Annotated in this window: 180 protein-coding genes, 2 tRNA genes, 2 rRNA genes, 5 pseudogenes and 1 riboswitch (2 of these 190 cut by a window edge); of the genes and pseudogenes, 83 read left to right on the top strand and 106 right to left on the bottom strand. The window is 63.9% G+C overall.

The window, feature by feature from the left end:
- Nucleotides 1-555 carry the 3' end of an acetate--CoA ligase gene (acs, locus tag IWY39_RS08400; protein ID WP_107124364.1) on the top strand. 1,389 nt of this gene lie to the left of the window's left edge, so only the last 555 of its 1,944 coding nucleotides appear in the window; its start codon lies off the left edge, out of view; its stop codon occupies nucleotides 553-555.
- A 22-nt stretch (nucleotides 556-577) separates the two neighbouring features.
- Nucleotides 578-1,090 carry a cytochrome b gene (locus IWY39_RS08405; RefSeq protein ID WP_107124363.1) on the top strand — a complete coding sequence of 171 codons (513 nt, stop codon included), beginning with the start codon at nucleotides 578-580 and terminating at the stop codon, nucleotides 1,088-1,090.
- A gap of 72 nt (nucleotides 1,091-1,162) precedes the next feature.
- Here the strand turns inward: IWY39_RS08405 and IWY39_RS08410 are convergent, their stop codons facing one another.
- Nucleotides 1,163-2,371, bottom strand: coding sequence for an FAD-dependent monooxygenase (locus tag IWY39_RS08410; RefSeq protein WP_107124362.1), 1,209 nt, complete (start codon nucleotides 2,369-2,371; stop codon nucleotides 1,163-1,165).
- Between the two features lie 96 nt (nucleotides 2,372-2,467).
- The gene (locus IWY39_RS08415; protein WP_107124361.1) at nucleotides 2,468-3,559 is read right to left on the bottom strand and encodes a branched-chain amino acid aminotransferase; all 1,092 of its coding nucleotides are present in this window, start codon (nucleotides 3,557-3,559) and stop codon (nucleotides 2,468-2,470) included.
- Between the two features lie 138 nt (nucleotides 3,560-3,697).
- On the opposite strand from IWY39_RS08415, the gene IWY39_RS08420 reads away from it, so the two are divergent.
- Both IWY39_RS08420 and IWY39_RS08425 read left to right on the top strand, forming a co-directional pair.
- Nucleotides 3,698-4,717: a threonine aldolase family protein gene (locus IWY39_RS08420; protein WP_107124360.1), complete on the top strand. Its 1,020-nt coding sequence runs from the start codon at nucleotides 3,698-3,700 to the stop codon at nucleotides 4,715-4,717.
- A complete protein-coding gene (locus IWY39_RS08425; protein ID WP_107124359.1) occupies nucleotides 4,710-5,609 on the top strand; it encodes a DMT family transporter in 900 nt (299 codons plus the stop codon). Before IWY39_RS08420 ends, IWY39_RS08425 begins: the two co-directional genes overlap by 8 nt.
- Nucleotides 5,610-5,627: 18 nt before the next feature.
- On the opposite strand, the gene pheT is transcribed toward IWY39_RS08425, so the two are convergent.
- From pheT to IWY39_RS08460, 7 genes are all read right to left on the bottom strand, one after another.
- Nucleotides 5,628-8,045, bottom strand: a complete 2,418-nt coding sequence (gene pheT, locus IWY39_RS08430; protein ID WP_107124358.1) for a phenylalanine--tRNA ligase subunit beta — start codon at nucleotides 8,043-8,045, stop codon at nucleotides 5,628-5,630.
- On the bottom strand, nucleotides 8,042-9,133 hold the full coding sequence (pheS, locus tag IWY39_RS08435) for a phenylalanine--tRNA ligase subunit alpha (protein WP_019052279.1): 1,092 nt from the start codon (nucleotides 9,131-9,133) through the stop codon (nucleotides 8,042-8,044). The genes pheT and pheS overlap by 4 nt, the downstream gene beginning before the upstream one ends.
- Nucleotides 9,134-9,197: 64 nt before the next feature.
- Nucleotides 9,198-9,524, bottom strand: a complete 327-nt coding sequence (locus IWY39_RS08440) for a GIY-YIG nuclease family protein (RefSeq protein ID WP_019052278.1) — start codon at nucleotides 9,522-9,524, stop codon at nucleotides 9,198-9,200.
- A gap of 58 nt (nucleotides 9,525-9,582) precedes the next feature.
- The gene (locus tag IWY39_RS08445) at nucleotides 9,583-10,197 is read right to left on the bottom strand and encodes a LysE family translocator (RefSeq protein WP_107124357.1); all 615 of its coding nucleotides are present in this window, start codon (nucleotides 10,195-10,197) and stop codon (nucleotides 9,583-9,585) included.
- A 215-nt stretch (nucleotides 10,198-10,412) separates the two neighbouring features.
- Nucleotides 10,413-10,775: a 50S ribosomal protein L20 gene (gene rplT / locus IWY39_RS08450; protein ID WP_017184255.1), complete on the bottom strand. Its 363-nt coding sequence runs from the start codon at nucleotides 10,773-10,775 to the stop codon at nucleotides 10,413-10,415.
- Nucleotides 10,776-10,788: 13 nt separating this feature from the next.
- On the bottom strand, nucleotides 10,789-10,992 hold the full coding sequence (gene rpmI / locus IWY39_RS08455; RefSeq protein WP_004208916.1) for a 50S ribosomal protein L35: 204 nt from the start codon (nucleotides 10,990-10,992) through the stop codon (nucleotides 10,789-10,791).
- Between the two features lie 130 nt (nucleotides 10,993-11,122).
- A complete protein-coding gene (locus tag IWY39_RS08460; RefSeq protein ID WP_107124355.1) occupies nucleotides 11,123-11,932 on the bottom strand; it encodes an inositol monophosphatase family protein in 810 nt (269 codons plus the stop codon).
- Nucleotides 11,933-11,997: 65 nt separating this feature from the next.
- Here IWY39_RS08460 and IWY39_RS08465 point away from each other — a divergent pair, with 65 nt between their 5' ends.
- Complete coding sequence (locus IWY39_RS08465; RefSeq protein WP_107124354.1) at nucleotides 11,998-12,420, top strand: VOC family protein; 423 nt, start codon at nucleotides 11,998-12,000, stop codon at nucleotides 12,418-12,420.
- 55 nt (nucleotides 12,421-12,475) lie between these two features.
- Nucleotides 12,476-12,712 (top strand): hypothetical protein, encoded by a 237-nt coding sequence (locus IWY39_RS08470; RefSeq protein WP_017184252.1) that lies wholly within the window; start codon nucleotides 12,476-12,478, stop codon nucleotides 12,710-12,712.
- Nucleotides 12,713-12,717: 5 nt separating this feature from the next.
- On the opposite strand, the gene IWY39_RS08475 is transcribed toward IWY39_RS08470, so the two are convergent.
- Nucleotides 12,718-13,653, bottom strand: a complete 936-nt coding sequence (locus IWY39_RS08475) for a ribose-phosphate pyrophosphokinase (RefSeq protein WP_006952279.1) — start codon at nucleotides 13,651-13,653, stop codon at nucleotides 12,718-12,720.
- Nucleotides 13,654-13,787: 134 nt separating this feature from the next.
- On the opposite strand from IWY39_RS08475, the gene IWY39_RS08480 reads away from it, so the two are divergent.
- Both IWY39_RS08480 and gltX read left to right on the top strand, forming a co-directional pair.
- Complete coding sequence (locus IWY39_RS08480; RefSeq protein WP_107124353.1) at nucleotides 13,788-15,449, top strand: NAD+ synthase; 1,662 nt, start codon at nucleotides 13,788-13,790, stop codon at nucleotides 15,447-15,449.
- Between the two features lie 39 nt (nucleotides 15,450-15,488).
- Nucleotides 15,489-16,817: a glutamate--tRNA ligase gene (gltX, locus tag IWY39_RS08485; RefSeq protein ID WP_107124352.1), complete on the top strand. Its 1,329-nt coding sequence runs from the start codon at nucleotides 15,489-15,491 to the stop codon at nucleotides 16,815-16,817.
- Between the two features lie 37 nt (nucleotides 16,818-16,854).
- Here the strand turns inward: gltX and IWY39_RS08490 are convergent, their stop codons facing one another.
- From IWY39_RS08490 to hemC, 4 genes are all read right to left on the bottom strand, one after another.
- Nucleotides 16,855-17,598 carry an esterase/lipase family protein gene (locus tag IWY39_RS08490; RefSeq protein WP_107124351.1) on the bottom strand — a complete coding sequence of 248 codons (744 nt, stop codon included), beginning with the start codon at nucleotides 17,596-17,598 and terminating at the stop codon, nucleotides 16,855-16,857.
- 109 nt (nucleotides 17,599-17,707) lie between these two features.
- Complete coding sequence (locus IWY39_RS08495; RefSeq protein WP_107124350.1) at nucleotides 17,708-18,616, bottom strand: hypothetical protein; 909 nt, start codon at nucleotides 18,614-18,616, stop codon at nucleotides 17,708-17,710.
- A complete protein-coding gene (locus tag IWY39_RS08500) occupies nucleotides 18,613-19,284 on the bottom strand; it encodes a uroporphyrinogen-III synthase (protein WP_107124349.1) in 672 nt (223 codons plus the stop codon). The genes IWY39_RS08495 and IWY39_RS08500 overlap by 4 nt, the downstream gene beginning before the upstream one ends.
- Nucleotides 19,281-20,207 (bottom strand): hydroxymethylbilane synthase, encoded by a 927-nt coding sequence (hemC, locus tag IWY39_RS08505; protein WP_107124348.1) that lies wholly within the window; start codon nucleotides 20,205-20,207, stop codon nucleotides 19,281-19,283. The genes IWY39_RS08500 and hemC overlap by 4 nt, the downstream gene beginning before the upstream one ends.
- A 44-nt stretch (nucleotides 20,208-20,251) precedes the next feature.
- On the opposite strand from hemC, the gene tsaD reads away from it, so the two are divergent.
- The 3 genes from tsaD to IWY39_RS08520 all read left to right on the top strand — a co-directional run bounded on the left by tsaD (nucleotide 20,252) and on the right by IWY39_RS08520 (nucleotide 23,833).
- A complete protein-coding gene (gene tsaD / locus IWY39_RS08510) occupies nucleotides 20,252-21,286 on the top strand; it encodes a tRNA (adenosine(37)-N6)-threonylcarbamoyltransferase complex transferase subunit TsaD (RefSeq protein WP_107124466.1) in 1,035 nt (344 codons plus the stop codon).
- A gap of 11 nt (nucleotides 21,287-21,297) precedes the next feature.
- Complete coding sequence (locus IWY39_RS08515) at nucleotides 21,298-22,269, top strand: NAD(P)H-dependent glycerol-3-phosphate dehydrogenase (protein WP_107124347.1); 972 nt, start codon at nucleotides 21,298-21,300, stop codon at nucleotides 22,267-22,269.
- Nucleotides 22,270-22,336: 67 nt separating this feature from the next.
- On the top strand, nucleotides 22,337-23,833 hold the full coding sequence (locus tag IWY39_RS08520) for a lipopolysaccharide biosynthesis protein (RefSeq protein ID WP_017184289.1): 1,497 nt from the start codon (nucleotides 22,337-22,339) through the stop codon (nucleotides 23,831-23,833).
- Here the strand turns inward: IWY39_RS08520 and IWY39_RS08525 are convergent, their stop codons facing one another.
- Nucleotides 23,834-24,847 (bottom strand): adenosine kinase, encoded by a 1,014-nt coding sequence (locus tag IWY39_RS08525; RefSeq protein ID WP_107124346.1) that lies wholly within the window; start codon nucleotides 24,845-24,847, stop codon nucleotides 23,834-23,836. It abuts the gene before it with no gap.
- Between the two features lie 111 nt (nucleotides 24,848-24,958).
- Here IWY39_RS08525 and IWY39_RS08530 point away from each other — a divergent pair, with 111 nt between their 5' ends.
- A complete protein-coding gene (locus IWY39_RS08530) occupies nucleotides 24,959-25,627 on the top strand; it encodes an EI24 domain-containing protein (protein ID WP_196871419.1) in 669 nt (222 codons plus the stop codon).
- Nucleotides 25,624-25,998 (top strand): hypothetical protein, encoded by a 375-nt coding sequence (locus IWY39_RS08535; protein ID WP_107124345.1) that lies wholly within the window; start codon nucleotides 25,624-25,626, stop codon nucleotides 25,996-25,998. Before IWY39_RS08530 ends, IWY39_RS08535 begins: the two co-directional genes overlap by 4 nt.
- On the opposite strand, the gene queG is transcribed toward IWY39_RS08535, so the two are convergent.
- Nucleotides 25,995-27,029, bottom strand: a complete 1,035-nt coding sequence (queG, locus tag IWY39_RS08540; protein ID WP_107124344.1) for a tRNA epoxyqueuosine(34) reductase QueG — start codon at nucleotides 27,027-27,029, stop codon at nucleotides 25,995-25,997. The two genes, IWY39_RS08535 and queG, sit on opposite strands and share 4 nt — an antisense overlap.
- A 34-nt stretch (nucleotides 27,030-27,063) precedes the next feature.
- On the opposite strand from queG, the gene IWY39_RS08545 reads away from it, so the two are divergent.
- Genes IWY39_RS08545 through msrB form a run of 3 tightly spaced genes read left to right on the top strand, consistent with a single transcriptional unit; the run spans nucleotide 27,064 to nucleotide 29,711 of the window.
- Nucleotides 27,064-28,029 carry an ABC transporter ATP-binding protein gene (locus tag IWY39_RS08545; protein ID WP_107124343.1) on the top strand — a complete coding sequence of 322 codons (966 nt, stop codon included), beginning with the start codon at nucleotides 27,064-27,066 and terminating at the stop codon, nucleotides 28,027-28,029.
- Nucleotides 28,026-29,216: an ABC transporter permease gene (locus IWY39_RS08550; RefSeq protein ID WP_181316693.1), complete on the top strand. Its 1,191-nt coding sequence runs from the start codon at nucleotides 28,026-28,028 to the stop codon at nucleotides 29,214-29,216. The genes IWY39_RS08545 and IWY39_RS08550 overlap by 4 nt, the downstream gene beginning before the upstream one ends.
- An 18-nt stretch (nucleotides 29,217-29,234) precedes the next feature.
- Nucleotides 29,235-29,711, top strand: coding sequence for a peptide-methionine (R)-S-oxide reductase MsrB (gene msrB / locus IWY39_RS08555; RefSeq protein WP_107124464.1), 477 nt, complete (start codon nucleotides 29,235-29,237; stop codon nucleotides 29,709-29,711).
- Here msrB and IWY39_RS08560 read toward each other — a convergent pair.
- The 10 genes from IWY39_RS08560 to IWY39_RS08605 form a co-directional block, all read right to left on the bottom strand.
- Entirely contained in the window at nucleotides 29,692-31,455 is a 1,764-nt protein-coding gene (locus IWY39_RS08560) for a hypothetical protein (protein ID WP_107124341.1), read from the bottom strand. The two genes, msrB and IWY39_RS08560, sit on opposite strands and share 20 nt — an antisense overlap.
- Nucleotides 31,433-31,822 carry a GtrA family protein gene (locus IWY39_RS08565; protein WP_107124340.1) on the bottom strand — a complete coding sequence of 130 codons (390 nt, stop codon included), beginning with the start codon at nucleotides 31,820-31,822 and terminating at the stop codon, nucleotides 31,433-31,435. The genes IWY39_RS08560 and IWY39_RS08565 overlap by 23 nt, the downstream gene beginning before the upstream one ends.
- Nucleotides 31,823-31,832: 10 nt before the next feature.
- Entirely contained in the window at nucleotides 31,833-33,356 is a 1,524-nt protein-coding gene (locus IWY39_RS08570) for an NAD(P)/FAD-dependent oxidoreductase (RefSeq protein WP_107124463.1), read from the bottom strand.
- A gap of 183 nt (nucleotides 33,357-33,539) precedes the next feature.
- The gene (locus tag IWY39_RS08575; RefSeq protein WP_017184300.1) at nucleotides 33,540-33,872 is read right to left on the bottom strand and encodes a UrcA family protein; all 333 of its coding nucleotides are present in this window, start codon (nucleotides 33,870-33,872) and stop codon (nucleotides 33,540-33,542) included.
- A gap of 210 nt (nucleotides 33,873-34,082) precedes the next feature.
- The gene (gene purH, locus IWY39_RS08580; RefSeq protein WP_107124339.1) at nucleotides 34,083-35,672 is read right to left on the bottom strand and encodes a bifunctional phosphoribosylaminoimidazolecarboxamide formyltransferase/IMP cyclohydrolase; all 1,590 of its coding nucleotides are present in this window, start codon (nucleotides 35,670-35,672) and stop codon (nucleotides 34,083-34,085) included.
- 84 nt (nucleotides 35,673-35,756) lie between these two features.
- Nucleotides 35,757-36,782: a hypothetical protein gene (locus IWY39_RS08585; protein WP_107124338.1), complete on the bottom strand. Its 1,026-nt coding sequence runs from the start codon at nucleotides 36,780-36,782 to the stop codon at nucleotides 35,757-35,759.
- Between the two features lie 2 nt (nucleotides 36,783-36,784).
- The gene (locus IWY39_RS08590) at nucleotides 36,785-38,536 is read right to left on the bottom strand and encodes a heparinase II/III family protein (protein ID WP_107124462.1); all 1,752 of its coding nucleotides are present in this window, start codon (nucleotides 38,534-38,536) and stop codon (nucleotides 36,785-36,787) included.
- Nucleotides 38,537-38,550: 14 nt separating this feature from the next.
- Nucleotides 38,551-39,213: a ribulose-phosphate 3-epimerase gene (gene rpe, locus IWY39_RS08595; protein WP_107124337.1), complete on the bottom strand. Its 663-nt coding sequence runs from the start codon at nucleotides 39,211-39,213 to the stop codon at nucleotides 38,551-38,553.
- Nucleotides 39,214-39,291: 78 nt separating this feature from the next.
- Nucleotides 39,292-39,783, bottom strand: coding sequence for a diguanylate cyclase (locus IWY39_RS08600; protein WP_107124336.1), 492 nt, complete (start codon nucleotides 39,781-39,783; stop codon nucleotides 39,292-39,294).
- A 52-nt stretch (nucleotides 39,784-39,835) separates the two neighbouring features.
- A complete protein-coding gene (locus IWY39_RS08605; RefSeq protein WP_107124335.1) occupies nucleotides 39,836-41,125 on the bottom strand; it encodes an RsmB/NOP family class I SAM-dependent RNA methyltransferase in 1,290 nt (429 codons plus the stop codon).
- A gap of 140 nt (nucleotides 41,126-41,265) precedes the next feature.
- Between IWY39_RS08605 and IWY39_RS08610 the strand changes: the two genes are divergently transcribed.
- The 3 genes from IWY39_RS08610 (at nucleotide 41,266) to IWY39_RS08620 (ending at nucleotide 43,026) form a co-directional block, all read left to right on the top strand.
- On the top strand, nucleotides 41,266-41,439 hold the full coding sequence (locus IWY39_RS08610; RefSeq protein ID WP_017184307.1) for a DUF1674 domain-containing protein: 174 nt from the start codon (nucleotides 41,266-41,268) through the stop codon (nucleotides 41,437-41,439).
- Nucleotides 41,440-41,615: 176 nt separating this feature from the next.
- The gene (locus IWY39_RS08615) at nucleotides 41,616-42,044 is read left to right on the top strand and encodes a hypothetical protein (RefSeq protein WP_017184308.1); all 429 of its coding nucleotides are present in this window, start codon (nucleotides 41,616-41,618) and stop codon (nucleotides 42,042-42,044) included.
- Nucleotides 42,045-42,147: 103 nt separating this feature from the next.
- The gene (locus IWY39_RS08620) at nucleotides 42,148-43,026 is read left to right on the top strand and encodes a UTP--glucose-1-phosphate uridylyltransferase (RefSeq protein WP_107124334.1); all 879 of its coding nucleotides are present in this window, start codon (nucleotides 42,148-42,150) and stop codon (nucleotides 43,024-43,026) included.
- A gap of 53 nt (nucleotides 43,027-43,079) precedes the next feature.
- Here the strand turns inward: IWY39_RS08620 and ssb are convergent, their stop codons facing one another.
- From ssb to IWY39_RS08645, 5 genes are all read right to left on the bottom strand, one after another.
- Nucleotides 43,080-43,628, bottom strand: a complete 549-nt coding sequence (ssb, locus tag IWY39_RS08625; RefSeq protein ID WP_107124333.1) for a single-stranded DNA-binding protein — start codon at nucleotides 43,626-43,628, stop codon at nucleotides 43,080-43,082.
- 28 nt (nucleotides 43,629-43,656) lie between these two features.
- Nucleotides 43,657-45,516 carry a ferrous iron transporter B gene (gene feoB, locus IWY39_RS08630; protein WP_107124332.1) on the bottom strand — a complete coding sequence of 620 codons (1,860 nt, stop codon included), beginning with the start codon at nucleotides 45,514-45,516 and terminating at the stop codon, nucleotides 43,657-43,659.
- Nucleotides 45,513-45,767 carry a FeoA family protein gene (locus tag IWY39_RS08635; protein ID WP_017184313.1) on the bottom strand — a complete coding sequence of 85 codons (255 nt, stop codon included), beginning with the start codon at nucleotides 45,765-45,767 and terminating at the stop codon, nucleotides 45,513-45,515. The genes feoB and IWY39_RS08635 overlap by 4 nt, the downstream gene beginning before the upstream one ends.
- 88 nt (nucleotides 45,768-45,855) lie before the next feature.
- On the bottom strand, nucleotides 45,856-46,521 hold the full coding sequence (locus IWY39_RS08640) for a COQ9 family protein (protein WP_107124331.1): 666 nt from the start codon (nucleotides 46,519-46,521) through the stop codon (nucleotides 45,856-45,858).
- 9 nt (nucleotides 46,522-46,530) lie between these two features.
- Complete coding sequence (locus IWY39_RS08645) at nucleotides 46,531-47,412, bottom strand: DMT family transporter (RefSeq protein WP_107124330.1); 882 nt, start codon at nucleotides 47,410-47,412, stop codon at nucleotides 46,531-46,533.
- Nucleotides 47,413-47,481: 69 nt separating this feature from the next.
- Between IWY39_RS08645 and IWY39_RS08650 the strand changes: the two genes are divergently transcribed.
- Nucleotides 47,482-48,576, top strand: coding sequence for an alkene reductase (locus IWY39_RS08650; RefSeq protein ID WP_107124329.1), 1,095 nt, complete (start codon nucleotides 47,482-47,484; stop codon nucleotides 48,574-48,576).
- Between the two features lie 110 nt (nucleotides 48,577-48,686).
- Here the strand turns inward: IWY39_RS08650 and ribH are convergent, their stop codons facing one another.
- From ribH to IWY39_RS08695, 9 genes are all read right to left on the bottom strand, one after another.
- Entirely contained in the window at nucleotides 48,687-49,109 is a 423-nt protein-coding gene (gene ribH / locus IWY39_RS08655; RefSeq protein ID WP_017184317.1) for a 6,7-dimethyl-8-ribityllumazine synthase, read from the bottom strand.
- Nucleotides 49,110-49,119: 10 nt separating this feature from the next.
- Nucleotides 49,120-50,400 carry a 3,4-dihydroxy-2-butanone-4-phosphate synthase gene (gene ribB / locus IWY39_RS08660; protein WP_107124461.1) on the bottom strand — a complete coding sequence of 427 codons (1,281 nt, stop codon included), beginning with the start codon at nucleotides 50,398-50,400 and terminating at the stop codon, nucleotides 49,120-49,122.
- Between the two features lie 72 nt (nucleotides 50,401-50,472).
- A complete protein-coding gene (locus IWY39_RS08665; protein ID WP_107124328.1) occupies nucleotides 50,473-51,087 on the bottom strand; it encodes a riboflavin synthase in 615 nt (204 codons plus the stop codon).
- An 81-nt stretch (nucleotides 51,088-51,168) separates the two neighbouring features.
- Nucleotides 51,169-52,122, bottom strand: a complete 954-nt coding sequence (ribD, locus tag IWY39_RS08670) for a bifunctional diaminohydroxyphosphoribosylaminopyrimidine deaminase/5-amino-6-(5-phosphoribosylamino)uracil reductase RibD (RefSeq protein WP_107124327.1) — start codon at nucleotides 52,120-52,122, stop codon at nucleotides 51,169-51,171.
- Nucleotides 52,123-52,157: 35 nt separating this feature from the next.
- Entirely contained in the window at nucleotides 52,158-52,634 is a 477-nt protein-coding gene (locus tag IWY39_RS08675; RefSeq protein ID WP_017184321.1) for a hypothetical protein, read from the bottom strand.
- Between the two features lie 99 nt (nucleotides 52,635-52,733).
- Nucleotides 52,734-53,453: an energy transducer TonB gene (locus IWY39_RS08680; RefSeq protein WP_107124326.1), complete on the bottom strand. Its 720-nt coding sequence runs from the start codon at nucleotides 53,451-53,453 to the stop codon at nucleotides 52,734-52,736.
- Between the two features lie 116 nt (nucleotides 53,454-53,569).
- Nucleotides 53,570-54,835: a DUF445 domain-containing protein gene (locus IWY39_RS08685; protein ID WP_107124325.1), complete on the bottom strand. Its 1,266-nt coding sequence runs from the start codon at nucleotides 54,833-54,835 to the stop codon at nucleotides 53,570-53,572.
- A gap of 68 nt (nucleotides 54,836-54,903) precedes the next feature.
- Complete coding sequence (locus tag IWY39_RS08690) at nucleotides 54,904-58,068, bottom strand: efflux RND transporter permease subunit (protein ID WP_107124324.1); 3,165 nt, start codon at nucleotides 58,066-58,068, stop codon at nucleotides 54,904-54,906.
- 81 nt (nucleotides 58,069-58,149) lie between these two features.
- Nucleotides 58,150-59,319, bottom strand: coding sequence for an efflux RND transporter periplasmic adaptor subunit (locus tag IWY39_RS08695; RefSeq protein ID WP_107124460.1), 1,170 nt, complete (start codon nucleotides 59,317-59,319; stop codon nucleotides 58,150-58,152).
- 262 nt (nucleotides 59,320-59,581) lie between these two features.
- Here IWY39_RS08695 and IWY39_RS08700 point away from each other — a divergent pair, with 262 nt between their 5' ends.
- Entirely contained in the window at nucleotides 59,582-59,830 is a 249-nt protein-coding gene (locus IWY39_RS08700) for a GlsB/YeaQ/YmgE family stress response membrane protein (protein ID WP_026002607.1), read from the top strand.
- A 73-nt stretch (nucleotides 59,831-59,903) separates the two neighbouring features.
- Here IWY39_RS08700 and IWY39_RS08705 read toward each other — a convergent pair whose 3' ends face one another.
- From IWY39_RS08705 to IWY39_RS08715, 3 genes are all read right to left on the bottom strand, one after another.
- Entirely contained in the window at nucleotides 59,904-60,161 is a 258-nt protein-coding gene (locus tag IWY39_RS08705; RefSeq protein ID WP_017184327.1) for a GlsB/YeaQ/YmgE family stress response membrane protein, read from the bottom strand.
- Between the two features lie 283 nt (nucleotides 60,162-60,444).
- Complete coding sequence (gene sciP / locus IWY39_RS08710; protein ID WP_006952381.1) at nucleotides 60,445-60,744, bottom strand: CtrA inhibitor SciP; 300 nt, start codon at nucleotides 60,742-60,744, stop codon at nucleotides 60,445-60,447.
- 106 nt (nucleotides 60,745-60,850) lie between these two features.
- Nucleotides 60,851-61,147 carry a hypothetical protein gene (locus tag IWY39_RS08715; protein WP_181316691.1) on the bottom strand — a complete coding sequence of 99 codons (297 nt, stop codon included), beginning with the start codon at nucleotides 61,145-61,147 and terminating at the stop codon, nucleotides 60,851-60,853.
- A 107-nt stretch (nucleotides 61,148-61,254) separates the two neighbouring features.
- Here IWY39_RS08715 and mnmA point away from each other — a divergent pair, with 107 nt between their 5' ends.
- From mnmA to IWY39_RS08810, 19 genes and pseudogenes are all read left to right on the top strand, one after another.
- Nucleotides 61,255-62,376 carry a tRNA 2-thiouridine(34) synthase MnmA gene (gene mnmA / locus IWY39_RS08720; RefSeq protein WP_107124321.1) on the top strand — a complete coding sequence of 374 codons (1,122 nt, stop codon included), beginning with the start codon at nucleotides 61,255-61,257 and terminating at the stop codon, nucleotides 62,374-62,376.
- 394 nt (nucleotides 62,377-62,770) lie between these two features.
- Nucleotides 62,771-63,433 (top strand): ATP phosphoribosyltransferase, encoded by a 663-nt coding sequence (gene hisG / locus IWY39_RS08725; RefSeq protein WP_017184332.1) that lies wholly within the window; start codon nucleotides 62,771-62,773, stop codon nucleotides 63,431-63,433.
- A 105-nt stretch (nucleotides 63,434-63,538) separates the two neighbouring features.
- Nucleotides 63,539-64,828 carry a histidinol dehydrogenase gene (gene hisD, locus IWY39_RS08730; RefSeq protein ID WP_107124320.1) on the top strand — a complete coding sequence of 430 codons (1,290 nt, stop codon included), beginning with the start codon at nucleotides 63,539-63,541 and terminating at the stop codon, nucleotides 64,826-64,828.
- A gap of 93 nt (nucleotides 64,829-64,921) precedes the next feature.
- Nucleotides 64,922-65,368: a transcription antitermination factor NusB gene (gene nusB, locus IWY39_RS08735; RefSeq protein WP_107124319.1), complete on the top strand. Its 447-nt coding sequence runs from the start codon at nucleotides 64,922-64,924 to the stop codon at nucleotides 65,366-65,368.
- Between the two features lie 251 nt (nucleotides 65,369-65,619).
- Complete coding sequence (gene thiL, locus IWY39_RS08740) at nucleotides 65,620-66,534, top strand: thiamine-phosphate kinase (RefSeq protein ID WP_107124317.1); 915 nt, start codon at nucleotides 65,620-65,622, stop codon at nucleotides 66,532-66,534.
- A gap of 218 nt (nucleotides 66,535-66,752) precedes the next feature.
- Entirely contained in the window at nucleotides 66,753-68,879 is a 2,127-nt protein-coding gene (locus IWY39_RS08745) for a sodium-translocating pyrophosphatase (protein ID WP_017181113.1), read from the top strand.
- 98 nt (nucleotides 68,880-68,977) lie between these two features.
- Entirely contained in the window at nucleotides 68,978-70,936 is a 1,959-nt protein-coding gene (locus IWY39_RS08750; RefSeq protein WP_107124316.1) for an alpha/beta hydrolase family protein, read from the top strand.
- A 114-nt stretch (nucleotides 70,937-71,050) separates the two neighbouring features.
- Nucleotides 71,051-71,731: a DUF2490 domain-containing protein gene (locus tag IWY39_RS08755; protein WP_107124315.1), complete on the top strand. Its 681-nt coding sequence runs from the start codon at nucleotides 71,051-71,053 to the stop codon at nucleotides 71,729-71,731.
- Nucleotides 71,732-71,982: 251 nt separating this feature from the next.
- Nucleotides 71,983-73,107: an 8-amino-7-oxononanoate synthase gene (locus IWY39_RS08760; protein WP_107124314.1), complete on the top strand. Its 1,125-nt coding sequence runs from the start codon at nucleotides 71,983-71,985 to the stop codon at nucleotides 73,105-73,107.
- Nucleotides 73,104-73,736 (top strand): dethiobiotin synthase, encoded by a 633-nt coding sequence (bioD, locus tag IWY39_RS08765; RefSeq protein WP_107124313.1) that lies wholly within the window; start codon nucleotides 73,104-73,106, stop codon nucleotides 73,734-73,736. The genes IWY39_RS08760 and bioD overlap by 4 nt, the downstream gene beginning before the upstream one ends.
- Nucleotides 73,737-73,837: 101 nt before the next feature.
- Complete coding sequence (locus tag IWY39_RS08770; RefSeq protein WP_196871420.1) at nucleotides 73,838-75,892, top strand: M13 family metallopeptidase; 2,055 nt, start codon at nucleotides 73,838-73,840, stop codon at nucleotides 75,890-75,892.
- 52 nt (nucleotides 75,893-75,944) lie between these two features.
- Complete coding sequence (locus IWY39_RS08775) at nucleotides 75,945-77,228, top strand: adenosylmethionine--8-amino-7-oxononanoate transaminase (protein WP_107124311.1); 1,284 nt, start codon at nucleotides 75,945-75,947, stop codon at nucleotides 77,226-77,228.
- 63 nt (nucleotides 77,229-77,291) lie between these two features.
- Nucleotides 77,292-77,510, top strand: a complete 219-nt coding sequence (gene infA, locus IWY39_RS08780) for a translation initiation factor IF-1 (protein WP_003049127.1) — start codon at nucleotides 77,292-77,294, stop codon at nucleotides 77,508-77,510.
- A gap of 20 nt (nucleotides 77,511-77,530) precedes the next feature.
- The gene (locus tag IWY39_RS08785; protein WP_107124310.1) at nucleotides 77,531-78,103 is read left to right on the top strand and encodes a Maf family protein; all 573 of its coding nucleotides are present in this window, start codon (nucleotides 77,531-77,533) and stop codon (nucleotides 78,101-78,103) included.
- Nucleotides 78,104-78,111: 8 nt separating this feature from the next.
- Complete coding sequence (locus tag IWY39_RS08790) at nucleotides 78,112-79,101, top strand: ribonuclease (RefSeq protein ID WP_107124309.1); 990 nt, start codon at nucleotides 78,112-78,114, stop codon at nucleotides 79,099-79,101.
- Complete coding sequence (locus IWY39_RS08795; protein WP_017181122.1) at nucleotides 79,091-79,285, top strand: DNA gyrase inhibitor YacG; 195 nt, start codon at nucleotides 79,091-79,093, stop codon at nucleotides 79,283-79,285. The genes IWY39_RS08790 and IWY39_RS08795 overlap by 11 nt, the downstream gene beginning before the upstream one ends.
- 48 nt (nucleotides 79,286-79,333) lie before the next feature.
- Nucleotides 79,334-79,409: transfer RNA gene (locus IWY39_RS08800), tRNA-Phe, on the top strand.
- A 118-nt stretch (nucleotides 79,410-79,527) separates the two neighbouring features.
- A pseudogene (locus tag IWY39_RS08805) lies at nucleotides 79,528-80,198 on the top strand (peptidylprolyl isomerase).
- Nucleotides 80,199-80,232: 34 nt separating this feature from the next.
- Complete coding sequence (locus tag IWY39_RS08810; protein ID WP_107124308.1) at nucleotides 80,233-80,970, top strand: DUF72 domain-containing protein; 738 nt, start codon at nucleotides 80,233-80,235, stop codon at nucleotides 80,968-80,970.
- 324 nt (nucleotides 80,971-81,294) lie between these two features.
- On the opposite strand, the gene IWY39_RS08815 is transcribed toward IWY39_RS08810, so the two are convergent.
- Nucleotides 81,295-81,480: a PspC domain-containing protein gene (locus tag IWY39_RS08815; protein ID WP_017181125.1), complete on the bottom strand. Its 186-nt coding sequence runs from the start codon at nucleotides 81,478-81,480 to the stop codon at nucleotides 81,295-81,297.
- 342 nt (nucleotides 81,481-81,822) lie between these two features.
- Between IWY39_RS08815 and IWY39_RS08820 the strand changes: the two genes are divergently transcribed.
- Nucleotides 81,823-82,212, top strand: a complete 390-nt coding sequence (locus IWY39_RS08820; protein ID WP_107124307.1) for a gamma-glutamylcyclotransferase family protein — start codon at nucleotides 81,823-81,825, stop codon at nucleotides 82,210-82,212.
- A gap of 100 nt (nucleotides 82,213-82,312) precedes the next feature.
- Here IWY39_RS08820 and IWY39_RS08825 read toward each other — a convergent pair whose 3' ends face one another.
- Together IWY39_RS08825 and IWY39_RS08830 are read right to left on the bottom strand one after the other, a co-directional pair.
- Nucleotides 82,313-82,846 carry a peroxiredoxin gene (locus IWY39_RS08825; protein WP_017181128.1) on the bottom strand — a complete coding sequence of 178 codons (534 nt, stop codon included), beginning with the start codon at nucleotides 82,844-82,846 and terminating at the stop codon, nucleotides 82,313-82,315.
- 23 nt (nucleotides 82,847-82,869) lie between these two features.
- Complete coding sequence (locus IWY39_RS08830; RefSeq protein ID WP_026002055.1) at nucleotides 82,870-83,259, bottom strand: VOC family protein; 390 nt, start codon at nucleotides 83,257-83,259, stop codon at nucleotides 82,870-82,872.
- A 102-nt stretch (nucleotides 83,260-83,361) separates the two neighbouring features.
- Here IWY39_RS08830 and IWY39_RS08835 point away from each other — a divergent pair, with 102 nt between their 5' ends.
- The 4 genes from IWY39_RS08835 (at nucleotide 83,362) to IWY39_RS08850 (ending at nucleotide 86,432) form a co-directional block, all read left to right on the top strand.
- Nucleotides 83,362-83,838, top strand: coding sequence for a hypothetical protein (locus IWY39_RS08835; RefSeq protein WP_107124306.1), 477 nt, complete (start codon nucleotides 83,362-83,364; stop codon nucleotides 83,836-83,838).
- Nucleotides 83,839-83,877: 39 nt separating this feature from the next.
- A complete protein-coding gene (gene recF / locus IWY39_RS08840) occupies nucleotides 83,878-84,951 on the top strand; it encodes a DNA replication/repair protein RecF (RefSeq protein WP_107124305.1) in 1,074 nt (357 codons plus the stop codon).
- 108 nt (nucleotides 84,952-85,059) lie between these two features.
- Entirely contained in the window at nucleotides 85,060-85,602 is a 543-nt protein-coding gene (locus tag IWY39_RS08845; RefSeq protein WP_181316690.1) for a CHAP domain-containing protein, read from the top strand.
- Between the two features lie 77 nt (nucleotides 85,603-85,679).
- Nucleotides 85,680-86,432, top strand: coding sequence for a CHAP domain-containing protein (locus IWY39_RS08850; protein WP_181316688.1), 753 nt, complete (start codon nucleotides 85,680-85,682; stop codon nucleotides 86,430-86,432).
- A gap of 24 nt (nucleotides 86,433-86,456) precedes the next feature.
- Here the strand turns inward: IWY39_RS08850 and IWY39_RS08855 are convergent, their stop codons facing one another.
- The 5 genes from IWY39_RS08855 to IWY39_RS08875 form a co-directional block, all read right to left on the bottom strand.
- On the bottom strand, nucleotides 86,457-86,732 hold the full coding sequence (locus tag IWY39_RS08855; protein WP_017181134.1) for a DUF3297 family protein: 276 nt from the start codon (nucleotides 86,730-86,732) through the stop codon (nucleotides 86,457-86,459).
- Between the two features lie 100 nt (nucleotides 86,733-86,832).
- Nucleotides 86,833-87,123 (bottom strand): hypothetical protein, encoded by a 291-nt coding sequence (locus tag IWY39_RS08860; protein ID WP_107124303.1) that lies wholly within the window; start codon nucleotides 87,121-87,123, stop codon nucleotides 86,833-86,835.
- Nucleotides 87,124-87,233: 110 nt separating this feature from the next.
- Entirely contained in the window at nucleotides 87,234-88,475 is a 1,242-nt protein-coding gene (locus tag IWY39_RS08865) for an SAM-dependent methyltransferase (RefSeq protein ID WP_107124302.1), read from the bottom strand.
- A 31-nt stretch (nucleotides 88,476-88,506) separates the two neighbouring features.
- The gene (locus tag IWY39_RS08870; protein ID WP_107124301.1) at nucleotides 88,507-89,253 is read right to left on the bottom strand and encodes a molybdopterin-binding protein; all 747 of its coding nucleotides are present in this window, start codon (nucleotides 89,251-89,253) and stop codon (nucleotides 88,507-88,509) included.
- Nucleotides 89,250-89,972 carry a cytochrome b/b6 domain-containing protein gene (locus tag IWY39_RS08875; RefSeq protein ID WP_107124300.1) on the bottom strand — a complete coding sequence of 241 codons (723 nt, stop codon included), beginning with the start codon at nucleotides 89,970-89,972 and terminating at the stop codon, nucleotides 89,250-89,252. Before IWY39_RS08875 ends, IWY39_RS08870 begins: the two co-directional genes overlap by 4 nt.
- A gap of 319 nt (nucleotides 89,973-90,291) precedes the next feature.
- Here IWY39_RS08875 and IWY39_RS08880 point away from each other — a divergent pair, with 319 nt between their 5' ends.
- The gene (locus tag IWY39_RS08880; RefSeq protein WP_019052209.1) at nucleotides 90,292-90,798 is read left to right on the top strand and encodes a porin family protein; all 507 of its coding nucleotides are present in this window, start codon (nucleotides 90,292-90,294) and stop codon (nucleotides 90,796-90,798) included.
- Between the two features lie 56 nt (nucleotides 90,799-90,854).
- Here the strand turns inward: IWY39_RS08880 and IWY39_RS08885 are convergent.
- From IWY39_RS08885 to IWY39_RS08895, 3 genes and pseudogenes are all read right to left on the bottom strand, one after another.
- Nucleotides 90,855-91,276: pseudogene (locus IWY39_RS08885) on the bottom strand (hypothetical protein).
- Between the two features lie 74 nt (nucleotides 91,277-91,350).
- On the bottom strand, nucleotides 91,351-92,631 hold the full coding sequence (gene rlmN, locus IWY39_RS08890; RefSeq protein WP_231377497.1) for a 23S rRNA (adenine(2503)-C(2))-methyltransferase RlmN: 1,281 nt from the start codon (nucleotides 92,629-92,631) through the stop codon (nucleotides 91,351-91,353).
- 35 nt (nucleotides 92,632-92,666) lie between these two features.
- Nucleotides 92,667-93,155: a hypothetical protein gene (locus IWY39_RS08895; RefSeq protein ID WP_107124299.1), complete on the bottom strand. Its 489-nt coding sequence runs from the start codon at nucleotides 93,153-93,155 to the stop codon at nucleotides 92,667-92,669.
- Nucleotides 93,156-93,326: 171 nt separating this feature from the next.
- On the opposite strand from IWY39_RS08895, the gene dnaN reads away from it, so the two are divergent.
- The 3 genes from dnaN to IWY39_RS08910 all read left to right on the top strand — a co-directional run bounded on the left by dnaN (nucleotide 93,327) and on the right by IWY39_RS08910 (nucleotide 97,473).
- A complete protein-coding gene (dnaN, locus tag IWY39_RS08900) occupies nucleotides 93,327-94,439 on the top strand; it encodes a DNA polymerase III subunit beta (RefSeq protein ID WP_017181143.1) in 1,113 nt (370 codons plus the stop codon).
- Between the two features lie 101 nt (nucleotides 94,440-94,540).
- On the top strand, nucleotides 94,541-97,156 hold the full coding sequence (locus IWY39_RS08905; protein WP_181316686.1) for an EAL domain-containing protein: 2,616 nt from the start codon (nucleotides 94,541-94,543) through the stop codon (nucleotides 97,154-97,156).
- Nucleotides 97,157-97,263: 107 nt separating this feature from the next.
- Nucleotides 97,264-97,473: a hypothetical protein gene (locus tag IWY39_RS08910; protein WP_107124297.1), complete on the top strand. Its 210-nt coding sequence runs from the start codon at nucleotides 97,264-97,266 to the stop codon at nucleotides 97,471-97,473.
- A 65-nt stretch (nucleotides 97,474-97,538) separates the two neighbouring features.
- On the opposite strand, the gene IWY39_RS08915 is transcribed toward IWY39_RS08910, so the two are convergent.
- Nucleotides 97,539-97,961: a response regulator gene (locus IWY39_RS08915; protein WP_026002061.1), complete on the bottom strand. Its 423-nt coding sequence runs from the start codon at nucleotides 97,959-97,961 to the stop codon at nucleotides 97,539-97,541.
- A gap of 76 nt (nucleotides 97,962-98,037) precedes the next feature.
- Nucleotides 98,038-99,669: pseudogene (locus IWY39_RS08920) on the bottom strand (TonB-dependent receptor); the annotation flags it as partial.
- A 105-nt stretch (nucleotides 99,670-99,774) separates the two neighbouring features.
- Between IWY39_RS08920 and IWY39_RS24575 the strand changes: the two are divergent.
- Nucleotides 99,775-99,930: an IS4/Tn5 family transposase DNA-binding protein gene (locus IWY39_RS24575; protein ID WP_196871421.1), complete on the top strand. Its 156-nt coding sequence runs from the start codon at nucleotides 99,775-99,777 to the stop codon at nucleotides 99,928-99,930.
- An 18-nt stretch (nucleotides 99,931-99,948) separates the two neighbouring features.
- On the opposite strand, the gene IWY39_RS08930 is transcribed toward IWY39_RS24575, so the two are convergent.
- Entirely contained in the window at nucleotides 99,949-100,146 is a 198-nt protein-coding gene (locus tag IWY39_RS08930) for a hypothetical protein (RefSeq protein ID WP_107124774.1), read from the bottom strand.
- Nucleotides 100,147-100,224: 78 nt separating this feature from the next.
- On the opposite strand from IWY39_RS08930, the gene IWY39_RS08935 reads away from it, so the two are divergent.
- Together IWY39_RS08935 and IWY39_RS08940 are read left to right on the top strand one after the other, a co-directional pair.
- Nucleotides 100,225-100,991 (top strand): IS5 family transposase gene (locus IWY39_RS08935; protein WP_107124775.1). Its coding sequence is split into 2 segments (ribosomal slippage): nucleotides 100,225-100,549 and nucleotides 100,549-100,991, totalling 768 coding nucleotides; the frame shifts between segments, so codons are not numbered across the junction.
- Nucleotides 100,975-102,255: an IS4 family transposase gene (locus IWY39_RS08940; RefSeq protein WP_231377629.1), complete on the top strand. Its 1,281-nt coding sequence runs from the start codon at nucleotides 100,975-100,977 to the stop codon at nucleotides 102,253-102,255. The genes IWY39_RS08935 and IWY39_RS08940 overlap by 17 nt, the downstream gene beginning before the upstream one ends.
- Nucleotides 102,256-102,262: 7 nt before the next feature.
- Here the strand turns inward: IWY39_RS08940 and IWY39_RS08945 are convergent.
- From IWY39_RS08945 to thiC, 5 genes and pseudogenes are all read right to left on the bottom strand, one after another.
- A pseudogene (locus tag IWY39_RS08945) lies at nucleotides 102,263-103,387 on the bottom strand (TonB-dependent receptor); the annotation flags it as partial.
- 261 nt (nucleotides 103,388-103,648) lie between these two features.
- Entirely contained in the window at nucleotides 103,649-104,044 is a 396-nt protein-coding gene (locus IWY39_RS08950) for a type II toxin-antitoxin system death-on-curing family toxin (protein WP_107125747.1), read from the bottom strand.
- Nucleotides 104,044-104,271: an AbrB/MazE/SpoVT family DNA-binding domain-containing protein gene (locus IWY39_RS08955; RefSeq protein ID WP_107125748.1), complete on the bottom strand. Its 228-nt coding sequence runs from the start codon at nucleotides 104,269-104,271 to the stop codon at nucleotides 104,044-104,046. Before IWY39_RS08955 ends, IWY39_RS08950 begins: the two co-directional genes overlap by 1 nt.
- 36 nt (nucleotides 104,272-104,307) lie before the next feature.
- Nucleotides 104,308-104,673, bottom strand: a complete 366-nt coding sequence (locus IWY39_RS08960; RefSeq protein ID WP_196871423.1) for a ferredoxin — start codon at nucleotides 104,671-104,673, stop codon at nucleotides 104,308-104,310.
- Between the two features lie 8 nt (nucleotides 104,674-104,681).
- Complete coding sequence (gene thiC, locus IWY39_RS08965) at nucleotides 104,682-106,652, bottom strand: phosphomethylpyrimidine synthase ThiC (protein ID WP_409994379.1); 1,971 nt, start codon at nucleotides 106,650-106,652, stop codon at nucleotides 104,682-104,684.
- A gap of 44 nt (nucleotides 106,653-106,696) precedes the next feature.
- A riboswitch (TPP riboswitch) is annotated at nucleotides 106,697-106,806 on the bottom strand.
- Between the two features lie 137 nt (nucleotides 106,807-106,943).
- Between thiC and IWY39_RS08970 the strand changes: the two genes are divergently transcribed.
- Genes IWY39_RS08970 through IWY39_RS08980 form a run of 3 tightly spaced genes read left to right on the top strand, consistent with a single transcriptional unit; the run spans nucleotide 106,944 to nucleotide 113,666 of the window.
- Nucleotides 106,944-110,303: a transglutaminase family protein gene (locus IWY39_RS08970; RefSeq protein ID WP_107125749.1), complete on the top strand. Its 3,360-nt coding sequence runs from the start codon at nucleotides 106,944-106,946 to the stop codon at nucleotides 110,301-110,303.
- A 10-nt stretch (nucleotides 110,304-110,313) separates the two neighbouring features.
- The gene (locus IWY39_RS08975; RefSeq protein ID WP_107125750.1) at nucleotides 110,314-112,779 is read left to right on the top strand and encodes a circularly permuted type 2 ATP-grasp protein; all 2,466 of its coding nucleotides are present in this window, start codon (nucleotides 110,314-110,316) and stop codon (nucleotides 112,777-112,779) included.
- Nucleotides 112,776-113,666: a transglutaminase family protein gene (locus IWY39_RS08980; RefSeq protein WP_107125751.1), complete on the top strand. Its 891-nt coding sequence runs from the start codon at nucleotides 112,776-112,778 to the stop codon at nucleotides 113,664-113,666. Before IWY39_RS08975 ends, IWY39_RS08980 begins: the two co-directional genes overlap by 4 nt.
- Before the next feature lie 18 nt (nucleotides 113,667-113,684).
- On the opposite strand, the gene IWY39_RS08985 is transcribed toward IWY39_RS08980, so the two are convergent.
- Nucleotides 113,685-115,061, bottom strand: coding sequence for a cytochrome P450 (locus IWY39_RS08985; protein ID WP_107125752.1), 1,377 nt, complete (start codon nucleotides 115,059-115,061; stop codon nucleotides 113,685-113,687).
- Nucleotides 115,058-116,191, bottom strand: coding sequence for a hypothetical protein (locus IWY39_RS08990; protein WP_107125753.1), 1,134 nt, complete (start codon nucleotides 116,189-116,191; stop codon nucleotides 115,058-115,060). Before IWY39_RS08990 ends, IWY39_RS08985 begins: the two co-directional genes overlap by 4 nt.
- A 21-nt stretch (nucleotides 116,192-116,212) precedes the next feature.
- On the opposite strand from IWY39_RS08990, the gene IWY39_RS08995 reads away from it, so the two are divergent.
- Both IWY39_RS08995 and kdsA read left to right on the top strand, forming a co-directional pair.
- Complete coding sequence (locus IWY39_RS08995) at nucleotides 116,213-116,506, top strand: hypothetical protein (protein ID WP_017181156.1); 294 nt, start codon at nucleotides 116,213-116,215, stop codon at nucleotides 116,504-116,506.
- A 5-nt stretch (nucleotides 116,507-116,511) separates the two neighbouring features.
- Nucleotides 116,512-117,339, top strand: a complete 828-nt coding sequence (gene kdsA / locus IWY39_RS09000; RefSeq protein ID WP_107125791.1) for a 3-deoxy-8-phosphooctulonate synthase — start codon at nucleotides 116,512-116,514, stop codon at nucleotides 117,337-117,339.
- Nucleotides 117,340-117,512: 173 nt separating this feature from the next.
- Here the strand turns inward: kdsA and IWY39_RS09005 are convergent, their stop codons facing one another.
- From IWY39_RS09005 to IWY39_RS09015, 3 genes are all read right to left on the bottom strand, one after another.
- Nucleotides 117,513-117,995, bottom strand: coding sequence for a hypothetical protein (locus IWY39_RS09005; protein ID WP_145169823.1), 483 nt, complete (start codon nucleotides 117,993-117,995; stop codon nucleotides 117,513-117,515).
- A 117-nt stretch (nucleotides 117,996-118,112) separates the two neighbouring features.
- Nucleotides 118,113-119,378 (bottom strand): glutamate-5-semialdehyde dehydrogenase, encoded by a 1,266-nt coding sequence (locus IWY39_RS09010; RefSeq protein ID WP_026149524.1) that lies wholly within the window; start codon nucleotides 119,376-119,378, stop codon nucleotides 118,113-118,115.
- Nucleotides 119,379-119,646: 268 nt separating this feature from the next.
- Nucleotides 119,647-120,132 carry a hypothetical protein gene (locus IWY39_RS09015; protein ID WP_181316820.1) on the bottom strand — a complete coding sequence of 162 codons (486 nt, stop codon included), beginning with the start codon at nucleotides 120,130-120,132 and terminating at the stop codon, nucleotides 119,647-119,649.
- A 133-nt stretch (nucleotides 120,133-120,265) separates the two neighbouring features.
- Between IWY39_RS09015 and IWY39_RS09020 the strand changes: the two genes are divergently transcribed.
- Nucleotides 120,266-121,150 carry an aldose 1-epimerase family protein gene (locus tag IWY39_RS09020; RefSeq protein ID WP_107125754.1) on the top strand — a complete coding sequence of 295 codons (885 nt, stop codon included), beginning with the start codon at nucleotides 120,266-120,268 and terminating at the stop codon, nucleotides 121,148-121,150.
- Between the two features lie 143 nt (nucleotides 121,151-121,293).
- Entirely contained in the window at nucleotides 121,294-122,871 is a 1,578-nt protein-coding gene (locus IWY39_RS09025) for a peptide chain release factor 3 (protein WP_017181161.1), read from the top strand.
- A 12-nt stretch (nucleotides 122,872-122,883) separates the two neighbouring features.
- Here the strand turns inward: IWY39_RS09025 and IWY39_RS09030 are convergent, their stop codons facing one another.
- On the bottom strand, nucleotides 122,884-124,155 hold the full coding sequence (locus IWY39_RS09030; RefSeq protein ID WP_107125755.1) for a spinster family MFS transporter: 1,272 nt from the start codon (nucleotides 124,153-124,155) through the stop codon (nucleotides 122,884-122,886).
- A 107-nt stretch (nucleotides 124,156-124,262) separates the two neighbouring features.
- Entirely contained in the window at nucleotides 124,263-126,620 is a 2,358-nt protein-coding gene (locus IWY39_RS09035; protein ID WP_107125756.1) for a TonB-dependent receptor, read from the bottom strand.
- Between the two features lie 159 nt (nucleotides 126,621-126,779).
- On the opposite strand from IWY39_RS09035, the gene IWY39_RS09040 reads away from it, so the two are divergent.
- On the top strand, nucleotides 126,780-127,394 hold the full coding sequence (locus IWY39_RS09040) for a TetR/AcrR family transcriptional regulator (protein WP_107125757.1): 615 nt from the start codon (nucleotides 126,780-126,782) through the stop codon (nucleotides 127,392-127,394).
- Between the two features lie 58 nt (nucleotides 127,395-127,452).
- Complete coding sequence (locus IWY39_RS09045; RefSeq protein ID WP_165418783.1) at nucleotides 127,453-127,947, top strand: nucleoside deaminase; 495 nt, start codon at nucleotides 127,453-127,455, stop codon at nucleotides 127,945-127,947.
- Between the two features lie 6 nt (nucleotides 127,948-127,953).
- Here IWY39_RS09045 and metW read toward each other — a convergent pair whose 3' ends face one another.
- On the bottom strand, nucleotides 127,954-128,547 hold the full coding sequence (gene metW, locus IWY39_RS09050) for a methionine biosynthesis protein MetW (protein ID WP_017181166.1): 594 nt from the start codon (nucleotides 128,545-128,547) through the stop codon (nucleotides 127,954-127,956).
- A complete protein-coding gene (gene metX, locus IWY39_RS09055) occupies nucleotides 128,544-129,680 on the bottom strand; it encodes a homoserine O-acetyltransferase MetX (protein WP_026149520.1) in 1,137 nt (378 codons plus the stop codon). Before metX ends, metW begins: the two co-directional genes overlap by 4 nt.
- A gap of 88 nt (nucleotides 129,681-129,768) precedes the next feature.
- Between metX and hisC the strand changes: the two genes are divergently transcribed.
- Together hisC and IWY39_RS09065 are read left to right on the top strand one after the other, a co-directional pair.
- On the top strand, nucleotides 129,769-130,890 hold the full coding sequence (gene hisC, locus IWY39_RS09060) for a histidinol-phosphate transaminase (protein ID WP_107125759.1): 1,122 nt from the start codon (nucleotides 129,769-129,771) through the stop codon (nucleotides 130,888-130,890).
- A 4-nt stretch (nucleotides 130,891-130,894) separates the two neighbouring features.
- Nucleotides 130,895-131,800, top strand: a complete 906-nt coding sequence (locus IWY39_RS09065) for a prephenate/arogenate dehydrogenase family protein (RefSeq protein ID WP_107125760.1) — start codon at nucleotides 130,895-130,897, stop codon at nucleotides 131,798-131,800.
- A 64-nt stretch (nucleotides 131,801-131,864) separates the two neighbouring features.
- On the opposite strand, the gene IWY39_RS09070 is transcribed toward IWY39_RS09065, so the two are convergent.
- Genes IWY39_RS09070 through ftsE form a run of 4 tightly spaced genes read right to left on the bottom strand, consistent with a single transcriptional unit; the run spans nucleotide 131,865 to nucleotide 134,730 of the window.
- Complete coding sequence (locus tag IWY39_RS09070; RefSeq protein WP_107125761.1) at nucleotides 131,865-132,572, bottom strand: lysophospholipid acyltransferase family protein; 708 nt, start codon at nucleotides 132,570-132,572, stop codon at nucleotides 131,865-131,867.
- A gap of 15 nt (nucleotides 132,573-132,587) precedes the next feature.
- Entirely contained in the window at nucleotides 132,588-133,118 is a 531-nt protein-coding gene (locus IWY39_RS09075) for a YdcF family protein (RefSeq protein WP_019052183.1), read from the bottom strand.
- Nucleotides 133,115-134,020, bottom strand: coding sequence for a cell division protein FtsX (locus tag IWY39_RS09080; protein WP_107125762.1), 906 nt, complete (start codon nucleotides 134,018-134,020; stop codon nucleotides 133,115-133,117). Before IWY39_RS09080 ends, IWY39_RS09075 begins: the two co-directional genes overlap by 4 nt.
- Nucleotides 134,020-134,730 carry a cell division ATP-binding protein FtsE gene (gene ftsE, locus IWY39_RS09085; RefSeq protein ID WP_017181173.1) on the bottom strand — a complete coding sequence of 237 codons (711 nt, stop codon included), beginning with the start codon at nucleotides 134,728-134,730 and terminating at the stop codon, nucleotides 134,020-134,022. Before ftsE ends, IWY39_RS09080 begins: the two co-directional genes overlap by 1 nt.
- Before the next feature lie 170 nt (nucleotides 134,731-134,900).
- Here ftsE and IWY39_RS09090 point away from each other — a divergent pair, with 170 nt between their 5' ends.
- Entirely contained in the window at nucleotides 134,901-135,743 is an 843-nt protein-coding gene (locus IWY39_RS09090) for a zinc-ribbon domain-containing protein (RefSeq protein WP_107125763.1), read from the top strand.
- Nucleotides 135,744-135,923: 180 nt separating this feature from the next.
- Here the strand turns inward: IWY39_RS09090 and IWY39_RS09095 are convergent, their stop codons facing one another.
- Both IWY39_RS09095 and IWY39_RS09100 read right to left on the bottom strand, forming a co-directional pair.
- Nucleotides 135,924-136,829 (bottom strand): pirin family protein, encoded by a 906-nt coding sequence (locus IWY39_RS09095; RefSeq protein WP_107125764.1) that lies wholly within the window; start codon nucleotides 136,827-136,829, stop codon nucleotides 135,924-135,926.
- Nucleotides 136,829-137,116, bottom strand: coding sequence for a BolA family protein (locus IWY39_RS09100; protein WP_019052180.1), 288 nt, complete (start codon nucleotides 137,114-137,116; stop codon nucleotides 136,829-136,831). The genes IWY39_RS09095 and IWY39_RS09100 overlap by 1 nt, the downstream gene beginning before the upstream one ends.
- Nucleotides 137,117-137,160: 44 nt before the next feature.
- Between IWY39_RS09100 and IWY39_RS09105 the strand changes: the two genes are divergently transcribed.
- The 7 genes from IWY39_RS09105 to IWY39_RS09135 all read left to right on the top strand — a co-directional run bounded on the left by IWY39_RS09105 (nucleotide 137,161) and on the right by IWY39_RS09135 (nucleotide 143,513).
- The gene (locus tag IWY39_RS09105; protein ID WP_107125765.1) at nucleotides 137,161-137,781 is read left to right on the top strand and encodes a J domain-containing protein; all 621 of its coding nucleotides are present in this window, start codon (nucleotides 137,161-137,163) and stop codon (nucleotides 137,779-137,781) included.
- Nucleotides 137,782-138,069: 288 nt separating this feature from the next.
- The gene (locus IWY39_RS09110; protein ID WP_196871424.1) at nucleotides 138,070-139,374 is read left to right on the top strand and encodes an Hsp70 family protein; all 1,305 of its coding nucleotides are present in this window, start codon (nucleotides 138,070-138,072) and stop codon (nucleotides 139,372-139,374) included.
- Nucleotides 139,375-139,460: 86 nt separating this feature from the next.
- The gene (gene cobS, locus IWY39_RS09115) at nucleotides 139,461-140,468 is read left to right on the top strand and encodes a cobaltochelatase subunit CobS (RefSeq protein WP_107125767.1); all 1,008 of its coding nucleotides are present in this window, start codon (nucleotides 139,461-139,463) and stop codon (nucleotides 140,466-140,468) included.
- 16 nt (nucleotides 140,469-140,484) lie between these two features.
- Nucleotides 140,485-140,781, top strand: a complete 297-nt coding sequence (locus tag IWY39_RS09120) for a nucleotidyltransferase family protein (RefSeq protein WP_017181181.1) — start codon at nucleotides 140,485-140,487, stop codon at nucleotides 140,779-140,781.
- Entirely contained in the window at nucleotides 140,771-141,118 is a 348-nt protein-coding gene (locus IWY39_RS09125; RefSeq protein WP_229380717.1) for a HepT-like ribonuclease domain-containing protein, read from the top strand. Before IWY39_RS09120 ends, IWY39_RS09125 begins: the two co-directional genes overlap by 11 nt.
- The gene (cobT, locus tag IWY39_RS09130; RefSeq protein WP_017181183.1) at nucleotides 141,115-142,941 is read left to right on the top strand and encodes a cobaltochelatase subunit CobT; all 1,827 of its coding nucleotides are present in this window, start codon (nucleotides 141,115-141,117) and stop codon (nucleotides 142,939-142,941) included. The genes IWY39_RS09125 and cobT overlap by 4 nt, the downstream gene beginning before the upstream one ends.
- Before the next feature lie 101 nt (nucleotides 142,942-143,042).
- A complete protein-coding gene (locus IWY39_RS09135) occupies nucleotides 143,043-143,513 on the top strand; it encodes a GreA/GreB family elongation factor (RefSeq protein WP_107125768.1) in 471 nt (156 codons plus the stop codon).
- A gap of 96 nt (nucleotides 143,514-143,609) precedes the next feature.
- On the opposite strand, the gene IWY39_RS09140 is transcribed toward IWY39_RS09135, so the two are convergent.
- The 3 genes from IWY39_RS09140 to IWY39_RS09150 form a co-directional block, all read right to left on the bottom strand.
- The gene (locus IWY39_RS09140) at nucleotides 143,610-144,101 is read right to left on the bottom strand and encodes a Dps family protein (protein WP_017181185.1); all 492 of its coding nucleotides are present in this window, start codon (nucleotides 144,099-144,101) and stop codon (nucleotides 143,610-143,612) included.
- 99 nt (nucleotides 144,102-144,200) lie between these two features.
- Entirely contained in the window at nucleotides 144,201-144,767 is a 567-nt protein-coding gene (locus IWY39_RS09145) for a TMEM165/GDT1 family protein (protein WP_107125769.1), read from the bottom strand.
- Nucleotides 144,768-144,780: 13 nt separating this feature from the next.
- A complete protein-coding gene (locus IWY39_RS09150; RefSeq protein ID WP_017181187.1) occupies nucleotides 144,781-145,107 on the bottom strand; it encodes a hypothetical protein in 327 nt (108 codons plus the stop codon).
- 203 nt (nucleotides 145,108-145,310) lie between these two features.
- Between IWY39_RS09150 and rpmG the strand changes: the two genes are divergently transcribed.
- The gene (rpmG, locus tag IWY39_RS09155; RefSeq protein ID WP_017181188.1) at nucleotides 145,311-145,478 is read left to right on the top strand and encodes a 50S ribosomal protein L33; all 168 of its coding nucleotides are present in this window, start codon (nucleotides 145,311-145,313) and stop codon (nucleotides 145,476-145,478) included.
- A gap of 182 nt (nucleotides 145,479-145,660) precedes the next feature.
- On the opposite strand, the gene IWY39_RS09160 is transcribed toward rpmG, so the two are convergent.
- Together IWY39_RS09160 and IWY39_RS09165 are read right to left on the bottom strand one after the other, a co-directional pair.
- Entirely contained in the window at nucleotides 145,661-147,526 is a 1,866-nt protein-coding gene (locus tag IWY39_RS09160) for a PhoX family protein (protein WP_107125770.1), read from the bottom strand.
- 134 nt (nucleotides 147,527-147,660) lie between these two features.
- On the bottom strand, nucleotides 147,661-148,023 hold the full coding sequence (locus tag IWY39_RS09165; protein ID WP_017181190.1) for a response regulator: 363 nt from the start codon (nucleotides 148,021-148,023) through the stop codon (nucleotides 147,661-147,663).
- 71 nt (nucleotides 148,024-148,094) lie between these two features.
- Between IWY39_RS09165 and IWY39_RS09170 the strand changes: the two genes are divergently transcribed.
- From IWY39_RS09170 to IWY39_RS09185, 4 genes are all read left to right on the top strand, one after another.
- Nucleotides 148,095-148,382 (top strand): DUF3572 domain-containing protein, encoded by a 288-nt coding sequence (locus tag IWY39_RS09170; protein WP_019052169.1) that lies wholly within the window; start codon nucleotides 148,095-148,097, stop codon nucleotides 148,380-148,382.
- Nucleotides 148,379-149,035 carry a hypothetical protein gene (locus IWY39_RS09175; RefSeq protein ID WP_017181192.1) on the top strand — a complete coding sequence of 219 codons (657 nt, stop codon included), beginning with the start codon at nucleotides 148,379-148,381 and terminating at the stop codon, nucleotides 149,033-149,035. Before IWY39_RS09170 ends, IWY39_RS09175 begins: the two co-directional genes overlap by 4 nt.
- The gene (locus tag IWY39_RS09180) at nucleotides 149,032-149,496 is read left to right on the top strand and encodes a RidA family protein (RefSeq protein ID WP_107125771.1); all 465 of its coding nucleotides are present in this window, start codon (nucleotides 149,032-149,034) and stop codon (nucleotides 149,494-149,496) included. The genes IWY39_RS09175 and IWY39_RS09180 overlap by 4 nt, the downstream gene beginning before the upstream one ends.
- A gap of 88 nt (nucleotides 149,497-149,584) precedes the next feature.
- Entirely contained in the window at nucleotides 149,585-150,718 is a 1,134-nt protein-coding gene (locus IWY39_RS09185) for a GNAT family N-acetyltransferase (protein WP_107125772.1), read from the top strand.
- On the opposite strand, the gene IWY39_RS09190 is transcribed toward IWY39_RS09185, so the two are convergent.
- Nucleotides 150,715-151,011, bottom strand: coding sequence for a hypothetical protein (locus tag IWY39_RS09190; protein ID WP_017181195.1), 297 nt, complete (start codon nucleotides 151,009-151,011; stop codon nucleotides 150,715-150,717). The genes IWY39_RS09185 and IWY39_RS09190 overlap by 4 nt on opposite strands.
- A 232-nt stretch (nucleotides 151,012-151,243) precedes the next feature.
- Here IWY39_RS09190 and IWY39_RS09195 point away from each other — a divergent pair, with 232 nt between their 5' ends.
- A complete protein-coding gene (locus IWY39_RS09195) occupies nucleotides 151,244-152,512 on the top strand; it encodes a multidrug effflux MFS transporter (RefSeq protein WP_107125773.1) in 1,269 nt (422 codons plus the stop codon).
- A gap of 42 nt (nucleotides 152,513-152,554) precedes the next feature.
- On the opposite strand, the gene IWY39_RS09200 is transcribed toward IWY39_RS09195, so the two are convergent.
- Entirely contained in the window at nucleotides 152,555-154,135 is a 1,581-nt protein-coding gene (locus IWY39_RS09200; RefSeq protein WP_107125774.1) for an amino acid permease, read from the bottom strand.
- A gap of 156 nt (nucleotides 154,136-154,291) precedes the next feature.
- Here IWY39_RS09200 and pgeF point away from each other — a divergent pair, with 156 nt between their 5' ends.
- Nucleotides 154,292-155,053 carry a peptidoglycan editing factor PgeF gene (gene pgeF, locus IWY39_RS09205; RefSeq protein ID WP_107125794.1) on the top strand — a complete coding sequence of 254 codons (762 nt, stop codon included), beginning with the start codon at nucleotides 154,292-154,294 and terminating at the stop codon, nucleotides 155,051-155,053.
- A 794-nt stretch (nucleotides 155,054-155,847) separates the two neighbouring features.
- Here the strand turns inward: pgeF and IWY39_RS09210 are convergent.
- Entirely contained in the window at nucleotides 155,848-157,083 is a 1,236-nt protein-coding gene (locus IWY39_RS09210) for a right-handed parallel beta-helix repeat-containing protein (protein WP_107125775.1), read from the bottom strand.
- 188 nt (nucleotides 157,084-157,271) lie between these two features.
- Here IWY39_RS09210 and IWY39_RS09215 point away from each other — a divergent pair, with 188 nt between their 5' ends.
- A complete protein-coding gene (locus tag IWY39_RS09215; RefSeq protein ID WP_229380718.1) occupies nucleotides 157,272-158,543 on the top strand; it encodes an outer membrane beta-barrel protein in 1,272 nt (423 codons plus the stop codon).
- 102 nt (nucleotides 158,544-158,645) lie between these two features.
- On the opposite strand, the gene IWY39_RS09220 is transcribed toward IWY39_RS09215, so the two are convergent.
- The 9 genes from IWY39_RS09220 to IWY39_RS09260 form a co-directional block, all read right to left on the bottom strand.
- A complete protein-coding gene (locus IWY39_RS09220) occupies nucleotides 158,646-159,983 on the bottom strand; it encodes an HlyD family type I secretion periplasmic adaptor subunit (RefSeq protein WP_017181202.1) in 1,338 nt (445 codons plus the stop codon).
- A gap of 21 nt (nucleotides 159,984-160,004) precedes the next feature.
- Entirely contained in the window at nucleotides 160,005-161,753 is a 1,749-nt protein-coding gene (locus IWY39_RS09225; RefSeq protein WP_229380719.1) for a type I secretion system permease/ATPase, read from the bottom strand.
- 62 nt (nucleotides 161,754-161,815) lie between these two features.
- Nucleotides 161,816-163,672, bottom strand: a complete 1,857-nt coding sequence (locus IWY39_RS09230) for an acyltransferase family protein (RefSeq protein ID WP_107125777.1) — start codon at nucleotides 163,670-163,672, stop codon at nucleotides 161,816-161,818.
- Nucleotides 163,673-164,128: 456 nt separating this feature from the next.
- Nucleotides 164,129-164,545 (bottom strand): calcium-binding protein, encoded by a 417-nt coding sequence (locus IWY39_RS09235; protein ID WP_107125778.1) that lies wholly within the window; start codon nucleotides 164,543-164,545, stop codon nucleotides 164,129-164,131.
- A gap of 477 nt (nucleotides 164,546-165,022) precedes the next feature.
- Nucleotides 165,023-166,066: an acyltransferase family protein gene (locus tag IWY39_RS09240; RefSeq protein ID WP_107125779.1), complete on the bottom strand. Its 1,044-nt coding sequence runs from the start codon at nucleotides 166,064-166,066 to the stop codon at nucleotides 165,023-165,025.
- Nucleotides 166,063-167,562, bottom strand: coding sequence for a lipopolysaccharide biosynthesis protein (locus IWY39_RS09245; protein ID WP_229380720.1), 1,500 nt, complete (start codon nucleotides 167,560-167,562; stop codon nucleotides 166,063-166,065). Before IWY39_RS09245 ends, IWY39_RS09240 begins: the two co-directional genes overlap by 4 nt.
- 97 nt (nucleotides 167,563-167,659) lie before the next feature.
- Complete coding sequence (locus tag IWY39_RS09250; protein ID WP_017181208.1) at nucleotides 167,660-168,244, bottom strand: sulfotransferase family protein; 585 nt, start codon at nucleotides 168,242-168,244, stop codon at nucleotides 167,660-167,662.
- Between the two features lie 173 nt (nucleotides 168,245-168,417).
- Entirely contained in the window at nucleotides 168,418-169,572 is a 1,155-nt protein-coding gene (locus IWY39_RS09255) for a glycosyltransferase family 4 protein (protein WP_107125780.1), read from the bottom strand.
- Nucleotides 169,569-171,434, bottom strand: a complete 1,866-nt coding sequence (locus tag IWY39_RS09260; protein WP_107125781.1) for an acyltransferase family protein — start codon at nucleotides 171,432-171,434, stop codon at nucleotides 169,569-169,571. The genes IWY39_RS09255 and IWY39_RS09260 overlap by 4 nt, the downstream gene beginning before the upstream one ends.
- Before the next feature lie 453 nt (nucleotides 171,435-171,887).
- Here IWY39_RS09260 and IWY39_RS09265 point away from each other — a divergent pair, with 453 nt between their 5' ends.
- Together IWY39_RS09265 and IWY39_RS09270 are read left to right on the top strand one after the other, a co-directional pair.
- Nucleotides 171,888-175,667: a putative Ig domain-containing protein gene (locus IWY39_RS09265; RefSeq protein ID WP_231377499.1), complete on the top strand. Its 3,780-nt coding sequence runs from the start codon at nucleotides 171,888-171,890 to the stop codon at nucleotides 175,665-175,667.
- Nucleotides 175,668-175,927: 260 nt separating this feature from the next.
- Nucleotides 175,928-178,369: a right-handed parallel beta-helix repeat-containing protein gene (locus tag IWY39_RS09270; protein ID WP_107125782.1), complete on the top strand. Its 2,442-nt coding sequence runs from the start codon at nucleotides 175,928-175,930 to the stop codon at nucleotides 178,367-178,369.
- Between the two features lie 106 nt (nucleotides 178,370-178,475).
- Here the strand turns inward: IWY39_RS09270 and IWY39_RS09275 are convergent, their stop codons facing one another.
- The 7 genes from IWY39_RS09275 to ectA all read right to left on the bottom strand — a co-directional run bounded on the left by IWY39_RS09275 (nucleotide 178,476) and on the right by ectA (nucleotide 185,798).
- Nucleotides 178,476-179,831: an MFS transporter gene (locus IWY39_RS09275; RefSeq protein WP_107125783.1), complete on the bottom strand. Its 1,356-nt coding sequence runs from the start codon at nucleotides 179,829-179,831 to the stop codon at nucleotides 178,476-178,478.
- Nucleotides 179,828-181,063 carry an MFS transporter gene (locus IWY39_RS09280; protein WP_107125784.1) on the bottom strand — a complete coding sequence of 412 codons (1,236 nt, stop codon included), beginning with the start codon at nucleotides 181,061-181,063 and terminating at the stop codon, nucleotides 179,828-179,830. Before IWY39_RS09280 ends, IWY39_RS09275 begins: the two co-directional genes overlap by 4 nt.
- A gap of 20 nt (nucleotides 181,064-181,083) precedes the next feature.
- Complete coding sequence (locus tag IWY39_RS09285; protein ID WP_107125785.1) at nucleotides 181,084-182,526, bottom strand: aspartate kinase; 1,443 nt, start codon at nucleotides 182,524-182,526, stop codon at nucleotides 181,084-181,086.
- On the bottom strand, nucleotides 182,523-183,443 hold the full coding sequence (gene thpD, locus IWY39_RS09290) for an ectoine hydroxylase (RefSeq protein ID WP_107125786.1): 921 nt from the start codon (nucleotides 183,441-183,443) through the stop codon (nucleotides 182,523-182,525). Before thpD ends, IWY39_RS09285 begins: the two co-directional genes overlap by 4 nt.
- Nucleotides 183,444-183,553: 110 nt before the next feature.
- Complete coding sequence (locus tag IWY39_RS09295; RefSeq protein ID WP_107125787.1) at nucleotides 183,554-183,967, bottom strand: ectoine synthase; 414 nt, start codon at nucleotides 183,965-183,967, stop codon at nucleotides 183,554-183,556.
- 15 nt (nucleotides 183,968-183,982) lie between these two features.
- Nucleotides 183,983-185,293: a diaminobutyrate--2-oxoglutarate transaminase gene (ectB, locus tag IWY39_RS09300; RefSeq protein WP_017181218.1), complete on the bottom strand. Its 1,311-nt coding sequence runs from the start codon at nucleotides 185,291-185,293 to the stop codon at nucleotides 183,983-183,985.
- Nucleotides 185,294-185,309: 16 nt separating this feature from the next.
- The gene (gene ectA / locus IWY39_RS09305; RefSeq protein WP_107125788.1) at nucleotides 185,310-185,798 is read right to left on the bottom strand and encodes a diaminobutyrate acetyltransferase; all 489 of its coding nucleotides are present in this window, start codon (nucleotides 185,796-185,798) and stop codon (nucleotides 185,310-185,312) included.
- Between the two features lie 267 nt (nucleotides 185,799-186,065).
- Between ectA and IWY39_RS09310 the strand changes: the two genes are divergently transcribed.
- Complete coding sequence (locus tag IWY39_RS09310; protein ID WP_017181220.1) at nucleotides 186,066-186,554, top strand: MarR family winged helix-turn-helix transcriptional regulator; 489 nt, start codon at nucleotides 186,066-186,068, stop codon at nucleotides 186,552-186,554.
- Nucleotides 186,555-186,635: 81 nt separating this feature from the next.
- Here the strand turns inward: IWY39_RS09310 and IWY39_RS24000 are convergent.
- Nucleotides 186,636-186,809 (bottom strand): annotated as a pseudogene (locus IWY39_RS24000) (helix-turn-helix domain-containing protein); the annotation flags it as partial.
- A gap of 12 nt (nucleotides 186,810-186,821) precedes the next feature.
- Nucleotides 186,822-187,532 (bottom strand): AraC family transcriptional regulator, encoded by a 711-nt coding sequence (locus IWY39_RS09315; protein WP_231377500.1) that lies wholly within the window; start codon nucleotides 187,530-187,532, stop codon nucleotides 186,822-186,824.
- Between the two features lie 145 nt (nucleotides 187,533-187,677).
- Here IWY39_RS09315 and IWY39_RS09320 point away from each other — a divergent pair, with 145 nt between their 5' ends.
- Complete coding sequence (locus IWY39_RS09320; protein ID WP_107125789.1) at nucleotides 187,678-188,712, top strand: aldo/keto reductase; 1,035 nt, start codon at nucleotides 187,678-187,680, stop codon at nucleotides 188,710-188,712.
- A gap of 144 nt (nucleotides 188,713-188,856) precedes the next feature.
- On the opposite strand, the gene IWY39_RS09325 is transcribed toward IWY39_RS09320, so the two are convergent.
- The 3 genes from IWY39_RS09325 to IWY39_RS09335 form a co-directional block, all read right to left on the bottom strand.
- A tRNA-Met gene (locus tag IWY39_RS09325) sits at nucleotides 188,857-188,933 on the bottom strand.
- Nucleotides 188,934-189,022: 89 nt separating this feature from the next.
- Nucleotides 189,023-189,137 (bottom strand): 5S ribosomal RNA (gene rrf / locus IWY39_RS09330).
- Between the two features lie 157 nt (nucleotides 189,138-189,294).
- Nucleotides 189,295-190,387: ribosomal RNA gene (locus tag IWY39_RS09335) — 23S ribosomal RNA — on the bottom strand (it continues 1,705 nt past the right edge of the window).

Here is a 190,387-nt window from a genome sequence, read left to right on the forward strand (position 1 = left end):
ATCGCGCAAAGCTGGCCGGGTCAGATGCGCACCGTGTGGGGCGATCATGATCGCTTTTTCCAGACCTATTTCACCACCTTCCCCGGCAAATATACGACCGGCGATGGCGCGAGGCGGGACGCGGACGGCTATTACTGGATCACTGGCCGGGTGGACGACGTCATCAACGTATCGGGCCACCGCATGGGCACCGCAGAGGTTGAAAGCGCGCTGGTCCTGCATGAAAGCGTTGCCGAAGCCGCCGTCGTCGGCTTCCCCCATGATATCAAGGGCCAGGGCATCTACGCCTATGTGACGCTCAACGCGCATGACGAGCCAAGCGACGATCTGCGCAAGACGCTGATCAAATGGGTCCGCTCCGAAATCGGCCCGATCGCCACGCCGGATGCCATCCAGTTCGCGCCGGGCCTGCCCAAAACCCGGTCGGGCAAGATCATGCGCCGCATCCTGCGCAAGATTGCAGAGGGCGAAGTGTCGGCGCAGGCGCTTGGCGATACCAGCACGTTGGCTGATCCGTCGGTGGTCGACAATCTCGTCGCAAACCGGCAGGGTTGACGCGCCCGCCCAAGGAGCTGCCATGGACCGCTATACATCCGTCGCCCGCGCCCTGCATTGGATCCTGGCGGTCCTGATCATCGTCAATCTGGTCCTTGGCATCGGGCATGACGCCCTGCCCAAGGACTGGGCGGTGATGCCGGTTCACAAGTCGATCGGCCTCACGGTACTGGCACTCACGCTGGTGCGACTGGCCTGGCGCGTCGGCCACCGCCCGCCATCGCTCCCCAGCGCGATGCCGGTCTGGGAAAAGGCGTCGGCGCACGCCACCCATGGCGTCTTTTACGCCTTCATGATCCTGGTTCCGCTGACAGGCTGGATCATGACATCGGCGGGTACGCGGCCGCTCAACTGGTTCTTCCTGTTCGACGTGCCGAAATTGGCGGTGACCAAGGGCGACGCGATCGTCGGTCTGTCCCGTGAGGGGCATGAGGTGATGGGTTTTGCCTGGGCAGCGCTGATCATCGTCCATGTCGCCGCTGCGCTGCGCCATCATGTCGTGCTGAAGGACAATGTGCTGCGGCGGATGATATGACGGTTACGATTACTGGATGAACGGCCTGATCATCCTGCCCTGCCACCAGCGCAGGGCATACAAAGCGAACGACTAGACCATCTCGCCCGTCAGCAACCGTGGCAGCGCGCCTGATTGACCGCGCGCTTCTGCCATGAAGCGCCCCTTGAGCAGCGATGTCCGCTGCACCGCGGCCAGTCCCGCGCGCCGCGCCAAGGCAGGCAAACGCCCCGGCACATCGAACAGCCGCACCAGCCCGTCCATCGCCACGCTGACCGACAGCGAATCCAGGCTCCGCCAGCGCTGGTAGCGCGCCAGCAATTGCGCGTCGCCCGGATCAAGCCCCAGCCTCTTGCCCTCCACCAGCACCTCCACCAGCGCGGCGACATCACGGAAGCCCAGGTTCAGCCCCTGCCCGGCAATCGGGTGAATGGCGTGCGCGCTGTCGCCGACCAGCGCCAACCGCGTATCGGTAATGCGCGCGGCGTGGTGGAAGCCCAAAGGATAGGAGGAACGCGGCCCTGCCAGACGGATTTCGCCCAGAAAGCCGCCGATCCGCTTCTGCGCTTCGGCCAGCCAGGCGCGCTCGGACAGTTTGAGCATGGCGGGCGCCTGCTGCGTGGGCACGGTCCACACGATCGCCGATCGCGTGCCAGGCAGCATCGGCAGCAGTGCGAACGGGCCGCCGACATAGAAAATCTCATAGGCCGTGTTGGCGTGCGGCACTTCATGGTCGATCGCCGTGACCATGGCGGTATGTTTATACTGCCAGCGCGTGGTGCGGATGCCCGCAGCCTCGCGCGTCGGACTGTTGCGCCCCTCCGCCGCCACCAGCAGCGCGCCCCGAATCATGGCCCCGCTCGCCAACGTCAGCGTCACGCCATTGGCGTTGCGGTCGACATGGATGGCGCGGTCGGGCTGGAAGCGGGTGAGATGGACGGCATCGGCCGCTGCCTGCGCCAGCGCAATGCGCAGGTCGCGATTGGGGATCATCGTCCCCATCACGCCATCGTCGGCATCCGGCACGAAATCGAGCGCGCCCGGCTCCAGCCCGTCGCTGACCCAGATCCGGTCGATCGGGCAACCCTTCCCTTCCAGAAACGGCGCGACGCCGATCGCCGACAGCATCGCAAAACTGGTGGAACTGATTGCCGATACGCGGCCGTCAAAGCCGCTGGCGGTCGTGTCCACCGGATCGGCAGGGTCGATCACGGCACAGCGCACGCCATGGCCGGAAAGGGCGATGCCAAGGGTCAGGCCGACAAGGCCCCCTCCCAATATCACGACGTCGAAGCGTTCCATGACCCGCTATCTAGGCGCTTGGGGGACGATTGGGAAGCGACCTGAACCAAATAGCATAGCGCTCCCGCCAGCGCGGGAGCACTATGCGTCCAAATATCAAACCATCCGTACCCAGCCCGCCGGATCGGCGACCGTTCCGCGCTGGATGCCGGTCAGTTCCGCCCGCAGGGTTTCGGTGACGATGCCGCCATCGCCATTGCCGATGGTGAAATCGCCATCCACGCTCTTGACCGTGCCGATCGCCGTGACGACCGCCGCCGTGCCGCAGGCAAAAGCCTCGCGCAGCTTGCCGCTGGCCGCATCGGCGCGCCACTGGGCAAAGCTGTAGGGTTCTTCGCGCACGTCATGCCCCTTGGCGCGGGCCAGGGTGATGATCGAATTGCGGGTGATGCCGGGCAGGATGGTGCCACCGAGCGGGGGCGTGACGATCGATCCGTCATCCATGACGAAAAAGACGTTCATGCCGCCCAGTTCCTCGACCCACTTATGTTCCGCTGCGTCCAGGAACACGACCTGATCGCAGCCATGGCCGATCGCTTCCTTCTGCGCGATCAGCGATGCGGCATAGTTGCCGCCGCATTTGGCAGCGCCTGTGCCGCCCCGCGCAGCGCGGGTGTAATGTTCCGATACCCACAGGGTCACGGCCTTCTTGCCGCCCTTGAAATAGGCACCGGCGGGCGATGCGATGACACAGAAAATATAGTCGTTGGACGGGCGAACGCCCAGGAAATTCTCGCTCGCGAACAGGAAGGGGCGCAGATAGAGGCTGCCTTCGCCGTCCGGAATCCAGTCAGCGTCGATCTTGACCAGCGCCTCGACCGCTTCGAGAAAAACCTCCTGCGGCAACGCAGGCATCGCCATGCGATCGGCCGATTCGGCAAAGCGACGGGCGTTTTCCTCCGGGCGGAACATGGCGATGCTGCCATCCGCCAGCCGATACGCCTTCATCCCTTCAAAGATTTCCTGCGCATAGTGCAGCACGGCACAGGCCGGGTCGATCTGGAACGGCTCACGCGGACCGATGGCATGGCTGTGCCAGCCCTGCCCTTCGGTGTAGCGGATCGTCACCATATGATCGGTAAAAATACGCCCGAAACCGGGGTCCGCCAGCAATTGCTCACGCTCGTCCGCCGACAAAGCCCTGGGGCTTGGCGTGACGGTGAAGCGGGATGTCTGCTCGACGTCCATAGTCTGTCTCCTTGGGTTGGAGGGCGAGCCTATGTCACAAATAGACGCGCGAAACAACGTCAACTATACTGACCCATCAGGCCAGTATTGCCATGCTGGCCTCTTGGCGCTCCCCTGTCCGCCCGCTATCGCTTGGCCATGCACTTTTTTTCCGACAATGCGACCCCGCTATGCCCGCAGGTGATGGCGGCGATAGCCGCTGCCGATCTGGCCGATCATGGCTATGATGGCGACCAGTGGAGCGCCCGGCTGGATGACGCTTTCTCGGCCCTGTTCGACACGCGCGTCCGGGCGCTGTGGATCGCGACCGGCACGGCCGCCAACAGTATCGCGCTGGCGACGCTCTGCCCGCCCTATGGCGGCGTGATCTGCCATGAGGAAGCACATATCGTCGTCGACGAATGCGGCGCGCCCGGATTCTTCACCCATGGCGCGAGCCTCATGACGTTGCCCGGCGAGGGTGCGAAACTTCATCCCGACATGGTCAGCGCGCGGCTGGCGGCGATCCGCCCGGACGTACATCAGGTGCCAGCCCGCGCGATCAGCATCACCAACGCCACTGAATATGGCCGCGCCTACACGCCCGACGAGGTCGCAGCGCTGGGCGACATCGCGCGCACCCACGGCCTGGGCTTCCATATGGATGGCGCGCGTTTTGCCAATGTGGTGGCGCATCTGGGCTGCGCGCCCGCCGATCTGACATGGCGCGCCGGCGTCGACGCGCTCAGCTTTGGCTGCGTCAAGAATGGCGGGATGATCGGCGAGGCATTGCTCTTTTTCGGCCCGCAGGCAGATGCCCGCGCCGCCGAGGCCGCTCGCTGGCGCAAGCGGTCGGGGCATCTATTCTCCAAGGGCCGCTATCTTGCCGCGCAGATTTTGGCGATGGTCGAAGGCGACCTGTGGCTGGCCAACGCCCGTGCCGCCAATGCCGCGGCGCAGGCACTGGCGCAGGCCGTGCCCGCCCGCCTGCTCCACCGCGTCGAAGCGAATGAACTGTTCATCCGCCTCACCGCCGCCGATGCAGCGGCGCTGCGGGCGCAGGGTTTCGACTTTTACGACTGGGGCGAAGGGGCCGCGCGGCTGGTCACCAACTGGTCGCAGGACGCCGCCAGCGTCGCGCCGCTCGCCGCCGCGTTGCGGACACTCGACCATGGCTGAACCGACTGCGAAAGGCGGCATACTCGTCCCCTTCGCGCTCGTCACGCTGATCTGGAGTTCGACCTGGATCGTCATTCGCGACCAGATTGGCAGCGTGCCGCCCAGCTGGTCGGTCTGCTACCGCTTCGCGCTGGCGGGGGTCGCCATGGCCATTTTTTGCCGGATGCGCGGCGTGTCCTTGCGGATTGGCGGCGCGGGGCTGGCCTTTGCCGCTTTGTTGGGCACGGCGCAGTTCGTCCTCAATTTCAACTTCGTCTATCGCGCCGAACTTACCCTGACTTCGGGCGTCGTCGCGGTGATCTACGCCATGCTGCTCATCCCCAACTCCATCCTGGCCTTCCTGATTTTCCGTCAGCCCGTCAGTCGCGCCTTCATTGCCGGGTCGGTGGTGGCGACGACCGGCATCATCCTGATGCTGACCCATGAATATCACGCCGCCGACATAGCGCCGGGCGACGTGCTGGCGGGGGTCGGCTTTGCACTCGCCGGGTTGCTCAGCGCTTCTGCCGCCAATGTCATGCAGGGGATGGATATTGCCCGCCGCCTGCCGATGATCGCGGTGCTGGCCTGGGCAATGCTGATCGGCGCGGCGGTGGACGCCGCCTATGCGCTTGCCACGGTCGGCCCGCCGGTGGCCGAATGGCGTACGGGCTATTGGCTGGGCGTTGCCTGGCTGGGCCTGGTCGGGTCGGTCATTACCTTCCCGCTCTATTTCCGCCTGATCCAGCGCATGGGCGCGGGGCGCGCGGCATATACAAGCGTCCTCATCCCGGTGATCGCGATGCTGATCTCCACCCTGCTGGAGGGCTATCGCTGGACGGGACTGGCTGCTGGCGGCGCCATGCTGGCGGTGGCTGGCATGGCGATCGCGCTGCGGGCGAAGGCGGGCTGAACCCGCCCTCGCTCCATCCTATCCGCGCAGCACTCCGCCCAGCTTCTGCGCCGCCTTGACGATGGCCGCGCTGATCGCGTCCAGCTCCTCCTGGGTAAAGCTCTTCTCGCCCGGCTGGAGCGTGACTTCGATGGCGAGCGACTTGCTGCCTTCGTCGACCCCCGGCCCGGTAAAGACGTCGAACAGGCGCGCGTCGACAATCGCCTTCTTGTCCGCGCCCTTGACGGCGCGAACCAGCGCATCGGCCTCGACCGAGTCAGCCACGACAAAGGCGAAGTCGCGCTTCACCGCCTGCAAGGCGGGTGGCGCATAGGGCGCGCGCATGAAGCCCGACTTGCGCTTGCCCGGTATCGCATCGAGGAAGATTTCACCCGCGACCACCGTGCCGCTCAACCCGAATTGCTTGGCAAGGCCGGGATGCAACACGCCATATTCGGCCAGCACCACCTTGGGCCCAAGCCGCAGCGTGCCTGACTGACCGGGATGATAGGCGGCAGACGCCTCGCCGAAATTCTGGAGGTTGGCGACCGGCGCACCCGCCGCAGCCAGCAGCGCCATGACGTCCGCCTTGGCGTCATAGGCGGTGAAGGGCTGGGCCTTGCCATCCTGCCAGCTGCTCGGTTGCTTCTCGCCCGCCAGCACGAAGCCAACGGTCGCGCGCTCACCCTGTTTGAAATAGCGCCGTCCCAGCTCGAACAACCGCACCGACGTCGCGCCGCGATCCATGTTGCGGCGACTGGCCGACAGCAGGCCCGGCAGCAGCGAAGGGCGCATGACCTTCAAATCTTCCGAGATCGGATTGGCCAGCGTCCACTGCCCCCCGCCCACGGAAGCGGCTTCCTTTTCCGACAGGAAGGACCAGTTGATCGCCTCGGCAAGGCCACGCGCCGCCGCCGTGCGGCGTACGCGGCGCTCGACCAGCTGCTCCGCCGTCGCGGTCGGGCGGGCGACGCCCGGCATGCGCGGCAACGGGGTGGATGGCACATGCTCCAGCCCGACGATCCGCACTACTTCCTCGACAATGTCGGGCCAGCCATCGATGTCGCGGCGCCAGCTCGGCACTGTGATCGACCAGATGCCCGGCACGGTCACCGGCACGCCATCCTCATAATCGGTGCGATTGTCCTGCCCGCTTACGACAAAGCCCAGGCTTTCGAGGATGCGCTTCTGTTCGTCCGCCGCCACATAGACGCCCGCCAGCGTCAGGCACTGGTCGGGCCGGTAATCCACAAGCTTGGGCGTCACGGGCGGCGCGCCCGCATGAGTCGCCTCGCTGGGCGTACCACCGCACAGATGCGTCACAAGGCTGGTCGCGATCGACAGGCCATCGTCCAGAAAGGCCGGATCGACGCCGCGCTCGAACCGCCCGCGCGCGTCCGATGTCAGGCTGAGCTTCTGGCCCGTCATCGCGATCCGTTCGGGCGTGAAATAGGCGCATTCGATCAGCACGTCGGTCGTGCCGTCCTGCGCGCCCGAATGTTCGCCGCCCATGATGCCGCCAATGTCATGGACAGCTTCATCGTCTGCGATGACGGTCATCGTCTCATCGACGGTGTAGGTCTTGCCGTTGAGCGCCAGCACCTGTTCGCCCGCCTTGCCCTTGCGCGCGACCAGGCCGCCTTTCAGGCTTGCCATATCATAGACATGCAGCGGTCGGCCCAGGTCGATCATGATATAGTTGGTGATGTCGACCAGGGTGCTGATCGGCTTCTGCCCGATCGCCTTCAGGCGCTTGGCCATCCATTCGGGCGACTGGCCGTTGGTGACGCCGCGAACGGTGCGCGCGAAAAAGGCCGGACAGCCTTCCATATCCTCGGTCCGCACGTCCGGACCCGGCCCCACGCCCGCAATATCCGGCACGATGATGGCGTTCAGCGTACCCAGCCCAGCCGCCGCCAGATCGCGCGCGATGCCGCGCACGCCCATGCAATCCTGCCGGTTGGGCGTGATCGACACGTCGATGACCGGATCATTGAGGCCCGCCCAGTCGGCATAGAGCTGCCCGACCGGCGCGGCTGCATCCAGTTCGATGATGCCGTCATGATCGTCACCCAGCTCCAGTTCGCGGGTCGAACACATCATGCCGTTGGATTCGACGCCCCGGATCGCGGTCTTTTTCAGCACCATGCCATTGGCGGGAACGACAGCACCCTCGATCCCGAACACGCCGACAAGACCCGCGCGCGCATTGGGCGCGCCGCACACGACCTGAAGGGGTGCGCCATCGCCATGATCGACGGTCAGAACCTGCAATTTATCGGCCTGCGGGTGACGATCGGCAGTCAAGACCTTCGCGATCTTGAAGCCACCCAGCTTTTCTGCCGGATTTTCGACACCGTCGACCTCCAGCCCGATGGCGTTGAGCGTCTTGAGAATGGTGGCCAGGTCGGCATCGGTCTTGAGATGCGTCTTGAGCCAGCTCAGCGTGAACTTCATGCGCCCACTCCTCCGCTCAGCGTGGGTACGTCCAGCGCCGAAAAACCATAATGTTTGAGCCAGCGCAGGTCGCCGTCGAAGAAGGCACGCAAGTCGTTCATCCCATATTTGAGCATGGCGAGGCGATCGACCCCGGTGCCAAAGGCAAAGCCCTGCCACTCGTCAGGGTCCAGTCCGCATGCCTCGATCACGCGACGGTTCACCATGCCGCTGCCCAGCACCTCCAGCCAGCCGCCATCGGCTGCATCGCCGTCGCCGCCAATCACGCGCTGGCCGTTCACCAGCGTATAGCCGACATCGACCTCGACAGAGGGTTCGGTGAAGGGGAAATAGCTGGGGCGCAGCCGCAGCACGATATCCTCGCGCTCGAAAAAGGCCTTCAGGAAGGTCTCCAGCGTCCATTTGAGATGGCCGAGCGTAATCCCCTTGTCGATCACCAGCCCCTCGATCTGGTGGAACATCGGCGTGTGAGTGGCATCGCTGTCGCTGCGATAGACGCGGCCGGGCGCGATGATGCGGATCGGCGGCTCCTGCGTCATCATCGTGCGAATCTGCACCGGCGATGTATGGGTGCGCAGCAGCATCCGCTTCTGGCCTTCCTCGTCGGGGAAGTAGAAAGTGTCGTGCATCGCACGCGCCGGATGCGTCTCAGGAATGTTAAGCGCGGTGAAATTATGCCAGTCGTCCTCGATCTCCGGCCCGGTCGCGACCGAAAAGCCCAGGTCCGCGAAGATTTCCGCCAGTTCGTCCATCACCTGCGAAACCGGATGCACCGACCCTTGCGGCCCCACATCGGCGGGCAGCGTCATGTCGATCTTTTCCGACGCCAGACGCGCATCCAGCGCCGCCTGCTCCAGCGCCGCCTTCTTCGCGACGATCGCGGCGGTCACGGATTCGCGCAGATCCTGGATCGGCGGCCCCTTTTCCAGCCGCTCGTCCGGCGACATGGCCCCCAGCGTCTTGAGCAGCCCAGTAACGACCCCGTTCTTGCCCAGCGCGCCGACGCGGAGCGCTTCCACCGCGTCCAGCGTGTCTGCAGCATCAATGTCGGCGATCAGCCCGGCTTTCAATGCGCTAATGTCTGTCATAAATCTTCGTCACCACCATCTCGTCATTCCCGCGAAAGCGGGAACCCATCTCCCGACCTTTCGGTCAGTCGCTGCGTAGGGAGGGCAATGGCTCAAAGCCAAAGCCCAATGCCAGATCATCCCAATCGGGATTTTCCGCTTCTATCAGCCCGATCTTCCATTGCCTGTTCCATTTCTTGATCCGCTTTTCACGTAGGATGGCACTTTCCAAACGGTCATGCGGCTCGAACCAAACAAGACGTTTCACGCCGTAGTCTTTGGTGAAGCCGTCGATCAAGCCGTTTCGATGCTCATAGAGACGCTTTACAAGGTCGACCGTCACGCCGGTATATAATGTGCCGTTCCTGCGGCTCGCCAGAATATACACCGATGGGCTGATCTCGCGCTTCATTCACACCGCCGGAGATGGGTCCCCGCATTCGCGGGGATGACGCTGGATACAGAAGGGCTTACGCCCGCGCGCCCAGCAATGCGCCGCCAAAGCCAACGAACATCACGCCGCTCGCCCGGTTGAACAGGCGCTGGCGGTTCACCGGCTCCAGCCAGCGGGCCAGCTTGACCCCGCCGAGCGCGTAAATGCTGTACCAGAAGCTTTCGATCACCACGAAACTGACCACCAGGATCGCCAGCTGCACCCCGAACGGACGGTCTGTGTCGATGAACTGCGGAAACAGGGCCGCCGCAAAGATGATCAGCTTGGGATTGGACAATCCGGTCAAAAGCCCGGTCGCATAAAGCGCATGATGGGACCGCGCGGGCGCGGCGGCGGCGGCAAGGCCGACTGGCGCGCGCCATGCCTTGATCCCCAGCCAGACCAGATAGGCGACCCCGGCATAGCGCAGCACGTCGAACAGGCGCGGCGAAGCCTTGAGCAACGCCCCAAGTCCCAGCGCTGACGCGATCAGGCACAGCAGCACCGCACTCATCAGACCCGCCATGGTCGCCAGCGCACGGCGCGGGCCATGGGCGATGCTCTGCGTCATCACATGCAGCATGTTCGGCCCCGGCGTGGCGGAGATCAGGAACACGGCAGTCACATATAGCCACCAGAGATGCAGCGACATCGGTTGGTCCTTTTGATGTCCGGCCAACCCCAAATCCGTTCGGGCTGAGCCTGTCGAAGCCCCCGCCTGAGCGTAGCGAAGGCACCTCACTCCGTTCGGTGGTGCCCTTCGACTTCGCTCAGGGCGAACGGGTAGGTAGTGAGTGGCAACAAACAAAAAGGGCGCCGGAAGCATCTGCCCCGGCGCCCTTTTGACGATCTTGCGACCGACCGGCCTTATGCTGCGGGCAGCGCAGCCTTGGCCTGGGCGATGATGGCGCTAAACGCCTCGCCTTCGTGCATCGCAATGTCGGCCAGAACCTTGCGGTCCAGCTGCACGCCGGCCAGCTTCAGGCCGTGCATGAATTGCGAATAGGTCAGGCCTTCAGCGCGGACACCCGCGTTGATGCGCTGGATCCACAGGCCACGGAAGCTGCGCTTCTTGACCTTGCGATCGCGGTAGGCGTACTGGCCGGCCTTTTCGACCGCCTGACGGGCGACGCGGATGGTATTCTTGCGACGGCCATAATAGCCCTTCGCCTGTTCCAGAATCCGCTTGTGCTTGGCGCGGGTGGTTACACCCCGTTTTACGCGTGCCATTGTCCCTTACTCCTTACTTCAGGCCGTAGGGTGCCCAGAGGCGGACGTGAGCCACGTCGGCATCGGACAGCACGGAAGTACCACGGTTCTGGCGAATATATTTGGCGTTGTGGCTGATCAGGCGGTGACGCTTGCCAGCGACGCCGTGCTTGACCTTGCCGGAAGCGGTGAACTTGAAGCGCTTCTTCACACCGCTCTTGGTCTTGAGCTTGGGCATTTTCGTCTCCTTTGCGTAGCGCGACGATTGCAGACAGCCCCGGCAGCCCTAGTTAGCCGGGCGGTCCCACTGAATCGCGAAGGGCGCGCATAGGCGGGTATGCGCGGAAAGGCAAGCGATTCGCGGAATTTCAATGATGATGGTGGTCTGTCGCCCCAGCCATCGCTTCCAGCACATCTTCCAGCCGGGCCGGATCGCCCAGCGCCAGAACACGCCCATCGCTGTCCGCCGTCAGCGGCTCGCCATTCCAGTCGCACATCAACCCGCCCGCACCCTCGACCACCGGCACCAGCGCGGCAAAATCATAGGATTGCAGACCCGATTCGATCACGATGTCGAGGAAGCCGGACGCGACCAGACCGTAATTATAACAATCGCCGCCATAGACCGGCCCCTGACGCGGCGATCCACCGGAAACCGCCGCGACCAGCGCCATATAATAGGGCACATCGCCATCGTCGAAGAGGTGCGGGCTGGTCGTCGCAATGCCTGCTCCCTCCAGTGCGCGGCAGACGCGGGTGCGAACCGGCTGGCCATTGAAGGTGGTCGGCTGCCCCGCCATCCCGGCCCAGCGTTCCTTGGCGATCGGCTGGTCAATGACGCCGATCGTCGGCCAGCCGCCCTGTGTCAGCGCGATCAGCGTGCCAAAGATCGGCCGCCCGGCGATGAAGCTGCGGGTGCCGTCGATGGGGTCGAGTATCCACACCCGCTCGGCGCCTTCCCGCACCGATCCATATTCCTCGCCAATGATGCCGTCGCCCGGACGCTCCTTCTCCAAAATCGCTCGAATCGCCGCCTCTGCTGCGCGATCGGCCTGCGTCACCGGCGATTTGTCCGCCTTATATTCCATGTCGTAGCGGGCGCGGAAAAAGGGGCGGATCGCCGCGCCGGCGGCGTCGGCAAGGTGGTTGGCCAAGGCCAGATCATCACGGGTGGTCATGCCCTTCGCCTAGCGGCTGCGCGGCCGTTGCGCTAGACTGCGGATCTATGGAGAAGGAGGGAAAAATGCCCGGTTCGCCCGTTATCCCATGCCTGCGCTACGCCGATGCCCCCGCCGCTATCGACTTTCTGTGCGAAGCCTTCGGTTTCGTGCGCCACGCCGTCTATGCCGATGATGCCGACCCCCGCATCATCCACCATGCCCAACTGGTGCTGAATGACGGCATGGTGATGCTGGGCAGTGTGCAGGACATGGCCGCCGAATCGCTCTACACATGGTCCACCGCGCGCGACCTGGGCGGGGTGACGGGGTGCGTCTATGTCGTGGTGCCCGATGTCGATGCCCATTCCCTTCATGCCCGCAACGAAGGCGCCGTGGTGGTCGATGAGCCGCACGATAATGACGGTTATCCGGGGCGCGGATACAGCGCGCTCGACCCGGAAGGCAATGTCTGGAGCTTCGGCAGCTACGATCCCTGGGCCGCTTAAGCCTTCGGCAACCTCGTCGCGCTAGTCTTGGGGACTGGATGACGGGAGCGGGCGCATGGCGCTGATCGGCTGGTTTTTGAGTTTTGTCGGCCTGTTCGCAGGGCTTGCGCTGCGGCAGGACATGCCGGTCGGCGGCGCGGCCACCCTGTCCAACCTGCTGATCGCGCTCGCAGTGCTGGCTTGCCCCATGATCTGGCAGGGCAAGCCGCTCGGCATATCACGCGGCCAGCGCGTCGTGGCCGCGCTGATCATGATCCTGTCCTTGCCGCTGGTGCTGCTGCCAGCGGGTTAGACCGCTCAATCGAACAGGCTGGACACCGAACTTTCATCCGCAATCCGCTTGATCGCCTCGCCCAGCAACGGGGCGATCGGCAGGTGGCGGATATGGGCGGCATTGTTGACCGCGTCCGTCCCCTGGATCGAATCGGTGATCACCAGTTCCAGCAGGTCCGACGCCTCGACCCGCGCGACCGCGCCGCCCGACAGCACGCCATGGCTGACATAGGCAACGACTTCCTCTGCCCCGGCGGCCTTCAATGCGCTCGCAGCGTTGCACAGCGTCCCCGCCGAATCGACGATGTCGTCGATCAGCACGCAGAAACGGCCCGACACATCGCCGATGATGTTCATGACTTCCGATTCGCCCGCGCGCTCGCGGCGCTTGTCGACGATGGCGAGCGGAGCGTTGTCGAGCCGCTTGGCCAGCGCCCGCGCGCGCACCACGCCGCCGACGTCGGGCGACACGACCATGATGTTGCGATCGCCAAAGCGCGCCTGAATGTCCGCCGACATGACCGGCGCGCCGAACAGGTTATCGGTCGGAATATCGAAGAAACCCTGGATCTGTCCCGCGTGCAGATCGACCGACAGGACGCGGTCGGCACCTGCCTTGGTAATGAGGTTGGCAACCAGCTTGGCGCTGATGGGCGTGCGCGGGCCGGGCTTGCGGTCCTGCCGGGCATAGCCGAAATAGGGGACGACCGCGGTGATACGCTTGGCCGATGCGCGCTTGAGCGCATCGATCATGATCAGCAATTCCATCAGATTATCGTTGGTCGGATAGCTGGTGGACTGGATCACGAACACATCCTCACCCCGGACATTTTCGTGGATTTCCACGAACACTTCCTCATCGGCGAAGCGGCGGACGCTGGCGTCGGTCAGGGGAATTTCGATATAATCGGCGATGGCGGCCGCGAGCGGCTTGTTGGAATTGCCGGTCATGAGCTTCATGGCCAAGTTCCCCTGCTATTTGGCGGCGTGACGAATTGATGACGCTGCGTGAAAACGCCGCCCCTTTAGCCGCGTCCGTTCCTGCTGGAAAGGCGCTTTTGCGCGTGGCGGCAAAATGCTCTAACGGCCCGTCCATGACCGACAAACTCGTGATCGCCCTTGCCCAGATGACCCAATCGGTGGGCGACCTTGCCGCCAATGCCGACGCGATGCTGGCGTGGCGGGACAGGGCCGTGGGCGCGGACCTGATCGTCTATCCCGAATTGCAGCTGATCGGCTATCCGCCCGAAGATCTGGTGCTGAAACCCGCTTTGGTCGAGCGCGCGAATCAGGAGCTGGACCGGCTGGCGCAGGCGACGGCGGATGGCGGCCCGGCGATGCTGGTCGGCACTGTGGTTGCCGCCCAGGGCGTCCTGTTCAACGTCGTCGCGTTGCTGGAAGGCGGCGCAGTCACGCAGATCCGGCAGAAGCGCGAACTGCCCAATTATGGCACGTTCGACGAAAAGCGCCTGTTCGCCCCCGGCCCGCTGCCCGCGCCGATCGCCTTTCGCGGAGTGAAGATCGGCGTGCCGATCTGCGAGGATATCTGGTTCCCCTTCGTCACCGCGCATCTGAAAGCGGAAGGGGCGGAGATTTTGATCAGCCCCAATGGCAGCCCCTATGAGGTGGACAAGGATGACCGCCGCCAAACCATGGTGGCGGGCGCGCGGGTGCGCGAAACCGGCCTGCCGCTGGCCTATCTCAACCGCGTCGGCGGGCAGGACGAACTGGTGTTCGACGGCGCGTCCTTCGTGATGAACGCCGATTTCGGCATCGCCCAGCAAATGCCCGACTGGGAAGAGGCGCTGGTGCTGACCCATTGGGAAAAATGGGACGGCCAGTGGGTCTGCCTGCCCGGCGAGGTCCATGTTCTGGATGAGCGTCCCGCCGACATTTATAATGCGATGGTGCTGGGCCTGCGCGACTATGTGAACCGCAATCGCTTTCCCGGCGTGGTGCTGGGCCTGTCGGGCGGGATCGATTCGGCGCTCTCCGCCGCGGTCGCGGTCGATGCGCTGGGGGCCGATCGCGTCTGGTGCGTGATGATGCCGTCGCGCTTCACCAGTCAGGACAGCCTGGACGATGCCGTCGAATGCGCGCGGCTTCTGGGCGTGCGTTACGACACCATTCCCATCGAACCGGCAGTCGGCGCGTTCGACACGATGCTGGGCGAGGTGTTTGCTGGTCGGCAGCGCGACCTGACAGAGGAAAATATCCAGTCGCGTATCCGGGGCGTGACGCTGATGGCGCTGTCCAACAAATTCGGCCACATGCTGCTGACCACCGGCAACAAGAGCGAGATGTCGGTCGGCTACGCCACCATTTATGGCGACATGGCGGGCGGCTATTCGGTGTTGAAGGACGCCTATAAGACCACGGTGTTCGACCTCTGCCGCTGGCGCAACGACAATGTCCCGACGCTGGGCGAAGGCTTTGGCCCCGCCGGCCCGGTCATGCCCGAAAGGGTCATCACCAAGCCGCCAAGCGCCGAACTGCGCCCCGACCAGCGCGACGATGACAGCCTGCCCCCCTATGAGGTGCTGGACCCGATCCTCTATGGCCTGGTGGAGGAAGAATTGTCGGTGGAGCAACTGGTCGCGCGCGGTTTCGATCGCGATACGGTCGCGAGGATCGAACGGTTGCTTTATGTCGCGGAATATAAACGCCGCCAGTCCCCGCCCGGCGTCAAACTGGGCAGCCGCAATTTCGGCCGCGACCGGCGCTATCCGATCACCAACGCATTTCGCACCCTTTAACAACCTCCGTTCGAACCGAACGGGGAATGAGTGATAAACATGACCGTCATCACCCGCTTCGCCCCCTCGCCCACCGGCCACCTTCATGTCGGCAATATCCGCGCCGCGCTGCATAACTGGCTGTGGGCGCAAAAAAGCGGCGGGCAATTTCTCCTGCGGCTCGACGATACCGACCTCGAACGCTCACGCACCGAATATGCCGACGCCATCCGCGCCGACTTGCAATGGCTGGGGCTCCGCTGGGACGCCGAAGCGAAGCAGTCCGACCGTTTCACCCTCTATGAAGCGCGGTTCGAGGCGCTCAGGGCGTCGGGCCATGTCTATCCCGCCTATGAGACGCAACAGGAACTGGAGCTTCGGCGCAAAATCCTGCTGGGGCGCGGCCTGCCGCCGGTCTATGATCGCGCCGCGCTGACGCTGACGCCGGATCAGATCGCCGCCTATGAAGCCGAAGGGCGCGCGCCTCACTGGCGTTTCAAGCTGGACCATGGCCAGCCCATCGTCTGGACCGACCTCATCCGCGGCGAGCAGCGTTTCGACCCCAAAACATTGTCCGATCCGGTCATTCGCCGCGCCGATGGCAGTTGGCTCTATATGCTCCCGTCAGTGATCGACGACATTGACATGGGCGTCACCCACGTCCTGCGCGGGGAGGATCATGTGTCCAACACCGCGACCCAGATCCAGATGTTCACGGCCTTGGGCGCGCCGCTCCCGGCCTTTGCCCATGAAGCGTTGCTGACGGGAAGCGAGGGCAAGCTGTCCAAGCGGCTGGGTTCGCTCGGCGTCGCCCATTTCCGCGAAATCGGGCTGGAGCCTGCCGCCATCGCCTCGCTGCTGGCGCGACTGGGCAGTTCGCAACCCATCGAGCCGTTCGCGGACATGCAGCCGCTGATCGACAGTTTCGACTTTGCCCATTTTGGCCGCGCCCCCGCCCGCTTCGATGAAGGCGAACTCGCCACCCTCAACCAGAAGATCGTTCATCTGTTGCCCTATGACGCGGTTGCCACCCGTCTGCCCGATGGCATGGATGGCCAGGCATGGGACGCCATCCGTCCCAATCTGGAGACGGTTGCGGGTGCCGCCGACTGGTGGCGGATCGTCACCGGCCCCGTGGACGCACCCGCGCCGGATGCGGAGGACCGCGACTTCCTGACCCGCGCCCACGCCATCCTGACGGACGCCCCCTTCGACGCCGACATCTGGCGCACGCTGACCCATGCGCTGAAGGAGGAAAGCGGTCGCAAGGGGAAGGCGCTGTTCCTGCCGCTGCGTCGTGCGCTGACCGGACTGGATCACGGGCCGGACATGGGACAATTGCTGCCGTTGATCGGGCGGGACGAGGCCCTGGCCCGGCTGCGGACCTAAAGGCGATCCGATCCGCTCTACGCGGGCCTGGATCGCGTCAGGCGCGCGTCAAGGCCAGCGCCTTGCCCACGGCGGCGATGCCTTCCGGGGCGGCCGCGAAACCCATATGGGTGCAATCCACCTCGATGGCGCTATCCCGCTCCCCCCGGCGACCCTTCGCGCATTCGGGCAGGACTACCCCGTCGCGCCGCGACCAGAGCGCCACGGTCGGAACGGGCGGCTTGACCTCCCGCATGCAGGGAAAGGGCGGGCGATCGACCGGCGTACCCGACACCAGCTGATAGAGCCGCCAGGCATGATTGGCGCGCGGGTCGCCGGAAAAAGGCGTGCCCAGCGTCACCACGCCGCCGACCTTGGCCGTCGCCAGCTTGGCATATTCTCGCGCATATAGGCCGCCAAGGCTCCAGCCGACCAGCGTCACCCGCCCGCCGGTCGTCCGCCTTATTTCGTCCACCCGCCGGTCGATCGCGTCCAGGCTGTCCGGCTTCGGGCCATAATTGCGCCCCATGCCCCAGTGATGGGCATCAAATCCGGCCTTGTTGAGGATCGCGCGCATCGGCTCCATTCGCGCATCCGATGCCAGCAGGCCAGGGATCAGCAGCAGCGTGCGACCATCGCCCTGGATCGTCCGCGCCAATATATCGGCCTGCGCCCGCGTCCGCGCCAGATCGAAGGGCAGCGCCATATTGCCGACCAGATGCTGAATCGAAGGCCGGGCGGCACGGGGGCCGGACGCCAGGCGATCCTTCCAGAAAGTGGTAACGGCAGCATAAGGAGGCACGACGACAAAATCCCTTTGGCCTGAAGGCAAAGATGACACTGTCGTGACAAACGCCGTCCGCGTCCATCGGTTTCGTCGCAACTGATAAACTGTTTATCGCAATATCGGATCAGGGGGCAAGCGGCGACGTCTGCGCGACCGGCGCGCCCTCCGCACTGCGCAACACGCGCGGTTCCAATATGGCTGCCGTTTCGATCAGGTCAAGAGCGCGACGCGCCTCCAGATAGCGGCGGGCAAGCTGGATCCAGCGATCAGCGGCCGCACGGCCTGGCAGCCGCTCGACCTCTGCCAGCGCGGCATTGACCCGCCCGCCGTCAAGATAGTGGATTGCCCGGTCGAACCCGGCCTGCGGACGGGGCGAAGGAGACGACGCCCGGCGGATCGTGACCAGTTCGCGCGCTTCATGTTCCAGCGCGCTCCACCAGCTTGCATTGGCAGGCGGCGTCGTGGCCCGCTCGCCAATGTCGATCAGCCCGCCGCGCAGGTCGGCCAGTGTCACCGGCTCCCGCGCGGCATTGATGATGGTCGCGACCGCGCGCGGCTGGGCCTGGCCGAAGCGGAGCCGCAACTGCCCTTCGATATAGCCCAATGGCGTCCCGCTATCGAGCGCCCGGCGCGCGGCAAAGGCGACCAGCAGCCCCTCCGCTCGCGCAGCATTGCCCGACGCCGCCTGCGCCTCCACGGTGATGCGTGTCAACCGCTCCTCCAGTTGCACCACGCGCGCGTCGAGCATCTGCGCGGCGTCAATGGACAAGGAGCGCTGCGTCAGGGTCCGTGGGACAGTGCTGGCCTGTGGCGGGGCCATGCTGGCCGCCTGTGGCTGCGGTTCGTCCATGCGGCTCTGGATTTGCGGCCAGGCCCAGATGGTGACGCCGACCCCCACCACAAAGGCCAGAAGGATCAAAACCAGCAGCGGCACCATGCCCCGTCGCCGGGCGGAAGGTGGGGTCGGGGTCATGCTGCCAAGGCCATCCTCGTCGCTCATGCTGCCCCTCTTGCCTGTCATGACATCCGTCATTCGCACAAACCGCGCAAGAGAGCCAGCATGTCGTCATCCCCCGGCTGGTCGGGCGCATGACCGCTGGCCCAGCCGCTTCCGCACGCCGCCAGCGCATTGGGGCTGATGGCCACGATATGCAGCGCAGCACGCGCAGTCGGCGCGACCTGCTCCGCCAGCCGCTCGCCCGCGCGCGGGGAATGGACCAGCAGCACCGATCCCGGCATCGCATCGTCCAACAGCGCAGGATCGGGCGGCAGACTGGTCATGCTATAGACCGCGATCCGCCTGACATGCAGCGATCCTGTCGCCATGGGCGCAACCGTCGCGCCCGCCACATGCAGCACCGTGCGATGGCCCTCGGTTGCGATCCGCGCGGCGATCGTGCTGGCGTCGGCATCGCCTGCGCTCACCCCGTCAAAGCCCTGCGCCCGCATGGCCGCCGCCGTCGCGCTGCCCACCGCATAAGCGGGCAGTCCGCGATAGGCCGCCAGTGCCGGACCCGCCAGCCGCGCCGCATGGGCGCTGGTCATCAAAAGCGCGTCGAAATCCCCGGCAGGCGGCGGCGTCCATTCCAGCGCCTGGGGCGCGAACAACGGATGCACGACCGCCTCCCATCCCAGCCGCGCCACGGCCTGCGCCGTCCTGCCCGCCCCCGGTTCGGGCCGCAGGACAATAACCCGCCTCATCCCTCGAACAGGGACCGCAGCGCCGGGCTGGCCCGGTCCAGCAGCGATCGACCCACCGCCTGCGCGGCATCGCTGTCGTGCCGGTCGATCCGCACTTCATCGCGTACCGTCTCCTGCCCGTTGGGGCTGATGATCTCTGCGCGAAGGTGCAGCCGGTCGCCATCCACCAGCGCCAGCGCGGCGATCGGCGAATGGCAGGTGCCGCCCATACCCATCAGCACGTTCCGTTCGGCCATGACGCAATCGAACGTATCGGCGTCACTGATCGCGGCCAGCGCCGCCAGCACGGCTTCATTGTCGGCCAGCGTCTCTATCCCGACCGCCCCCTGCGACGGGGCGGGCAGCATCGTGTCGACGGGAATCGTGATGCCGACATCCCCCTGCCCCAGCCGGTCCAGCCCCGCCGCCGCCAGCAGCGTCGCATGAACTTCGCCCGCCGCCAGCTTGGCGAGCCGCGTCGCGACATTGCCCCGGAACAGCGTGATGGTGGCGTCCGGTCGCAACCGCGCCACCTGCGCGGCTCGGCGCGGCGAACTGGTGCCGACCACCGGATTGTCGGGCAGCGCGTCGAAACTGTCTGCCCCGACCAGCTTGTCGCGCACATCGGCCCGCGGCAGCATTGCGGCGATACGCATCGCGGCGGGGCGCAGCGTTTCCACATCCTTCATGCTGTGGACGGCGAAATCGATGTCACCCTCCGCCAGCGCACGGTCCAATTCCTTGGTCCATAACGCCTTTCCGCCAATTTCCGCCAGTGCGCGGTCCTGTATCCGGTCGCCACTGGTCTGGACGGTGACGATGGCCACGGCGCTATCGGGCCAGCCATGGGTATCGCACAAAGCGCGGGCGGTCATGCGGGCCTGGGCCAGCGCAAGGGGCGAACCCCTGGTGCCGAGGCGCAACGGTCGGTCGAACAAAATCATATGCGGCTTGCTCTAATGGGCGCGGGCATTAGATGGAAGCGGCAATGACAATCATCCTTGGCCTGGAATCGAGCTGCGATGAAACCGCAGCGGCACTGGTGACGGCCGATGGCAGGATATTGGCGCATCGGCTGGCCACGCAGGAAGAGGCGCACCGCCCCTATGGCGGCGTCGTGCCGGAAATCGCCGCCCGCGCCCATGTGGAGGCCTTGGCGCCCCTGATCGAAGCGGCGCTGACGGACGCGGATATGACGCTCGATCAGGTCGATGTGATCGCCGCGACCGCCGGGCCGGGCCTGATCGGCGGGGTGATGGTGGGGCTGGTGACGGCCAAGGCGCTGGCCCATGCGGCGGGCAAGCCGTTGATCGCGGTCAATCATCTGGAAGGCCACGCCCTTTCGCCCCGTCTGTCCGACCGGACGCTGCAATTCCCCTACCTGCTCTTGCTGGTGTCGGGCGGCCATTGCCAGATTTTGCTGGTGCGCGGCCCTGGCGACTATGCGCGTCTGGCCACCACGATCGACGATGCGGCGGGCGAAGCGTTCGACAAGACCGCCAAGCTGCTGGGGCTTGGCTATCCCGGCGGCCCGCAGGTGGAAATGGCGGCGGCGCAGGGCAATCCCAAAGCCGTTCCCCTGCCCCGCCCGCTGCTCGGCACGGCGGAACCGCATTTCTCCTTCGCGGGCCTGAAAAGCGCGGTCATGCGTGCGGTGCAGTCCGGGCAATATTCGCAACCGGACATTGCGGCGAGTTTCCAGCAGGCGGTGATCGACTGCCTGATCGACCGCACCCGCCGCGCGCTGACGCAGGCAGACGACATGACCGCGCTGGTCGTGGCGGGCGGCGTCGCAGCCAATCAGGCGATCCGCGCGGCGCTCGAACAGCTGGCGGCGGACCATGGCCTGCCCTTCGTCGCGCCGCCCTTATGGCTGTGCACCGACAATGCAGCGATGATCGCCTGGGCCGGGGCGGAGCGCTTCGCCGCAGGACTGATCGACGATCTGACCGTTCCCGCCCGGCCGCGCTGGCCATTGGATCCCGCAGCGGAAAAGGCGCGTGGCGCCGGAGTGAAAGCATGAATGGGCAAGGCATGAAGGCGGGCGTCATCGGAGCCGGCGCATGGGGCACGGCGCTGGCGCAGCTGCTCGCCGCCGACGGGCAGGCCGTGACGCTGTGGGCGCTGGAGACCGATGTGGTCGACGCGATCAATGGCGGGCACGAAAATCCGCTCTATCTGCCCGGTATCAAGCTGGCCCCGTCGATCCGGGCGACCGGCGCGATGACCGACCTTGGCGATTGCGACATGGTGCTGGTGGTCAGCCCGGCGCAACATCTGCGCAATGTCGTCCGTCAGGCTCCAGCCGGTGTGCCGCTGGTCCTGTGTTCCAAGGGGATCGAGGCCGGCTCCGGCCTGCTGATGGGTGAGGTGGCGCGCGCCGTGCAGCCGACATCGCCCATCGCCGTCCTGTCCGGCCCGACCTTCGCCCATGAAGTAGCCAAAGGCTTGCCGACCGCGATCACATTGGCGTGCGACGATGCCGTGCTGGGCGCGCAACTGGCGGCGCGGATCGCCCGCCCGGCGTTCCGGCCCTATCTGTCCGACGACGTGACCGGCGCGGAAATCGGGGGCGCGGTCAAGAATGTGCTGGCGATCGCCTGTGGCGTGGCGGACGGCGCTGGCCTGGGCCTTAATGCCCGCGCGGCGCTGATCAGCCGGGGCTTTGCCGAAATGACGCGCTTTGGCCTGGCGCGCGGGGCGCGGGCGGAGACGCTGGCCGGACTATCGGGGCTGGGCGATCTGGTGCTGACCTGTTCCTCCACCAATTCGCGCAACTTCTCGCTGGGCAAGGGGCTGGGCGAAGGGCGTAGCGCCGCTGAGCTCCTGTCCAACCGCCGTACCGTGGCCGAAGGCGCGTTTACCGCCCCGGTGCTGCGCGATGCCGCGCGCGCGGCGGGGGTCGAAATGCCGGTGGTCGAAGCGGTCTGCGCCCTGCTGGCCGACGCTGCGCCGCTCGGCACCGTGATCGACGCGCTGCTCGCGCGTCCGTTGCGGCCCGAATAAGCCATCGCGCGCCCGCACCATCATGGCTACATTTGGGTCAACAGACGCGACGACAGAGGGGATTCGATTGGCCGGGCAGCATCCTGCGCCTAAGGACGAGGATGACATCGCCGCCCTGGCGAAGGGCGGGCGGACCAATGTGTTCGGCTTCCTTCTTCGCCTGGCCGCGCGGCTGCCCTTCCTGTTCATCGCCGGTCGCGTCTATGGCGCCGAAGCGCTGGGCCGATTTGCCTATGCCGTGCTGGTGGTGGAATTTGTCGCACAACTCGCGACGCTGGGGCTGAAACGCGGGCTGGCGGGGGCGCTCAGCCAGACCGAACGGCCCCACGCCCATGTCGTCACCGACGCAATGCTGGTGACGATGATCGCCGCGCTGGCGGGCGCTGGCCTGCTGGTCGCCTTTCCGCAGGCCATGTTCCCCAATAGCGGCATCAACGGCCTCGACCGGCTGCTGGCGCTGGTCGTCATCGCTGTCGCCGGGTCGGACGTGGCGCTGGCCGCCTGCGCCTATAAATTCGACGTTGGTGCGACAGTGCGGGCGCGCTCTATCATAGAACCCTGGGCCATCAGCATCGGCGCCTTCGCCTTCGCCTTTTATTCGACCCGTGACGGGCTGATCCTGTCCTACGCCGTGTCGATGATCGCCGCCTTCATCGCCTCCATCATTCCGATGGCGCGCCATTATGGCCTGCCTGTGGGCTGGCGGCCTGATTCTGGCCGACTGTGGCGGCTGGCGCGGCGCAACCTGCCGCTAGCGGCCGCCGACGGGGTCGAATGGGGATCGCGGCGGCTCGACATGGCCATATTGGGCCTGTTCGTCAGCCCGGCGGTCATCGGCATCTATTATGTCGCGCAACAGGTCGCATCGCTGCCGCAGAAGCTCAAGACCAGCTTCGACCCGATATTGGGCCCGGTCATCACCCGCAATCTGGCGGAGGGCAATCTGGCCGGGATCGCGCGGCAGGTCAGCCAGGTCGGGTTCTGGATCATCGCCGCGCAGGCCGGAATTGCGCTGGCGCTCGGCATCCCCGGCGAAGCGGTGATGGGGCTGGTTGGCCCGCATTTCGTCAGCGGCACCGGGGCGCTGGCCTTCCTGCTGCTGGCCGAAGTGATCGCCGCCACCGCAGTCGTCAGCGAATCAGCGCTGGTCTATATCGCGCGCCACCGCAATCTGATGATCTCGCTCGGCATGATAGGCTGTCAGGCCGTTTTCAGCTTCGCGCTGATCCTGCTCGCCCGTCGACTTGGCCTCCCGGTCATGGCGGTCGCCGCCGCCCCGGCGCTGGCGCTGTGCCTTGCGCTGGCGGTCGGCGCCTTCGTCAAGGCGCGGTTGCTCGCGCGACTGCTCGATGCGCCGATCAACGCCTGGCGCTGGCCATTGCTCAGCGCAGCAGGCGTTGCCTGCATCGTCGGCGCGGCCTTCGTCGCCCTGCCGCCGCGCCTGGAATGGGTCGAACTGGTCGTCGGCGTCTGGGCGATATTGGGCGCTTATGGCGTGGTCATCTGGCGCTGGGGTTTTGGCCCCGATGACCGCACCCTGTTCCGCAAGCGCAAGGCGGACTGATCAGGCGAACAGCCTGTCGCGCATCACGCCCAGATCATCCTCCGGCCGCGCGCCCCAGTGGGAGATCACCTCGGCCGCCGCCGCTGCACCCAATGCCAGGCAATCAGCCACGCTGCGCCCGTCGATATGGGCGGCAAGGAAACCGGCGGCGAACAGATCGCCAGCGCCCGTCGTGTCGATAATCTGCGCGACCGGCGCAGCGGGTGCCTCGTAACGCATGCCATCGACGATCGCGACCGCGCCCTTTTCGCTGCGGGTCGACACCAGCACTGGCACCTTGGCCGCCATCGTCGCCACGGCCTTGTCGAAATCGTCGATCTGCGCGAGCGACTGGATTTCGCCTTCATTGGAAAAAAGGATGTCGATCTGGCCATGATCGATCAGGTCCAGAAAATCGGCGCGATGCCGGTCGATGACGAAATTGTCGGACAGGGTGAAGGCGACCTTGCGTCCCGCGCCGCGCGCCGCGTCGATCGCCGCCCGCATCGCCGCGCGCGGCTGCTGCGGATCCCACAAATAGCCTTCCAGATAGAGGATGCCCGCCGACCGGATCATGTCGAGGTCAAGCGCGGCTTCGGGCAAAAATTGCGATGCGCCCAGAAAGGTGTTCATCGTACGCTGCGCGTCGGGGGTCACCAGAATCAGGCAGCGGGCGGTAGGCACGTCGCCAGTCATCGCCGGTGTGTCGAACCGGATGCCGAGCGCGCGAACGTCATGGGCGAATACCGTGCCCAGCTGATCGTCATTCACCTGGCCGATAAAGCCGCACGTCTTGCCCAGCGCGGCAAGCCCCGCCAGCGTGTTGGCGGCTGATCCGCCGCTGATTTCCTTGGCCTGGGGCATGTCGGCATAGAGCGCTTCGGCCATATCGGCGTCGATCAGCTGCATCCCGCCCTTGGTCAGCGCATGTTCGGCCAGAAAGGCGTCATCGCTGCGTGCGAGAACATCGACAATGGCGTTGCCGATGGCGACGACGTCAAGCGTCGGGGCCGAAACTGAAGCGGAAGCGGTCACGCAATATCCTTATGGTACGGGGAATGTCCGGGTGCCGTCTCTATCGGCGCGCGTGTCGCCATGCAACAGCGTGCGATTGACGGGCCTCGCGACAGGCAGGATAAGGACGCGATGGTCCTGACCGCCGCGCTGCGCGCCTTCCCGCTGATCTTCCATGCCGCCGCCAGGCGGCTGCTGGTCAAGACATTGTTGCTGACGCTTCTGGTCTTTGCCCTGCTGGCGGTGGGGCTGTGGGCAGGATTCCATGCGCTGCGCCTCCATTATGGCTGGGGCGGCGGCGGCCTGGCGGAGGCGGCGGCGACCGCGCTGATCGTCGTTGCGGCAGGATGGCTGCTGTTCCGCGCGACCGCGATGGCGGTGATGGGCCTGTTCGCCGACGACATTGTCGCCGCCGTCGAGAGCGACAGTTACCCGGACGCTGCGGCCCATGCGCGCCCGGTCGGACCGGCGCGCAGCATCCGCTATGCGCTGGCCTCGGTCGCGCGGACGATCGGCTGGAACCTGCTGGCGCTGCCTGCCTATATCGCATTGCTGGTGACAGGCGTGGGGACGATCGGGCTGTTTCTGGCGCTCAACGCCTATCTGCTGGGCCGCGATCTGGCCGACATGGTGGAACCACGCCATCCCGGCCATCCGCCGATCCCGCGCGGCAGCCGATGGCTTCTGGGGCTCGCTTCGGCGCTTCTGTTCCTTGTCCCGCTGGTCAACCTGCTTGCGCCGATCTGGAGCGCGGCTATGGCGGTCCACATGCTGCACGGCGTCAGAAGGAAGCCTGTATGAACGCCCCCCGCCTTACCCTGATCGCGCTGCTGTCGCTGCCGCTTGCCGCCTGCGGCGCTGGCAGCGTGGTGCCGCAGACCGGAATATCACCCCCGCCCGCCGGTCCCCCGGCCAGCGCCTTTGGCAAGCCCGGTCCCTTGATGGGCGCGGACGCGCGCGCCCTGACCCAGATGTTCGGCACGCCCCGGCTCGACATTCGCGAGGCAACGGTGCGCAAGCTGCAATTTGCCAATGGCCGCTGCGTCCTAGACACCTATCTCTACGCCCCCGCACGCGGCAAGGAGCCGGTGGTCACCCATGTGGACGCGCGCTCGCCTGCTGGCACGGATGTCGATCCGTCTGCCTGCGCAACGGCGTTGCGGGCGCGCTAAACCGACAACCGCCCGATCGCCCAGGCCGCCGCTTCCGCCACCACCGGATCATCATCGCCTAACAGCGCCTGCAACCGGCCCAGCAAGCGCGCGTCGCCGCTATTGCCCGCCGCAATCGCCGCATTACGCACCATGCGATTGCGGCCGATGCGCTTGATGGGGGAGCCGGAGAAGATTTCGCGAAACGCGGCATCGTCCAGCGCGAGCAGGTCGGCAATGGCAGGCGCGGCGAGTTCGGCGCGGCCCACGAACGCCTTGTTGGCCGCCGCCTGATCGGCAAATTTGTTCCAGGGGCAGACCGCCAGGCAATCGTCGCAACCATAGATGCGGTTGCCTATGCCTTCGCGCAGTTCGTGCGGGATCGGCCCCTTATGTTCGATCGTCAGATAGGAAATGCAGCGGCGGGCATCGACGACATAGGGGGATGGGAAGGCATCGGTCGGGCAGGCCGTCTGGCAGGCGGTGCAACTGCCGCAATGGTCGACCTCCGGCGCGTCGGGTTTCAGCGCGATTTCGGTGTAGATCGCCCCCAGAAACAGCCAGCTGCCATGCTGGCGGCTCACCAGATTGCTATGCTTGCCCTGCCAGCCCAGCCCCGCCCCCTGCGCCAGCGGCTTTTCCATGACCGGCGCTGTATCGACGAACACCTTGAGCGCGCCGGGTTGCTGCTCCACCAGCCAGCGGGCCAGGCTTTTCAGACCCTTCTTGACGACATCATGATAGTCCTTGCCCTGCGCATAGACGGATATGCGCGCGCGGTCCGGCACGTCCGCCAGCGCCAGCGGATCGCGCCCCGGCGCATAGCTCATCCCCAGCATGACGACGCTGCGCACGTCCGGCCACAGGCCGCGCGGCGATCCACGTTGTCCCGCGCGCTCCTCCATCCACAGCATGTCGCCATGATGGCCCGCATCCAGCCATTCGCCCAGCCGCTTCCCGGCCTGCGGCGCCACGTCAGCAGGCGCGATGGCACAAGCGGCAAAGCCCAGCGACGCGGCCTGCACCTTCAGACGGGTTTCCAAGCTTTCCATTTGCGTTGGCATGGGGGGACACTATCAGGAGCGGATGAACGGCGACACTCCGGCCCCGCCCCTCCGCTATGCGCTCGAAGGCCATGGCCTTGTCAAGACATTCGGCAGTTTCCGCGCGGTCGACGGCGTCGACATCGCCGTGCCTGCCGGGTCCATCTATGGCGTGCTGGGGCCAAATGGCGCGGGCAAGACGACGCTGCTGCGCACCCTGCTGGGCATCATCGACCCGGACGAAGGCACGCGGTCGCTGCTGGGCGATCCCGCCCCGCTGCGGATGGCGCGGCAGGTCGGCTATCTGCCGGAAGAGCGCGGGCTTTATCCGTCGATGAAGGCGTTTGAGGCGATCGCCTTCATGGGGGCGCTGCGCGGGTTGCCGCTGAAGCAGGGCCGCGAACGGGCGCGGGCGATGCTGGAGGGGCATGGCATGGGCGGCGCGATCGACAAGCCGATCCGCCAACTGTCCAAGGGCATGGCGCAGACGGTGCAATTGTTCGGGACGATCATCCACGAACCCCGGTTGATCCTGCTGGACGAGCCTTTTTCCGGGCTGGATGCGATCAATCAGGAGAAGCTGGAGGCGCTGATCCGTGAGCAGGCGCGTCGGGGCGTCACCATCCTTTTTTCCACCCATGTCATCGCCCATGCCGAACGGCTGTGTGAGCGGATCGCCATCGTTGCGGGCGGACGCATCCGGTTCGAGGGGACGGTGGCCGACGCGCGCGATCGGCTACGCCCGCAGGTGCGGCTGCGTACCAAGGCGAGCGACGGGGCGTGGCGGCGCGCTTTGCCCGCCGATACGGTGGTGGAGGATGGCGCATGGCATTTCGCCCTGCCTGATGACGGGATCGAGCCGCTGTTGCGCGCACTGCTGGATGGGCAGGCGGGGATTGAAAGCCTGTCGATAGAAAGGCCGGGCCTGCACGACGCCTTCGTCGCCATCGCCGGGGCCGCGACCGCGCGCCAGATGGAAGAAACGCAGGCACGGGAACAGGACGCATGAGAGAGATGCTGCGCGCCGCGCTGGTCATCGCCCGGCGGGACTTCACCGCCGTCGTGCTGTCGCGCACCTTCATCCTGTTTCTGCTCGGCCCGTTGCTGCCCATTCTGATCGGCATGGCCCTTGGCGGCCTGGGCGAGAAGATTGCCAGCACAGACCTGCGCCCGCTGGTGGGCATCGCCATGCCAGCGGGGGAAGCCGCGAAGCTGGAGCGCGCCCATGCCCGTCTGACCGAACGGATGGGGGATCAGGCGCTGGTCAGGCTGCGGCGCGTGCCGCTGACCCCGGCACCGCGCGAGCAGCTGGCGCGCCCTGATTCGGCGGTGGTGGCGATCCTTTCCGGATCGGTCGCGCACCCGATCCTGACCGGCAAAGCGGAAGATCTCGACAAGTTGCAGGGCGATATGAGCCTGATCGCCAGCGCGGCGCAAGCGGAACATACGCTGCGGCTCGTGCAGGTGGAGCGGCAGGAGGTCGCCAAGAGCCTTGGCGCGCAGGCGCAGGCGCGGTTGCTGATCGGCCGCATGGCGCAGGTGGTGATGTTTTTCCTGACGATCCTGCTGGCGGGGATGATCCTGTCCAATCTGGTCGAGGAAAAGACGAACAAGATCATAGAGATATTGGCGGCTGCCGTGCCGATAGACGCGATTTTCCTGGGCAAGCTGATGGCGATGCTGGCGATGAGCTTTGTCGGCATCGCCTTTTGGGGCGGCACCGCCTTCGCGATCTTCCTGGCGCTGCATGGGGGCGGGTCCAGCCTGCCAGCCCCCGCGGTGGGCTGGCCGATATTCCTGATCCTTGCCACCCTCTATTTCGCCATGGCCTATACGCTGCTGGGATCGCTGTTCCTGGGGATCGGCGCGCAGGCGGCTACGGTGCGCGAAGTGCAGACACTGAACATGCCGGTGACCATGGGACAGATGCTGATCTTCTTTTTCGCCAGCTACGCCGTCGACCATATGGGATCACCCGCGGAGGTCGCGGCGACGATCTTTCCGTTCAGTTCACCCTTCGCGATGATCGCGCGCGCGGCGCAATCCGATGCGCTGTGGCCGCATCTGCTGGCGCTGCTGTGGCAGGCGGCGTTCGTGGCGTTGATCATCCGCGTGGGTGTGCTGCTGTTCCGCCGCCATGTCATGCAATCGGGCGGCAGCTGGTGGAAACGCCTGTTCAGGAATACGACAGGCTGAACCATGTTTAATGGCGTCATGAACCGGCGATTCTTCCTGGGCGGCATAGCGACCGGCGCGATGGCGCTGGGCTGGTGGCGGCTGGGCCTTGGTACGGCGGAGGCCGCCTATCCCTATGCCCTGAGCGATGCGGAATGGCGCAAGCGGCTGTCGCCGCTCGCCTATAATGTGCTGCGCAAGCAGGCGACGGAGCATCCCTTCACCAGCCCGCTCAACAAGGAACATCGCGTAGGGATTTTCGCCTGCGCTGGATGCGGACAAAAATTGTTCAGCTCCAAGACGAAGTTCGACAGTGGCACTGGCTGGCCCAGCTTCTACGCCCCACTGCCCAAGGCGGTGGGGACAAGCCGCGATTTCGCGCTGGGCTATCCCCGGACCGAGGTTCATTGCGCGCGCTGCGGCGGGCATCTGGGCCATGTGTTCGACGACGGGCCAAAGCCCACGGGTCTGCGCTATTGCATGAACGGCGTCGCGCTCAGCTTCGTGGCGGCCTGATCCGGTAGATTTTCAGCGGACCTTTGGTCGGCAGGGGTTCCAGCCATTGCGGTATCGTACCGCGCGCCAGTTGAGCCGCCAGACCCTTGCCATTGGCTTGGCCATAGAGGCGATATTCGTTGAGCCCGTCACAGGTCACAACATAGCGCGCGCTGGTTGCGCCGATCACTGTTCTTGCCTGGTCCGGTACATCGACAAAGCCTTCGATCACCGCCGTAATCCCCGCTGCATTGCGGTGGTGGGCAGTGCCGATGACGCTATGGCGGGTCTGGACGAGAATGTCGGGGCCAAGGTCGATCGGCGCGAACAGGGTCGTGGGCGCCAGGATGTGCAACGGGGCCAGCACCGTGGCCGCGCGGCAATTGGCGCTGGCATTTCGGGCCGGTTCGGGCGTCGCGGCCAACGCGACCCACAGCGCGCAGAGACCAGCCGGGGTCAGCAGCACGAGTGCGACCGAACCGGCTATCCGCACCATCGCGTTGGCGGACGCCTGCACCCGGCGGAACAGGGCGAACAGCAGCCAAGTGGTGCCGGGCAAGGCGAATAGATGCGCCACGGACACGGCCCGCATGACCATGATCGCCACCAGCATCGCCCCGGCCAGCAGCAGCGCCATTGTCAGCCAGCGCATCCGCACCGGGCCGCTGGCCGCGCGCGCCGCCAATAGCGTGGCGATCAGGCCGAATAGCGAGGGAAGCAGGATGACGCCCACCATCAACCGGCTCTGTTCCCAGATCGGCCGCCCCTCCATGACCTGCAAATACCAGAGTTTATAGGCCAGCGGTCCCAACGCCGCGAAGGGATCACCCGACAGGCACGCCCCGCCGGTCAGCAGGAAGGTCGCCAGCGCCGCGCCGCCCCCGATCGCGCCGATCAGGCAGCGGCGTAGCGCGGTGGACGGGCCGATCAAACTTGCGGCGGCAGGCGTCGCAACCGCCAGCGCGACCAAGGGCCAGACATAGACGAAGGAGAGCGCGTCGCACTGGCGCGCCAGTACGGCAGATGGCCCACGCAATAAGATGAGCGGGATCAGCGCGCCTGCGCCCAGTGCGACAGTGAAGCTGACGAAGCGCGGCGTTTCGGCCCTGTCGATCCAGTGGCGCAGGGCAAACAGCGCAGCGAACAGCGCTGCATAGGGCAGGCCTTCGCTCGAAATCTGAAGCCAGAGCGCCAGTGCCAGCCCCGCAACGACGCCCCCGCGCACCGGGCGCGAGTCCATCGCGCCGCCCAGTGCCAGCGCGGCTGCCATGATCTGCCAGCCATGATGGTCGATCCTGAGCGGCGTGAACTGGACCAGGATCGACGGGGCGGTCAGCAGCAGGATGACGGCCAGCAACGCCACGATCGTCCCGGCAATCCGGCGCGTGGCGACGAACAGCGCTGCGGTCAGCCCGCCCAGCAGCAGCAGCGGCACGACGGCGCAGGCGACCAGTTCCGCCACGGCCATGCCCAGCAACGGGCGCAGCAGCAGGATCAGCGCCGCGATTGGCATATCGACGATCCGCGACCAGTGCATCGGCCCGCCTATGGGCGGGTTCACGCGATGCTGGCTGACATCCCAGAAGGCCTGCCCGCCGATCCAGTCGCGGACCTGCGCCAGACGCATGGCGTCATCGGGATCGCGAAAGCCAAGCGTGGCGAAATCGCCCCGGAACAGCCACAGCATAGCCGCGCTGCACAGCAGCCAGGCAAGCAGCGCCAGCAGCGCCGCCCGCTTTCCGTCAGGCGCGGGCGAAGATGCCATATTTGCGGATCGCATAAACGGTAAGGAAGCTGACCGGCACGGACAGCAATTTAGCGATCGTCGGCGCAACGCCGATCAGGCTCAGCCCGCCGACCATGGAAAGGGTAATGCCCATCCCCAGCAGGGCGCTCGCCACGAACCCGGCGCGCTGCGCGTGGGTCGGGCCGGTGCCGGTGTCGAACACGAAACGGATGCTGATGGTCCAGTGGACGAGCAGACCGACGGCATAACCGCCAAACGCCGCCAGCATGGGGGCAGCGCCGACATGGTCGAGCATCAGGAAAAGGGTCATGTCGCTCGACAGCGCGCAGATGCTGGCCAGCAGATAGCGGGCAAACATCAGACGCGAAACCAGCGCCACCAACATGCGCACCGGATCAGGCAGCCTTCAGGCGCGACGGGACGGCGCGGGTGCTGGCAAGCGCAGCCTGCGCGTAGGCGTCCTGACCTTCTTCGCCAGCCTCATGATATTCGGCATCCTCATTCACCGACCAGACGTCATGGACACGCGCACCCGCAACAATGTTGCGCACGGTCAGCATCGCCGTCATCATCGCATGGTCCTGATTATTATAGCGGTGCATGCCGTTGCGACCGACCATGTGCAACGTGGGGTAGCGCGCTTCCAGTTCGGTGCGCATCGCCTGCACATTGGCGGCATAGGCGTCGTCATAGACCGGATAGGCCTTTTCCTGCCTTACCACCGCGCCGCCCACGACATCGTCGGGGTTGCACAGGCCCAGTTGCGCCATCTCCTTCGTCGCCAGCGCGACCAGATCAGCGTCGGACGAAGCCCACAGGCCGTCCCCTTCAAAACAGAAATATTCCAGGCCCACACAGGCGAGCGTCGGGTCCGGCACCATCTCTGGCGACCAGCTGCGGAAATTCTGGATACGCCCGACCTGCACCTTGCTGTCGTGGATATAGATCCAGTTGTCGGGGAAAATATCTTCCCCCTTGACCATCAGCGCCACGGTCAGGAAATCGCGATATTTAAGGTCCATCGCCTCAGGCAGGGTCGCGGGCAGCGGATGGATGCGCCCGGCCAGTTCGCGCATGGGCGCGGACGAAATGAGATGCGCGGCATTGATGATCACCTCACCCTCCGGCCCCTGCGCCACCAGCCGCCAGCGATCGGTGCCCTGGTCCTGCTCCAGCCTTTTGAAGCTGTGCGCCATCAACACCTGATTGCCGCCATCGACCACATGATCGCGCGCCTTTTCCCACATCATGCCGGGGCCAAGGCGGGGATAGCGGAATGTTTCCAGCAGCGTCTTGGTCGCCATGCCGTCATTGGGCTTCTTGTTGAGGCCGAGCGAGCGTTTCAGCCCGTCGGTGACCGCACCCCAGAGCGACAGGCCCTTGATCCGCTGCGCTGCCCAGTCCGCCGACATTTCATCGCACGGCATCCCCCACACCTTCTCGGTATAGGTCTTGAAGAAGATCGAGAAAAGCTTGTGCCCGAACGCATTGACGGTCCAGTCCTGAAAGGAGCGGACATTGCGGTTGGGCAGCAGCTTCGCCTTGGCAAAGCTCGCCATGCACAGCGTCGAGCGCCAGATGCCCAGATTCCACAGCGCCTCGAACGCGCGCAGCGGGTAACTGTAGAACTTGCCCTCATAATAGATGCGGCTCATCCGCGGGCGCTGGATGAAGTCGTCGGGCAATATCTCGTTCCACAGGTCCACGACCTGCTGCGATTTCGAAAAAAAGCGATGGCCGCCAATATCGAAGCGGAAACCGTCCAGTTCGACTGTCCGGCTGATGCCGCCGACATAGACCGGGTCTTTTTCGATCACCGTGACGCTATAACCCTGCTTGGTCAGCAGATAGGCCGCGGTCAGGCCCGCCGGGCCTGCGCCGATGATGGCGACGTCCACGCTTTGGTCGATACGCGGCATGACAGGCAATTCCCCCCGGATGGTCATTCGTGACGCTGGGAGTGAAGGAAATATTCTAAGGAGTGGTTAATGCGCGGTAAGGATCAGGCAGCAAACGCGCCATCGGGCAACAACAGAAAGGGCCGCCCCGCGATGCGGAACGGCCCCCTGCAGTCCCCTTCGTGAGGGGAACCGGGCAGATGATCAGCCCTGGCGCTGGGCCATGGCGTTAAGATCGCTGCGAGCGCCGGTCAGTGCCTCGCCAAAGCAATTGCGATAATCCTGGGTCACGGGGATGATCGAGCCGTTGACGAAACCGCAAACCTGCTTGGCGGCGCGGGTGACGCGATAGTCGGCGCGGCGCAGACCGGCGGTGCTGGCGAGGTTCAGGTCAGCGACCGAAACGGCAATCGAGCGTGTTTCCGTACCCGCACGGCCATCGACGATCACATCCATATTGTCATTGCCCGCACTCGCCACGCCGGGCAGCGCAAGGGCCATCGTGGCGGCCAGCGCCACCAGCGTCTTTGCAGTCATCCTGTTTCTCCTGTCGAACATTTTTTCTGTTCTTTGCCCAACACCTGACTTGGGCACCGGGTCCACGCCTAAATAGGCCTGCCCGAATAAAATGAAAAGAGGCCAATTGGCAAAAAGTGGCGGAAAACCGTTATTTTGCGCGTGCGAAAGGATTTGTTTCGCACGCGCAGATCAATTTGCGCATTGGCCGCCGGTACGGCTGAACAAGCATCAGTGCCGGAAGTGGCGCATCCCGGTAAAGACCATGGCAAGGCCCGCTTCATCGGCAGCGGCGATGACTTCATCGTCGCGGATCGATCCGCCCGGCTGGATTACCGCAGTGGCCCCCGCTTCGACCGCAGCCAGCAGGCCATCAGCGAAGGGGAAGAAGGCGTCGGACGCGACCGCCGATCCGATGGTGCGCGGTTCGCTCCAGCCTGCCTTTTCAGCCGCATCCTTGGCTTTCCACGCAGCAATGCGCGCGGATTCCAGCCGGTTCATCTGGCCTGCGCCTACGCCCGCGGTGCTGCCGCCCTTGGCATAGACGATGGCGTTGGACTTCACATGCTTGGCGACGGTCCAGGCGAAGAGGCAGTCGGCCAGTTCCTGTTCGGTCGGTTCGCGCTTCGTCACGACTTTCAGCGCGTCGCGGCTGATCCGGCCATTGTCGCGGCTCTGTACCAGCACCCCGCCCGCGATCGTCTTCAGCTGGAGGCCGGGGCGCGCGGGATCGGGCAGGTCGCCGGTCAGCAGCAGGCGCAGATTCTTCTTCTTGGCAAAGATGGCGCGCGCCGCGTCATCGGCGTCGGGCGCGGCGACGACTTCGGTGAAGATGCCGCTGATCGCTTCGGCGGTCGGGCCGTCGAGCGGGCGGTTGACGGCGATGATGCCGCCAAAGGCCGACACGCTGTCGCAGGCGAGCGCAGCCTCATAGGCCTCGATCAGGGTCGCGCCGGTCGCCACGCCGCACGGGTTGGCATGCTTGACGATGACCACGGTCGGCGGGCCGTCGCGAAATTCGCTGACAAGCTCCAGCGCGGCGTCAGCATCGTTGTAATTGTTGTAGGACAGTTCCTTGCCCTGAATCTGCTTCGCCTGGGCAATGCCGTTGGCCGATGGACCAGTGGGCAGATAGAGGGCGGCGGACTGATGCGGATTTTCGCCGTAGCGCAGCGTAGTGCCAAGCGTGCTGGCAACGGCCAGCGTTTCGGGGAAGGTCACGCCCTGATCGGCAAAGGCGAACCAGCTGGCGATCATCGAATCATAGGCGGCGGTCGCCGCATAGGCCTTGGCCGCCAGCATCCGGCGGAAGTCGTAGCTGGTCGCGCCGCCCTTCTCATCCATTTCCGCGATCAGCCGGGCATAGTCGGCCGGGTCGGTGACGATCGCCACGCTCTCATGATTCTTGGCCGCAGAGCGCACCATGGACGGCCCGCCAATATCGATATTCTCGATAATCTCCTCGCGCTCCGCCCCCTTGGCGACGGTCGCGGCGAAGGGATAGAGATTGACCACGACCAGATCGATCGCACCAATCTGATGCTCGTCCATCGACGCAACATGCTCAGGGTTGTTCCGCACGGCCAGCAGCCCGCCATGCACCTTGGGATGCAGCGTCTTGACCCGGCCATCCATCATTTCGGGGAAGCCGGTAAGGTCGGAAATATCCATGACGGTCAGGCCCGCATCGCGCAGCGCCTTGGCCGTGCCGCCGGTCGACACCAGCTCCACCCCATGCTTCCCCAGCGCCTGCCCCAATTCGATAAGGCCAGCCTTGTCCGACACGGACAACAGGGCGCGCTTGATGGGATAGTCGGTCATGAGGAAAGGCTTTCTGGTTGCGGGACGAGTTTGCGCCGGTCCCTTAAGGGCAGATGGCGGAAAAATACAGCCCTGCCGTCAATCCTACTTGCGCCGGACTTGGAGCATCGCGTCGATCTTCTCCAAGGGACAGTCGAGACAGCTTATTAGCTCTCGGGGCATCCAATACCGGCCCCATCCCCAGTCATAATCAAAACCATACCCCATATTGGGCAGAATGGTCAGCACGGGGATAGGCATCTCCACGGCCGTATCTGCGACCCGAAACAGCGGGCGATGCGAACGGTCCCTGATTTCGACATAGGCCAGATGAATGCGATTGCGGGATAGGAGCCAAGGAAGCTTCCCCGCTCCCTCTCCCCGCCCCCATCGGCCCTCCCGCAGAAGCAGATCATAATCAGTCAGCGGCGGTTCCGCGACAAGACACACGTCGTTTGCGAGATGTTCCTCATGCAAGCGACCCAGCTTCCATCTGTCCTGTTCTGTTTCGCCAAATGGCGATCTCAAGTTGCGATCGACGGGTGGGCTTGCCGGGCATTCACTCAATGGTTTGAGCCGATAGGTCTGCGCAAGATGAGACAAGGGGGCGGCGCCACGCTGGATATCTTCGAACGACAGGCCGCTGCTACTGTTGACAGTGACGCTATGTACTGAATCCTCGAACAGGAGGGCGACACAGCGACTGTCGCAACTGAAAGGACCACGACCGAAATCGGGGATGCCGAATTCCATGCGGATATCGCCGAAGGGCTTTATCGGTCCGGCCGGCTTCACATTCGTCAGTTGATGGTCCGCCGCTAGTCGCCTGCCCGCGCTGATGGAGGGCTGCGGGATGGCCCAGACAAGCCCGACCGTGACCACGATCGCCAGCATCGCCGCCCGCAATGGAGACAACAGGAGGCCGCCCGCCCAGTAGAAGGCGGCCAACATCGCGCCCCACAGAAACGCTGTTGGCATGACTACTAGAAAAACACCGGGAAGGACCATCAGCATGAAACCGAAAATCAGAATCCATGGTGCAACCAGTATGATGGCCGAGAGGGTTCCAGTGACGATCAGATACCGCTTGAGAAACAGATCAAATGAGCCGTTTCCGTTACGCACGGCCATCCTCACCCCACCCGCTTGAACAGCCACCCGATGCTCGACCCGCCGGGCAGTGCCTCGCTGGTCACCACCATCTGCTTGGTCGGATGCGGCCTGCCATCGCCATCGACCCACAGGCTGTCCTCGACGGTCAATATGCCGGTGCCGGTGCGGAACTGCCACAACGCGCCCATATCGATGCGCAGCAGCGCGCCCTGATTGTCGGCGGTGAGCGTCGGTTCGACGCCCGGCGCCAGGTGAAACCGCAAAACGGCCGGGAGTTTGGCGGGTTTGCGACGACGCTGCGCCGGGGTCAGCATATCCTCGCCGCGAATTTCCTTGCCATCGCCGCTGACCAGCAGCAGGCGGCGGTGGACATAGCCGATGCGGCGGACATAGCCGTCATGGGACAGGTCGACCCGGCTGCCATTGTCCAGTTCCTGCCGGTTCAGTTCCACTTCGGTAACGCCGCGCCCCAGCGTGCCGTCAGGCATCAGCGCGGTGCTGTTGCAATCGTCCAGCACCAGCGTGCTGTGCGCGGCGGTCGTGCGCAGCCCCTGCGCCAGATCGCGGGGTATCCATGCCCCCTCAAGTCCCGCGCCGCCGCAATTGACGATCAGGCGATGGGGTCCATCGCTGATCTCGATCGCGCCGGTCGAGGCGCAGCCTGCGTCGGCCAGCCGCGCGACCGGCGGCGGCGCGGCGTCGATCTGGACCACGCTCGCGCCCGCCGCGATCCGCTGATAACCCCAGTCTCGCGCCTGTCGCAGCGGCCGGGCGCGCACCCGGCTGGCCGCGATGACAGCATTGACGATCGCAGGATCGATCGCGCCCGCGCCCTGCCAGTTGCCAAGACCGCCATCGCCATGGGTCAGGCCCAGCAAGGCGGGGACGATGCGGTTCAGCCCGTCATTGAGGAAACCGGGAGCCGTTTCGCGCCGTACGTCATAGACCGCACGCAGCATGGACAGCGCCATGACCGCCTCTACCTGCGCCAGCGGTGATCGGGAAACGATGCCGCCATCAGGGTAGAATCCGCTGTCGATCGCGCGTTTCAGGCCCGCTTCGCCGAACAATTTGCGCGCCGCGCCGCCAGGCATCAGCATGGAAGCGGCGACGATCGCGCTCCAGCCGACGATGCGCGGCAGGCCCATGGGCGCCTTGTCGGCGATACGGTCCAGATGCCGCGCGGTGCGGGCGATGCAGTTGAGGACCAGCGAACGATAGACCAGATCGCTAGACGACAGGATCAGCGGCGCATGGGCAGTCCAGAAAAAGAGCCGCCAGCCCGCATTGTCCGCGCGCCAGGCCTGTTCGCTGGGCGTTTCGGCATGCACGGCCAGCCATTTGCGCATGACATTTTCGGCGATCGGCGCGGCCTGTTCGCGACTGGCGACGCTCGCCAGATCGCGCAGCCAGCGGAAACTGTGCAGATAATCGGCAAAGGCGGGATCAAGGTCCAGCCGTGCGAAATCGAGCGTGTCGATAATCTGCTTCTTGCCGCGAAACAGGAAATAGCCCGCGCGGATCGCCTGCCCCGCGCGCGTGTCGCCGGGCAATTCGTCATCGGGAACCGCAAGCAGCTTGAGCGGATATTTGCCGCGCAGCTTGCGGCCGTGGATCGGCGTTTTCCAGCTGAGCAGATAGAAATGATTGGCGATCTTCTGCGCCAGCGACAGCCCCTTGTCATCCGCGACGCGGATGAGACGCTTGCCCTGTTCGATGCCGTCGTCGCTGCTTTCCGGAGCGGCGGGTTCGGGCACCTTGCGGGCGGACATGCGCCGGACCTCGTTCACCCGCCCCGCAGCTTCCGTATATTGTCGGCATAGACCGATGGCCCGCCGCGGAATGTCGCGGTGCCCGCGACCAGCACGTCGGCCCCGGCGGCGATCGCCTTGGGCGCGGTGGTGAAATCAATGCCGCCATCGACCTGCAACCGTATGTCGCGCCCGCTCTTGTCGATCATCTTGCGACAGGCTTCGATCTTGCGCAGCTGGCTTTCGATGAAGCTCTGACCGCCAAAACCGGGATTGACGCTCATGACCAGGATCAGGTCGACATCATCGATCAGATAATCGAGCATCTTGGCGGGCGTACCGGGGTTCAGCACCACGCCAGCCTGAACGCCCAGCGACTTGATATATTGGATCGAGCGGTGGATATGCGGCCCCGCTTCGGGATGGACGGTCAATATGTCCGCGCCCGCCTGCGCAAAAGCGTCGAGATACTGATCGACCGGAGAGATCATCAGATGGACGTCGAACGTCTTTTTCGTGTGCGGTCGCAACGCCTTGACCACTGCCGGGCCGATCGTGATGTTCGGCACGAAATGGCCATCCATCACGTCGATATGGACCCAGTCGCAGCCCGCTTCGTCAATCGCGCGGACTTCCTCGCCCAGACGGGCGAAGTCGGCAGAGAGGATGGAGGGCGAGATCAGGATCGATGGTGTCATTAACCGTTCGCCTTAGCTATGCCTCGGTCCAAGGGCAACGGGTGATTTGGATGGGGCGCAAGGAACGCGCCCAAGCCGCTATAACATAACGAAAATCGTTGGATCTAGCCGGTGCGAAGGGGTGGTCCCGTGCGGCAGCATCTGTTTGACGCCGTGCAGGCCGATCACCTCCTGCGCATCGTCCAGTACCGGCACAGCGATCAACCGCATGGCGCACTCCCCCATCCCGTCGGCCTGATGAATGTCGACATCCAGGGTGAAGCCGCGCTTGTGGCGAATGGCATAGGTGCGCAGCCGCTCCATGGCCTCGCGCGAATCCGGGGCATAGAGCGATACGGACAGGGCGCGTGGCACGGGAATATGCCGCTCCAGCCCGAAAATATCATAGACGCCGGCCGTCCAGGTCAGGCTGTCATCGGTCAGGTCGCAATGCCAAAGGCCCAGCCCCCGTTCCGCCAGCGCCGCATCGTTGCGCGCCAGCGATGGGTCCAGCATCACCGGGGCGAGATGTTCGTGCAGATCGTAGAGCGGCCAGCTATGGTGCAAAGGCAAGGGTTCGATCGGACGCACGGCGCACCTTCCAGACAGGGAATGGTCATCCTAAGCGCTCCATGGTTAAGGCTTAGTTCGTTGCTTTTGCAAGGCGCGCGATAAAAAATCCGTCCGCGCCGCCCTGGGTCGCCAATGTGTCGGGCAGCGTGCGCAGCCAGCCTTGCGACGTGGGGGTCATGCCGTCGGGCAATTCGCCAGCCTGCGCCGGCACAAGCGCAAAGTCCGGGCGGGCGGCCAGCAATCGGGTGATCTGTTCCTCCCCTTCCGCCTGTTCCAGCGAGCAGGTGGCGTAGAGCAGCACGCCGCCAGGCTTCAGCCAGTCGGCGGCGCGGGCGAGCAACGCGCCCTGCAACTCCGCCAGCTCGGCAATCTGGCGCGGGCCGATACGGTGCAGCACGTCAGGATGACGGCGATAGATGCCGGTCGCGGTGCAGGGCGCGTCGAGCAATATGGCGTCGACCGGCTGGTCCGGCTGCCACTGGCGCAGGTCGGCCTGCACGACATCGGCGGACAGGCCGGTGCGGGTCAGGTTTTCGGTCAGCCGCTCCAGCCGCTTTTTCGACTGGTCGATCGCGGTCACGCGCCATCCGGCCGCCGCCAGTTGCATCGTCTTGCCGCCGGGGGCTGCGCACAGGTCCAGCACATGACGCCCTTCCCCGGCACCCAACAGGCGTGCCGGGCAGGATGCGGCAACATCCTGCACCCACCACGCGCCATCGGCAAAGCCAGGCAGATCGGGAATATTGGCCCCGTCGGGCAGGCGGACATGGCCGGGGGCCAGGCTGACGCCGCCCAGTTGCGCGGCCCATTCGGCGGTGGCGGCAGGATCGCGCAGGCTCACGTCCACAGGCGGACGGATGGCATAGGCGCGCGCGGCTGCCTCCACCATCGCGCTGCCCCATTGGGCGGCCCAGCGATCGGCGACGGCGGCGGGCAGGGTCGGCGGATCGGGCAGCACCGGCGCGCTGCGCGTCACCGTGCCGAACACGCCATGGACCAGCTTGCGCGGCCCGCCATCGACCAGCGGCAGCGCCGTGGCGATCGCGGCGTGCGGGGCGGTGCCCAGCACCAGCACCTGCACCAGTGCGATGCGTAGCACCATGCGCGCCTTGGCATCATCGGGCAGCGGCAGGCGTGTCGCGCCGTCGATCAGCGCGTCCAGATCGGGCAGGTGGCGCAGCACTTCCGCAGCAATGGCGTGGACCAGCGCCCGGTCCGCGCGGTCGGCCAGCCCCTGACAGGCGCCATGCAGCGCGATTTCCAGCGGGTCGCCGCGCCGCAACACGGCATCGAGCAGTTTGAGGGCGGAACGACGCGCAGGCAGGCCGGGGACGTCAGCGGGGCGGGAAGATTGAGCCATGGGGCAGCGCCTAGGCGATTTTGCACGGATAAGATAGGTTCGCCATGCCACCCCGCCCTTGCGCTTGGATCGGGGGTCGCCCAAATGAAGGCACTGGCACAGGGCGCTGCCGTAGCGCTCCGCAATCGAAAGGCGGCTTCATGGGACATTATAATGGCAAGCGCCCCGCGCATGTGCAGCCGCCCGCCCACCTGTCCAAAAGCCCGCCCGTGCCGCAGCCGGACCCGATCGACAGCCCGCCTCAGCCTCAGGAAGAGTTGAGCCCGGTTCGCTACGGCGATTGGGAACGCAAGGGCTTAGCGATTGATTTCTAAGCGATAGGCCAATCGGCTCGCCGCCAATATTGCACAATTTCCGATGTTCCGTGCCACCGCCACGAGCGATGGCGCCTGCCGCTCTGGCCTATCCGTCTCCGTCTGCGCAGGACAAAGATGAATAAGGAGAATGGGGCGTGGGCGTACATTTGGTTGCGGACGTGAGTGGAAAAACAGTGTCGGATTATGCGCCGGAGGATGCGGCGCTGCTATGCGCGGTCGGGCGACTGGTATGCGCCTGGACGATGCTGGAACAAAGCCTGGAAACCAAGATCGGTCTGATGCGCGAAAAGATGGGCGACGTTCGCACCGTGGGCGCGCGCACCCGCCCGTCCATGGCCAAGCTGATGACTGAATTGCGCACGATGGTGGCGATGCGCGACCGGCGCAACGCCAGCGCGCTGACCGAAATCGCCGCCATCGAACGCGACATCCAGCGGATCGATCGGTTCCGCGCGCTCATCATCCAGGGCTTTCACCAGCCGGAGCCGGGCGGCTTTATTTGCCGCGACCATCGCAATATCCACCAATTCGTCACATTTGAGCAATTAGATCACGAAATAAGCGATCTGGAAACGATCGCTAACCGGCTGCTGGCAGTATAGGGTGCAGCGCACACGGGAAATTCCGCCCCTGTGCTTGACCTTTTTCGCATGTGCGGCAAATCATGTCGGGCCGTGGGGGCCTTGGGGTTAAGGGGAGTCCAACTTGAACAAGCCGATTCGCAAAGCTGTTTTTCCTGTCGCGGGACTAGGCACGCGCTTTTTGCCCGCGACCAAGGCGGTGCCCAAGGAATTGCTGCCGGTGGTCGACCGACCGCTGCTCCAATATGCCGTGGATGAAGCGCGCGAGGCCGGGATCGAACAGATGATCTTCGTCACCGGGCGCGGCAAGGGCGCGATCGAAGATTATTTCGACATGGCCTTCGAATGCGAAACCTTGCAGCGCGAACGCGGCAAGGATCTGTCCGCGTTGGAAGGAACGCGGCTCGCGCCGGGCAATGCGGTGTTCCTGCGCCAGCAGGAATCGCTGGGCCTTGGCCATGCCATCTGGTGCGCGCGCGACATTATCGGTGACGAACCGTTCGCCATCCTGCTGCCCGACGAATTCATGAAGGGCGCGCCGGGCAATGGTTGCATGAAGCAGATGGTCGACGCCTATGAAAAGGTCGGCGGCAATCTGGTCTGCGCGCTGGAAATCCCGATGGAGCAGACGCCCAGCTATGGTGTGATCGATCCGGGCGCGCGCGATGGCGTGCTGACGGAGGTGAAGGGGCTGGTCGAAAAGCCCGCCGCCGGGACCGCACCGTCCAACCTGATCCTGCCGGGCCGCTATATCCTGCAACCCGATGTCATGAAGATATTGGAAACGCAGGAAAAGGGTGCTGGCGGGGAAATCCAGCTGACCGACGCGATGGCCGCGATGATCGGCAAGCAGCCTTTCCATGGCGTGACATTTGACGGCCGCCGCTTCGATTGCGGGTCAAAGGCCGGCTATGTCGAGGCCAATCTTGCACTGGCGCTGGAGCGCGAAGATCTGCGCGACCATATCCGGGCGTTTGCGACGCAGGAACTGGCGCAGGGCTGACAAAAAAGGGGGCGGTATCAACCGCCCCCTTTTTCGTGAAACACCCGTTCCGATCAGAACGGCACTTCATCGTCCAGATCATTGTCGAAATTGGGGCTGCCTGCGCTGCCGCGACCGCCACTCGACGAGCGACCGCCAAAGCCGCCGCCACTATTGCCGCCGCCAAAATCGTCATAGCCGCCCGACGACGCGCCCCAATCGCTGACCCCCTGCTGCGATCGGCCACCGACGCCCTGACCGCCACCACCGGGCGCGCCATCCAGCATGGTGAGCACGGCCCCTGGCCCCTGCACCATCACTTCGGTCGAATAGCGGTCATTGCCGTTCTGGTCCTGCCATTTGCGGGTGCGCAGCTGGCCTTCGATATAGATTTTGGAGCCTTTGCGCAGGAACCGCTCGGCCACGCCGACCAGCCCTTCGCCGCCGATCACGACGCTGTGCCATTCGGTGCGCTCCTTGCGCTCGCCAGTGTTGCGATCCTTCCAGTTTTCGGACGTAGCGATGCGCAAATTGCATATCTTGCCGCCATTCTGGAAGCTCTTGACCTCCGGGTCGGCGCCCAGATTGCCGACCAGAATGACCTTGTTGACCGAGCCTGCCATGATTCCTCCGAAAGCCTTAAAGCGGCCCTTATAGTCCTGCTGCGGTCGCGGTCCAGTAGGTCAGGCCCGCGGCGACATAAGCCAGCACGAACAGGTATCCGACCATGAACAGCGGCCATTTCCAGCCGTTTGTTTCCCGCCTCGTCACGGCGATGGTCGATATGCATTGCGGCGCGAAGATGAACCAGGCCAGGAAGGCCAGCGCGGTCGGGAGCGGCCACTGGTCCTTCAGCCGATCGCCAAGGCTGCGCTCCAGCAGCGCCTCGTCATCGCCAGCATCGATCGAATAGACGGTGGCCAGCGCCGACACCGCGACTTCGCGCGCGGCCATTGCCGGGATGAGGGCGAGGGAAATGTCGCGGTTGAAGCCGATCGGCTCCAAAATGACATTGAGCCCGCCGGCGATCCGCCCGGCAATCGAATAATCGACCTGGCTGACCGCGCTGCCTTCGGGCGGCTTGGGGTAGGACAGCAGCACCCACAATATCACGGTGGACGTGAAAATGATCGTGCCCGCGCGCTTCAGGAAGATGATCGCGCGCTGCCACAGGCCCAGCACGATGTCCTGCGGCCGGGGCCATTGATATTTGGGCATTTCCATCAGGAAGCCGCCGCTCGCCCCCTTGGTCACGGTCATGCGCAGGATCAGCGCCACCAGCATCGCGCCGATAATGCCTGAGATATAGAGGCAGAAAAGGACGAACCCCTGAAGCCCCACGCCCGGCAGCACGTCGCGCGCCGGGATGAAGGCGCCGATGATGACGGCATAGACCGGCAGCCGTGCCGAACAGGTCATCAGCGGCGCGATCAGGATGGTGGTGAGGCGGTCCTTGGGATCAGCGATCGTCCGCGTCGCCATGATGCCGGGAATGGCGCAGGCGAAGGAGGAGAGCAAAGGAATGAACGCGCGCCCCGACAGGCCGACCCTGGCCATCAGCCCATCCATCAGGAAAGCGGCGCGGACCATATAGCCGGTCGCCTCCAGCATGAGGATGAAGAAGAACAGGATCAGGATCTGCGGCAGGAACACCACCACCGATCCCACGCCGTTGATGACGCCATCGACCAGGAAAGACCGCAGCATTCCGTCAGGCAGCGCATCGCGCACACTGTTGGCGGCGGCCTCCGCCAGCCCCTCGATCATGGCGATCGGCGCTTCGGACCAGGCATAGACCGCCTGGAACATGACGAACAGCAGGCCGAGCAACAGCAACAGCCCGAACACCGGGTGCAGCGCCACCCGATCGACCGCGGCGGTCAGACGGCGCGAGGGGGTTTCGCGCACGATGGCGGCGCGGGCAATCCGCCTTGCCTCATCGCGCACCGCATCGAAATCGCGCTCCGGCAGCGGCGCTTTGGCTTCGGGCGTGACGCCGCCCAGCAAGCCAGCCAGTTCCTCGCGCAGATGATCAAGCCCCCGCTTGCGCACCGCCACGGTGGCGATCACCGGCACGCCCAGTTCGCGCGACAGGACGGCAGCGTCCAGTTCCAGCCCGTCGCGCGTGGCAAGGTCCACCATGTTGAGCGCGACGATGGTCGGCAGGCCAAGGGCGATCAGTTCCAGCGCGAAACGCAGATGATTGTCGAGGTTGGACGCATCGACCACGATCACCAGCGCGTCCGGCTGCCTTTCCCCCGCCTGCCGCCCCATCACGACGTCGCGCGTGACTTGTTCGTCCGGGCTGGCGGCGTTCAGGCTGTATGTACCGGGCAGGTCGACCAGTTCGACCGGGCGACCATCGGCCTGCGCCAGCCGCCCCGCCTTGCGCTCCACCGTGACGCCCGGATAATTGCCCAGCTTCTGCCGCGCGCCGGTAAGGGCGTTGAACAGCGCGCTCTTGCCCGCATTGGGGTTGCCGACCAGCGCGACGAGCGGCAGCACGCTCATGGCGCAGCGTCCGGTCCGGTGCGGACGGTGACGGCGGCGGCGTGATTGCGGCGCATGGCTATGGTCATGCGGCCCACCTTGCAGGCGATCGGCCCCTTGCCCCACAGGCCGCCATGGTGCAGCGCCTCCACGCTCGCGCCTTCGCACAGGCCAAACTCGCGCAGACGCTGGCCTTCCGACGCGGAAAGCGCGGACCAGTCGATCAGGTCAACATAGGCGGGCTGGCGCAGGGGCAGTTCGGTCAGACGCACGGAATGGATACTCACAGGTCAGTTGCTGCGAGTGACTATCAATACCGATTAGGAAAGGCCAGAAGGAAATGTTCGCCAGCGCGACAGATCACACCGCCGGGTAGCGCAGTCGCCCGATGAAGCGCGCCAGGCTGAGCCGCTCGCCGCCGCCCACGCCCTTGACCTGCGCCTTCAGCTTTTCGAACCGCATCACGCCTTCGATCCGCCGGGCCAGGAAAGCGCGGCTGTCGGCATGGGCCTCGCTTTCGTCGTCCACGAACACCAGCAACGTGGCGGCATAGACCCCGGCCAATGTCATCCGCTTGGTATAATGGGCAAGGTCCGTGGCAGTGTCGCCCGCCGCGCGCCACATGACATCGGCCGCGCGCCAGCCCAGCCGGGTCGCGCGCGCCGCATTGGTGGGCAGGGCAAGGATGGCGATGGCGCGGCGCAACGCTTCGCGGTCGGGCGCCAGCAGGTCCAGCCGCGCCTCCACCAGCGCGATGATCCTGTGCCGGATCGACAGCGCGCCAAGCGTGTCGGCTGGCAAGGCGTCCAGCATCCGCGCATCGATGCTGGCGAACCAGGCGTCGATCATGTCGACCGGGCCGTCGGCAAAGGCCAGCGCGGCAATATCCGCGTCCACGCCCTTTTCCGCCGCAGCCATGGCGACCGCTTTTCTGCGCCACCCGTCAAAGGCCGCATGGCGCGCCAGTACGGGCGCCAGCAGGACGCGGATTTCATCGAGGGTCATGTCGGCAATATCGTCGCTCATGCCACCAATCTAGGCGCGCGAGGGCAAGCGCACAAGCACCAGCGCGGCAGCGACCGCCATCGTCCCCACCATATCGGTGATGCTCAGCCATTCGCCAAACAGCACCCAGCCCAGCACCGCCGACACGGCCGGTTGCAAAAGCAGGCTCAGGCCCAGCACCAGCGGCGTGAACCAGCTGATCGCATAGGTCAGCAGCCCCTGCCCGACCAGCTGGCTGCTGAGCGCCAGCACCACCAGCGGGGTCCAGTCGCCCGGCATGATCCGTTCGCCCAGCCACAGCGCGCACAGCAGCAGCGGCGGGATGCTGAACAGGGTCGACATGGCCAGCACCGACCAACTGTCGAGCCGCACCCGCGCCCGCTGCACGATCAGCAGATAGCCGGTATAGGTCGCCCCGGCGAGCAGGCAGAGCAGATCGCCATGGAGGTAGCGCGGCGAAAGTTCATAGCTGCCCCCCATCATCACCGCCGCACCTGCCGTCGCCAAAGTGAGGGCAATCGCCTGCATGGCCCTGGGCCGTTGGCGCAGCACGACCATTCCCCATATCGGCAGCATCAGACCGCTCATATTGCCGAATATGGTGGCGTTGGTGACTTTGGTGTAGAGAATGCCGATATGCCACGCCGCCAGATCCGCTGCGAAGAAAAGCCCCGACCAGATCAGCGCCGACCATTCGCGAATCGTCGGCATCGTGCGGCGCAACCACGGCAGGGCGAGGATCAGGAGAAATGGCAGGGCCAGCGTCAACCGCCAGAATGCCGCCGCTACCGGCCCCACATCGGCCATCCGCACCAGCACCGGGCCGAGTGGCAGGATGAGATTGGCCAGTATCAGTGCTGGAAATGCAAATTTGGGCATGCCTGCACGGGCATTGGGGGTTGAACTGACCATCGCGGCTCCCTAGCTGGCTTTCAGCTTTACGTCCCGTTGCAATTTGCAACTTTTATAAAGGGAGTTTTCATGTCCAAGCTGTTCGAGTCCGTCCAGATCGGCGCCATTGGCGCACCCAACCGCGTCGTCATGGCGCCGCTGACGCGTGGCCGCGCGACTCGCGATCATGTGCCCACCCCTATCATGGTTGACTATTATCGCCAGCGCGCGGGCGCTGGGCTGATCATCAGCGAAGCGACGGGCATTTCCCGCCAGGGTCTGGGCTGGCCCTATGCGCCGGGCATCTGGTCGGACGAACAGGTCGCAGCCTGGCAGCCGGTGACGCAGGCGGTGCATGACGCGGGCGGGCGGATCATCGTCCAGTTGTGGCATATGGGGCGGCAGGTCCATAGCAGCGTCACGGGCGAACAGCCGGTGTCGTCCAGCGCCACCGCTACGGCGGGAGAGGCCCATACCTACGAGGGCAAAGCGCCGTTCGAAACGGCCCGTACATTGACGCTTGAAGAAATTCCCGGCCTGATCGACACCTATGTCAACGCCGCGCGCAACGCGATCCGCGCCGGTTTCGACGGTGTGCAGATCCACGCCGCCAACGGCTATCTGATCGACCAGTTCCTGCGCGACAATGCCAATTTCCGCACCGATCAATATGGCGGCAGCATCGAAAACCGCGTGCGCTTGCTGGCGGAAGTCACACAGGCGGTGGTCGACGCGATCGGCGCGGACAAGGTGTCGGTACGCCTGTCGCCCAATGGCGACAGCCAGGGCGTCAATGACAGCAATCCCGGCCCGCTTTTCGCCCATGCCGCCGAAGTCCTGAACGCGATCGGCATCGCGTCGCTCGAACTGCGCGAACCGGGGGAGAAAGGCACGTTCGGCGCAACCGACGTACCGCGCCAGTCACCGCTGATCCGTCAGCATTTCAAGGGGCCGCTGATCCTGAACAGCGATTATGACAAGACACGGGCGCAAGCGGATCTGGACAGCGGCCTTGCCGACGCGATCAGCTTCGGTCGCCCGTTCATGGCCAACCCCGATTTGGTGGAGCGGCTGGAAAGCGACGCGCCGCTGAACCCGATCAAGGGGATGGAAACCTGGTATGGTCCGGGCGAGGATGGCTATACCAACTATCCCGCGCTGGAGCAGCAACGGGCCACTGCCTGATCGAAACGAACCCGTCGCCCCATGGGGGACGACGGGTATTTCGCGGCCTTCCGGGGCCATGGTCCATCTGCTCTGTCATTGCGCCTCCCGCGTGCGGGGGCGCAAACAGCCTAGGCCCCGAAGCGCTCGCGCAGGGCCAGCATGGCGATGGCCGCCTTGGCCGCCTCGCCGCCCTTGTCCTTTTCGGTCCGCTTGGCGCGGGTCAGCGCCTGCGCTTCATTCTCGACCGTCAATATGCCGTTGCCGATCGCAATCGCATCCATGCTGAGCGCCATCAGGCCGCGCGCACTTTCGTTCGACACGACCTCGAAATGATAGGTTTCGCCGCGGATCACGACGCCGATGGCGATAAAGCCGTCATAGCGGCCGCTTTCCGCCGCCAACGCGATCGCGCCGGGGATTTCCAGCGCGCCCGGCACCGTAACCACCTCATATTTATGCCCTGCATCGTCCAGCGCGGCCTTCGCGCCTTCGATCAGCAGGTCGTTGAGATGGTCGTAGAAGCGGGCTTCGACGATCAGGAACTTGGCCATGATAAATCCTTTACAGCTCGATCGAACGCTGCCCAACCACGGCCAGGTCATAGCCGTCAAGCGCGATCAGGCTGCGATGGCTGTTGGTCAGCAGGACCATGTCATGCACGCCCAGTTCGGCCAATATCTGCGCGCCCGCGCCATAGTTGCGCAGTTCGTCCATATCGCCAACGGCGATGCCGGCATTTTGCTGGAGGATACGCGTCAGTATGTCCGGTTCGTCGCCGCGCAGCAGGACGATGATGCCCGCGCACTCTGCGCTGATAATCTCCATGCACCGTTGCAACAGGCCAGCGCGCGGACCCTGCTTCCCAAACGTATCGGTCAGCGGCGCGAACTGGTGCATCCGCACCAGCGTTGGCGTGTCCGGGTCGACATGGCCCTTCTGCAAAACCAGTTGCTCGGTCCGCGTCGCCTTGTTGTAAAAGCTTATCGCCTTCCAGTCGCCGCCCCACTGGCTCTGGAACGTGGTTTCGGCGCGACGTTCGACGATATGGTCGTGGCGGCGGCGATAGGCGATCAGGTCACGGATCGTGCCGATCTTCATCTTGTGCCTGGCGGCGAAGGGGATCAGGTCGTCCAGACGCGCCATCGTGCCATCGTCCTTCATCACCTCGCAAATGACGCCGGACGGGTTCAGGCCCGCCAGCCGCGCGACATCCACCGCCGCTTCGGTATGGCCCGTACGCACCAGCACGCCGCCATCCTTGGCCACCAGCGGAAAGACATGGCCCGGCGTCACGATGTCGCCCCGACCCTTCGACCCGTCGATCGCGACGGAGATGGTGCGGGCGCGGTCGGCTGCGCTGATCCCGGTCGTCACCCCCTCGCGCGCCTCGATCGACACCGTGAAGGCCGTTTCATGGCGGGTCCCATTGTTGCGGCTCATCAGGCTCAGGCCCAGCTCATCGACCCGCGCCTTGCTCAGCGCCAGGCAGATCAGGCCGCGCCCGTGGGTGGCCATGAAATTGATCGCGTCGGGCGTCGCCATCTGCGCCGGGATCACCAGATCGCCCTCATTTTCGCGATCCTCGTCATCGACCAGGATGAACATGCGGCCATTGCGCGCTTCGTTGATGATTTCTTCCGGCGACGCGAGCGCGGTCCCGCCCTCGCGCTTCAACAGATAGGCTTCCAGCTTGCCCAGCGTATCGGCGGTCGGGTTCCAGTCCCCCTCGCCCAGCTTGCGCAGCGAATTGGCGTGCAGCCCCGCCGCACGGGCCAGGCCGGATCGCGACATGCCACCATCGGTGACGAGGCTGCGGACGGTATCAATCAGGGTAGAGGACATGACAGCGGACTCCTTCCCGAACGCCGGGATGATCCGCATATCACATTACAATGTGATTATTTCAAGAGGCAATCACATTGCGCGCGTGCGAAGGCTCATCATCCGGTCGAGATAACGGGCCAGCACGTCAATCTCCAGATTGAACGCACGCCCCTGCGGCAGCGCGTCCAGCGTCGTTTCAGCGGCGGTGTGCGGAATGATGTTCAGGCCGAAATGCACGCTGCCATCCGCCTGATCCTCGACACTATTCACCGTCAGCGAAATGCCGTCGAGCGTGATCGACCCCTTGGCCGCCAGCGCTGCGGCCAGCGTGGAAGGCGCGGCAATGACCAGCCGGGTCGAATCGCCTTCGGACGTGGCTGACACCAGATGACCCACGTCATCGACATGCCCGGTGACGATATGCCCGCCCAGTTCGTCCCCGACCTTGAGCGCACGTTCCAGGTTCAGCCGACCGCCCTCGACCCACAGGCCCGGCGCGGTGCGCGCGACGGTTTCCGCCGACAGGTCGACCGCGAACCAGTCCGCACCCTTTTCCACCACGGTCAGGCATGCACCCGAACAGGCGATCGACGCGCCGATCGCCACCGACTCCATGTCATAGGCGCTGCCGATCACCAGCCGCAGGTCGCCGCGCTGTTCCGCCTCGCGGATGGTGCCGATGTCGGTGATGATGCCGGTGAACATAGGTAGAAATCCAATTGTCCGTTCGCCCTGAGCGAAGTCGAAGCCTTCGCTCAGGGCGAACGGGATGAGTTGGTCGTTCCTCTAAGCGCTCGCCACCGCCTCGTAAACCTCCAGACGATCAACGCCCAGCCGCCGTTCGTCGGTCAGTCGCCAGCGGCCATGCGCGTGGGCCAGATCCGCAAGGCCGATGTCGCCGATTCCCGCCAGCCCCGCACCGATCAGGATCGGCGCGCGATACAGCAGCAACCGATCGACCAGCCCCGCCCGCAAAAAGGCCGCCGCCGTTTCCGCGCCCCCCTCCACCAGCAGATGATCGACCCGATCGAGCGCCGCTATCTCTTCGGGCGCGCCGATGCGCTCCCAACCGACAGGCGCGTCGCTGCGGCTCAGCAGCACCCGGCGCGGCGAGCGATCCTCCAGCCCCGCCAGCCGCACGTCCAGCCCCGGCGCATCGGCGCGCAACGTGCCGCCGCCGACCACGATCGCATCATGCCGGGCGCGTTCGACATGGGCGTGGGCGCGCGCGTCAGGCCCGGTGATCCAGCGGCTGGACCCATCCGCCAACGCGATCCGTCCATCGAGCGACAGGCCCAGTTTCAGCGTCACATGCGGCCGCCCCCGCGTCTGGCGCAGAACGAAGCCCGCCATCGCGCGCGCCGCTTGCTCCGCCATCAGCCCCATCTCGACCGTCACACCCCGCTCGCGCAGCCAGGCCGCACCCTGCCCATCGGTGCGCGGATCAGGATCGCGCAGCGCGATCACCACCCGCGCGACGCCTGCGCGCGCCAGCAGGTCGGAGCAGCGCGGCCCGCGCGGGGACAGATGAAAACAGGGCTCCAGCGTCACATAGGCGGTCGCGCCATGGGCTTGCTCCATCGCCTGCGCCAGCGCCTGCGCCTCGGCATGGGGTCGCCCACCCTTCTGGGTCCAGCCCCGCCCGACGACCCGATCGTGCCGGACGATCAGGCAACCGACATTGGGATTGGGGGTGGAAAGGCCGCGCCCGCGCCCCGACAAGGCGATGGCGGCGGCCATGTAGCGCCGGTCGGCGGCGGACGTCGACGTCTGACTCAGGGCTTGGCGACTTCCGGTTCGGATGAAGGCTTTGGCTGGACCTCCGCCTCTGCCTTCACCAGCCGCTGGTCGAGCATGGCGTTGATCTGCTTGACCGCTTCCTTGCGCCGCGCAGTGTTGCGGGCCTCGTCAGCGCGCCAGTCGATGCCGAACGCATCGGCAATCTTCTGCATCTCCACCTGCTTTTTCTGCAGGATGGCGTCGCGCCGGGCCAGGTCCATTTTCTGTTGCAGGATGATCGCGGCATCGCTGCGATTCGCGTCCCAGCTCTGAAAATAGATGATCTTGTTGCGCGTCGGCATGGTGTTGGTGTTGGCATCAGTGATGAAAGCCCACACGATGACCCAGGTGAACGCCATGGAAACCCCCAGCAGCGGCCATTTATGCTGGCGCGGCTGCCGGAAATAGCCCCACAGATCGCCTAGCGCGCTCTTGGGGGAAACGGGACGGGGAAAAATCGCCATATCGCCCATATAGTGCAGGCCGCGCCCGGATGCAAAAGGGGGAAGGCACGGCAATTGCCGTCGCGCTTCCCCCACCCCCTCCCGCTGGCGAGCGGGGCGCAAAAAAATCTATCGGTCCGTCAATGTGAACCGCACCGTCATTATCTTCGTCGTCGCCACCGGCACGCCGTCCCGCGTGGCGGGGCGGAAGCGCCATTTGCGCAGCGCATGGCGCTGGGTCGCCAGCCAGAAGCTCTCATCCGTTGCCGAAACCCGCGCAATGTCGGTCACGCGCCCTTCGGCATTGATCGTCACGCGCACCGTCACCGACCCTTCCAGCCCCTGCCGGATCATGGCGCCGGGATAATCGGGCTGGAACTGAGGCAGTGCGCGCGGATCGATACCTGCGTCGACCAGCACCGGCGCGCGGGGCGGATCGGCAGGCGGCAGGATGATGGTGGGACCAGGATCAATCCCCTCCCCTGTCCCGGCGCTGCCGATCACGACCGGATCGCCCTGCGCCCCAGTCACGATCGGGTCGGCAGTTGTCGGCTGCTGCTGGGTCGGGCGAGTCCTGATCGGCCGCTCGATCGTCGCTTCGACCGGCTCTGGCGGCGGCGCTTTCTCCTCCGGCACGGCATAGGTCTCGAACGGGCGCGTGATCACCGTATCGATCACCTCTTTGGGGATCAGCAGCCACGCCCCGATCACCAGCGCGTGAACGGCGATCGCGCCGCCAATGCCAACCGATGATCCGGTGCCGCCGCGATAGCCCGACGGTGCCGGCTTGTCGCCTCCGCCTGCTATATGCCTATGTCCGATAGCTGCCTGCATGATGCTCAAACGCATTGCCCGACTCCTCTCCCGCCCGTCCGCTTTTGAACGGTGCGTGACATGTTACATCATATTTCTATGATATGATGCAACATGATTTTTAGCGATACATAGTCGCCGGATCAGCGCGTTCAGAACAGCGTGTCGACAGTGTGGATCACCAGGCCGACCAGCCCGCCGACCAGCGTGCCGTTGATGCGGATATATTGCAGGTCGCGGCCCACCGCGCCCTCCAGCCGGTTGGTGATGGTGCCCGCGTCCCAGCCACGCACCGTGTCGCTCACCAGCCGGACGATGGCGTCGCCATAGGTCGCGGTCGCCCCCACCGCCGCGCGCCGGACGAAGCGGTTGATGACATGGCGCAGCCGCGCATCCTCCTGCAACGTACCACCCAATTGGCGCAGCGCCTCGCCCAGCCGCCCGGCCATCGCCTTGCCCGGATCGCGCACCGCGCGCAGCAGGCCGCCGCGCGCCTGTTCCCACAATCCGTCGATCCAGCGCTGCATCGCCGGATTGTCGAGAATCTCGTCGCGGATCTGCGCCGCCTTCGCCTGCATCTCGATGTCGAACTGCAAGTCGAAAGCCAGCTTCGCCATCCCCTCCTCGGCCTTCAAGCGCAGGCTGTGCCCCGGATCGGCCGCCATTTCCGCCAGCATCTTGCGCAGCCCGTCGATGATCGCATTGGCCAGATTTTCGTCCAGCCCCGTCCATCGCAACAGCTTGCCCGCCTTGTCATGCACCATCTGGCGGATCAGATGGTCGTTCGCTTCCAGCGTACGATCGGCCCAATGGATGATGCCGTCCATCACCGGCGCATGGCGACCGTCGCGCATCGCCGCCTCGATCGCCTGCCCCACCAGCGGGCCGACATTGATGCCGCGCAGCCGCTGGCCGATCGCGCCCTTGACCATGCCGCCCAGCCGTTCCTGGTCCAGCGCCTCCAGCATGTCGGCGATCAGGCGCGATGCGCCCTCGCGCAGCCGCCCGTCGCCCGCCGACGGGCTGGCCAGGAACCGCCCCGCCGCCGCCGCGACATCCATGCCACGCATCCGCCGCGCGACCACGGCGGGGGTCAGGAAATTGTCGCGCAGGAACAGGGCCAGCGTATCGCCAATCCGGTCCTTGTTGCGCGGAATGATCGCGGTATGCGGAATGGGCAGGCCCAGCGGATGGCGGAACAGGGCCGTGACCGCGAACCAGTCGGCCAGGCCACCGACCATCGCCGCTTCGGCAAAGGCCTGCACGAAGCCGATGGCCGGGTGCAGATGCACGGTGCTGCGCGCGGCGATGAACAACGCCGCCATTGCCAGCAACATGCCCGTCGCCAGCAGCCGCATCCGTCGCGCGGGATTGGGCTGGCTTTCGCCGATGGGCCGGGGGACGCGGAGCAGCTTCATGGCTCCCCAACGGTTACGCCGCCGTTTCGTTCAGGCAAAGCGTTCTTTTGGGAAGGGCACCGCGCGCGTCATTCCGCCGGTTGCACGTGCCCCGGCGTCTCCTTGTCGTCGCCCGGCTTGTAGGTCAGCAGCCCCCGGCCCAGGCGCGGCCCGACCCAGCTTTCGATCGCGATCGCCAGGCTGAAGGTCGCCGGCACGATCACCAGCGTCAGCACGGTGGACAGGATCAGCCCGCCGATCACGGTAATGCCCATCGGCGCGCGCCAGGCGCCATCGCCCGACAGCGACAGAGCCGTGGGCACCATGCCCGCGACCATCGCCACCGTGGTCATGACGATCGGCTGGGCGCGCTTGTGACCTGCATCCATGATCGCCTCGAACTTGGGCACGCCCTTCTCCATCTCCTCCAGCGCGAAGTCGATGACGAGAATGGAGTTTTTGGCCACGATCCCCAGCAGCATCAGCAGGCCGATGAACACCGGCATCGACAGCGGTTGCCCCGCGACATGCAGCGCCAGCGCGCCGCCAAGGGGCGCAAGCAGCAGCGACCCCAGATTGACGAAGGGCGGCATGATCCGCTTGTAGAGCAGCACCAGCACCGCGAGCACCAGCAATATGCCCGACACCACGGCGATGGCGAAATTCTGGAGCATTTCCAGCTGCCACTTGGCATCACCCGCATTGATCTTCTGCACGCCCGGCACGCGGCCTTCGTTGATCGCCTTCATCAGCGGCAAAGCGTTGAGCTTGGCCATGCCTTCGCTGGTCACGATGCCCGGCGCCAGATCGGCGCCCACGACGATGCGCCTGATCTGGTTATAACGACGGATCTGCGTCGGTCCCGCGCCAAAGCTGATGTCGGCGACAACCTTCAACGGCACCGATCCGCCATTGATGGTGGGTACGGGCATATTTTCGATCGTGCTGAAATCCTTGCGGCTATCCTCGGCGATCGACACGCGGATCGGAATCTGGCGGTCCGACAGAGAGAATTTCGCGCTGTTCTGGTCAATCTCACCGATCGTGGCGATACGGATCGTCTGGCTCAGCGCCGCAGTGGTCACCCCCATGCTGGCGGCCAGGTCCAGCCGCGGCTTGATGATGATTTCGGGGCGCTGCATGTCGCCCTGCACGCGCGGCGCGCGCAGTTCGCGGATCTTGGACATTTCCGCGACCAGTTGATTGGCCACCGACTCCAGTTTTACCGGATCGTCAGAGCCGAACATCAGGATGATGTCGCGACCAAAGCCGCCGCCCGACTGCGACTGGAAATTCACCCGCGCGTCCGCAATCGTCTGGAATTTTGGCGCAACCTTGCGTTCCCATTCCACCGAAGAGATGGGGCGATCCTTTTTCAACGTCAGGAATATGTCGGCACTGGTGGTTTCAATATCGGCAAAGGCAGCTTCCACGACATCGCTGTCGGCGGCCAGCATATCGGCCACCTTGCGCGTGATGGCGGTGGTCTGCGCCAATGTGCTGCCCGGCACGGTTTCGATCTTCACCTGGCTGAAATCGGTGTTGATGACCGGCTGGAACGTCATCGGCAGCGTGGCGAAGGCGGCGATCGTGGCGATGAACGCCAGGAAGCCGAAGCCGACCGTCCACATCCGGTGGTCCAGGAAAACACTGGTGAAACGACGCCAGCCGCCGCGCGCGCGATGGGCGATGGCGCGGCGTTCGTCGAGCGACCAGCGCAGCACCGCCATATAGCGATCCATCAACCACCCCTCGCCATGACTTGCCGCGCCATGGGCCTTGAGGAAATAGGCGGCGATCATCGGCGTGATCAGGCGCGCGACCGCCAGGCTCATGAGAACCGATACGACCACGGTCATGCCGAACTGGATGAAGAACTGCCCGGAAATCCCCGGCATCAGCGCGACGGGCAGGAACACCGCGACGATCGCCATCGTCGTCGCCAGCACGGCAAGGCCGATTTCGTCAGCCGCATCGATGGACGCCTGATAGGCGCTTTTGCCCATCCGCATATGCCGCACGATATTCTCGATCTCCACGATCGCATCGTCGACCAGCACGCCGGCCACAAGACTGAGCGCCAGCAAGGAAATGCCGTTCAGCGTAAAGCCCAGCATGTCCATGAACCAGAAGGTCGGGATGGCCGACAACGGGATGGCCAGGGCCGAAATCATCGTTGCGCGCCAATCGCGCAGGAACAGGAACACGACGACCACGGCCAGCACCGCGCCCTCGATCATCGCGGCCATCGCGCTATGATATTGCTCTCTGGTATAATCGACGCTCGTATAAAGCTGCTTGTAGGTAACCTTGGGGTTTTCCTTTTTCAGCTTTTCCAGCTCCTTCATCGCATCGTCATAGACAGTGACGTCGGACGATCCCTTGGCCTTTTCCAGGCTGAAGCTGGTGACCTGGCGCCCGTTCATCAGCGACAGGCTGCGCTGTTCGGCATACATGTCGCGCACATCGGCGATGTCGGCCAGCTTGACCGTGCGTCCGCCGCTGATGGCGATCTGCGTCGCGCCCAGGTCGCGCGCATTGGCGGCGTTGCCCAGCACGCGGATCGACTGTTCGGCGCCTGCGATTTCGGTGCGCCCACCCGCTGCGTTCAGATTGACCTGATTGAGCTGCTGGTTCACCTGCGCCGCGGTGATGCCGAACGCCTGCAATTTGGCCGGGTCCAGAATGACCCGGATTTCGCGGCTCACCCCGCCGCCGCGGTTGACCGCCGCCATGCCGCTGACCGACCGCAACCGTTTTGCGACCGTATTGTCGACATACCAGGACAGTTCCTCCAGCGTCATGTCGGTCGCTTCGGCGCTGAAATAGGCGATCGGCCCGCCGTCGATGTCGACGCGGGTAACCTGCGGTTCCAATATGCCGTCGGGCAAGTCGCTGCGGATCTGATCGACAGCGTTCTTGACGTCGTTGACCGCCCGGTCGACGGGCGTGCCAATCGCGAACTGGATGTTGCTGAGCGATCGGCCTTCGGACACGAAGGACGTGATTTCATCGACCCCGCTGATGCCGCGCACCGCCGCTTCAACCCGCTGGGTCACCTGGGTTTCCAGTTCGGTCGGGGCCGCGCCGGGCTGGCTGACGACCACGCTGACCATCGGGAAGCTGACATCGGGATTATTATTGATGTCCATCCGGCTGAAGCTGACCAGACCAGCCAGCAACAGCGCCGCGAACATGACGAGCGGCGTCACCGGATTGCGAATGGCCCAAGCCGATATATTACGAAAATTCATGGGCTACAGCTTCCTTCGCCGGACGCAATCCGTCCGTTCATTCCGTCGCACAGCCGCCCCGATGCGGGCCGCCGAATATTCTTACGAAGCCTTCAGGCGCTCCGGCTTGACCTTCTGTCCCGGCGTCAGGAAGGCGCCGGCCGACGTCACGATCTTTTCATTGCCCGTGATGCCGCTCGTCACGGCAACGCCAGCCTCCGACACCTGACCCACGGTCACGGTGCGCCGTTCGACTTCATTCTTGGCATTGACGATATAGACATAATTACCCTTGGGATCACTCTGCACCGCCGATTCCGGCAGCAAGGGCGCGTTGCCCGACCCGCTGGTGATCGTTACGGACGCAAAGCCGCCCGGCCGGATCGCGGGCTGATAGGGGAGCGCGATGCGGGCAATGCCCTGCCGCGTCTGCGGATCGACTACAGGCGAAACCTGCCATACCCGTCCGGCAAACTGGTCCTTGCTACCCACGGGGGTCACAATGGCGCTGTTGCCCGCACGCAGCGTCGCCAGGTCGCCCTCGGCCACCTGCGCCAGCAATTCCATCTCGCCATCCTTGGCCATGCGGAACAGCACGCCGCTGCCAGAGCCCACAATCTGCCCCGGCTCGACCGCGCGGGTCAGCACCAGGCCGTTGGCGGGCGCGCGAATATCCAGTCGCCCGGTGCGGGCGCGCTGTTCGGCCAGCTGGGCGACGGCGACATTGACGCGGGCCACGGCCGCGTCGCGCGTCGCGGTGCGCTGGTCGATATCCGCTGCGCTGATGAAACCACGCCCGACCAGCGCCTTGGCGCGATCCAGCTGCGCCTGCGCCAGCTTGGCGTCGGCGCGGGCCACATCGACCTGCGCGGCGAGCGAATTGACCTGCTGCGCCTGCACCGACCGTTCGATCACGGCCAGCACCTGCCCGGCGCGAACCCAGTCGCCCGGCTGCACCAAGACGCGGGTGACCATGCCGCCTTCACCCACGACGCCGACCGGCATGTCGATCCGCGCGGCAAGCGATCCGGTGGCGGTCACCGTGCGCGCGACGGTCGACTGACCGGGGCTGTTGACGGTGACGACGGGCACCTGTGCCGTGACCGCAGGCGCAGCGGCGCCGCCACCCCTGGTCGAAATCCATACCGCACCGCCGACCAGCGCCACGATGACCACTGCCGCGACCAGCAACAGCCGCCGCTTGCGCGCACGCGCATCCTCATCGTCGATGACGACCGCTGAGTCGGCCGTGACCTGGGTTTCGTAATTCATGCGATTCTGTCTCTCCGGCGCTTCGCCATCCAGCAACTGTATTATATCAATATAGCACCGGCCTCAACCCCCAATATCATGGGTCAAAGGGGGAGGGCAAAGCGATATTGCGCGATTGTATAAACCGGAACGGTGGAAAGAGCAGGCGGAATTGTTAGCGCAATCATTTGCAATTTCCGCCCGTCAGCGGATTCATTTGCCAAAAGCGCCCGATTATGGCGCTATGCGCGTGGGCGCGAAGATCAACAGGGAGGAGCGGGCCATGGACTTGCTGGGTTGGATCATCATCGGCCTGCTGGCGGGGGCAATCGCAAAGCTGATCATGCCGGGGCGCGATCCTGGCGGCTGTATCGTCACGATCCTGCTGGGCATCGCCGGTGCCCTGCTGGCGGGCTTCGTCGGCCGACTCGCGGGCTTCTACGCGCCGGGTGAGCGGGCAGGTTTCATCGCCGCCATATTGGGATCGGTCGCCGTGCTGGCGCTCTATCGCTGGTTCGCCGCGCGACGATAGGCGGGACATAATGAAAAGACCGCGCCCGGTTGGGGCGCGGTCTTTTGGGTGGTCAGTCTTTCCAGGGGTGCGGTTAGCGCACCGACCCGCGACGGACCAGATTGACGATCGCCAGCAGGATGACTGCGCCGACCAGCGACACCAGGAAGCTGTACAGCGACAGGCCGGCATTGTTGATCGAACCGCCGCTGAAAATCATGCCGCCGATGAACGCACCGACGACGCCAACGACGATATTGAGCAGGATGCCCTGCTGCGCATCGGTCCGCATGATCATGCTGGCGAGCCAGCCGATAATGCCTCCGACGATAAGCCACATAATGATGCCCATGTTACTCTCCTTGACCACGCCCCCAGCGGGTTGGGTGCTGCGGGATTAACGGTGCACGGGGCGGAGCGTTCCATGAGCCAAAAATGATTCCGGGCGGGAAACCATCCCCGTCCCGCGTCGTTACAGGCGGTTTTGCCGCCGCCGACCATTTCAGCGCCACCCGGCCGCTATCGGTGCGGCTGCGCAAGGGCACGTTTCAGGACCGGCCCTCACGCAAAAGGGGCCGCCGGATACTGTCCGGCGGCCCCTTTTCATGCTGCATCAGCGATGCCTGGGCGACAGATTAATATTTCTGCTGCCGCTCATAGAGGGATTTATAATATTGGATGCGCGTCACGCGCAGGCCATGCATGCCCGACCGGTCGACCGCCCGCTGCCAGCCGGCAAATTCTTCCAGCGTCAGATTATAGCGCGCGCACGCTTCATCCACCGTCAGCAACCCGCCGTTGACGGCCGACACGACTTCCGCCTTGCGCCGCACGACCCATCGGGTCGTGTCCGGTGGCGGCAGGCTGTCCAGCGTCAGCGGTTCTCCGAGCGGCCCGACGACCTGGGCTGGTCGTATTTTCTGGTTTTCAATCATTCCTACCCTCAAAAGCGGCGCTGGCGTTGTCAAATCCAGCAGCGAAACCTTGATATATGTTCAGCCCTGAAGAACGGCTAAAGCGCCAAGGTAAACGCCACCTTCATCATCCTTTCCCCACAGCTAAACGGTTCGCGATCAGCGGATTAAAGCTTCCTGCAAGCCGAACGGCCTCGATCATGCCGCTGGAACGTGGCGCGAAAATTCCCGACAGTTCCTGAATCCAGTCTTCCGTTCCATCCTGCCCCCGCAGGACGCCCGCAACCGCCAGCGCCGTCGGGCTGGCCGCCTGCTGTGCCGCACAGGCGGCGCGCAGGAACGGCCAGACCGGCACGCGTCCGCGGCCAAGGGGTCTGGCATGGGCGGGGGTAAGCCCGCCTGTCCTAAGAAAACTCAAATCCATGACGCTGCTTCTACGCGGCAATGGATAAGGGTCGGTAAATGCGCGCTCGCTTCGTCGCAAAGCTGAAACACTGGCACCCGACGCCCATCATCCCTATAGGCACAGCCATGCAGCCAGAGTTTCAGCTAGCCCAATTCCAGTTGGCAGGTCCGTTTGACGCGCGGCGCATCGTCGTCGCCATGTCCGGCGGGGTCGATTCCTCCGTCGTCGCCGCGCTCGCCGCCAAAACCGGCGCGGAAGTGATCGGCGTCACGCTCCAGCTTTACGATCATGGCGCGGCGGTCGGCCGCACGGGAAGCTGCTGCGCCGGGCAGGACATACGCGACGCGCGCGCCGTGGCGGACCGCATCGGCATCGCCCATTATGTGTTCGATTATGAAAGCCGCTTTCGCGAATCCGTGATTGCCGACTTTGCCGACGAATATATGGCTGGGCGTACCCCCATTCCCTGCGTCAAATGCAATATGGGGGTAAAATTCACCGACCTGTTCCAGATCGCGCGCGACCTTGGGGCCGATTGCCTCGCCACCGGCCATTATGTCCGCCGGGTGGAGGGGCCGCAGGGCGCAGAGTTACACCGCGCCGCCGATCCCGCCCGCGACCAGAGCTATTTCCTCTTCGCCACCACCCAGGCGCAGCTTGATTATCTGCGCTTTCCCTTGGGCGCCCTGCCCAAGCCCCAGGTGCGCGAAATCGCCGCCGAACTGGGGCTGGCCGTAGCCTTGAAGCCCGACAGCCAGGACATCTGCTTCGTCCCCGACGGCGATTATGCCAAGATCGTGCGTAAACTGCGCCCCGACGCGGACGAAGGCGGCGACATCGTCCATGTCGATGGCCGGGTGCTGGGCCGGCACAAGGGGATGATCCATTTCACCGTCGGCCAGCGCAAGGGGCTGGAAATCGGCGGCCAGCCCGATCCGCTCTACGTCATCCGCCTGGATGCAGCGGCCAAGCGCGTGATCGTGGGACCAAAGGCCGCACTGGCGGTATCGGGCGCGACCCTCACCGACATCAACTGGCTGGGCCGCGACTTTGCCGGGCCACTGACGGCCAAGGTGCGGTCTATGGCCAAACCCGTGCCCGCGCGTCTGGTGGACGGACAATTGCTGTTCGACACCCCCGAATATGGCGTCGCGCCGGGGCAGGCGGCGGTGCTCTATGATGGCGACCATGTGCTGGGCGGCGGCTGGATCGCCAGCACGCAGAGCGCGATGGCGGAAGTGGCCTGACCTCCACCACCTCGTCATGCCGGGCTTGACCCGGCATCCCGCTTTTCTTCGCGAGCCACAGAAGAAGCGGGATCCCGGCTTCCGCCGGGATGACGACAGATTGCTATTGAAAGGGCCGTTTGCGTCCCTGCCAGTACCAAGACATCAATGTGACGATAAGCGCCAAGATCGCCATAATCAAAGCGCGTTCAGGCAGATTTGCCCAAGCGTACTTCCAGCCCTTCGATGTTGCGTCAGAGAGAAAGAAACCAAGGAGCATAGGCAGCCAAGGCAATAGCAGACGTCGAGTTGGAAAGCGCATATCCTAAGCATATTCACTTGTGAGGTACCGACAAGAGCTATCCCCCCCCAAATCCTTGCCCTCCCCCCCCGGCCCCGCTAAGGCCCGCGCGTCATGACTCGCACCCTCACCTTCGCCATTCCCAAGGGCCGCATCCTCGATGAAGCGCTGCCCTTGCTCGCCAAAGCCGGTATCGAGCCGGAGGCGGAATTTCATGACAAGAAGAGCCGGGCGCTCCGCTTCGCGACAAATCACGCCAATGTCTCGATCATCCGCGTGCGCGCGTTCGACGTCGCCACCTTCGTCGCCCATGGCGCGGCGCAGATCGGCATTGTCGGATCGGACGTAGTCGAGGAATTCGACTATTCCGAACTCTACGCGCCCGTAGACCTCGACATCGGCCATTGCCGCCTGTCGGTCGCGCAGCCCGCGGACCTTGCCGACGAGGATGAAGCCGCGATCAGCCATGTCCGCGTCGCCACCAAATATCCGCACCTGACGCGCAAATATTATGAAGCGCGCGGGCTTCAGGCGGAATGCGTCAAGCTGAACGGTGCGATGGAACTGGCCCCCTCGCTCGGCCTGTCGCGTCGTATCGTCGATCTTGTCTCGTCGGGCGCGACGCTCAAGGCCAATGGCCTTGTCGAAACCGACATCATCATGCCCATTTCCGCCCGCCTGATCGTCAACCGCGCCGCCTTCAAGATGCGCTCGGCCGAACTCGCGCCAATGGTGGAGGCGTTTCGCAAGGCCGTGGGGGTCAAGGATGCGGCGTGACTGGAACTACCCTGCTCCCGCGCAGGCGGGAGCCCAGCTCCGCCCTGTCGACTGGGCTCCAGCCTGCGCGGGAGCACGCGGTTTTCTGGCGTTAGGATCACGTCCATGACCCAGCGCCTCACCACCACCGCGCCCGATTTCGCCGCCGCCTTCACCGACTTGGTCGACGCGCGCCGCGAAGCCGATGAAGATGTCTCGCGCGATGTCACCGCGATCCTGAAAGCCGTGCGCGCGAACGGGGACGCGGCGCTGGCCGACTATACGCAGCGTTTCGACCATCATGACCTGAACGTCACCGGATGGGCCGTGACGGCGGCGGAAACCCGCGCCGCGCTCGACACGCTTTCGTCCCCGCTGCGCGGCGCGCTCGAACTCGCCGCCGCGCGCATCACCGCCTATCATGAAAAGCAGCGTCCGGTGGACAGCGACGGCGTGGACAGCGCGGGCGTGCGCCTGGGCGCGCGCTGGAGCGCGGTCGACGCAGCGGGCCTCTATGTACCGGGCGGGCGCGCCGCCTATCCCAGTTCGCTGCTGATGAACGTCATCCCGGCCAAGGTCGCGGGCGTGCAGCGCATCGCGATGGTCACGCCCACCCCCAATGGGGAGATCAACCCGCTGGTGCTGGCCGCCGCGCAGATTGCGGGGATAGAGGAAATCTGGCGCGTCGGCGGGGCGCAGGCCATCGCCGCGCTGGCCTATGGCACGGACCGGATCGCGCCGGTGGACGTCATCACCGGCCCCGGCAATGCCTGGGTCGCCGAAGCCAAGCGCCAGCTTTACGGCGTGGTCGGCATCGACATGGTCGCCGGGCCTTCGGAAATCGTCGTCGTCGCGGACGGCAGGAATAATCCCGACTGGATCGCCGCCGACTTGCTCAGCCAGTCCGAACATGACCCGACCAGCCAGTCGATCCTGTTCACCGATGACGCGGCCTTTGCCGATGCAGTCGATCGCGCGGTCGACGCGCAGCTTGGCCAGCTCGCCACGGAAAAGGTCGCCCGCGCCAGCTGGGCCGCCAATGGCGCGATCATCATCGTGCGCGATTTTGAAGAGGCGATGCCGCTGGTCAACCGCCTCGCCGCCGAACATCTCGAACTTGCCGTGGACGATCCCGACGCGCTGTTCGCCAAGGTACGCCATGCCGGGTCGGTTTTCCTGGGTCGCATGACACCCGAAGCGGTCGGCGATTATGTCGCCGGGCCGAACCACGTCCTGCCCACGGGCCGCCGCGCGCGCTTCTCGTCGGGCCTGTCGGTACTGGACTTCATGAAACGCACCAGCTTCCTCAGCCTCGACGATGCCGCGATCCGCGCGATCGGCCCGGCGGCTGTGGCGCTGGCGGAAGCCGAAGGCCTGCCAGCGCACGCGGCGTCAGTATCTCTCCGTTTAACATAAATTCCGTTCGCCCTGAGCGAAGTCGAAGGGCTGGGCAGAGCCGAAGGCGAAGCCGCTTCGACAAGCTCAGCCCGAACGGCTAAGGAAGACATTATGAACGCACGCTCCAAATCCCGCTCCGCCGCGCGCCTTGCCGCGGTCCAGGCGCTGTACCAGCTCGAAATGGAGGGTACGCCCGTCCATGTCCTGCTGCACGAATTCCATGCCCATCGCCTGGGCGCCACGATCGAGGATGTCACCTACGCCCCGGCGGAGGAGCCGTTCTTCGATGATATCGTGTCCGGCGTGGACAAGCGCCGGGACGAGATCGACGCGCTGATCGTCGCCCGCCTGTCGAGCGGCTGGAGCCTAGACCGGCTCGACAAGCCGATGCGCCAGATCCTGCGTGCGGGCACCTATGAACTGCTGGCCCGCGCCGACATCGCGACCGCGACGATCATCAGCGAATATGTCGATGTCGCCCACGCCTTCTACGACAAGCGCGAATCCGGCTTCGTCAACGGCTTGCTGGATGCCGTGGCCAAGGACGCGCGGGGGTAGTTGTGAGGGAAGGCAGGGGCACAACTGAAATAGGTTACGAAAACCGAAATCGGCAAAAGGTTCTCCGAAAAACTGATCTTCCCGGAAATGACCATCTGCAATTCATCTATGTTTTGAAATGCGGCGAGTGCGGGCATGAGTATGGTGCCAATGGGTCCGATATTTTCCAAAGGCGCTGCCCGAATCATGATGGGGGTACCGTCGGGTTGGCAATTGAATAGCGACCGATATCGTTATCAAGGCAAGCATTGATGTCCGCCGAATCCCGCTTCCTCGCCCTGCTGCGCCTGCTGGCCAACCATCCCGCCGCGCAGGGGTTGATGGACGACGTCGCGATCCTGCCGGTCGGCGACACAAACCTCATCCTCACCAGCGACACGATGGTGGAGGGGGTCCATTATCTCCCCACCGATCCGCCCGCCGACATTGGCTGGAAACTCGCCGCCGTGAACCTGTCCGACCTCGCGGCCAAGGGCGCACGGCCGGTCGGCTGCCTGCTCAACTATGCGCTGTCGGGCGACGAAGCGTGGGACGCCGCCTTTCTCGACGGGCTGGGCGAGGCGCTTGACCGCCATGGCCTGCCGCTGCTGGGCGGCGATACGGTCAAGATGCCCGATGGCGCGCCACGCAGCTACACGCTGACCGCGATCGGCGAGGCAGGCGGCCCCATCCCCACCCGCGACGGCGCGCAGCCGGGGGACATGCTCTATGTCACTGGCCCGGTCGGCGACGCAGGCATCGGCCTCACCCTTGCCCGTGCCGATCCCGGCGCGTCCGGCCCGCTGGTCGACGCCTATCGCCGCCCCCGTCCCCGCCTGTCCGAAGGCGCGCTGATCGCCCCGCTCGCTAGCGCGATGATGGACCTGTCGGACGGCCTGCTGATCGACGCGCAGCGGATGGCGCAGGCCAGCGGCGTCGCCATCACCATCGACCATATCCCCTTGTCCCCCGCGCTGGAGAGCGTGCGCGGGGCCAGCACCGCGGTGCAGATCGCCGCGGCCCAGGCCGGGGACGACTATGAACTGCTCTTCACCCTGCCGCGCGGCGAAACGCCCCCCGTCCGCGCCAACCGCATCGGCCATGTCAGCGCCGGGGCGGGCCTGACCCTCATGATCGACGGCGCAACCGTGCCATTACCGGCCACACTTGGCTGGGAACACGGATAGTCCCCCAACCCGCTTGACGCGCGCTGCCGGGTCTGTAGCTTCATCTCACCCTATTCTCAGCCCGGTTGGACCGCTTATGTGCGTGTGCCTGTTGCTGATTGACGCGGTGCCAGATGCCGGACCCCCTCCGTCCGGCCGCCCGCCTATGCGCCCTTCGTTCGCCCGTCATTCCCTGCGGAGCGGACGATGAAAGTCATAAACGGGGGAGAGGAATGTCTATGCCAATCGTCATCATCGCCATAGGGTGCGGCCTGCTGGCCGTGCTCTACGGCCTGTTCACCAGCCGGCAGGTGCTCAATGCGCCTGCGGGCAACGCCACCATGCAATCGATCGCCGCCGCCATTCAGGAAGGGGCGAAAGCCTATCTGGGCCGCCAATATACCACCATCGCCATTGTCGGCGCGGTCGTCGCGCTGCTGGTATTCTATTTTCTGGGGCTGACTTCGGCAGTCGGTTTCCTGATCGGCGCGATCCTGTCGGGTGCGGCGGGTTTTATCGGCATGAATATTTCGGTGCGCGCCAATGTCCGCACCGCTGAAGCCTGTCGCGGCACGCTGCAAAGCGGCCTCACCGTCGCCTTCCGCGCCGGGGCCATCACCGGCATGCTCGTGGCGGGCCTTGCCCTGCTCGCGATCAGCCTGTTCTTCTGGTATCTGACCGGCCCTGCTGGCCATGCGCCCGACGATCGCCTCGTCATCGACAGCCTCGTCGCGCTGGCGTTCGGCGCGTCGCTCATCTCCATCTTCGCGCGCCTTGGCGGCGGCATCTTTACCAAGGCCGCCGATGTCGGCGCGGATCTGGTGGGCAAGGTCGAAGCCGGCATACCGGAAGACGACCCACGCAACCCCGCCGTCATCGCCGACAATGTCGGCGACAATGTCGGCGATTGCGCGGGCATGGCCGCCGACCTGTTCGAAACCTATGTCGTCACCGTCGGCGCAACCATGGTGCTGATCGCGCTGCTGGTCGCGGGCGTCGACAATGCCTTCAAGATGAGCCTGATGTCGCTCCCGCTGATCGTGGGCGGGGTGTGCATCATTACCTCCATCATCGGCACCTATTTCGTGCGGCTGGGGTCCAGCCAGTCGATCATGGGGGCGCTCTACAAGGGCTTCTGGGTCACCGCGATCCTTTCCATCCCGGCCATCTATTATGTCAGCTGGCGCACGCTGGGGGACATGAACGCGGTGTTCGGCGCGGATCTGGACGGGGTCGGCGGCTATACCGGCATGGACCTGTTCTGGTCGATGATGGTCGGGCTGGCCGTCACCGGGCTGCTCGTCGTCATCACCGAATATTATACCGGCACCAATTATCGCCCGGTCCGCTCCATCGCCAAGGCGTCCGAAACCGGCCATGGCACCAACGTCATTCAGGGGCTGGCCGTCAGCCTGGAATCGACCGCCTTGCCCACGCTGGTCATCGTCGCGGGCATCATCGTCGCCCATCAGCTGGCGGGCCTGATCGGCATCGCCTTTGCCGCAACCGCCATGCTGGCGCTTGCCGGGATGGTCGTGGCGCTCGACGCCTATGGCCCTGTCACCGACAATGCCGGCGGCATTGCCGAAATGGCGCATCTCGATGACAGCGTCCGGGTCAAGACCGACGCGCTCGACGCCGTTGGCAACACGACCAAGGCGGTGACGAAGGGCTATGCCATCGGCTCTGCGGGCCTTGCCGCGCTGGTGCTGTTCGGCGCCTATACGGAGGATCTGAAATTCTACAATTCGGCGCTGGGCCTTACCGCCCCGGTCGATTTCAGCCTCTCCAACCCCTATGTCATCGTCGGGCTGCTGCTGGGCGCTTTGCTCCCCTATCTGTTCGGAGCGATGGGCATGACCGCCGTGGGCCGCGCCGCCGGTGACGTGGTAAAAGACGTCCGCGCGCAATTTGCGGAAAACAAGGGCATCATGGACGGCACCAGCAAGCCCGACTATGCCCGCACGGTCGATCTGGTGACGAAGGCGGCGATCAAGGAAATGATCGTCCCCTCGCTCCTGCCCGTCCTTGCGCCGATCATCGTCTATTTCGTCATCGCCGCCGTCGCGGGCGTCTCCAACGGCTTTGCCGCCCTTGGCGCGCTGCTGCTGGGCGTCATCGTGTCGGGCCTGTTCGTCGCCATCTCCATGACCAGTGGCGGCGGCGCATGGGACAATGCGAAGAAATATATCGAGGATGGCCATCATGGCGGCAAGGGCAGCGAAGCCCATAAGGCCGCCGTTACCGGCGACACGGTGGGTGATCCCTACAAGGACACGGCCGGCCCGGCCGTCAACCCGATGATCAAGATCACCAACATCGTCGCGCTGCTGCTGCTGGCCGCGCTGGCGCATGGGGGCATGTAGTCCCCACAACGGACTGAAACGATGACAAAAATATCGTGACGAAGCGCCAACCCCGCCCTATTTCCCAGGGCGGGGTTGATCGTTTCGGGGGCATAGGAATGAAAGCGTTTTTCACATGGCTGGCGAGCAGCGCCCTGCCGTTCGCCGCGCTGGCGCAAACCGACGCCACCGTTGCTCCGGCCCAGCCTGCCGCACCTGCCTACACGCTCAAGGATTTCGCCGCGCTGCCGCTCATGGATGCGCCCGCCCTCTCTCCAAACGGCCTGCATATCGCCAGCCGCGTGGCGGTTAACGGCGAACAGCGACTCGTCATCGCCGACGTTCATGAAGGGGCCGATCGTATCCGCTCGATAGGGTTGAGCGACAACGACCTCAACTGGTGGCAATGGGTCAATGACGACTGGCTGATTGCTGGCGTGGGCGCTGAAAGCAATGTGCAGGGGACGCCCTGGTATATCAGCCGCGTCGTCAGCATAAAACGTGACGGCAGCAAGGTGATCCTGCTGGCGAAAAAGGACGCTGCGCAAAATGCCGACGATGTCATCTGGATGGCGCGCGACGGCACGCCGCGCATCATGCTCTCCTACCAGACATCCATTTTTTACAACGAGCCGGGTTTCTGGCCAAGGGTCGATGAAATTGACGTCAGCACCGGACGGATGCACAGCGTCGTCGCCCCGAAAACGTTCGTGCGCAGCTGGTTTGCCGACGCAGCCGGCACGGTTCGCATGGGCGTGGGCTATAGTGATGCGACGCGAACGGCGAAACTTGTCTACCGACCGGACGGGAAAGCATCGTTCCGAACGATCGATCGCGCCGATCGGCGCCGTGGCGAATCCCTTGTCTCGCCACTGCTTTTTACCGCAGATCCGAACAAGGCGATTGCGCAGGATGATCGCGAGGGCACCGATGCCCTCTACGAACTGGACCTGACCACGCTGGAGTTGGGGAAGAAGATTTTTTCCGCTCCGGGTTTCGACATAGGCAGCATATCGACCGACAGCAGCGGAATGGCGCTGGCCGGTGTGGCCTACACCGCAAACGGGCCGTCGGTCCATTGGTTCGACGCCACTCTGGCCAAGATTCAGGCGGATCTGGACAAGGCGGTTCCCGATCGGCGCGCGCGCATCATATCGCTCAGCCGCGACCGGCAAAGGATGATCGTCCATGTCGGCTCGGCCGATCAGCCGGGCGCCTATTATTATTATGATACCAATGCAGGCGCGATGAGCCTGTTGTCCAAGGTCAGCAGCCGGTTCAGCACGAAAACCCATCTCGGCCCGGTCAAGACTATCCACTACAAGGCGCGTGACGGGCTGGACATCGCCGCCGTCCTGACCCTGCCGGTCGGATCGGCGGCGAAGGATCTGCCGCTCATCCTGATGCCCCATGGCGGCCCGTTCGCCCGTGACAGCGAAGATTGGGACTGGTGGGTGCAGTTCCTCGCCTGGCGCGGCTATGCCGTGCTGCAACCCAATTATCGCGGGTCATCGGGCTATGGCACCGCCTTTGCGGAAAAGGGCGAAGGGCAATGGGGTCTTGCCATGCAGGACGACCTGAACGATGCGGTCGACTGGGCGGTCAAGCAAGGCATTGCCGATCCCAAACGCGTCTGCATGGTGGGCGCTTCCTATGGCGGCTATGCCGCCATGCGCGCGGCCCAGCGCGATCCGGCGAAATATCGCTGCGCCGTCTCTTATGCCGGCGTATCGGACCTGGCGGCGATGATGCGTTATGACCGTCGCTTTCTCAACCATGGCACGCGCCAGGACTGGCTGAAGGAACAGGCTCCCGATTTCGCGTCAGTCTCGCCAGTCCATTTTGCCAGCCAGTTCGGCACGCCCATCCTGCTGATGCACGGCAAGAAGGACCGGCGCGTTCAGGTCAGCCAATCCCGCGAAATGGCCGAAAAGCTCAAGGCCGCAGGCAAGGTCGAGGGACGCGACTATATCTATGTCGAACAACCGCTTGCCGATCATCATTTCTCGCGCGAAGCGGACCGGCTGGAGTTTCTCGAACAGATGGACGCCTTTTTGAAAGCCCATAACCCGGCGTGACAGCCTCGCCTTGGCAACACTGTGTCACAAAACCGCAATTTTTCAGTCTCCACATTGTAACGTAACGGTCATAGAGGCGCCGCACCGCCAGTCGGGCGGTGGAGATGATGACCCATGCGCCTGTCCCTTGTCCTTCTGCCCCTGCTTGCCGCGCTGGCACTGCCCAATGCCGCCCGCGCCAGCGAGGATGAACAATTATGGACCACCGCCAATGCGACGGTGAAACTGGGCGACAAATGGCGGCTGTCGCAGGAAGTCGTCCTGCGCTTCAGTGACGACCGCAAGGGGCTGTACGAGGTCGAATCCAATACGCTGATCGGTTACAGGATCAGCAAGCAGGTCACGCTATGGGCGGGCTATACCCATGATCCGCAATATGCAGGGGGCGACTTCACCGTCATGGAGCATCGCGGCCGCCAGCAGATCACCGCCGACAATATCCTGAAAATCGGTCGCGGCTCGCTCAGCGCACGGATGCGGATGGAGGAGCGCTGGCGCGACGGCGTCGATGGAACGGCCTATCGCCTGCGTCCCTATGTGAAGTTCGTGCTGCCGTTTCAGGACGGCAAAAAGACCGCGCTGGTGCTCAGCCATGAAAGCTTCTTCGATCTCAACAAGACCAATTTCCAGCGGGTCCAGGGCGAAGAACGGATGCGCAACCTGATCGCCATCACCACGCCGCTCGCCAAAAATGTGAATATGGAAATCGGCTATCTCCACCAGCACGGCTTCCGCCCGTCGGCCGACGACAGCAATGACCATGTCGCGTCTGTGTCGCTGGGGTTCAGCTTCTAGGCGATGATCCTGGGCAAGACGCCCAACCTCCGTTTCACGGCGACATCAATCTGCCTTGGCGATCGGCGTTGAAGGGTCGCCCTGTCCTACACCACCCCCTCCTGCTATAGTTCCGCCCGTCCCGCTCTTTCCCATCGTCCGCCCCACCCCCGCTGCCGCGTCGGGGGCCGCGCAAGGTTTCGCCTGAAATTTGCATATATGAATATGGGCGAAGTTTGCGAAGTTCCGCCCCCGCGCCTATAGCCCCGGCCATGACCGCCGAACCCTTTGCCAGACAGCTGGTCGCGCTCGAATCGCGTGGCCGGTTGCGCCGTCTGATCCCCCGGACGGGCCGCGATTTCGCTTCCAACGACTATCTCGGCCTGTCGGGCGATCCGATCATTGCAGGCGCTGTTGCCGACGCGATCGGGCGCGGCGTGCCGGTCGGGTCCGGCGGATCGCGACTGCTGCGCGGCAATGCCCCCGAACATGAAGGGCTGGAGGCGAAGGCCGCCGATTTCTTCCGCACCCAGGCGACCCTGTTCGTCGCCAATGGCTATGTCGCCAATCTGACCCTGTTCGCCACCCTGCCCCAGCGCGGCGACCTGATCGTTGCCGATGAACTGATCCACGCCAGCGCCCATGACGGCATCCGCATGAGCAAGGCGACCGCCGTGTTCGCCCGCCATAATGACGTGCAGAGCTTTGCCGACCTGATCGCCGCCTTCCGCGCAGAAGGGGGCAAGGGGCGCATCTGGATCGCGGTTGAAACGCTCTACTCCATGGATGGCGACATCGCCCCGCTCGCCGATCTCGCCAAATTGGCGGCCAGGCATCACGGCATGCTGATCCTGGACGAAGCCCATGGCACCGGCGTATTCGGTCCGGGCGGGCGCGGCCTGTCTGCCGGGCTAGACGGGCTGCACAACGTCATCACCCTGCACACCTGCGGCAAGGCGATGGGCGTTGAGGGCGCGCTGATCTGCGGCCAGCGCATCCATATCGACTATCTCATCAACCGCGCTCGCGCCTTCATCTTCTCCACCGCGCCATCGCCGCTGATGACGGTCGCCGTGTCCGCGGCATTGGACCGGATCGAGGAAGCGGACGACCTGCGCGACCGGCTGGCGACGTTGCGGCAGGACGCAGCCGAATCGATCTGCGGCCCGCTCGGCCTGCCTACCCCGCGCAGCCAGATCGTGCCGGTCATATTGGGCGACGACGCCCGCACGATGGCCGCCGCCGCCGCCCTTCAGGAAGCCGGCTTCGACGTGCGCGGCATCCGCCCGCCCACCGTCCCGCCCGGCACCAGCCGCCTGCGTATCTCGCTGACGCTCAACGTCAGCCGCGCCGACATCGCCGCGCTGGGCCGCGAATTGCAAAGGATCGTGCGATGAGCATCCATGTCGTCACCGGCACCGACACCGGCATTGGCAAGACCGTGTTCGCCGCTGGCCTGGCGGCGGCGCTGGGCGCACATTACTGGAAACCGATCCAGGCCGGCGTGGAACCCGACGGCGACAAGGAGGAGGTTGCCCGCCTGTCCGGCCTGCCCGCCAGCCATATCCTGCCCGAAGCCTATCGCCTCAACACCCCCGCCTCCCCCCATCTCGCCGCCCGGATCGACGGGGTGGAAATCTCGCTCGACCGACTCGCCCTGCCGCAGGTCGATGGACCGCTGGTCATAGAGGGCGCAGGTGGCCTGCTGGTGCCGGTCAACGAACAACTGCTGATGGCCGATCTGTTCGCCCATTGGGGTCAGCCCGTCATCCTGTGCGCCCGCACCGCGCTCGGCACGATCAACCACAGCCTGCTCAGCATCGAAGCGCTTCGCGCCCGCAACGTGCCCATCGCGGGCATCGCCTTCATCGGCGAACCGCATGAGGAAAATGAACGGATCATCCCGCAACTGGCCAATGTCCGCAGCCTTGGCCGCCTGCCCTTGCTCGATCCGCTCAACCCCGCCACGCTGGCCGCCGCGCTCGCCAGCCACATCCACCTTTCCGATCCTTTCAACGGCCGATAATATTCGACCAACGACATGGACAGGACTGTTGGACAGGCGTTCAACGTCCCGTCATGCCGGGCGCGCTACGTTGCGCCTACTGCCAAGCAAGGGATGCTTTGATGAAACACCTTTTCCTGCGCGCCGCCGCCTCCGCGCTGGCGCTGACCGCCGCTATCGCGCACGCGCAACAGCCTGCCCCCTCGACCGCGACCCCCGCCACCGCCACCGCCACCGCCAAGCCGACTTATGGCAGCTACGGCTTCGACGCCGCAGGCATGGACCCGTCGGTCAAGCCCGGCGATGATTTCTACCTCCACGCCAACGGCACATGGGCGAAGAACACCCCCATTCCCGCCGACAAATCCAACTATGGCGCGTTCAACACGCTGGACGAACTGTCGCGTGCCCGCACCCGCGCGATCCTGGAAACGGCCAAGGACGATCCCGACAGCAAGATCGGCGCGGCCTATGCCAGCTATCTGGACACCGCCGCGGTAGAGGCCAAGGGGCTGGCCCCGATCAAGCCCTGGCTGGGCGAAATCAAGGGCGTGAAGGACAAGGCCGGCTACGCCCTTGTCGCCGCCAAGGCCGCCCGCGCGGGGATCAGCGGCCCGTTCCGCTTCTATGTCGGGCAGGACGATAAAGACCCCGAAACCTATATCCTCTCGATGAGCCAGGGCGGCCTCGGCCTGCCCGATCGCGATTTCTATCTGGATGAAAAGCCGGAAATGGCCAAGATCCGCGCCGCCTATGTCGCGCATCTGGAGAATATGCTGACACTGGCGGGCGAAAGCGACGCCAAGGCGCGCGCAGCCGCGCTGATGGCGTTCGAAACAGAGATCGCCAAGGTTCACTGGACCCAGATCGACAGCCGCGACGCGGACAAGACCTATAACAAGCTGACGCTGGCCGCACTGCAAAAGGCCGCGCCCGGCTTCGACTTTGCCGCCTATTTCAAGGCCAACGGCCTGACCCCGACCGAACTGCTCGTCGCCCAGCCGTCCGCCATTACTGGCGAGGCCGCGCTGATCGCCAAGGCGCCGATCGGCGTTTTGAAGGACGCGCTGCTGCTGCGCAGCCTGCACGCCTATGCCGACAAGCTGCCCGACAGCATCGCCAACGCCGACTTCGCCTTTTACGGCACCACCCTGTCCGGCACGCCGGAACGTGAGGCGCGCTGGAAGCGGGGCGTCGATTTCCTCAAGGATTCGCTCGGCGAAGAAGTCGGCAAAGTCTATGTCGCGCAATATTTCCCGCCGGAAACCAAGGCGGCGATGGACGTCCTGGTCAAAAATGTGCTCGCCGCCATGGGCCGCCGCATCGACGGCCTGCCATGGATGAGCGACACCGCCAAGGCGCGCGCGCACAAGAAGCTGGCCGCCTTCACCCCCAAGATCGGCTATCCCGACAAGTGGCGCGATTATACGAGCCTGACCATCCAGCGTGACGATCTGCTGGGCAATGCGATGCGCGCCAACCAGTTTGATTTCGACTATAATATCGGCAAGCTGGGCAAGCCCATCTATCGCTGGGAATGGGGCATGACCCCGATGGAGATCAACGCCTACGCCAATTTCGGCATGGTCGAGATCGTCTTCCCCGCCGCCATCCTGCAACCGCCCTTCTTTGATCCCCATGCCGACCCGGCAGTCAATTATGGCGGCATCGGCGCGGTGATCGGCCATGAATTGAGCCATCATTTCGACGATCAGGGCGCGAAATATGACGAGACCGGCAAGCTCAACCAGTGGTGGACCGAAGCCGATGTCGCCAAGTTCAAGGGGCTGACCGACAAGCTGGTCAAGCAATATGACGCCTATGAGCCTTTCCCTGGCGTGCATGTGAAGGGCGCGTTCACGCTGGGCGAAAATATCGGCGATCTGGGTGGCCTCGCGGTCGCGCTCGACGCCTATCATGCTTCGCTGGGCGGCAAGCCGGCCCCGGTGATTGACGGCATGACCGGCGACCAGCGCTTCTTTCTGGGCTGGGCGCAGGTATGGCGGCGCAACTATCGGGAGGCGAACCTGCGCCAGCGACTGGTTACCGACCCCCACGCCCCGTCCCAGTATCGCGCCGACATCGTGCGCAATTTCGACGCCTGGTATGACGCCTTCAAGCCGGCACCCGACGGCAAACTGAGCCTGAAGCCGGAAGATCGGGTGAAGATCTGGTAAGGGCCGCACGGGGGATGGTCATGTGCAAGGGCTTGGCCTAAAGCCGCGCCATATGACCTCCCCCGTCTGGCACCCCTTTACCCAGCATGGCCTGAACGAGCCGATCCCCCATGTCGTGCGGGCCGAAGGGGCGTTGCTGCATCTGGCCGATGGCAGCAGTCTGATCGACGCGATTTCGAGCTGGTGGGTAACGACCCATGGCCATTGCCATCCGCGCATCGCCGCCGCCATCGCACAGCAGGCCGGGCAACTCGATCAGCTGATTTTTGCCGGTTACACCCATGAACCGGCCGAAACAGTCGCCCGCGAATTGATAGAGATTGCGCCACGATCGCCCGATAGCGACCCGCTGGCTTACGTCTTTTTTTCCGACAGCGGCTCAACGGCGGTCGAAGTCGCGCTCAAGATGGCGCTGGGCTATTGGCACAATCTGGCGCTCGATGGACAGGCGCAGGCGCGCAGCCGCATCCTGGTGCTGGAACATGGCTATCATGGCGACACGATCGGCACGATGTCGGTGGGCGAACGCGGCGTCTATAATGCCGCCTGGACGCCATTGTTGTTCGATGTCGGCACCATTCCCTTCCCTGCGCCTGGCAAGGAGCAGGCCAGCCTCGACGCGCTCGAAGCGGCCTGCCGCGACAAGCCAGCGGCCTTCATCGTCGAGCCGCTGATCCTGGGTGCGGGCGGAATGCTGCTCTATCCGCCGCATGTGCTGCGCGACATGGCCGCCATCTGTCGTCGCCATGACGTGCTGTTCATCGCTGACGAAGTCATGACCGGCTGGGGCCGCACCGGCACGCTGTTCGCCTGCGAACAGGCGGGAGTAGTGCCGGACATTATGGCGGTGGCGAAGGGCATAACCGGCGGCGCGATCCCGCTCGCCGCGACACTGGCGACAGCCCGCATTTTCGAGGCACACAGATCGACCGACCGCGCCCGGCTCTTCTACCATTCGTCCAGCTACACCGCCAACGCCATCGCCTGCGCCGCTGCCGTGGCGAATCTGGCCATCTGGCGCGAAGAGGATGTGCGTGGGCGACTCGCTGCGCTGGCCGATGGCATCACGACGCGGCTCGCTTCCTTGGCGCAGCATCCCGCCTTCGCCAATCCGCGCCAGCTGGGTACGATCGCGGCGATCGACATCGTCACACCGGATGCTGGCTATCTGTCCGACCTCGCGCCGCGGCTTCGCGCCTTCTTCCTGCAACATGGCCTCTTGCTGCGGCCATTGGGCAACACCATCTATCTGATGCCGCCCTATTGTATCGACGAACAGCAGCTGGAACGCATCTTTGCCGCACTCGTCGCAGCAGGCGATCATTTCAGCGCATGAAGCCGCCTTTCATTTTGCATGAATTGGCGCTATGGCGACGCGATTTTTTGAATTCGGGATATTATGGCCAAAGAAGAACTGCTTGAAATGCGCGGACAGGTTGTGGAGCTTCTCCCCAACGCCATGTTCCGCGTCCGGCTTGAGAATGATCATGAGATCCTCGGCCATACCGCTGGTAAAATGCGCAAGAACCGCATCCGCGTCCTCGTGGGGGACGAGGTGCTGGTCGAACTCACGCCCTACGACCTGACCAAGGGTCGGATCACCTACCGCTTCAAATAAGCCAACGGGTGTCAGGCCCGATGCGGCTCATTCTTGCTTCCGCTTCCCCCCGGCGCCTGGCGCTGCTGGGGCAGATCGGCGTTGCGCCCGATGAGGTAGACCCCGCCGATTGCGACGAAACGCCGCGCAAGGCGGAATTGCCGTCCGTCTATGCCGCGCGGGTTGCCGCGGACAAGGCAGCGATTGTCGCGGCGCGGCATCCGGGCGCGTTGATCCTGTCAGGCGACACGGTCGTTGCCGCCGGTCGGCGCATATTGCCCAAGGCGGAAACGCCAGAGGAGGCGCGCGCCTGCCTCACCTTGCTGTCCGGGCGGCGACATCGCGTGCTGAGCTCGATCACGCTGATCGACACAACGGGGCACGCACGGCATCGCCTGTCGACCAATATCGTTACCTTCAAGTCGCTGGAACGCAGCGAGATCGACCGCTATATTGCCAGCGAAGAATGGCGGGGCAAGGCGGGCGGCTATGCCATACAGGGTCGCGCTGCTGGCCTGATCCGCGCAATTCAGGGCAGCCACAGCGCGATCATGGGCCTGCCGCTTTACGAAACCCGTACGCTGTTGAAGGCGGCGGGCTATGCTCTCGATTAGGAATAGACATGGCCGAATGGCTTTATGAAGAAGGCATTGGCGAATCCCGTGCCGCGCTGGTGGAGAATGGTCGCCTGGCCGAGGCGCTGATCGAGCGGGAAACTGGTGGCGTGCGCGCAGGCGCGGTAGCGCAAGGGCGCCTGACCCAGACGCTCATCCCCAAGAAGCGCGGCATTGTCCGGCTGACAAGCCAGGAAGAGGTGCTGATCGAACCAATGCCGCCGCGCACGTCAGAAGGGTCGACGGTGCTGGTCGAAATATTGCGCGAGGCGATCCCTGAAGAAGGCCGCCCCAAGCGCGCCAAGGGCCGGATCGCCCAACCAGGCAGCAAGCCGCATGCCGGGCCAAGCCTGCTGCAACGGCTGCGCGCCACCGGCGTCCCCGTCGTCCCCTGCCCCGCGCATGAGGAGGACCGGCTGGAAGCGGTCGGCTGGACCGAATTGATGGAAGAGGCGATCAGTGGAGATGTCGGCACGGAAGCCGCCGCGCTGCGCCTCTATGTGACCCCGGCCATGCTGCTGATCGACGTTGACGGGTCGCTGCCACCTGCGCAGCTTGGTCCCAAGGGCGCGAAGATCGCGGCGCAGACGATTCGCCGCATGGGACTTTCCGGGTCGATCGGCATCGACCTGCCGACCATGAACAACAAGGATGAGCGGATGATCGCCGCGGCGCAGATCGACAAATATCTGCCGCTGCCGTTCGAGCGCACGGCGGTTAACGGATTTGGCTTCCTCCAGATCATCCGCAAGCGCGAGCGGGCCAACCTTATCGAACTGCTGCGCGCCGATCCGGTCGAGACGGCGGCACTGGCGCTGCTGCGCCGGGCGGAGCGGCACGGCAATGGCGGCGCGGTGACACTGACCGCGGCGCCGGCGATCATCGACCTGCTCCATCGCAAGAGTGACTGGATCGAGCAATTGGCCAAGCGGCGCGGCGGTGCGATCACCCTGACGGCGGACGCGACGCTGGCGTTGGGAGCGGGCCATGCCGCCTAAAGCCGCCGCCTGCCCGGTCTGCCGCCAGCCCGTAAAGCCCGAAACCCGCCCGTTTTGCAGCCCCGCCTGCCGCGACCGCGACCTGCTGCAATGGCTGGGCGAAGGCTATCGCGTGCCGGGGCCAGCGGCAGACGAAGGGATGCAAAAAAGCAGCGATTATGGGCTAGACAGCGACGCAGATTGACGACTATAGGCACGCTTCCATCGGGCGGAGCCATCCGCAGTTGGCCGTGCCTGGATAGCTCAGTTGGTAGAGCAAGCGATTGAAAATCGCTGTGTCGGCGGTTCGAATCCGTCTCCGGGCACCATTTTTTCCTCATCTTCATCACGCCAACCGCAGCCAATATGGCAGTGGGCGATTGCGCTGACCATGCGGCGGCTTTAGCCTTGGGTTTGCCCCCTCCTGCCGCGAGTGTTTGTCTGTCGATGCGTCTGTTTGCCCGTTGTCTTGCCATTCTGTCGGTCCTGCTTTCGTCCAGCTTTGCTAGTGCGGCGCCTACAAACCGAGCGACACCCGGCTATATCCGGGTGGCGATCGAGACGTCGGTTGGGACGATCACCGTGGCGCTCGATACGAGGCGCGCGCCGCGGACGTCGGCCAACTTCCTGACCTATGTGGATGACGGACGGTTCGATGGCGTGACCTTCTATCGTGCGGCGCGGCGCAAGAGCGATCCGAAACAAGGACTGATCCAGGGCGGGATCGATATGGACGTGCGGCGATCGCTGCCGCCGGTGGTGCATGAGCCGACCAGCCAGACCGGGATTCGCCACCTGGACGCCACCTTGTCCATGGCGCGGCCCAATCGGACCAATTCGGCGATGGGCAATTTCTTCATCACCATCGGCGCGACCCCAACGATGGATGCGCGCGAAGGATCTATCGGCTATGCCGCGTTCGGCCATGTCCTCGGCGGGATGGACGTGGTCAAAAAGATATTGGCGGTGCCGACCTGTTGCGGAACCGGACCGATGCGGGGGCAGATGATCATAAAGCCCGTCAAAATCCTGCGAGCGCGGCGGATCGACGGGAAGCCGAAACCGACGCGCGGGTCAAGCCGTGGCTGATCGGGTTGAAAAGGCCGACAGTGAGATAGACATAGGTAGCGCAATTTTGAGCGGGAGGTCGGGATGGCGGGACGGATCAGGATCGGCATTGGCGGCTGGGTGTTCGAGCCGTGGCGCGGGACTTTCTATCCCGCCGGGCTGCGGCAGAAGGATGAACTGGCCTATGTCGGGCAACATCTGACCGCGACCGAGATTAATGCGACCTATTACAGCACGCAGAAACCGGCGACTTTCGCGGGTTGGGCGAAGGCGGTCCCGGACGCCTTCCAGTTCGCGGTCAAGGCTTCGCGCTATTGCACCAACAGGCGGGTGCTGGCGGAAGCGGGCGAATCGGTCGGGAAGTTTGTCGGGCAAGGCATCGCCGAACTGGGCGACCGGCTGGGTCCGATCTTGTGGCAGTTCATGCCGACCAAGGCGTTCGATCCCGACGATTTCGGCGCGTTCCTGAAGCTGCTGCCCGCCAGCGTCGATGGCGTGCCGCTGCGCCACGCGCTGGAAGTGCGGCACGCCAGTTTCGACGATCCGGCCTTTCTGGCAATGGCGCGGGACGCGGGAGCGGCGATCGTGCTGGCGGATCATGAGACCTATCCGGCGATCCGGGGTGCCGATGTCGGCTTTTCCTACACGCGGCTGATGCAGACATTGGAGGACGAAAGCACGGGCTATAGCGCGGCGGCGCTGACGGACTGGGCGGAACGGTTGCGGACGCAGGCCGCGGCAGGCGATGCCTTTGCCTTCTTCATCAGTGGCGCGAAGGTGCGCAATCCCGCGGCGGCGCTGGCGCTGAGTGCGGCCATATAGTCACAGTCTGTTGCATTTGTTGCAATCGAAATGCCGTGCTTTGCGATTGTTACAAAAGCATGACGGGCGCATAGGCCCGGTCCGCCCATATGGGGCGGCAATGAACGATCATATTGGAGTTAAATATGCGACAGGCTTTTCAGGGCGCTGCGCTGGTGGTTGCGGTTGGCGTGCAGATGCTGACCTTCTATTCGGTGCTTTACGCCTGAGCGCTATCCGCGCTCTTCTATATTCCCAATCATCGGGATGATAAAAAGCCGCCCAGGGCCATTGCCGGGGCGGCTCTTTTATTATGGAACAACTGTGATCCAACTTGGCGTTGGCTCAGCCTTCAGCAAGCCAGCCAGCGAGCAGATAAGCCACAACGCCGACCGGGCCGAGTGCGCAGAGCGTCAGCAACACAGTGGCGACGCGGATCAGCGTGACGTCAATTCCCGTGCGGTTGGACAAGCCCGCGCACACGCCCATGATCTTGCCGTGGCGACGGTCGAGGGTGAAGCTGTTGTTCATGAATCTGGCCTTCTGGTAATGCAGTTGAAAAAATGCGGGTCGATCAGGCGATCGGCAGAACCGGCACGGCCGCGCTGACGAACAGGCTGGCGACGAGGAAAGCGCCGACAAGAGCGACGGCTGCGTTGTGGACCTTGGCGATGGACATGGTAGAAACTCCCTGATTTTTGGCTGGTCGGATGATCCGGCCTTGATGCCAAACAGGATTGCAGGAGCCGTGCCAGTTTCACTTTTCCCCGGAAATTCGCGATTTTCAGGCATTGTATCGGCAAGTTCGCCTGGGTTCATTTCCATCAGTTGGGAAAATTTCCCGTTTATCGGTATAATTTTCACAGGAGCAGCATGAGCAGCCCCTTGCTTTTCGTCTATGGCACGTTGCGCCCCGGCTTCGACGGGCCGATGGCGCGCTGGCTGCGCAGCATGGCCCCCGCCGTCGGTTTGGCCACGGCGCGCGGCTCGCTATATCGGGTCGAAACCTATCCGGGCTTCGTGCCCGATGATGCAGGCGAGGTGATGGGTCATCTGTTCGCCCTGCCCGACACGGCAGCGCTACTCGCCCGACTGGACGAATATGAGCAATGTACCGTGCATTTCCCCGAACCGCATGAATATCGGCGGGAGAAGGTGACGGTGCAGACCCCCGATGGCCTTATCGAGGCCTGGACCTATATTTACACGCGCGACGTGACCGGGCTGGAGCGGATTGCGAGTGGGGATTTTCTGGCCGGATAGTCCGGCACCCGTTCGCCCTGCGCTGGTCGACGCCTTATCCCCTTCGCGAAGGAAAGGACTGTCTTTCGGCAGGCGCGCGAACGGGTGTCAGCAGGTCCGCCTATTTCTGCTTCATCGCCTGCACCGCCGCCAGCGTGGATTTGACATGTTCGGCATAGTTCATTTCCGAATGGACGAAGGCGATGCGGCCAGACGGAGCGATGACATAGGAGGTACGGTCGGTCATGCCCGGCCGCATCTTGAGCGCGACGTCATAGCCCGACACGATCCCCGGCCCGGCCGAAGCAACCGCGAACTTGCCCGCACATTCCTTGGTCGAAAACGCCACCAGATCATCGACTGGGTCTGCCGACATGCCGATGACGGTCGCGCCAGCTGCCTTGAACTTGTCGATATTCTCGGCAAATTCGCGCGCTTCGGCCGAACAGCCCGGCGTGAACGCCTTTGGGAAGAAATAGAGGACGACAGGGCCGCGCTTCAACTGATGCGACAGGGTCAGGGTGAAAGTCTTGCCCGCCTGCGCACCGCGCGTGGTGAAATCGGGTGCCTTGGCCCCGACGGCAAGGGCAGCCATGGCCCCGCTCGATCCCAGCAGGGTCGCGGCGGCGGCAAGCAACAGGGTTAGACGCTTCATCATCAGGCTCCTTAAACGGACGGTCAGGCGGCGGGCGCGGGCGGCTCCCACAATTCGATGGCATTGCCTTCGGGATCATGAATGCGGGCAAAACGCCCGACATCGGGATGATCCCATTCCGCATTGGTGATGACGGCAATACCCGCATCCCGCAAGCCGGTCAGAAGGGAATCGAGATCGGACACGCGCAGATTGATCATGAACGCCTTGTCAGCGGCAAAATAATCGCTGTCGGCCTTGAACGCGGCAAACACCATCGGTCCGCCCAATGTTCGCCAGGTCCATTCGTCAGGCTGGGCGTCGGGATCGGACACGCAGCCCGCACCCACGCCCAGATGCGTGCGATACCAGGCGTTGAGCGCATCCGGATCATGCGCGCGAAAAAATAGTCCGCCCATTCCCAGCACCGGCATGCCATGCTTTCCTTCCTTCATGATCGGGCCGGAGGATAGCATGGCCGCAAAGGTCCGTCACGACAGGAGACAGGAACCGCCGGGCGTTTCGCCGGTTCTTGCATGATGCGCCCTGCCCTTGCCCTGCTGCCGGTGATCGCCCTTGCTGCCTGCGACAAGCCTGCCGACAAGCAGACATCGCAACCCGGCGTCGTCGCCAATATCAATGCTCCGATCGAGCCTGCGCCGGAAGCGCCGCCGCCAGCCAATGTTACGGCGCCAACACCATCGCCCGACCAGGCGACATCGGGGAAGATTCCGATCGATCTACAGGGTCGCTGGACCGGGGTGAGCAATCGGTGCGGGGACAGGGCGGCCGATCTGGAACTGAACATCCTGCCCGACCAGCTGGTTTTTCATGAAAGCGTCGGCACGGTAGAAGCGGTAACGCCCGGCGCGAAAGGCGAAGTCGCGGTCAAGGCGGCATTCACTGGCGAAGGACAAAGCTGGACCCGCACGCTGACGCTGCGACCGGCGGCGGACGGTGCGACGCTGACGATCGTCAATGACGGAGCGGCGGTGACGCGCAAGCGCTGCTAAACGCTTTCCCATGGCGATGGACCGGGCTACAGCCGGACGATGATCGGCCGCCTGACCCTGAGCGATTTCCGCAATCATGCGGACGCGCTGATCGTGCCCGATCATGGCTTCATCCTGCTGACCGGCGACAATGGCGCGGGAAAGACCAATATATTGGAGGCGGTGTCGATGCTGGCGCCCGGACGCGGGCTGCGTGGCGCGGCGTTGCGGGCAATGGCGCGGCAGGACGGGCCGGGCGGATTTGGCATCGCGGCAGAGGTGGATGGGGCCGTGCTCGGCACCGGCGTGGTCGCTGCGACGCCCGACCGGCGGCAGGTGCGGATCGGTGGCGTAGCATCATCGGCCAATGCACTGGCCGACCATCTGTCGATCGTCTGGCTGACCCCGGCGATGGACCGGCTGTTTCTGGACAGCCCCGGCGGGCGGCGGCGTTTTCTGGACCGATTGACGCTGGCGCTGCATCCAGCCCATGCCGCCCACAGCGCGCGTTATGATGCAGCGATGCGGGCGCGCAACCGGCTGCTCGCCGACCAGCGCCGGGCCGATCCAGCCTGGCTCGCCGCGCTAGAAGCGCAAATGGGCGAGCATGGCGCGGCGCTGGCGGCAGCGCGCAGCGATCTGGTCGCGCGGCTGAACCTGGCCCTGGCGGGGCAGCCCGACGCACCCTTTGCCCGTCCGAAGATCGCGATAGAAAGCGAGGAGGATGGCAGCGACCTGCCCCTGGCCGAACGGCTGGCGCGGGAAAGACGGCGCGATGCGGCGGCGGGGCGCACCTTGTCCGGGCCACACCGGCACGACCTGTCGGTGCTCCACATCGCCAAGGGCCAGCCAGCCGCCCTGTGTTCGACCGGTGAGCAAAAGGCTTTGCTGCTGTCGATCCTGCTGGCTCATGCCACGCTGGTCGCCGAACATCGCGGCCAGCCACCCGTGCTGTTGCTCGATGAAGTGGCCGCGCATCTCGACCCGTCGCGACGGGCCGCCTTGTTCGACCGGCTGGAACATACGGGCGGGCAGGTATGGATGACAGGCACGGAATCGAGCCTTTTCAACGAATTATCATCTGCAACCCGGCTGACTGTAACGGCGGGTCATGTTTTTCGTTCCGCGATATAACCCGCCACCGCAACGACTCGTCGCCCGGCACTTTTCAACGCGCCCTGGCTCTGCCCTAAAGCATCTCAACGGGGCAAAAGCCTGAATCAAAGTCGGGGTCGCATTCGCATGATCGTTATTTTTCAACGGCTTATCGCCGCTGCTATGCTTGCGCTCTCTTTCCTGATCGTTACGCCTGCGACCGCTGGTGTTCTGCAATGCGTTCCGTTTGCCCGTCAGGTGTCGGGCATCCAGCTCCACGGCAATGCCAATACCTGGTGGGACCAGGCGGAGGGCCGTTATGATCGCGGCCATGAACCGCGTGTCGGCGCTGTCCTGTCCTTCGCCTCCAGCCGCGCCATGCCGGTCGGTCATGTCGCGATGGTGAGCAAGGTGGTCAGCCCGCGCGAAGTGCTGCTGACCCATGCCAACTGGTCCTATCGCGGCGGTATCGAACGCGATGTCCGCGCCGTGGACGTGTCCGCCAACAATGACTGGTCGGATGTCCGCGTATGGTATGGCCCGATCGGCAATCTGGGGCTGCGCTCCAATCCGGCAAACGGCTTCATCTATGCCGACCAGCCCAAGGACATCGAGCAGCCGGTGCAGGTCGCCATGGCTGACGCCGTCACCGACGCCAGTGTCACCGGCGCTGCCCGTTCGGCTTTCTGAACGGCTTAACCTCTTCATAAAGGGTCCGATCTAGGATCGATCCCGGTGGGGCGATTCTTTAGGTTTCGGAATCGCATATGGTTCGACAGTTACGCTGGGCGGCAATGTGCCTGCTGTCTGGTCTGAGCGCGGCACCCCTGTTGGGTGCGAGCGCACTGCAATGCGTGCCTTACGCGCGCATTGTGTCAGGGGTGGAGATTCGCGGCGACGCGCTGACCTGGTGGGACCAGGCAGCGGCGCAATATCAGCGCGGGCATGAGCCGAAAAAGGGTGCTGTGCTGGCCTTCCGTCCAGTCGGGCCGATGACATTGGGGCATGTCGCCGTGGTCAGCCGCGTGCTGGACGACCGGCGCGTGCTGATCCGCCACGCCAACTGGTCAGCGCCGGGCGCGATCGAGGAGGATGTGCTGGCGATCGACGTATCGGACGCGGGCGACTGGAGCCAGGTGCGGGTGTGGCATAGTCCGACCGCGCAAATGGGTGCGCGCACCAATCCGACATTCGGCTTCATCTACCCGGCCAAGGCGAAGCTGCACGAATTTACGCCCGACCCGGCGCTGGGCAGCAGCGTCCGCTTTGCCCGTGTCGATCGCGATCAGTGGGACGATGTGCGGCTGCCCGCCGGACTAACGCCGTCGCGCAGCACGCCGACTTATACGCGCGGTCAGCCAGCGGCACCGAAAATGGCACAGGCCAAGGCGACGGCGCGCAAGGCCGCGCCGAAATTGGAGACCGACCCCTTCATCGTCGAATATGCCGACAGCACCCCATCGCAACGGACGCTGAGCGCGATCATCGCCGATGTAAAACGGGAAACGAGACTGAACTGACCGACGCCAATGCGCCGATGCCGCTCATTCGGCGTCGGCGGATTTCTCTTCGGACGGTTCCGCTGGGTTCTGGAACCAGGCTTCGACCGGCCCGCTCAGCTTGATCGTGAGCGGATTGCCGTGGCGGTCGCGAGTCTTGCCGGCGGCGACGCGAATCCAGCCTTCGGAAATCGAATATTCCTCGACATCATTGCGTTCGCGTCCCTTGAAGCGAATGCCGATCCCGCGCTGAAGGACGTCCATGTCGAAATGCGGGCTGCGCGGGTTGGTGGAAAGATGATCGGGGGGCGTGTCGCTCATGGTCAGATGCTTCCTGCAATGTTGCGCCCGCGCCTAGCCGTTTGCCCGCGATGCTGCAACCCGCCTCCGGTCGGCGGCGGGTTGCAGGCTGGTCATACCATTAGCGGCAGATGCGCACGCGCACGTCGCGGCGGCGATAATAGTCGTAGCGCCATTCGGTCCAGCAGCGCTGGCGATAGCCACGATAATAGCGGCGATTGTCGCGCCAGTCGCGCCGATGGCCGCGCCAGTGGCGGCGATTGTCCCACCGGCCATTGTTCCAGTGGTGGCCACGGTCGCCGCGCCAGCCATCACGATAGCCGCCATGATATTGTGCCTGCGCCGGGACTGCCATGCTCAGCCCCGCCACAGTCAGGACAAGCGCCGCGGCACCTTTCCAGATGATGTTCATATCCTGCTCTCCTCACTGCCCCGCCGCTCCAGAGGCAGGACCATGAGGGGACAATGGCCCAAGCCGACTGAACCGTCCGCGAACACGCCATTTAGCGGCGGTTCAGCCAGTCAGCGGCCCTGAAGCGCGGCTTCCGTTTCCTGCATATAATCGCGGGTGATCGGCAGGGTGCGCCGGTTACGGGCATATTGAACCTGGTAATTGACCATGCCGCCATGTTCGAACACCGTCGCCGCGCCCGCCAGATAGAAGGTCCAGAGGCGAAAAAATCGTTCGTCGTACAGCGCGATGATATCCGCCCGGTGGGCCATCGCCCGCTTGTACCATTGGCGGATGGTCAGGCCATAATGGATGCGCAGAACCTCCACATCGGTGACCATCAGCCGCGTACCCTCGCTGCCGGCCACCATTTCCGACAGGGCCGGGATGTAGCCGCCGGGGAAGATATATTTCTGGGTGAAGGCGTCGGTGGTGCCCGGCCCGCCCATGCGGCCGATCGTGTGGACCAGCATCACCCCGTCCGGTGTCAGCAGATCATGGCATGTGTTGAAGAAGGTGCGGTAATGGGCCGTGCCGACATGTTCGAACATGCCGACCGACACGATTCGGTCGAACGGGCCGGTCATGTCGCGATAGTCGATCAGTTCGAAGCGGACATGGTCTGAGACCCCCGCGTCGGCCGCCCGCTGCCGCGCGATCTTGAGTTGTTCTTCCGACAGGGTGATGCCCGTCACATCGACGCCGCAGGTGCGGTGCAGGTAGAGCGCCATGCCGCCCCAGCCGCAGCCGATATCCAGCACCCGCATCCCCGGCTTGAGCAGCAGCTTGGCAGCGATATGGGCCTTCTTGTCCTCCTGCGCCTGATCCAGGCTGATGCCCGCTTCATTGTCCGCGTCGGGCCAATAGGCGCAGCTATATTGGCGGTCGCGGTCGAGGAAGAGGGCGTAGAGCGCGGCGGACAGGTCATAATGATGGGCGACATTGGCCTTTGCCCGCGCCTTGTGATTGGCGCGCCACAATTTTTGCCGGACGGTGCCAAGACCGCGCGCCAGCACATTCTTCGCGTCGATGGAACGGCCGCTTTCCCATGGATTATTGGCGCGAATCATGGAGAGGAACTCCATGATGCCGCCACCTTCGATCGTCACCCGCCCGTCGATATAGGCTTCGGCCATGCCCAGTCGCGGATCGCGCACAATGTCGAAGGCGACCCTTTTATCCTGCAACCGCAACGCCAGATCGGGAAAGGCCGGATCGGCTTTTCCGACGGTGAAATGCCCGCCATCTGGGGTAAAAATGGTCAACTGGCCACGGGTGACCAACCGCCGCAATATTCGCTCGAACAGTGTCATGACGATACCTTGTCACTCACAGGAACACAGATCAAATCCCCGCATACCAATCATAACCGGCATAATCCTCCCAAAAGCCGCCCTTGCCCTTGCCGATGCCGTCGAGGGTCGCGACGGCTTCGATCCCCATCAGATATTTGGCCTGCTTATACCCCAATTGCCGTTCGACACGCAGACGGAGCGGGGCGCCGTTGGCGACAGTCAGCGGGCGATCGTTGAGCGCATAGGCAAGGATCGTCTGGGGATGGAAAGCGTCGAACCGGTCGATACTTTCATAATAAGGCCGCCCCCCGCCCATATCGTCGGCACAGCGAAAGACGAGATAACGCGCGCGGTCACTCAGTCCCGCGGCCTCCAATATCGGTTTGAGCGGGACGCCGCGCCATTTGCCGATCGCGCTCCAGCCTTCGACGCAGTCATGGCGGGTGATCTGGGTGCGGTGGGGCATCGCCTGCAACTGGGCCAAAGACAGCGACAGCGGGCGCGCCACCAGTCCGGTCACAGGCAGTCGCCAATCGGCAAAGCCGCTGCGCCACAATGCCTTATAGGCGGGCGTATTGGGATTGGCCGTACCGTTGGCGCGGAAGATAGGCGAGATCTGATCGGGGCGGAATTCCTGCGCCAGCGCGTCGCGCGCCATCAGGCTGCGCTGCGCCCAGCGATGGAAATTTTCGGCCGAGAAGAGGGCTTCCCGCACGGCCTCGTTACGGCCAAGCCGGTCGCATCCCGCCAGCGTCGCTGTGGCGCCCAACAGCAAATGGCGGCGGGTGAGAATCATGGGCGTTCCTCCGGTACGCGATAGCGGCCCGTGATCATCGATCGCACCTCGTTCACCGGCCCGGCAAGAAGCACCATCAGAATATGGACGAGGAAAAAGGCGACCAGCGCGAAGGCGGCGATAAAGTGGAGCGAGCGCGCCGATTGCCGTCCGCCGAACAGATCGACCAGCCATGGCCACGCCGCATTCATGCCAGGCGCCATCGTCAGCCCGGTCAGGATGATCAGCGGCAACAGGATGAAGATGACGCCGATATAGCTGGCTTTTTGCAGCACATTGTAGCGCAACGCCGCGTCGCCGGTGGGAAAGCGCAGCCGCGCGTGGTCCTTGATGTCCTGCCAGATGTGACGCGGGGCGAGATCATCGCGACGGAAGGCGAGATCGCGGGCGATGTGCCGGTTGGCGAGGCTCCAGAGCATGTAGAAGAGCAGCGCAAAGGCAAAGATCGGCGCGGCGGTCAGGTGCCAGTGGCGCGACATGGCCAGATTATAAAGCGCAGGCAGCGTAAGCCATCCGGGGAAGCGATCCAGTTCGAGCCAGGCGGCATCGAAATTCGCACCATACTGCCCCCAATAGAGACGAGGATGGGCGTTGAAGATGCCCAGCCCGCTGGTGAACAGCGTGTAGAGCAGGGCTGCGTTCAGCCAGTGCCACAGCCGCGTCGACAGGCGGTGCCGCTTGACTGTGCCGGTTGCCTTCTTGGGGGTCTGGCTGTCCATGGTCCCTATCCTAACCGATCGCGCGGCCCAGTCCACGGCTGTTCGCAATGGCGCGCCGCCTGCCATTCCATCATGTTGTTACACTTTTGCAACAGACAGTTGAAATCATTTGAAATAAAGACCTTGCCCCTTTGCAAACGAAAAGAGCCAACCTAGATGGCGATTGCGCGACGCCGATGCCGATCGCAACCATATAATCCACAGATAAGGTGGATATATGGGCAAGAGGAACCATGTTATTTTTATCGTTATTTCTTTGCATCGAACCTGAACGCCGGATGAATTAGCCATTCGGCCATGAATATATATTGAGGACTTTATGAAAACTGTGATTTTCGCAGCGATCGCTGCTGCCTGTGTTTCGGCCCCTGCTTTCGCTCAGGATGCTGCGCCCTTCACCGGGCCGCGCGCGGGCGTGACGCTGGGCTATGACAATGCCGGTGACGAGGACGGCTTTGCCTATGGCGTGACCGCCGGCTATGACCTGGCGCTCGCACCGCGCATCACCGGCGGCGTCGAAGTGAGCCTGGGCGACACCACTGTCGGCGATTCCGGCGTGGAGATCAGCCGTGATCTCGCCGCGTCGCTGCGCCTCGGCTTCGCGGCCACCCCGCGCGTCCTAGCGTTCGGCAAGGTCGGCTATGCCACCACCCGCATCGAAACGCTGGGCGTTGGCGCGGCGTTCGAGGGCGTCCGTTTCGGCGGCGGTCTGGAATTTGCCGCGACCCCCAACACTTATATTTCGGCTGAATATCAGCGCACCGAATATGAGCAGAATATCGGCGGTCGTGACGCCGCGATGGTTGGCGTCGGCTTCCGTTTCTGATCCTTGTCGATCAGTTTGGAATAAGGGAAAGGGCGGTCCGTGGGGCCGCCCTTTTTCTATACAGGCAGAGGTTTGAGGTCCGGTGCGACCCAGCCCCTGCGCGCCGCAACCGACATCAGCGTCGCCCGCGACCAGTAAGCGAAAAGCCAGTCCTTGTTCCCCAGCGGCGACGCCATCAGCGCAGCGAAGCGCTGGCGGGCGTTGAGTCCGGCGGCAGGGCGGCGAGCGTCATGCGGGTCATGTGCAACGATGCCTGGGTGATGGTTTCATGATAGCCGCCCATGTCGCTGTTCACCCCGCCCACACTCTCATTATAGCGGTGGATCATGTCGGGCATATCGCGTTCCGGTACGATGTCGGGACGTTGGAGGATCAGCCAAAGGGCGGTCGCAAAATGCGCGCCGTGGGTCCAGGCCGCCTTGGGCAGGGTGCAGGCGCAAAAGCCTGTCGCCAGCCGCTCAATCTCTTCATCGGTCATCGTCAGTCCCCCACAATGAAAAGCCCCGCCGTTGCGGGCGGGGCTTGCTGCATCCTGTCGCCGTGGGGCGACGATCAGCCGAGCGCCGCCTGCTTTTCTTCTGCCAGCCGGTCGAGTTCGGCGCGGCTTTTCTTTTCGCTGGCCGATTTGAGTTGTCCGCAGGCCGCCATGATGTCGCGCCCGCGCGGGGTGCGAACCGGGGCCGAAATGCCGCCTTCGAACACAATGCTGCTGAACGCGCGAATCCGGTCGGGCGTCGAACATTCATAGTCCGTGCCGGGCCAGGGATTGAACGGGATCAGGTTGACCTTGGCCGGCAACTTATACTTACGGATCAGGCGGACCAGTTCCCGCGCATCCTCATCGCTGTCATTCTTGTCCTTGATCATCACATATTCAAAGGTGATGCGGCGCGCATTGCTGGCCTTGGGATAGTCGGCGCAAGCCTGGAGCAGTTCCTCTATCCCATATTTCCTGTTGATCGGGACCAGTTCGTCGCGCACTTCCTTGGTCACGGCATGCAGCGAGACGGCCAGATTGACCCCAATTTCCTCGCTGGCGCGCGCCATCATCGGAATGACGCCGCTGGTCGACAGGGTGATGCGGCGGCGCGAGAGGGCAAGGCCATCGCCGTCCATGACGACTTTCAGCGCATCGCGGACATGCTCGAAATTATAAAGTGGTTCGCCCATGCCCATCATGACGATATTGGTCAGCATCCGCCCGTCGGGCGAATATTGGGGGGCGTCCTCATCCTCATCGTCCGGCACCGCGGCGGCGCTGCCCATATTCCCCTTGGGCCATTCGCCCAGCGCATCGCGCGCCAGCATGACCTGACCCACGATTTCGCCGGGCGTCAGGTTGCGGACCAGTCGCATCGTGCCGGTGTGGCAGAAGCGGCAGTTGAGGGTGCAGCCGACCTGGCTCGACACGCACAGCGTGCCGCGATCGGCATCGGGGATGAACACCATTTCATAATCCTGCCCGTCGTCCGACCGGAGCAGCCATTTGCGCGTGCCATCGTTCGAAACCTGCGCCTCCACCACCTGCGGGCGGCCGACGACAAAGCGCTCCGTCATCCAGCCGCGCATCGGCTTGGCAAGGTCGGTCATCGCTTCAAAGTCCGTCTCGCCGCGATGATAGAGCCAGTGGAACAGCTGTTTGGAGCGCAGCTTGGCGGCTTTTGCGTCCAACCCCGCTTCCTCCAGCACGGACTTGATCTGTGGGCGCGACAGGCCGAGCAGGTCGGTGCGGCCATCGGCGCGCGGCGTCACGGCGCGCGGCACGGGCACAGGGTCGACAAGGCCGGGAATCGGCATGATGGGGTTGGCGGCTGATTGCATGATCGCGCCCATAGTCGATTTTCGCCGACGATTAAAGCGTTGCCGCTTTACCGCAGCCGCGCGCACCCCAGCGCGGCTGCGTCGATCGCGGTCGCCGCGCCGCGCAGGGCGTAAGCATCGGCAAAGGCGCGGCCCTGCGCGTCTCTGGTCTGGATGCTCATGCTGCTGGCGGATCGCATGGCGGCGATGATCGTCGCGTCGCCGCGGGCGTCGGCGGCCCAGGCGTCGCTGCGCCCCGCGACCAGGGTGAAGCGGCGTTCGCCGACGGTGAGCGTCACTGGCGCCTTGTCCGCACGGGTGCGGCTCAGGCGGAAATGGACCTGGCCGCGCACCTTCTGCCGTGGCCAGGTGCCGACCGCCGCGAAGCCCGGACTGACCCGCCCGGCACGCTTGACGGGGCGGGCGATGGCATAGCAGCGCGGCGTGGCGGGATCCCGAAACGCCCCCCAGGTTTCGAACATGCCCAGCGAATCACGCGCGAACGCAGGCGATGCGACCAGCAGCAAGATCATCAGACAGGCGGCGATGCGGCTCATCTGCCAAGGCAGAGCGCATCCTGTCCCGTTTTGCAAGGGTGCTGCTGCGCGAAAGCGCGAGCGAGTGCTTGCCCATGCCGCAACAGCGGTTATGAAGAACCATCCATCATAGTCACCCGGATTCGACTGCATCCGGGCACTTGCAGAAAAAGAAACGGACAGAACAGGGACATGAAGGCCACCATCGAACGCGCGACGCTGTTGAAGAGCCTGAGCCACGTCCAGTCGGTGGTCGAGCGGCGCAACACGATTCCGATCCTGTCCAACGTGCTGATCGAAGCGTCGGCGGACGGCGCTATCAAGCTGATGGCGACCGATCTGGACCTGCAGGTGGTCGAAAGTATTTCGGCGCAGGTGGAGCAGGCTGGCGCGACCACCATATCCGCCCACACTTTGTTCGACATTGCGCGCAAGCTGCCCGAAGGTAGCCAGGTGTCGCTGGCGGCGGCCGATGGCAAGATGCTGATTCAGGCCGGGCGCGCGCGCTTCAACCTGTCCACCCTGCCCCGCGACGATTTCCCGGTGATCGCCGAGGGCGACCTGCCGACCAGCTTCGAACTGCCCGCCGAAACATTGAAGCAGATCATCGACAAGACGCGCTTTGCGATTTCGACCGAAGAAACGCGCTATTATCTGAACGGCATCTATTTCCATGTGTCCGATGATGGCCAGCCAGTGCTGAAAGCGGCGGCGACCGATGGCCATCGCCTGGCGCGCGTCACCGTGCCTCGTCCCGATGGCGCGGACGGGATGCCCGGCATCATCGTCCCTCGCAAATGTATCGGCGAACTGCGCAAATTGCTCGACGAGGTCGAAGGGTCGGTGCAGATTTCGCTATCCGCCAGCAAGATCCGCTTTGGCCTGGGCAGCGCGATCCTGACCAGCAAGCTGATCGACGGCACCTTCCCCGACTATAGCCGCGTCATCCCGACCGCCAACGACAAGCTGCTCAAGATCGACCCGCGCAGCTTCGAGGAAGGGGTTGATCGCGTTGCGACCATCGCGACCGAAAAGACCCGCGCGGTCAAGATGAGCCTGGACCGCGACAAGATCACCCTGTCGGTCACCAGCCCCGAAAATGGCACCGCCGCCGAAGAAGTGTCCGGCGTGTTTCAGGGCGAGGGTTTCGACATCGGCTTCAACGCGCGCTACCTGCTCGACATATTGGGACAGATCGACAGCGAAACAGTGGAACTGCATCTGGCCGATGCCGCCGCGCCTACGCTGATCCGCGAGAATGACCGCAGCCCTGCGCTCTATGTATTGATGCCGATGCGGGTGTGACCAAAGCCATGTCTAAAAAGCGCGTTTAGTGTCGTTAAACATGCAAAAGTCCCCTTATTTGAAGTAATTCTATGTAAAGGAACGGACGTTAAACAACGCGCATGTCTCGATTGCGCGCGTCCCTGTCCGATACTCCCTCCCGCTCCATGTCCCTCATGGTCGCGCTGGGGCTGGCAGAGAGCGGGACGGAAGTTTCCGCATCGTGGATTTCGGGCGCCTTTGTCCAGATTGCCCGACTATGGCCGCTGATCCTGCTGGCCAAGCTGTGCGTGATAAGCCTGCTGGGCATTCCACTCTTCCGTCCCGATGATGCGCAGCAATTCGGCGTCCTGGTCGTGATGCTGCTGGTGGACGGCGCATTGATGCTGGTGCCGCGCTGGCCCGTGTTTCAGGAGCGGATGCCCCACATCCAGAATTGGCTGATGCTGCCAATGCTGTTCCTGTCCGGCCTCAGCTTCAGCCTGTGGTTAAAGCATGATCCGAAAACGGTGTCGGACTCGCTGTTCCTGGCCGCCGTGCCGGAACTGGCAATAGCGCTGCTGGCGGTGTGCATCGTGGGCGACCGCCGTTTGTTGGGGATCAGCTATTTTCTGGGTGCGCTGCTTGTGTCGGTTGCGGCAAAGGCGGGCCCGGCGCAGATCGGCCTGCTGGTCAGTTGCGTTATCATCATGGCAGTCGCCACGCTGCGACAGGCGACGGCGGACCGCGAGCGGGCCATCGAACGCCAGCGGCAGGATTTGCGTGCGCAGCGATCTGACCGGCTTTTGCAGGAGCATGAGCGCACCGGGCGCGGCTGGTTCTGGGAAACCGACCGGCAGGGTTGCCTGACCTATATTTCCGATACGCTCGTTCGCACATTGGACGCGCCCAAGGGGGGGCTGATCGGCCGGCCGATCACTGAAATGATCCGTCCCGGCGACAAGCAGCAGGGCGATGGGGAGCGCACGCTGGGTTTTCACCTGTCGGCACGCACTGGCTTTTCCGACATTTCCGTCCGCGCCGCCATGGCGAAGGAGGAACGCTGGTGGTCGATTTCCGGCCAGCCGGTATTCAATGAATATGGCCAGTTCCACGGTTTTCGCGGATCAGGCACCGACCTGACCGAAATGCGTCGCAGCCAGGCGGAAGTCACGCGGCTGGCCCAGTTCGATTCGCTGACCGGCCTCGCCAACCGCATCCAGATGCTGCGTTCGTTGGAGCAGGCTGTGGCTGACCGGCATGGCAAGGCGGGCGATTGCACGCTGATGATGCTGGACCTGGACCGGTTCAAGAGCGTCAACGATACGCTGGGCCATCCGGCAGGTGACGCGCTGCTGCGGCAGGTGAGCCAGCGATTGCAGCGGGTCGTCGGCGATCGGGGACTGGTCGGGCGGCAGGGCGGTGATGAATTCAAGATATTGCTGCCGGGTCGCCAGGATCAGGCGCAACTGGCGCAACTGGCGCAGAACATCATCGCCACCGTGTCGCAACCCTATTCGATCGAGGGAACGGCGGTCGTCATCGGCGTGTCGATCGGCATTTCATCTTGTCCGCAGGACGGGGTGACAGCCGACGCGCTGATCCGCAACGCCGACCTGGCTCTCTATGCGGCCAAGGGCAATGGCCGCGGCGTCCACCGTTTCTATTCGTCGGACATGCATGCCGATGCCGAAGATCGCCGCCAGCTGGAGGAGGATCTGCGCCACGCGCTGGCCGCCGACGGGCTGCATCTGGTCTACCAGCCGGTGGTGTCGTCCAAGACGGAGCAGATTGCCGGCTATGAAGCGTTGCTGCGCTGGGAACATCCGGTGCGGGGGCCGATTTCCCCCGCCCTGTTCATCCCGATCGCCGAGGATACCGGCCTGATCGCGCAAATCGGCGAATGGGTGCTGCGCACCGCCTGCCGCGACGCCGTCCAGTGGCTCGATGACATCCGCGTTGCGGTGAATGTGTCGCCGACACAATTTGCCAATCCCGGTTTTCCGTCCACCGTCATGAATGCTCTGGCCAGCGCGCAATTGGCGCCGGAACGGCTGGAGCTGGAGATTACCGAAAGCGTATTCCTGAACGACGATGATGGCACTGACGCCATGTTTGCGCGGCTCAAGGCACTGGGCGTGCGGCTGGCGCTCGATGATTTTGGCACCGGCTACTCCTCGCTCGGCTATCTCAAAAAAGCGCCCTTCGACAAGATCAAGATCGACCAGAGCTTCGTGCGCGGAGCTGCGACCAAGGGCAGCCGCAACAGCGCGATCATCAAGGCGATCGTCAGCCTGGCCGAAGCGCTGGGCATGGATACGACGGCCGAAGGCGCGGAGACGCAGGATGAACTGGCGTTGATCCGGCAATTGGGGTGCAGCCATATTCAGGGCTATATCTATGGCCGCCCGATGCCCGCCGCCGACGTTCTGGCAAGTCAGCGCGTCAATGGTTCGGCGGCGGCGGCGGACGGCTTCCAGTCCAGTCGTCCCGCGCGCAAGACCATGTTGCGCACGATAGCCGTGCATCATGACGGCCATGTCTATACCGGACGGGTCCGCAACATATCGTCTACCGGCGCCCTGATCGAAGGGTTGTGGAACGTGCCGCTGGGCACATTGTTCGCGATCGAACTGAGCGAAGGCCAGTTCGTCAACGCCACCGCCCGCTGGTCGAAGGACGACCGCATGGGCGTAGAGTTTGCCGGAGCGGTGGACATTGGAGCGCTGCGCAACGCGCCCAAGGCATTGGCATCCTGACGGCGTCGCAACTGTCGGTCTCAGCAATAAAATATCACGAAATCAGGCTGGAACTGCACATCTGAGCGGAGATTATCATCGGCACACCAACTCAATGGAGACTGCCGATGCGTTATAGGGATGATCGTGATGATGGACAGGAGCGGACCAGCAGCAGCGGGCATAACGGCCTGGCGGTTATTGGCGCGGCGCTGTTTTTGGGCATTGCGACGCTGAGCGCCCATATTCTGTCCAACAATCACACGACCATAAAACCCGCCAGCGGGACGGCGCAGGCAATGGCGTTGGCCAGTTCCAATTCATCCAGCCCAGACTGATGGGCACAGGAAAAGGGGGGCGGAAGCGATATGCTTCTGCCCCCCTTTTCCTTGTCTACATCTGGTCAGGCGGCGATCGCGACCGGTTCCGCTTCCGCCTCGATCAGGCCACGCGCCACGCTCTTGATCAGGGTCACGAAGCGGGTGGCTTCCCGCACGATCATCGCCTTGTTGAAGCAGGCCGCAGCGCCCCGGTCCATCGCTTCGGCGACGATCGGCGCGCCGTCGCGCATCAGGCTGGACAGCATGATCACCGGGCATGGTTCCATGTCCATGATCTCGTCCAATATCGTCATGCCGTCCTTGCCTGGCATGGCGATGTCCAGCGTCACCACATCGGGCTTTTCGGCCCGGATCATCTCTATCGCTTCCACCCCGTCGCGCGCGATGCCGACCACCTCTACCCGGCGGTCGCGTTCGAGCAGCGTTTCGATCATCGCGCGGATGGTGAGCGAATCGTCGACCACCACAATTCTGATAGGCTTCATCTGCCGTCTCCCCGAACCGTTTATGAGCATCATAACGACCGGGGCGGAACATGCTTTAGACGTGGCTAACACCCATTTAACTACGTGGCCCATTATTGGCGGCAAAATTGGGAAAGAAGAGCTTGCGGAAGCTGATCGTAACCGCGCGGCCCAGCGGGTCGAGATAATCCGGCTGGTAGCGCAGCGGCGTCATTCCGCTCGCGTCGGTGACCTCGCGACGCTGGTTGAAGATATTGTCGATACCGATCGACAATCGCGCGCCGCGCAGGAACGGCACGGATTTCACCAGTTGCGGCATCTGGCCCAGATTGGCGAACAGACGCAGATTGACCGTCGCCAGACTGCCGAAATCGAGCCGCGAACTGCCGCCAAGCGCGCCATCGACATGGGTGCCGCTTTCCCAGTCCAGGCCCAGCCGCGCGCCGATGCCGTTATTCATATAGCCGATCCGCCCTTCCAGTTCATGACGTGGCTGGCCGCCTGACGATCCGGTCGCGTCGCCATCCAGCAGGTTGAGTTGCGGCACGCCGGGCGCAATGGTGATGCTCTCGGTCAGATGCCAGGTGTGATAGAGGCTGAAGCTTAGCCGCCCGCTGCCGCCGCCGGGGCCACGCGAACCGCCAAAGCCACCGGAGCCGCGGCCGCCGGAACGTCCACCGCCAGCACCCGTGCCACCCTCGCCGCGCGGACGGTCGCCGCCTTCGGGCCGGGGTTGGCGATTGCCAAACAGGGCCTGCAATTCGGGCGGGCGGTCTTCCGGCTTGGCGCCTGCCGCGCGCCAGGCTTCGACGAGCTTCTGGATATGCGACTTGATCGGGATCGACAGATCGAAACCCCAACGCAGTTGCTCGCTTTGCGCCGCCAGGAAGTTGGTCGGGCGGGTGTCGATTTGAAGCAGATTGCCGTCCGCGTCACGCAGGAAACGCTGGGGGAAGGCCGCCTCGATCGCCGGGGTGGGTGAAGGAAAAGCGGCGATCGGGTTGCTGGTGCGGCTGTTGAGATAGGTGGCGGTCAGCGTCAGATTGGGCTTGGCGAACGGCTTGATATTGGCGCTGAGGCGGAACTGGTCTCGCACGCTTTCGCGCAGGTTCGCATTGCCGCCCGACAATTGGGTGACGAACACGCTCTGTCCGGTCGCATAGTCGAACACGGTGACATTGGGCGTGGCGACCAGCGGGTCGGTGATCTGCGTGCCGGTCGGCGCGGCGCGATCCTGATTGGCGGACATCAGTAGTTGCACCGCCTTGACCGGTTGCCAGCGCAGACCATAGCCGAGCGTCGAAAGGGTGCCGAAGTCGGAAAGCTGCTGCGCGGCGAGGTTGAGGTTCACGCCAATGTCGCCGACCGCGCCCAGCACGTCCTTCGACCGGCTGGTGAGCGGCAGGTCGAGGCTGACCTGCCCGCTGCCGATTTCACGGTTATAATCGGACGGGCTTTCAACCCCGGCGCGGGTGGAGCGGCTTTCAAAGCCATTGGCGGACGCGCCGATCCGCACGGACGTCATCGCCTGCCCGGCCGGCAGGTCGAACAGCGCGCCGCTGATCAGCAGGTCGCCCTGCACCGCCTGCGACTTGGCGCGGGCCCGGTCGGTCAGGCGGGTGGCGAGAAGGTCGGGCGCGAAGCTGCCATAGGGATTGACGCTGGCGTCGCCGGCATCGAGCGCCGCCTGGATCGCGCCGGTCGCCACGCCCCTGTCGGTCTTGCTCTTACCCACAAGTGGTCGCGTGCGTGATTCGGCCTGCCGCGCGCCCATTGCGTGGCTGGAATCACCCATGATTCATTCTCCGGCACCTTTGGATAGTGAGGTGCCGGGATGGAACATAGCTGGGTGGACAAGGAAACGGCCGAGACCAATTTGGGTGATGCGCGGCTGAACCGACGACTTGGAGCGATGCTTGAAGCACTTGAACAGCGCCCTGGGCAATCTCTGCCGACGGCTTTTCAGGACTGGTCGAATACTAGGTCGTGAACCCATAAATGGCGGCGGCTAAAGCCCTTTGTATAAGGCTCTCGCTCCGAAGATGGCGGCGACACAAAGAGCGATCCCTGCGATGCCCTTTGCTACGCCCCAGATAGTTTGGGTTTCGGCATTGAAGAGCAGAATTGCCCCAAAAACAGCCGCCGCACCTATGGCAGCGAACGCGGACTTTGCAGCGATCAGGTCCTCGTTGAATGGGTCTGACATGAGGCAGACAATATCGTATTTCGGTCGCGCCACCTACAGTGGCTTTTCTTTATGCACGAAAGCTGATTCAGGATCAGCATGAGCCGATATGATCTGACAGACTTTGAATGGCGCGTGATCGAGCCGCTCTTGCCCAACAAACCCCGAGGCGTCCCACGCGTTGATGACCGCCGCGTGCTGAACGGCATCTTCTGGGTCTTGCGTTCGGGCGCACCTTGGCGTGACTTGCCAGAGCGCTATGGTCCGCGCACCACCTGCTACAATCGCCTTGTGCGTTGGCGCAAGGCAGGGGTGTGGGACCGAATGATGGATGCCATCACCGCCGCCCATGACGGTGACATCCAGATGATCGACAGCACTTCCATCCGGGCGCACCAACAGGCTGCGACGGCAAAAAGGGGGGTCGAGATCATTGTCTCGGTCGATCACGCGGTGGACTCACGACGAAAATCCATGCCGTCGTCGACGCGCAAGGCCTCCCGATCAGGCTCGGCCTGACTGCTGGCCAAGCCCATGATGGGCAGGTCGCCGACGAACTGCTCAACCATCTCGGGCCGCACATGGTCGTGCTTGCCGACAAGGCCTACGATGCGGATCGCATCCGCACACTGATCGAGGAGCAAGGAGCCACGCCCAACATACCGGCCAAATCTAATCGAAAGTGGAAGCCCTGCTTCAGCAAACGGCTCTATCGCGAGCGCAACCTGATCGAGCGGTTCTTCTCCAAGCTGAAGCACTTCCGCCGTGTCGCAACCCGCTACGACAAGCTCGCCGAAAACTTCCTTACCATGGTCAAACTCGCCTCGATCCGCCTGTGGCTGCGCGTTTATGAGTCTACGGCCTAAGGCCGCCTACCGGTTCCTCTCGAACGAGAACGTGAGCGAAGACAAAATCCTGGAAGGGCATTTTGCAGCATCCGCCTTGCGCATTCAGGCAACCGAAGGTCCGATCCTCATCTTGCAGGACACCACCGAATTCAATTTCAAGCGCGCGGATCCGGATAAGATCGGATTTACGAAAAGCTCGACTGGTCGCAAGTTGAAGGATGGCCGGTTCCAGAAGTTCACGATCTGCGGCCTTCTGATGCATGTCAGCCTTGCGATTACGCCAGATGGACTGCCGTTGGGTCTCACGGCGGCGAAATTCTGGTCACGCTCCAAGTTCAAGGGAACTGCAGAGCTCAAGCGCAGGGTCAATTTGACCCGAATTCCCATCGATCAAAAGGAAAGTATCCGTTGGCTTGATAATTTGCGCCGGTCTACCGAATTGGCTGGAGAGCCGGGGCGATGTGTACATATCGGAGACCGCGAAAGCGACATTTACGAGCTTTATTGCTTGGCTGAAGAGCTCGGTACCAAATTCCTCGTGCGCAGCTGCGTCGACCGCCTGGCTCAAGATGGCAAGACGACCATCGCCCAAGTTATGGAAAGGACGCCGTGCAGCGGGACCCACGAGATCCAATTCCGCGATGCGAAAGGCAAGGAGCAGCGGGCAGTGCTATCGATACGATATGCAACAATGACGGTCCGGCCTCCAATCGGAAAACAGAAGAAATACATAAACCAAGAGCTTCAGATCATCCATGCCGAAGAACTCAATCCGCCGGAAGATCGCGAACGGATTCACTGGAAGCTTATAACTAATTTGCCTGTCAAAAACCACGCCGATGCCGTGCATAAGCTTGACTGGTACTCCAAGCGCTGGAAGATCGAGACATTCTTCCGGACCCTGAAAACCGGGTGCCGGATCGAAGAACTTCGCCTGACTACGATCAACCGCTTGGCCAATTGTATCGCCTTGTGCTGCGTCGTTGCCTGGCGCGTGTCATGGCTGACGATCCTGGCTCGTGAGGCTCCAGAGGCCACGCCTGCTGCCGTCTTCACCGAAACGGAGCGCAACCTTCTCGATAGCTCGACGCCAAAGTTGAGACGCGCGCCATCCCGCAACCTCGCATTCTATGTCAGAGCCGTCGCAAGGCTCGGAGGCTACCTGGACCGCGCGTCTGACCCACCACCCGGCACGACCGTCATATGGAGAGGAATGACGCGACTCGCCGATCTCGTTGAGGGAGCTCGAATCTCGAGGCCCCCAGCAGGCACTTGTGGGTAAGAGCAAGCCTGTCGGTGCGGGTACGGGTGATCGACAGGTCGCCATTGCCGGTGAAGGACCATTGCCAGCTACCCGCCAGCCGCCCGTTCAGCGTGACGCCGACATGCGCCGTCGTGCCGCGCACCTGCTGCCCCAATGCGCCGGGTTGAACCAGATAGCGGGAAAGCGCGACGTCATTGGCAAAGGGGGAGAAGGGGCTGCCCGCAGGCAGGGTCAGCGCGGCCCGCGACAGGCCTTGCAGCGAATCGCTGTCGGACAGTTCCAGCCGCCCGTTGATCGTCGCCGACACGCCGCCCAGGGCGCGGGCCAGGGTCGCATTGGCGCTGAAATTTTCGGTCGCGGGGCTGAGCGTGCGATAGGGGGTGAGGTCGACCGCGTCGCTTGTCGTTGCGCCCGGCACGAAACTGGCCAGCGTCGGCAGGTTCGTCGCGGCGCTGGCGGGGACGCCGGTCTGGGTGACGATCGCGCCCGCCCGTGCGGAGAGCGCCGGGTCGATTTCCGCGCCGCGCGTGGTGGCGGTGAGGCGGGACGCGCCGGTGTTGAGAATGTCGCGCTCGCTTTCCAGCAATTGCGCAGCGCGGCGATATTTGACGTTCAGGGTGAAGCGATTATCGCCGCGGATACGCAGGAAGCCGCCTTCCGCCTGGCCATTGTCGCGCCCGCCATCGGTGGTGGTGCCGCCGCGCAGATCGACGGTTTCGGCACGAAAACGCTGACGCAGGACGATGTTGACGACCTTTTGCGTCGCGGCATAGCCGTAGGAGAGCGCGACCTGTTCAGGCAATATGTCGACCCGCGCGACCGCTTCGGAGGGCAGGTCGGAAATTTCCGAAAAGCTGGAAATCCGCTTGCCGTTGAGCAGGATGACGGGCGATCCGTTAGTCTGGGGCGACAATTCGGTGAGCAGTTCGGAAATGGAGGTCACGCCCAGCGCCCGCACATCCGCGCCGCTAAGCTGTTGCTCCGGCTCGATCTTGCCCGGCACCGCGCCGCGCTGTGGCTGGCCGGTGACGATAATTTCCTCGCCATCGTCCATTTGCGGATCGGCCTGCGGCGCGACTTGCGCCCTCAGCGCGCCGGGCGCGGCCCCCAGCATCAGCGAAAACAGGACGAACGAAGTGGATCGGCGCACGCATTTACCCCCGGACAATGTCTCTTGCCTCTCCTCTAGCGGGCAGTTGTCGCAAAATATTGGCAATGGCCAGCGGGAATTGTCGCAAGATGTAATCGGCGCGGAAGTTCGCAAACTTCGCCCATGTCGCGCATGGGAATTTCATGCAAAGTCAGCGGGCGAGCAACGCGAGGGCGCGCTGTCGGGGCAGGGAAAGCAGACGGTGGGAAGGAGCCGGGGCGGAGGTTAGCAGCAACCGGCGCAGTAGGACAGGTGTGGGCTTCAGGCGGCGGCGATATGCTGGCGGAACCAGTCGGCCAGGTCGGTTTCGGTGAGATTGCTGGCGGCCAGTTCGAGGAAGGCGACGACCAGTTCGGCGTCGGTCGCGGTCAGTCGATAGCCGTTGAGCAGCAGGAAGGTTTCGCTGACCACCGCCGCGATCCGCTTGTTGCCGTCGATAAAGGCATGATTGCGCGCGAGACCATAGGCATAGGCCGCCGCCAGCGCCGCCGCGTCAGGATCGCCATAGAGCACCTGATTGTGCGGGCGCGCCATGGCGCTTTCAAACAGGCCGCGATCCCGCAGCCCGTCGCCCCCGCCGCCATGTTCGGCAATCTGTTCGGCATGGGCTGCCTCCGCCACGGCAGGCGTCACCCACACCCAGTCCCGGCCCGCCATTATTTGGCGAGTTCACGCAGCGCCCGCTTGCGCCGCGCCATGACATCGCGCGCCGCCGCCATCTGCGCATCAAAATCCGGTTCGGCTGCGGAGAGTTCGATCCCGCGCGGCGTGAGGACGACCGAGAGGCTGTCACCGGCACTGGCGTGCAGATGGGTCAGCAACTCCTTGGGCAGGATGACCCCGGCGCTGTTGCCGATCTTGGTGATTTTGAGGGGCGCGTTCATACGGTGGTTATAACGCAATATGTCGCGATTGCCAATTTAATCGGAATCGATCTGATCGCCCAGTCCTGCCCTTCTTAAATGCTCCGCCCAATCGGGGCGGCAATTCCGCGCTCTGATACAATCCACTTCACCAACGTGCATTGCGTCCATCATCCGACCAAACTCATCCTCGGTTTCTGGTTGATGGGAAACATAGCAATGTGGCGTTTCTCCATCGGGTACCCAAGCCAGCAGATCGGGGGCCACATCTTCCCAAACGCCACAGGATATGCAGCAACCATCCTCAACATAGAATGTGCCCGGCACATTGGCTGGATGCGGCGGCAACGGAGAGTAATTAGCTACAGCCAACGGTTGCCGGACCGATCGTCCCAAAAATCTGTTCAGCCAATACCGGATCATCCTACCCCTCAATCCCGTTCCCTGTCCCCAGCGCCCATATATAGCTCGCTGCCGGTTTCCCTGAACACCCGGCTCATTTCCGCCATACCCTGTTCGGCGGTGGCGGCGTCCAGCGGTGCGCCCCCTCCACCGTTCGGCTGCGCCGGACGGTCCCCTTCCCCGTGCCGGGGAGGATTGGCGGCGATGAAGGTGTCGGCGTCCTGATTTTGCTTTGCGGCGAAATCGCGGACCTCCTGCGTGATTTTCATCGAGCAGAATTTGGGGCCGCACATCGAGCAGAAATGGGCTGACTTCGCGCCTTCGGCGGGGAGCGTCTGGTCGTGATATTGTTCGGCGGTGTCGGGATCGAGGCTCAAGTTGAACTGGTCGCGCCAGCGGAATTCGAAGCGGGCGCGGCTTAGCGCGTCGTCGCGGACCTTGGCGGCGGGATGGCCCTTGGCAAGGTCGGCGGCGTGGGCGGCCAGCTTGTAGGTGACGACGCCGACCTTCACATCGTCGCGGTCGGGCAGGCCCAGATGCTCCTTGGGCGTCACATAGCAGAGCATCGCCGTGCCGTACCAGCCGATCATGGCCGCGCCGATGCCGCTGGTGATATGATCGTATCCCGGCGCGATGTCGGTGGTGAGCGGCCCCAGCGTGTAGAAGGGGGCTTCGCCGCAGGCTTCGAGCTGCTTGTCCATATTCTGCTTGATCTTGTGCATGGGGACATGGCCCGGCCCCTCGATCATCACCTGCACATCCTGCGCCCAGGCGCGCTTGGTGAGTTCGCCCAGCGTGTAGAGTTCGGAAAACTGCGCTTCGTCATTGGCGTCGGCGATCGAGCCGGGGCGCAGGCCGTCGCCCAGCGAATAGGCGATGTCATAGGCTTTGCAGATTTCGGTGATCTCGTCGAAATGCTCGTAGAGGAAGCTTTCCTTGTGATGGCTGAGGCACCATTTCGCCATGATCGAGCCGCCGCGCGAGACGATGCCGGTGACGCGCTTCGCCGTCATCGGGATATAGGCGAGGCGGACGCCCGCATGGATGGTGAAATAGTCGACGCCCTGTTCGGCCTGCTCGATCAGCGTGTCGCGGAAAATATCCCAAGTCAGTTCCTCGGCCACGCCGCCGACCTTTTCGAGCGCCTGATAGATGGGGACGGTGCCGATCGGCACGGGCGAGTTGCGGATGATCCATTCGCGCGTGTCATGGATGTTGCGGCCCGTGGACAGGTCCATCACCGTGTCCGCGCCCCAGCGGATCGACCAGACCAGCTTGTCGACTTCGGACGCGACGTCGCTGGCGACGGCCGAGTTGCCGATATTGGCGTTGATCTTGACCAGGAAATTGCGGCCGATCGCCATCGGTTCGGATTCGGGGTGGTTGATATTGCTGGGGATGATCGCCCGGCCGCGCGCCACTTCGTCACGGACGAATTCGGGCGTCACATAATCGGGGATGGCCGCGCCCCAATCCTGCCCGTCGCGGATATATTCGGCGAGGCGCGCGCGGCCCAGATTTTCGCGTTCCGCGACATATTCCATTTCCGGCGTGATGATGCCGCGTCGGGCATAGTGCATCTGGCTGACGTTCATGCCGGGCCGCGCGCGCAGGGGGCGACGATCCTGGCCGGGGAATTGGGCGACGCCGCCGGAGCGATCCGGGCCTTTAAGGCCGTTATCTTCGGGCTTTACCGCGCGCGGGTCATAATCCTCCACATCGCCGCGCGCCATGATCCAGTCGCGGCGCAATTGCGGCAGGCCCGCCATGATGTCGATCTGCGCATTGGGATCGGTATAGGGGCCGGACGTGTCATAGACTCGCACCGGCGGCTCGCCGCTGCCCAGCTCCAGCGTGATTTCGCGCATCGCGACCTTGAGCGGGCCGACATGGATTTTCTTCGATCCACGGATCGCGCCAGTGGTAACGTTCATTGCCGCCTGCCGGCGGATGAAGCCTTCGGCTTCGGGCATCTCGGTACGGGCGGGGACGTCTGCCATAAGTCACTCTCCTTGCAGCGAAAGAGAGAGAATGCGGGCGGTGTGAGTGCGCGCTTAACCCTCCCTACGCCGGTGTTAGCCGGATCAGGTTCAGCGGGTCGCGGCCACAAAGCCGCCTCTCAACCGTCTGCGGACGGTCCCCCGGGGATGGCGGCAAGGGTAATGGGTTTGGCGGGCGGGGTCCAGTGACTTGTCGCGGCATCGCCGGAGCGGGCCGGAGCCGCGCAGATTCTTTGCCCCCCGAACCATTTGCATATTGCATTGCAACAGGGGGTAGCGTTTGATCCCGCCATGCTCAAAGCCGCGCTCCACCACCGCACTGCCTATCGCTACAGCCGCCCGATCCGGCTTGGTCCGCAGGTCATCCGCCTGCGCCCCGCGCCGCACAGCCGGACCAAAGTGCCCAATTATGCGCTGAAAATCGAGCCGGCGGGGCATTTCCTGAACTGGCAGCAAGACCCGCACGGCAACTGGCTGGCGCGCATCGTCTTTCCAGAGCCAGTCGATCATTTCACGATAGAGGTCGACCTGCTGGCCGATCTCGACATCATCAACCCGTTCGATTTCTTCGTGGAGCCGTACGCGGAAAACTATCCGTTCGCCTATGACGAGCAGCTGAAAACCGATCTGGCCGCCTATTTCGATGTCGAGCCGCAAGGGCCGCTGTTCGAAAAGATGGTGGACCAATATGCCGGGCATGAAAGCCGCACCGTCGACTTCCTGGTCGAGGTGAACCGCCGCCTGCAACAGCAGGTCGGCTATGTCATCCGCATGGAAGCGGGCGTCCAGACGCCGGAGGAGACGCTGGAGATCGGCACCGGGTCATGCCGCGATTCCGCCTGGCTGCTGGTGCAATTGCTGCGGCGGCTGGGCTTTGCCGCGCGCTTCGTGTCGGGATACTCGATCCAGCTGGTCGCGGACGTCGAGCCGATCGAGGGGCCAAAGGGGGTCAGTCAGGACGTCGTCGACCTGCACGCCTGGGCGGAGGCCTATGTGCCGGGCGCGGGCTGGGTGGCGCTGGACGCGACCAGCGGCATGTTTGCGGGCGAAGGCCATATCCCGCTCTGCGCGACGCCGCACTACAAGTCCGCCGCGCCGATCAGCGGCATGGCCGAACCTGCCGAGGTCAATTTCGATTTCGCGATGACCGTCAGCCGCATTGCCGAGGCGGTGCGGATCACCAAGCCCTTCACCGACAAGCGATGGGACGCGGTGATGGCGCTGGGGGCGAAGGTGGACGCGGATTTGCAGGCGCAGGACATGCGGCTGACGATCGGTGGCGAGCCGACCTTCGTGGCGGTGGATGGCGGCGATGCGGGCGAATGGAATGGCGATGCGGTCGGCCCGACCAAGGCGGCCTATGCCGACCGGCTGATCCGCAAGCTGCGGGGCCAGTTCGCGCCGGGCGGCCTGCTGCATCATGGACAGGGCAAATGGTATCCCGGCGAAAGCCTGCCGCGTTGGGCCTATGCCGTCTATTGGCGGACGGACGGCACGCCGATCTGGCACGATGAAAGCCTGATCGCGCCCGATGATGCGCCCGACGGCGCGCGCAGCGTGACGCCTGACGACGCCCGCGCTTTCCTGAGCCATATGGCGGCCCATATGGGCTTTTCCGACGACTATACCCATGCGGTCTTTGAAGATCCGGCGGTCTGGTCGATCAAGGAGTCGGAACTGCCGATCAACGCCACCACCGACGACCCCAAGATCAGCGATCCCGAAGCGCGCGCGCGGATGGTCAAGACGTTCGAGCGTGGGCTGGACCAGCCGGTCGGCTATGTCCTGCCGGTGCAACGCTGGCAGTCGCAGGCGAGCACGCCGCGCTGGCAGAGCGAAATCTGGCAATTGCGGCGCGGCAAGCTGTTCGCGGTGCCGGGGGATTCGGCGCTGGGGTATCGCCTTCCGCTCGGCTCCCTGCCTTATGTGCCGCCGTCGGACTATCCCTATATCCACCCCCGCGACACCAGCGAGCCGCGCGAGCCGCTGCCCGATTTCCGGGCGCAGGTGATGCAGCAGGCCGATGTCGAGGAGGTGCGCGCGCAGCAATCGCAGCGGGTCGCCGGGCCGGAGGGCGGCATGGCCGCGCAGGATCGGGTGGAACAGGTCATTATCGAAGGGGCGGTCCGTACCGCCGTGACGGTGGAGCCGCGCGGCCATTATCTGTCGGTATTCCTGCCGCCGGTACAGGCGCTGGAAGATTATCTGGAGCTGATCGCCGAGGTCGAGGCGGCAGCCGAAGCGTTGCAGATTCCGGTGCGGATCGAGGGCTATTCGCCCCCGCCCGATCCGCGCATCGCGGTGCTGAAAGCCACGCCCGACCCCGGCGTGATCGAGGTGAATGTCCATCCCGCATCCAGTTGGGACGAAACGGTCGCGATCACCGAACAGCTATACGCCTATGCCCGCGAATGCGACCTGACCGCCGACAAGTTCATGGTCGATGGCCGGTCGGTCGGCACCGGCGGGGGCAATCATATCGTGCTGGGCGGCCCGACGCTCAACGATTCGCCCTTCATCCGGCGGCCCGACCTGCTCAAGAGCTTCGTCCTCTACTGGCAGCGGCACCCTTCGCTTTCCTACCTGTTTTCGGGCCTGTGCATCGGGCCGACGAGCCAGGCGCCGCGCATCGACGAGGCGCGGCATGATGGCCTGTATGAACTGGAGATCGCGCTGGCGCAGGTGCCCAACCCGTTCGCGGGCGAGGGTGCTTCGCCGCCCCCATGGCTGGTCGATCGGCTGTTCCGCAACCTGCTGGTCGATGTGACGGGCAACACCCACCGCACCGAAATCTGCATCGACAAGATGTTCTCGCCCGATGGGCCGACCGGGCGATTGGGGCTGCTGGAGTTTCGCGGTTTTGAAATGCCGCCCGAAGCGCGGATGAGCCTGGCGCAGCAATTGCTGATCCGGGCGCTGGCGGCGTGGTTCTGGCGGCAGCCGCAGCAGGGCAATCTGGTGCGCTGGGGCACGACGCTGCACGATCGCTTCATGCTGCCCCATTTCGTCTGGGCCGATTTTCTGGAAATCCTGTCCGACCTGCGCGGCGCGGGCTATGATTTCGATCCCAACTGGTTCGAGGCGCAGCGGCAGTTCCGCTTCCCCATCCACGGCAGTGTCGACGCGGGCGGCGTGGGGCTGGAAATCAGCCATGCGCTCGAACCGTGGAACGTGCTGGGCGAAACCGGGGCGATCGGCGGCACGGTGCGCTATGTCGACAGTTCGACCGAGCGGTTGCAAGTCCGCGCCACGGGTCTGGTGGCCGGGCGGCATATCGTTGCGTGCAATGGACGGCAGGTGCCGATGACGGCGACGTCGGTGCCGGGAGAAGGGGTTGGCGGTGTCCGCTACAAGGCATGGGCGCCCGCCAATTGCATGCACCCCAACCTGCCCGTCAACGCGCCGCTGACCTTTGACGTGCTCGACAGTTGGAGCGGGCGGTCGCTGGGCGGCTGCGTCTATCATGTCGCGCATCCGGGCGGGCGCAATTACGACACGCTGCCCATCAACGGATATGAAGCCGAAGCGCGGCGCAAGGCGCGTTTTCAGGACCATGGCCACACCCCCGGCCCGGTCGATATGCCCGCCGCCGAACCGGCCGGTGAATTTCCGATGACGCTGGACCTGCGTTTCAGGCATCCGGGCGCGTAAGGGCGACCGGGTGGAAACCGCCATATATGCGAACTGGGCCGACGCCTATCTGGCCAATGCACCGGCGGGCGACCTGTTCGCCGGTGCATCGCCCGCCATGCAGACACGCTGGCGCACGATGCTGGACCGGCTGTCGGCGCAGGCGCAGGGCGACCCGGCCATGCTGGCGGACAATGTCGCGCGGCAGGCGATCGACCTGGGCATGGCGTTCCGCCTGACCGGGGACGAACAGGAACGATCCTGGCCATTGGGGCCGATCCCGATGCTGATCGACGCGGCCGAGTGGGCGCATATCGAGCGGGGTCTGGCCCAGCGCGCCGAATTGCTGGAACAGGTGATCGGCGATATTTATGGGAGCCAGTCGCTGGTCCGCGATGGCAAGCTGCCCGCCAGCGTGATCACCGGCAGCCCGCATTATTGGCGGGTGATGAACAGCACCCCGCCCCCGCGCGGCCATCATCTGCATTTCTATGCCGCCGACATCGGGCGCGGCCCGGCGGGCGAATGGCGCGTACTGGCCGACCGGGTACGGACGCCGGTGGGCGTTGGCTATGCGCTGGAAAACCGCCTGGCCTGGTCGCGCGCGACCGGCGACCTGCTGGGCGCGATGAACACGCGGCGGCTGGCCCCCTTTTTCGACGATCTGCGCCGGGGATTGGCCGCCGATTGCGAACGATCGGACCCGCGCATCGGCCTGCTGACGCCCGGTCGTTTCAACCAGAGCTATGCCGAACAGGCGCATCTGGCCCGGTATCTGGGCCTGTTATTGGTCGAGGGCGACGATCTGATCGTCACTGACGGGCAGTTGTTCGTCCGCACCATTCAGGGTTTGAAGCGCATCGACGGTTTGTGGCGCTGGATGGACAGCCGCTTCATGGACCCGCTGGCCTTCGACAGCAAGTCGCGCATCGGCGTGCCCGACCTGTTCGACGCCTGCGCGCGCGGCGGATTGGTGCTGAGCAACTGGCCGGGCGCCGGCGTGATCGAATCGCGCGCCTTCGCCGCCTTCCTGCCGCAACTGAGCAAGGCGCTGCTGGGCGCGGACCTGATCCTGCCCAATATCGCGACCTGGTGGTGCGGGCAGAGCGGGGAGCGCACCTATGTGCGCGACCGGCTGGATCAACTGGTCGTCGGATCGGCCTTCGATCAGGATGTGGCGGGCCTGCCCGATGCGCGCTTTACCCCCGGATCGGCGCTGGACGCGCCGCAACGCGCCATGCTGGCCGAAGCGATGGCGCGGCGGCCGATGGATTATGTGGGACAGGAACTGGTGAAGCTGTCCACCACCCCGGCGGTGGTCGACGGGCGCCTCACCCCCCTGCCCTTCACCCTGCGCGTGTTCGTGGCGCGCGACGCGCAGGGCCAGTGGCGGGTGATGCCCGGCGCCTTTGCGCGGCTGGCGGGCCATGGCGACATCCGCGCCGCGCTGATGGGCAAGGGCGACATGTCCGCCGACATGTGCGTGGTCGATAGCGTGGCTGTGCCGCCCGACACCCTGTTGGGCGGCGGCGCGCCCGCGATCCGGCGGATCGGCGGGATGTTGCCGGCCAAGGCGGCGGACAATCTCTATTGGCTGGGCCGCTATATCGAGCGGACGGAAATGACGCTGCGGCTGATCCGCGCCATCGTCGGCGGATCGATAGAGGCGGATCTTGGCCCGTCGGTTGCATCGCCGACGATGAACCGGCTGGTCGGGCAACTGGTGCTGTGGGGCGCGATCGCCCGCGATGGCGGCGGTCCCATCGGCCCGATCTGCGCGACCGCGCTGGGCGATGCGCGCCAATCGGGTAGCGTCCGGGCGCTGATGGCGAGCGTCGGCAATATCGGCGAAGGGCTGCGCGACCGGCTGGCAAGCGACTTCTGGCGGCTCGTTCGCCTGCCGCTGCCGACATTTGACGGCGCGGTGACCGAAACCCTGCTCGACGCATCGTCGCGCATGATCGAGCGGATTTCGGCGCTGTCGGGGCTGGCGGCGGAAAATATGGGCCGGAGCGAGGGCTGGCGCTTTCACGATATGGGCCGACGGATGGAGCGGGCGATCAATGGCTGCCGCCTGCTTGGCCTGTTCGGCGGCGAAAGCGCGAGCGCGGACGACCTGACCGTCCTGCTGGACCTTAATGACAGCCAGATCAGCTATCGCACCCGCTATCTGACCGGCCCCGCGCTGCCGCCGGTACGCGATCTTGTCGCGCTGGAGCCGTATAATCCGCGCGCCATCGTCTATCAGGCGCAGCGTCTGGCCGATCATGTCGCCGCCCTGCCGACGCTGCGCACGGACGGGATGCCGGAGGAACCCAGACGCCTGGCCGATGCACTGGTCGCCCGGCTCAGCCCGCTGACCGGCGACATGCTGACCATCGGTGACATAGACGACGTCGAAAACCGCCTGCTGGCCCTGTCCGACGCCATCGGCCAGCGCTATTTCCTGCAAGTGCGCAAGGCGGAAAAGGCCGATGGAGCGGACCTGCTGTCATGATCTACCATGTCCGCCACCAGACCATATTGCGCTATGCCGCGCCGATGCGGCTGGCCCGGTTCAACCTGCGCCTGCGCCCCGCGCCCTGGGCCGGGCAATGGACGTCCGACTATGCGCTGACGGTCGATCCCGCCCCCTCCACCATCGAATCGCGGCCCGGCGCCTGGCCGGTTCATGTCGCCCGACTGGTGATCGAAAGCCCGATCCGGCAGTTGACGATCGAGAGCCGTTTTCGTGTCGGCGTGGCTGACAGCGCCCCGCCCAAACCCCAGCCCGATGACCCCGCCATCGGCGCGGTGGCGAACGCCGCGCTGGCCGATCGCGACATGAGCGCGTCGGCCCCGGCCCTCTATCTCTACGCCTCCACCCGCGCGCCGCTGCTGCCGCAGGTTGGCGCGTGGGTCGGCGACGGGCTGGACCCGGACCGGCCGGTGGTCGCCGCCGCGCTGGCGCTGGCGCTGCGTATTCGCGCAGAGTTCGCCTATGATCCCGGCGCGACCGATGCCAGCACGCCGGTCGCCGACGCCTTTGCCGCGCGCCATGGCGTATGCCAGGATTTCGCCCATGTCATGGTGGTCGCGCTGCGGCTGGCGGGGCTGCCCGCCGCCTATGTCAGCGGCTATCTGCGCACCGATCCGCCGCCCGGCCGCCCGCGGCTGATCGGCGCGGACGCGATGCATGCCTGGGTCATGCTGTGGTGCGGGCCGACGCGCGGCTGGATCGGTTTCGATCCCACCAATGGCTGCATCACCGGCAACGGCCACATCTTCGTTGCGATGGGCCGCGACTATGCCGATGTGGCGCCGATGGACGGCCTGTTCGTGGGCGGCGGGGGGCAGAGCATCCAGGCGATGGTCGATGTCGTGCCGGAGGAAGAGTTGGCGTGACGACCAACGGGGGTGGGGTCAAACGCCGATCTTCTCGAACATCAGCATCATCCCCTTGCGCGGGCGCACGGTCAGGCGGCTGATCGGTTCGGGCTTGTAGCCGGGCCGCACCGACAGACGATAATGGCGCAGCACGTCGGCGATCACGGTCATCACCTCCTGCTGGGCAAAGCCGGCCCCCACGCACACGCGCGGGCCGCGGCTGAAGGGCAGCCAGGCCTGCTTGATCATGTCGGCGTTGGCCGGATCGTCGAACCGATCGGGATTGAAACTGTGCGGGCAGGCCCAGTTATCCTTGTTGCGCTGGGTCAGCCAGGGGGCGACGACCAGCATCGCGCCGGGGACGAGATTCTTGTCGCGCATCTGCATCGGGCAGGGCACTTCGCGCGGAAAGAAGGCGAGCGGGGGATAGAGGCGCAGCGTTTCCCTGAACACGTTGCGCACCACCCCCATGTCCTTGAGCATCGCCGGGGTCAGTGGCGCGTCGCCCGCCACCGCCATCACTTCGGTCCGCGCGCGCTCCTGAACATGGGCGCATTCCGACAGGAGGTAGAGCGCCCAGGTCATGGTGCTGGCGGAGGTTTCATGGCCCGCCAGGAAGATGGTCGCAACCTGATCCATCACCTCCTTCAAGGTGAAATGCGCGCCCGTCTGCGGATGCCGCGCCTCTATCAGCGACTGGAGAATGTCCTTGTGCGGCGCGGGCTGTCCGGCATGGAAGGCATTGAACCGTTCCGCCACGATCGGCGCGAACACGCCGCGAATGGCGTTGGCGGGCCGTTCCGACCAGCGTTCGAACCAGCGGTTTGGGAAGCCGTATAGGCCCAGCATGGACGCGGAATGGGAATAGCGCTGGAACCGCCCGAACGCCTGATGGATGATGAAGGAGCGCCTGGTATCGAGCGTCTGGGAAAAGAGCGTGCGAAAGATGATGTCGGCGGCCACATGGGTCATCATCGCGTCGATGTTGATCGCCTTGCTGCGATCCATCCCGTCGATCCGCGCCAGGAAGGCTGCGACCGCCTCCACCATCAGCGGCATCGTCTTGTTCATCGCGGTATGGGCGAAGGCGGGATTGATCATCGCCCGCTGATTTTCCCAGTCCACGCCATTGGCGGAAAAGACGCTGTTGCCGATCAGCGGCGACAGCCCCTTGACCAGTTCGGAATGTTTGGGAAATTCGGTCCCGCCCTTCAGGATACGGTCCACCAGCGGCAGTTCATTGGCGATATACATGAGCTGCCCGCGCCCGCGCACCTCGCCCATCTTCATCGTATAGCTTTTTTCGAACAGCACATGAATCCAGCTGTGCCAGCCGATGAAGAAGCGCCGCAGCATCGTGCGCTTGTTGCGCGTGGGCTGGGGGAAAGGCGGGGTGAAGAGCGGTTCTGTCATGGAATCGTCCGGAAAGCGGCGATGGCGTCGTCCAGGGTGCGGCGGCCCGCGGTGAGGCTGAGGAAATCGACCGGCGACAGGCGATCGCCTACCCGCAAATAGTCGAAATGCGCCTCATATTTGTTCGACCAGCCACCATGATAATTTTCAGGATCGTAGAACAGGTGGAAGCGCGGCGAGAGCATGTCGACCCGCGCGGCATGCGTGTCGCTTTCCAGCAGCAGCGGATTGACGTTGAAATAGGCCGCGCCGTCGGGCGGGAAGCTGAGATCCACATAGCGGAAATGCTTGTCCGCCAGCGCGCGCAAATCAGCATGATACCAGCGGGCGTCCGTCCGCAACGCCACGACCGGCACCACCTGCCCCATGCCCACCATCGCGAAATGATCCGGCAGCCGCGTACCGCGCAGGTCGAACAGCCGCCGCATCACCGACATGCCCAGGATCGTACCCGCGCTATGGGTGAGGAACAGCACCTCGTCCCACGGTTCGTCCAGTTCCTCGGCCATGCGCCGGGCAAAGGCATCGAGCCGCGCGTCCAGCGCGTCGCCCGGTCCGCCAGCGGCGAGCGTGTGGTGATAATAGGTAAAGCGCAGCAGCCATGGCACGACCAGCTTGTTGAGCCATTTGCCCGACGCCATGGCGCTGATGCCGATCCCCGCCAGCGCCGCCGCCCAGAATGGCAGCACGCTCCACAGCAGCAAAGCGGAGAGCAGCGCGAACAGCAGCGGGATCATCACCGCCAGAAAGGGCGGATAACATATGGTCAGCACCGGACCGGGCCGCAGCGCCTTCATCCGCTTGAACTGCATGAAACGGCCATGGCCGACATAGGTGGCGATGGAGCGGAAGGCGAGCGTGAGCGGGTTGCGAATCCACACCTTGCCGACCAGATCCTCCCAGCGGAGAAATTCATAGTCGGTTTCGACCCCGGCCTGTCCATTGTCGACCGACCAGATTGTCGAGACGACTGATCCCGCAGGCCCGGCGCGACGTCCGCCCACGGTCACGCCCTCGCCCGTCAGCCGGTCATACCGACCGGCCTGGTCGCGATAGAGCTGGTGGTAAAAACGCACGCCGCGCGGATCAAAACCGCCAAGATAAAAGACTTTACGCTTGAATTTTTGCACTGCCCCGGCCCTAATCGGGTCATGAGCACACCCGAACGCGACTACTGCTATTTCATAGACCACCGTAAATACAACCGAAACATCGGCTGTAGGAAGCATGACAATGTCTATGGCATCAACGGGGGCGGCAGCGAGCGGGACCGGTGGCGCGCGGACATGGCCTTTTACCGCCATATGAAGGCCAATGGCGATCCGATGGCGCTGCCTTCGCTGATCGCCTGCCTGTGCTTCGGCTGGTTCTGCTGGAATTATCATCCGGGCAAGGGGCTGTGGCGCGGCCAGCTCTTGCGGCGCTTTGCCAAAGCGCCCAAGTGACCGGCATGACTGTTCCCCACCATGTGAAGGTCGGCCCGATCACCATCGGCAACGACCTGCCCTTCGTTCTCATTTCCGGCCCCTGCCAGATAGAAAGCCGCGACCATGCGCTGTTCATGGCCGATGCGCTGGCGCGGATCGCGGGGCAGGCGGGCGTGCCGTTCATCTTCAAATCCTCGTTCGACAAGGCGAACCGGACATCGGTGTCGGGCCAGCGCGGCGTCGGCATCGACGCGGGGCTGGGGATATTGGCGGAAGTGAAGGCGACATTGGGCTGCCCGGTGCTGACCGACGTGCATGATGCGGGACAGGTCGAGGCCGCTGCGCAGGCGGTCGACATCCTCCAGATCCCGGCGTTCCTGTGCCGCCAGACCGACCTGCTGCTCGCCGCCGGACGCACCGGCGCGGTGATCAACGTCAAGAAGGGGCAGTTCATGGCCCCATGGGACATGGCGGCGGTGGCGCAAAAGGTCGCCTCGACCGGCAATGACCGCATCCTGCTGACCGAACGCGGCGCGAGTTTCGGCTACAACACGCTGGTCAGCGACATGCGCGCGCTGCCGGTGATGGGTGAGACCGGCTATCCGGTGATATTCGACGCCACCCATTCGGTCCAGCAGCCCGGTGGCCTGGGTTCGGCATCGGGCGGCCAGCGCGAGTTCGCGCCGGTGCTGGCGCGCAGCGCGGTGGCGGCGGGCGTCGCCGCGATCTTCGCCGAAGCGCATCAAGACCCGGACAATGCGCCGTCCGACGGCCCGGTCATGCTCCCCCTCGATTGGGTCGCGCCGATGCTGGCGAAGCTCAAGGCGATCGATGCGGTGGTGAAGGGGTAAGCCTCACCGTTGCCCCGGACCCTTGGGCGGGCGCAGGACAGGCTTCTGTGGCCCCCCGCTATCTGCGCGAAGAAAAGCGGGATGCCGGGTCAAGCCCGGCATGACGAAAGAGGGGTGGCAATGAACGACCACTTACAGCCATTCAAATTGGCTGATTATCTCTCCGTAAGCCACTATCTAAAAGTGGTGCAATCGACTGTCACCCGCTTTGTGTCTTTCGGCATGTCGATCAACACGATGAATGAGAAAAAGTGCGAGTCTGGAACGAATGGCAAAGCAACACCAACGGCTAACTTTTTCGTAGCAGGAAAGAACGACGCGCCCAAAGCGTGTGGGCTGTAGAATGTGCGTTCCGCTTCGTTTGCTTCTTTGCCATATTTTGCAGTTACTTCGACAGCGCTCCACTTCCGTCCTGAATTGGAGGTTACGCCAAGCATTTTATTGAGCTCCGGCGTTAATGGGCGGTAGCTTCTGGCACCGAGAAAACTCCGCAACCGCAACTGCTGTTTGGGGGATGGTTTGGTGAAGTCGCGATTAGCAAGTTCAATTTCGCCACCGGGCAGGTCAACATCTTGGACGCCGCCTGAGCAATGCGTAATGGCCCGCTTTACAGCAATCGATGCATGGGCAGCATATGCTCCGCCCTCCACGGTCAACAACAATGGTAATGCCAAAAACAGGTGCCTCGTTAACGCCATCGTACGATCTCGCTAGCTAACTTCGTCAGCTTGAACGCATAGGTTCTCTAGAGCCGTCAGTCCACTTCCCACCCTTTACGGACGAACCTGTCCCGTTCCGCGCACGATCCATTTATAGGTCGTCAGTCCCTCCAGCGCGACCGGGCCGCGGGCGTGGAGGCGGCCGGTGGAGATGCCGATTTCCGCGCCCAGCCCGAATTCGCCGCCATCGGCAAATTGGGTGGAGGCGTTCCACATCACGATCGCGCTGTCGACCGCGTTCAGGAAGCGCGCCGCAGTTTCGGCATCTTCGGTGATGATCGCGTCGGTATGGTGGCTGGCATGGGCGGCGATATGGTCGATCGCGCCGTCGACGCCATCGACCAGCCGGATCGACACGATCGCTTCGAGATATTCGGTGTCCCAATCCTGCTCGCTCGCCGCGATGACGCGCGCGTCCATCGCCTGCACCGCTTCGTCGCCGCGCACTTCGCATCTGGCGTCTAGCAGCGCCTTCACCAGCGCAGGCGCGTCGCCATAGGCGCGGTCGATCAGCACCGTTTCGGTCGCGCCGCACACGCCCGTCCGGCGCATCTTGGCATTCACGACCAGCTGCCGCGCCATCGCGGGGTTGGCCGCGCCATCGACATAGCTGTGGTTGATGCCGTCCAGATGGGCCAGCACCGGCACCCGCGCTTCTTCCTGCACCCGTGCGACCAGGCTCTTGCCCCCGCGCGGCACGATCAGGTCGATAAATTCGCTGGCGCGCAGCAGCGCGCCCACGACGGCGCGGTCGGTCGTGGGAATGAGTTGCACGACATCGGCGGGCAGGCCAGCGGCCACGATCCCCTCCGCCATCGCGCTCAGGATCGCGCGGTTGCTTTCCTTGGCTTCGCTGCCGCCGCGCAGGATGACGGCATTGCCCGCGCGCAGGCAGAGCGCCGCGGCATCCGCCGTCACATTGGGGCGGCTTTCATAGATGATGCCGATCACGCCCAGCGGCACGCGCACGCGGCTGAGTTCCAGCCCGTTGGGGCGCACGCTCCTGTCGATCACGCTGCCCAGCGGATTGGGCAGGCCCGCGACCTGTTCCACGCCGTCGGCGGTGGCGGCGACCCGGCCCGCGTCCAGCTTCAGCCGGTCGAGCATGGCGGGCGACAGGCCATTGGCGGCGGCATTGTCCATGTCGCGCGCATTGGCGGCGATGATCGCCGGTGCCTGGTCCCGCAACGCCTGTGCCGCGCGGCGCAGCGCATCGGCCTTTTGCTCGTCGCTCGCCTGCGCGAGGATGTGCGCCGCGCGACGCGCGCGCGCGCCCATCGTCGCGATCAGCATTTCAGGGGTCTGGGTCAGGTCGTTCATCATGGGTCTCGCCACTATATGGACGGCGACCTAGCATGAAAGCGTGGTGAAGCGAAGGCGGGACGTGACTGACGAGCGTCTGTCGAAATGCGCGAAGAGCGCATTGCGGTTGCCGCACCGGCCTGACCCTTGCGAACCAAGGGCCGATGACCAGACCATGGGTCGCAAATGATCCAGCCATCGGCAGGCAGTCAGACCACCTTCCATTGTCTCTATGCAGCCGGTGGGATGCCCGCATACCCCCACGGGGTTATGGCGAGGAATATGCTCAGCTTGTGATCTTGCAGCCCTTGCTCGTCGCCATGCCCCGCAGATAGCCGCGCCTGGCGATCCCCGCCGTGATCGCCGCCTGCAAACGCCGTTCCTGCGGCGCGGCGCCGCTGATTTCCCGCACCAGCCCGCGGAACGGGATGAGCGAATTGACGATCGTCTTGCCGACCGCCTCGGCAATCTTGCCCGCGCGATTCTCGTTGGCCTTGGCGCCGACGGTGAAATCCTCGCCCAGCACCGCGTTCAGTTCACCCAGCGATGCTTTCAGCCCCTTGCAGCTGCGCGATGGAGGAGGCGCATAGGGATTTTCCACTGCCTTCACCAGCACCGGCGGTATTTCGTCCTTGTCCAGGCCAATGTCGCGGACCGGCTGGCTGGCGATATTGCCCGCCTTCTTGAACGTCTCATCCTTTGGCTTTTCCGCTTCCTGCGCCAGCGCCGATGTCGACCAGAATAGTAGCGCGGCCATTGCGTATAGTTTCATCATCATGTCTCCCGCCGGACAAAACCAGCGATGCAATCTTTCGGTTCCCTTGCGAAACGAGCGCGCGTCGGGGCGAGACAGGCGACGGCATCGGCGTTAAGGCAGGCCCGCTTCAACAGGAGGACAGCAGGACGTGACAGACGCACCGGTCGGCATCGCTTCGGACCAGCTTGGCGCCACCATATCCGCCCAGGGCGCTGAACTCTGGTCGCTGCGCGATGCGCAGGGGCGCGAGTTGATGACCGACGCCGACCCGCGCTGGTGGACGGGCCATGCCCCCTTGCTCTTCCCCTTTGTCGGGCGGTCGCGCGGCGATGCCTATCGGCTGGACGGGCGCGATTATGCCATGCCCCAGCACGGCTTTGCCCGCCGCAGCACTTTCGCGCTGGTCGAACGCAGCGACAGCGCCGCGACCTTCCGGCTGGAAGCGGATGCGGCGAGCCTGCTTGTCTATCCCTTCGCCTTCCGGCTCGACATGGGTTTCGCGATCGAAGGCGCGCGCCTGTGCATGACCGCGACCGTGACCAACCGGGGGGAGGCTGTCATGCCCTTTTCCTTCGGCTATCACCCCGCCTTCGCCTGGCCCCTGCCCTATGGCGGCGCGCTGGAGGATCACCGCATCCTCTTTGAAAAGCCCGAACCCGCGCCGATCCGCAAGGTGGGCGCGGAACCCGGCCTGATCGCGCGGGAAGCCGTGGCGTCCCCGGTCGATGGCGACACGCTGGTCCCCAGCCATGCCATGTTCGAAGGGGATGCGCTGATCTGGGATGATCTCGCCAGCCGCTCCTTGCTCTGGGGCGTGCCGGGCCAGCCGCGCCTGAAGATCGACTTTCCCGATACGCCATGGCTGGGCCTATGGCAGAAGCCGGGCGCCCATTATTTGTGCGTCGAACCCTGGGCGGGGATGGCCGATCTGGTCGGGTTCGAAGGCGATGTGTGGGCAAAGCAGGGCATCATCGCGCTGCCACCGGGCGAGAGCCGCGCCTTCCGCATGGACGTCAGCCTTGTGGACGTGTAACGGCGCAACCTAGATTCCGTTCGCCCTGAGCGAAGTCGAAGCCCTCCACTGAGTGAAGCCGAAGTGCCTCGCCTCCGCTCGGCATGGCCCTTCGACTTCGCTCAGGGCGAACGGCTTTATTACTCCCGACCCAGAAAATCATCATGACCATTCCATCCCGCCGCACCTTCGCGATCATTTCCCATCCTGACGCCGGCAAGACCACGCTGACCGAGAAGCTGCTGCTGGAGGGTGGCGCGATCCACCTGGCCGGTGAGGTCAAGGCACGCGGCGCGAACCGGCGTGCGCGGTCGGACTGGATGAAGATCGAGCAGCAGCGCGGCATTTCCGTCACCTCCTCGGTCATGACGTTCGAGCGGACGCGCGATGGCGAGACGATCACGTTCAACCTGCTCGATACGCCGGGTCACGAAGATTTCAGCGAGGACACCTACCGCACCCTGACCGCCGTCGATTCCGCCGTGATGGTGATCGACGCGGCCAAGGGTATCGAGCCGCAGACGCGCAAGCTGTTCGAGGTGTGCCGCCTGCGCAACCTGCCCATCATCACCTTCGTCAACAAGGTGGACCGCGAGGGCCGCGAGACGTTCGGTCTGCTCGACGAGGTGGCGGACCAGTTGCAGCTGGACGTATGCCCGATGAGCTGGCCGGTGGGCATGGGTGGCGAGTTTGAGGGCATATATGACTTCGCCACAAACCGGCTGATGCAGCCCAGCGGGCCAAGCCGCGAATTTGACGGCACCCGGCACCAGTTTACCGGGCTGGACGATCCGAAACTCGCCGATTTCCTGTCGCCCGACGGGCTGGAGAAATTGCGCGAGGAGGCCGAATTGTCGCAGGGCGGCTATGCCGAATTCGACCTTGCCCGCTATCGTCAGGGAGACCTGACGCCGGTTTATTTCGGCTCCGCGCTCAAATTGTTCGGCGTTACCGAGTTGATCGACGCGCTGGCGGCCCACGCCCCGCCGCCGCGCGCGCAGCCCGCAGAGCCCGCCGCCGTCGAGCCGGAGGGCAGCGAAGTCACCGGCTTCATCTTCAAGGTGCAGGCCAATATGGACCCGATGCACCGCGACCGCATCGCCTTCATGCGGCTGGTGTCGGGCAAGTTCCGGCGCGGCATGAAGCTGACGCCCAGCGGGTCGGGCAAGGCGCTGGCGGTCCATTCGCCGATCCTCTTCTTCGCGCAGGACCGCGAACTGGCGGATGAGGCCTATCCCGGCGACATTATCGGCATTCCCAACCATGGCGCGCTGCGCGTGGGCGATACGCTGAGCGAAAAGCCCGGCCTGCGCTTTACCGGCCTGCCCAATTTCGCGCCGGAAATATTGCGCCGGGTCCAATTGAAAGACCCGACCAAGACCAAGCAGCTGCGCAAGGCGCTCGATGACCTGTCCGAAGAGGGCGTGATCCAGGTATTCTACCCGGAAATCGGCAGCAATTGGGTCGTCGGCGTGGTGGGGCAATTGCAGCTGGAAGTGCTGATTTCCCGACTGGACGCGGAATATAAGGTCGCCGCCGCGCTGGAGCCTTCACCCTTCGATACGGCCCGCTGGATCAGTGGCGATGAGGGTGCGATCAAGGATTTCGTCGGCTTCAACGCGGCCAACATGGCCAAGGACCGCGATGGCGCGCTGGTATTCATGGCCCGCAGCGCATGGGACATCGGCTATCAGCAGGAACGCCACCCCAAGCTGAAGTTCAGCGCGACCAAGGAGCGGTAATCCCCCCGGTGGCTAGGCGCTGACCCAATCCTTGCGCAGCGCCCGGCCCGCCAATGCCATGAACAGACCGGCCAATAGATAGAAGCCCAGCGCCGCGACGATGGCATAGCGCAGCGCCTCCACGCCATAAGCGGGCGTCAGCGCGTCCGACAAAGCCCCTACGCTCCACGATCCCAGCCCCAGCCCGACCAGATTGTTGATCAGCAGGAAACTCGCCGCGGCGCTGGCGCGCATATGGGCGGGGACGAGATGCTGAACGGCGGTCAGCACCGGGCCGAGCCAGACATAGACCAAGGCCTGCGGGATCAGGAACAGCGCAAAGGCAAAGCCCACATTGTCGGACAGCACGCCGACCACGAACAGGGGCATTCCCACGACATAGCTGATCGCGGGTACCCAGGCATAATAGGCCTTGTCCCTGTTACCCATCGCATCGCCCAGCCAGCCGCCCAGCAACACGCCCGCCACGCCGCCGATCAGCAGCAGCGCCCCCAGAAACTGGCCCGCGCCCAACAGGTCCAGGCCAAAGCTGCGCATCAGCAGGCTGGGCAGCCAGAAGGCGACGCCATAGCCGCACATCGAACTGCACGCCGCGCCCAGCGCCAGCAGCCAGAAGCCGCGCTTGGCCGCCAATATGCCGAATACGGCGCTGACCGGCACGGCATTGTTCGCCAGTACCGGGCGTGCTGGTTCGCGCACCACCAGCCGGAACAGGGGCGCGATCAGCAAGCCAGCCACGCCGACCGCGATGAAGGCGGTGCGCCACTCGACCGCCTGCGCGATATAACCGCCCAGCAGCACGCCGCCCGCCGATCCCAGGGGGATGCCCAGCGAATAGATGGACAGCGCGCGCGCGCGCTGGTGCGTCGGGAAATAGTCGGAGATCACGGCATAGGATGGCGCGACGCCGCCTGCCTCCCCCACGCCCACGCCGACGCGAAAAGCGAACATCTGCCAGAAGCTGCCCGCCATGCCGCACAGCGCGGTAAAGCCGCTCCATACCGCAAGGCTGACGGTGATCACCCAGGTCCGGCTGGTCCGGTCGGCCAGCAATGCCAGGGGAATCGCCAGCGTCGAATAGAGCAGCGCAAAGGCGATCCCGCCCAGCGCGCCCAATTGCCCGTCGGTGAGGCCCAGTTCCGCCTTGATCGGCCCGGCGAGGATGCCCAGAATCTGCCGGTCGAGGAAGTTGAAGGTGTAGACGAGCAGCAGCATCGCCAGCACGACACCGCGATAGGCGGGGGAAACGGGGGGAGAGGCGGAGGGAACCGTTCGGTCTGTCATATATGCTCCTTACGCCCCTTGCCGCACAGCAAAAGCGTGTTCCCGCGCAGGCGGGAAACCAGTCCCGCCCCTGGAACCGGATTCGTGCCCGCGCGGGAATACCGAACCTAGAACTTCACCGTTCCGGTCACGAACACCTGCCGCGGATTGCCGTAGAACGCGGTCAGCGTGCCTTCGCGGCCCAATGAAGGGGTCGGGAAGCCAGCGGCATTGTTAATGATTGCGCCGGTCGTCGCATTGGCCGCGACGAAGGTATAGCCCGACGTCTTATATTCCTTGTCCAGCAGGTTCTTGCCATGCAGCCCCAGTGTCCAGCGGTCGTCCGGCGCGGTGTAAACGATGCTGGCGTCCCACAGGGCATAGCCCTTCTGGTCGATATAGGGGTTGGGGATTTCAAACTGATAGGTCTTGCTGCGCCATGAAAGGGTGCTGCCCGCATAGAGGCTGCCGTCGCCGACCGGCGTGGTGTAGCCGAGCGTGCCGCTGGCGGTCCATTTGGGGGTATTCTGCACCTTGCGGAACGCGGCCACATCGGTCGGCACCCCGCCGATATTGGTCACATATTCGCGATATTCGGCGTCGATATAGCCGACCGCCGTGGACAGGCTCAAACGGTCGCCGCCCGTCAGGAAATCCTGCGCCAGCCGGGCGTTGCTTTCAAATTCCAGCCCCTTGAACCGCGCCTTGCCCGCATTGGACACGACACCGCAGAAGGACGGCGTCGGCACGCCGCCCACGCTGACGGTGCAGGCGACCGAGCCGGGGATCTGCACGTCGTTATAGTCGGCATAGAAGCCCGCGACCGCGACATAGAGCGCGCCGTTCATGAAGTTGCCCTTATAGCCCACTTCATAGCTTTTGACGCTTTCGGGACGGAAGCTCAGGAAGGACGCGATCTCGCTATCTTCGCGAATGCCGTTGCCGTTGAGGTCGGGCGCATTGGTGCCCACCCCGCGCGGATCGAAGCCGCCGCCCTTGAAGCCCTGCGCATAGCTGGCATAGATATTGTGATCGGGCGTCGGCTTATAGCTGATCGAAACACGGGGCGTGAACTTCTTATATTCGCGCTGACCGTTGAAATCGGTGCTGGGCGCGCCGAATGCCACGCCTGCGCCGCCGAAGACGGGCGATCCGCCACCCAGATAATTCTGCCGCAAAATGTCCGCGCGGCGCTTGTCCCAGGTATAGCGACCGCCCGCCGAAATGCTCAGCTGCTGCGAAATGTCGAAGGTGAAGTCGCCGAACACGGCATAGGTTTCCGTGTCGACATCGGCCTGGGTAAAGGCGGTCAGGCCAGCAACGGTCGTGAACAGCCGCACGTCGAACGCGGTATCGGCCTTGGCATCCAGATAATAGAAGCCAAGCATGCCATGCAGCGGGCCGCTGTCATAAAGAAGCTGGAATTCCTGGCTCAGCTGCTCGTTGAAGTAGAAGGCCGGTACGTCGACATCGACGGCGGGCAGCGCGTCGAAATCGATCGGCGATGCGCTGTCATCCTTGCGCCACGCGCTGATCGACCGCAGCGTCACCGCGTCCGACAGTTCAGCCGTGATGTTCATCGATAGCCCGTAGGACTTCACATATTGCTTGGGGTCGGCAAGGCCGCCGCGCGTGTCGAACACGTCGTCCAGCACCGGCGCGCCCGACAGCTGGCCGGGAATCAGGCGGTGGCCGCCGCGCGCATTGCTGTTATCCTTGGTATAATCGCCGGTAATCCGCATCAGCACCGGCTGGCCATAGCCGCCCATTTCGAACGTGCCGCGCGCGGCCCAGACATCCTTGTTGTAATTATCTTCGCCGGTGGTCAGATTCTTGCCAAAGCCGCCGCGCGACAGGCGGGCGAGTGCGCCGCCGACCCGGATCATGTCACCGACCGGGGCCGACACGCTGATGATGCCATCGGCCTGATCATAGGTGCCGTAGCTGCCCTTGATCTTGAGCGCGAAGTCCTGCGGCAGCATCTTGGTCACATATTTGACCGCGCCGCCGATCGTGTTGCGGCCATAGAGCGTCCCCTGCGGCCCACGCAGCACCTCGATCCGATCGACATCATAAATGTCGAGGATCGCGCCCTGCGGCCGGTTCAGGTAAACATCGTCCAGATAGATGCCGACGCCCTGTTCAAAACCGGACACGGGATCCTGCTGACCCACGCCGCGGATGAAGGCGGTCAGCGTCGAATTGGTGCCGCGCGATGCTTCCAGCGTGGTGTTGGGCGTGAAGTTGGCGAGATCGGTAATGTCGATCGCGCCCTGGCTTTCCAGCTTCTCCCCGGAAAAGGCGCTGACCGCGATCGGCACGCTGACCAGCGTTTCCTCGCGGCGGCGGGCGGTGACGACGATCGCGCCTTCGCTGTCGTCGACGGCGGCTTGCGGCGCGTCCTGCGCGACCGCGGGCAGGGCCAGCGCCCCGGTCCAGGCGGCGGAGGCAAGGGCGAGAGCGCGGATGCTGTGATGAGCCTTCATGAGCGGAACCTCTCCTGAATGATGCGCCCGTTTGGCGGGTCGCCATGTGTCTTGACCGATTCGATAATGAAAGTTGAACCAGCTTTCAACTTCAAATATGGAGCAGGCTATCGATGCGACCAGATTGCGCTAAAAAGAACACAGCGACGGGGAGAGACTATGACCGACCAGGGGCCAGGCAGGGACGACAAGACGCCCCGCACGGCGCGCGGGGAACGCACCCGCCGCGGCCTGCTGGCCGCCGCCGCGCAGGAATTTGGCGAAAAGGGATTCCACGAAGGATCAATCAGCGGAATCACCCGCCGCGCGGGCTGTGCGCTGGGCAGTTTCTACACCTATTTCGACAGCAAGGACGATATTTTCCGCGCGCTGGTGGCCGATATGTCGGGGCAGGTGCGCGACTATGTGTCACCCCGGATCGCGCAGGCGCGCGACGGCATCGACGCCGAACGAATCGGGCTGCTCAGCTTTCTGGAGTTCGCCCGGTCGCACAAGGAACTCTATCGCATCATCGACGAATCGGAATTTGTCGATGCCGCCGCCTACCGCGCCCATTATGAAAATACCGCGGCCCGCATGGCGACGCGCCTGGCCAGGGCAGCAGAGCGCGGCGACGTGCGCCCGGACGTGGAGGAGGTGCATGCCTGGGCGATCATGGGCATGAATGTCTTTCTGGGGCTGCGCTACGGCGTCTGGGACGACAGCCGCCCGGCGGACGAGATTGCCGCCATCGCCAATGCGCTGATCGAAAAGGGCATTGGCCGCCCGCAATAAGCGGAGCAAAACCGGCGCTGGCGCTTTGTGGCGGTTCACCCACCGGAGCATTGCCGCCATGATTACACCGACCGACCGCCAGTGGATGCAGCGCGCCATTGCCTTGGCACGCAGCAAGGGCAGTACCCCTGCCGACACGCCGATCGCCGCGATCATCGTGATCGACGGCCGCGTCCTGGCGGAACAGGTCAACCAGACGGAGGAGCATAAGGACGCCACCGCGCATGCGGAGATCATGGCGATCCGTGCCGCCGGTCCGGTCCATGGCGACATGGACCTGCGCGGGGCCACGCTTTATTCCACGCTCCAGCCATGCGGCATGTGCACCATGGCGTCGATCTGGGCGAAAGTTGGCCGGATCGTTTACGGCGCGGGCCGGGACGATGTGCATCGCATGTATTTCGAGGACCGCCATCTCGACACGATGGATTTCGTGCGCGACGCGTGGCGCGACGATCTTGTGCTGGAAGGGGGATGCGAGACGCAGCTTTGCGCCAGCCTCTATTACCGGCCCCAGGACGATGTGCCGATCGAGGAACAGGGCAATATCTGACCCGGCCTATTTCCGCAGCAGAAACACCGCATGTTCGGCAAACAGATTGGCGTTGGCGTGGGTGGTTTCCCTGTCGCCCTTCAGAAACCATTGCCCGTCGATGGTCCAGCCGCGATCCTTCACCAGCGCGCGGAAATCGTCCACGGTCACATGATGGATATTGAGCGTGTCATACCATGTGTCGGGCAATAGCCGCGTCACCGGCATCCGCCCGCCCCACAGCAGCGAAATCCGCCCGCGCCAATGGGCGAAATTGGGGAAGGATACGAAGGCCTGGGCGGCGATCCGCAGCAATTCCTCCACCACCAGATCGGGCCGCCGGGTCGTCTGGAGCGTCTGGCTCAATATCGCATAGTCGAAACTGGCGTCGGGATAATAGCGCAGGTCCGTGTCGGCATCCCCCTGCACCACCGACAGGCCGCGCCCGACCGCATCGGCGACGTTCGACCCGTCAAGCTCCAGCCCGCGCGCGTCGACCCCGGCATTGTCGCGCAGCGCCGCCATCAGCGCGCCGTCGCCACAGCCGACGTCCAGCACCCGCGCGCCCTGCCGCACGGTGCGCGCGATCAGCGCCAGATCGGGGCGCAACTGATCGCTCACGCCCGGCCGCCTTTCAGGAAGCCATCGACCACCCGGTTGAGTTCGGGACATTCCAGCAGGAAGGCGTCATGCCCGAACGGGCTGGACAGTTCGACGAAACTGGCCTGCGCCCCGCCCGCATTCAGCGCATGGACGATGATCCGCGATTCCGCCGTGGGATAGAGCCAGTCGGTATCGAAACTGACAAGGCAGAAACGCGCCTTGCTGGCTGTGAAGGCCATGGCCAGCGACCCGCCATGATCCTCTGCAATGTCGTAATAGTCCATGGCGCGGGTGATGTAGAGATAGGAGTTGGCGTCGAACCGCTCGACAAAGCTCAGCCCCTGATGGCGCAAATAGCTTTCCACCTGAAAATCCGCATCGAAGCCGAAGGTCTTGGCATCGCGGCCCTGGAGGCGCCGTCCGAATTTCTCGGTCAGCCCCGCTTCGGACAGGTAGGTAATATGCGCCGCCATCCGCGCAACGGCCAGACCCGCGCTCGGCACCTGCCCGTCGGCATAATAATCGCCCCCGCGCCAGTTGGGATCGGCCATGATCGCCTGCCGCCCGACTTCATGAAAGGCGATATTCTGCGCGCTGTGCCGCGCGGTCGAGGCGATGACGATGCAGCGTTCCACCCGGTCGGCGAACAAGGTCGGCCAGGTCAGCGCCTGCATGCCGCCCATCGACCCGCCGATCACGGCGTAGAGCCGGTCGACGCCCAGATGGTCGAGCAGCATCGCCTGCGCCCGCACCATGTCGGCAATGGTCAGCACGGGAAAGCGCATGGCGAAGGGCAGGCCGGTCGCCACGTCCAGGCTGGCCGGGCCGCTCGACCCCATGCAACTGCCGACGACATTGGCGCAGATGATGAAATGGCGTGCCGGATCGACCGGCTTCCCCTCTCCCACCAGCCGCCACCACCAGCCGGGCTTGCCCGTCACGGGATGGTCGGACGCGACATATTGGTCGCCAGTCAGCGCATGGCAGATCAGGATCGCATTGGATCGATCCGGGTTCAGCGTGCCATAGGTTTCATAGGCGATGTCGACCGGCCCCAGCGCCGCGCCGCTGTCCAGCGACAATGGCCCGGCAAGCCGAACCTGTCGGCGCAGGCCGAAACGACTATCATCTGTCATTGAAAGGCTGGCCATGGTCGCGCCGGGCTAGGACCACGGCGGAGCGCTGTCAATCTGGACGGGCGCTTTGCCTTTGGCGCGGAAGCCGCTAAAGCCCGTCGCCATGACAGAGACACTTGCAAACACCCTGACAAAGCCATCGCCCAAGGACTGGATTCTTGGCATTTCGCCCTATGTGCCGGGCAAGGCGGCGGCCGATGATGGCCGCCCGCTGATCAAACTGTCGGCCAATGAAAATCCGCTGGGGACGGGCGACGCCGCGCGCGCTGCGCTGGTGGCGGCCACCGCCGATCTTGCCACCTATCCCGATCCGAGCGCGACGAAGCTGCGTGAAGCGATCGGCGCGGTGCATGGGCTGGACCCGGCGCGGATCATCTATGGCACCGGGTCGGACGAACTGCTCCACATCGCCGCCAGCGCCTATGCCGGGCCGGGCGATGAAGTGCTGTATGTGCGCTATGGCTTTGCAGTCTATGACATCGCCGCCCGCCGGGTCGGGGCGACCCCGGTGATCGCGCCGGACAAGGATTACGCCACCGACGTCGACGCGCTGCTGGCAGCCGTGACCGAGAAGACGAAGGTCGTGTTCCTGGCCAACCCCAACAACCCGACGGGCACGATGACCAGCCGGGAAGAGATCGCCCGGCTGCATGCGGGCCTGCGCCCCGACATTTTGTTCGTGCTGGATCAGGCCTATGCCGAATATCTGGATGAAGGCGAGGATGATGGGGGCCTGGAACTGGCCAGGACCGCCGGCAATATTTTCGTCACCCGCACCTTCTCCAAAATTCACGGGCTGGCGGCCGAACGGATCGGCTGGGGCTATGCCAGTGCGGAGGTGATCGAGATTCTCCATCGCATCCGCGCGCCGTTCAATGTCACGACCGCGGGCCAGGCTGCCGCCATCGCCGCGATCAACGACAGTGCCTGGATCGAATCGAGCCGCGCCCATAATGCGCGCTGGCGCGAATGGCTGACCGGCGAAATCGGCGCGCTGTCCAATCACGGCCTGCGCGTGGTGCCCAGCAAGACCAATTTCCTGCTGATCCTGTTCGATGGCAAGCTGACCGCCGAGGCCGCGATGAAGGGATTGTGGGAGGCAGGTTACGCCACCCGCTGGCTGCCGGGCCAGGATCTGCCCAACGGCCTGCGCATCACCATCGGCACCGAAGCGCAGGTCCGCGTCGTGGCCGACACGTTGCGCGCCATGGCGGAATCGGCCTGACGCGATGCTGCCTTTCGCCCGGATCACCATCATCGGCCTTGGCCTGATCGGCTCTTCGCTTGCCCGCGCCATCCGGGCGGAGATGCCCACGGCGCGCGTCACTGGCCATGATGCCGATCCGGCGGTGCGCGAAACCGCACGGCGGATAGACCTGTGCGACGACATCACCGACACGCCGGGGGCTTCGGTCACCGACGCGGATCTGGTGGTGCTGTGCGTGCCGGTCCGCGCCATGGGCGCGGCGGCGGCGGAGCTGGCCGACGATCTGCCCGCCGACGCGATCATAAGCGATGTGGGATCGTGCAAGGCGGACGTGCTGGCGCAGTTGGTCGCCGCCCTGCCGGGGCGGACGATCATTCCGGCGCATCCCGTCGCAGGCACCGAAAATAGCGGACCGGAAGCCGGTTTCGCCACCCTGTTCAAGGGGCGCTGGTGCATCGTCACCCCGCCCGCTGACGCTGACCCCATGGCGGTCGAGCGCGTCGCCGAACTGTGGCGGCGGGTCGGCGCGGACGTCGAGACGATGGACCCGGCGCATCATGATCTGGTGCTGGCGGTGACCAGCCATTTGCCGCATCTTATCGCCTACACCATCGTCGGCACGGCCAGCGATCTGGAAAATGTGACGCAATCGGAAGTCATCAAATATTCCGCCGGTGGCTTTCGCGACTTCACCCGCATCGCGGCGTCCGACCCGACGATGTGGCGCGACGTGTTTCTGGCCAACAAGGACGCGGTGCTGGAAATGCTCCAGCGCTTTTCGGAGGATCTGTCAGCGCTGCAACGGGCGATCCGCTGGAATGACGGCGACACGCTGTTCAACCTGTTCACCCATACCCGCGCCATCCGCCGGTCGATCATCGAACAGGGTCAGGACGACGCCAAGCCCGATTTCGGCCGGGCGCATTAGGCCAGTGATCCGATTCTGACATTTGCAGACCCATCCCAGCCGCTAGGGGATGCAAATGTCAAAATCAATCCACTAGGGCCGAGGGCGGGTTCAGCGCGTTGATCGCGGCATGGACCCGCGCTTCGGCCTCCCGCCGGTCCAGCCCGGCGGGCACGACCTCACCGACCTTATAGGTGATGACGCCCGCTTTCTTGAGGAAGCTGCCCTTGGGCGACACCAGCCCGCTGTTGAGCGCAATTGGCACCACCGGCAGCCCCAGCAGCGTATATAATCCGGCAAAGCCAGCCCGTAATGGCGGCGCTTCGCCATGGGGAACGCGGGTGCCTTCGGGAAAGATGCAGACCGCCCTTCCGGCGGCGTTCGCCGCCTTGGCCTGGGTCCGCAACGTCCGCATCGCGCTCGCCCCGGCGGTGCGCTCGATCGGGATCAGGCCATAACGATCGGCAATGGTTCCCCACAGCGGAATATCGAACAGTTCCCGCTTGGCGGCGATGACCGGCCGGTCGAACACGCACAGCATGTCGATCGTCTCGAACATCGATTCATGCTTGACGATATAGAGATAGGGACCAAGCGGCAGGTCACCCTCTATCACCACCTTCTGCCCCAGCAGCCAGCGGGCGCAATAGCGGTGGAACCAGCCCCACAGGGTCGACACCCATCGCAGCGCGGGCGGCGAAAACTGGCCGACGATCAGGGCGACCAGCACCAGCAGCAAGCTGCCCGGATAGAAAATGAGGGAAAAGAGGGTGGAGCGCAGCAAGGTGATCATCGGGGCGCTATGCCATCAAATGCCAAGAAGTGCAGCGGCGCGGCGCAGCAGATATTTATTATATTCCCGCGCCAGCATCGTCAGGCTGGGGCGGCTGGGCACCGCGTCATAGACGATCGCGACCCGGCCGGGCAGCGCCTGCCGCAATTCCAGCGCGGCGCGGCGCATATGCCAGTCCGTCGTGATCAGCCGCACTGTCTTGTAATCGCGCCGTTCCAGCCAGCGGGCGGTTTCGATGGCGTTGGATCGTGTATCGATCGCTTCGCGGCCCAATGTGATGCAGCAGGCGAACAATGTTTCGGGCGCCTGATATTGCGCCGCCAGTTCGACCGGACGGACCGACCGGTCGACGCCGGAAATCAGCATCCGCTTGGCCGCGCCGCCCTCCAGCAAAGCGATGCCCCGGTCGATCCGCCCCGCGCCGCCGGTCAGCACGACGATCGCGTCGGTCTGCCGACCGTCGAGCGGCTGGGGCAGGAAGATCGCGAACCACGCAAAGCCCAGCATCCAGCCCAGTATCGAGACGGCGAACAGCCGGACGATCACAGCGCCCGCCCCAAGGCGCGCAACACCGTCCAGCGCGCTGCCAGCGTCGCCAGCAGAACGCCTGCTATCGGCAGCAGCCCAAGTACCGCCCAACTGGCAGGCGGGAGGCGCACCGCGCCCAGCAGTTCCGACCCGGTCGCACCCAGCCGCAGGCCGATCAGCAGGATGACGAACGCGGCGAAAGCAAAGCCCAGCGCGCTGCCCAGCATCGCGTCGAGGCCAATGCGGCGCTGAAACAGACGGGCGATCTGGACGTCGGTGGCTCCCATCAGGTGCAGCACCTCTATCGTGCCGCGATGGCTGTCATGCGCGCCTCGCGCCGCCAGCACCACGACCGCGCCCGTCGCCAGCGCCATCAGCAGCACGACACCGGCAGCCAGCCAGCCCAGGGCGGAGAGCAAGCCGGCAAGCGGCAGCAGGAAGGCGGCATGCGGCTCGATCCGCAGGGCGGGCGACAATCCCCCCAGCAGGCGGCGCAAGCGCGCGACCTTCGCATCGGCATCGCCCGGCGTCAGCGTCACGTCGATCAGCGCGGGCAGCGGCAGGTCGCCGCTCGTCGCCTCCTCGCCCAGCCAGGGGCGGACCTGATCGGCGAGCAGCGCGGGATCGACGAGCGCGGCAGCCTGCACCCCGTCCGCGCCGCGCAACGCAGCCAGCGCTCGCGCCGCCAGTTGGTCGCGCAGTTGCGGGTTCGCCTCGACCACCTGCACGCTGGCGCGTCCGGCCAGGTCCGCGCTCATGGAGCGAACGGCAGCGCCCAGGCCAAGGCCAGCGGCGGCGGCCAGCACGGTCAGGAACATCATGATCGCGATGATCCACAGCATCGGCCCCGCGACCCGCCCGCCCGGCAACAGGCGATGCCGCGCAGCGGCGGCGGCGCGGCGGTCGGTGCGCGACGCCATCACTCGCCGCCCTGCGGGCGCGGCGGATAGCGTAGCGATCCGGTCGGGTCAGCCAGCCGCCCCTTGTCCAGCCGCATCATCTGCGCGCCCGATACCTGCGCGATCAGCGGCAGATCGTGGGTGGCGACGACGATGGTAGTGCCCAGGCGATTGAGCGCTTCGAACAGGGTCATGAGGCGGCGGGCCATGTCCGCGTCGACGTTGCCGGTCGGTTCGTCCGCCACCAATATTTCGGGTCGCCCGATGACCGCACGGGCGATGGCGACACGCTGCTGCTCCCCGCCCGACAGGGTCGCGGGCCGCGCCTGCCCGCGATCGCCAAGCCCCACCCAGCCGAGCATTTCAGTGACGGGGGCGTCAACCTCCCCCTCCTCCATGCCCGCGACGCGAAGCGGCAGGGCGATATTGTCATAGGCGGACAGATGCGGGACCAGGCGAAAGTCCTGAAACACCACCCCGATACGACGGCGGAAACCGGGCAGGCGCTTGCGCGGCAGGGTCACCACATCCTCGCCGAACAGGCGTATGACGCCGCGACTGGGACGCTGGGCCAGATAGAGCAATTTGAGCAGCGATGTCTTGCCCGCGCCCGACGCGCCGGTCAGGAAATAAAAGCCACCGCCTGCCAGCGTGAAGCTGACGTCGGACAGGGTCTCGCTGTCCAGACCATAGCGCAGACCGACATTCTCGAACTGGACGATGGCCGACATGTCTTGAAATATGGCGCTCGCGCGCTCCCTGCTTCCCCGGAGTGACAGCCATGGCACAGTGGGCGGGCAGCCGTAAAGCCCGGCCCGCATCCGACCGCGAGTCGCGACGGAATGACGTCAACATAAGTTGACCGCTTGCGCGCGAGTCCATGCCATGCCTATGAAGCGACATGATACTGGTGTGCCCCAATTGCGCGACGCGCTATGTCGTGCCGGACAGCGCCGTCGGTCCGGCCGGCCGCCAGGTCCGCTGCGCCGCGTGCAAGCATAGCTGGTTCCAGCAGCCTGCCGCCCTGCCACCGCGCGAAAGCGGGCCGGACGAGGTGCCTGCTCCGCCGCCGGTCCAGCCTCCCGCTCCGCCGCCGCCGGTCGCAGAGCCGGTCGAAGCAGTCGCCGCGCCCGCGCCTGAACCCGTACCTGCCCCCGCACCGGAAGCCCCCCCGGCTGAAACCGTCGTGCCGGAGGACGCGCCCCCCGTCGCGCCGCCGATCGCTGCGCCTGCGGACAACCGTATTGACGACATTTACGCCGGTGCGCCGGTCGATCCCGCACAGGACAGCCAGTTCGCGCCCGCGCCGCCGTTCAAGCCTCGCCGCAATCCGATCAAGCTATGGACCTATGCCGCGATCGCCTTTGCCCTGGTCGTGGCGGCGGCGGGCGGCGCCTTTTATTATTTCGGCCCGCCCGGATGGGCGGTCAGCCTGGGACTGGTCGCCGAAGAGGGCGATCCTGACCTGCTCTTCTACCTGTCCAAACCCGCAGAGCGGCGCAAGCTGCCGACTGGCGAGGAATATTTCGCCTTTGGCGCGCGGATCGTGAACAGCGGGACACAGGCGCTGCCGGTGCCGCCGGTGCTGGTGCAGTTGCGCGACCGGCAGAACCGGCTGGTGTTCAGCTGGACGACGAAGGCGGACAAGAACCGCCTGAAGCCGGGCGAGGAAGCGTCGATCAACGAAAGCCGGATCGACATCCCCAAAAATGCCGAGAATCTGTCGCTGGCCTTCGTGCAGTAGGCAAGGGCGCGTCCAGCCTCCCCCACCCCTCCTTCATCGTCATGCTGAACTTGTTTCAGCATCCATTTCGCGTCTCCAGCCACGGCTTTTGGGGCATGATGGATCCTGAAATAAATTCAGGATGACGTCGTGGGATAACGAAAAGTCATATGCAATTCCCCTCCCCGAAATGGGGAGGAATTACGGATAGCTGACCGTCTTGGGTCGGCCCTGCGGGATGGGAATGAACTCCTGATCGTCGCCGGGGATCAGCGGGAAGCGGAGGGCGTCCCAATCCTCGCGCGCCTGCATCAGCCGGTCCTGGCGGGAGGACACGAAGTTCCACCAGACATGGCGCGGCGTTTTGAAGGCTTCGCCGCCGCACAGGACGACCCGGCCGCCATCGACGCTCATCAGCGTGGCGCTGGTGCCGGGGCGCAGGACGTAGAGCGTCTGGGGCGCGAGCATCATCCCGTCGAGCGCGGCATCACCGCCCGACACATAGATGGCGCGCTCGTCGGCTGACGGGTCGATCGGTACGCGGCCGCCGGGCGACAGCTGGATGTCGGCATAGATGGTGTCGGCATAGGTGGTGACGGGTGAGCGTTCGCCCCAGAGCGACCCCATGATGACGCGGGCGCGCACCCCATGCGCCTCGATCACCGGCAGGCCGCCTTCGCCGACATGCTCGAACGCGGGGTCCATTTCCTCTTGGCGGTCGGGCAAGGCGAGCCAGGTCTGGATGGCGGACAGTTTGGAGAGCTTGGCGCGTTCTTCGTCGGGGGAACGCTCACTATGAACGATGCCCTTGCCCGCCGTCATCAGATTGACCGCGCCCGCCTCGACAATCTGTTCCGTGCCCAGCGAATCGCGGTGGAAGAAAGCGCCTTCATACATATAGGTCACGGTGGCGAGGTTGATGTGCGGATGGGGGCGGACATCAATCCCCTGCCCCGCGCCGATCTTGGCTGGCCCGGCCTGATCGAAGAAGATGAACGGGCCGACCATCGTACGCCCCTTGGCAGGGAGCGAACGGTGGACCTTGAAATCGCCCAGATCATGGGTGGTGGGCGTGATCGTCTGGATGACGAGATCATCGAGGGTCATCAGGCTTCTCCGGGTGCGCGGGCCTTGATCGCAAGGGCGTGGACCTTGTCGCGCAGCAGGTCGGCGAGCGCTGCGTTGACCATGCGCTGGCGGGCGACGCGGCTCTGGCCGGTGAAGCGATCCGACACGATGTCTACGGTGAAATGGCTTTCGCCAGAGCCGTCATGCCCCGCATGGCCCCGATGCTTTTCGCTGTCGTCGATCACGGCGAGCTGTTGCGGCGCCAGGGCATTTTGCAGCCGCGTTTCGATTTCGGTGGCCACTGGGCCTTTCAGAATCTGGGTCATGCCGCCTATATAGTCGCTTTGCCGCGACTTGCATCAGGACAACTTTGTCGACCGACCCTTTCTCGACCCGCCGCTTCAACCGCTTCCATGGCCGGGTGGAGGGCGACCGCCCCTGCTGGGTGAGTGGCTGCCCCGAACCGGGCGAGTTCCGCGCGCCGCCGCTGGAGGGCAGCGCCCGTCCCGGCGATGAAGGGCCGCGCTGGCGCTGGCTGTGCCTGGACCATGTGCGCGAATTCAATCAGGGCTATAATTTCTTCACCGGCATGTCGCCGGAGGAAATCGCCGCCGCCCAGCGCCCCTTTGCCGGGTGGGAGCGGGAGACGCGCGCCTTTTCGTCCAACGCCCACAGCCCGCCGCCCAAATGGTCCGACTTCTCCGACCCGCTCGACGCCATCGGCGCGAAGTTCAAGGAACGGGTGGCCAAGGCGCGGGCCGATGCGCAGATGCGGCAGGACGGCCAGTTTCTGTCGACCGAGGACCGCAAGGCGCTGCGCGTCATGGAACTGGACATTGACGCGGATCGCAAGGCTTTGCGGATGCGCTACACCGCACTGCTGCGCCGCTATCACCCCGATCATAATGGCGGCGACCGCAGCCACGAACGCGCGTTGCAGGCGGTGATCGAGGCCTATGGCCATTTGAAGAAGGCAGCGGTTTTCGCCTGAAGTTTCCGTGATGGTCAAAACTGTTCCCGCGCAGGCAGGAACCCAGTTCAGACAGCGGGACTGGGTTCCCGCCTGCGCGGGAACACGGATAGCTTAACTTCGCATATTTCCCGGCAAATTCGACATTTTCATGCATGATTACGTAATTTAATTACGTTTCGTGTGTTGCGATTAACGATCGGAAAGAGCCGTGGCAGAGCATGGCAGCATAGTCGCGTGTAGGACAGCCTTGTCCCGATGCGATGGCGATGCCATAGGGCGCGGCCCCCCTTCCCCGGAGACAAAAGCATGCAGGATGTGCCGCGCGCGCTGGGCCTGGATTTCGGCACGACCAACAGCGTCGTGGCGATTGCCAACGGCCAGCAATCCGATCTGGTCGAATTTGCCGGTAGCCAGGCGACCGGGGCGGTGTTCCGTTCCGCGCTCTGCTTCTGGCATGAGGAAGGCGTCAAGGGCGGCCTGGCACATGAGGCCGGGCCGTGGGCGATCGCGGAATATATGGAATATCCCGAAGACAGCCGCTTCCTCCAGTCGTTCAAGTCGGTCGCCGCCAGCCCGATTTTCGAGAGCGCCAACATATTCGAAAAGCGCTACCGCTTCGAGGAACTGGGGGCGATGTTCCTGACGCATATGGTTGGCCATGCGGGCGGGGCATTGGACCAAAGGCCGGAGCGGATCGTCGTCGGGCGGCCCGTGACCTATGCCGGGTCGCGGCCTGACGAGGCGCTGGCGCGCAAACGCTATGACGCGATGTTCGCCGATTTCGGCATGGACATTCATTATGTCTATGAGCCGCTGGGCGCGGCCTTCAGCTATGCCAGCCGCCTGACCCAGGCTGCGACGATCCTGGTCGCGGACTTTGGCGGCGGCACCAGCGATTTTTCGATCGTGCGGGTGGAAGCGCCCAACCAGACGGCGGGCGCGGCGCGGCGGGCGACCCCGCTGGGATCGGCAGGCATCGGCATTGCAGGCGACCGTTTCGACTATCGGATCATGGACCATCTGGTGCTGCCGATGCTGGGCAAGGGCGGCAGTTACCAGTCGTTCGGCAAGACGCTGGAGATACCGCGCAGCTATTTCGCCGACTTTGCCGACTGGTCGCGCCTTGCGCTGATGCGCAACCGGCGGACGATGGACGAGCTGACGCGGTTGCAGAAATCGGCTGACGATCCCGCCGCGATCGGGCGGATGATGACGGTGATCGAAAAGGAACTGGGCTATCCGCTCTATGACGCGGTGGGCAGCCTGAAGCGGGCGCTGTCGACACAGGACAAAGCGGATTTCCGCTTTGCCGGTGGCGGGCTGGAGATCGAGACGCAGGTGAGCCGCGCCGATTTCGAGCGCTGGATCGCGCCCGACATCGCCCGGATCGAGGGATGCGTGGACAAGGCGCTGGCGACCGCCGGGGTGGCGCCGCACGCCATCGACCGGGTGTTCCTGACCGGCGGATCGTCGCTGATTCCGGCGATCCGCGGCATATTCGACGCGCGCTTCGGGGCGGAGCGGATCGCGACCGGGGGCGAACTGACATCTATCGCGCACCGGCTGGCGCTGATCGGGCAGGAGGCCAATCTGGCCCAATGGGCCGCTTGATCCGACGCGCCCTTGCCCCCACTCTATCGACACGCCGTTGATGGATCGGCTACGGCAGGCGTGACTCGCAGGAAGATGAAGACCCGATGACTGATATTTCCAACGTTCAGCCCGATACGCGCGCCGAAACGCTGATGGATGCCCCCGACCGGTTCGTGGACGCCCGCGATGTGTTCGGCATCGACATCGACATGCAGATCCCTGCTTTCAGCGAAGCCGACGAGCGGGTGCCTGACCTTGATCCCGCCTATGTGTTCGACCCGGACACCACGCTGGCGATCCTGGCGGGCTTTGCGTTCAACCGGCGCGTCATGGTGCAGGGCTATCATGGCACCGGCAAGTCGAGCCATATCGAGCAGGTCGCTGCGCGCCTGAAATGGCCGTGCATCCGCATCAACCTGGACGCGCATATCAGCCGTATCGATCTGGTCGGGCGTGACGCCATCGTCCTGAAGGATGGCCAGCAGGTCACCGAATTCAAGGAAGGCCTGCTCCCCTGGTCGTTGCAGCGGCCGGTCGCGCTGGTGTTCGACGAATATGATGCCGGTCGCCCCGACGTGATGTTCGTCATTCAGCGCGTGCTGGAAACCGACGGCAAGATGACGCTGCTCGACCAGAATCGGGTGATCCGCCCCAACCCCTATTTCCGCCTGTTCGCGACCGCCAATACCGTCGGTCTGGGCGATACGACCGGCCTGTATCATGGCACGCAGCAGATCAACCAGGGCCAGATGGACCGATGGAATCTGGTGGTGGCGCTCAACTATCTGCCCGCCGCGACCGAGGCGCAGGTGGTGCTGGCCAAGTCCGGCGAATATGATCATGAGGGCGGCCGCAAGGAAGTCGAAAATATGATCAAGGTCGCCGAACTGACGCGGCAGGGCTTCATCAACGGCGATATTTCGACCGTCATGTCGCCGCGCACCGTGATCAGCTGGGCGCAGAATGCGCTGATCTTCAAAAATGTCGGCTTCGCCTTCCGCCTGTCCTTCCTCAACAAGTGCGATGAGGCGGAACGGGCGCTGGTGGCCGAATATTATCAGCGCGTGTTCGGCAAGGATCTGCCGGAAAGCGTGGTCGGGAAAGCGGGGTAAAAGCCGCAGGAGTGTCATGGACAAGCAGACAGCCATTGCCCGCCTGAAAGCCCATGAAGCAGAATTGCGGGCCATGGGCGTCGTGAGCCTGTCGCTGTTCGGATCGACCGCGCGCGGGGATGCGCGGTCGGATTCGGACGTGGATGTCGCCGTGACCATCGACGACGCCGCCCGCATGGACCTGTTCCGCTTTGCGGCCATGTCGAGCTGGCTGGGAGACTGGCTGGACGTTCGGGTCGATCTGGTCAGCGAACCGGCGCGGAAAGCGCGCTTCCAGGCGGAAATCGACAGGGATCGCGTGCGTGTCTTCTAGTCGGGAACAGCATCGGCTGCTGGACATCGTGGAAAATTGCGATGCGATTGCAGTCTATATCGACGGAATGGACTATGCGCGTTTCGCCGCCGATCGCAAAACCATCGACGCGTCGGAACGCTGTTTGCAGCGGATCACCGAAGCGGTGATCAAGATCGGCAAGAACCGGATGGCGGCAATTGCCCCATCCATTCCGGCCGACGCCGTCCGGGGATTGGGAAATATGTTGCGGCACCATTATGATGCGCTGGATTTGAGGATCATTTTCGCCACGATGACCGACAGCCTGCCTGTTTTGCGCGCGGCCTGCCTTGCAGCGCTGAAGGATCTGCCATGACCGAACGCTCCCCTCTCGACGCTTTCAAGGACGTGCTGTCGGGGACGGCGCGGTCGATGGCGCGCGACATGGAAGTGGAAGTGGGCTTTACCGCCGACGCGCCGCATCTGGCGGGCAAGGCGATCAAGGTGCCGACGCCTGCGCGCACCCTGCCCGCCGATCAGGTGGCGCTGGCGCGCGGCTTTGCCGACGCCAATGCGCTGAAATTGCGGCATCACAGTGCGAAAATCCATGCCGCCTCCGCGCCGGGCGAGGCCGTGGCGCGGGCGGTGTTCGACGCGGTCGAGCAGGCGCGGGTCGAGGCGATCGGCTCCAGGCAGATGGAGGGGGTGCGCGCCAACCTCAACCATGCGCTCGACATGCGGTTGAAGTCCGACGCGATCCGCCGGGCGCGGTCTGCGGACGAGGTGCCGCTGTCCACCGCGCTGGCGCTCAAGGTGCGCGAGCGGCTGACGGGCCAGGCGATCCCCAAGGACGTCGCGGCGGGCGTGGCGCTGGTGGAGGAATGGATCGAGGACAAGGCCGGGTCTGACCTGGACGCGCTGGCGCTGGCGATCGACGACCAGCGCGCTTTCCAGAAGCTGACCACCGCGATGCTGGAGCATCTCGCGCTGATCGACGCCGACGTGCCGCCCGATACCGAAGAGCCCGAAGCCCAGGACGAGGGCGACGATGAGGAGGATCAGTCCGAGGACGGCGATTCGGGGCAGGACGAGTCGGGCGACAGCGATGTGAATGCCGAGGCCCGCGCCGAGGATCAGGGCGGCGATACCGAGGACGGCGAAACCGAATATAGCGACGATTTCGACGCCGACAGCGAAGCGGGCGCGGACGATATGGGCGAGGAAGGCATGATGCCGGTCCGCCCCAACCGGCCGACGTCCGACCTGCCGCCCGGCTTCGATTACAAGGCCTATACGCTCAAGCATGACGAGATCGTCACTGCCGAGGAATTGTGCGACGAGGATGAGCTGATCCGGCTGCGCGGTTTCCTCGACCAGCAACTCGTCAGCTTGCAGGGGGCAGTGACCAAATTGGCCAACCGGCTGCAACGGCGGTTGATGGCGCAGCAGTCGCGGTCCTGGGATTTCGACCAGGATGAAGGGATGCTGGACGCCGCACGGCTGGCGCGCGTCATCATCGACCCGACCCGGTCGCTGACCTACAAGATCGAACGCGATACCGAGTTTCGCGATACGGTGGTGACGCTGCTGATCGACAATAGCGGCTCCATGCGGGGGCGGCCGATCAGCATCGCGGCGATCAGCGCCGACATCATGGCGCGCACGCTGGAGCGGTGCGGGGTCAAGACCGAGATATTGGGCTTTACCACGCGGGCGTGGAAGGGTGGGCAGGCGCGCGAGGAATGGCTGGCCGCCGGACGCCCGCCGATGCCGGGGCGGCTTAACGACCTGCGCCATATCGTCTATAAGAAGGCAGACGAGCCATGGCGGCGTGCGCGCAAGAATCTGGGCCTGATGATGCGCGAAGGGCTGTTGAAGGAAAATATCGACGGCGAAGCGCTGCTCTGGGCGCATGGCCGGTTGATCGCCCGCAATGAAGAGCGGCGCATATTGATGGTGATTTCCGACGGCGCGCCGGTGGATGACAGCACCTTGTCGGTCAATAGCGGCACCTATCTGGAACGCCATTTGCGGCAGGTGATCGACTGGATCGAGAATCGATCGCCGGTGCAGCTGGTCGCGATCGGCATCGGCCATGACGTGACCCGCTATTACAAGCGCGCGGTGACCATCATGGACGCCGAGCAACTGGGCGGGACGATGGTGGAGCAGCTGGCCGGTTTGTTCGATGAGGATTGACCCTCAATATCATTCGGGCTGAGCGACCGTCGAAGCCTTGTCCGTCTCTTCACCTTCGACTTCGCTCAGGGCGAACGGATAATAATGTCTAGGAGAGCGTCATGAGTGTCGCCTTTCGTCGCGAGGGCGATGATGAGCATATGGAGCCCAAGTTCGAACTGCCGATCCCGCCGGGACCGAATTGGGTGACGACGCGCGGATTGCGGCTGACGCGGGGGAAGGTCGAGGCGCTGGAGGCGGTCGATCTGAGCGGCATGGCCGAGGAGGATGCCAAGAAGCATAGCCGCGTGCTGCGCTATTGGCGCACGCGGCTGGCGACGGCGGAACTGCGCCCGACCGCGACGGGCGACGCCGTGGCGTTCGGATGCCGGGTGACCTATCGGATCAATGGACGGGACAAGACGGTCGGACTTGTCGGCGATGATGAGGCCGATCCGGCGGAAGGGCGGATCAGCTTCTCCGCCCCGCTGGCGCGCGCGATGATGGATGCGACGGTCGGCGAGACGGTCGATTTCGCCGGCAAGCCCGATGCGGTGGAGATCGTGGCGATCACTTTAATCGACGAACAATAGTCATGGCGTACCCCGGCGAAGGCCGGGGTCCAGTTCCTCGCTCAGGACTGGACCCCGGCCTTCGCCGGGGAACAACTGCGTGTAATGCGCGACGGCTTACGCGCCGCGACCCGCTTCGAACAGGAACCAGGCGCGCTGTTCGGCCTGATCGGTCCAGTCGTCGACAATGCCTTCGGTGGCGTTGTCGCCCGCTTCGGTCGCGGCAGCCTTCACTGCGCGGAAGGATTCGACCAGCGCCAGATTGTCGTTGCGCAATTCCATCAGCATGTCGGCGGGGCTGACAAATTCGGCGTCATTGTCAGTGAGGCTCTGATGACGCGAAATATCGCCGATCGAGCGCAGGGTGACATTGCCGGTCTTGCGCACGCGCTCGGCAATCAGGTCCGTGGTGGCCAGGATTTCGGCGGCCTGTTCATCGAACATCAGATGATAGTCGCGGAAATGCGGGCCGGAAACGTGCCAGTGAAAATTCTTGGTCTTGAGATACAGCGCATAGCTGTCCGCCAGAACGCCGTTGAGCGCCTGCGCAACGGTCTTGGTAGCGTTGTTCTTAAGGTCGGTGGGGGTCTTGAGATCGGCGGCGGTCATATGTCCTCCTGGGCAATGCGAATTGGTTTCGGACATATAATGATTAAAGGCCGATATGGTGCCACGGAAAAACGCGATCAGCCTGATGGAAGAAAGCGATCAGACCAGCGCCAGCGCCGACAGCGCCAGCATCGCGCCCACCAGCAGTAACAGCGCGGCGCCGCCCAGCCGGATCGCGCGGATGGGCAGGATGGCGAAAATCCGGTCCCGCAGCAGCACGACGGGCACGGAGGCCGCGATCACGCCGATCGCGCCGCCCATCGCCGCCAGCACCGGATTGCCGCTATGGGTGGTGATCCCCAGAATCAGAAATTGCGGGCCATCGCCAAAGCCCAGGATGAACAGGCCCAGCATCGTGGTGACGAATGCGCCGGTCGGCCAGCTGGCCAGCGGATCGGGCGATGTGACCGGCCATAACAGGCCGATCCCCAGAAACAGGACGGAAAGCGAGAGGAAGAGCAGGCGCGGGTCCGAACCCAGCATCGGGCCGATCCAGGCTCCGGCGGTGGCGGACAGCGCCGCATTGGCGATGGCGGCAACGACGATGCCCGCGATCACTGCGCCATTGCGCTGAAAGCGGGTTGCGAGCGCAAGGACGAGCAACTGGCTCTTGTCGCCGATTTCGCCAAGCAGACAGCCGAGCAGGGCAAGCAGCAGGGCGTCCATCGGCGGCGCTGGTTCAGGCGCGCAGGGTGGCGATGGGGGCGGGCGAGCGCTGCGCGATGATCGGCACGATGTCGGCCGCGCGCATGTCGCTGCTGATCGCGTCGCGCATCAGATCGAGATAGGACAGGACCACCGGACCAAGGCCATGGAGCGAGAGCGCCGATTCGAGCGTTCCGGCCAGTCCTTCGACCACATCGAGGTGGAAGGCGCGGGCGATGTGGCGAATCTGGTCGACTTCATCGTGCAGCCGGACGACCGACAGATGACCGCGCTGGCCCGCCAGCCCGTCGACCCGGCGCATCAGGTCGGCCAATATCGCCAGCATCGGATCATGTCGCATGGGAAAGCCCCTTCCCTGTCCTGTCGTCCCCATGGGCATGATGCGCCTGTCTGGTTAAGACCGGGTAAACCGGCCAAAACCGGCGTGCCAACCTTGACAGCGCGGCGAATCTGCCCCATGGGCCACCGCTGAAACGGGGCGGTCCTGACATTTGGCGGGCCGCTCTTACTTTTTTTATAGTTCACGACCGGGGACACAAGGCCATGGCCAAGCCAGCAACTGTCAAGATTCGCCTCGTCAGCACCGCTGACACCGGCTTCTTCTACGTCACCAAGAAGAATCCGCGCACCCAGACCGAAAAGTTCAGCTTCAAGAAGTATGACCCGGTCGTGCGCAAGCATGTCGAGTTCAAGGAAGCCAAGATCAAGTGACGGCAAGGCGGCGTTAGCCGCCGGTCGTCATCCCGGCCTTGCGCCGGGGTCCAGGGTTCCAGGCGTTATGCCGGAATTGTAAAAGGCCCGTTCCACCACTGGAACGGGCCTTTTGCTGTTTGCCGGGATTATCCACCGTCATTCCGGCAAAAGCCGGAATGACGGTGGAACAGGATCAGCGATCAGTTACCGACCGGCTGGCTGTCCGTGCGGCGAACCACGATCGTCGAGGAGCGCGGCTGCTGGCCGGATACGGGCCAGTTGCCGGTGGGATGCTGGATGTTGACGAAGAAGGTCTTGAGGTCCGGCGTATAGGCAAGGCCGGTAATCTCGCACCCCTTCGGGCCGACCAGGAAGCGCTTGGACTCCTTGGTCGTCTGGTCGATGTAGAACATGGCGTTCTGGCCGAAAATATCCTCGATCGACTTGCCGGTCACGCCGGACGTGCCCGGAATGCTATGGTCGGTCTGGACCCACAGGCGACCCTTGGGGTCGATACGGATGCCATCGGGGCTGGAGAAAGTGTCGCCCTTGATGTCGCCGACCAGATTGGCGCCGCCCGACGCCAGCGCCGGATCGCCCGCCAACAGGAAGATTTCCCAGCTGAACTTGGTGGCGAGCGGCGAATTGCCCTCTTCCTTGAACTTGATGATGTGGCCGTGACGGTTGGTGACGCGCGGGTTGGCCGGATCGGTGACGCGGCGGCCGCTATTGTTGGTGAGCGTCACGAACACGGCGCTGTTGTCGGGCGCGACCGTGATCCATTCGGGACGGTCCATGATGGTCCCGCCCGCAACGCGCGCCGCCGACTGGCAGTTGATCAGCACGTCGGCCTGATTGGCGAAATTGACCGTCGCGGGGGCAGGCGGCGTGGTGGACTGGCTGACATTGCCGGGATCGGACGCGCCGACGATCAGGCCGTTCTGACCCTGTACCAGCGCGCGCCATTCGCCCGTGCCATCGCCGTTGAAGCGGGCGACATAGAGCGTGCCATAGTCGAGCAGGTCGATATTGGCCGCCCTGTTCGCGGTGGAGAAAGCGCGGTCGGGGATGAATTTATAGATGCAGCCCGGCGTCGAATCGTCACCCATGTAGAAGGCGACGCGGCGGTCGGCATTGGCCATATAGGCGACATTTTCATGGCTGAAGCGGCCCATGGCGGTGCGCTTGGTCGGGGCGGCCAGTTCCTGATAGGGGTCGATTTCGACCACCCAGCCATAGTCATTTTCAGGCTGGACCGGATCGAGATAATTGTCGGTCGTCTCCTCGCAGGTGAGGTAGGTGCCCCAGGGGGTGCGGCCCGACGAGCAATTGTTGAGCATGCCCTTGATCGACGCCGACAGCAGGCCCGCAGCCGGACCACCGGCGCGATAGAGGCTGTTGCCGGTATAGCGCTTGTTGAAGCGCGAACCCGCCTTGACCGCCCATTTGCCGTCGCTGCCCTTGGCGATTTCGACCACGCCGATGCCGACGGCTGACAGGGCGATCTTCTTCTGGTCGGCGGTGGCGGTGGCCGGATCGTAGGAACCGGACATCAGGATGTTGAAGTCGGGATATTCGAAGTTGAGCGCCAGCAGGCCGCCATTATTGGCGTCCACGCCTGACAGGTCGAAATATTCCATGCCGTCATGGTTGCCGCCCGCCCATTTTTCAGCGTCGGCCGGGGTGGGGAAGCTGCCCGAATAGGGGGTGCCGGTTTCCACCGAATCGCCCGCCTTCAGCAGCACGTCGACGGTGTAGCCGGTCGGCACGGTGACGGTGTCGTTCATATTGGCGGCGACGGGGGCGAAGCTGACGGTGTAGCTGTCGGTCGGCGTCGGGGTCGGCGTGGGTGTGGGCGTCGGGGTGGGCGCGCCGTCATCATCATCGTCGCAAGCGGCCAGCGTGCCCAGCATCGGCAGGATCGACAGGCCCAGCAGGCCGTTCTTCAGGATCGTGCGGCGCGCCGGATTGGCCGCGACGATGGCTTCCAGGCTGTTGTCGCCCATGGAAATGGTCGGCTGCGCATCGCGATAGGGCGCGCGCGCTTCGTCGGTCAGATGGGACATGATGATTACCCTTATTGCGGTTCCGGGCCGTCGGCAGAGCGCCGCGCCCCTGTGGCCGTCGGGCAGTGCCAGTCAGGGATGACAGGCGGACGGCGGCACCGGGTCAGGGTGATGAAAGCGACATGACAGGCTTGTTACAGCAGGCTGTTCACCTGTTCGACAAAGCGCAGCACCGAAATGGGCTTGGAAACATAGGCCTGCGCCCCGGCGGCGCGAATCCGTTCCTCGTCCCCCTTCCCGGCATAGGCGGTGACCGCCATGATCGGCACGCTGGACAGCCGGTCGTCGGCCTTCAGGGAAATGATGAGGTCCAGCCCGCTGACATGGGGCAGGTGAATGTCCGTGATGACAAGGTCGGGCAGAAAGTCGCGCGCCTGCGCCAGCACGTCGCGACCGTCACGCATCGGCAACACTTCATGGCCATGCGCACGCAGCAAATCGCAAAAAAGTTTCAGATTGAGTTCGTTGTCCTCGACAACAAGCACGCGCTTTGCCACCAGTCACCCATAATTTCCAAGCAGCCCCGAAGCGCGCCACATCCTGGCCGCACCCCCGCCGAGACCCGATCATGCGACCCGACACCCATAATGGCAAGCGAGATAGCGGCGCAGACCCCGCGACGCTGGCGCTGATGGCGCTGGGCTGGATTCTGGCCGACGGGCAGCGGGCCGACCGGCTGCTGGCGCTGACCGGCCTGGACAGCGACACCCTGCGCGCGGGGATCGACAATCCGGCGATATTGGGCGCGGTGCTGGCCTTTCTGGCGGATCATGAGCCGGACCTGATCGCCTGTGCCGAGGCGATCGACACATCGCCCGACATCTTGATCGCCGCGCAGGAGAGACTGAGCCGATGAACCGCCCGCTGATCATCACCGATTGCGACGAGGTGCTGCTGCACATGGTCGTGCCGTTCCGCGACTGGCTGGACGAAACGCATAATGTGCATTTCGACATGCATGATCGCGGCTTTGCAGAGGCGCTGCGGCACAAGGATAGCGGGCAGGTCGTCGAGCGCGAACTGGTATGGGGGTTGCTGGTCGCATTTTTTGATACCGAAATGCACCGGCAGACGCCGATCGCGGGCGCGGTCGCCGCGCTGGGGCGGCTGGCGCAGGTCGCCGACATCGTCGTGCTGACCAATATCGGCGAGCGCCATCACCAGTTACGGGTCGAGCAGCTGGCGGCGTTTGGCCTCGACTTCCCGGTCCAGTGGAATCACGGGCCGAAGGGCGAACCGCTGGCCGCGATCGTCGCCGCGCATGATGCCAGCGTCGCGCTGTTCATCGACGATCTGGCCGAACATCACACGTCTGTCGCGCGCCATGCGCCCGACGTGTGGCGGCTGCACATGGTCGGCGAGCCGGAGATCGCCATAACCGTGCCTGCCGCGCCGCACGCCCATGCGCGGATCGACAATTGGGCAGCGGCTGAACGCTGGATCATGGAAAAGCTGGCCACCGGACCGGCACCAATCGAAACATCCTACACTGACGGAGCCTTATCATGAGCATCGACGCCCGCCTTGCCGAACTCGGCATCACCCTGCCCCAGGCCGCCGCCCCGGTCGCCGCCTATGTGTCGAGCGTGGAGGCCAACGGCCTGCTGCATATTTCCGGGCAGATTTCGCTGGCCCCCGACGGTTTGATGACCGGACGTCTGGGCGAGGACAGGGACCTGGATTATGGCGTCGCCGCCGCGCGCATCTGCGGCCTCAACCTGATCGCGCAGATGAAGGCGGCGCTCGGCAGCCTCGACCGGGTCGAGCGGGTGGTGAAGCTGGGCGCGTTCATCGCCAGCGCGCCATCCTTCACGGACCAGCCCAAGGTGGCCAATGGTGCGTCCGAACTGATGGTCGAAGTGTTTGGCGAGGCAGGCAAGCACACCCGCAGCGCCGTGGGCGTGCCGGTGCTGCCGCTGGGCGCGGTCGTGGAAATCGACGCCGTCGTGCTCGTCCGCGCCGCTGGCTGACGCGACGGACCTTGCGCAACAGCCGGGGCGACACAATGTCCCCGGCTGTGATTGAAGCAGCCAGACCCGATCGCGTGAAGGCACGCCGATGACTGATGTGGTGGCGCGTATCGCGGCAGGCGTGGCGGAGCTGCCGCGTGCGCAGTGGGATGCCTGCGCAGGGGCCGACAACCCGTTCGTCAGCTGGGATTTCCTGAGCGCGCTGGAGCGGTCGGGCAGCGTAGGCGAAGGGACCGGCTGGCAACCCCTGCCGCTGATGATCGACGGGGCGGACGGGCGCATCGCCGCCGCCGCGCCGCTCTATGCCAAGAGCCACAGCCAGGGCGAATATGTGTTCGACCATGGCTGGGCCGATGCCTGGGAACGGGCGGGCGGGCGCTATTATCCCAAGATCCAGATCGCCGCGCCTTTCTCTCCCGTGCCCGGTCCCCGGCTGCTGCTGCGCGACCGCAGCCTTGCCCCGGCGTTGATCGCGGGGATCGAGACGCTGGTGGAGCGCAACCACCTGTCGTCCGCCCATGCGACCTTCGTGGCGCCGGACCAGGTCGGCGATTTCGAGGCGGCGGGCTGGCTGATTCGCGAGGACAGCCAGTTTCACTGGTCCAATCGCGGTTATGGCAGTTTCGATGATTTCCTGGCCGACCTGTCGAGCGCGAAGCGCAAGAATATCCGCAAGGAACGCGCACGGGCGGTCGAAGGGCTGGACATCGTCCACCTGACCGGGCCGGATCTGACCGAGGCGCATTGGGATATATTCTGGGATTTCTATCAGGATACCGGCGCGCGCAAATGGGGAACGCCCTATCTGACGCGATCCTTCTTCTCGTTATTGGGCGAGACGATGGCCGACCGGGTGCTGTTGATGCTGGCGCTGCGCCAGGGCCAAGCGGTTGCAGGGGCGCTCAACCTGATCGGCGCGGATACGCTATACGGCCGCTATTGGGGCTGTAACGAGGAGGTGCCGAACCTCCATTTCGAGCTATGCTATTATCAGGCGATCGACGTCGCGATCGCGCGCGGCCTTGCTCGCGTCGAAGCGGGCGCGCAGGGCGGACACAAGCTGGCGCGCGGCTATGCCCCGGAACCGACCTTTTCCGCGCATTATATTCCCGATGCCGGGTTTCGGCGCGCAGTGGCCGATTTCCTGACCGCCGAGCGGGCAGGCGTGCAGCAGGACCGGCTATGGCTGGCCGGGCGGACGCCGTTCAGAAAGGCTGATTAGGCGGCGCGCGCCTGCGTCAGGGCGATCCACGCGCGGGCCTGACGCTGGGCCTCGGCGATTTCGCGGGCGGTCATTTCCTCGGCAATTTCGGCCCGCATCGCCTGGCCTTCTTCGCTGCCGCCAAGGGCCGCCAGGTTGAACCATTTATGCGCTTCGATCAGGTCGATCGGCATGTCGCCGGTGCCGCAGCTATAGGCGACGCCCAGATCGAAACAGGCCTCTGCCGATCCGCTGGCCGCCCGCGCCATGCGGCTCTCGATTAGAAACTGCGCACTCTTGATACTATTGCCCATGACCCTGTTCCCTTTTCCAACGCTAACCCAATGGTCGACAACCCTTGTTCTTTTTCCACGAAGAGCAGGTTGGACCGGCAGCCGCTAAAAAATGGTTAACGGCTTTGACCGTTTGTCGGGCCGGACTCGCGCGATTGCGGGGGCGGGCAAGGTTAATGGGTGTAGCGCGGGGCAGCGAATAGTAGCATTTTAGGACTGGCATCGGCGCATCTTAGTCCCCATAGCCGGACCCATGGCCCAAAATCCCCCTTCCCCGCCAGCAGGCAAGGACATCCAGTTTCGCGAATTCGTGCTGCTATGCGCCTGCCTCATGGCGATGAACGCCCTGTCGATCGACCCCATGCTGCCTGCCCTGCCCGCCATCGGCCGCGATCTGGCGATCGCGCAGCCCAATGACCGGCAGTTGATCATCAGCGTCTATTTTCTGGGGCTGGGCATCGGGTCGCTGCTGTTTGGCGTCCTGTCCGACCGTTATGGCCGCAAGAAGGTGCTGGGCTGGGCGATGCTGTTGTTCATCCTCTCGTCCATGGCCTGCGCAGCGGCGCAAAGCTTCCCGGTCATGCTGATCGGCCGCGCCTGCGCCGGCTTTTTCGCCGGAGCGAGCCGCGTCATCACCGTGGGAATTGTACGCGACCGTTTCCGGGGCGATGCGATGGCGCGGGTCATGTCGCTGATCTTTGCGGTGTTCATGCTGATCCCGGTGATGGCCCCCAGTTTCGGGCAGGCGATCCTGTGGATCGCGCCGTGGCGCTGGATCTTCTGGGCGCTGGCGATAATGGCGAGCCTGATCCTGCTATGGCTGATGGCGCGGATGCCCGAAACATTGCGACCGGAAAACCGGATGCGAATCACGGTCGGCGGGCTGTTGCACACGGTCGGGACGATCATGCGCACGCGCAGTTCGATCGGCCATATGCTGGCCAGCGGCGTGGTGATGGGCGGATTGATCGGCTTCATCCTGTCGGTGCAGCAGATTTTCTTCGACGTGTTCAAGGCGGAAGAAGTTTTCCCGATCGCCTTCGCCCTGATGGCGGCCGGCATGGGGGTCGGCAGCCTGGTCAACAGCCGGCTGGTATCACGCTTTGGCGCGCGGCGGCTGAGTCAGGCGGCGCTGATCGCCTTCATCCTGATCGCCATCGTCCATGTGAGCGTCATCCTGTCGGGGCGGGAGACGATCGTCACCTTCATGCTGTTGCAGGGGATAACGATGCTGACCGTCGCCTTCACCGCGTCCAATTTCAGCGCGATCTCGATGGAGCCATTTTCGAAAGGTGCGGGCGTCGCTTCCTCCTTTCAGGCGTTCCTGACCACCGCCCTGTCCGCGACGCTGGGCAGCATCGTGGGCCGCGCGTTCAACGGCACCACCTTGCCGCTGGCCATGGGGCTGCTGGTGTTCGGCTCCTTAAGCTTCCTGATCGTGATCTGGGCGGAGCGGGGCAGGCTGTTCACCCGGCCCAACAATAGCGGGCTGCGCGACGTAGAGTTTGAAACGGTCCACTGAACGACAAACGGGGCGGTGTTACCCGCCCCGTTCGATGTTCGATCAGGCGTCCTTTCCGCCCGGCGTATGCGCGCCGGGCAGCGGCGGCACCGGCTGGGGCGGGATGCCCTCATCATGCTCCGGCAGATCGCTCACCCCGCGCCCCACATGGCTGCGGCTGCGGCTATAGGCGAAATAGACGATCAGGCCGACCGCCGCCCAGCCCACGAACATCAGCTTGGTTTCGACGCCCAGGCTCCAGAACAGATACATGCAGCCCAGAATCGCGATCGGCGCGGTGACCATGATCGCCGGGGTGCGGAAGGGCCGCCTGCGCGCCGGGTCGGTGCGGCGCAGCACCAGCACCGCGATCGACACGGCGGCAAAGGCGAACAGGGTGCCGGAGTTGGAGATGTCCGCCAGGATGCCGACGGGGAAGAAGGCGGCGAACAGCGCGACGAAGATGCCGGTCAGGATGGTGATGACATAGGGCGTCTTGTAGGTCGGATGGACTTTGGAGAACATCGCCGGCAACAGGCCGTCGCGGCTCATGACGAAGAAGATGCGGGTCTGGCCGAACATCATCATCAGGATGACCGAAGGCAGGGCGAGACCAGCGGCCAGGCCAAGCAGATTGCCGATCTGGGGCCAGCCGATTTCGCGCAAGGTCCAGGCCAGCGCTTCCTTCGAGCAGGTGACGGCTTCGGTACCGGCGGCGGCCAGCGCGGCGCATTGTTGCGACAGCGCGGTCGATCCGGGTGCCAGGGCAATGCCGCCCTGCGCAATCGGGATGCCGCCTTCGGTCACCGGCTGCGCGCCCACGGTGCCGATGACGCCTGCGGCAACCAGCATGTAGAAGATGGTGCAGATGCCGAGCGAACCGATCAGGCCGATCGGCATGTTACGCTGGGGGTTCTTGGTTTCTTCAGCGGCCGTGGACACGGCGTCGAAGCCCACATAGGCGAAAAAGATCGAGGCGGCGGCAGCGGAAATACCCGAAAAGCCGAGCGGGGCGAAGGGCGTGAACTTGTCCATGTTCATGACCGGCAGCGCCAGCACGATGAACAGCGTGAGCGCCGCGACCTTGATCAGCACCAGCACGGCGTTGACCGACGCGCTTTCCTTGGTGCCGATGACCAGCAGCCAAGTGACCAGACCGGCGATCAGCATCGCGGGCAGGTTGACCACGCCGCCATCGAACGGTCCCCGCGTCAGCAGATCGGGAATGTCCATGTGGAATGTATGTTCGATCAACCCCACGACATAGCCGGACCAGCCGACCGACACCGCGCCCGCCGCGACCGCATATTCCAGGATCAGCGCCCAGCCGACCATCCAGGCGATCAATTCGCCCATCACCGCATAGCTATAGGTATAGGCGGAGCCGGACACGGGCACCATCGCCGCCATTTCCGCGTAGCAGAGCGCCGCCACGGCGCAGACGAAGCCGGCGATGACGAAGGCGATCATCATGCCCGGCCCGGCCTTTTGCGCGGCTTCGGCCGTCAGCACGAAAATGCCGGTGCCGATAACGGCCCCGATGCCGAGCATGGTGAGCTGGAATGCGCCCAGCGAACGATGCAGCGATTTCTTCTCTGCCGTCGCCAATATGGCGTCGAGAGATTTTACGCGCCCGAATATCATGAATGGAAACCCTTTATCTTGCGATGTCTTGCCCCGGCGGCCGGATCACCCGCCCCCTTTTGCTATGGGACCGGAGACTATCGCCTAATCGCGCGCGCGCAAGTATGTTGCGCGACCAAGACATGACCATCCATGGTCGAATGATGAGGAGTGATGATGATCGACCTGCTGACAGCACCCGGCCTGCATGACCTGCCCCATGGCTTTGCCGGGCGGCGCGGCGGGGTGTCGGAGGGTGTTCATGCCGGTCTGAATGTCGGCCTGGGGTCGCAGGATGATCGCGCGGCAGTGCTGCGCAACCGCGAACTGGCGCGCGACGCGGTGATGCCCGGCGCGGCGCTGGTGACGGTGCATCAGGTCCATTCGCCCGATGTCGTGACGGTCAGCGCCGCGGTGCCGGACGCCAAGCGCCCCGCCGCCGACGGGATGGTGACGGATCGGCCGGGCCTGTTGCTGGGGATATTGACCGCGGACTGCGTGCCCGTGCTGTTTGCCGACCGGGCGGCGGGCGTGGTCGGCGCGGCCCATGCCGGATGGAAGGGGGCGATCGGCGGGGTGACCGATGCGACGATCGCGGCGATGACGGCGCTGGGAGCGCAGCGGGAGCGGATCGGCTGCGCGATCGGTCCCTGCATCGGGCGCTCCTCCTATGAGGTGACGCTGGATTTCGCCGAGCGGTTCGAGCGGGACGATGCCGATAATGCGCGCTTCTTCACGGCGGGGCGGCTGGGGCATGTGCAGTTCGACATTGCCGCCTATGTCGCGTCCCGACTGGCGGCGGCCGGGGTCGGACGGATCGATCTGCTGGATGAGGATACGTACAGCCAGCCGGACCGCTTTTTCAGCTATCGCCGGTCCTGCCATCGCAACGAGCCGGATTATGGGCGGCAATTATCGATGATCGGCCTGCCAGCATAGTCGGATTGAGAGGGGCGGTCAGGGACGATTTCCGCCAAGCGAGCGGGCGGGACGAGCCGTGCCATTAACGCTGCCCGTCGAGGGGTCGGTGGAAAAGCATCTTTGGAACATTCGACAGGGTTATGTTGTAATATAATTGCAAATATATCGTCTGCGACTTGCTTTTGATGTCCGCGTGGCTACGCGACAAAAAATGCTGCGCTTGCAGTAGCGGACAAGCATGACGTCTGTATCGACACAGACCAACATGCATGCCGACTACGCATAGGCGCAGCCGTCACTGAACTGCCCGTGAGCAGATTCCCAAATATTTGATAATTGGCAGTTTTACTGCAAACCCGTGAATATAATAGTGCCAATTCCGATCCAAAGCGCGGCAGAAACACTCGCGGTGATCAAGAAACGGGACGCATAACTGCGCGGCATAGAATTCAACATACGACCTCTCCAAAATATGGTTTTCTTTTATCCTTAGCATAGGTTTTTTTCTCGTACAGCTACTCAACGATTTTTCTTTACAAAGTTTCCTTAACGCCGCAGGGGTTGCGGCCTTCCGGCACGGGCGATTTGCCCCGAAAAACGGGCGATTCTCTCAGCTATTGATTTGAAAAATCGGCATTATCGTCGCGCGAACCGCCGTCGGCCCGGCCCAGGTCCGAACAATAAAAAAACTTCGATAATGTCAGGCAAGTGGCGCCGGGCGGCGTCGTCAACCACCCGTCCGACGCGCGGCAGACAGGATCAGCGCCGGGACAGGCGCCTCAAGCGATGATGACGACGCACCGCGCGCGCCGTCAGCGGGAAAAGGGCAGCGGTACGGGACGCGCGCCCGCGGACAGGGCTGGTCGCCCTCCGTTCCGGTTGTTCAGGAACCGGACCTTGCCCGTCCCCTCCATGGAGCGCATGCGGCCCGCCGTCCGGCTGAACTGATTATTGGCGATCGCGACGTCAGAGGAATAGAGGGCGACCGCCGCGCGGGGATGGTTGCGGCCAAGTTCGATCGCCGCGCCATAGGTCGGGGACACATCCAGATAATTGCCGCTGACGTCGACGCGCTGGGCGGCCATGATGTTCACCGCGCGCTTGCCCACCCCCTGGACCAGATTGCCGGTCACGCGGACATTGCGCGCCTCAAACCCCTCATAGCCGGGGCGCGACGCCATGCGCGGACTGGTCCAGCCGCCGACCAGCACGCCATCGGAGGTGATGTCGCTGATCTTGTTGGCGTCGATCAGTATCCGGTCGCTGCCGCCCTTGACCGATATCGCTCCGGTCCGCGAGTCCACCTTCGACACGCTGTTGTGCGAAATCTGGCCATTGACGATGCCCAGCAGGTCGATGGCTTCGTCATAGCAGTTGGTGATGACATTGTCCGCGACGATCACATTGCTGCCGCCGTTGATCTTCACGCCATCTTCCTTGGGATTGTCGATGACGTTGCCATAGACGGCGATATTGTTGACGGTATCGTGATAGTCATAGCCATTCTGGCTGAACTGGATGCCATTATGGCCCCCGGTGACATGGAACCCCTGTACCAGGACATTGTCGGTCCCCCCGCCCCCGATCGCGGCCCATTTGCCTTCGCGCGGGGCCACGATCCGGGCCGCCTGCGGGCCATCCGCCGACACCAGCCAGATCGGCGCATCGGGCGTGCCGTTCGTCTTTTTGGGAAAGAGGACATTTTCATTATAGGTGCCCGCCTTCACCATGATGGCCGTACCGGGGCGGGCCATCATCACCGCATCGCCGATCCGGGCGAAGGGACGGTCGCGGCTGCCATTCCCCGACTGTGCGGGCGCGCCAGCCGATACCCAGACGAAGCGCCGCGGCTTTGCCTTGCGAAACACCGCCGCATCGAGCCCGGTCGGCGGCAGCGCTGGCAGGACGTCCGCATCCATGCGCAGCGCCGCAATATCCTGCTGCTGGGCGAGCAGGCGTTCGCCCACGACATTGGGATTGCTGGCGGACGCGACGTACAGGCCGGTAACAGCGGTCAGGACGATCCCTGCAATCGCAAAATGGTTCATCGCTCACCTCTCCCATCGCCCAACGGCGTGTGCAGCCTATGTGATGCCTGCCCGGGCAGGCGCTTCTCGTACAAAAAGGGCGACCATGCGCGCCCTGCATTTTGATGGTTAACCGGAGATTTACAGGCATCGACTCTGGTGTATAGAGGCCGGTGACCATGATACGTCAGGCCGCTTGGGGGTTTCAATTGAAACATTACTTCTGGATCGCGGCGACTGCCGCGGTCACATCCATCCCCGTAACGGGTTATGCGCAACAAATCCCCGACGATGTCGGCGTGGCAGCCCGTGTCCCTGACGAATATAAGCCCATCGGCGGCCGGATCGGCACGGTCTTTGTCTATCCGGCGCTGACCTACGACCTGACCGGCACCGACAATGTCGTGGCATCGGACGCAGACCGTCGGGGCGACGCCTATGTCACCCTGGCCCCCCGTGTCACCATGGCGCGCAACAGCCAGCAATCGAGCCATGTCGTCCAGCTGTTCAATTCCAACCGGTTCCATTTCGATTCAAAGGATGAGAATTTTTCGGAATTCGGCGTCCTGACCCGCAACCGCTGGGGCGCGGTCGACAGCGCGAACATCACATTCGAAGCATCCGCCCAGCGCGAAGTGGATCAACGCACGGGACGCAACAATGTCACCCTGGCGCGCTCGCCCGTCCATCATGGGCGGTTCGACGGCGAACTGGCCTATGCCTTTTCCGCTGGCCGGTTGAGCTATCGCTTTGGCGTCCATGGCAGGCGGGTCGATTTTGCCGACGCCATCAGCCGCACCGGCACCGTCATCGACCAGGATTTTCGCGACTATAGCCAATTGGGCGGCAATGCCCGGCTTGGCTATCGGGTGCGTGAGGGGATCGATGTCATCGGGCAGGTCGATTATGACCGTTTCTATTATGACCTGGGGCCGGGCGAACCTGGCTTTCCTTCGGGTCTGGCGCCCGATCGCAACTCCTATCGCGTAAAGGGTGAAGTCGGGCTGGGCTTTGACATAAGCCAGCGCCTCTATGGCGTCGCGACGATCGGCTATCTGACCCGGAAATATCGCGATCAGGTGCCCCAGCTTCGCGATGTCAGCAGCCTGTCCTACAATATCAACCTGCTGTGGAATCCGACCGAATATCTGACGGTGCGGGTCAATGGCCTGCGCGATATTCAGGAAACCGCGTCGCCGCTGGTGGCTGGCGACCAGTTCACGCGCGGAACGGTGGCCGTCGACTATATGCCCACGCCCGCCCTGCTGTTCACGGCCAGCGCGAATGCGGTCCATTATAATCCGGTCGGCGTGACGACCGGCAATGCGACGGAATATGGCGCCAGTCTGCTTGGGCGCTATCGCCTCAATCGCCGCTGGTCCGTTACATCGCGGGTTTCCTATAATGGCCGCGACACCAATTCGCCGATCGACAGTTTCGACGGCATCTGGGTGAGCATGGGCATCGTCCTGACGCTGTAAGCGACGCCCGCCGGCGCGCGTTTGTGCGGGCGCCAGTCCATCGTCCTTATCACACCGGCCTTTCCGGGCCAGCGGCACCCTGCCGCCCGCCCGGAAAATGCGCTAGTCGTGCCGGAAAGCGCGGTAGAGCTGGTCTCTCAACGGCTTGACCAGATAGCTCAGCATCGAACGTTCGCCGGTCTTGATAAAGGTTTCCACGGGCATGCCGGGTTTCAGCTTCAAACCGTCCAGCTTTTTCAGCTCGTCCTTCGTCACCTGAACCCGCGTGACATAATAGGGCATGCCGTTGCGCTCATCGGTACGGCGATCGCCCGACACATAGACGACCGTTCCGGCGATTTCGGGCGTCGTGCGCATGTTGAAAGCGGAAAAGCGCAACATCGCCGGCTGGCCGGGGCTGACCTGATCGATATCGGCGATGGAGATGCGCGCCGTCACCTCCATATCGTCGCCATCAGGGATCAGTTCGATCAGCGTTTCGCCCGCGGGCACGATCCCGCCGATGGTCGCGAACTTGATCTTGTCGACGACGCCATCGGATGGCGCGCGGATCGCATTGCGTTCATCGTCCGTGATCGCGGTGATATTGTTGCGGCGAAGTTCGATGAGCTGCGACTGGACGGTGGCGAGATCAGTCCCCGCCTGCCCGCTCAGATCGGACGTGATCGATATGCCCTGCTGGCTGATTTCCGACAGTCGCGCCCGCGCCTGCGCGGCCTGAACCCGCGCGTCGGCCACGCTGCTGTGCGCGGCGATGGCGGCCCGTTCCAGCGACCTCAGCTTGTCGAGCGTGGTATAGCGTTTTTCCCACAGCATCCGGGTGGCCGCCAGCTGATCGTCCATCAGCTCCGCCTGCTTTTGCAGCGACACGACCTGATCGTCGAACCCGGCGATCTGCGTCTGGGTCTGGCGAATCCTCTCCTGCACCTGCGCTTCCTGACCGCCGCGCGAGGCCCGTCGGAACGCAAAGGCGCGCTGTTCGACACGCATGATTTCCGCAACCGCCGGGTCCTTGGCGCGCGCACGCAGCGATGCCGGGAAAATGATCGACGGCAATCCGTCCCGCTCCGCGATCAGCCGGGCTTCACGCGCTTCGAGCTGGTCGATATTCGCGCCGGTCATCGCCGCCGATGCCGAACTGACCCGATTGTCGAGGGCCATCAGCAACTGCCCTTTCTTGACATGCTGGCCTTCGCGCACGGGCAAATCCTTGATCACGCCGCCCGTCGGATGACCAATCTGCCGGATGCGGCTTTCGACCGTCACCTCCCCGGACCCGATGACGGCGCTGGCCATCGGCAAAAAGGCCGCCAGACCGCCCAGCACGAAAACAAGTATGCCCACCAGCAGCATCGCGTTGCGCAGGCTGCGCGTCAGCTTGACGGCTGGCGTCATTTCGACAGGACGATCGCTGCGCTGGTCGGTGATCAGATAATACATGCCGAAATCCCTGTCGAACTGCTAAGCGGCGCCGGCCGACGAAATCGCCGCCGGCTTGTCGTCCACGCGGGGCGGGCGGGGCGCAGGCAGCTTCATCTTCTCCATCACCTTATCACGCGCGCCGAACAACTGCATCTGGCCATTCGACATCACGAGCAGATGGGTGACATGGGTCAGGATATTGGAGCGATGCGCGACGATGATGGCAATCGCATTACGCGCGCGCGCCGCCTGGATCGCCGCGCCCAGCGCGTCTTCGCCATTGGCGTCCAGATTGGAATTGGGCTCGTCCAGCGCGATCAGGAAGGGATCGCCATAAAGCGCCCGTGCCAATGCCACGCGCTGACGCTGGCCAGCCGACAAATTGCCGCCATTGGTGCCAAGGGGGTGATTATAGCCCTTGGGCAGCTTGACGATCATGTCGTGGACATCGGCCGATTTGGCGGCGGCGACAATGTCTTCCGACCGGGCTTCCGGGTCGAAACGCGCGATATTCTGCGCGATGGTGCCATCGAACAGGTCCGTCATCTGCGGCATGAAGCCGATATGCGCGCCCAAAATGTCCGGGTCCCACTGGTCGATCGACGCGCCGTCCAGCCTGACCGCGCCGCGCAAAGGCTCCCATATCCCGACCAGGGCGCGCAAAAGGCTGGACTTGCCAGACCCCGACGCGCCGATAATCCCCAGCACGTCGCCGCCGTTCAGGGTGAAGGTGACATCGCTGACGGTCACCTTCTTCGCGCCGGGCGGGCCAAGCGTCAGCCCTTCCACCGACAATTGCTGACTTGGCGGCGGCAACTCCATGGTCGGCATCGGCGCCGGCACCTGCTTGAGCATAGCGTCGAGCCGCCGCCACGCCTGGACGCAGCCGGTCATGCCTTTCCAGTTGCTGATGACCGATTCGACCGGGGCGAGCGCCCGCGCGCTGAGGATGGAACCGGCAATGATCACGCCGCCCGACGCCAGATTGTCGATCACCAGCGCGGCGCCCGCAGCCAGCATCAGGGATTGGAGCAACATGCGGAAAGTCTTGCTGAGCCCCTGCATCCGACCGCCCACATCGGCGAGCCGGTCGGTCGACCGGACGAAGGCGGCGGTCGCGTCTTCCCACGACTGCCGGGCGCGGCGATGCATGCCCAGGGCATAGATGACTTCGGCATTGCGCCGGCACATTTCGATCAGCATCGATCGGCTGGAGCCGATCTGCGTCGCCTTCATCGTGGCCGATTTGGTCATGCGGTCGGCGGCCAGCATGATGGCGACCAGCACGACAACGCCGATCGACGCGAGCACGCCCAGCGTCCAGTGGAACATGAACAAGACGGCCAGATAGAGAAAGACCCACGGCAGATCGAGCAGGGCCAGCGGCCCCGACCCCGAAACATAGGAGCGGATCGCGTCCAGATCGCGCGCGGCCTGCGTCCCTTCGGGCATTTCGCGCCGCCGCAATTCCATCTTGGTGATGACGTCGAAGACGCGCGGCGTGATTTCCCGGTCGACCAATGCGCCGATCTGGATCATCGCCCTGGATCGCAACAGGTCCAGCACCCCCTGAAAGCAATAGACAATAGTGATGATGATCAACAGGCCGACAAGCGTGGGGATGCTACGACTCGGCAATACCTCGTCATAGACCAGCAGCATGAAAAAGGAGCCGCCCAGCATCAGAATGTTCAGCACCGCGCTGATTATGCTGATTTGTCCTATGGCGAAGCGGAATCGACGGAGCGCCGAACCGATTTCCGATTCCGAATCAAATACCTTCAGCATCAATTTGTCCTGCATCAAGCCGCAAGCCGCCCCGTCCGACTTGGCGTCTTATGAACAGAGTTCTACATATTCTTGCCAGAACGAGAAAGCGAGTTCGTGGAATTCTGCCAGAATTCCCGCGTGACCCATCTGGCTGCGAACAGGGTTAGATGATTGGCATCAAAATATAGTGAACGCCCATCCCGCGCGAGCGCGCATGACGTGCGGTTGCATAGCGTGTCAGATGGCCGAAGCACAGCGATATCCGACGGCACGTTGCGGGCAAGCCAGTTCAATGTATCGCGGTCCGCCGCTTCCCACGCCGCGCGGGATATGGCCGGGGCGCCGCCATTGGCGAGGTGGGTCGGGACGTCGAAACCGGGGAAAGGCACGGGACCGATGATTCGCACGGTCTTTCCGGCGTGCCGGAGCATCGCAATCGTCCGGTCCAGCCCCTGGAAGAAGCCGGGCGCGTCCTGATAGGTGTGATAGCGCATGGCCAGCACCACCGTGTCGATCGGCTGTGCCGCGATCCAGTCCGCCACCCTTTGGTTATGCGCCTTGCACCCCGCACGATAGGGATCATCAAAGCCGATCGCGGGGGGACAGTGGGAATAGGTGATCTGGGTAATCGCATGGTCGCCGACGGCCAGCGCCTTGGCCAGCTCCACGCCATGACTGTCGCCCCACAGGACAGCCTTGCTTGCGCCTGCGCCAAGCACGCAGGATCGATCGAGCGGCCGGTCATGGCCCTCGTCGCGGTGGCACCGTCCCCGCTGCGGGCTGACATCATAACGGCCATTGTCATAGGCGACCGTCGAGGCGGCAAAACGCTCCGGCCAGCCATGCTTGACCCACAGCGCGGCGCTGCCCGCCACCAGAATCAGCGCGCCCACCGCCGCCAGCATGAACAGACGGGCGCGGCCGACACGGTCTTTTTTCCGAAATGGCTGCTCGACCCAGAAATAGGACAGGGTCGCGGCCGCCAGAGACAGGCCGACAATGATGGCGGACCCAGCCGCGCCCAGGGCGAACAGGCCCAAGAACCGGCCATAAACGACGATCGGCCAGTGCCACAGATAGAGCGAATAGGAGATCAGGCCGATCGCGACGGGCAATCGCATCGACAATAGCCGGCCGACAAGGGTGCCGGGCGCGCTGTGCAACAGGGCGACGCTGCCCAGCACGGGCAGCAGCGCGGCATAGCCGGGAAACGGCGTCTGGTCGGTGAAGCTGAATATCGCCACCAGAATCGCGGCAGCACCCGCCAGGCTCACGACTTCGCGCGCCATAGGCGATCGGATCTGTGGCACGGCGCCCAGCGCAAGCAGGGAGCCGGCGAACAATTCCCAGGCGCGGGTATGAATCAGGTAAAAGCTGGCATCGGGATAGGGCTTTGTCAGGACGATACAGGCCACCAGCGATGCAACCGCCATGGCGGCGACAACCGGCAGACGATAACGCGGCGCATAACGGGCGAGCAGGAAGAGGATGACCGGAAAGAAGATGTAAAACTGCTCTTCGACGCCCAGCGACCAGGTGTGTAGCAGCGGCTTTTGTTCGGAATCGCCGGAGAAATATCCCGACTTCATCCAGAAGATGATGTTGGACACGAACAGCAAGGTACCGATGACCGTGCCGGGCAGTTCGCGCAGGAAACTGGGCAGCAATATCGCAACGCCGCCGACCAGCACGGCAAGCAACAGCACGAACAGGGCAGGAAAGATGCGCCGGATGCGCCGTTCGTAAAAGGTGATCAGCGAAAAACGCCCGGCATCAATGTCCTTGGCCAGGATGGAGGTGATCAGATAGCCCGAAATGACGAAAAATATATCGACGCCGACATAACCACCATCGAACCCCGCCACATGGGCGTGGAAAAGCACGACGGGCAGTACCGCGAGTGAACGAAGTCCGTCGATATCCCTGCGGTAGATCATCTATCTGCTCGCCCCCCAAAGGCATTTAGCGCCAGCCACCTGCCGATAATCGGCTCCGCGCCACACATCCATCCTGCCGTTACGGCGCGCGTGTTAAACTGGCACAGGACCAATCCGACACAGGGCTAACCGATACAGGCTATCCGTTACAGGGGCGCCAATCATGCGACCGATGCCCCCTGCCCTCATTCCTGCCTTTGCAGGGATGCAACGGCTTTGCAATCCATCCGCCAGGGGATGATTTGCCAGCAGCAAAGATGAAAACGCCCCAGTCGCGCAAGTCGCGACAGACCGGCATGGCGTAGAGCCGCGTTATGGCGCACCAAAGCAAATTGCCGCTGACTCTGGTGGATCATATCCCCAGCGTCAGCGGCAATTTACTGTTCACAAGATGAAGGCAGGCAAATCGACCGGCGCAGCGCTGTTTGCCTGCACCAGCCGAATAGCCCAGCTAGATCAGGGAAGAAGGTCGGCGATTGCGTAGGTCTTGTACGCGCCGTTTTCCCAGAACTTCAGAGCTTCGATGTTCTTGAGGGTGTCACGGCCATCACGACCACCGACGCTGTCGATGATGATGACTTCACCACGATCGTTCAGATAGATGGTGTAGTCGCTCAGCGCGCCACGATATTGGGCGGTGTCATAGTCCGCGCCGCCATTGAGGTCGTCATTGCCGTCGCCACCGAACAGCAGGTCGTCGCCCTGGTTGCCCGTGATGCCATCATCGCCAGCGCCGCCGGAGATGAAGTCATCCCCCAGACCGCCGCGAATCCGGTCGTTGCCGTCGCCACCCGCAATCTGGTCCGACGCATCGGTGCCGGTCAGATCGTCTGCTGTGTTGCCGTTGCCGGGCGTACCTTTAATGACTGCCATAAGACATCTCCTGTTAGTTAATGTTGCTCAACTGCTGCGCCCGCGAATTCATTTCACTGCTTCAAGCGGTTATAGCCAGAGACGTTTGCTGCCTCGTTGTCCGCGGGGCGTTAGTAACTTGGTAACTATATCACGTCAATGCTTCGCCGTTACGCTATTGCGAGATTGCCTCTATTTGAGACAGTAAACATAGATTGTCATAATTTCCCCAAACCCGCCCCGCAGGTCGATGCCGCCGCAACAATCGACTCGACAGTAACAGTCATGTGCCGGGCGATGCGACAGGTGACGCCTTGAAACGCCGGATTTCAGGGGATGCAGGAGCGAAGCGCCGCGAACCTGTGGTCGCGGTCGGGGATGTATCCGCCGTTTGGATTCCATCGTTACGATTTTGTCAAGTCATTCCGCATCATCTCGCATGCGCGAAATTTGCATGAAAAAAAATTTAACGGCGTTCCGCCATCTATATTTTACGTCCTAGTTCGCCGCGGCAATGCGCGATTTGTCCTTGCCCAGCCCGGTAAGGGTCAACAGGTTCAGTCGAGCCGCAAGTGCATAGCCAATCAGCGAAAAAACCAGGCCGGAGGTGGAAACGATCAGGATTCGCAGGTCCAGATTCAAATCCGGCGCGACGCGATGCAAGATGATTCGCGCAGCCGACATGGGCAGAATGTGCAGGACGTAGATCGGCATCGATCGTTGGCCGATCCACCCCAGCACTTGTCCCACGCGATAACCGGCGATCGCCTGGGCCAGCGCCAGCAGCAGGATGATCCCCGCAAAGCCGCCAGGGACCAGCCAGCCCGAATAGAGACCAATTCCCCTGTCGAACCCCAGCCAGATCGTGGCGCCCAGCACGACCAGCGCGATCGGCCACCCCTTGCCCGTCATCTGCGACCGGTTTGTGGACAATATGGCCCCGGCGACGAAGAATATCCCGAAATGGCAATAGCGCGCGAAGGTTTCCCGCATCGGAAAGACATCGACCAGTCCGCAGGCGACCACCGCGACCAGCAGCCAGAAGGAGAGGTTCCGGCTGATCGCCATGCACAGGAAGAACAGGAACAGCACGCCCAGAAACCAGAAATGCAGGGCCGGAAAGAACAGTATCCGCCACAGATCGTCCATGGGAACAGCCTTGTTCACATAGGAGGCCATGACGTTGTTGATGAGGATATAGATGAGCGACCAGAGCACGGCAGGCCACCAGGTCGTCGCCAGCTTGTCCTTCAGATAAGCGCCCCTGCCCTTCTGCAACGCGCGCGGCACCCAATAGCCCGCAGCGATGAAGAAGAAGGCCATGTGGAATATATAGACGCTATAGTCGAGCAACGGCCAGGTCGACCCGGCCCCCGCCGTCCCGGCATTGAGAAAGCCGCGATAGGCGTGGAAGATGACGACGAGCAGGATCGCGATGCCCCGGCCCACGTCCAGATGGGCGAGCCGTGGCCGCTCCGGCGCGTTCTGGGGCGCGCTTGCGGCCTCTGGCGCTGCGGATGCCTCAATCGCTGGGCCGCTCATTTGCCCGACTCCATCCCTTTGTTCTTTTTCTGGCCCTTGCCCCCCATAAGCTCCGCCAGATGGCCGCGCATCCACAACAGGAAGACCAGCGTGGTGGCCAGGAGAAGATATAGCATCTTCACCCCTTCCCATAGCCATTCGAACGCCATGTCGGTGCGCAACGACATGACCAGCGCCGGCAGGAATACGATGAGGAGTCCGCACAGGGACGATGACAGGGTGAGTTCATTCTCCTCATAGCGGCTCACGACGCCCCGGCCCGCCATCAGCCCGACGGTCGAGACCAACGCGACCGCCCAGGCAACCCCCTGCACGCCCCAATGGCCGCCCGCGGCATAGGCCGCCGCCAGCGAGGCCGCAGAGGTGGAGATGGTCACGACCGAAACCGAGACGGTGCGTTTGAGGAACAGGAGCTGGCGCTGCTGAAACTGCGACTGGATCTGGACATAGGATGCCAGCAGCAGCGGCCCCAGAATCGGCAGGGTCGCAGCATAGCCGGGCGGAAGGACGAGCCGGATGATGTCGGGCAGGAACAGGATGGACCCGATATAGACCGGCGTCACCACGCCCAGCAGCATCTGGCGGATCATGTGCAGCCGCGCCTTGACGTCCGCGCCCGTGCTGGTCCGCAACCGCATATATTGCGGGTTGAGCCACATTTCGATCGAATCGGTGAGCATGGTCAGCATGGCGACCATCGAACTGCCCAGGAAGAACATGCCGACATCGGCGACCGACATGACGCTCGCAACGATCAGCCGCTGGGCGGGGATGCGCCCCCATTCCGCCAGTTCGCGCGGCAGCAGCGGCAGGCCGTAGCTGTAGAGGGCCGTGATTTCCGATCGGTCGGACCGGCCGGACGCAGGCAGTTGGTTGCGGAACAGATAGGATCGGATCGCCGCACCGAAAACCGCCGACCCGACCGTCGCCAGCAAGGCGCCCTGCAGGCCCCAGCGCAACTGGAACACGAACAGGAACGACAACAGGATCAGCGCCGCCATCTGCACCAGGCGATAGGTGGCGAACATGCCCGGCTTGTCGAGCGTGCGCGCGACAATATCGAAAATCTTGCTGCTGCGCATGACATAGGCATAGACCAGCATCAGCGGCAGATAGGGCCAGCTGGGCAGATGATTGCTGACCAGATGGTCCCACATCGACAGGCAGATGAGGCCCGCCACGACGACCAGCGTCAGCCCGATCAGCCGGGTCAGTCGTATGACCCGCGCCAGAAAGGCCTTCCCGGCGTCGCCATCATGCTTGAAATCGAAATATTGCCGCAGGATGGCCTGGGTCACGCCCAGGTTGGTGACGACGTCGATCAACGCCGCGATGGTGATCAAAATGGCGTAGGAACCCAGTTCGCCGGGCGTCAGGCGATAGGCGTAAAGCAACGTCAGCACGCCGCTTGCGCCGCGCGTCACCACATTGACGAAACCATATGTCAATATGGACGCCAGCCAATATGGCATCTGCCGTCGCCGCGCTGTCGCCATCGGATGTGCCCCTACTACCCCTACACCGCCCACAAAGGGGCCGGTTCATCCGATCGATTGACAACCCGTCGAGCGGGCTGGCCGCACGCCTGTCCCCTCAGGCGGCCTCATTCACATTGGCCTTGCCCCACCAGGCAAGCTCGACCCCCAGCCGTTCGCTCAATATCTGCGGCGCCTTGGGGTCTTCAATATCATATTCGAAGAATTTGGGGTCCGACCCCAGCAACCGGCGACAGGCATCATAATGCCCCTCGATCCAGGTCAGCAATTCGCTGTCCTTGGCGCCAAAGCCCTTGGGCAGGCCGGGAATATCAGACGCAATGAAGCGTTTACGCATGTCCAGCCAGCGATTCATGCTCGACACCACCTTGACCGGATCACGATAGTTCAGCGCCAGCAGGCAATCGGGATGATAGCGCCGGATGGCCGCGATGATCTGGAAATCCAGGTTCGGCCAGTAATTCAGCTTGTGCCGCGGCAGGCATACGTCCGCCTGGGTGATGCAATCAATGTTGCCAAAGTCACGCAATGGATCTTCACCCGCCATATAGGCGTCATAGATCATCTTGCCCAAGAATTTGTCGCCCTGCCGCCAATGAAGCGTGGACATGCCACTGGCTTCCAGCGCCTTGTGCAGCGTAGTCGTACCCGACTTGGGAAAGCCAATGACGAACAGTTTCATAAAGCCGCTCCTGATTTCCTAGCGCTGCAATGCCGTAAAAGCCTGTGCAGCATCCCCGACGCCTCTGCTATACGCAGGCGGCGTCACCATGCAATCGCCATTCCTTCCGTTACGGCGAATTTGATCCTGCGCAGGGCTGCATTCCGTGCAGCAGGCTGTTGGTCGGCACCCGATCATCGCGCTCGCAGCAACGCATTATAGGACCGCATCATGGCGGCGAAGGTGAACAGGGCGGCGCGCTCGGCAATGATGGCGTCCAGATCAGCGCCCTGCCCCTCTTCCGCCATGGCCCGCGCCCAGGCGGCGGGATCATCGAGCGGCAGCACCTGCCCGGCGGCGCGCCCATCGTCGCCGACGAGCGTTTCCACCTGTTCCGCAATATCGCTGACCAGGCAGGGCAGGCCGGCATGCAACGCCTCCAGCAGGGCGTTGCTTTGCCCTTCAAACCGCGATGGCTGGGCGAATAGGTCGATCGCCGCCAGCAGGTGCGGGACTTTGTCGCGCGGGACATCGCCCAGCAGATGCAGCCGGTCCTGCACGCCGAGGCTGTCGGCCAATGCCACGACCCGGTCATGCAGGCTGCCGCTGCCCGCCAGCACCAGATGGACATGGGCGGGACATTGGGCGAGCGCTTCGACCAGCAGTTCGGGGTTCTTCTGTTCCTCCAGCCGGCCCAGCGCGCCGACCAGCCGCCCATCTGTCGGCAGGCCGAACAGCGCGCGCGCCGCGCCCTTGTCCAGCGTGCTGCGTGGCCAGTCCTTCAGCCCGTTATGGATGACGACGGCCCGATCGCGCAGCCAGCGGGGATAGGCCGCGCATCCGGCCAGCATCGCGCGCGACACGCCCACGACATCGGTATAGCTGCCCAGCCATGCGGACAGGCGGTCGGCGGCGCGCATGACCGGCGAATAGGTGTCGCGCGGCACGCGAAAGGACATGATCCGGCGGCGAATTCCGGCCAGCCGCGCGACATTTGCGCCGACCACCGATGCCAGCGGCAGGAACATGATGATGACGTCGGGCCGGTGCGCGCGCAGGCATCGCCATAGCCGCACGATGATCCGCAGCATGTCGACGGGCGTGCGCGGAACATGGCCCAGCAGCTTTTGCGCCGGATAGTCCGTGCCGTTCATCGGCTCGCGGTGATACAGGAACACGGCCTTGACCTCATGGCCGCTCGCCTCCAGCCCGGCGGCCAGCCGCAGCGCGGCGATCGGCGCGCCCGACGCATGGGTCATGGTCGTCAGGACCATGACCTTTCTGCCCTTTTCCGGTCTGCCCTTTTCCGGCAGATCATGCTGCCCGGCCTGCGGCGACATATGGGTCATCGGAATCGGAACTGCGGCGCGATCTGCGCGACGATCAGATGCGATGCCTGGGTCGTCATATGGCCTTCGTCAAACTGGAGCGGAATATGCTGGCCTGCCCATACGCGGCATGTGCCCCCCGGACAGATGGCCTCCTCCATCGAAATATAGCGCGCGCCCGCCCGCTCGACCGCGACCCGCATGGCCTTGTCCAGACCCGGTCCCGGTTCTCCCCGGAAAGAACCGGACGACCCGCCGCTTTGATCGGGCCAGGCCTGCGCCAATATTTTGGGCAAGGGCAGTCGATATTCGACGCTGGGGCCGACGATGGTGACCGGCACGGCCGATCCGATCCGCGCGATGGTGTCGCCGATGCGGCGGGCATCGCCCTTTTTCCAGCGCGCGGAAATGATCACGCCGTCGAGCTGCTTCCCATGGGCGGCGGCGAAATCGAACGCCTTGCTGATGACCTGCGTGCACCGCTCCGGCCCGGCAAAGCGGCCAAGCGGCATGCAGCCCGAAGCATTGGCCTGCAGGAAATGCACATCGGGAAACGCCTTGGTCAGACCGGCATAGAGATGGGCCGCATGACTGTCGCCGATCAGCAGGACGTTGCGCGCACCGGCACGCAGCGACAGGCATTGGGCCGCGTCATAATCCTGCGCGCCCGATCCGCTGGCGATGAAGCAGGTGCCATTGCGCATGGCCGCGCGCGGTGGCGTCTGAAACGCCAATATCTGTTCGGGAACGGCATAGTCGGGCCATATCGCCTTGCGCGCCGGGGCGATCAGCAGAGCCAGCGCCGTGACCGCGACGAAGCTGCCGACCGCCCAGCCATAGACCGGCCCCATGCGGGAATCGGCCCCATGGGGTTTGCGGAACGGTCGTTCGACAAAGCGCCAGGACAGGATGGCAAGCGCCGTGATGATAGCCAGCAGGATCAGCTTGTCGGCCTTGTCGAGTTCGCCAGTCCTTGAGGCATAAAATACGATGACCGGCCAATGCCAGATATAGAGCGAATAGGATATGAGGCCCACAAAGCGCGCCGGCGCCAGCGACAAAAGGCGGGTCGGGAGCGTCTGGAAACCGGCGCCCGCATGGATGAGCGCCGCCGCGCCAAGGCAGGCGGGCGCCGCCAGCAGGCCGGGAAAGGGCATTTTTTCCGAAATGAGCAGGATCGACCCGATGATCAGCAACAGTCCGCCGCCCGCAACGACTTCGGCCAGCGGGCGGCTGCGGATGGCGGGCACCACGCCGATCGAGATCAACGATCCAAGCATCAGCTCCCATGCCCGGAACGGCAGCAGGTAGAAGGCCGCTTCGGGTTGCAGCCTGACCATCACCACGGATGCCACGAAGCTGATGATCGTCAGCGCCACGAACACATAGCGCTGCACGGCAAAGCCAAAGCGCAGGATCAGCACCAGCAGCAGCGGCAGGACGATGTAGAATTGCTCCTCCACCGACAGCGACCAGGTGTGCAGCAGCGGGGATGTCTTGGCCCCGGCATCGAAATAGCCCGACTTTGCGTAGAACAGGATGTTCGAAACGAAGAAGATCGAACTGACCACCGTTCGCCCGATCTCCCGCCCTTCGCTCGGAAAATATAGCAGCAGCGCGCCGACGCAGACGAACAGATAGACCGGTATCAGCGCCGGGACGATACGCCTGATGCGGCGTTCGTAGAAACGCGCGATACTGTATCGCTCATTGGACAGGTCGTCATAGATGATCTTCGTGATCAGATAGCCGGAGATCACGAAAAACACGTCCACGCCAACGAAGCCGCCGGGGAACAGGCGGATCGCGCCAAGATGAAAGAAGAGCACGGGCAAGATCGCCAGCGAACGCAGCCCGTCAATGTCCTGGCGATATTTGATCATAGCCCCCACCGTCCCGCCGGTTTCGCGTGCAGGCCCCGACCCGGCCGGCCCCGCGCGCCGTCACCACCCCTTGCCATAAGTTATCGCGGCGCACCATGGCAACTGCGCAGATAGGCGGGCTCAGGGCGAACAGGGCGTACAAAGTAAAAATAAGCACGCACAAAGCGCCTCCACCATCGCATCTTCGCTGAAAAAATATTTTAGATTCAATCGAATAATGCCTTGCGCCTGCGTTGACCCCGCAAACTCGGCGCAAGTCCGTATCAATACAGGACAGTATAATGACGATTTTGCGACGAACAGATTTTTGCTGCGCTTGCGTTGTGCTTAACCTTTGATTAGCCTTTTCGGGCAGGACAAATGTCACCGCGTTCCAGGCGTCCGGAAACGACATCTCATGCAAGAAAATAAAGCGATTTGAGGCACTTGCGTCTCATTCCTTTTGACATCCAGATGGGATTGACAGGCATGACGACAGACGGGCTATTTGAATTTGATATTGTCCCGTCCGACTATGTCGCTGAAGAGGATGGTGAAACCGGTACCGATACAGGTACCGATACAGGCACTGATACCGGCACGGGCGATCCGGAGGGCGATTCGCCGCCACCCCCGCCGGTGAACAGCCCGCCGCAGGTCAATGGCGTGATCGAAGGTCAGCTGACCGGTCAGAACACGCCCTACTCTCTCGTCATACCCGCCACATTCTTCATTGATCCCGATGGCGACGCGCTGACCTACAGCGCCACCTTGTCCGACGGGTCCGCCCTGCCCGACTGGCTGACCTTCTCGCCCGACACGCTGACGTTCAGCGGTCGTGGCCCGACCGACGGGCACCATGATTATACGATATTCCTGAACGCCAGCGATCAAAGCGGCAGCGCGACGCTGGCCTTCGACCTGACCGTGTCGGAACGGCCCTTCGTCATTGGAACCCTGCCCAACCTGGTGGTCGAGGAGGATAGTTTCTTTTCCGTTACGATCCCGGCGACCGGCCTGTTTCATGACCCGGACAGCATATTGACCTTCGGCGGCAGTGTCGGTTCGGACGTCAACAGCTGGCTCAGCTTCGATCCGGCGACCATGACCTTTTCGGGCCAGATGCCGCAGGATTTTTCCAACTGGTTCAACCTGACCGTCTTTGCCACAGACGGCCCCAACAGAGCCCAGATCATTTTCCGCGTCGACGTCAACGACACGCCCGACGCGCCGCTGGACCTTAGCCTGCACACCACATGGGTGAATGAATTTTCGGATATCGGCACTCCGGTGGGCGAATTGTTCGTGGATGATCCGGACAAGGGCGACACCCATGTCTATTCGCTGGTGGACGATGCTGGCGGCGCCTTCGCCGTCGTCGGCGACCAGCTGGTCGTCAACAGCGCGCTGGACATTCGCGCAGGCACGCAACGCACCGTCGTGGTCGAGGTCGAGGATTCGACCGGTTTCACCTTTCAGAAATCGATCGACATCACGATCAAGGCCGCTCACGACACGATCATCTTCAGCGACGCGCCGCCAGCCACCACCATATTGTGGGTGTCGACGACCGGCGATGACGCGGCCGGGACCGGCAGCGCCGATTCCCCCTTCGCCACGATCCAGCATGCGATCGACAATGCAGGCCCAGGCACCGACATCATGGTGCGGGCTGGAACCTATAATGAAGCGCTCAACCTGAGTGTCGAGGGCACGACCGACGCCCCCATTCGGCTGATTTCCGCCGACGGCGCGGGCGCGGCCGTCATCGCGCCGCCCGCAGTCGCCGAAACCAGCGCCATATCCGGCCGGGGCACCGCCAATTGGGTGATAGACGGGTTCACGGTGCAGGGATCGGACACGATCGGCACCTATGGCGTCAATCTGGTCAGCCGCAATTTCGGTGCGAACGCCGCCTTTCAGGAAGGCTATGCGGGCGACAAGGTCGAAAATATCCTCCTGATCAACAATGTCTTCACCGATTGGGGCATTGACGCGATCCACATCGCCCAGAGCTTTGGCATCCAGATCGTCAACAACAGCATCATCGGCGCGCATGAACAGGGCATCGATTTTGTCGGCACGTCGAAATTGCTGATCCAGGGCAATGTCATTGACGAAATCACGTCCAAGGATGAATGGGACGCGCTGGACGGACGCGATTACACCGGCGATTCCGCGATCACGGTGAAGGGCGGTTCGACTTTCGTTGAAATCCGCAACAATGTGATCGGCTCGACCGAAGGCCCCGCGATCAAGATCGGCAGCCCCACCGGCATCGCCTATCTGCCGATCGAGGTCGGCGCGGACGGGGACGGCGCGCATTTCGTCAATTATGAAGTGAAACATGCCGTGGTGAGCGGCAATATCGCGACCGATTATCCCACTTCGCTGCTGTTGCAAGGCGCGCAGGACGTGCTGGTCACCGACAATCTGTTCAACACGGCCAATATTTCCAATGTCGCGCGGGGCGTCACAGGCAGCCTTTACGGCGTTGCGGAACAATATATTCCCAGGGGGCTGACCGGCTTTTCCGACGACATCAGCTTCGCCGACAATATCTTCAAGGGCAAGGCGCTCTTCACCAATGCGCCCGGAGCCACGACCTATGATCTGGGCGGCAACGCCGCCTTCGATCCGCTCGCCACATATGACCCGGAACAATATGGATTTGTCGGCGGTGTCGACGGTGGCATCGCGGTGGCCCGCGACCAGATCATCGGCAAGTCGGGCGACGATGTGCTGTACGGCGACCGTTCGGGCCATGCGACGGCGGATTATATCAGCGGCCAGCGTGGCGCGGACATGATGTATGGCGGCCTGGGCGATGACATCTATGTGTTCGACGACCGGAACGACCAGGCCATCGAAGCCGCGGGTGGCGGCCATGACGCGGTCATCCTGACCCGCAATGCGTCCGTGTACAAGGTCGGCACGAATTCGATCGAGGACGTCTATACGCTGCGTGATCAGGATACGTCGATCAGCGGCAGTGCCGGCCGCAACCGGCTCTATGGCAATATCGGCAACGACAAGTTGCGCGGTGGCGCCGGGGATGACGACCTGTTCGGCGGCGCTGGCAATGACGAACTGGATGGCGGCGCGGACCATGACCGCCTCTATGGTGGCGTGGGCGACGACCGCCTGACCGGGGAAGCGGGCGACGATATATTGGATGGCGGCGCAGGCCGCGACGTCATGCGCGGCGGCGACGGCAAGGATCTTTTGATCAGCTATGACGCCGACGGGTTGATCGATGGCGGCCACAATATCGACACGATCTATCTCGACCGGTCGACCGCAACCGCCGACATCTTCGTCGACATCAGCTACACAAGTTCGTTCAACGCCAATAACAGCCCGATTCTGGAACTGTTCGACGGCACCCGCCTGGTCAATATCGAAATCTTGCAGATTGCGAGCGGCAGCGGGTCGGACTTTCTGCGCGGCGGTGCCTATGCCGACCAGATTTCGGGCGGTGACGGCAATGATGTGATCGAGGGCATGGACGGCGACGATCTGATCTATGGCGGCAATGGCGACGACATCATCCAGGGCGGCAATGGCGTCGACAAGATTGATGGCAGCCGCGGGTTCGACTGGATCGATGCGGGCGCGGGCGATGACATCGTGACCAGCAACGATCCCGACCTGATGCTGATCGGCGGCGCGGGCAAGGATACGCTGGCCCTCAACCGGTCGCAGTTCAGCGACGCGCAGATTGTTGATCTTTCGTTGCAGGAACAGGCCGGGGTGATCGTCACGCTGGCCGACGGCACCCAGATTACCGGCTTTGAAACCTTCAACTATTCGGCCGGATCGGGCGACGACATCATCACGCTGGGTGCCGGTTCCGATCGGCTGACCGGCGGCAAGGGCTCTGACATATTGTCCGGCGGCAACGGCAATGATGTCATATCCGGCGGCGCCGACGACGATATCATCTATGGCGGCGGCGGACGGGACAAGATTTCGGGCGATGGCGGCGCTGACACGCTCTATGGCGGGTTGGGCGAGGATACGTTCCAGTTCAAGGTCGGGCATGTCCAAGGCGACATAATCGCCGATTTCGAGGGGGCCGGGGTAGCGACCGGCGACCGGCTGGAATTTTCAGGATATGGGCCGGGCGCGACACTGACCTATAATAACGCCACGCAGTTGTGGACCATCGCGACGGCGGACAACAGCATCCAGAACAGTTTTCAGATACTGAACGTCACTGCGCTCAGCAGCGCTGACTATATCATTCTATGATCGCATAGTCGCGGGCGTTGATGCCGTTGCATCGACGCCCATGGTCATGATAGAAGATAATGCGCCCGCTAAGTAGGCCGCGTAATTTTCCTGGCTGTGGCCGCAGGATGTAGTGTAGATTTTCAGGCGTCATCCGGCCCAGAAAGCTATAACGGATGACCGCGAAATATTTTTATACCTAATCCGAAGTTAACTCTACCATATTACACGGTGTTCAGTCGCTCTCGCCTATCCGTATCGGGCAGCGGGAGTATTTTTTCATGACTGAAGATCTCTGGGGCGACGTCACGCCCACGAAAATAATATGGGTCGACGGGGATGCAAGTTATCGGGGTAAGCCGAACGGATCGGCGGAAAAACCCTTCACAACGATTCAGGCAGCCGTCAATGCAGCGACGCCCGGCGCGGCCATCATGGTCAAGGCTGGCGACTATGTCGAAAATGTCCTGATTCCACGCAATGTCAGCGGAACCGACAGCGCGCCCATCTGGCTGATTTCGGCAGACGGCCCACAGGCCGCCCATATCACGGCCAAGAGCGACACGACGGCGACGATCGGCGGCGGGGGCACCGAAAATTTCATCGTAGACGGCTTTCACGTCACCGGCGGCAAGAACGGCATTCAGTTCAGCCAGAACGGCAACGACTACACCGACCCCATCAAGAACATCGTTATCAAGAATAACGTGATCGACAATGTGGTGCAGGATGGTGTGAAGGCGAATGGCGGCTCCAACGTCGTCGTCACCAACAATGTCATTACCGGCGGCATCGACGAAAGCATCGACTTCATGTCGATCATCCATGGCGTGATTTCGCACAATGACGTCAGCGGCAATGCTGGGACCAGCGCGGCGATCTTTGCCAAGGGCGGATCGTCGGACATCCTGATTTCCAACAATTACGTCCATGGCGTGACGGCTGACGGCATCTCCGTCGGTGGCTGGACATCCTATAATTACAAGATGCTCGAAGGCTATGACGCCTTCCAGGCGTCGGATGTCACCGTGGTCGGCAACCGTGTGGAAGATGTCGGCAAACGTCCCCTCGCCTTTCGCGGCGCGGTCGATTCGGTTGCGACGGGCAATTATCTCGAAGCGGCGGAAGGCTATTACACCGCCGTACTGGTGGGCAATTCGGCCGCCACCAAATATGGCACCTTCACCAGCCACAATATCAGCGTGACGGACAATTTCATCACGCGCGATACCAAGACGCTGTTCATCGAAGCGGGCAGCGACACCGTGTCCTTCGCCGACAATGCCGTGGCGGCCATCACCGCCGCGACGACCGGCGTTTTGGGCAGCCTGCAGGACGTGCTCGACAAATTGGCTGGCGAAGCCCCGGCCCCGGCGCCCAGCGCCCCGGAAACGCCCAAGGAGGTCGAAGCGCCCAGCGTGCCGGAAGCGCCCAGCGCTTCGGAAAAGCCGGTCGTCCCCCAGGTACCGAGCGAGGCCCAGGCCGCGCCATCGAAGCCGGTTGAACCCGGTCTGAAATGGGCAGAAGGTGGCGAAACCGGGCGCGTCGCGGTCAACCAGGGCACGGACGGCAACGATTTGCTGATGTTCAAGAGCGGCACGCTTGCCGGTGGCCTGGGCGACGACAAATATATCGTCAGCAATATCGAAGCGGCCAAGGTCGTGGAAAAGGCTGGCGGCGGCATCGACACCATCGTTGCGACATCGCGCTATATGGTGATGCCTGACCATACCGAAAATCTGGAGATTAGCCGGACCGAAGGCGCCGTGGGCATCGGCAATGACGGCGACAATATCATCCGCGGCAATGCGGGCGATGACTTGCTGATCGGCGGCGCGGGCAATAATCTGCTCAGCGGCGGCGCAGGCAATGACATATTCCTGGTGGGCAAGGCCGACGCAGTCACCCGCATCACTGATTTCAGCGCGGGCGACATCATCCACATGGCTGGAGATGAATTTGCAAGCTTCGGCGCGCTGAAGGCGGCGATGCAGCAGGTCGGTCAGGATACGGTGGTCACCCTGTCGGGCGGTCGTCAGATCATCCTCGACAACAGGGACATGAACAGCCTGACGGCCACCGATTTCGACATGCAGGACGCGGGCAGCGCGGCGAAAGGCGCCAACGCCACCTACAAGGTGAGCCTGGACAAGCAACTCAACAGCTTCATCGGGGCGGAAACGAACGACAAGCTGTCGGGCAATGGCGCCGCCATCCTGCGCGGCGGCCAGGGCGATGACAGCTACGCCATCAACAAGGTGGGCGATTATATCATCGAACATGCCAACCAGGGCACCGATACGGTCCTGCTCTACCGGACGAGCTACACGATCGACACCAATGTCGAAAATGTCATCGTCAACACGAAGGAAGCCACGACCGTCATCGGCAACAGCCTTGCCAACCAGATCGTCGGCAATGCTGGCAATGACGTGATCTCAGGCGGCGGCGGCGACGACCTGCTCTATGGCAAGGGCGGCGCGGACACGTTCATGTTCCATTCGCTCAACGATGGTCATGACACGATCGCCGACTTCGAATTCCGCAAGGATCATATCGACGTCAGCGACCTTCGGCATGATCACCCGGCCGTGACCTTCTCCACCCATCTTGGCCCCGACGGCCTCGACATCATCGCCACGCTGTCCGGGCAATCCTACACCTTCGCCACGCTGGCCGGTGTCAAGAAGACCTATGCGCTGGACGACATATTGGTCGGCTGATCCATGGCCGTGACGGCCAGGGGTCAGCACTGACCAGAGGGCCTGAACAGCATCACGCGGAACCAGCAGACCGCCAATGAATAAGCCCGCAATCCTGCGGGCTTATTCATTTGGACGGCGCATGCTGATCCCGCATGCCGGCCCGCGCGAACGGATCGTCGTGCAGCGATCGACCGGCCGTTTCCGGCATGAAGCGGAGCGCGATCAGGCCGATGACGCAGGCCGCCATCATGTAGAAAGCGGGCATCAGTTCATTGCCGGTCCAGCCGATCAGCGCGCTGCCGATCGCAGGCGCGGTGCCGCCGAACAGCGACGTCGACATATTATAGGCGATGGCGAAGCCCGCAAAGCGCGCGGCTGTCGGGAACAGCGCCGGGAAGGTTGCGGAAATCGTCGCCAGTTGCGGGACATAGAGCAGGCCCAGCAGCACGAACCCGACAATCGCGCCCACCAGCCCCGTCGCCATCAGCATGTAGAGCGGCACGACCGCCACCAGCAGGCCCACGAGCGACAGGCGCCACATCGCCCGCCGACCGACCCGGTCGGACATATGCCCGGCAAAGGGCAGGAACAGCATCATGAACAGCATGCCGATGATCGGCACGATCAACGCTTCGTCCGGCGACAGGCCGATGCGGCGCTGCAAATAGGTCGGCATGTAGCTGAGCAGGGTATAGTTGACGACATTGAGCGCCACGACCAGTCCCGCGACGACCAGCATCGGCCGCTTATGGTCGCGCAACAGCCGTGCGAGCGGCAGCGATCCGCTGCCTTCGGCGGCCTGCTGGCGAAACACCGGCGTATCCTCCATCCGCGACCTTAGATACATGCCGATCAGGCCCATCGGCGCGGCCACCAGGAACGGGATGCGCCATCCCCAGTCATGCATCGCGGCATCACCCAGCAGCAGCGAAAAGCCCAGCATCAGCGCCGCGCCGAACGAAAAGCCCGCCAGCGTGCCAAACTCCAGGAAACTGCCATAAAAGCCGCGCCGGTCGTCGGGCGCATATTCGGCCATGAAGGTCGCCGCGCCGCCATATTCGCCGCCGGTCGAAAAGCCCTGCACCATCCGCAGCAGGATCAGCAGCGCAGGCGCGGCCCAGCCGATCTGCGCATAGGAGGGGATGAGGCCGACAGCCAGCGTCGCGCCCGACATCAGCAATATGGTGAGCGCCAATACCGATTTGCGGCCCAGCCGGTCCCCCATCGGTCCCCAGAACAGGCCACCCAGAGGCCGCACCAGAAAGGAGATGGCGAAGGTCGCCAGCGCGAACAGGACCGCATCGTCCACCTCGCCGGGGAAAAGCGCGGCCGAGATATAGGTCACGCCATAGGCGTAGATCCCATAGTCGAACCATTCCGTGGCGTTGCCCAGCGCCGACGCGGCGATCGCGCGGCGCAGGGTGGCGTTGTCGGCCTGCGCCAGGGCGTCGGGCGCGGCGGGCATGGCAGAAGCGGTCATTCGTCAAGTCCGTCCGATGTATTGGGATCGAGCAGCGCCGCCATCGGCGTCGTGCGCGGCACGATCTGGAAATTCTGCTGGTCAGGCAGGGGAACAGGGGGTGTCGCTGCCTGCCGCCACAGACCGAAGGCGAGCGTCGCGGCGGCGCAGAGGGCGATGAACAGGAAGAGGCCGCCGCCAGGCGCAAGGCTCATCATCATCGCGGCCCCCAGCGGGCCGATCGCCGCGCCCACCGAATAGAGCAAGACCAGCCGCCCGCTCGCCGCGACCCGCTCGTCCGCGAGCAGCCGGTCGTTGCAGTGCGCGACGCAAAGCGGATAGAGCGCGAAGCTGAGGCCGCCAAACAACCCGCCCAGCGCCAGCAACGCCAGTCCGCCCGACGCCAGCATCGCCAGAAGCACGCAGACCGCCAGCGTCGCGGCAAAGCAGCCGACGATCACCCGCCGCCGATCGAGCCGGTCGGACAGGCGCCCCAACGGCCATTGCAGCGCAACCCCGCCCAGGATCACAATCATCATGAAACTGGCGGTCGCGCCCAGATTCAGCCCCAGCCGCCGAACATGCACCGCCGCCATGCCGTAAAATGCGCCCAGCATCAGCCCCGTCGCAACCGATCCGACCGTGCCGAGCGGCGAGGATGCGTACAGGGCGCGGATCGTGAAGGCTTCCGCCTCTACCGGCGCAGGCGCGCTGCTGCGGGTCAGGCAGAGCGGAATGATGGCAAGCGAAACGAGGATCGACGCGATCTGGAACGGCACCGCGGGCAGCGTCCCGCTTGCCCCCAGCAGCAACTGCCCGACCGCCTGTCCCGAATAGAGCGCGACCATATAGGCGGCCAATATGCTGCCGCGCGTTTCGGCTTCGGCCCGGTCGTTGAGCCAGCTTTCAAGGCAGATGAACACGCCCGCGACACACATGCCGTCGATCAGGCGCAGGCAGGCCCAGAACAGTGGATATTGCAGCAGCGCATAGGCAAGCGTGCTCGCCGACAACAGCGATACGAAGGCGGCGAATGCGCGGATATGCCCGACCTGCCGCACTATCGACCCCGCGCGCAAGGCGCCGATCACCAGCCCGCCGAAATAGGCGGTGGCGACCGCGCCGATCGCCATCGTGCCCGCCCCGGCCCGCTCCAGCCGAAGGCCGATGAGCGTGGACAGAAAGCCGCTGCCCGCCATCAATATGAAGATGGCGAGCAGCAGGCTGCGGACAGGATGGACGGCGGCAAGCATGGATGATGCGGATGCGCGGCTCAGGCCGCGCGCCGGCCTTCCGTCGCTTCGCGGCCATCTTCCACCAGCGCGCGGTGCAGCGCGCGAACGGCGGTGTCATACTGGTCGACATCGACGATGAACTGCACGTCGATATTGCGGATCTGGTGCTGCATCGCGACGATCGGCACATGCGCGTCCGCCAGCGCCTGCAAGGCGTCCGTCATCAGTCCCGGCCGTGAAATGTCGCTGCCGATGACGGACACGATCGCGACCGGGTGGGACGATATCGACGCATCGGGATATTGCGCCTGAAGGTCGGCGATCACCCGCTTCACCGTCGCGACATCGGCCGACAGATAGTGGGTGATGGTGTTGGCGTTGGATGCCTTGCTGACGATCCACGCGCCATGGCGGGCCAGCGCGTCCAGAATGGCGGCGTCATAGCCTTTCACCCCGACCATATCCTGCTCGAAAAATTGCAGGGCCTGTGCATGGCGCACGCCGGTCACGATTTCCACGCGCGGCGTGTCCGAAACATAGTTGCCGCAGATGAGCGTGCCGCCATCCTCCCGGTCGAACGTGTTTCGTACCCGCAGCGGAATGTCGGTCTGGCGCAGCCCCCTGCCCGCGCCGGGATGGATCGCCTCCATCCCAAGATTCGCCAGCTGGTCCGCCACATCATAATTGGTGCGACCGATCTTGCGGGCCTTGCCCGTGCCGACGAGCCGCGGATCGGCGCTCGACAGATGAAATTCCTTGTGGATGATCGCTTCGCGCGCTTTGGTCAGCACCGCGATGCGCGAAAATGTCATTTCCGAATAGCCCCGCGCATAGCGCCGCACCATGCCCTCCGTGCATCCGGCATAGCCAGTGACGATCGGCAGCGTGGTCGACAGGTCGATCGATGCGAATGCCTGCCTGATCCGATCGTCCAGTTCGCGCATATCCTGTTGGTCCCACAAGGTGAGATCGACGAACTGGGCATTGACGCCCCGGTCGCGCAGCAGCAGCGCCGTCGAATGGGCGCTGTGCGCTTCGCCCAGACCCGCCAGCAGCTCGCGCACCGTCATCAGCTGTTCCTTGACGCAGAAGCGGCCATGGCTGCGCAGACGCGCCAGATCGTCAAGGCAGGCGGCCACGGCGTCGATCCGCATGTCGACAAAGGCGTTGGCCTCCGCCAGTCGGTCGGCGCGGACGAACATGGTGGCATTATGGTCCCGCATCGCGCGGCGCACCGCGTCCATCGCCTGGCGCCAGCCCGTCGCATCATCGTCGGCGACGAAACGGGCATAGACGCCAGCGTCGCCGCTCTTCTTATGTTCCAGCAACAGGTCGGTCATCCCGGCATAGGCCGACACCACGAAAATCCGGTTGTAGAGGTCCGCGCCCTTGCGGCCCGCGATCAGCACATTGTCGAACAATGTCGCGGTCGCGGCCATGGAGGTGCCGCCGATCTTTTCGACGCTATGGATATTGCTCATGCCAGCGCCTCCTCCATCAACGGCCCGCTGACGGGCGAGATCACCTGCGGCTCGCCGCGCGCGGCGATGAAGTCGGGGCGCGGCCGGTCGACGCCAAAGGGTGCGTCCAGCCGGTTCGACACGGCATTATAGACCAGGAAGGCATTGGCGCGCGGGAACGGCGTGATGTTGCCGTTCGACCCATGCATGACGTTGCAGTCGAAGATCACCACCGATCCCGGCTTTCCCGTCGGGGCGACGATGCCGAACTTGTGGGCCAGCTCGGCAAGGCTGTCCTCGTCAGGGACGCCATATTCCTGCTTCTTGAGCGACTGGCGATAATGATCCTGCGGCGTTTCGCCAACGCAGGTCAGGAATTGACGGTGCGATCCGGGGATCAGCATCAACGGGCCGTTATGCGGCGTATTTTCCGCCAGCAGGACCGACATGGACAGCGCCCGCATGCGCGGCATTCCATCTTCGACATGCCAGGTTTCAAAATCGCTGTGCCAGTAGAATTCCTTGCCCTGGAAACCCGGCTTATAGTTCAGTCTCGACTGATGCATATAGACATCGTCGCCCAGCAGGAAGCGGGCCACCCCGGCCAGCCGCTCGTCGGCGGCCAGTCGTCCGATCACCCGGCTCTGGGCATGGATGCGGAAGATCGACCGGACTTCCTTGCCACCCGGTTCGGTAATGACCGTTTCCTCCTCCAGCGCATCGGGATCGCCAAGCAGCATCCCGGCCTCGCTCTGAAGAAAAGCGATCTCCGCGTCGGAAAACAGATCCTCCAACACGACAAAGCCGTCGCGGTCGAAGGCGTCGGCCTGTTCGCGGCTGACGGGCGCGTCCGCGTTCCAGGCGCTATGGACGACGGGATCGAGACGCGGCAAAAATTCCGCCATGGTCGCATGGCGGGATGGGTAGAGGTCTTTCATGGGACTCCCCCTTTGTTCGTTCATGGAAAATTCGAAATGGCCGGTTCGGGACCGGCCGGCGCTGCATCGGTTCGTTTCGACCGAATGAGGGGCAGCGCCATCGCCCGGCCCTATTCGGCCAGCGCCGGTTCGCGCGCGGCGCTGGCTTCGGCGGGATAAGCGCCATTTTCGTCATGCACTTCCGTGCCGGTCACCGGCGGATTGAAGGTGCAGGCGCACAATATGTCGGTTTCGGGCCGCACCACATGCCGGTCATGCGCATTGAGCGCATACATGACGCCCGGCGCCAGTTGATGGGTAATGCCGCTGTCCAGATCCTCGATAGTGCCCGTGCCCTTGAGCACCAGCACCGCCTCCAGATGATTCTGGTAATGCATGTGCAATTCCCCGCCAGCGTACATGGTCGTGACGTGGAAGGAGAAGCCCATATTGTCGTCCTTCAGCAGAAGGCGCGCGCTTTCCCAGCCCTTGGACTTCACGTTGCGGTCGGACTTGCGAATATCCTGCAGTTTGCGAATGATCATAGCTGATATCTCCTCTTATTCTGCGGCGACGCCATAAGTGACGCCCAGCGCGGACCGGATGCTCTCCTCAAGAATGTCGAGGCCGGCCGACAGCACGGCGTCCTCGATCACGAGGGGCGCCAGCACCTTGACGATCTCGTCATGCGCGCCGCTGGTTTCGATGATGAGCCCCTGCGCAAAGCAGGCGGCGGTGATGGTTGCGGCGACATCGCCCGATCCGACGTCGATGCCGCGCATCATGCCGCGACCGCGCGTGGACAGCCCATGTTCGGCCGCCATCGCGTCCAGTCGCCGCGCCAGCAGCGCGCCGCGACGGGCGACATCCTGCCGGAAGCGATCGTCGCTCCAGAAATGGCGCAGCGTGGCCGTCGCCGTGACGAAGGCATGATTATTGCCCCGGAAGGTGCCATTATGCTCGCCCGGCGCCCATTGATCGAGTTCCGGGCGGAACAGCGTCAACGCAAAGGGCAGACCCATGCCCGACAAGGACTTGGCCATCGTGACGATGTCGGGCGTGAAGCCCATGCCTTCGAAACTGAAGAAATTGCCGGTGCGGCCGCAGCCCGCCTGAATATCATCGACGATCATCAGCGCGCCGTGACGCTTGGCGATCTCTGCAATCTTGCGCAGCCACTCCGGCGACGCGGCATTGAGGCCGCCTTCGCCCTGCACCGTTTCGACCAGAATGGCCGCTGGCGCGTCCAGCCCGCTCGACGGGTCGGACAAGCGCCGCTCAAGCAATTCGGCAGTGTCGACGTCGGGGCCATGATAGCCGTCATAGGGTTCATGCGCGACATGGCTCAGCGGCACGCCCGCGCCGCCGCGCTTGGCGGCATTGCCGGTGCAGGCGAGTGCGCCCAGCGTCATGCCGTGGAAACCGTTGGTAAAGGCGATCACCATTTCGCGGCCGGTAATCTTGCGCGCCAGCTTGATCGCCGCCTCCACCGCATTGGTGCCGGTCGGTCCGGTGAACATGGCGCGATAATCAAGACCGCGGGGCTTGAGGATGACATCTTCCAGCGCCGCGAGGAAATCCGCCTTGGCGTCGGTATGGAGGTCAAGCCCATGGGTGATGCCGTCGCCAGCGAGATAGTCGACCAGCGCACTCTTCAGCACCGGATGATTATGGCCATAATTCAGCGTCGAGCAGCCCGACAGGAAGTCCAGATAGCGACCGCCCTGATTGTCGTGCATCCACACGCCCTGCGCGCGGTTGAACTGGCGCGGCATGGCGCGGGCATAGCTGCGAACCCCCGATTCACGCCGTTCATAGATACGGGTGTCCGGAATGGACGCGGTCGGTTTGGGCTGTGTGATGATCGTCATGATGGTCAAATCTCTTTCAAATATGCGTCAGGGTCGGCAGCGGGCCGATACGCGCCTGCCATTCGGTGTCATGTGCGCCGGCAAAATGGGCTTCGCGCTCGAAACGGGCCGTCTTTTCAAGCGTCGCGTTCCAGCGGTGCGCCAGTCCTTCAAACAGGCCCCAGGATGCGCGATTATCTTCGGTCACGGTGGTCGTCAGATAGGCGACGCCGCTTTGCTCTGGTCGCGCCAGCAGCGCTTCGATCATGCGCCCGCCAAGACGCTGACCCCGCACGGCGGATGACACCGCGACCTGCCAGACAAAGAAATTTTCGGGCGCTGCCGGGGGGCGATAGCCCGATACCCAGCCAACCACCACGCCAGCGCGTTCGGCGATGATGCAGCTATCGGCAAAGTCCGTGCATTGCAGCAGATTGCAATAGGCCGAATTGGGATCGAGCGGCGGACAGGCCGCGATCAATCCGCTGATGACCGGCCCGTCGGTCGCAACGGGCTTGCGGAACATGATGTCCTGCCCCTCGCCCTGTTCAGAGCGCGCAGAAGCCCGTGGCGGCGAAGCGGCCGCTGTAGCTTGGGAATCGAAGATTGTTTATCTCCCGAATTATATTTTTACGCGGAGAAGCAGATTCCCCGGCGAGATGGTCGACTATATGCCTTTTCAGTGCGCCATTTTCAACCCCGAACGGCAAATAATGTTTCAATCAATGAAGGATAAAAATGGAAATTTCGGGTGCAATGGCGCTTCCCCTGGCTTCGCGCTATGGGCGTTGGGATGAACTCCGAAATAGCCTCGCTAACCCTGCGCGCCCTGCGCCGCGTGCTGCGCGCGACAGAGATTGGCAGCCGCCAGCTCGCCTCCACGACAGGCCTCACGCCTTCGCAATTGCTGGTGCTGCGTGAAATCGACACACGCGGATCAGCCATGCCCTCGGCGGTGGCGCAGACGCTGCAATTCAGCCAGGCAACGATCACCGCGATCGTGGATCGGCTCGTCGCGCTCGGCTTCGTTCAGCGCCAGCGCGGGGAGCGCGACAAGCGGCAGATCCACCTGACCCTGTTGCCCGATGGCAGCAAGGCGCTGGCCGGCGCGCCCGATCCGTTGCAAATGCGCTTCATCGACCGGTTCGATGCCCTGCCAGCCTGGGAACAGGCCATGATCCTTGCCGCGGCGGAAAAGCTGGCGGTGTTGATGGACGCCGACACCATCGATGCCGCACCCTTGCTCGACGGCGGACGGATAGACCGGTCGGAACCGCATTGAGGCCCATCCCGGTCCTCTGGTCGCCGACGTGAACGGCATGGGCCGCCCCCGGACACCGGCGCTTCGTCGCAGATAACGGCCTCAGACTTCCAGATCTGCCGTGACGTCCTTCCTGATGGCGCTGACATCGCGACGCGGTGGCTGGCCGAACAGACGCCGATAGTCGCGATTGAATTGCGATGCGCTTTCATAGCCGACCGCAAAGCCCGCTGCGGCAGCTTCGTTGGTTTCCGACAGGAGCAGGCGGCGCGCGGCCTGAAGCCGGACCTACTTCTGGAACTGGATGGGTGTCAGCGTCGTCGCCGCCTTGAAATGGCGGTGCAGGCTGGCCGCGCTCATCGCAGCCATGCCGGCCAGTTCATCGATGCTGATCGGGTCTGCATAATGATCGGTGATCCAGCGCAGCACGCGGGCAATGCGCGCGATGGCGCCGCCCGCCAACCCGATCTGGCGCAGGCTTCCCCCGTGCGGTCCGTTCAACAGCCGCCAGACGATCTCGCGGCGGATCAACGGGGCCAGCACCGGCAGATCGCGGGGCGTATCAAGCAAAGCGAACAGGCGAATGAGGGGATCGAGCAAGGACGGGTCCAGAGCGCCGACCACCAGCGGCCCGCGTTCGGCGGCAGGCGACGCATCCTCCAGTTCGACGACCAGTTCCGCGATCATTGCCGGATCGATGGTCAGGCTGAAGGCCATATAGGGCCGATCGGGCGAGGCTTCGACAATCTGGGCCGTTACAGGCAGATCCATCGACGCGATCAGATATTGACCCTGGGTATAGCGCCATGCCTGTTCGCCCAGCAGGCTGATCTTGGACCCTTGCAGCACCACGCAGAATGATGTGCGATAGATGGATCGCATGATGTCGCTGGGCTGTTCGGCATGACTGAGGAACAGGCCGTCGATCTGCGTCTCTCGCCCCTTGGCGTGCCAGTGTCGCGCCAGCAACCCGCGCAGATGGTCCATCGCATCTCTCATGACGCGATGGTAGCCGCGGGCCTTCCGCCGATCCACCCTGCCCCCACGCTTTGCGACTATCGGGCAAGAGTTTGCGAGAATTGGCGTAGCCCGGTCGCTGTCGGGGCGTATATTTCAAGCATCGCTCCCATCGAAGGAATCTCCCATGCGCTATCGCCCACTCGGCCCCAGCGGCCTGTTTGTTTCGGAAATCTGCCTAGGCACCATGACCTTTGGCGGGGGCGAAGGCATATGGGGCCTGATCGGCCAGTTGCAGCAGGATGAGGCCGACGCGCTGGTCCGGGCGGCGGTGGATGCCGGCGTCAATTTCATCGATACCGCCAATGTCTATGCCGGCGGCCAGAGCGAACGCATCCTGGGCCAAGCCATTCGCAATCTGGGCCTTGCCCGCGAAGATCTGGTGATTGCAACCAAGGTGCTGGGCCCCATGGGCAGCGGCCCCAACGCCAACGGCGCGTCGCGCAAGCATATTCACGACCAGATCAAGGGCAGCCTGCAGCGTTTGCAGATGGAATATATCGACCTGTATCAGATCCACGGTTTCGACGCGGCAACCCCGATCGAGGAAACGCTTGATGCGCTCGATGCTTTGGTACGCCAGGGACTGGTGCGCTATGTCGGCCTGTCCAACTGGGCCGCGTGGCAGATCATGAAGGCGGTCGGCCTGGCGCGCGCCCGGCAACTGGCGCCCATCCTGTCGCTACAGGCCTATTACACATTGGTCGGGCGCGACCTGGAGCGTGAGATCGCGCCAATGCTGACCAGCGAAAGGCTGGGGCTGATGGTATGGAGTCCTCTGGCGGGCGGCTTTCTGTCCGGCAAATATAGCCGTGAGCATGAAGAGGCGGGCGACGGTCGCCGCGCGGCCTTCGATTTTCCGCCCGTGGATCGGGACCGGGGCTATGCGGTCATCGATGCCCTGCGCCCGATTGCGGCGGCCCATGGGGTCAGCGTGGCGCGGATCGCGCTGGCGTGGCTGCTGCATCAGCCTGTTGTGACCAGCGTGATCATCGGGGCGAAGCGTCCCGAACAACTGGCCGACAATCTGGCCGCAACCACGATCCGCCTGACCGCTGAGGATCTGTCGGCGCTTGACGCGGTCAGCCGCTTGCCTGCGGAATATCCGGGCTGGATGCTGGAGCGGCAGGGCGCCTATCGCGCTGCAAGTTGGGAGCGGTAGACGTCTGGCTGCCTTGCCGCGACGGCCTGAGCGGATAGCCGCCATGGCCGTCTACGCCGTCGATCGCGTGGGCCTGTGCTGCTGAACGAGGAACGCCGCCCGAGGATTTCCCTGGGCGGCGTTTGTTGTGTGTGTGTCTGGCATTGGTTGCGGGAGTAGGATTTGAACCTACGACCTTCAGGTTATGAGCCTGACGAGCTACCGGGCTGCTCCATCCCGCGTCACCAAAGGACAAAGGGCGGACCTTTTGGGTCCGCCCTTTGATGAACTGTGAATGGGTTTTTGTGTCCTGATATGCGCGTGCTTCAATGCCTGGCGACGCCCTACTCTTCCAGTGCTTGAGCAATAGTACCATCGGCGCAGACTGGTTTCACGGCCGAGTTCGGGATGGGATCGGGTGGGTCACAGACGCTATGGTCACCAAGCAATGAAGCAGGCGCATATAAGGGGTTATAATCGATACCGTGCACGTGTGTTTGTGAGATTTGTATCTGGCTGGCTTGATAACCGACCATGTCTGTCAGGCATCTGTTGTCCAGAGCTGTCATTGATGGTGGGACTCTGCGGTTCGTGATGAACCGTTTAAGCGCGAATAGGACAATTAGTATCGGTTAGCTTCATGCGTTACCGCACTTCCACATCCGATCTATCAACGTGGTGGTCTTCCACGGTCCTGTGAAATCTTATCTTGAGGGAGGCTTCCCGCTTAGATGCTTTCAGCGGTTATCCCGTCCATACATAGCTACCCTGCTGCGCCACTGGCGTGACGACAGGTACACCAGAGGTATGTTCAACCCGGTCCTCTCGTACTAGGGTCAACTCCTCTCAAATTTCGACGCCCACGGCAGATAGGGACCAAACTGTCTCGCGACGTTCTGAACCCAGCTCACGTACCACTTTAATTGGCGAACAGCCAAACCCTTGGGACCTGCTCCAGCCCCAGGATGTGATGAGCCGACATCGAGGTGCCAAACGATTCCGTCGATATGAGCTCTTGGGAATCATCAGCCTGTTATCCCCGGCGTACCTTTTATCCGTTGAGCGATGGCCCTTCCACGAGGGACCACCGGATCACTATGACCGACTTTCGTCTCTGCTCGACTTGTCAGTCTCGCAGTCAGGCGGGCTTATGCCATTGCACTCTAACAGACGGTTTCCAACCGTCCTGAGCCCACCATCGCGCGCCTCCGTTACTCTTTAGGAGGCGACCGCCCCAGTCAAACTACCCACCACAGAGGGTCCCTGCACCGGATAACGGTGCGAGGTTAGACATCAGAAAACAGCAGGGTGGTATTTCACCTATGGCTCCACTCAGGCTGGCGCCCAAGTTTCAAAGCCTCCCACCTATGCTACACAGCTCTTTCCTAATGCCACTCTGAAGTTGCAGTAAAGGTGCACGGGGTCTTTCCGTCTAACCGCGGGTACTCCGCATCTTCACGGAGAATTCAATTTCGCTGAGCATATCCTGGAGACAGTGGGGAAGTCGTTACGCCATTCGTGCAGGTCGGAACTTACCCGACAAGGAATTTCGCTACCTTAGGACCGTTATAGTTACGGCCGCCGTTTACCTGGGCTTCAATTCAGAGCTTGCACTCCTCCTCTTAACCTTCAGGCACCGGGCAGGCGTCAGGCCCTATACGTCGTCTTGAAGCCGACTTAGCAGAGCCCTGTGTTT

Source organism: Sphingobium sp. JAI105, from assembly GCF_015752145.1.
Classification (GTDB): Bacteria; Pseudomonadota; Alphaproteobacteria; order Sphingomonadales; family Sphingomonadaceae; genus Sphingobium; species Sphingobium xenophagum.

Excerpts from the sequence above, each read along its gene's own strand:
- IWY39_RS08420 (WP_107124360.1), top strand. The coding sequence starts at position 3,698 with ATGCACTTTTTTTCCGACAATGCGACCCCGCTATGCCCGCAGGTGATG.
- rpmI (WP_004208916.1), bottom strand. The coding sequence starts at position 10,992 with ATGCCCAAGCTCAAGACCAAGAGCGGTGTGAAGAAGCGCTTCAAGTTC.
- ssb (WP_107124333.1), bottom strand. The coding sequence starts at position 43,628 with ATGGCAGGCTCGGTCAACAAGGTCATTCTGGTCGGCAATCTGGGCGCC.
- IWY39_RS08650 (WP_107124329.1), top strand. The coding sequence starts at position 47,482 with ATGTCCAAGCTGTTCGAGTCCGTCCAGATCGGCGCCATTGGCGCACCC.
- IWY39_RS08970 (WP_107125749.1), top strand. The coding sequence starts at position 106,944 with ATGCTCAAAGCCGCGCTCCACCACCGCACTGCCTATCGCTACAGCCGC.
- IWY39_RS08815 (WP_017181125.1), bottom strand. The coding sequence starts at position 81,480 with ATGAACAACAGCTTCACCCTCGACCGTCGCCACGGCAAGATCATGGGC.
- IWY39_RS08980 (WP_107125751.1), top strand. The coding sequence starts at position 112,776 with ATGATCTACCATGTCCGCCACCAGACCATATTGCGCTATGCCGCGCCG.
- hisC (WP_107125759.1), top strand. The coding sequence starts at position 129,769 with ATGACAGAGACACTTGCAAACACCCTGACAAAGCCATCGCCCAAGGAC.
- IWY39_RS09025 (WP_017181161.1), top strand. The coding sequence starts at position 121,294 with ATGACCATTCCATCCCGCCGCACCTTCGCGATCATTTCCCATCCTGAC.
- dnaN (WP_017181143.1), top strand. The coding sequence starts at position 93,327 with ATGAAGGCCACCATCGAACGCGCGACGCTGTTGAAGAGCCTGAGCCAC.
- IWY39_RS09210 (WP_107125775.1), bottom strand. The coding sequence starts at position 157,083 with ATGAACCATTTTGCGATTGCAGGGATCGTCCTGACCGCTGTTACCGGC.
- IWY39_RS09150 (WP_017181187.1), bottom strand. The coding sequence starts at position 145,107 with ATGCGACATGATCCGATGCTGGCGATATTGGCCGACCTGATGCGCCGG.
- IWY39_RS08910 (WP_107124297.1), top strand. The coding sequence starts at position 97,264 with ATGCGTTATAGGGATGATCGTGATGATGGACAGGAGCGGACCAGCAGC.
- IWY39_RS08685 (WP_107124325.1), bottom strand. The coding sequence starts at position 54,835 with ATGAAGCTGCTCCGCGTCCCCCGGCCCATCGGCGAAAGCCAGCCCAAT.
- IWY39_RS08480 (WP_107124353.1), top strand. The coding sequence starts at position 13,788 with ATGACCGACAAACTCGTGATCGCCCTTGCCCAGATGACCCAATCGGTG.
- IWY39_RS08755 (WP_107124315.1), top strand. The coding sequence starts at position 71,051 with ATGCGCCTGTCCCTTGTCCTTCTGCCCCTGCTTGCCGCGCTGGCACTG.
- IWY39_RS09280 (WP_107125784.1), bottom strand. The coding sequence starts at position 181,063 with ATGCTTGCCGCCGTCCATCCTGTCCGCAGCCTGCTGCTCGCCATCTTC.
- IWY39_RS09235 (WP_107125778.1), bottom strand. The coding sequence starts at position 164,545 with ATGGCAGTCATTAAAGGTACGCCCGGCAACGGCAACACAGCAGACGAT.
- IWY39_RS08425 (WP_107124359.1), top strand. The coding sequence starts at position 4,710 with ATGGCTGAACCGACTGCGAAAGGCGGCATACTCGTCCCCTTCGCGCTC.
- mnmA (WP_107124321.1), top strand. The coding sequence starts at position 61,255 with ATGCAGCCAGAGTTTCAGCTAGCCCAATTCCAGTTGGCAGGTCCGTTT.
- thiL (WP_107124317.1), top strand. The coding sequence starts at position 65,620 with ATGTCCGCCGAATCCCGCTTCCTCGCCCTGCTGCGCCTGCTGGCCAAC.
- IWY39_RS08915 (WP_026002061.1), bottom strand. The coding sequence starts at position 97,961 with ATGAAGCCTATCAGAATTGTGGTGGTCGACGATTCGCTCACCATCCGC.
- IWY39_RS08465 (WP_107124354.1), top strand. The coding sequence starts at position 11,998 with ATGCCCGGTTCGCCCGTTATCCCATGCCTGCGCTACGCCGATGCCCCC.
- IWY39_RS08845 (WP_181316690.1), top strand. The coding sequence starts at position 85,060 with ATGATCGTTATTTTTCAACGGCTTATCGCCGCTGCTATGCTTGCGCTC.
- IWY39_RS08955 (WP_107125748.1), bottom strand. The coding sequence starts at position 104,271 with ATGAACGCGCCCCTCAAAATCACCAAGATCGGCAACAGCGCCGGGGTC.
- IWY39_RS09295 (WP_107125787.1), bottom strand. The coding sequence starts at position 183,967 with ATGATCATTCGCAAACTGCAGGATATTCGCAAGTCCGACCGCAACGTG.
- IWY39_RS09095 (WP_107125764.1), bottom strand. The coding sequence starts at position 136,829 with ATGACCCTCGATGATCTCGTCATCCAGACGATCACGCCCACCACCCAT.
- IWY39_RS09320 (WP_107125789.1), top strand. The coding sequence starts at position 187,678 with ATGCGCTATCGCCCACTCGGCCCCAGCGGCCTGTTTGTTTCGGAAATC.
- IWY39_RS09245 (WP_229380720.1), bottom strand. The coding sequence starts at position 167,562 with ATGGCGACAGCGCGGCGACGGCAGATGCCATATTGGCTGGCGTCCATA.
- IWY39_RS09250 (WP_017181208.1), bottom strand. The coding sequence starts at position 168,244 with ATGAAACTGTTCGTCATTGGCTTTCCCAAGTCGGGTACGACTACGCTG.
- IWY39_RS09015 (WP_181316820.1), bottom strand. The coding sequence starts at position 120,132 with ATGAAACTATACGCAATGGCCGCGCTACTATTCTGGTCGACATCGGCG.
- IWY39_RS08950 (WP_107125747.1), bottom strand. The coding sequence starts at position 104,044 with ATGGCGGGCCGGGACTGGGTGTGGGTGACGCCTGCCGTGGCGGAGGCA.
- IWY39_RS08665 (WP_107124328.1), bottom strand. The coding sequence starts at position 51,087 with ATGTTCACCGGCATCATCACCGACATCGGCACCATCCGCGAGGCGGAA.
- feoB (WP_107124332.1), bottom strand. The coding sequence starts at position 45,516 with ATGAGCGTGCTGCCGCTCGTCGCGCTGGTCGGCAACCCCAATGCGGGC.
- IWY39_RS09180 (WP_107125771.1), top strand. The coding sequence starts at position 149,032 with ATGAGCATCGACGCCCGCCTTGCCGAACTCGGCATCACCCTGCCCCAG.
- IWY39_RS08535 (WP_107124345.1), top strand. The coding sequence starts at position 25,624 with ATGAACGCCCCCCGCCTTACCCTGATCGCGCTGCTGTCGCTGCCGCTT.
- ribH (WP_017184317.1), bottom strand. The coding sequence starts at position 49,109 with ATGGCCAAGTTCCTGATCGTCGAAGCCCGCTTCTACGACCATCTCAAC.
- IWY39_RS08830 (WP_026002055.1), bottom strand. The coding sequence starts at position 83,259 with ATGCCGGTGCTGGGAATGGGCGGACTATTTTTTCGCGCGCATGATCCG.
- bioD (WP_107124313.1), top strand. The coding sequence starts at position 73,104 with ATGAGCATCCATGTCGTCACCGGCACCGACACCGGCATTGGCAAGACC.
- ftsE (WP_017181173.1), bottom strand. The coding sequence starts at position 134,730 with ATGTCGGCCATCGTCCAGTTCGAGAATGTCGGTCTGCGCTATGGTCTG.
- infA (WP_003049127.1), top strand. The coding sequence starts at position 77,292 with ATGGCCAAAGAAGAACTGCTTGAAATGCGCGGACAGGTTGTGGAGCTT.
- IWY39_RS08675 (WP_017184321.1), bottom strand. The coding sequence starts at position 52,634 with ATGGGCGATATGGCGATTTTTCCCCGTCCCGTTTCCCCCAAGAGCGCG.
- ribD (WP_107124327.1), bottom strand. The coding sequence starts at position 52,122 with ATGGCCGCCGCCATCGCCTTGTCGGGGCGCGGGCGCGGCCTTTCCACC.
- IWY39_RS08705 (WP_017184327.1), bottom strand. The coding sequence starts at position 60,161 with ATGGGCATCATTATGTGGCTTATCGTCGGAGGCATTATCGGCTGGCTC.
- IWY39_RS08820 (WP_107124307.1), top strand. The coding sequence starts at position 81,823 with ATGAGCAGCCCCTTGCTTTTCGTCTATGGCACGTTGCGCCCCGGCTTC.
- IWY39_RS08530 (WP_196871419.1), top strand. The coding sequence starts at position 24,959 with ATGGTCCTGACCGCCGCGCTGCGCGCCTTCCCGCTGATCTTCCATGCC.
- IWY39_RS08770 (WP_196871420.1), top strand. The coding sequence starts at position 73,838 with ATGAAACACCTTTTCCTGCGCGCCGCCGCCTCCGCGCTGGCGCTGACC.
- IWY39_RS09260 (WP_107125781.1), bottom strand. The coding sequence starts at position 171,434 with ATGATCAAATATCGCCAGGACATTGACGGGCTGCGTTCGCTGGCGATC.
- rpe (WP_107124337.1), bottom strand. The coding sequence starts at position 39,213 with ATGACACCATCGATCCTGATCTCGCCCTCCATCCTCTCTGCCGACTTC.
- IWY39_RS08790 (WP_107124309.1), top strand. The coding sequence starts at position 78,112 with ATGGCCGAATGGCTTTATGAAGAAGGCATTGGCGAATCCCGTGCCGCG.
- IWY39_RS08875 (WP_107124300.1), bottom strand. The coding sequence starts at position 89,972 with ATGGACAGCCAGACCCCCAAGAAGGCAACCGGCACAGTCAAGCGGCAC.
- rpmG (WP_017181188.1), top strand. The coding sequence starts at position 145,311 with ATGGCCAAGCCAGCAACTGTCAAGATTCGCCTCGTCAGCACCGCTGAC.
- IWY39_RS09275 (WP_107125783.1), bottom strand. The coding sequence starts at position 179,831 with ATGACCGCTTCTGCCATGCCCGCCGCGCCCGACGCCCTGGCGCAGGCC.
- hisG (WP_017184332.1), top strand. The coding sequence starts at position 62,771 with ATGACTCGCACCCTCACCTTCGCCATTCCCAAGGGCCGCATCCTCGAT.
- IWY39_RS08475 (WP_006952279.1), bottom strand. The coding sequence starts at position 13,653 with ATGAAGCTCATGACCGGCAATTCCAACAAGCCGCTCGCGGCCGCCATC.
- queG (WP_107124344.1), bottom strand. The coding sequence starts at position 27,029 with ATGGAAAGCTTGGAAACCCGTCTGAAGGTGCAGGCCGCGTCGCTGGGC.
- IWY39_RS09195 (WP_107125773.1), top strand. The coding sequence starts at position 151,244 with ATGGCCCAAAATCCCCCTTCCCCGCCAGCAGGCAAGGACATCCAGTTT.
- IWY39_RS08940 (WP_231377629.1), top strand. The coding sequence starts at position 100,975 with ATGAGTCTACGGCCTAAGGCCGCCTACCGGTTCCTCTCGAACGAGAAC.
- rplT (WP_017184255.1), bottom strand. The coding sequence starts at position 10,775 with ATGGCACGCGTAAAACGGGGTGTAACCACCCGCGCCAAGCACAAGCGG.
- nusB (WP_107124319.1), top strand. The coding sequence starts at position 64,922 with ATGAACGCACGCTCCAAATCCCGCTCCGCCGCGCGCCTTGCCGCGGTC.
- recF (WP_107124305.1), top strand. The coding sequence starts at position 83,878 with ATGATCGGCCGCCTGACCCTGAGCGATTTCCGCAATCATGCGGACGCG.
- IWY39_RS08570 (WP_107124463.1), bottom strand. The coding sequence starts at position 33,356 with ATGCCGCGTATCGACCAAAGCGTGGACGTCGCCATCATCGGCGCAGGC.
- IWY39_RS08825 (WP_017181128.1), bottom strand. The coding sequence starts at position 82,846 with ATGAAGCGTCTAACCCTGTTGCTTGCCGCCGCCGCGACCCTGCTGGGA.
- ribB (WP_107124461.1), bottom strand. The coding sequence starts at position 50,400 with ATGTCCTCTACCCTGATTGATACCGTCCGCAGCCTCGTCACCGATGGT.
- IWY39_RS09285 (WP_107125785.1), bottom strand. The coding sequence starts at position 182,526 with ATGAGCAATATCCATAGCGTCGAAAAGATCGGCGGCACCTCCATGGCC.
- msrB (WP_107124464.1), top strand. The coding sequence starts at position 29,235 with ATGAACCGGCGATTCTTCCTGGGCGGCATAGCGACCGGCGCGATGGCG.
- IWY39_RS08550 (WP_181316693.1), top strand. The coding sequence starts at position 28,026 with ATGAGAGAGATGCTGCGCGCCGCGCTGGTCATCGCCCGGCGGGACTTC.
- IWY39_RS08560 (WP_107124341.1), bottom strand. The coding sequence starts at position 31,455 with ATGGCATCTTCGCCCGCGCCTGACGGAAAGCGGGCGGCGCTGCTGGCG.
- IWY39_RS09185 (WP_107125772.1), top strand. The coding sequence starts at position 149,585 with ATGACTGATGTGGTGGCGCGTATCGCGGCAGGCGTGGCGGAGCTGCCG.
- sciP (WP_006952381.1), bottom strand. The coding sequence starts at position 60,744 with ATGATTGAAAACCAGAAAATACGACCAGCCCAGGTCGTCGGGCCGCTC.
- IWY39_RS08745 (WP_017181113.1), top strand. The coding sequence starts at position 66,753 with ATGCCAATCGTCATCATCGCCATAGGGTGCGGCCTGCTGGCCGTGCTC.
- IWY39_RS08785 (WP_107124310.1), top strand. The coding sequence starts at position 77,531 with ATGCGGCTCATTCTTGCTTCCGCTTCCCCCCGGCGCCTGGCGCTGCTG.
- IWY39_RS08930 (WP_107124774.1), bottom strand. The coding sequence starts at position 100,146 with ATGTCAGACCCATTCAACGAGGACCTGATCGCTGCAAAGTCCGCGTTC.
- IWY39_RS08715 (WP_181316691.1), bottom strand. The coding sequence starts at position 61,147 with ATGGATTTGAGTTTTCTTAGGACAGGCGGGCTTACCCCCGCCCATGCC.
- IWY39_RS09080 (WP_107125762.1), bottom strand. The coding sequence starts at position 134,020 with ATGGCGTCGCGCACCGACCGCCGCGCCGCCGCCGCTGCGCGGCATCGC.
- IWY39_RS09045 (WP_165418783.1), top strand. The coding sequence starts at position 127,453 with ATGATTACACCGACCGACCGCCAGTGGATGCAGCGCGCCATTGCCTTG.
- IWY39_RS09120 (WP_017181181.1), top strand. The coding sequence starts at position 140,485 with ATGGACAAGCAGACAGCCATTGCCCGCCTGAAAGCCCATGAAGCAGAA.
- pgeF (WP_107125794.1), top strand. The coding sequence starts at position 154,292 with ATGATCGACCTGCTGACAGCACCCGGCCTGCATGACCTGCCCCATGGC.
- purH (WP_107124339.1), bottom strand. The coding sequence starts at position 35,672 with ATGACCGACTATCCCATCAAGCGCGCCCTGTTGTCCGTGTCGGACAAG.
- IWY39_RS08870 (WP_107124301.1), bottom strand. The coding sequence starts at position 89,253 with ATGATTCTCACCCGCCGCCATTTGCTGTTGGGCGCCACAGCGACGCTG.
- IWY39_RS09170 (WP_019052169.1), top strand. The coding sequence starts at position 148,095 with ATGCGACCCGACACCCATAATGGCAAGCGAGATAGCGGCGCAGACCCC.
- IWY39_RS08680 (WP_107124326.1), bottom strand. The coding sequence starts at position 53,453 with ATGCGTTTGAGCATCATGCAGGCAGCTATCGGACATAGGCATATAGCA.
- IWY39_RS09175 (WP_017181192.1), top strand. The coding sequence starts at position 148,379 with ATGAACCGCCCGCTGATCATCACCGATTGCGACGAGGTGCTGCTGCAC.
- metX (WP_026149520.1), bottom strand. The coding sequence starts at position 129,680 with ATGGCCAGCCTTTCAATGACAGATGATAGTCGTTTCGGCCTGCGCCGA.
- IWY39_RS08880 (WP_019052209.1), top strand. The coding sequence starts at position 90,292 with ATGAAAACTGTGATTTTCGCAGCGATCGCTGCTGCCTGTGTTTCGGCC.
- IWY39_RS09160 (WP_107125770.1), bottom strand. The coding sequence starts at position 147,526 with ATGTCCCATCTGACCGACGAAGCGCGCGCGCCCTATCGCGATGCGCAG.
- IWY39_RS08410 (WP_107124362.1), bottom strand. The coding sequence starts at position 2,371 with ATGGAACGCTTCGACGTCGTGATATTGGGAGGGGGCCTTGTCGGCCTG.
- tsaD (WP_107124466.1), top strand. The coding sequence starts at position 20,252 with ATGACAATCATCCTTGGCCTGGAATCGAGCTGCGATGAAACCGCAGCG.
- IWY39_RS08565 (WP_107124340.1), bottom strand. The coding sequence starts at position 31,822 with ATGTTGGTGGCGCTGGTTTCGCGTCTGATGTTTGCCCGCTATCTGCTG.
- IWY39_RS09110 (WP_196871424.1), top strand. The coding sequence starts at position 138,070 with ATGCAGGATGTGCCGCGCGCGCTGGGCCTGGATTTCGGCACGACCAAC.
- hemC (WP_107124348.1), bottom strand. The coding sequence starts at position 20,207 with ATGATTTTGTTCGACCGACCGTTGCGCCTCGGCACCAGGGGTTCGCCC.
- IWY39_RS08850 (WP_181316688.1), top strand. The coding sequence starts at position 85,680 with ATGGTTCGACAGTTACGCTGGGCGGCAATGTGCCTGCTGTCTGGTCTG.
- IWY39_RS09315 (WP_231377500.1), bottom strand. The coding sequence starts at position 187,532 with ATGAGAGATGCGATGGACCATCTGCGCGGGTTGCTGGCGCGACACTGG.
- gltX (WP_107124352.1), top strand. The coding sequence starts at position 15,489 with ATGACCGTCATCACCCGCTTCGCCCCCTCGCCCACCGGCCACCTTCAT.
- IWY39_RS08470 (WP_017184252.1), top strand. The coding sequence starts at position 12,476 with ATGGCGCTGATCGGCTGGTTTTTGAGTTTTGTCGGCCTGTTCGCAGGG.
- IWY39_RS08895 (WP_107124299.1), bottom strand. The coding sequence starts at position 93,155 with ATGAGCCGCATCGCCGCCTGTCTGATGATCTTGCTGCTGGTCGCATCG.
- hisD (WP_107124320.1), top strand. The coding sequence starts at position 63,539 with ATGACCCAGCGCCTCACCACCACCGCGCCCGATTTCGCCGCCGCCTTC.
- IWY39_RS09100 (WP_019052180.1), bottom strand. The coding sequence starts at position 137,116 with ATGACCCAGATTCTGAAAGGCCCAGTGGCCACCGAAATCGAAACGCGG.
- IWY39_RS08860 (WP_107124303.1), bottom strand. The coding sequence starts at position 87,123 with ATGAACATCATCTGGAAAGGTGCCGCGGCGCTTGTCCTGACTGTGGCG.
- IWY39_RS08865 (WP_107124302.1), bottom strand. The coding sequence starts at position 88,475 with ATGACACTGTTCGAGCGAATATTGCGGCGGTTGGTCACCCGTGGCCAG.
- IWY39_RS08775 (WP_107124311.1), top strand. The coding sequence starts at position 75,945 with ATGACCTCCCCCGTCTGGCACCCCTTTACCCAGCATGGCCTGAACGAG.
- IWY39_RS09040 (WP_107125757.1), top strand. The coding sequence starts at position 126,780 with ATGACCGACCAGGGGCCAGGCAGGGACGACAAGACGCCCCGCACGGCG.
- IWY39_RS09010 (WP_026149524.1), bottom strand. The coding sequence starts at position 119,378 with ATGAACGACCTGACCCAGACCCCTGAAATGCTGATCGCGACGATGGGC.
- IWY39_RS08605 (WP_107124335.1), bottom strand. The coding sequence starts at position 41,125 with ATGGCTCAATCTTCCCGCCCCGCTGACGTCCCCGGCCTGCCTGCGCGT.
- IWY39_RS09225 (WP_229380719.1), bottom strand. The coding sequence starts at position 161,753 with ATGCTGAAGGTATTTGATTCGGAATCGGAAATCGGTTCGGCGCTCCGT.
- IWY39_RS09220 (WP_017181202.1), bottom strand. The coding sequence starts at position 159,983 with ATGTATTATCTGATCACCGACCAGCGCAGCGATCGTCCTGTCGAAATG.
- IWY39_RS08695 (WP_107124460.1), bottom strand. The coding sequence starts at position 59,319 with ATGAATTACGAAACCCAGGTCACGGCCGACTCAGCGGTCGTCATCGAC.
- IWY39_RS09090 (WP_107125763.1), top strand. The coding sequence starts at position 134,901 with ATGATACTGGTGTGCCCCAATTGCGCGACGCGCTATGTCGTGCCGGAC.
- IWY39_RS08985 (WP_107125752.1), bottom strand. The coding sequence starts at position 115,061 with ATGACAGAACCGCTCTTCACCCCGCCTTTCCCCCAGCCCACGCGCAAC.
- IWY39_RS08905 (WP_181316686.1), top strand. The coding sequence starts at position 94,541 with ATGTCTCGATTGCGCGCGTCCCTGTCCGATACTCCCTCCCGCTCCATG.
- rlmN (WP_231377497.1), bottom strand. The coding sequence starts at position 92,631 with ATGGGCGCGATCATGCAATCAGCCGCCAACCCCATCATGCCGATTCCC.
- IWY39_RS08495 (WP_107124350.1), bottom strand. The coding sequence starts at position 18,616 with ATGACGGATGTCATGACAGGCAAGAGGGGCAGCATGAGCGACGAGGAT.
- IWY39_RS08750 (WP_107124316.1), top strand. The coding sequence starts at position 68,978 with ATGAAAGCGTTTTTCACATGGCTGGCGAGCAGCGCCCTGCCGTTCGCC.
- IWY39_RS08640 (WP_107124331.1), bottom strand. The coding sequence starts at position 46,521 with ATGAGCGACGATATTGCCGACATGACCCTCGATGAAATCCGCGTCCTG.
- IWY39_RS08405 (WP_107124363.1), top strand. The coding sequence starts at position 578 with ATGGACCGCTATACATCCGTCGCCCGCGCCCTGCATTGGATCCTGGCG.
- IWY39_RS09035 (WP_107125756.1), bottom strand. The coding sequence starts at position 126,620 with ATGAAGGCTCATCACAGCATCCGCGCTCTCGCCCTTGCCTCCGCCGCC.
- IWY39_RS09255 (WP_107125780.1), bottom strand. The coding sequence starts at position 169,572 with ATGACCCATATGTCGCCGCAGGCCGGGCAGCATGATCTGCCGGAAAAG.
- IWY39_RS09265 (WP_231377499.1), top strand. The coding sequence starts at position 171,888 with ATGGGATTGACAGGCATGACGACAGACGGGCTATTTGAATTTGATATT.
- cobS (WP_107125767.1), top strand. The coding sequence starts at position 139,461 with ATGACTGATATTTCCAACGTTCAGCCCGATACGCGCGCCGAAACGCTG.
- IWY39_RS09240 (WP_107125779.1), bottom strand. The coding sequence starts at position 166,066 with ATGAGCGGCCCAGCGATTGAGGCATCCGCAGCGCCAGAGGCCGCAAGC.
- IWY39_RS09140 (WP_017181185.1), bottom strand. The coding sequence starts at position 144,101 with ATGACCGCCGCCGATCTCAAGACCCCCACCGACCTTAAGAACAACGCT.
- IWY39_RS08835 (WP_107124306.1), top strand. The coding sequence starts at position 83,362 with ATGATGCGCCCTGCCCTTGCCCTGCTGCCGGTGATCGCCCTTGCTGCC.
- IWY39_RS08590 (WP_107124462.1), bottom strand. The coding sequence starts at position 38,536 with ATGTCCGCCCGCAAGGTGCCCGAACCCGCCGCTCCGGAAAGCAGCGAC.
- IWY39_RS08700 (WP_026002607.1), top strand. The coding sequence starts at position 59,582 with ATGGACTTGCTGGGTTGGATCATCATCGGCCTGCTGGCGGGGGCAATC.
- IWY39_RS09065 (WP_107125760.1), top strand. The coding sequence starts at position 130,895 with ATGCTGCCTTTCGCCCGGATCACCATCATCGGCCTTGGCCTGATCGGC.
- IWY39_RS08810 (WP_107124308.1), top strand. The coding sequence starts at position 80,233 with ATGGCGGGACGGATCAGGATCGGCATTGGCGGCTGGGTGTTCGAGCCG.
- IWY39_RS08995 (WP_017181156.1), top strand. The coding sequence starts at position 116,213 with ATGAGCACACCCGAACGCGACTACTGCTATTTCATAGACCACCGTAAA.
- thpD (WP_107125786.1), bottom strand. The coding sequence starts at position 183,443 with ATGAAAGACCTCTACCCATCCCGCCATGCGACCATGGCGGAATTTTTG.
- IWY39_RS08795 (WP_017181122.1), top strand. The coding sequence starts at position 79,091 with ATGCCGCCTAAAGCCGCCGCCTGCCCGGTCTGCCGCCAGCCCGTAAAG.
- IWY39_RS24575 (WP_196871421.1), top strand. The coding sequence starts at position 99,775 with ATGGAACATAGCTGGGTGGACAAGGAAACGGCCGAGACCAATTTGGGT.
- thiC (WP_409994379.1), bottom strand. The coding sequence starts at position 106,652 with ATGGCAGACGTCCCCGCCCGTACCGAGATGCCCGAAGCCGAAGGCTTC.
- IWY39_RS09135 (WP_107125768.1), top strand. The coding sequence starts at position 143,043 with ATGAGTGTCGCCTTTCGTCGCGAGGGCGATGATGAGCATATGGAGCCC.
- IWY39_RS08515 (WP_107124347.1), top strand. The coding sequence starts at position 21,298 with ATGAAGGCGGGCGTCATCGGAGCCGGCGCATGGGGCACGGCGCTGGCG.
- IWY39_RS08575 (WP_017184300.1), bottom strand. The coding sequence starts at position 33,872 with ATGACTGCAAAGACGCTGGTGGCGCTGGCCGCCACGATGGCCCTTGCG.
- IWY39_RS08440 (WP_019052278.1), bottom strand. The coding sequence starts at position 9,524 with ATGAAGCGCGAGATCAGCCCATCGGTGTATATTCTGGCGAGCCGCAGG.
- ectA (WP_107125788.1), bottom strand. The coding sequence starts at position 185,798 with ATGTTCCGCAAGCCCGTTGCGACCGACGGGCCGGTCATCAGCGGATTG.
- pheT (WP_107124358.1), bottom strand. The coding sequence starts at position 8,045 with ATGAAGTTCACGCTGAGCTGGCTCAAGACGCATCTCAAGACCGATGCC.
- kdsA (WP_107125791.1), top strand. The coding sequence starts at position 116,512 with ATGACTGTTCCCCACCATGTGAAGGTCGGCCCGATCACCATCGGCAAC.
- IWY39_RS08690 (WP_107124324.1), bottom strand. The coding sequence starts at position 58,068 with ATGAATTTTCGTAATATATCGGCTTGGGCCATTCGCAATCCGGTGACG.
- IWY39_RS09145 (WP_107125769.1), bottom strand. The coding sequence starts at position 144,767 with ATGGACGCCCTGCTGCTTGCCCTGCTCGGCTGTCTGCTTGGCGAAATC.
- IWY39_RS08760 (WP_107124314.1), top strand. The coding sequence starts at position 71,983 with ATGACCGCCGAACCCTTTGCCAGACAGCTGGTCGCGCTCGAATCGCGT.
- IWY39_RS08460 (WP_107124355.1), bottom strand. The coding sequence starts at position 11,932 with ATGACCACCCGTGATGATCTGGCCTTGGCCAACCACCTTGCCGACGCC.
- IWY39_RS08585 (WP_107124338.1), bottom strand. The coding sequence starts at position 36,782 with ATGGCCGTGCGTAACGGAAACGGCTCATTTGATCTGTTTCTCAAGCGG.
- IWY39_RS08645 (WP_107124330.1), bottom strand. The coding sequence starts at position 47,412 with ATGGTCAGTTCAACCCCCAATGCCCGTGCAGGCATGCCCAAATTTGCA.
- IWY39_RS09310 (WP_017181220.1), top strand. The coding sequence starts at position 186,066 with ATGAACTCCGAAATAGCCTCGCTAACCCTGCGCGCCCTGCGCCGCGTG.
- IWY39_RS09070 (WP_107125761.1), bottom strand. The coding sequence starts at position 132,572 with ATGATCACCTTGCTGCGCTCCACCCTCTTTTCCCTCATTTTCTATCCG.
- IWY39_RS08545 (WP_107124343.1), top strand. The coding sequence starts at position 27,064 with ATGAACGGCGACACTCCGGCCCCGCCCCTCCGCTATGCGCTCGAAGGC.
- IWY39_RS09190 (WP_017181195.1), bottom strand. The coding sequence starts at position 151,011 with ATGGGCAATAGTATCAAGAGTGCGCAGTTTCTAATCGAGAGCCGCATG.
- IWY39_RS08445 (WP_107124357.1), bottom strand. The coding sequence starts at position 10,197 with ATGTCGCTGCATCTCTGGTGGCTATATGTGACTGCCGTGTTCCTGATC.
- IWY39_RS08415 (WP_107124361.1), bottom strand. The coding sequence starts at position 3,559 with ATGGACGTCGAGCAGACATCCCGCTTCACCGTCACGCCAAGCCCCAGG.
- IWY39_RS09270 (WP_107125782.1), top strand. The coding sequence starts at position 175,928 with ATGACTGAAGATCTCTGGGGCGACGTCACGCCCACGAAAATAATATGG.
- IWY39_RS08855 (WP_017181134.1), bottom strand. The coding sequence starts at position 86,732 with ATGAGCGACACGCCCCCCGATCATCTTTCCACCAACCCGCGCAGCCCG.
- IWY39_RS08610 (WP_017184307.1), top strand. The coding sequence starts at position 41,266 with ATGGGACATTATAATGGCAAGCGCCCCGCGCATGTGCAGCCGCCCGCC.
- IWY39_RS08500 (WP_107124349.1), bottom strand. The coding sequence starts at position 19,284 with ATGAGGCGGGTTATTGTCCTGCGGCCCGAACCGGGGGCGGGCAGGACG.
- ectB (WP_017181218.1), bottom strand. The coding sequence starts at position 185,293 with ATGACGATCATCACACAGCCCAAACCGACCGCGTCCATTCCGGACACC.
- IWY39_RS08960 (WP_196871423.1), bottom strand. The coding sequence starts at position 104,673 with ATGATCCGGTATTGGCTGAACAGATTTTTGGGACGATCGGTCCGGCAA.
- pheS (WP_019052279.1), bottom strand. The coding sequence starts at position 9,133 with ATGACAGACATTAGCGCATTGAAAGCCGGGCTGATCGCCGACATTGAT.
- IWY39_RS09200 (WP_107125774.1), bottom strand. The coding sequence starts at position 154,135 with ATGATATTCGGGCGCGTAAAATCTCTCGACGCCATATTGGCGACGGCA.
- IWY39_RS09230 (WP_107125777.1), bottom strand. The coding sequence starts at position 163,672 with ATGATCTACCGCAGGGATATCGACGGACTTCGTTCACTCGCGGTACTG.
- cobT (WP_017181183.1), top strand. The coding sequence starts at position 141,115 with ATGACCGAACGCTCCCCTCTCGACGCTTTCAAGGACGTGCTGTCGGGG.
- IWY39_RS09030 (WP_107125755.1), bottom strand. The coding sequence starts at position 124,155 with ATGACAGACCGAACGGTTCCCTCCGCCTCTCCCCCCGTTTCCCCCGCC.